At 70.3% G+C, this 211,836-nt stretch carries 182 protein-coding genes, 5 tRNA genes, 2 pseudogenes and 1 riboswitch; of the genes and pseudogenes, 134 read left to right on the top strand and 55 right to left on the bottom strand.

The annotated features are described in order from the left end of the window. A partial coding sequence (locus ACFQVC_RS32050; protein WP_381837186.1) for a sensor histidine kinase occupies positions 1-2,257 on the bottom strand: 2,257 nt, incomplete at its 3' end. Positions 2,258-2,834: 577 nt separating this feature from the next. Here ACFQVC_RS32050 and ACFQVC_RS32045 point away from each other — a divergent pair. From ACFQVC_RS32045 to ACFQVC_RS32005, 9 genes are all read left to right on the top strand, one after another. Then, positions 2,835-3,032 carry a hypothetical protein gene (locus tag ACFQVC_RS32045; RefSeq protein ID WP_381837184.1) on the top strand — a complete coding sequence of 66 codons (198 nt, stop codon included), beginning with the start codon at positions 2,835-2,837 and terminating at the stop codon, positions 3,030-3,032. 141 nt (positions 3,033-3,173) lie between these two features. Then, complete coding sequence (locus tag ACFQVC_RS32040) at positions 3,174-3,968, top strand: fumarylacetoacetate hydrolase family protein (protein WP_381837182.1); 795 nt, start codon at positions 3,174-3,176, stop codon at positions 3,966-3,968. Further along, on the top strand, positions 3,961-5,439 hold the full coding sequence (gene gltX / locus ACFQVC_RS32035) for a glutamate--tRNA ligase (protein ID WP_381837180.1): 1,479 nt from the start codon (positions 3,961-3,963) through the stop codon (positions 5,437-5,439). Before ACFQVC_RS32040 ends, gltX begins: the two co-directional genes overlap by 8 nt. A 298-nt stretch (positions 5,440-5,737) precedes the next feature. After that, entirely contained in the window at positions 5,738-6,472 is a 735-nt protein-coding gene (locus ACFQVC_RS32030) for an HAD family hydrolase (RefSeq protein WP_381837178.1), read from the top strand. A gap of 86 nt (positions 6,473-6,558) precedes the next feature. Continuing rightward, positions 6,559-6,630: transfer RNA gene (locus ACFQVC_RS32025), tRNA-Gln, on the top strand. Positions 6,631-6,651: 21 nt separating this feature from the next. Then, a tRNA-Glu gene (locus ACFQVC_RS32020) sits at positions 6,652-6,724 on the top strand. 62 nt (positions 6,725-6,786) lie between these two features. Next, positions 6,787-6,862 (top strand) — tRNA-Glu (locus ACFQVC_RS32015). An 18-nt stretch (positions 6,863-6,880) separates the two neighbouring features. After that, positions 6,881-6,952 (top strand) — tRNA-Gln (locus ACFQVC_RS32010). A 26-nt stretch (positions 6,953-6,978) separates the two neighbouring features. After that, positions 6,979-7,051: transfer RNA gene (locus ACFQVC_RS32005), tRNA-Glu, on the top strand. A gap of 377 nt (positions 7,052-7,428) precedes the next feature. On the opposite strand, the gene ndgR is transcribed toward ACFQVC_RS32005, so the two are convergent. Beyond that, positions 7,429-8,145, bottom strand: a complete 717-nt coding sequence (ndgR, locus tag ACFQVC_RS32000; protein ID WP_055552755.1) for an IclR family transcriptional regulator NdgR — start codon at positions 8,143-8,145, stop codon at positions 7,429-7,431. A gap of 184 nt (positions 8,146-8,329) precedes the next feature. Between ndgR and leuC the strand changes: the two genes are divergently transcribed. The 5 genes from leuC to ACFQVC_RS31975 all read left to right on the top strand — a co-directional run bounded on the left by leuC (position 8,330) and on the right by ACFQVC_RS31975 (position 11,991). Continuing rightward, the gene (leuC, locus tag ACFQVC_RS31995; protein WP_381837176.1) at positions 8,330-9,754 is read left to right on the top strand and encodes a 3-isopropylmalate dehydratase large subunit; all 1,425 of its coding nucleotides are present in this window, start codon (positions 8,330-8,332) and stop codon (positions 9,752-9,754) included. A 5-nt stretch (positions 9,755-9,759) separates the two neighbouring features. Beyond that, a complete protein-coding gene (gene leuD / locus ACFQVC_RS31990) occupies positions 9,760-10,353 on the top strand; it encodes a 3-isopropylmalate dehydratase small subunit (protein WP_381837174.1) in 594 nt (197 codons plus the stop codon). A 252-nt stretch (positions 10,354-10,605) separates the two neighbouring features. Further along, positions 10,606-10,860, top strand: a complete 255-nt coding sequence (locus tag ACFQVC_RS31985) for an SCO5555 family protein (protein ID WP_381837172.1) — start codon at positions 10,606-10,608, stop codon at positions 10,858-10,860. Between the two features lie 125 nt (positions 10,861-10,985). Continuing rightward, complete coding sequence (locus ACFQVC_RS31980; protein WP_381837170.1) at positions 10,986-11,645, top strand: HU family DNA-binding protein; 660 nt, start codon at positions 10,986-10,988, stop codon at positions 11,643-11,645. 133 nt (positions 11,646-11,778) lie between these two features. After that, the gene (locus ACFQVC_RS31975) at positions 11,779-11,991 is read left to right on the top strand and encodes a hypothetical protein (protein WP_381837168.1); all 213 of its coding nucleotides are present in this window, start codon (positions 11,779-11,781) and stop codon (positions 11,989-11,991) included. On the opposite strand, the gene cofC is transcribed toward ACFQVC_RS31975, so the two are convergent. Next, positions 11,963-12,667 (bottom strand): 2-phospho-L-lactate guanylyltransferase, encoded by a 705-nt coding sequence (gene cofC / locus ACFQVC_RS31970; protein WP_381837166.1) that lies wholly within the window; start codon positions 12,665-12,667, stop codon positions 11,963-11,965. The genes ACFQVC_RS31975 and cofC overlap by 29 nt on opposite strands. 148 nt (positions 12,668-12,815) lie before the next feature. Between cofC and ACFQVC_RS31965 the strand changes: the two genes are divergently transcribed. From ACFQVC_RS31965 to ACFQVC_RS31955, 3 genes are all read left to right on the top strand, one after another. Then, positions 12,816-13,709, top strand: a complete 894-nt coding sequence (locus ACFQVC_RS31965) for a lysophospholipid acyltransferase family protein (RefSeq protein ID WP_381837164.1) — start codon at positions 12,816-12,818, stop codon at positions 13,707-13,709. After that, on the top strand, positions 13,706-14,716 hold the full coding sequence (locus ACFQVC_RS31960; protein WP_381837162.1) for an NAD(P)H-dependent glycerol-3-phosphate dehydrogenase: 1,011 nt from the start codon (positions 13,706-13,708) through the stop codon (positions 14,714-14,716). The genes ACFQVC_RS31965 and ACFQVC_RS31960 overlap by 4 nt, the downstream gene beginning before the upstream one ends. A gap of 94 nt (positions 14,717-14,810) precedes the next feature. Then, entirely contained in the window at positions 14,811-15,983 is a 1,173-nt protein-coding gene (locus ACFQVC_RS31955) for a D-alanine--D-alanine ligase family protein (RefSeq protein WP_381837160.1), read from the top strand. Positions 15,984-16,085: 102 nt separating this feature from the next. On the opposite strand, the gene ACFQVC_RS31950 is transcribed toward ACFQVC_RS31955, so the two are convergent. Both ACFQVC_RS31950 and ACFQVC_RS31945 read right to left on the bottom strand, forming a co-directional pair. After that, the gene (locus tag ACFQVC_RS31950) at positions 16,086-16,568 is read right to left on the bottom strand and encodes a DUF3515 domain-containing protein (protein ID WP_381837158.1); all 483 of its coding nucleotides are present in this window, start codon (positions 16,566-16,568) and stop codon (positions 16,086-16,088) included. Positions 16,569-16,588: 20 nt separating this feature from the next. After that, positions 16,589-16,822, bottom strand: coding sequence for an Lrp/AsnC family transcriptional regulator (locus ACFQVC_RS31945; protein ID WP_161694282.1), 234 nt, complete (start codon positions 16,820-16,822; stop codon positions 16,589-16,591). Positions 16,823-17,040: 218 nt separating this feature from the next. Between ACFQVC_RS31945 and ACFQVC_RS31940 the strand changes: the two genes are divergently transcribed. Both ACFQVC_RS31940 and thiD read left to right on the top strand, forming a co-directional pair. Then, a complete protein-coding gene (locus tag ACFQVC_RS31940; protein ID WP_381837156.1) occupies positions 17,041-18,006 on the top strand; it encodes a thiamine-phosphate kinase in 966 nt (321 codons plus the stop codon). Continuing rightward, positions 18,003-18,803, top strand: coding sequence for a bifunctional hydroxymethylpyrimidine kinase/phosphomethylpyrimidine kinase (thiD, locus tag ACFQVC_RS31935; protein WP_381837154.1), 801 nt, complete (start codon positions 18,003-18,005; stop codon positions 18,801-18,803). The genes ACFQVC_RS31940 and thiD overlap by 4 nt, the downstream gene beginning before the upstream one ends. Positions 18,804-18,999: 196 nt before the next feature. Here the strand turns inward: thiD and rpmB are convergent, their stop codons facing one another. Continuing rightward, on the bottom strand, positions 19,000-19,185 hold the full coding sequence (gene rpmB / locus ACFQVC_RS31930; protein WP_030195073.1) for a 50S ribosomal protein L28: 186 nt from the start codon (positions 19,183-19,185) through the stop codon (positions 19,000-19,002). A gap of 200 nt (positions 19,186-19,385) precedes the next feature. Between rpmB and ACFQVC_RS31925 the strand changes: the two genes are divergently transcribed. The 10 genes from ACFQVC_RS31925 to mutM all read left to right on the top strand — a co-directional run bounded on the left by ACFQVC_RS31925 (position 19,386) and on the right by mutM (position 29,574). After that, positions 19,386-21,245 (top strand): DAK2 domain-containing protein, encoded by a 1,860-nt coding sequence (locus tag ACFQVC_RS31925; RefSeq protein ID WP_381837204.1) that lies wholly within the window; start codon positions 19,386-19,388, stop codon positions 21,243-21,245. A gap of 143 nt (positions 21,246-21,388) precedes the next feature. Further along, a complete protein-coding gene (recG, locus tag ACFQVC_RS31920) occupies positions 21,389-23,581 on the top strand; it encodes an ATP-dependent DNA helicase RecG (RefSeq protein WP_381837152.1) in 2,193 nt (730 codons plus the stop codon). Positions 23,582-23,700: 119 nt separating this feature from the next. After that, positions 23,701-24,219, top strand: a complete 519-nt coding sequence (locus ACFQVC_RS31915; RefSeq protein WP_381837150.1) for a hypothetical protein — start codon at positions 23,701-23,703, stop codon at positions 24,217-24,219. A gap of 202 nt (positions 24,220-24,421) precedes the next feature. Further along, positions 24,422-25,012, top strand: coding sequence for a 16S rRNA (guanine(966)-N(2))-methyltransferase RsmD (rsmD, locus tag ACFQVC_RS31910; protein WP_381837148.1), 591 nt, complete (start codon positions 24,422-24,424; stop codon positions 25,010-25,012). Between the two features lie 35 nt (positions 25,013-25,047). Next, positions 25,048-25,530 carry a pantetheine-phosphate adenylyltransferase gene (coaD, locus tag ACFQVC_RS31905; protein WP_381837202.1) on the top strand — a complete coding sequence of 161 codons (483 nt, stop codon included), beginning with the start codon at positions 25,048-25,050 and terminating at the stop codon, positions 25,528-25,530. A 117-nt stretch (positions 25,531-25,647) separates the two neighbouring features. Further along, positions 25,648-26,778: an ATP synthase F0 subunit B gene (locus ACFQVC_RS31900; protein ID WP_381837146.1), complete on the top strand. Its 1,131-nt coding sequence runs from the start codon at positions 25,648-25,650 to the stop codon at positions 26,776-26,778. Positions 26,779-26,953: 175 nt separating this feature from the next. Then, positions 26,954-27,607 carry a YceD family protein gene (locus tag ACFQVC_RS31895; protein ID WP_381837200.1) on the top strand — a complete coding sequence of 218 codons (654 nt, stop codon included), beginning with the start codon at positions 26,954-26,956 and terminating at the stop codon, positions 27,605-27,607. A 2-nt stretch (positions 27,608-27,609) separates the two neighbouring features. Then, positions 27,610-27,783: a 50S ribosomal protein L32 gene (gene rpmF / locus ACFQVC_RS31890; protein ID WP_381837144.1), complete on the top strand. Its 174-nt coding sequence runs from the start codon at positions 27,610-27,612 to the stop codon at positions 27,781-27,783. A gap of 19 nt (positions 27,784-27,802) precedes the next feature. Then, positions 27,803-28,609: a ribonuclease III gene (rnc, locus tag ACFQVC_RS31885; RefSeq protein WP_381837142.1), complete on the top strand. Its 807-nt coding sequence runs from the start codon at positions 27,803-27,805 to the stop codon at positions 28,607-28,609. Positions 28,610-28,704: 95 nt separating this feature from the next. Beyond that, positions 28,705-29,574, top strand: coding sequence for a bifunctional DNA-formamidopyrimidine glycosylase/DNA-(apurinic or apyrimidinic site) lyase (gene mutM / locus ACFQVC_RS31880; RefSeq protein ID WP_381837140.1), 870 nt, complete (start codon positions 28,705-28,707; stop codon positions 29,572-29,574). A gap of 22 nt (positions 29,575-29,596) precedes the next feature. Here the strand turns inward: mutM and ACFQVC_RS31875 are convergent, their stop codons facing one another. Continuing rightward, positions 29,597-30,490 (bottom strand): CAP domain-containing protein, encoded by an 894-nt coding sequence (locus ACFQVC_RS31875; protein ID WP_381837138.1) that lies wholly within the window; start codon positions 30,488-30,490, stop codon positions 29,597-29,599. 129 nt (positions 30,491-30,619) lie between these two features. Between ACFQVC_RS31875 and ACFQVC_RS31870 the strand changes: the two genes are divergently transcribed. The 4 genes from ACFQVC_RS31870 (at position 30,620) to ACFQVC_RS31855 (ending at position 36,958) form a co-directional block, all read left to right on the top strand. Then, positions 30,620-30,901, top strand: coding sequence for an acylphosphatase (locus tag ACFQVC_RS31870; protein ID WP_381837136.1), 282 nt, complete (start codon positions 30,620-30,622; stop codon positions 30,899-30,901). A 389-nt stretch (positions 30,902-31,290) separates the two neighbouring features. Next, positions 31,291-31,503: a hypothetical protein gene (locus ACFQVC_RS31865; protein WP_381837134.1), complete on the top strand. Its 213-nt coding sequence runs from the start codon at positions 31,291-31,293 to the stop codon at positions 31,501-31,503. 255 nt (positions 31,504-31,758) lie between these two features. Then, entirely contained in the window at positions 31,759-35,310 is a 3,552-nt protein-coding gene (gene smc, locus ACFQVC_RS31860) for a chromosome segregation protein SMC (protein WP_381837132.1), read from the top strand. A 223-nt stretch (positions 35,311-35,533) separates the two neighbouring features. Beyond that, positions 35,534-36,958, top strand: a complete 1,425-nt coding sequence (locus ACFQVC_RS31855) for a sugar porter family MFS transporter (protein ID WP_381837130.1) — start codon at positions 35,534-35,536, stop codon at positions 36,956-36,958. Between the two features lie 42 nt (positions 36,959-37,000). On the opposite strand, the gene ACFQVC_RS31850 is transcribed toward ACFQVC_RS31855, so the two are convergent. Continuing rightward, positions 37,001-37,981, bottom strand: coding sequence for an LLM class flavin-dependent oxidoreductase (locus ACFQVC_RS31850; RefSeq protein WP_381837128.1), 981 nt, complete (start codon positions 37,979-37,981; stop codon positions 37,001-37,003). 121 nt (positions 37,982-38,102) lie between these two features. Further along, positions 38,103-39,611: a cytosine permease gene (locus tag ACFQVC_RS31845; protein ID WP_381837126.1), complete on the bottom strand. Its 1,509-nt coding sequence runs from the start codon at positions 39,609-39,611 to the stop codon at positions 38,103-38,105. 141 nt (positions 39,612-39,752) lie between these two features. Here ACFQVC_RS31845 and ftsY point away from each other — a divergent pair, with 141 nt between their 5' ends. Continuing rightward, positions 39,753-40,970: a signal recognition particle-docking protein FtsY gene (ftsY, locus tag ACFQVC_RS31840; protein ID WP_381837124.1), complete on the top strand. Its 1,218-nt coding sequence runs from the start codon at positions 39,753-39,755 to the stop codon at positions 40,968-40,970. A gap of 131 nt (positions 40,971-41,101) precedes the next feature. Here ftsY and ACFQVC_RS31835 read toward each other — a convergent pair whose 3' ends face one another. After that, positions 41,102-41,773, bottom strand: a complete 672-nt coding sequence (locus ACFQVC_RS31835; protein ID WP_381837122.1) for a bifunctional DNA primase/polymerase — start codon at positions 41,771-41,773, stop codon at positions 41,102-41,104. Positions 41,774-42,212: 439 nt separating this feature from the next. Between ACFQVC_RS31835 and nsdA the strand changes: the two genes are divergently transcribed. The 5 genes from nsdA (at position 42,213) to ffh (ending at position 49,910) form a co-directional block, all read left to right on the top strand. After that, positions 42,213-43,688, top strand: a complete 1,476-nt coding sequence (gene nsdA / locus ACFQVC_RS31830; RefSeq protein WP_381837120.1) for a transcriptional repressor NsdA — start codon at positions 42,213-42,215, stop codon at positions 43,686-43,688. 350 nt (positions 43,689-44,038) lie between these two features. Next, positions 44,039-45,409: an ammonium transporter gene (locus tag ACFQVC_RS31825; protein WP_381837119.1), complete on the top strand. Its 1,371-nt coding sequence runs from the start codon at positions 44,039-44,041 to the stop codon at positions 45,407-45,409. Further along, positions 45,406-45,744, top strand: coding sequence for a P-II family nitrogen regulator (locus ACFQVC_RS31820; RefSeq protein WP_381837117.1), 339 nt, complete (start codon positions 45,406-45,408; stop codon positions 45,742-45,744). Before ACFQVC_RS31825 ends, ACFQVC_RS31820 begins: the two co-directional genes overlap by 4 nt. 24 nt (positions 45,745-45,768) lie before the next feature. Continuing rightward, positions 45,769-48,231 carry a [protein-PII] uridylyltransferase gene (locus ACFQVC_RS31815; protein ID WP_381837115.1) on the top strand — a complete coding sequence of 821 codons (2,463 nt, stop codon included), beginning with the start codon at positions 45,769-45,771 and terminating at the stop codon, positions 48,229-48,231. Positions 48,232-48,359: 128 nt separating this feature from the next. Beyond that, positions 48,360-49,910, top strand: a complete 1,551-nt coding sequence (ffh, locus tag ACFQVC_RS31810; protein WP_381837113.1) for a signal recognition particle protein — start codon at positions 48,360-48,362, stop codon at positions 49,908-49,910. A 75-nt stretch (positions 49,911-49,985) separates the two neighbouring features. On the opposite strand, the gene ACFQVC_RS31805 is transcribed toward ffh, so the two are convergent. The 8 genes from ACFQVC_RS31805 to yhfZ form a co-directional block, all read right to left on the bottom strand. Beyond that, on the bottom strand, positions 49,986-51,239 hold the full coding sequence (locus tag ACFQVC_RS31805; protein ID WP_381837111.1) for a phosphopentomutase: 1,254 nt from the start codon (positions 51,237-51,239) through the stop codon (positions 49,986-49,988). Beyond that, positions 51,236-52,414, bottom strand: a complete 1,179-nt coding sequence (locus ACFQVC_RS31800) for an alanine racemase (protein ID WP_381837109.1) — start codon at positions 52,412-52,414, stop codon at positions 51,236-51,238. The genes ACFQVC_RS31805 and ACFQVC_RS31800 overlap by 4 nt, the downstream gene beginning before the upstream one ends. 2 nt (positions 52,415-52,416) lie before the next feature. Beyond that, positions 52,417-53,586, bottom strand: a complete 1,170-nt coding sequence (locus tag ACFQVC_RS31795) for an aminotransferase class V-fold PLP-dependent enzyme (RefSeq protein WP_381837198.1) — start codon at positions 53,584-53,586, stop codon at positions 52,417-52,419. Between the two features lie 100 nt (positions 53,587-53,686). Next, positions 53,687-54,712 (bottom strand): phosphotriesterase family protein, encoded by a 1,026-nt coding sequence (locus tag ACFQVC_RS31790; RefSeq protein ID WP_381837107.1) that lies wholly within the window; start codon positions 54,710-54,712, stop codon positions 53,687-53,689. An 81-nt stretch (positions 54,713-54,793) separates the two neighbouring features. Further along, positions 54,794-56,134: a YhfT family protein gene (locus ACFQVC_RS31785; RefSeq protein WP_381837196.1), complete on the bottom strand. Its 1,341-nt coding sequence runs from the start codon at positions 56,132-56,134 to the stop codon at positions 54,794-54,796. A 108-nt stretch (positions 56,135-56,242) separates the two neighbouring features. After that, on the bottom strand, positions 56,243-56,599 hold the full coding sequence (locus ACFQVC_RS31780; protein WP_381837105.1) for a DUF2620 domain-containing protein: 357 nt from the start codon (positions 56,597-56,599) through the stop codon (positions 56,243-56,245). A gap of 20 nt (positions 56,600-56,619) precedes the next feature. Beyond that, positions 56,620-56,994, bottom strand: coding sequence for a PRD domain-containing protein (locus ACFQVC_RS31775; protein ID WP_381837103.1), 375 nt, complete (start codon positions 56,992-56,994; stop codon positions 56,620-56,622). Positions 56,995-57,151: 157 nt separating this feature from the next. After that, entirely contained in the window at positions 57,152-58,093 is a 942-nt protein-coding gene (gene yhfZ, locus ACFQVC_RS31770; protein WP_381837101.1) for a GntR family transcriptional regulator YhfZ, read from the bottom strand. Between the two features lie 113 nt (positions 58,094-58,206). Between yhfZ and ftsH the strand changes: the two genes are divergently transcribed. After that, positions 58,207-60,135: an ATP-dependent zinc metalloprotease FtsH gene (gene ftsH, locus ACFQVC_RS31765; RefSeq protein ID WP_381837099.1), complete on the top strand. Its 1,929-nt coding sequence runs from the start codon at positions 58,207-58,209 to the stop codon at positions 60,133-60,135. 132 nt (positions 60,136-60,267) lie between these two features. Here the strand turns inward: ftsH and ACFQVC_RS31760 are convergent, their stop codons facing one another. Further along, positions 60,268-61,137, bottom strand: a complete 870-nt coding sequence (locus ACFQVC_RS31760; RefSeq protein WP_381837097.1) for an SAM-dependent methyltransferase — start codon at positions 61,135-61,137, stop codon at positions 60,268-60,270. Between the two features lie 270 nt (positions 61,138-61,407). On the opposite strand from ACFQVC_RS31760, the gene proS reads away from it, so the two are divergent. The 18 genes from proS to ACFQVC_RS31670 all read left to right on the top strand — a co-directional run bounded on the left by proS (position 61,408) and on the right by ACFQVC_RS31670 (position 76,629). Next, positions 61,408-62,817, top strand: a complete 1,410-nt coding sequence (gene proS, locus ACFQVC_RS31755; RefSeq protein ID WP_381837095.1) for a proline--tRNA ligase — start codon at positions 61,408-61,410, stop codon at positions 62,815-62,817. Positions 62,818-63,131: 314 nt separating this feature from the next. Further along, on the top strand, positions 63,132-63,728 hold the full coding sequence (locus tag ACFQVC_RS31750; protein ID WP_381837093.1) for a hypothetical protein: 597 nt from the start codon (positions 63,132-63,134) through the stop codon (positions 63,726-63,728). A gap of 200 nt (positions 63,729-63,928) precedes the next feature. Continuing rightward, the gene (gene rpsP, locus ACFQVC_RS31745) at positions 63,929-64,363 is read left to right on the top strand and encodes a 30S ribosomal protein S16 (RefSeq protein WP_381837091.1); all 435 of its coding nucleotides are present in this window, start codon (positions 63,929-63,931) and stop codon (positions 64,361-64,363) included. 2 nt (positions 64,364-64,365) lie between these two features. Further along, complete coding sequence (locus ACFQVC_RS31740; RefSeq protein WP_030361979.1) at positions 64,366-64,605, top strand: RNA-binding protein; 240 nt, start codon at positions 64,366-64,368, stop codon at positions 64,603-64,605. Between the two features lie 82 nt (positions 64,606-64,687). After that, complete coding sequence (rimM, locus tag ACFQVC_RS31735; protein WP_381837088.1) at positions 64,688-65,338, top strand: ribosome maturation factor RimM; 651 nt, start codon at positions 64,688-64,690, stop codon at positions 65,336-65,338. Beyond that, positions 65,338-66,171 carry a tRNA (guanosine(37)-N1)-methyltransferase TrmD gene (gene trmD, locus ACFQVC_RS31730; protein WP_381837086.1) on the top strand — a complete coding sequence of 278 codons (834 nt, stop codon included), beginning with the start codon at positions 65,338-65,340 and terminating at the stop codon, positions 66,169-66,171. Before rimM ends, trmD begins: the two co-directional genes overlap by 1 nt. Positions 66,172-66,303: 132 nt before the next feature. Next, positions 66,304-66,654 carry a 50S ribosomal protein L19 gene (rplS, locus tag ACFQVC_RS31725; RefSeq protein WP_381837084.1) on the top strand — a complete coding sequence of 117 codons (351 nt, stop codon included), beginning with the start codon at positions 66,304-66,306 and terminating at the stop codon, positions 66,652-66,654. Positions 66,655-66,917: 263 nt separating this feature from the next. Beyond that, positions 66,918-67,628, top strand: a complete 711-nt coding sequence (gene lepB / locus ACFQVC_RS31720) for a signal peptidase I (protein ID WP_381837082.1) — start codon at positions 66,918-66,920, stop codon at positions 67,626-67,628. Beyond that, positions 67,621-68,658: a signal peptidase I gene (lepB, locus tag ACFQVC_RS31715; protein ID WP_381837080.1), complete on the top strand. Its 1,038-nt coding sequence runs from the start codon at positions 67,621-67,623 to the stop codon at positions 68,656-68,658. Before lepB (ACFQVC_RS31720) ends, lepB (ACFQVC_RS31715) begins: the two co-directional genes overlap by 8 nt. Beyond that, entirely contained in the window at positions 68,606-69,550 is a 945-nt protein-coding gene (lepB, locus tag ACFQVC_RS31710) for a signal peptidase I (RefSeq protein WP_381837078.1), read from the top strand. Before lepB (ACFQVC_RS31715) ends, lepB (ACFQVC_RS31710) begins: the two co-directional genes overlap by 53 nt. A gap of 75 nt (positions 69,551-69,625) precedes the next feature. Further along, positions 69,626-70,378, top strand: a complete 753-nt coding sequence (lepB, locus tag ACFQVC_RS31705; RefSeq protein WP_381837076.1) for a signal peptidase I — start codon at positions 69,626-69,628, stop codon at positions 70,376-70,378. A 55-nt stretch (positions 70,379-70,433) separates the two neighbouring features. Continuing rightward, on the top strand, positions 70,434-70,976 hold the full coding sequence (locus ACFQVC_RS31700) for an NUDIX hydrolase (RefSeq protein ID WP_381837194.1): 543 nt from the start codon (positions 70,434-70,436) through the stop codon (positions 70,974-70,976). A 55-nt stretch (positions 70,977-71,031) separates the two neighbouring features. Then, the gene (locus tag ACFQVC_RS31695) at positions 71,032-71,340 is read left to right on the top strand and encodes a DUF2469 domain-containing protein (RefSeq protein ID WP_003965949.1); all 309 of its coding nucleotides are present in this window, start codon (positions 71,032-71,034) and stop codon (positions 71,338-71,340) included. A 204-nt stretch (positions 71,341-71,544) separates the two neighbouring features. Next, on the top strand, positions 71,545-71,952 hold the full coding sequence (locus tag ACFQVC_RS31690) for a YraN family protein (protein WP_381837074.1): 408 nt from the start codon (positions 71,545-71,547) through the stop codon (positions 71,950-71,952). Next, positions 71,952-73,571: a YifB family Mg chelatase-like AAA ATPase gene (locus tag ACFQVC_RS31685; RefSeq protein WP_381837072.1), complete on the top strand. Its 1,620-nt coding sequence runs from the start codon at positions 71,952-71,954 to the stop codon at positions 73,569-73,571. Before ACFQVC_RS31690 ends, ACFQVC_RS31685 begins: the two co-directional genes overlap by 1 nt. Then, positions 73,568-74,737 (top strand): DNA-processing protein DprA, encoded by a 1,170-nt coding sequence (dprA, locus tag ACFQVC_RS31680; RefSeq protein ID WP_381837070.1) that lies wholly within the window; start codon positions 73,568-73,570, stop codon positions 74,735-74,737. The genes ACFQVC_RS31685 and dprA overlap by 4 nt, the downstream gene beginning before the upstream one ends. A 240-nt stretch (positions 74,738-74,977) precedes the next feature. Next, positions 74,978-75,817, top strand: a complete 840-nt coding sequence (gene whiG, locus ACFQVC_RS31675; RefSeq protein ID WP_381837068.1) for an RNA polymerase sigma factor WhiG — start codon at positions 74,978-74,980, stop codon at positions 75,815-75,817. Between the two features lie 254 nt (positions 75,818-76,071). Further along, on the top strand, positions 76,072-76,629 hold the full coding sequence (locus tag ACFQVC_RS31670; RefSeq protein ID WP_381837192.1) for a TetR/AcrR family transcriptional regulator: 558 nt from the start codon (positions 76,072-76,074) through the stop codon (positions 76,627-76,629). 139 nt (positions 76,630-76,768) lie between these two features. Here the strand turns inward: ACFQVC_RS31670 and ACFQVC_RS31665 are convergent, their stop codons facing one another. Beyond that, positions 76,769-77,383, bottom strand: coding sequence for a murein hydrolase activator EnvC family protein (locus ACFQVC_RS31665; protein WP_381837066.1), 615 nt, complete (start codon positions 77,381-77,383; stop codon positions 76,769-76,771). Between the two features lie 284 nt (positions 77,384-77,667). Here ACFQVC_RS31665 and rpsB point away from each other — a divergent pair, with 284 nt between their 5' ends. The 11 genes from rpsB to ACFQVC_RS31610 all read left to right on the top strand — a co-directional run bounded on the left by rpsB (position 77,668) and on the right by ACFQVC_RS31610 (position 89,313). After that, on the top strand, positions 77,668-78,582 hold the full coding sequence (gene rpsB, locus ACFQVC_RS31660) for a 30S ribosomal protein S2 (protein ID WP_381837064.1): 915 nt from the start codon (positions 77,668-77,670) through the stop codon (positions 78,580-78,582). 155 nt (positions 78,583-78,737) lie between these two features. Continuing rightward, a complete protein-coding gene (tsf, locus tag ACFQVC_RS31655) occupies positions 78,738-79,574 on the top strand; it encodes a translation elongation factor Ts (protein WP_381837062.1) in 837 nt (278 codons plus the stop codon). Positions 79,575-79,757: 183 nt separating this feature from the next. Continuing rightward, positions 79,758-80,513, top strand: a complete 756-nt coding sequence (gene pyrH / locus ACFQVC_RS31650) for a UMP kinase (RefSeq protein ID WP_381837060.1) — start codon at positions 79,758-79,760, stop codon at positions 80,511-80,513. A gap of 149 nt (positions 80,514-80,662) precedes the next feature. Continuing rightward, the gene (gene frr / locus ACFQVC_RS31645) at positions 80,663-81,220 is read left to right on the top strand and encodes a ribosome recycling factor (RefSeq protein ID WP_381837058.1); all 558 of its coding nucleotides are present in this window, start codon (positions 80,663-80,665) and stop codon (positions 81,218-81,220) included. Beyond that, positions 81,220-82,338, top strand: coding sequence for a phosphatidate cytidylyltransferase (locus ACFQVC_RS31640; protein WP_381837056.1), 1,119 nt, complete (start codon positions 81,220-81,222; stop codon positions 82,336-82,338). The genes frr and ACFQVC_RS31640 overlap by 1 nt, the downstream gene beginning before the upstream one ends. Before the next feature lie 81 nt (positions 82,339-82,419). After that, on the top strand, positions 82,420-83,526 hold the full coding sequence (rlmN, locus tag ACFQVC_RS31635; RefSeq protein ID WP_381837054.1) for a dual-specificity RNA methyltransferase RlmN: 1,107 nt from the start codon (positions 82,420-82,422) through the stop codon (positions 83,524-83,526). Between the two features lie 68 nt (positions 83,527-83,594). After that, a riboswitch (TPP riboswitch) is annotated at positions 83,595-83,701 on the top strand. Further along, the gene (locus ACFQVC_RS31630) at positions 83,698-84,789 is read left to right on the top strand and encodes a thiamine ABC transporter substrate-binding protein (protein WP_381837052.1); all 1,092 of its coding nucleotides are present in this window, start codon (positions 83,698-83,700) and stop codon (positions 84,787-84,789) included. Its footprint overlaps the riboswitch before it by 4 nt. A 74-nt stretch (positions 84,790-84,863) precedes the next feature. Then, a complete protein-coding gene (locus tag ACFQVC_RS31625) occupies positions 84,864-86,489 on the top strand; it encodes an ABC transporter permease (protein ID WP_381837190.1) in 1,626 nt (541 codons plus the stop codon). Continuing rightward, positions 86,490-87,512 (top strand): ABC transporter ATP-binding protein, encoded by a 1,023-nt coding sequence (locus tag ACFQVC_RS31620; protein WP_381837050.1) that lies wholly within the window; start codon positions 86,490-86,492, stop codon positions 87,510-87,512. A 76-nt stretch (positions 87,513-87,588) separates the two neighbouring features. After that, on the top strand, positions 87,589-88,380 hold the full coding sequence (locus ACFQVC_RS31615) for a maleylpyruvate isomerase family mycothiol-dependent enzyme (RefSeq protein ID WP_381837048.1): 792 nt from the start codon (positions 87,589-87,591) through the stop codon (positions 88,378-88,380). A gap of 204 nt (positions 88,381-88,584) precedes the next feature. Beyond that, the gene (locus tag ACFQVC_RS31610; RefSeq protein ID WP_381837046.1) at positions 88,585-89,313 is read left to right on the top strand and encodes a hypothetical protein; all 729 of its coding nucleotides are present in this window, start codon (positions 88,585-88,587) and stop codon (positions 89,311-89,313) included. A 19-nt stretch (positions 89,314-89,332) separates the two neighbouring features. Here the strand turns inward: ACFQVC_RS31610 and ACFQVC_RS31605 are convergent, their stop codons facing one another. The 7 genes from ACFQVC_RS31605 to ACFQVC_RS31575 all read right to left on the bottom strand — a co-directional run bounded on the left by ACFQVC_RS31605 (position 89,333) and on the right by ACFQVC_RS31575 (position 96,653). Next, complete coding sequence (locus ACFQVC_RS31605; RefSeq protein ID WP_381837044.1) at positions 89,333-90,775, bottom strand: carotenoid oxygenase family protein; 1,443 nt, start codon at positions 90,773-90,775, stop codon at positions 89,333-89,335. Between the two features lie 147 nt (positions 90,776-90,922). Next, positions 90,923-92,047: an LOG family protein gene (locus ACFQVC_RS31600; RefSeq protein ID WP_381837042.1), complete on the bottom strand. Its 1,125-nt coding sequence runs from the start codon at positions 92,045-92,047 to the stop codon at positions 90,923-90,925. A gap of 75 nt (positions 92,048-92,122) precedes the next feature. After that, entirely contained in the window at positions 92,123-92,542 is a 420-nt protein-coding gene (locus tag ACFQVC_RS31595; RefSeq protein ID WP_381837040.1) for a VOC family protein, read from the bottom strand. Positions 92,543-92,688: 146 nt separating this feature from the next. After that, positions 92,689-93,852, bottom strand: a complete 1,164-nt coding sequence (locus ACFQVC_RS31590) for a hypothetical protein (RefSeq protein WP_381837038.1) — start codon at positions 93,850-93,852, stop codon at positions 92,689-92,691. Beyond that, the gene (locus tag ACFQVC_RS31585) at positions 93,834-94,577 is read right to left on the bottom strand and encodes an ABC transporter ATP-binding protein (protein ID WP_381837036.1); all 744 of its coding nucleotides are present in this window, start codon (positions 94,575-94,577) and stop codon (positions 93,834-93,836) included. The genes ACFQVC_RS31590 and ACFQVC_RS31585 overlap by 19 nt, the downstream gene beginning before the upstream one ends. Positions 94,578-94,761: 184 nt before the next feature. Continuing rightward, complete coding sequence (locus ACFQVC_RS31580) at positions 94,762-96,159, bottom strand: aspartate aminotransferase family protein (RefSeq protein WP_381837034.1); 1,398 nt, start codon at positions 96,157-96,159, stop codon at positions 94,762-94,764. Beyond that, entirely contained in the window at positions 96,144-96,653 is a 510-nt protein-coding gene (locus tag ACFQVC_RS31575) for an Lrp/AsnC family transcriptional regulator (protein ID WP_381837032.1), read from the bottom strand. The genes ACFQVC_RS31580 and ACFQVC_RS31575 overlap by 16 nt, the downstream gene beginning before the upstream one ends. A 195-nt stretch (positions 96,654-96,848) precedes the next feature. Between ACFQVC_RS31575 and ACFQVC_RS31570 the strand changes: the two genes are divergently transcribed. Both ACFQVC_RS31570 and ACFQVC_RS31565 read left to right on the top strand, forming a co-directional pair. Beyond that, complete coding sequence (locus ACFQVC_RS31570) at positions 96,849-98,285, top strand: gamma-aminobutyraldehyde dehydrogenase (protein WP_381837030.1); 1,437 nt, start codon at positions 96,849-96,851, stop codon at positions 98,283-98,285. Between the two features lie 149 nt (positions 98,286-98,434). Next, a complete protein-coding gene (locus ACFQVC_RS31565) occupies positions 98,435-99,607 on the top strand; it encodes a polyamine ABC transporter substrate-binding protein (RefSeq protein ID WP_381837028.1) in 1,173 nt (390 codons plus the stop codon). Positions 99,608-99,632: 25 nt separating this feature from the next. Here the strand turns inward: ACFQVC_RS31565 and ACFQVC_RS31560 are convergent, their stop codons facing one another. The 3 genes and pseudogenes from ACFQVC_RS31560 to ACFQVC_RS31550 form a co-directional block, all read right to left on the bottom strand. Beyond that, the gene (locus tag ACFQVC_RS31560) at positions 99,633-100,805 is read right to left on the bottom strand and encodes a serine hydrolase domain-containing protein (RefSeq protein ID WP_381837026.1); all 1,173 of its coding nucleotides are present in this window, start codon (positions 100,803-100,805) and stop codon (positions 99,633-99,635) included. A 258-nt stretch (positions 100,806-101,063) separates the two neighbouring features. After that, positions 101,064-101,750, bottom strand: a complete 687-nt coding sequence (locus ACFQVC_RS31555) for a glycerophosphodiester phosphodiesterase (RefSeq protein ID WP_381837024.1) — start codon at positions 101,748-101,750, stop codon at positions 101,064-101,066. Between the two features lie 56 nt (positions 101,751-101,806). Continuing rightward, a pseudogene (locus ACFQVC_RS31550) lies at positions 101,807-102,881 on the bottom strand (adenosine deaminase). A 97-nt stretch (positions 102,882-102,978) separates the two neighbouring features. Here ACFQVC_RS31550 and ACFQVC_RS31545 point away from each other — a divergent pair. Further along, entirely contained in the window at positions 102,979-103,872 is an 894-nt protein-coding gene (locus ACFQVC_RS31545; RefSeq protein ID WP_381837022.1) for a DUF4190 domain-containing protein, read from the top strand. Between the two features lie 108 nt (positions 103,873-103,980). Here ACFQVC_RS31545 and ACFQVC_RS31540 read toward each other — a convergent pair whose 3' ends face one another. Then, positions 103,981-104,547, bottom strand: coding sequence for an NADAR family protein (locus ACFQVC_RS31540; RefSeq protein ID WP_381837020.1), 567 nt, complete (start codon positions 104,545-104,547; stop codon positions 103,981-103,983). 178 nt (positions 104,548-104,725) lie between these two features. On the opposite strand from ACFQVC_RS31540, the gene ACFQVC_RS31535 reads away from it, so the two are divergent. The 8 genes from ACFQVC_RS31535 to ACFQVC_RS31500 all read left to right on the top strand — a co-directional run bounded on the left by ACFQVC_RS31535 (position 104,726) and on the right by ACFQVC_RS31500 (position 113,915). Beyond that, positions 104,726-106,306: a gamma-aminobutyraldehyde dehydrogenase gene (locus ACFQVC_RS31535; RefSeq protein ID WP_381837018.1), complete on the top strand. Its 1,581-nt coding sequence runs from the start codon at positions 104,726-104,728 to the stop codon at positions 106,304-106,306. 91 nt (positions 106,307-106,397) lie between these two features. Continuing rightward, positions 106,398-107,648: an ABC transporter substrate-binding protein gene (locus ACFQVC_RS31530; protein ID WP_381837016.1), complete on the top strand. Its 1,251-nt coding sequence runs from the start codon at positions 106,398-106,400 to the stop codon at positions 107,646-107,648. A 78-nt stretch (positions 107,649-107,726) separates the two neighbouring features. Further along, positions 107,727-108,884 (top strand): ABC transporter ATP-binding protein, encoded by a 1,158-nt coding sequence (locus ACFQVC_RS31525; RefSeq protein WP_381837014.1) that lies wholly within the window; start codon positions 107,727-107,729, stop codon positions 108,882-108,884. Beyond that, on the top strand, positions 108,881-109,807 hold the full coding sequence (locus ACFQVC_RS31520; RefSeq protein ID WP_381837012.1) for an ABC transporter permease: 927 nt from the start codon (positions 108,881-108,883) through the stop codon (positions 109,805-109,807). Before ACFQVC_RS31525 ends, ACFQVC_RS31520 begins: the two co-directional genes overlap by 4 nt. Then, on the top strand, positions 109,807-110,598 hold the full coding sequence (locus tag ACFQVC_RS31515) for an ABC transporter permease (protein ID WP_381837010.1): 792 nt from the start codon (positions 109,807-109,809) through the stop codon (positions 110,596-110,598). Before ACFQVC_RS31520 ends, ACFQVC_RS31515 begins: the two co-directional genes overlap by 1 nt. A gap of 30 nt (positions 110,599-110,628) precedes the next feature. Beyond that, on the top strand, positions 110,629-112,056 hold the full coding sequence (locus ACFQVC_RS31510; protein WP_381837008.1) for an NAD(P)/FAD-dependent oxidoreductase: 1,428 nt from the start codon (positions 110,629-110,631) through the stop codon (positions 112,054-112,056). Positions 112,057-112,204: 148 nt separating this feature from the next. Further along, the gene (locus ACFQVC_RS31505) at positions 112,205-112,669 is read left to right on the top strand and encodes a hypothetical protein (RefSeq protein ID WP_381837006.1); all 465 of its coding nucleotides are present in this window, start codon (positions 112,205-112,207) and stop codon (positions 112,667-112,669) included. Positions 112,670-112,766: 97 nt separating this feature from the next. Continuing rightward, positions 112,767-113,915, top strand: a complete 1,149-nt coding sequence (locus ACFQVC_RS31500) for a chitinase (RefSeq protein ID WP_381837004.1) — start codon at positions 112,767-112,769, stop codon at positions 113,913-113,915. 18 nt (positions 113,916-113,933) lie between these two features. Here the strand turns inward: ACFQVC_RS31500 and ACFQVC_RS31495 are convergent, their stop codons facing one another. Beyond that, positions 113,934-114,494 (bottom strand): phosphatase PAP2 family protein, encoded by a 561-nt coding sequence (locus ACFQVC_RS31495; protein WP_381837002.1) that lies wholly within the window; start codon positions 114,492-114,494, stop codon positions 113,934-113,936. A gap of 474 nt (positions 114,495-114,968) precedes the next feature. Beyond that, on the bottom strand, positions 114,969-116,303 hold the full coding sequence (gene gabT, locus ACFQVC_RS31490) for a 4-aminobutyrate--2-oxoglutarate transaminase (RefSeq protein ID WP_381837000.1): 1,335 nt from the start codon (positions 116,301-116,303) through the stop codon (positions 114,969-114,971). Between the two features lie 244 nt (positions 116,304-116,547). Between gabT and ACFQVC_RS31485 the strand changes: the two genes are divergently transcribed. From ACFQVC_RS31485 to ACFQVC_RS31435, 11 genes are all read left to right on the top strand, one after another. Beyond that, positions 116,548-118,686: an ATP-binding protein gene (locus ACFQVC_RS31485; protein WP_381836998.1), complete on the top strand. Its 2,139-nt coding sequence runs from the start codon at positions 116,548-116,550 to the stop codon at positions 118,684-118,686. 250 nt (positions 118,687-118,936) lie between these two features. Next, positions 118,937-120,601 (top strand): PucR family transcriptional regulator, encoded by a 1,665-nt coding sequence (locus ACFQVC_RS31480; RefSeq protein WP_381836996.1) that lies wholly within the window; start codon positions 118,937-118,939, stop codon positions 120,599-120,601. 206 nt (positions 120,602-120,807) lie between these two features. After that, entirely contained in the window at positions 120,808-122,253 is a 1,446-nt protein-coding gene (locus tag ACFQVC_RS31475; protein WP_381836994.1) for an aldehyde dehydrogenase family protein, read from the top strand. A 133-nt stretch (positions 122,254-122,386) separates the two neighbouring features. Further along, positions 122,387-122,557, top strand: a complete 171-nt coding sequence (gene rpmF / locus ACFQVC_RS31470) for a 50S ribosomal protein L32 (RefSeq protein WP_381836992.1) — start codon at positions 122,387-122,389, stop codon at positions 122,555-122,557. Positions 122,558-122,829: 272 nt separating this feature from the next. Next, the gene (locus tag ACFQVC_RS31465) at positions 122,830-124,770 is read left to right on the top strand and encodes an acyl-CoA dehydrogenase family protein (protein ID WP_381836990.1); all 1,941 of its coding nucleotides are present in this window, start codon (positions 122,830-122,832) and stop codon (positions 124,768-124,770) included. Between the two features lie 202 nt (positions 124,771-124,972). Continuing rightward, positions 124,973-126,241 carry a 1-deoxy-D-xylulose-5-phosphate reductoisomerase gene (gene dxr, locus ACFQVC_RS31460; RefSeq protein WP_381836988.1) on the top strand — a complete coding sequence of 423 codons (1,269 nt, stop codon included), beginning with the start codon at positions 124,973-124,975 and terminating at the stop codon, positions 126,239-126,241. Further along, positions 126,238-127,539 (top strand): M50 family metallopeptidase, encoded by a 1,302-nt coding sequence (locus tag ACFQVC_RS31455; protein ID WP_381836986.1) that lies wholly within the window; start codon positions 126,238-126,240, stop codon positions 127,537-127,539. The genes dxr and ACFQVC_RS31455 overlap by 4 nt, the downstream gene beginning before the upstream one ends. 186 nt (positions 127,540-127,725) lie before the next feature. Next, positions 127,726-128,880 carry a flavodoxin-dependent (E)-4-hydroxy-3-methylbut-2-enyl-diphosphate synthase gene (gene ispG / locus ACFQVC_RS31450; protein WP_381836984.1) on the top strand — a complete coding sequence of 385 codons (1,155 nt, stop codon included), beginning with the start codon at positions 127,726-127,728 and terminating at the stop codon, positions 128,878-128,880. Between the two features lie 187 nt (positions 128,881-129,067). Continuing rightward, on the top strand, positions 129,068-129,919 hold the full coding sequence (locus ACFQVC_RS31445; RefSeq protein WP_381836982.1) for a GNAT family N-acetyltransferase: 852 nt from the start codon (positions 129,068-129,070) through the stop codon (positions 129,917-129,919). Positions 129,920-129,981: 62 nt separating this feature from the next. After that, positions 129,982-130,527 carry a GNAT family N-acetyltransferase gene (locus tag ACFQVC_RS31440; protein ID WP_381836980.1) on the top strand — a complete coding sequence of 182 codons (546 nt, stop codon included), beginning with the start codon at positions 129,982-129,984 and terminating at the stop codon, positions 130,525-130,527. Positions 130,528-130,636: 109 nt separating this feature from the next. Beyond that, the gene (locus tag ACFQVC_RS31435; protein WP_381836978.1) at positions 130,637-132,334 is read left to right on the top strand and encodes a proline--tRNA ligase; all 1,698 of its coding nucleotides are present in this window, start codon (positions 130,637-130,639) and stop codon (positions 132,332-132,334) included. Positions 132,335-132,458: 124 nt separating this feature from the next. On the opposite strand, the gene ACFQVC_RS31430 is transcribed toward ACFQVC_RS31435, so the two are convergent. Genes ACFQVC_RS31430 through ACFQVC_RS31420 form a run of 3 tightly spaced genes read right to left on the bottom strand, consistent with a single transcriptional unit; the run spans position 132,459 to position 134,412 of the window. Continuing rightward, the gene (locus ACFQVC_RS31430) at positions 132,459-133,376 is read right to left on the bottom strand and encodes an aminoglycoside phosphotransferase family protein (protein ID WP_381837188.1); all 918 of its coding nucleotides are present in this window, start codon (positions 133,374-133,376) and stop codon (positions 132,459-132,461) included. Between the two features lie 44 nt (positions 133,377-133,420). Continuing rightward, positions 133,421-133,891: a ferritin-like domain-containing protein gene (locus ACFQVC_RS31425; RefSeq protein WP_381836976.1), complete on the bottom strand. Its 471-nt coding sequence runs from the start codon at positions 133,889-133,891 to the stop codon at positions 133,421-133,423. Then, positions 133,888-134,412, bottom strand: coding sequence for a hypothetical protein (locus tag ACFQVC_RS31420; RefSeq protein ID WP_381836974.1), 525 nt, complete (start codon positions 134,410-134,412; stop codon positions 133,888-133,890). Before ACFQVC_RS31420 ends, ACFQVC_RS31425 begins: the two co-directional genes overlap by 4 nt. Before the next feature lie 173 nt (positions 134,413-134,585). Between ACFQVC_RS31420 and rimP the strand changes: the two genes are divergently transcribed. From rimP to ACFQVC_RS31365, 11 genes are all read left to right on the top strand, one after another. Continuing rightward, positions 134,586-135,092 (top strand): ribosome maturation factor RimP, encoded by a 507-nt coding sequence (rimP, locus tag ACFQVC_RS31415; RefSeq protein ID WP_381836972.1) that lies wholly within the window; start codon positions 134,586-134,588, stop codon positions 135,090-135,092. 2 nt (positions 135,093-135,094) lie between these two features. Next, positions 135,095-136,111, top strand: coding sequence for a transcription termination factor NusA (nusA, locus tag ACFQVC_RS31410; RefSeq protein ID WP_381836970.1), 1,017 nt, complete (start codon positions 135,095-135,097; stop codon positions 136,109-136,111). A gap of 109 nt (positions 136,112-136,220) precedes the next feature. Then, positions 136,221-136,520 (top strand): YlxR family protein, encoded by a 300-nt coding sequence (locus ACFQVC_RS31405; protein WP_381836968.1) that lies wholly within the window; start codon positions 136,221-136,223, stop codon positions 136,518-136,520. A gap of 146 nt (positions 136,521-136,666) precedes the next feature. Then, entirely contained in the window at positions 136,667-139,768 is a 3,102-nt protein-coding gene (gene infB, locus ACFQVC_RS31400) for a translation initiation factor IF-2 (protein WP_381836966.1), read from the top strand. Positions 139,769-139,925: 157 nt separating this feature from the next. Beyond that, entirely contained in the window at positions 139,926-140,219 is a 294-nt protein-coding gene (locus ACFQVC_RS31395) for a DUF503 domain-containing protein (protein WP_381836964.1), read from the top strand. Between the two features lie 36 nt (positions 140,220-140,255). After that, entirely contained in the window at positions 140,256-140,708 is a 453-nt protein-coding gene (rbfA, locus tag ACFQVC_RS31390) for a 30S ribosome-binding factor RbfA (protein WP_381836962.1), read from the top strand. Continuing rightward, a complete protein-coding gene (gene truB, locus ACFQVC_RS31385) occupies positions 140,705-141,619 on the top strand; it encodes a tRNA pseudouridine(55) synthase TruB (protein WP_381836960.1) in 915 nt (304 codons plus the stop codon). Before rbfA ends, truB begins: the two co-directional genes overlap by 4 nt. Positions 141,620-141,857: 238 nt before the next feature. Next, positions 141,858-145,955 (top strand): serine protease, encoded by a 4,098-nt coding sequence (locus ACFQVC_RS31380; RefSeq protein WP_381836958.1) that lies wholly within the window; start codon positions 141,858-141,860, stop codon positions 145,953-145,955. 189 nt (positions 145,956-146,144) lie between these two features. Beyond that, on the top strand, positions 146,145-147,101 hold the full coding sequence (locus ACFQVC_RS31375) for a bifunctional riboflavin kinase/FAD synthetase (RefSeq protein ID WP_381836956.1): 957 nt from the start codon (positions 146,145-146,147) through the stop codon (positions 147,099-147,101). Between the two features lie 272 nt (positions 147,102-147,373). Further along, positions 147,374-149,431, top strand: a complete 2,058-nt coding sequence (locus ACFQVC_RS31370; protein ID WP_381836954.1) for a hypothetical protein — start codon at positions 147,374-147,376, stop codon at positions 149,429-149,431. Further along, entirely contained in the window at positions 149,425-150,978 is a 1,554-nt protein-coding gene (locus ACFQVC_RS31365; protein ID WP_381836952.1) for an ABC transporter substrate-binding protein, read from the top strand. The genes ACFQVC_RS31370 and ACFQVC_RS31365 overlap by 7 nt, the downstream gene beginning before the upstream one ends. A 48-nt stretch (positions 150,979-151,026) precedes the next feature. Here ACFQVC_RS31365 and ACFQVC_RS31360 read toward each other — a convergent pair whose 3' ends face one another. The 5 genes from ACFQVC_RS31360 to ACFQVC_RS31340 all read right to left on the bottom strand — a co-directional run bounded on the left by ACFQVC_RS31360 (position 151,027) and on the right by ACFQVC_RS31340 (position 157,050). Continuing rightward, positions 151,027-152,058, bottom strand: coding sequence for an oligopeptide/dipeptide ABC transporter ATP-binding protein (locus ACFQVC_RS31360; RefSeq protein ID WP_381836950.1), 1,032 nt, complete (start codon positions 152,056-152,058; stop codon positions 151,027-151,029). Next, positions 152,051-153,046 carry an ABC transporter ATP-binding protein gene (locus ACFQVC_RS31355; RefSeq protein WP_381836948.1) on the bottom strand — a complete coding sequence of 332 codons (996 nt, stop codon included), beginning with the start codon at positions 153,044-153,046 and terminating at the stop codon, positions 152,051-152,053. The genes ACFQVC_RS31360 and ACFQVC_RS31355 overlap by 8 nt, the downstream gene beginning before the upstream one ends. Further along, positions 153,043-153,969: an ABC transporter permease gene (locus ACFQVC_RS31350; protein ID WP_381836946.1), complete on the bottom strand. Its 927-nt coding sequence runs from the start codon at positions 153,967-153,969 to the stop codon at positions 153,043-153,045. The genes ACFQVC_RS31355 and ACFQVC_RS31350 overlap by 4 nt, the downstream gene beginning before the upstream one ends. After that, the gene (locus ACFQVC_RS31345) at positions 153,966-155,063 is read right to left on the bottom strand and encodes an ABC transporter permease (RefSeq protein ID WP_381836944.1); all 1,098 of its coding nucleotides are present in this window, start codon (positions 155,061-155,063) and stop codon (positions 153,966-153,968) included. Before ACFQVC_RS31345 ends, ACFQVC_RS31350 begins: the two co-directional genes overlap by 4 nt. A gap of 118 nt (positions 155,064-155,181) precedes the next feature. Beyond that, positions 155,182-157,050 carry an ABC transporter substrate-binding protein gene (locus ACFQVC_RS31340; protein WP_381836942.1) on the bottom strand — a complete coding sequence of 623 codons (1,869 nt, stop codon included), beginning with the start codon at positions 157,048-157,050 and terminating at the stop codon, positions 155,182-155,184. Positions 157,051-157,295: 245 nt separating this feature from the next. On the opposite strand from ACFQVC_RS31340, the gene ACFQVC_RS31335 reads away from it, so the two are divergent. Further along, positions 157,296-157,568, top strand: coding sequence for a DUF397 domain-containing protein (locus ACFQVC_RS31335; RefSeq protein WP_381836940.1), 273 nt, complete (start codon positions 157,296-157,298; stop codon positions 157,566-157,568). A gap of 86 nt (positions 157,569-157,654) precedes the next feature. On the opposite strand, the gene ACFQVC_RS31330 is transcribed toward ACFQVC_RS31335, so the two are convergent. The 3 genes from ACFQVC_RS31330 to eccE form a co-directional block, all read right to left on the bottom strand. Then, on the bottom strand, positions 157,655-160,723 hold the full coding sequence (locus ACFQVC_RS31330; protein WP_381836938.1) for an SCO5717 family growth-regulating ATPase: 3,069 nt from the start codon (positions 160,721-160,723) through the stop codon (positions 157,655-157,657). 324 nt (positions 160,724-161,047) lie between these two features. Then, positions 161,048-161,899: a hypothetical protein gene (locus tag ACFQVC_RS31325; RefSeq protein WP_381836937.1), complete on the bottom strand. Its 852-nt coding sequence runs from the start codon at positions 161,897-161,899 to the stop codon at positions 161,048-161,050. Next, on the bottom strand, positions 161,899-163,230 hold the full coding sequence (gene eccE, locus ACFQVC_RS31320; RefSeq protein ID WP_381836936.1) for a type VII secretion protein EccE: 1,332 nt from the start codon (positions 163,228-163,230) through the stop codon (positions 161,899-161,901). The genes ACFQVC_RS31325 and eccE overlap by 1 nt, the downstream gene beginning before the upstream one ends. A gap of 377 nt (positions 163,231-163,607) precedes the next feature. Here eccE and eccB point away from each other — a divergent pair, with 377 nt between their 5' ends. From eccB to ACFQVC_RS31230, 18 genes are all read left to right on the top strand, one after another. Beyond that, positions 163,608-165,173: a type VII secretion protein EccB gene (gene eccB, locus ACFQVC_RS31315; protein ID WP_381836934.1), complete on the top strand. Its 1,566-nt coding sequence runs from the start codon at positions 163,608-163,610 to the stop codon at positions 165,171-165,173. 261 nt (positions 165,174-165,434) lie between these two features. Further along, entirely contained in the window at positions 165,435-165,746 is a 312-nt protein-coding gene (locus ACFQVC_RS31310; RefSeq protein WP_381836932.1) for a WXG100 family type VII secretion target, read from the top strand. A gap of 92 nt (positions 165,747-165,838) precedes the next feature. Further along, entirely contained in the window at positions 165,839-166,123 is a 285-nt protein-coding gene (locus ACFQVC_RS31305) for a WXG100 family type VII secretion target (RefSeq protein WP_381836930.1), read from the top strand. 288 nt (positions 166,124-166,411) lie between these two features. After that, positions 166,412-167,617 carry a type VII secretion-associated serine protease mycosin gene (mycP, locus tag ACFQVC_RS31300; RefSeq protein WP_381836928.1) on the top strand — a complete coding sequence of 402 codons (1,206 nt, stop codon included), beginning with the start codon at positions 166,412-166,414 and terminating at the stop codon, positions 167,615-167,617. A 72-nt stretch (positions 167,618-167,689) separates the two neighbouring features. After that, entirely contained in the window at positions 167,690-168,040 is a 351-nt protein-coding gene (locus tag ACFQVC_RS31295) for a hypothetical protein (RefSeq protein ID WP_381836926.1), read from the top strand. Between the two features lie 43 nt (positions 168,041-168,083). Further along, entirely contained in the window at positions 168,084-169,595 is a 1,512-nt protein-coding gene (locus ACFQVC_RS31290) for a hypothetical protein (RefSeq protein ID WP_381836924.1), read from the top strand. Between the two features lie 87 nt (positions 169,596-169,682). After that, a complete protein-coding gene (locus tag ACFQVC_RS31285) occupies positions 169,683-171,029 on the top strand; it encodes a S8 family serine peptidase (protein WP_381836922.1) in 1,347 nt (448 codons plus the stop codon). A gap of 717 nt (positions 171,030-171,746) precedes the next feature. After that, positions 171,747-172,022: a hypothetical protein gene (locus ACFQVC_RS31280; protein WP_381836920.1), complete on the top strand. Its 276-nt coding sequence runs from the start codon at positions 171,747-171,749 to the stop codon at positions 172,020-172,022. Between the two features lie 481 nt (positions 172,023-172,503). Then, positions 172,504-173,130 (top strand): hypothetical protein, encoded by a 627-nt coding sequence (locus ACFQVC_RS31275; RefSeq protein WP_381836918.1) that lies wholly within the window; start codon positions 172,504-172,506, stop codon positions 173,128-173,130. A gap of 202 nt (positions 173,131-173,332) precedes the next feature. Continuing rightward, entirely contained in the window at positions 173,333-173,611 is a 279-nt protein-coding gene (locus ACFQVC_RS31270) for a hypothetical protein (RefSeq protein WP_381836916.1), read from the top strand. A gap of 127 nt (positions 173,612-173,738) precedes the next feature. Beyond that, positions 173,739-174,404 carry a hypothetical protein gene (locus tag ACFQVC_RS31265; RefSeq protein WP_381836914.1) on the top strand — a complete coding sequence of 222 codons (666 nt, stop codon included), beginning with the start codon at positions 173,739-173,741 and terminating at the stop codon, positions 174,402-174,404. 196 nt (positions 174,405-174,600) lie between these two features. Next, positions 174,601-174,903, top strand: coding sequence for a WXG100 family type VII secretion target (locus ACFQVC_RS31260; RefSeq protein WP_381836913.1), 303 nt, complete (start codon positions 174,601-174,603; stop codon positions 174,901-174,903). Further along, positions 174,900-176,306, top strand: coding sequence for a putative T7SS-secreted protein (locus ACFQVC_RS31255; protein ID WP_381836911.1), 1,407 nt, complete (start codon positions 174,900-174,902; stop codon positions 176,304-176,306). The genes ACFQVC_RS31260 and ACFQVC_RS31255 overlap by 4 nt, the downstream gene beginning before the upstream one ends. Before the next feature lie 2 nt (positions 176,307-176,308). Further along, positions 176,309-176,839 carry a hypothetical protein gene (locus tag ACFQVC_RS31250; protein WP_381836909.1) on the top strand — a complete coding sequence of 177 codons (531 nt, stop codon included), beginning with the start codon at positions 176,309-176,311 and terminating at the stop codon, positions 176,837-176,839. Between the two features lie 142 nt (positions 176,840-176,981). Continuing rightward, complete coding sequence (locus ACFQVC_RS31245) at positions 176,982-177,698, top strand: hypothetical protein (protein ID WP_381836907.1); 717 nt, start codon at positions 176,982-176,984, stop codon at positions 177,696-177,698. 295 nt (positions 177,699-177,993) lie between these two features. Beyond that, positions 177,994-178,317: a hypothetical protein gene (locus ACFQVC_RS31240; RefSeq protein ID WP_381836905.1), complete on the top strand. Its 324-nt coding sequence runs from the start codon at positions 177,994-177,996 to the stop codon at positions 178,315-178,317. Then, a complete protein-coding gene (locus ACFQVC_RS31235; RefSeq protein ID WP_381836903.1) occupies positions 178,314-179,759 on the top strand; it encodes a WXG100 family type VII secretion target in 1,446 nt (481 codons plus the stop codon). Before ACFQVC_RS31240 ends, ACFQVC_RS31235 begins: the two co-directional genes overlap by 4 nt. Next, positions 179,756-181,258, top strand: a complete 1,503-nt coding sequence (locus tag ACFQVC_RS31230) for a hypothetical protein (protein ID WP_381836901.1) — start codon at positions 179,756-179,758, stop codon at positions 181,256-181,258. The genes ACFQVC_RS31235 and ACFQVC_RS31230 overlap by 4 nt, the downstream gene beginning before the upstream one ends. 123 nt (positions 181,259-181,381) lie before the next feature. On the opposite strand, the gene ACFQVC_RS31225 is transcribed toward ACFQVC_RS31230, so the two are convergent. After that, positions 181,382-182,044 (bottom strand): hypothetical protein, encoded by a 663-nt coding sequence (locus tag ACFQVC_RS31225; protein WP_381836899.1) that lies wholly within the window; start codon positions 182,042-182,044, stop codon positions 181,382-181,384. 67 nt (positions 182,045-182,111) lie between these two features. Here ACFQVC_RS31225 and ACFQVC_RS31220 point away from each other — a divergent pair, with 67 nt between their 5' ends. After that, a complete protein-coding gene (locus tag ACFQVC_RS31220; protein WP_381836898.1) occupies positions 182,112-182,450 on the top strand; it encodes a hypothetical protein in 339 nt (112 codons plus the stop codon). 40 nt (positions 182,451-182,490) lie between these two features. On the opposite strand, the gene ACFQVC_RS31215 is transcribed toward ACFQVC_RS31220, so the two are convergent. Beyond that, entirely contained in the window at positions 182,491-183,087 is a 597-nt protein-coding gene (locus ACFQVC_RS31215; RefSeq protein WP_381836896.1) for a hypothetical protein, read from the bottom strand. A 112-nt stretch (positions 183,088-183,199) separates the two neighbouring features. Here ACFQVC_RS31215 and ACFQVC_RS31210 point away from each other — a divergent pair, with 112 nt between their 5' ends. After that, complete coding sequence (locus ACFQVC_RS31210; RefSeq protein WP_381836894.1) at positions 183,200-183,655, top strand: hypothetical protein; 456 nt, start codon at positions 183,200-183,202, stop codon at positions 183,653-183,655. 29 nt (positions 183,656-183,684) lie between these two features. Here ACFQVC_RS31210 and ACFQVC_RS31205 read toward each other — a convergent pair whose 3' ends face one another. From ACFQVC_RS31205 to ACFQVC_RS31190, 4 genes are all read right to left on the bottom strand, one after another. After that, complete coding sequence (locus ACFQVC_RS31205; protein WP_381836892.1) at positions 183,685-185,001, bottom strand: SUKH-4 family immunity protein; 1,317 nt, start codon at positions 184,999-185,001, stop codon at positions 183,685-183,687. Positions 185,002-185,064: 63 nt separating this feature from the next. Then, on the bottom strand, positions 185,065-187,086 hold the full coding sequence (locus ACFQVC_RS31200) for an ATP-binding protein (RefSeq protein WP_381836890.1): 2,022 nt from the start codon (positions 187,084-187,086) through the stop codon (positions 185,065-185,067). A gap of 96 nt (positions 187,087-187,182) precedes the next feature. Next, the gene (locus ACFQVC_RS31195; protein ID WP_381836889.1) at positions 187,183-188,250 is read right to left on the bottom strand and encodes a hypothetical protein; all 1,068 of its coding nucleotides are present in this window, start codon (positions 188,248-188,250) and stop codon (positions 187,183-187,185) included. An 85-nt stretch (positions 188,251-188,335) separates the two neighbouring features. Next, complete coding sequence (locus ACFQVC_RS31190; protein ID WP_381836887.1) at positions 188,336-190,498, bottom strand: toxin glutamine deamidase domain-containing protein; 2,163 nt, start codon at positions 190,496-190,498, stop codon at positions 188,336-188,338. Between the two features lie 112 nt (positions 190,499-190,610). Between ACFQVC_RS31190 and ACFQVC_RS31185 the strand changes: the two genes are divergently transcribed. Next, on the top strand, positions 190,611-191,552 hold the full coding sequence (locus tag ACFQVC_RS31185) for a hypothetical protein (RefSeq protein WP_381836885.1): 942 nt from the start codon (positions 190,611-190,613) through the stop codon (positions 191,550-191,552). 749 nt (positions 191,553-192,301) lie between these two features. On the opposite strand, the pseudogene ACFQVC_RS42595 reads toward ACFQVC_RS31185, so the two are convergent. Continuing rightward, positions 192,302-192,631, bottom strand: a pseudogene (locus ACFQVC_RS42595) (WXG100-like domain-containing protein); the annotation flags it as partial. A 267-nt stretch (positions 192,632-192,898) separates the two neighbouring features. After that, entirely contained in the window at positions 192,899-193,273 is a 375-nt protein-coding gene (locus ACFQVC_RS31175; RefSeq protein ID WP_381836881.1) for a hypothetical protein, read from the bottom strand. A gap of 211 nt (positions 193,274-193,484) precedes the next feature. Between ACFQVC_RS31175 and ACFQVC_RS31170 the strand changes: the two genes are divergently transcribed. Beyond that, positions 193,485-194,807, top strand: a complete 1,323-nt coding sequence (locus ACFQVC_RS31170; protein WP_381836879.1) for an SUKH-4 family immunity protein — start codon at positions 193,485-193,487, stop codon at positions 194,805-194,807. Positions 194,808-195,041: 234 nt separating this feature from the next. Here the strand turns inward: ACFQVC_RS31170 and eccCa are convergent, their stop codons facing one another. After that, a complete protein-coding gene (gene eccCa / locus ACFQVC_RS31165; RefSeq protein ID WP_381836877.1) occupies positions 195,042-198,986 on the bottom strand; it encodes a type VII secretion protein EccCa in 3,945 nt (1,314 codons plus the stop codon). 279 nt (positions 198,987-199,265) lie between these two features. Here eccCa and eccD point away from each other — a divergent pair, with 279 nt between their 5' ends. The 6 genes from eccD to ACFQVC_RS31135 all read left to right on the top strand — a co-directional run bounded on the left by eccD (position 199,266) and on the right by ACFQVC_RS31135 (position 206,560). Continuing rightward, the gene (gene eccD, locus ACFQVC_RS31160; protein ID WP_381836875.1) at positions 199,266-200,723 is read left to right on the top strand and encodes a type VII secretion integral membrane protein EccD; all 1,458 of its coding nucleotides are present in this window, start codon (positions 199,266-199,268) and stop codon (positions 200,721-200,723) included. Positions 200,724-200,966: 243 nt separating this feature from the next. Further along, complete coding sequence (gene rpsO, locus ACFQVC_RS31155; protein WP_381836873.1) at positions 200,967-201,254, top strand: 30S ribosomal protein S15; 288 nt, start codon at positions 200,967-200,969, stop codon at positions 201,252-201,254. 390 nt (positions 201,255-201,644) lie between these two features. Beyond that, positions 201,645-203,873 (top strand): polyribonucleotide nucleotidyltransferase, encoded by a 2,229-nt coding sequence (locus tag ACFQVC_RS31150; RefSeq protein WP_381836871.1) that lies wholly within the window; start codon positions 201,645-201,647, stop codon positions 203,871-203,873. Then, positions 203,870-205,249, top strand: coding sequence for a M16 family metallopeptidase (locus tag ACFQVC_RS31145; RefSeq protein WP_381836870.1), 1,380 nt, complete (start codon positions 203,870-203,872; stop codon positions 205,247-205,249). The genes ACFQVC_RS31150 and ACFQVC_RS31145 overlap by 4 nt, the downstream gene beginning before the upstream one ends. Positions 205,250-205,326: 77 nt before the next feature. Next, entirely contained in the window at positions 205,327-206,082 is a 756-nt protein-coding gene (gene dapB, locus ACFQVC_RS31140) for a 4-hydroxy-tetrahydrodipicolinate reductase (RefSeq protein WP_381836868.1), read from the top strand. Positions 206,083-206,089: 7 nt separating this feature from the next. Continuing rightward, a complete protein-coding gene (locus tag ACFQVC_RS31135) occupies positions 206,090-206,560 on the top strand; it encodes a tetratricopeptide repeat protein (protein WP_381836866.1) in 471 nt (156 codons plus the stop codon). Between the two features lie 26 nt (positions 206,561-206,586). On the opposite strand, the gene ACFQVC_RS31130 is transcribed toward ACFQVC_RS31135, so the two are convergent. Next, a complete protein-coding gene (locus tag ACFQVC_RS31130) occupies positions 206,587-207,144 on the bottom strand; it encodes a hypothetical protein (protein WP_381836864.1) in 558 nt (185 codons plus the stop codon). Between the two features lie 122 nt (positions 207,145-207,266). Then, a complete protein-coding gene (locus tag ACFQVC_RS31125) occupies positions 207,267-207,506 on the bottom strand; it encodes a hypothetical protein (RefSeq protein WP_381836862.1) in 240 nt (79 codons plus the stop codon). 209 nt (positions 207,507-207,715) lie between these two features. On the opposite strand from ACFQVC_RS31125, the gene thyX reads away from it, so the two are divergent. The 3 genes from thyX (at position 207,716) to ACFQVC_RS31110 (ending at position 211,457) form a co-directional block, all read left to right on the top strand. After that, on the top strand, positions 207,716-208,468 hold the full coding sequence (gene thyX / locus ACFQVC_RS31120; RefSeq protein ID WP_381836860.1) for an FAD-dependent thymidylate synthase: 753 nt from the start codon (positions 207,716-207,718) through the stop codon (positions 208,466-208,468). Between the two features lie 236 nt (positions 208,469-208,704). Then, positions 208,705-209,604 (top strand): 4-hydroxy-tetrahydrodipicolinate synthase, encoded by a 900-nt coding sequence (gene dapA / locus ACFQVC_RS31115; protein WP_381836858.1) that lies wholly within the window; start codon positions 208,705-208,707, stop codon positions 209,602-209,604. 167 nt (positions 209,605-209,771) lie between these two features. Next, complete coding sequence (locus ACFQVC_RS31110) at positions 209,772-211,457, top strand: ribonuclease J (RefSeq protein ID WP_381836856.1); 1,686 nt, start codon at positions 209,772-209,774, stop codon at positions 211,455-211,457. The last annotated feature ends 379 nt before the right edge of the window (positions 211,458-211,836 follow it).

Genomic DNA, 211,836 nt, shown 5'->3' with positions numbered 1-211,836 from the left:
GGCCGCCACCGGCGGGGGCGCCACCGCCCTGGGCGCCGCGGCGCGCGGCGGCCACACCGGCGGCTGCCTGCGCCGCCGCGGGGCCACCGGACGGAGCGGGCGCGCCGGACTTGCCGCCCGGGACCTTCTTGCCGCCCTGGGCCACGTCCACGGGCAGCATGACGAGTGCCGTCGTACCGCCGGAGTCGGAGGGGCGCAGCTGGATGCGGATGCCGTGCCGCTGCGAGAGCCGGCCGACCACGAACAGGCCCATGCGGCGCGAGACGGAGACGTCCACGGTGGGCGGCGAGGCGAGCCGCTCGTTGATCGCGGCGAGGTCCTCGGGGGAGAGGCCGATGCCGGTGTCGTGGATCTCGATCAGCACGCGCCCGTCGGGCAGCGCGTGACCGGTGACCTTGACCTTGGTCTGCGGCGAGGAGAACGAGGTGGCGTTCTCGAGCAGCTCCGCGAGCAGGTGCACGAGGTCGTTGACGACGCGGCCCGCGACCTCGGTGGTGGGCACCGCGGCCAGTTCGATGCGCTCGTACTGCTCCACCTCGGACGCGGCGGCACGGAGCACGTCGACCAGCGGAACCGGGCGGGTCCAGCGACGCCCCGGCTCCTCACCGGCGAGGACGAGGAGGTTCTCACCGTTACGGCGCATACGCGTCGCGAGGTGGTCGAGCTTGAACAGCGAGGACAGCTGGTCCGGGTCGGCCTCGCGGGACTCCAGCTCGGAGATGAGCGAGAGCTGGCGCTGGATGAGGCCCTGCGAACGGCGCGAGAGGTTGGTGAACATCGCGTTGACGTTGCCCCGCAGAAGGGCCTGCTCGGCGGCGAGGCGGACCGCCTCGCGGTGCACGTCGTCGAAGGCCGCGGCCACCTTGCCGATCTCGTCCCGGGAGTGCACACCGACCGACTCGACGGAGGTGTCGATGTCCTGCGGGTCCGACTCGGAGAGCTGCTTGACCAGCTCGGGCAGCCGGTCCTGGGCGACCTGGGTGGCGGTGTCCTGGAGCCGCCGCAGCGAGCGGATCATGGACCGGGCCACGACGAACGCGCCGACGAGCGAGACACCGAGGACGAGCAGGATCAGCGCACCGTTGATGATGGCCTCGCGCTGCGACTCGTCACGCAGCTTGCGGGCCTCCTGCTCCATGTCGTTCAGGAGCGTCTGCTCGATGAGCGCCATCTGCTTGAGCTTGGCGGTCGAGGCGTCGGTCCAGTCCTTGTAGGACCGCCGCTCCCGGTTCTTCATGCCGTTGGGGCTCTCGAGGACGCGCTCCGCGTAGTCGTTGGCGTCCTTGATGACGGCGTTGTTGTCGTCGAGCGGCTTGGTCAGCTCGGCGGCGTTGCCGCCGGTGCCCTCGTAGGACCGCTGGAAGCTCTTGATCTCCGCCTTCTCGTTCTGCAGCGCGGAGAGCGCGTAGAGCCGGTCGTTGTCGGAGAGCTTGCCGAACTCGTCCTTGTTCGGCGGCAGGGCGGCCGCGATCACGGCGCGCTGCACCGAGGCGTACTCCTTGGCCGACGAGAAGGCCGCGAGGGTACGGGTGCGCTGGATCATCTCCGGGTTGCTGGTGGCGAGCGCCATGTCCCGGGAGAGGCTGAGCAGTTGTTCGACCAGCTGGTTGTAGCTGGCGACGGTCTGCGAGGTCGGCGCGCCCTTCTTGTAGGCGTCGCGCCGGATGTCCTTCAGGGCCCGCAGCTGCGTCGAGATCTGGACGACGTTGTCACGGATGCTGTTGATCGCCTGGTCGCCGCGGGCGTCGTCGATGTCCGACGTGCCCTGCAGGAACGAGTCCCTGGCCCGGTCGGTCTTGCCGCGCGAGCCCTTGACCGTGAAGTCCGACGACTTGCCGCCGTGGGCGAGGGGGCCCGCCGACTGGTCGCGCTCCTCCTGGAGCGCGGCGGCCAGCTCGGTGGCCTGCTTGGTCATGTCGGTGAGCAGCTTCATCCGGTCCAGCTGCTCCATCTCGTCCATGGAGTCGCCGATACGGATCGCGCCGAGGGTGGTGGCGGCGACCACGGGAAGGGCGAGCAGCGAGACGAGACGGGTCGAGATGCGCCAGTTGCGCAGGGCTATTCGTGAGCCGGCGCTGCCCGCTCCCTTGGCGCCCGCCGACGGCCTGCCTGTGGACGCACCGGTGCCCCCGGCGCGGCCCGAGCCGTCGGCGCCCGGGGTGTCGGCCGGCGAGGAGCTGCTTGCCATGGGGTTAGTCCCGCCGCGCAGCTCCGGCTCCGCCGCAGCGCTGCCTTCCCTCTTGAAACGTCCCTGCACTAGCGTCGCAACCTCTGGACCAGGCGTCCCTCCGTACAGACGGTGGGACGGTGTCGGCGTCGTGGGCCCGAAGGGCCCGGGTGGTCGTGAGTGACCGGCGCGTCTCCCCCTCTCCCACCGCCACTCGGCGCTGCGTTGCGCCCGTGCGCGCCGGTTCATACCTGCGGCGGTTTGGGGAATTCCAGCACAGTGCCGGATCTCCAACAAGGCCCGGGTACCCGGCCGTGACCTCTGTGACAGCCGGTGAGCACCGCGCTACGAGACGTGTAGCCGTATCTCGTACATACCGGACGTTTGCGTACGAGTTATCGAGGCCTGGCAGGTGTCCCAGTCGCCATGATCAGGAGCGGAATCGGCACTTCAATGGCGGAATGTCCGTTCCGCTGAGGCGAGTTGGCCGCCCGTTCTGTCCGCTTCGTCTGAGCGCTCGTGAGCAAACTCACATGGAGATCAAGGGGAGTTCCCGTCTTTGCCGGGAATTCGAATGTTTAGCCTGACGCTTTACAGGGATGGCTAAACCGTCAACCCCCAGTCCGCAGAGATCCAATCCACAGAGATCCAAGAGGTCGAAGCCGCAGTGAAGACGACGATGATGTTCCGCAACATAGCCAACCCGCGGCGCACCACCCTGGCGCACCTGGAAGACGCCGAGGAGCTGCAGACGGCTCCCGAGCAGCCGGAGCAGCCCGTCGACCTCACCGCCCTGCCGGCCAACACGGCCAACCCCCGGCGCACGGTCCTGATGGAGGCCCCGGTCACCGTTCCGGCGGAGTAGTCACGCGGGCCCCGGCCACCGCCGTCGCGGAGTAATACGGCGAGGTCGTCCCCGCTGTGCGCGTTAGCCTGGAGCGTCAGTCTCCAGGAGCTCCGAAGTCTCCGGGAGCCCAAGCAGCGCAAGCAGAGGGGCCCGCATTCCGTGCGCATCGCCAGGTTCTCCATCGACGGCAACGTCGCCTTCGGCGCGGTCGAGGGCGCAGGCCCCGGCGACGAGGGCGAGCCGGTCCTCGACATCATCAAGGGCATTCCGTACGCCGACTTCGAGCTCAGCGGCGTCAAGGTGCCGCTGAGCAAGGTCCGGCTGCTGCCCCCGGTGCTCGGCAACAAGATCGTCGCCTTCGGCCGCAACTACGCCGACCACGCGAAGGAACTGGGCAACGACGTCCCGGAGACCCCCTTCGCCTTCTTCAAGCCGACCACCTCCATGATCGGCTCCGGCGACGCCATCGAGTACCCCTCCTTCTCCAGCGAGCTGCACCACGAGGCCGAACTGGCCGTCGTCATCGGCCGGATGTGCCGTGAGGTCCCGCGCGAGCGCGTCAAGGACGTCATCTACGGCTACACCTGCGCCAACGACGTCACCGCCCGTGACGTGCAGAAGCGCGAGAAGCAGTGGGCCAGGGCCAAGGGCTTCGACACCTCCTGCCCCATCGGCCCCTGGGTGGAGACGGACCTCGACATCGCGGCCGCGTCCGACCTGGCGATCCAGTGCACGGTCAACGGCGAGCAGCGGCAGCTCGGCTCCACGAGCCAGATGACCCACTCCATCGAGGACCTGATCGTCAACGTCACCGAGGCGATGACGCTGCTCCCCGGAGATGTGATCCTCACCGGCACCCCCGCGGGCGTCGGCCCCCTCAACGTCGGCGACGAGGTCGCCGTCACCATCCAAGGCATCGGCACTCTCACCAACAAGGTGATCAAGCGTGGCTAACGCGACCAACGTCCGCGTACGTTTCTGTCCCTCCCCGACCGGCAACCCCCACGTGGGCCTGGTCCGCACCGCCCTGTTCAACTGGGCCTACGCCCGGCACACCGGCGGCCAGCTGGTCTTCCGTATCGAGGACACGGACGCGGCCCGGGACTCGGAGGAGTCCTACGAGCAGCTCCTGGACGCCTTCCACTGGCTCGGCTTCGACTGGGACGAGGGCCCGGAGGTCGGCGGCCCGCACGCGCCGTACCGCCAGTCGCAGCGCATGGACATCTACAAGGACGTCGCGCAGAAGCTCGTCGACGGCGGCTACGCCTACCCCTGCTACTGCACCACCGAAGAGCTGGACGCCCGCCGCGAGGCCGCCCGCGCGGCCGGCAAGCCCTCCGGCTACGACGGCACGTGCCGCACGCTGACGCCCGAGCAGAAGCAGGCCTACGAGACCGAAGGCCGCAGCCACATCATCCGCTTCCGGATGCCGGACGAGCCGATCACCTTCACGGACGCGGTCCGCGGCGAGCTCACCTTCACCCCGGAGAACGTCCCGGACTACGGCATCGTGCGCGCCAACGGCGCCCCGCTGTACACCCTGGTGAACCCGGTCGACGACGCCCTGATGCAGATCACCCACGTCCTGCGGGGCGAGGACCTGCTCTCTTCGACCCCGCGCCAGATCGCGCTCTACCGCGCCCTGATCGAGCTCGGCGTCGCGCAGCAGATCCCGACCTTCGGCCACCTGCCCTACGTCATGGGCGAGGGCAACAAGAAGCTCTCCAAGCGCGACCCGCAGGCGAATCTGAACCTCTACCGGGAGCGCGGCTTCCTGCCGGAAGGCCTCCTGAACTACCTCTCCCTGCTCGGCTGGTCCTTCTCGGCCGACCAGGACGTCTTCTCGATCAAGGAGATGATCGAGAAGTTCGACCTGGCGGACGTGAACGCCAACCCGGCCCGCTTCGACCTGAAGAAGGCCGAGGCGATCAACGCCGACCACATCCGCCGCCTGGACGTGAAGGCCTTCACCGAGGCCTGCGCGCCCTGGCTGCAGGCCCCGCACGCCAACTGGGCCCCCGAGGACTTCGACCAGGCCGCCTGGGAAGCCATCGCCCCGCACGCCCAGACCCGTCTGACGGTCCTCTCCGACATCACGGCGAACGTCGACTTCCTCTTCCTGAAGCAGCCGGTCGAGGACGAGGCGAGCTGGACGAAGGCCATGGGCAAGGGCGACCCGGTGGCCCTGCTCACCACGGCCCGCGCCAAGCTGGAGGCGGCCGACTGGACGAGCCCGGAGTCCCTCAAGGAAGCCGTCCTGGCCGCCGGCGAGGAGCACGGCCTCAAGCTCGGCAAGGCCCAGGCCCCGGTCCGCGTGGCCGTCACCGGCCGCACGGTAGGCCTCCCCCTCTTCGAGTCCCTGGAGATCCTGGGCAAGGAGAAGACCCTGCAGCGCATCGACGCGGCCCTGGCGAAGCTGGCGTAACCCGACATCCGGAGACGGCGAAGGGGCGGGACCGGGAAACCCCCGGCCCCGCCCCTTCGCCGTACCGTCGCTGTGTCCTTGGCTACTGTCGGCGGTATGCCGATCCGAGCCATCGTCTGGGACATCGACACTGTGTTCTTCGGGGGATGACCCCCGAGCCCCCAGCCGGGTCGGGTGCGGCCGTTACTGTCGGCGGTATGCCGATCCGAGCCATCGTCTGGGACATCGACACTGTGTTCTTCGGGGGATGACCCCCGAGCCCCCAGCCGGGTCGGGTGCGGCCGTTACTGTCGGCGGCATGCCGATCCGAGCCATCGTCTGGGACATCGACGACACGATCTTCGACTACGCCACGGCTGACTCCGTCGGTATGCGCGCCCACCTGGAAGCCGAGGGTGCCCTCGACCGCTACGGCACCGCGGTCGAAGCCCTCGCCCTCTGGAAGCAGATCACCGAACGCCACTGGGCCCGCGTCGGCACCGGCGAGATCGACTTTCTGACCCAGCGCCGCGACCGCGTCCGTGAGTTCCTGGACGCCGCCCTCGACGACGCCGAGGCCGACGCCTGGTTCCACCGCTATATACGGCACTACGAATCCGCCTGGTCCCTCTTCCCCGACACCGTGCCCGCCCTCGACGCCCTCGCCGACGGCTACCGGCACGCGGTCCTCTCCAACTCCGCCGCTTCCGTCCAGGAGCGCAAACTCCGCACCCTGGGAGTCCGGGACCGCTTCGAGGCCCTGCTCTGCGCCGTGGATCTCGGCGTCTCCAAGCCCGCCGCCGAGGCCTTCCACGCCGCGTGCACGGCCCTCGCCCTCGACCCCGCCGAAGTGGCGTACGTGGGCGACCAACCGGAGATCGACGCGCGCGGCGCGCACGACGCAGGACTGCTAGGCATCTGGCTCGACCGGAACGGCGCCGGGCGCACGGACGCCGAAGTCCCGTGCGGGGTGCGCCGGATCACCGGCCTCGCGGAGCTCCCGGCCCTGCTCGCCGCCGATACCCGTTTTGGAGCGCCGTCCACCTTCGGGTAATGTTCTTCCTGCGCCGCCCGCCGGGCCGAGAGGCCGGAGCGGGAAGCGCAAGCCGAACAAGGCTCCCAGCGGGGGTTGCGTTTTGGTGGCCTATGGTGTAATTGGCAGCACGACTGATTCTGGTTCAGTTAGTCTAGGTTCGAGTCCTGGTAGGCCAGCTCGCAGAGCTCATCTGCAAAGCCCCCGTTGTGTAGCGGCCTAGCACGCCGCCCTCTCAAGGCGGTAGCGCCGGTTCGAATCCGGTCGGGGGTACAGATCCTTCCCGCGGGGACAGATCGGGTCGCACCCACTGTTTCTGATGCAGGATCGCTAGGGCCCCCGTTGTGTAGCGGCCTAGCACGCCGCCCTCTCAAGGCGGTAGCGCCGGTTCGAATCCGGTCGGGGGTACCAACTGGTCTAGACAACCAGTGGCCTATGGTGTAATTGGCAGCACGACTGATTCTGGTTCAGTTAGTTTAGGTTCGAGTCCTGGTAGGCCAGCTGATCACGTGAATGCACGCGATCATGCCCCCGTTGTGTAGCGGCCTAGCACGCCGCCCTCTCAAGGCGGTAGCGCCGGTTCGAATCCGGTCGGGGGTACGCATGGAAGAGGCTCTTCGCACTTGGTGCGGAGGGCCTCTTCTCTTTCCCGTCTCCTCCGGTGTGAATCACGTCCGGTGTGAATCGCGCCACCAAGTCCAGGTCCGTGACGGCCAGTTGGGCCGCCGCGCGGGCGTACGGCGGCAACTCGTCGACGCCGCACGGGAATCCGGGTGCGGGGAGCGGCACACGGATGCGGAGCCGGTCGGCCGGCGTGGAGAGCGGGGCCGCCGACCGGCTGCAATCGGCTTGACGGAGAAGGGGAGTTGGAGCGGGCGCCCGATGGACGGTTCGGGTGCCCGCGGGCAGGTCCGCCGCGGCGTTGAGGCGGACCCTCGCCATGTGAGCCGGACCGGCAGGTACGGCGTGTGCCGGACTCAGCCGGTGCGGCGCAGGGCCTCGGAGAGACGGCCGGCGGCGTCGATGACCGCCTGGGCGTGCATCCGGCCCGGGTGGCGGGTCAGGCGCTCGATCGGTCCGGAGACCGAGACGGCGGCGACCACGCGGTTCGAGGGGCCGCGCACGGGCGCCGAGACCGAGGCCACGCCCGGCTCGCGCTCGCCGATCGACTGGGCCCAGCCGCGGCGGCGTACACCGGACAGGGCGGTGGCCGTGAAACGGGCGCCCTGCAGGCCGCGGTGCAGGCGCTCCGGCTCCTCCCAGGCCATCAGGATCTGGGCCGAAGAACCGGCCTTCATGGTGAGCGTGGAGCCCACCGGCACCGTGTCCCGCAGTCCGGACAGGCGCTCCGCCGCGGCGACGCAGATACGCATATCGCCCTGGCGGCGGTAGAGCTGGGCGCTCTCGCCGGTCACGTCCCGGAGGTGGGTCAGTACGGGCCCGGCCGTGGCGAGCAGGCGGTCCTCACCGGCCGCGGCGGCCAGTTCGGCGAGCCGCGGGCCGAGAATGAACCTGCCCTGCATGTCCCTGGCCACCATGCGGTGGTGCTCCAGGGCCACGGCGAGGCGGTGTGCAGTAGGTCTTGCGAGTCCTGTGGCCGCGACCAGCCCTGCGAGGGTGGCCGGACCGGACTCCAGGGCGCCCAGGACAAGGGCTGCCTTGTCGAGGACGCCAACGCCGCTAGAGTTGTCCATGCAACGATACTCGCGTCTCACTCTGTGAAACGCAAGTTCAATTTCCCAGGGAACTTGTCACCCTGTACGGACAGCGGCCCGCAGACCAACGGGCCCAGCGGAGCACGTCCGGTACGTGGGGTACGGACGTCGCCGCTCACATCTCTAGTTGGGCCGGCGCACACTTCCGGCCGGAGGGAAAGCGATGGGTAGGACACTCGCGGAGAAGGTCTGGGACGACCATGTCGTCCGGCGCGCCGAGGGCGAGCCCGACCTCCTTTTCATCGATCTGCACCTGCTGCACGAGGTGACCAGCCCGCAGGCCTTCGACGGCCTCCGCAAGAGCGGCCGGCAGGTGCGGCGCCTGGACCTCACCATCGCCACCGAGGACCACAACACCCCGACCCTCGACATCGACAAGCCCATCGCCGACCCGGTCTCGCGGGCGCAGCTGGAGACGCTGCGCAAGAACTGCGCCGACTTCGGGGTGCGCCTGCACCCGCTGGGCGACGTCGAGCAGGGCGTCGTACACGTCGTAGGGCCGCAGCTGGGTCTGACCCAGCCCGGCACCACGGTGGTCTGCGGTGACTCGCACACCTCCACCCACGGCGCTTTCGGGGCCCTGGCGTTCGGCATCGGCACCTCCCAGGTCGAGCACGTCCTGGCCACCCAGACGCTGCCGCTGGCCCGCCCGAAGACGATGGCCATCACCGTCGACGGCGAACTGCCCGACGGCGTAACGGCCAAGGACCTGATCCTCGCCATCATCGCGAAGATCGGCACCGGCGGCGGCCAGGGCTACATCCTCGAATACCGCGGCTCCGCCATCGAGAAGCTCTCGATGGAAGCCCGCATGACCATCTGCAACATGTCCATCGAGGCCGGTGCCCGTGCGGGCATGATCGCCCCCGACGAGACCACCTTCGCGTACATCGAGGGCCGTGCGCACGCCCCGCAGGGCGAGGACTGGGACGCGGCGGTCGCGTACTGGAAGACCCTGAAGACCGACGACGACGCCGTTTTCGACGCCGAGGTCGTCATCGACGCCGACTCCCTGGCGCCGTTCGTCACCTGGGGCACCAACCCCGGCCAGGGCGCGCCGCTGTCGGCGAACGTCCCCGACCCTGCTTCGTACGAAGACGCTTCGGAGCGCATGGCCGCCGAAAAGGCCCTGGAATACATGGGCCTGAAGGCCGGGCAGCCGCTGCGTGACATCAAGGTCGACACCGTATTCGTCGGCTCCTGCACCAACGGCCGGATCGAGGACCTGCGCGCCGCCGCCGACATCGTCAAGGGCCGCAAAGTCGCCGACGGCGTACGGATGCTGGTCGTGCCCGGCTCCGCGCGGGTCGGGCTGCAGGCCGTCGAAGAGGGCCTGGACGTGGTGTTCAAGGAGGCCGGCGCCGAATGGCGGCACGCGGGCTGCTCGATGTGTCTGGGCATGAACCCCGACCAACTGGCGCCCGGTGAGCGCTCCGCGTCCACCTCGAACCGCAACTTCGAAGGCCGGCAGGGCAAGGGCGGCCGCACCCACCTGGTGTCGCCCCAGGTCGCCGCCGCCACCGCGGTCACCGGCCAGCTGTCCTCGCCCGCCGACCTGTCCGACGTCCGTACCCCCGCCGGAGTCTGAGAACCATGGAAGCTTTCACCACACACACCGGCCGGGCCGTCCCGCTGCGCCGCAGCAACGTCGACACCGACCAGATCATCCCGGCCCACTGGCTGAAGAAGGTCACGCGCGACGGCTTCGAGGACGGGCTCTTCGAGGCCTGGCGCAAGGACGAGACCTTCGTCCTCAACAAGCCCGAGCGGCAAGGGGCCACGGTCCTGGTCGCCGGCCCCGACTTCGGCACCGGTTCCTCCCGCGAGCACGCGGTGTGGGCGCTGCAGAACTACGGCTTCAAGGCCGTCATCTCCTCCCGCTTCGCCGACATCTTCCGCGGTAACTCGCTGAAGAACGGCCTCCTGACGGTCGTACTCGACCAGAAGGTCGTCGACGCCCTGTGGGAACTGACGGAGAACGACCCGCAGGCCGAGATCACCGTCGACCTGGAGGCCCGCGAGGTGCGCGCCGAAGGCATCACCGCCGCCTTCGACCTCGACGAGAACTCCCGCTGGCGGCTCCTGAACGGCCTTGACGACATCAGCATCACGCTGCAGAACGAGCCCGACATCGCGGCCTACGAGGCGAAGCGCCCGGCACACAAGCCGCGCACCGTCCAGGTCTGAATCGGCCATTCGGGCAACCGAATCGGCACCCCCTTCCGAACCGCGGCCTGCGAGCAGGCCGCGGTTCGGCTTTTTGGCTTCCAGGTGTCGTAACCCCCCGCCCCAGCAGGGGAGTTGAGCCCCGCGGCGGCCGTCGTCACGCAGCCCGCGGCCACGGCGACTTAGGAGCCGTGAGAGGCTCGAAAACCCCATTTGGGCGGCACGCTGAGACCTCGTGAGGCGACAACTCGCCCCAGATGGCACAATCGGTGCATGGACCGCGACAGCCAACTCGAGCTCTACGGGCTCGTCGCGGACCGGCTGAAAGAAGCGCACGCGAAGGTGCGCACACTGCAAGTCCCGGAGGGCGTACGGATGGCGCTGACCCGGAAGCTGCTGGTCATTACGGCCGCGGCCAAACACGATCTCACTGATGCGGCAAGGCGTCTGGACCAGTTCACAGCTGAGCTGGATGCGGGTCGATTCCCCACAGATGGCGCTGCGGACCGAACTGATGGAACTCCCTGACAGTCCAGTTCGTTGCGGCACAAGGGTGATTAGCCCGTTTCGTGTTTGATTTGCGGTATATATCTGCCTAACGTGCGAAAAAGCCTGAACAGATTCGTTCCGGCAATGTCTCCGAAGGGGAAGACGTGAACAAGGCGCAGCTCGTAGAAGCGATTGCCGACAAGGTTGGTGGCCGTCAGCAGGCCGCCGACGCCGTCGACGCGGTACTCGACGCCATCGTCCGCTCGGTCGTCAGTGGCGACCGTGTCTCGGTCACCGGCTTCGGCTCGTTCGAGAAGGTCGACCGTCCGGCCCGTTACGCCCGCAACCCGCAGACGGGTGAGCGGGTCCGGGTCAAGAAGACCTCGGTGCCGCGCTTCCGCGCGGGCCAGGGCTTCAAGGACCTGGTGAGCGGCTCGAAGAAGCTCCCGAAGAACGACGTCGCGGTCAAGAAGGCCCCGAAGGGCAGCCTTTCGGGCGGCGGCACCAAGGCGACCGTCAAGAAGGCCGCGGCCAAGAAGGCCACCGCCAAGAAGGCGACCGCGAAGAAGACCACCGCCAAGAAGACCACGGCGAAGAAGACCACGGCCAAGAAGGCGACGACGGCCAAGAAGGCCACCGCCAAGAAGGCCACGGCGAAGAAGACCACGGCCAAGAAGGCGACGGCGAAGAAGGCCGCACCTGCGAAGAAGGCGACGGCGAAGAAGACCGCGCCCGCGAAGAAGGCCACGGCGAAGAAGGCGCCCGCCAAGAAGTCGACGGCGCGCAAGACCACCGCCAAGAAGGCCACTGCCAGGAAGAAGTAAGGGTCGGCAGGGCTCACTCACGCGCCGGGCCGGGCTCCCCTCGGGGAGCCCGGCCCGCGGTGTGTCCGGCCACGGCAGGGGAGTTCGGGAGCCGGGGCGAACGTGCCCCGCGTACCGCCGCTACGCTGCTGGCATGCAGGCGACCGCGTACACATACGACTCCGAGACCCGCAGCGGCAGTGTGCTTCTCGACGACGGCACCCCGGTGCCCTTCGACGCCCCCGCCTTCGACGCGGGCGGCCTGCGGCTGCTGCGGCCCGGGCAGCGGGTGCGCATCGAACTCGACGGTACGGCCGGGGCGGACGCGCAGCGGCGGATCACTCTGGTGACGCTGCAGACCTTCTGAGCAGCCCCGCCCGCCGCCCGCGTGCGGCGGCCGCGGCGGTGTACGGGCCCACACCCAGGGACAGCGCCGCCTCCAGGTCGTCGAGGGTGTCCACGTCCCGGCGCACGCTCGGCACGTCGGAAAGGGCCAGCTCCACGGCTCCGGACGCCCTGTGACGGGCTCGTGAGGCGCCGCCGAAGCCCGGTGCCAGGGTCACTCCCGGAGCGGCGCACAAGAGCGTTGTGCCGATTCCGGCGGCATCCGCCAGAAAAGCGCGCGGAAATGCGGCGGCGTAATCGAGAACGCGCGCCAATTCGCCGGACCGCAGCGCCGGCAGATCCGCATTCAGGGCCGCGACGGCGCCGGAGGGCCGTAGCGCACGGGCCGCCCGCGCCCCATGTGCCAGAGCGGCGTTCAAGCCCCCCGCGGGTTCGTCCCGCACGGCACGGGCCCCGAGAGCGCCCAGTTCACGCACGGCACGGGCGTCGTCCGTGACGACCACCACATCCCGCACCGACGGGCAGGCGACCGCCGCGGCCACCGTGTCCTGGGCGAAAGCCAGCGCCAGCGAGGGGCGCAGACCCGCGTCGGCGGCGTCCGCGAGCCTGCTCTTCGCCCGCAGCAAGGGCTTCAGGGGTATGACCAGGCTCCATGCCGGGGGAGCGCCACGGTCGGTGTAGGTGCGCATCGCGGCCATTCTCACCTGTCGCCGTGCCAGGCGTACGGCCCTCCCGGCAGGGCGGGCACAACGCGTTGGCATACGGTGTTCTCGACAGACGGGGGACCTGGGGCGACACTTGTGCGGCGCACCAGCGCGTGTCAGGTCAGCAGAGGAAGGTGTCCGAGTGTCCCGCCGCAGAATCGGCTTCTGGTACCGCCTGGCGGCGGTCATCGCTAAACCGCCCCTGGTGCTACTCATCAAGCGGGACTGGCGCGGCATGGAACACATTCCGGCCGACGGCGGATTTATCACCGCGGTGAACCACAATTCGCATGTCGACCCATTCGCGTACGCCCACTTTCAGTACAACACTGGACGAGTTCCGCGATTCCTGGCCAAGCACGGGCTATTCAAGCGCGGATTTGTCGGCGCCGTGATGCGCGGCACCGGCCAGATCCCCGTCTACCGCGAGAGCACCGACGCGCTCAGCGCCTTCCGCGCCGCCATCGACGCCGTGGAGCGCGGTGAATGTGTGGCGTTCTATCCCGAAGGAACGCTTACCCGCGACCCCGATCTGTGGCCCATGACCGCCAAGACCGGTGCCGCCCGCGTCGCCCTGCAGACCAAGTGCCCGGTGATCCCTGTCGCGCAGTGGGGTGCCAACGAACTCCTGCCGCCGTACGCGAAGAAGCCGCACATCTTCCCGCGCAAGACGCACCATGTGCTCGCCGGTGCACCGGTCGACCTGACGCGGTTCTACGACAAGGAGATGACGCCCGAACTCCTCAAGGAGGCAACGGAAGTCATCATGGCCGCGGTCACCCGGCTCCTGGAGGAGCTGCGCGGTGAGAAGGCGCCCGCGACGCCCTACGATCCACGCCAGGCACGTATCGAGCAGCGCCGCAAGGCGCGCGAGAAGATCGCGGCCGCCGCCGCGGCCGAGGACAGCACGGCCGGCGGCCCCGGTACGACGACAGCCGGCACTCCGGGTGCGACAGCGGCCGGTACGCCCGGTGTGACGGCGGCCGGCACGCCCGGCGAGAACACGACCGGCACGTCCGGGGAGGACACCAAGTGACACCGCCTGTGAAGGCAGCCGTCTTCGGAACGGGCTCCTGGGGTACGGCTTTCGCCATGGTGCTCGCGGACGCGGGCTGTGACGTGACCCTGTGGGGCCGCCGCCCCGAACTCGCCGAAGCGGTCAACTCCACCCGTACCAACCCCGACTACCTGCCGGGCGTCGAACTCCCCGAGCGGGTAAGGGCGACCACCGACGCGGCCGAGGCGGCACAGGGCGCCGAGTTCACGGTGCTCGCCGTGCCCTCGCAGACGCTGCGCGGCAACCTCGGCACCTGGGCCCCGCTGCTCGCCCCCGACACCGTCCTCGTATCGCTCATGAAGGGCGTCGAACTCGGTTCCGCGATGCGGATGAGCGAGGTCATCGAGGACGTCACCAAGGCACCCGCCGAGCGGATCGCCGTCGTCACGGGTCCCAACCTCGCCCGTGAGATCGCCGCCAGGCAGCCCGCCGCCGCCGTGGTCGCCTGCCGGGACGAGTCGGTGGCCAAGCGCCTCCAGGCCGCCTGCCACACGCCGTACTTCCGGCCGTATACGAACACCGACGTCGTCGGCTGCGAACTGGGCGGCGCCGTCAAGAACGTGATCGGTCTGGCCGTCGGCATCGCGGACGGCATGGGACTCGGCGACAACGCCAAGGGCTCCCTGATCACCCGCGGCCTCGCCGAGACCACCCGGCTCGGCCATGTCATGGGCGCCGACCCGCTGACCTTCTCCGGACTCGCGGGCCTCGGCGACCTGGTGGCCACCTGCTCGTCGCCGCTCTCGCGCAACCACACCTTCGGCACCAACCTCGGCAAGGGCATGACCTTGCAGGAGACCATCGCGGTCACCAAGCAGACCGCCGAAGGCGTCAAGTCCTGTGAATCCGTGCTGGACCTGGCGCGCAGGCACGGCGTCGACATGCCCATCACGGAGACCGTCGTGGACATCGTGCACGAGGGCAAGCCGCCGGTGGTCGCGCTCAAGGACCTGATGGCGCGCAGCGCCAAGCCCGAGCGCCGCTGATCCGGGCGGGCACCGCGGCCCGCCCGCGCACCCGCTGACGCGGAGACGTGCACGCACTGACTCGGGTCGTACCAACAGGTACGCTCAACGCGATATGAGCAGCGAGACCTCCTCCCAGAGCCCGGTCCCCTCCCAGCCAGGAGGGGAATCCCGTAAGCCGCGCGTGGCCGTCGTGTTCGGCGGACGCAGTTCCGAGCACGGCATCTCGGTCGTCACGGCCGGCGCCGTGCTGCGCGCCATCGACCGCACCAAGTACGACGTCCTGCCCATCGGCATCACCCACGACGGCCGCTGGGCACTGACCGCCGACGAGCCCGAGCGGATGGCGATCACCGACCGCAAGGTGCCGGACGTGACGCAGCTCGCCGAGTCCGCGGAGGGCGGCGTGGTGCTTCCAGTCGACCCCGCCAACCGCGAGGTCGTCTACGCCGAGCCGGGATCCGTCCCCAAGGCGCTCGGCGAGGTCGACGTGGTCTTCCCCGTCCTGCACGGCCCGTACGGCGAGGACGGCACCCTGCAGGGGCTGCTCGAGCTGTCCGGGACGCCGTACGTCGGCTCGGGTGTGCTGTCCTCCGCGGTGGGCCAGGACAAGGAGTACATGAAGCGGGTGTTCACCTCCTTCGGGCTCCCCGTCGGCCCGTACACGGTGATCAAGCCCCGTGAGTGGGCCGCGGACCCGTCCGCCGCCCGCAAGAAGGTCGTGGACTTCGCCGGTGAGCACGGCTGGCCGCTGTTCGTGAAGCCCGCCAGGGCCGGCTCCTCGATCGGTATCACCAAGGTCGACTCCCTGGACGGCCTGGAGGACGCCATCGAGGAGGCGCAGCGCCACGACCCGAAGGTCATCGTGGAGGCGCTTCTTCGCGGCCGTGAGATCGAGTGCGGCGTCCTGGAGTTCGAGGACGGGCCGCGCGCGAGCGTGCCGGCCGAGATCCCGCCGGTCTCCGACCACGCCTTCTACGACTTCGAGGCCAAGTACATCGACTCGGCTTCCGGCATCGTGCCCGCACCGCTCACCGACGAGCAGACCGCCGAGGTGCAGCGGCTCGCGGTCGAGGCCTTCGAGGCGGCGGCCTGCGAGGGTCTGGTGCGCGCGGACTTCTTCCTCACCGAGGACGGCGAGTTCGTGATCAACGAGATCAACACGATGCCCGGCTTCACGCCGATCTCCATGTACCCGCGGATGTGGCAGGAGAGCGGCGTCGACTACGCGGAGCTGGTGGACCGCCTGGTGCAGGCGGCGCTGCGCCGCCCCACGGGCCTTCGCTGACGTCCGGGGCGACCGCGACCGAAGCGTCAACTACGAGGAGGGGCCCGGCCGTTGGACGGCCGGGCCCCTCCTCGTGCGCGGGCCGGGAGCGAGGTACGCCACCTAGCTGGCGACCCCCTCCGGGACCGTCTCCTTGATCGGCTTCGCGAAGTCGACGAGCGAACCCGCGCCCTGCTTGGCCTGGTCCGGGTCGAGGGTGATCTCGACATGCGCCTCGCGCATACCCGACGTGAAGCGGTACGCGCCGTCCTTCTGCTCCTCGACCAGCCAGGCCACGCCGTTGATCTCGGTGGTGGACTCCTTGGGGTCGAGCATCGCGGCGGGCTTCGGTACACCGCAGCGCAGTATGATCGCCGAGCCTCCCCATCCCGCGGTGAGTTCGGACTGCGGCGTCGGGTCCTCGCGATCGAGCCCGTCGATCCGCTCCGGCAGCTGTTTGTGCAGGTTCTGGCACAGCTGTGCGGTCTTGGCGTCGGGAGAGGGAACCGGGACCGCCCCCTCGTCGTCCGTCGAAGAGCAGCCCATGGTCACCAGGAGCAGGCCGAGGGCGGGCAGACAGAGGAGCCGGCGACGGTATGAGTTCACCGGCCAAGCGTAGACGGGGGCTACAAGTGCACGACCGGGCAGGTCAGGGTGCGGGTGATGCCGTCCACTTGCTGGACTTTCGCCACCACCATGCGGCCGAGCTCATCGACGGTGTCCGCCTGGGCGCGCACGATGACATCGTAGGGACCGGTCACGTCCTCGGCCTGGATCACTCCCGGGATCTTGCCGATCAGCTCGGCGACGACCGATGCCTTGCCTACCTCGGTCTGGATCAGGATGTACGCCTGTACCACGGAACCTCCAGGGCGGCCACGAGGATCATGTGGGGAGAAGGGACGCCACGGTATCGCGTCGCCGTGCGTCGCGGGGAGACCCGCGGAACCTGTGGCGCAGACACCACGGCGGAGCCGCAAGCGAAGTTGACGTATCCGTTGACGGTACCCGTGGCCGGGGCGCCCCGCGACCGCACGCACACTGGGGCAGTCGGCACAACAGGAAGAGGCGAGACTCGATGAAGGGCACCGTGGGCGAGCTCGGGGAGTTCGGGCTGATCAGGGAGCTCACCTCCCGGCTCACCACCACTCCGGCGGTACGCCTCGGCCCCGGCGACGACGCCGCGGTCGTGGCGGCACCCGACCGCAGAGTGGTGGCCAGCACGGACATCCTCCTTGAGGGACGGCACTTCCGCCGCGACTGGTCCACCGCGTACGACGTGGGACGCAAGGCAGCCGCGCAGAATCTGGCCGATATCGCCGCCATGGGCGCGGTGCCGACCGCTCTGCTGCTCGGCCTCGTGGTGCCGGCCGAACTGCCGGTGACCTGGGCCAGCGAGCTCATGGACGGCCTGCGCGACGAATGCCAGGTGGCGGGCGCGGCCGTGGTCGGCGGCGATGTCGTACGCGGGGACACCATCACCGTCTCCATCACCGCGCTCGGCGATCTGCGCAACCACGAACCGGTGACGCGCGCCGGTGCGCAGCCCGGCGATGTCGTCGCGTACACCGGCTGGTTGGGCTGGTCCGCCGCCGGGCACGCGGTGCTCTCGCGCGGCTTCCGCTCGCCCCGGGCCTTCGTCGAGGCGCACCGCAGGCCGGAGCCGCCGTACCACGCGGGCCCCGCGGCGGCCGGGCTCGGCGCGACCGCGATGGCCGACGTCAGCGACGGACTGATCGCCGACCTCGGCCATATCGCCGAGGCCAGCAAGGTGCGGATCGACGTCAAGTCCGGCTCGATCGACATCCCCTCGCAGATGAACGACATCGGTCAGGCCGTCGGCGTGGACCCGCTGCAGTGGGTGCTCACCGGCGGCGAGGACCACGCGATCGTCGCCACTTTCCCCTCGGACGTGAAGCTTCCGGCCCGCTGGAAGGTGATCGGCGAAGTGCTCAACCCCTCGGCGCTGCCGCAGGTGACGGTGGACGGCGCACCCTGGACCAGCAAGAGCGGCTGGGATCACTTCGGGGAGATCGAGTCGTGAGCAGGCCGACGGCGCCGCCCCGTGTCCTGACCGTCGCGGGGTCCGACTCCGGCGGCGGCGCGGGCATCCAGGCCGACCTGAAGACGATGCTGGCGCTCGGCACCCACGGCATGAGCGTCCTGACCGCCGTGACGGCACAGAACTCCCTGGGCGTACAAGGCGCTTGGGAGCTTCCGGTGGAGGCGGTGCGGGCGCAGTACCGCAGTGTCGTCGACGACATCGGCGTCCAGGCCGTCAAGACCGGAATGCTCTCGTCGGCCGAACTCGTCGAGACCGTCGCGGAGTTGCTGGCCGGTACGGGAGCGCCCGCCGTGGTGGATCCGGTGGGTGTGTCCAAGCACGGCGACTCACTGCTCGCCGCCTCGGCGCTCGACTCGGTCCGCACCAAGCTGCTGCCCGTCGCCACGGTCGCGACCCCGAACCTCGACGAGGTCGCCCAGATCACCGGCGTACGCGTCGAGTCGGAGTCCGACATGCGGCGTGCGGCGGCGGCGCTGCTCGCCTACGGCCCGCAGTGGGCACTGATCAAGGGGGGTCATCTGGCGGGCGACGCCGTGGACCTGCTCACCGACGGCTCCGCCGAGCACTGGCTGCGCGCCCCGCGCCACGACAACCGGCACACCCACGGCACCGGCTGCACTCTCGCCAGCGCCATCGCCTCCGGGCTCGCCAAGGGCATGACGGTGCCGGCGGCGGTGACGGCCGCCAAGGAGTACGTCACGGGGGCCATCGCCGCGGGCTTCGCGCTCGGCGGCGGCATCGGGCCGGTCGATCATGGCTGGCGGTTTCGCGGGTAGCGGTTACGCGGGTTCGCGCGCAGTGGCCATAGGGGCGGCGTACCCCGCGTAGCGGTGGGGTGGTACGGGCGGCGTGCGTACGTCGTCCGGTACGCCATGAGGAGACGTACGCCATGAGGGCACGGCAAAGAGCCGGCCCACCCTGAGGTGGACCGGCTCTCAAGCAACCAGCTAGGTGGCCGCGCTAAGCGTTGCGTCAGCGCGAGACCTTGCCGGCCTTGATGCACGAGGTGCAGGCGTTGAGCCGCTTCGGCGTCCCACCGACCACGGCACGCACGCGCTGGATGTTCGGGTTCCAGCGACGGGGCGTACGGCGGTGCGAGTGCGAGATGTTGTTGCCGAAGCCCGGCCCCTTGCCGCAGACGTCGCAGTTGGCAGCCACGGGTCACTCCAAAGACTTCAGATGCACTTACGGTTAAACCCGGCATGCCGGATCCAGTGATCTGAGTGGCGGTGCCAGGGGAATGTCTGCCCGATTGCGTCGGGCCAACCGAAGCAGCATACAACGGCCGCTTCGGTACAACGAAACTACCATGACCGGCCAGGGGCCCGCCCCGGGCACCTCCCCGACCGGGGACTACGCTGCGATACGACCCCGCAGCTAGGAGGCAGCCGGTGCCGAAACCCGACGCCGAGGTGGTGCGCACCTGGTGCGGACTGGCGCTTGACGCGCTCGGGAGGGCCCGCGAGGAAATCGACGCGATCAACGTCTATCCGGTCGCGGACGGGGACACCGGAACCAACCTCTATCTGACCGTGGAATCCGCCGCACGCGCGGTGGAGGCGGTGTTCGCGGGGCATGAGGCGGCGGGTTCCGGAGAGGGCCCCTCCCTCGCCGACGCGGTCCGCGCGATGGCGCACGGCGCCCTCATCGGGGCGTGCGGGAACTCGGGCACGATCCTGGCGCAGCTGCTGCGCGGCACGGCCCAGGTGATGGCCACGGCGACGGCCCTGGGGGAGTCGACGGAGCCGGGCGAAGGTGACGCGACTCACAGCCCAGGGGGCGGCGAGGACGGTCACGGCCGGACCGAGCCGCACCGCGACGGCGGCGTCCTGCTCAGGCTCGCCCTGCGCCGGGCCGCCGAGTCCGGCTACCAAGCGGTCGCGCACCCCGTCGAGGGCACCGTCCTGACCGTGGCCACGGCGGCGGCCGAGGCGGGGGACGCGGTGGACGGCGACTGTGCCGCGGTGGCGGCGGCGGCCTACGAGGGCGCGAGCGCCGCCCTGAAGGCGACGCCGGGGCAGCTGGCGGTCCTGGGGCGCGCGGGTGTCGTCGACGCCGGAGGACAGGGGCTCGTGGCCGTTCTCGGGGCGCTCGTCGAGGCGCTGACCGGACATGCGCCACGGCCGGTGCGCACGGCGGCCGGGCACGCGATGGGCGGCGGGCACGGAACGGGCGGGCACGCGCGCGTGCCGCAGGCATCGGCTGCCGGGGGAGCGGCGACCGGCCCGGACACACAGGACGCGGACACAGAGGCGGTGGACTGCGCTGCCATCGAGGCGACGGGCGACGGCACCGGGCCCGCCTTCGAAGTGATCTTCCTGCTCGAGGCCGACGACCCCGCCGTGGACCGGCTCCGAACCCGGCTCGACGCGCTCGGTGACTCCCTGGTCGTCGTCGGCGGCGACGGCCTGTGGAACGTCCACGTACACGTCGACGACGCGGGCGCCGCGGTCGAGGCGGGCGTCGAGGCGGGCCGTCCGTACCGCATCCGGATCACGCACTTCGGGGCGCAGGACGCGCACAGCGGGGGCCGCACCCCGCCCCCGCGCGAGCCGGCCCAGCGCGCCGTCGTGGCGGTCGTCCCGGGCGAAGGACTCGCCGACCTGTACGCCGATGCGGGGGCCACCACCGTGTTCGCACGGCCCGGAGAGCCGCCCGCGAGCGGGGAGTTGGTCGACGCCATCCGGCGCGCCCACGCGCGCGAAGTGGTGCTGCTGCCCAACGACGCGGAGCTGCGGCACACCGCGGCGGCCGCCGCGGACCAGGCCCGCACCGAGGGCGTACGGGTCGCGCTCATCCCCACCCGCTGCGCGGTGCAGGGGATCGCGGCGCTCGCCGTGCACGAGCCCGAGCGCCGCTTCGACGAGGACGTGGTCGGCATGACGTCGGCGGCCGGCGCCACCCGCTACGCCGAACTCGCCGTCGCCGAGCGGCAGTCCTGGACCATGGCGGGCATCTGCCAGGCCGGCGATGTCCTCGGGCTCATCGACGGCGACGTGGCGGTCATCGGCGCCGATGTCGCGGCCACGGCCACCACCGTCCTGGACCGGATGCTCGCGGCGGGCGGCGAGATGGTCACGCTGGTACTCGGCGACGACGTGCCGGACACCGTCGCCGACGGCCTCGAAGAGCACGTACGCGAGCACCACCTCGCCGTGGACACCGTCGTCTACCACGGCGGACGGCAGTCGCCGCTGCTGCTCATCGGCGTGGAGTGAGCGGCGCCCCGGTCATCGGCGTGGAGTGAGCGGCGCCCCGGTCATCGGCGTGGAGTGAGCGGCGCCCCGGCGCGGTCGGCCGCACGGCGCCACGGGACGGGTTTTCCACAGGCACGGGGCCGCTGTCGGCGCCGTGGTGTGCAATGGATCCCGTGCCTGCGCTCGAAGAACCCCTGAAGAAAGTGCTCGGCCCCGCCACCGCGAAGGTGATGGCCGAGCACCTCGACCTGCACACGGTCGGCGACCTCCTGCACCACTACCCCCGGCGGTACGCGGAGCGGGGCGAGCTCACCCACCTCGCCGACCTCCCCCTGGACGAGCACGTGACCGTGGTCGCCCAGGTGGCGAGCGCCCGCATCCTGAAGTTCAACGGCGGCCGTGGCCAGCGCCTCGAAGTCACCATCACCGACGGCAGCGGCCAGCTCCAGCTGGTCTTCTTCGGCCGCGGCATCCACAAGCCACACAAGGACCTGCTGCCCGGCACGCGCGCGATGTTCGCGGGCAAGGTCTCCGCGTTCAACCGCAAACTGCAGCTGGCGCACCCGGCGTATGAACTGCTGCGCGGCGAAGACGCCTCAGGCGCCGTCGACGCCTGGGCCGGAGCGCTCATCCCGATCTACCCGGCCACCGCCAAGCTGGAGTCCTGGAAGATCGCCAAGGCCGTGGACGCGGTGCTGCCCAGCGCCCAGGACGCCGTCGACCCGCTGCCGCCGGCGCTCCGCGAGGGCCGCGGGCTCGTCCCGCTCCCCGAGGCCCTGCTGAAGATCCACCGGCCGCACACCAAGGCGGACATCGCCGCTGCCAAGGACCGCCTGAAGTGGGACGAGGCCTTCGTCCTCCAAGTCGCCCTCGCCAGGCGCCGGTTCGCCGACACCCAGCTGCCCGCCGTGGCCCGCAGGCCCGTGCCCGGCGGCCTCCTCGACGCGTTCGACGCCAAGCTGCCCTTCACCCTCACCGAGGGCCAGCAGCGCGTCTCCAAGGAGATCTTCGACGACCTGGCCACCGAGCACCCCATGCACCGTCTGCTGCAGGGAGAGGTCGGTTCCGGAAAGACGATGGTCGCGCTGCGCGCCATGCTCGCCGTCGTGGACGCGGGCGGACAGGCCGCGATGCTCGCCCCCACCGAGGTCCTCGCCCAGCAGCACCACCGCTCGGTCACCGAAATGATGGGCGAGCTGGCCGAGGGCGGAATGCTCGGCGGCTCCGAGCACGCCACCAAAGTGGTGCTGCTCACCGGCTCGATGGGCGCCGCCGCCCGCCGCCAGGCGCTGCTCGATCTGGTCACGGGAGAGGCCGGCATCGTCATCGGCACCCACGCGCTGATCGAGGACAAGGTGCAGTTCCACGACCTGGGCCTGGTCGTCGTGGACGAGCAGCACCGCTTCGGCGTGGAGCAGCGCGACGCTTTGCGCGGCAAGGGCAAGCAGCCGCCGCACCTGCTGGTCATGACCGCGACCCCCATTCCGCGCACGGTCGCCATGACGGTCTTCGGCGACCTGGAGACCTCGGTCCTCGACCAACTCCCCGCCGGGCGCTCGCCGATCGCCACCCATGTCGTCCCGGCCGCGGACAAGCCGCACTTCCTGGCCCGCGCCTGGGAGCGCGTCCGCGAGGAGGTGGAGAACGGCCACCAGGCGTACGTGGTGTGCCCCCGCATCGGCGACGACCTCGACGACAAGGCCGCGGCCAAGAAGAAGTCCGCCGAGGACGAGGCGGAGAAGCGTCCCCCGCTCGCCGTCGTCGAGGTCGCCGAGCAGCTGACCGCGGGCCCCCTGCGCGGCCTGCGCGTCGAGGTCCTGCACGGCCGTATGGCGCCCGACGACAAGGACGACGTGATGCGCCGCTTCGCCGCGGGCGAGGTGGATGTCCTGGTGGCGACGACGGTCATCGAGGTGGGGGTGAACGTACCGAACGCGACCGCGATGGTGATCATGGACGCCGACCGCTTCGGTGTCTCCCAGCTGCACCAGCTGCGCGGCCGCGTCGGCCGTGGCTCGGCCCCCGGCCTGTGCCTCCTGGTGTCCGAGATGCCGGAGGCCAGCCCCGCGCGGGCCCGGCTCGGCGCGGTGGCCGCCACCCTGGACGGTTTCGAGCTCTCCCGTATCGACCTCGAACAGCGCCGCGAGGGCGATGTGTTGGGCCAGGCCCAGTCCGGAGTGCGGTCCTCGCTGCGGGTGCTCGCCGTCATCGAGGACGAGGAGGTCATCGCCGAGGCCCGCGAGGAGGCGGTGGCGATCGTCAGCGCGGACCCGGACCTCGATGACCTGCCCGCCCTGCGCACCGCCCTTGACGCGCTGCTCGACAAGGACCGGGAGGAGTATCTGGAGAAGGGCTGAGGGCGCCTGCGCGGGGCCCGGAATGTCAGTGCCCGCTGCGAGACTGGAAGCACCCGCCGGACAGCTCCGGAAACTCCACCGGGCAGCTCCGGCACCGGCCTTGGACCTAGGGGCACTCCATGGCATTCCGGCATCTCAATGAACTCCCGCTCGGCGACAAGGTGTTCCGCATCGAGCTCGTCAGCGAGGACGACACCACCGTCACGCTCACCCTCACCGGCTGGCGCGAGGACACCCCGGAGACGCTCCTTGCCTCTGGCGCCCTCACCCTGCCGCTCGCCGAAGTCCCACCGCTGCGCATCGCCCTCAACCGCGCTCTGCGCGCCCTCGCCCTGGTGGCGGATGTCGCCGAGCCGATCCCCGACCGCGACGTACTGCGCGAGCTGTTCCCCGGCCACGGCGCACCCTGGGTGCCGCAGCACGAGGAGGACCTGGCCCGCCGCTTCCACGCGGGCGAGACGGTCGCCCGGATAGCGGCCCGCTTCGGCCGCACCCCGGACTCGGTCCGCACGAAGCTGCGCGAGCTCGGCCACGACCCCCGCCGCCCGGAGTACTGCCCGCCGGACGGCTGCCTGTCCTGGTCGCGTTACGCATCCCCGGCGCTCCTCGGCACCGTCGAGGAACAGGACCCCACCTGACGCCCCCACCCGACGGCCTCACCGGACAGACACCACCCGACGGCCTCACCGGACAGACATCACCCGACAGACCCCACCCACCCGACGGCCTCACCTGACAGCGGCCGCAATTCCCGGCCGACCCCCATCCGGACGGGCCTTCACCAGGCGCACCCCATATCGTGGGGTGACCGCACCCTCAGCCCGAAGGACGCAGACGCAGATGACCCGCGTGATCGCCGGTCGTGCCGGCGGACGCCGCCTGGCCGTACCACCGGGGACCGGCACCCGCCCCACCTCCGACCGGGCACGCGAGGGCCTGTTCTCCACCTGGCAGTCGCTCCTCGGCGGCCCGCTGGAGGGCGAGCGGGTACTCGACCTGTACGCGGGTTCCGGTGCCGTCGGCCTCGAGGCCCTGTCCAGGGGTGCCGGGCACACCCTGCTCGTCGAGGCCGACGCCCGAGCGGTCCGCACGATCAGGGACAACGTCCGCGTGCTCGGTCTGCCGGGCGCCGAGGTCCGCTCCGGCAAGGCAGCGGCGATCATCGCGGGCGCGGCCCCCCAAGACCCGTACGACCTGGTGTTTCTCGACCCTCCCTACGCCGTGAGCGACGACGATCTTCGAGAGATCCTGCTCACACTCCGCACCCAAGGCTGGCTCGCGGGCGAAGCCCTCGTCACCGTGGAGCGCAGCACCAGAGGCGGCGTATTCGACTGGCCGGACGGCTTTGAGGGGCTCAAGTCCCGACGTTATGGCGAGGGCACATTTTGGTACGGTCGCGCCGCCTCGACCAGCGAGGAAAGCACCTCATGACCGCACCGTCAGGACCCGAGAGCGAGGGACTCAAGTTGCGCCGCGCCGTCTGTCCGGGGTCGTTCGACCCCATCACCAACGGACACCTCGACATCATCGCCCGCGCCTCCAAGCTCTACGACGTGGTCCATGTCGCGGTGATGATCAATCAATCCAAGAAGGGTCTCTTCGAGGTCGACGAGCGGATCGAGCTGATCCGCCAGGTCACCGCCGAGTTCGGCAACGTCGAAGTGGAGGCCTTCCACGGCCTGTTGGTCGACTTCTGCAAGCAGCGTGACATCCCGGCCATCGTCAAGGGCCTGCGCGCCGTCAGCGACTTCGACTACGAACTGCAGATGGCCCAGATGAACAACGGCCTCTCGGGCGTGGAGACCCTCTTCGTCCCCACCAACCCCACCTACAGCTTCCTCTCCTCCTCCCTGGTGAAGGAAGTGGCGGCCTGGGGCGGCGACGTCGCCCATCTCGTCCCGGCGCCCGTTCTCCAGGCGCTGACCGAGCGCCTGTCCAAGGAGGCCTGACCGGGCCGAACAAGCCCGCTACAGCTGACGGGCCGTCACCTGGTGTCGGCGGGGCACCCGCTGCCCTTACAGTCGCCTTGTCCGTCTCCCAACCAGGCAGAGAGTGGCGAGCACACGGTGGACGTGCAGAAGAAGCTGGACGAGATCGTCGAGGCGGTCATGGGCGCCAGGTCCATGCCGATGTCGGCCTCGTGCGTGGTCAACCGCGCCGAGCTGCTCTCGCGGCTCGAAGAGGTACGCCAAGCCCTGCCCGGCTCCCTCGCCCAGGCCCAGGAGCTCATCGGCGGCCGCGAGCAGCTCGTCGAGCAGGCCCGCCAGGAGGCGGAGCGCATCATCGACTCCGCCCGCGCCGAGCGTGGCTCGCTGATCTCGGACACCGCGGTCGCCCGCCAGTCCCAGGACGAGGCCGAACGCATTCTGGCCAAGGCCCGCCAGGAGGCCGACGAGATCCGTCAGGAGGCCGACGAATACGTCGACTCCAAGCTCGCCAACTTCGAGGTCGTCCTCACCAAGACCCTCGGCTCGGTCGGCCGTGGCCGCGAGAAGCTCCTCGGCACCGGCCAGGGCCTGGACGCGCAGGGTTATGAGGACCCGGACTTCACCGAGGCCCCCGAGCGCAGCCACGACCCCGAGACCCAGCGCCTGCGTGCCGACGAGTACGTGGACGTCAAGCTCGGCTCCTTCGAGGCCGTCCTGTCCAAGACCCTGGAGGCGGTGGGCCGCGGCCGCCAGAAGCTGCAGGGCCGGATCGCCACCGACGACCTGAGCCTGCTCGGGTCGGCCGACGAGCAGGGCCACCAGCAGCTCACCAGCGACTCGGACTACCTCGCCGACCTGGCCGAGCCGCAGCAGCAGCCTTCGCCCCAGTCGCAGTCACACTCGCAGCAGCAGGCCCCGGCGGTGGCGGCGGCCGTCCCGGCGCAGCCCCAGTACGCGCAGCAGGCCCAGCAGGACCCGTACGCGTACCAGCAGCACGACCCGTACGCCTACCAGCAACAGCAGCCGCAGCAGCAGTACGCGCAGCACGACCCGTACGCCTATCAGCAGCAGGACCCGTACGCGTATCAGCAGCAGGGATACCCGCAGCAGGGGCAGGGCGGGTACGGCGACGTCGCGCAGCAGCAGGGGGGCGCCGGCGGGCAGGCCGATCAGGCCGCGGCGCTCGACGAGACCAGCCTCTTCGATACGAGCATGATCAGCGTCGACCAGCTGCGCCAGTACGAGCAGGGCCGCGGGCAAGGTCACTGACTCGCCGCCCGGCTCACGGACCGCTTCTGGCCAGCGGTAAGAGACCGGATTGGGCCGACAGCGAAAGGTCCAGTATCCTGGCTCTTCGGTCGCGCGTACGCCCGCGATCAAGGCTGTCCGCTTCAAAGCGAGGTCAGTCTCCCCACGACTTCGATGATCGAAAGCAGGAAAAGCCCTGAACGCCCGCCTTGACCACCGCAACCCGCTCGTGTTCGACACACATGAGCTGGGTCGGCGTCCTGGTGCGCTCCAGCGGCTGACCCGCACGATCGAGGCGCCTTCCGGAGACGCTGTCTTCGGGATCAAGGATGTCATCGGAGTGCCTGGCGGCGCTTCGGTCGACCTTGATCTGCGGCTCGAGTCGGTCATGGAAGGGGTGCTTGTCACAGGCACCGCCCGTGCGCGGGTCGAGGGGGAGTGCGTAAGGTGTCTGGAGCCGCTCGAGCGAGAGCTCGAAGCGGACTTCCAGGAGATGTTCTCGTACCCTGACGCCGATGACCGGGGCCGCAGCAAGCAGGCGGAACCCGGCGACGACGCCGAGGACGAGGACATGATTCCCCTCGAGGACGGCATGTTCGACCTCGAGCCCGTGCTGCGGGATGCGGTGGTGCTCGCACTGCCCATGCAGCCGGTGTGCCAGGACGACTGCCCGGGTCTGTGCTCCCAGTGCGGAGCGCGGCTCGCGGACGACCCGGACCACCACCATGACGCCGTCGACATCCGTTGGGCGGCATTGCAGGGACTCGCCGGTTCGCTCCAGGACGGCGAGAAGGACGAGATGAGCGGCGCCGAAGCGGAAGCGGGCGTCGACGAGAAGCAGGAGAAGTAGCCGTGGCTGTTCCGAAGCGGAAGATGTCGCGCAGCAACACGCGCCACCGCCGGTCGCAGTGGAAGGCTGCGGTCCCCACCCTGGTTTCGTGTGAGCGTTGCCAGGAGCCCAAGCAGCAGCACATCGCGTGCCCCGCTTGCGGCACCTACAACAAGCGCCAGGTCCTCGAGGTCTGAGCGGCTGGTGAGAGGCACGATGTCTGACGCCAAGGCGGAACACGCCAAAAAGCAGGCGGAGAACACGGCCTCGTCCCACACGCTTCTGGAAGGGCGGCTCGGGTACAAACTCGAGTCCGCCCTTCTGGTGCGTGCACTGACCCACCGTTCCTACGCGTACGAGAACGGCGGTCTGCCGACCAACGAGCGCCTGGAGTTCCTCGGGGACTCCGTGCTCGGCCTGGTCGTCACGGACACGCTGTATCGCACCCACCCCGATCTGCCCGAAGGCCAACTGGCCAAGCTGCGGGCCGCGGTGGTCAATTCGCGTGCGCTTGCGGAGGTGGGCCGCGGCCTCGACCTCGGCGCCTTCATCCGGCTCGGCCGGGGCGAAGAAGGCACGGGCGGCCGGGACAAGGCATCCATCCTCGCCGACACCCTTGAAGCGGTGATCGGCGCGGTCTATCTCGACCAGGGCCTCGAGGCGGCATCCGAGCTGGTGCACCGTCTCTTCGACCCGCTGATCGAGAAATCCTCCAACCTCGGTGCCGGCCTGGACTGGAAGACCAGCCTCCAGGAACTCACCGCGACCGAAGGGCTCGGCGTACCCGAGTACCTGGTCACGGAGACCGGCCCGGACCACGAGAAGACCTTCACTGCTGCTGCCCGCGTCGGAGGCGTCTCGTACGGCACCGGCACCGGCCGCAGCAAGAAGGAGGCGGAACAGCAGGCCGCCGAGTCCGCTTGGCGCGCGATCCGCGCAGCCGCCGACGAGCGGGCCGAGCGAGCCAAGGCAGAGGCCGAAGGGGCAACCGCTGACAGCGCCCCCGACACGGCCACGGCCTGAGTCCGCCGCTTCCAAGAAGGCTCTACGACGGTCCGTCCCGCCACGCGCGGGGCGGACCGTCGCGTTGCAGCAACCCATGTACCGGGGGAGGACCCGTGCCCGAGCTGCCCGAAGTAGAAGTCGTCCGCCGCGGCCTCGAACGCTGGATCAGCGGCCGCGTCGTCAGCGGTGTCGATGTCCTGCACCCGCGGGCCGTACGCCGTCATCTCGCCGGCGGCGCCGACTTCGCGGCCGGTCTCAAGGGGCACCGGATCGGGCTCGCCCAGCGTCGCGGCAAGTATCTGTGGCTGCCGCTCGCCGACTCCCCGGCCGCGGTCCTGGCCCACCTCGGCATGAGCGGCCAGCTCCTGGTGCAGCCCGCCGACGCCCCGGACGAGAAGCATCTGCGGATCCGTGTCCGCTTCGACGACGCACAGGGGACGGAGCTGCGCTTCGTGGACCAGCGCACCTTCGGCGGCCTTTCCCTGCACGGCACCGCACCGGACGGCCTGCCCGAGGTCATCGCGCATATCGCCCGCGACCCGCTCGACCCCGCCTTCGACGAAGAGGCCTTCCACCAGGGCCTGCGCCGCAGCCGCAGCACCATCAAGCGGGCCCTGCTCAACCAGTCACTGATCAGCGGAGTCGGCAATATCTACGCGGACGAGGCGCTGTGGCGCGCCAGGCTGCACTACGAACGCCCCACCGCCACCTTCACCCGCCCCCGCACGACGGAACTCCTCGGCCATGTCCGGGACGTCATGAACGCGGCGCTCGCCGTGGGCGGCACCAGCTTCGACAGTCTCTACGTGAATGTGAACGGCGAGAGCGGATACTTCGACCGGTCCCTGGACGCGTACGGCCGTGAGGACGAGCCCTGCCGCCGCTGCGGCACCCCGATGCGCAGACGCCCGTGGATGAACCGCTCCAGCTACTTCTGCCCCCGCTGCCAGCGCCCGCCGCGACCGGTGAAGGCACGGGCCTGAACGCGCTGTGGGGCCCAGCCGCTCAGAAGCCGAAGTCCTGCGTCCACCACGGGCCGCCGGACGCGAAGTGGGCGCCGACGCCGAGGGTTTTGTAGTCGCAGTTGAGGATGTTCGCGCGGTGGCCCGGGCTCTTCATCCAGGAATCCATCACGGACTGGGCGTTGGCCTGGCCCCTGGCTATGTTCTCGCCGCCGAGGTTCGTAATGCCGGCCTTGTCGGCGCGGTCCCAGGGGGTGTCGCCGTCGGGGTCGGTGTGGTCGAAGAAGCCGCGCGCGGCCATGTCCTTGCTGAAGTCGCCGGCCAGCTCGGCCAGGTCGCCGTCCTGGCGCACCGGGCCGCAGCCTGCCTTGATCCGCTCCTGGTTGACCAGGGAGAGCACCTCGGCCTCCGCGGCCTTCGCGGTGTCGGGCGACTGGGGCGCGGCGGGCTTCTCGGGCTTCGCGGACTCGGTCTTGCCGGTGTCCTTGTCAGCGTCGTTCCCGTCGCCCTTCGCCTTGTCCGGCGCGGAGCTCGCCGATGACTTCTCCGGCGTCGGCGACTCGGAGGGCTCGGCGGAGCGGGACGGGGCGGAGGAGGACGGCTCGGGGCGCGCGGAGTCGCGGCTCGCGGCGCTCTCCTCGCGGTCCGGGGACTTCGACGCCTCGCTCTGGGTCTGCAGCTCGGTGGGGCTGCCGGCGGACTGCACCTTGCCGGCGTCCTTGCCGCCCGAGTAGTTGTCGGTGCCGGGGATCAGGCCGGACGCGACGGCCACGGCGCCCATGGCCACGGCCGCGGAGGCGCCGAGCAGGCCGGTGCGCACCGGTGTCGACGCGCGCTTCATGCGGCGGTGTGATCGGGCGCCGCGCGAAGTTGCGGGGCCCGCCGGGTGCTGCTCATCGGCGGCGCCCTCGGCGCCGACGCGTCGGTGGCGTCCCATCTCTGGCCTTCCTGGTTCCTACGGTCAACGTGCTTCACCCGAACGGGTGAGGCTCATCTTTCGCGACTGTACGCGATGACAGGAGGGGGCGAAGTGCCTCCAGAGCAATTGGCCGGTTAGCTTTCCCACATGAACGAAGAGGTACGGCTCACCGCCTGGGTGCGCGGCCATGTACAGGGAGTGGGCTTCCGCTGGTTCACCAGGGCGAAGGCTCTCGAGCTCGGCGGCATCAGTGGATTCGCGCTCAATCTGGCCGACGGCCGCGTCCAGGTCGTCGCCGAGGGAACGCGCGCCGGCTGCGAGAAGCTCCTGAACTGGCTGCGCGAGGGCGACACACCCGGCAGGGTCGACGGTGTCACTGAGATCTGGGACACCCCTCGCGGGATCTATGACGGGTTCGCCATCCGCTGAGGCCGGACCCGGTTCGCATCGCCCGGACCGCGCCGCGGGCCTTCGGCAGATGCCGGAGGCAACTGTGCTGGGCAGGAACGACCTGGTGGTTGCCAATAAGGGCTTGCCGTGCCAGGCTGCGCAAGGAAGGATGATCTCCACGCCTCAAGGGCCCCGCAGAGTAGCCGCGCCGCTGGTTCGACAGCCGCGCGCCCCGGGTTTGCCCGCCAATACGGGGCGTGATCGTGTTGACCGTCAAACATTTTGGTGAGACTCTGGAAGTCCCCGCGCACCCTAGCTGTTTGGCATGTGGGAACGGCAGTAAGAACAACCAGTGCCATTCACCGCGGGTGCTTCCCTCACGACCCACACCACTTCGGTCGGTCACTCAGTGTGGAGGACCATCCATCATGGCAAAGGCGCTTCTCGGTTACGTCGGCGGCTCCGACCCGCGACTCCTCGCCGAGATGCGACGGCTCCAGCAGCGCGTCCAGGACCTGGAATCAGAGCTCGTACGAATCCAGGCCGAGAATGACGCGCTGGCTACTGCTGCCGCTTCTCACCACGGCGACTCGCTCCTGGAGAGCATCGACGTACCCCAGGCTGAGCCTGCGCTGACCTGATCCAACGCCCCGCAAGGCATCGGTCGGGGCAGTTCGTGTCAGCCGCTTATCAAGATCTGCAAGGGACGCTTCGGCGTCCCTTCTTTCTTTTCCCACCCGGCCCTCCGGGCCGCTCTTAACGTCTGATGTGCCCTGCACCTTCCTCGGTGAAACCGCGTGTTCATGGAGTGAGACCGGGAAACCAGCGGTGCGACGCGCAGCGCCTGCCGTGTACGGGCGGCGGTGGGCGAGGGGCGGAAGGTAGAGTCCGGCGGCGTGCACCTCAAGGCCATGACCCTGCGCGGGTTCAAATCCTTCGCCTCGGCCACGACGCTGAGGTTCGAGCCGGGCATCACTTGTGTGGTCGGCCCCAATGGCTCGGGCAAGTCGAATGTCGTGGACGCGCTCAGCTGGGTCATGGGCGAACAGGGCGCCAAGTCGCTGCGCGGCGGCAAGATGGAGGACGTCATCTTCGCCGGCACCACCGGGCGCCCGCCGCTCGGCCGGGCCGAGGTGTCGCTGACCATCGACAACTCCGACGGTGTGCTGCCCATCGAGTACGCCGAGGTCACCATCACGCGGATCATGTTCCGCAACGGCGGCAGCGAATACCAGATCAACGGCGATACCTGCCGGCTGCTCGACATCCAGGAGCTGCTCTCCGACTCGGGCATCGGGCGCGAGATGCATGTCATCGTCGGGCAGGGGCAGCTCGACTCCGTTCTGCACGCCGACCCGATGGGGCGCCGGGCCTTCATCGAAGAGGCGGCCGGAGTCCTCAAGCACCGCAAGCGCAAGGAGAAGGCGCTGCGGAAGCTCGATGCGATGCAGGCCAATCTGGCGCGCGTACAGGACCTCACCGATGAGCTGCGGCGGCAGCTGAAGCCCCTGGGCCGGCAGGCCGCGGTGGCGCGACGGGCCGCCGTCATCCAGGCCGATCTGCGCGATGCCCGGCTGCGGCTGCTCGCCGACGACCTCGTACGTCTGCGGGAGGCGCTGCGTACCGAGATCGCGGACGAGGCCGAGCTGAAGCGGCGCAAGGAGGAGGCCGAGGGGCGGCTCAAGGCGGCGCTCACGCGCGAGGCCGATCTCGAGGACGAGGTGCGCCGGCTCGCGCCGCGGCTGCAGCGCGCGCAGGAGACCTGGTACGAGCTGTCGCAGCTGGCCGAGCGGGTGCGGGGCACCGTCTCGCTCGCCGATGCGCGGGTGAAGAGCGCCTCCGGTGCGCCGGCCGAGGAGCGGCGTGGGCGCGACCCCGAGGACATGGAGCGAGAGGCCGCCCGGATCAGGGAGCAGGAGGCCGAGCTGGAGGCCGCTCTCGAGGCCGCCGAGCGGGCGCTCGAGGACACCGTCGCCCACCGTGCCGACCTGGAGCGGGAGTTGGGGCAGGAGGAGCGGCGCCTGAAGGACGTGGCGCGTGCCATCGCCGACCGGCGTGAGGGCCTTGCCCGGCTCAACGGCCAGGTCAACGCCGCCCGCAGCCGGGCCGCATCCGCGCAGGCCGAGATCGACCGCCTTGCCGCCGCGCGGGACGAGGCGCAGGAGCGGGCGGTCGCAGCGCAGGAGGAGTACGAGCAGCTCAAGGCCGAGGTCGACGGCCTGGACGCGGGGGACGCCGAGCTCGGTGAGCAGCACGACGCGGCCAAGCGGGAGCTCGCCGAGGCCGAGGCCGAGCTGAGCGCCGCACGTGAGGCGGTCACCGCGGCGGAGCGCAAGCGGGCCGCGACGGCCGCCCGGCACGAGGCGCTGGCCCTGGGCCTGCGCCGCAAGGACGGCACCGGAGCGCTGCTCGCCGCGAAGGAACGTCTTGCCGGGCTGCTCGGCCCTGCCTCCGAACTGCTCACGGTGGCACCGGGCTTCGAGGTTCCGGTGGCGGCGGCGCTCGGGTCCGCCGCGGATGCCATCGCGGTGGCCAACCCGGCGACGGCCGCCGAGGCGATCCGACTCCTGCGCAAGCAGGACGCGGGGCGCGCGGCCATACTGCTCGGCGGCGCCCCCGGTGACGTGACGCCCGAGAGCGGTGACGGGCCACCGTTCGCCGCTGAACTGGTGCGCGGGCCCGAGGAGTTGCTGCCCGCGGTGCGGCGGCTGCTGCGCGGAATCGTGGTGGTCGGCACACTGGAGGATGCCGAGGACCTGGTCTACGCGCAGCCCGGGCTGACCGCGGTGACGGCCGAAGGTGACCTGCTCGGGGCGCACTTCGCGCAGGGCGGGTCCGCGGGCGCGCCGAGTCTGCTCGAGGTGCAGGCGTCCGTGGACGAGGCGGCGGCCGAGCTCGAAGAGCTCGGGGTGCGCTGCGAGGAGCTGGCCGGGGCGCAGCACCGGGCGACCGAGCGGCGGCGTGAAGTGGCCGCGCTCGTCGAGGAGTTGGGGGAGCGGCGGCGGGCCGCCGACCGGGAGAAGTCGACCGTCTCGCAAGCCCTTGGCCGGCTCGCCGGGCAGGCGCGGGGCGCCGCTGGTGAGGCCGAGCGGTCCACGGCCGCCGCCACGCGCGCGCAGGAGGCCCTGGACCGTGCGCTCGAAGAGGCGGAGGAGCTGGCGGAGCGGCTTGCCGTCGCCGAGGAGGCACCGGTCGAGGAGGAGCCCGATACGGCGGTACGCGACCGGCTCGCGGCCGACGGCGCCAACGCGCGGCAGACCGAGATGGAGGCCCGGCTCCAGGTGCGTACGCACGAGGAGCGGGTCAAGGGGCTCGCGGGCCGGGCAGACGGTCTGGACCGGGCGGCGCGCTCCGAACGTGAGGCACGCGCGCGTGCAGAGCAGCGCAGGGCCCGGCTCCGGCACGAGGCGACGGTCGCCGAAGCGGTCGCCTCGGGTGCCCGGCAGCTGCTCGCGCATGTCGAGGTGTCCCTCGTACGGGCCGAGGAGGAGCGCGCCGCGGCCGAGCGCGCCAAGGCGGAGCGGGAGCGGGAGCTCACAGCCGAGCGGAACGCCGGACGCGACCTGAAGGCCGAACTCGACAAGCTGACGGATTCGGTCCACCGCGGCGAGGTACTCGGTGCCGAGAAGCGGCTGCGGATCGAGCAGCTGGAGGCCAAGGCGCTGGAGGAGCTCGGTGTGGAACCGGCGGGACTCGTCGCCGACTACGGACCCGGCCAGCTGGTGCCGCCCTCGCCCCCCGCCGAGGGCGAGGAGCTGCCCGAGGACCCGGAGCATCCGCGGAACGCGCCGAGGCCGTTCGTCCGGGCCGAGCAGGAGAAGCGCCTCAAGGCAGCCGAACGGGCGTATCAGCAGCTGGGAAAGGTGAACCCGCTCGCCCTTGAGGAGTTTGCGGCGCTGGAAGAGCGGCACAAGTTCCTGAGCGAGCAGCTGGAGGACCTGAAGAAGACCCGCACCGACCTCCTTCAGGTCGTGAAGGAGGTGGACGAGCGCGTCGAGCAGGTCTTCACCGAGGCCTTCCGGGACACGGCCAGGGAGTTCGAAGGTGTCTTCTCGCGGCTCTTCCCGGGCGGCGAGGGGCGGCTGATCCTGACCGACCCCGAGAACATGCTGACCACCGGCGTGGACGTGGAGGCGCGGCCGCCGGGCAAGAAGGTCAAGCGGCTCTCGCTGCTCTCCGGCGGTGAACGGTCGCTGACCGCGGTGGCCATGCTGGTCTCCATCTTCAAGGCCCGGCCCAGCCCGTTCTACGTGATGGACGAGGTCGAGGCGGCCCTGGACGACACCAACCTGCAGCGGCTGATCCGGATCATGGAGGAGCTGCAGGAGTCCTCGCAGCTGATCGTGATCACGCACCAGAAGCGCACGATGGAGGTCGCCGACGCGCTGTACGGCGTCTCCATGCAGGGCGACGGCGTCTCGAAGGTCATCAGCCAGCGGCTGCGCTGACCCGTTCCGCACCCTTTACCCCTACATAAGTTCAAGCCTTGAACTCTAAGGGCCTCGATGCGCCTCTAAATTCACAGCCTTGGACCTATTGACTTCGAAACTTGAAGGCATAGTCTCTGCAACGTTGTTTTTACCTTCAAGTGGTGAGCGGCGCGAAGTTGTGCGCCACTTGAAGATGCCCCCACAAGCCCGGCACCGCGGCCGGGTCCCCCAGGAGACGCACGTGACCAGCACCGCGCAGGCGCCGTCGTCCGGAGGCCGCCAGGCCCAGCCGGACCACCTCGGCCATGTCATCTTCATTACGGCTGCGGCCGCGATGGGCGGGTTCCTCTTCGGCTACGACAGCTCCGTGATCAACGGCGCGACCGTGGCCATCCAGCACAGGTTCGACGTCAACGCGAACATGCTCGGCTGGATCATCGCCACCGCCCTGCTCGGCTGCGCCCTGGGCGCCGCGCTCGCCGGCCGGATCGCCGACCGGATCGGCCGTATCCGCTGTATGCAGATCGCGGCCGTGCTCTTCGCGGCCAGCGCCGTCGGCTCCGCACTGCCCTTCGCCGCCTGGGACCTGACGGTCTGGCGGCTCATCGGCGGTATCGGCATCGGTATGGCCTCGGTCATCGGCCCGGCCTATATCGCCGAGGTCGCCCCGCCGGCGTACCGCGGCCGGCTCGCCTCGTTCCAGCAGGCCGCCATCGTCATCGGCATCGCGGTCTCCCAGCTGGTCAACTGGGGCATCCTGAACATGGCCGAAGGCGACCAGCGCGGCAAGCTGATGGGCCTCGAGGCCTGGCAGTGGATGCTCGGCGTCATGGTCGTCCCGGCCGTCCTGTACGGCCTGCTGTCCCTCGCGATCCCCGAGTCGCCGCGCTATCTGATCTCCGCCGGCAAGCACGCCGCCGCCAAGAAGGTCCTCGCGGAGGTCGAGGGCTCGGGTGTCGACGTCGAGGCCCGCGCCGCCGAGATCGAGCACGGTCTGCGCAGCGAGCACAAGCCCTCGTTCAAGGATCTGCTCGGCAAGGTCGGCTTCCTGCCGATCGTCTGGATCGGTATCGGGCTCTCGGTCTTCCAGCAGCTCGTCGGCATCAACGTGATCTTCTACTACTCGAACCAGCTGTGGCAGTCCATCGGCAAGGACCCCTCCAGCTCGTTCCTGTACTCCTTCGAGACGTCGATCGTGAACATCGTCGGCACCGTGATCGCGATGATCTTCGTCGACCGGATCGGCCGCAAGCCGCTCGCGATCATCGGTTCCGCCGGTATGGCAGCCGCCCTGTTCACCTGCGCCTGGGCCTTCTCGTACCGCACGGGCACCGGTGACAATGTCTCGCTGCCGAACGCCCAGGGCCTGACCGCGATCATCGCCGCCAACGCCTTCGTGCTGTTCTTCGCGCTCTCCTGGGGCGTGGTGGTCTGGGTGCTGCTCGGCGAGATCTTCCCCAACCGGATCCGCGCCGCCGCGCTCGGTGTGGCCGCGGCCGCCCAGTGGCTCGCCAACTTCGCGATCACCAAGACGTTCCCGAGCATGTCCGAGTGGTCCCTGACCGGCTCGTACATCATCTACGGCGCCTTCGCGGCGCTCTCGATCCCCTTCGTCATGAAGTTCGTCAAGGAGACGAAGGGCAAGACCCTGGAAGAGATGGGCTAAATCCCCCGCTGCCCCTCTCTTCCAGCTAGGTCGTGCCCCGGTTCAGTCCTTGAACCGGGGCATGACCCGTTCCGCGAACAGATGCAGGCTGCGCCAGCCCTCGTCCAGGGGCATACCGCCGCACAGCGGGTGCAGGACCAGATTGTCGAGGCCGCTCTCGTTGAGGGCCACGCACTCGTCGGGCGTGAGAATCCGGTACACGCCCTCGGCGCGCAGCTCCTCGACGGTCGTCGCGCCCGAACGCACCGCTGAGCGGATGTCCTTGGACTGCCAGGAGGCATACGTCTGCGCCTCGTGCAGGAAGTGCTCGCCGTACTCGGCCCAGGTGCGGTCCGGGTCCTCGGAGATATGCAGCAGCGGGGTCTCGGCGGCGGGCATCATCGTCCAGCCCTCGGTGCCGTACGAGGCCAACTGCTCCTGGTAGTACGCGTCGAGGTCGGGCAGATGCGCGCTCGGGAAGAACGGCAGGCCGAGCCGGGCCGCGCGCCGCGCCGCCGCCTTCGACGAACCGCCCACCAGGAGCAGCGGGTTGGGCTGGGTGAACGGGCGCGGCGTCACTCGCACCGTGCGGCCGCGGAACTCGAACGGCTCCCCGGTCCACGCCTTGAGCAGCGTCTCCAGGAGCTCGTCCTGCAGCTTGCCGCGCCGCCCCCACTCCACGCCGAAGGCCTCGTACTCCTCGGGCCGGTAGCCGATCCCCGCCACCGTCACCAGGCGCCCGCCGCTGATCAGGTCGAGGACCGCGATCTCCTCCGCCAGGCGCAGCGGATCGTGCAGCGGGCCGATGATCGCGGAGACCGTGACGGCGATCCGCCGCGTCGCCCCGAACACCGCGCCCGCGAAGGAGAACGGCGACGGCAGCCAGGAGTTGGCGGCTCCGTGATGCTCCTCGGTCTGGATGGTGGTGATGCCGCGGTCGTCGCAATACGCGGCCATCTCCACGGCGGTGCGATAGCGGGCGGAAAGAGACTCGGGCTGCGCTGCGGGGTCGACGAGATTGAAGCGTACGACCGTGACGGCCATGACAGACGTCCCCCTTCGCCGGGAACACGGGAACACGGGAAGCCGTGGGCTGGCGAAGGGGGACGTTAGCTGACGTAGCGTCAGATGAATAGGGGTGTGCCGGAGGGGCGTCCCGGCCGGGTCAGACGGGCAGCTCCGCCGGGGCGGGCGCTTCCTCATCCGCCTTCACGGCGGCGGGAGTTGCGGGCGCCTTGGTGCGCGGCAGCACCGCGTACAGCAGAGCGGACACGACGATCCCGGCCAGCCAGCCGAGGCCGTGCTCGCCGATCCACGACGAGGCCAGCGGGCCCGCGAACCAGTCGACCTTGGTGAACAGCAGACCCGTCACCAGGGCCACGGCCCAGGCGGTCATGGCCTGCCAGGCGAAGCCGCCCTTGTACCAGTAGGCGCTGGTGCGCGTCGTGTCGAGCAGGGCCGCGCCGTCGTACGACGTCCTGCGCAGCATGTCCACGCCGAAGACACCGATCCACGCGGAGAACGCCACCGCGAGCAGCGTCAGGAACGAGATGAACGAGCCGATGAAGCTGGTCGCCACCACCATCAGGAGGAAGCCGAAGACCAGGCTGATCACGGCGTTCACGCTCACCGCCCAGGCGCGCGGCACCTTGATGCCGAGGGTCTGCGCGGTGAAGCCCGCCGAGTACATCGACATCGAGTTGATCAGCAGCATGCCCACGAGGGCGATCAGCAGATACGGCACCGCGATCCAGATCGGCAGCAGCTCGCCGATGAACGCCACCGGGTCCTGCGCGCTCGCCAGGTTCGGCGTCGCGACCGCCATCACGGCGCCCATCAGGACCATCGGCAGGACGACGATGCCGGCGCCGCCGATCGTCGTGCCGACCAGCTTCCCGGAGGAGGCCGACCGCGGCAGGTAGCGCGTGAAGTCCGGGCCCGACGGGACCCAGCTGATACCGCCCGCACCGATCATGCCGATGCCCGCGACCACCATCGCCGCCGATCCGGCGGGCTTGTCCAGGACGGCCGACCAGTCGGTGTCGACGATGAGATAGCCGAGCACCAGGACGCTGAACGCGCCGAACAGATACGTCGACCACTTGCTGCACACCCGCAGCGCGTTGATGCCGAGACCCGACACCAGGAACGTGCCGGTGACGAAGAGCAGCAGCGTCACCACGATCAGAGCGGTGTTGGACTTGATGCCGAAAAGCAGGTCGAGCACGGTCAGGATGGCGTACGCACCGGTGACCGCGTTGATCGTCTCCCAGCCCCAGCGGGCCACCCAGATCAGCGAGCCGGGGAAAAGGTTGCCCCGCTGGCCGAAGACCGCCCGTGAGAGGGCCATACCCGGGGCGCCGCCCCGCTTGCCCGCGATCGAGATCAGCCCGACGATGCCGTAGGAGACAATGGGCGCCACGGTCGCGACGACCAGCACCTGCCAGATGTTCAGGCCGTTGAAGACGACCAGGCCCGCGCCCATCGTGAGCAGCAGCACACTGATGTTGGCGGCCACCCAGGTCGGGAAGAGATCGCCGACCTTGCCGGTGCGCTCCTTGTCCGGCACGGGCTCCAGGCCCCGGGTCTCGATGGCGCTCTCGATCTCGGCGGCTATGTGGGACGGCTCGGCCGTCTCGGAGTGGGCAGACGCGCTGCGGGACGCGGGGGGCATGCGTAGCTCCGTGGGGGGAGAAGTGGGGGAATCACAACTATCGTACGTTCGCCCCAAAAATGGCAAATAGTGCCCTAGGTCCTTTGTGTCATCGCACGAGTAGCAGCTCCCGGCGGGGGCGTGACTGATACTGGACGGGTTATGGACATCGTCATCCTTGCTGTAGTCATCGCCGTCGTCGTGATCGGCGCCGTCAGCGGGCTCGTGGTCGGCAGCCGCAGGAAGAAGCAGCTGCCCCCCTCGGCCCCGTCGAGCACCCCGGTCATCACCGAACCCCCGGCCGAGCCGCACGTCGGCGAAGAGGCCGAGGAGCCGCGCGAAGAACCGCGCCGCACGATCGAGGAGGTCGAGCTTCCCAAGGCGGAGGCTCCCGCGCCCGAAGCGCCCGCCGCCGAGGAGCCCGCCGCTCCCGCCGCACCCGAGATCGAGGTCCCCGAGCCCACCGCGGGCCGGCTCGTGCGGCTGCGCGCACGTCTGGCCCGCTCCCAGAACTCCCTCGGCAAGGGCCTGCTCACCCTGCTCTCCCGTGAGCACCTCGACGAGGACACCTGGGAGGAGATCGAGGACACCCTCCTCACCGCCGATGTCGGTGTCGCCCCCACCCAGGAGCTGGTCGAGCGGCTTCGCGAGCGTGTGAAGGTACTCGGCACCCGCACCCCCGACGAGCTGCGCGCCCTGCTCCGTGAGGAGCTGCTCACCCTGGTCGGCACCGACTACGACCGGGTCGTGAAGACCGAGTCCGACGCGGAGATCCCGGGCGTCGTCATGGTCGTCGGCGTCAACGGCACCGGCAAGACCACCACCACCGGCAAGCTCGCCCGGGTCCTGGTCGCCGACGGCCGCACCGTCGTCCTCGGCGCCGCCGACACCTTCCGCGCCGCCGCCGCCGACCAGCTGCAGACCTGGGGCGAGCGCGTGGGCGCCTACACCGTGCGCGGGCCCGAGGGCGGCGACCCCGCCTCCGTCGCCTTCGACGCGGTCAAGGAGGGCAAGGAGATGGGCGTCGACGTGGTGCTCATCGACACCGCGGGGCGCCTGCACACCAAGACCGGTCTCATGGACGAGCTCGGCAAGGTCAAGCGGGTCGTCGAGAAGCACGGCCCGCTCGACGAGGTGCTGCTCGTGCTCGACGCCACCACCGGTCAGAACGGACTGGTGCAGGCCCGGGTCTTCGCCGAGGTCGTCGACATCACCGGCATCGTCCTGACCAAGCTCGACGGCACCGCCAAGGGCGGCATCGTCGTCGCCGTCCAGCGTGAACTGGGCGTCCCGGTCAAGCTCGTGGGGCTCGGCGAGGGCGCGGACGACCTGGCGCCGTTCGAGCCGGAGGCGTTCGTGGACGCGCTGATCGGCGACTGACCGGCGTATGGCTGTAAGCCGTTTCGCCCCAGGGCGTCAGGCGACAGCGAAGGGCCCGCCCCGGGGTGCAGCCGGGGCGGGCCCTTCGGTTTGTGCGGCCGGTGCGGCCGGTGCGGCCAGGGCGGTCGGGGCTATGCCGCCGACCGGTGGCATACGTACGCCAGCGTCCCGAGGAGCAGCCGGGCCGGCGGCGGGTTGCTGGTCGAGTCCAGGGCGGGGGCGCGCAGCCAGCGGACCGGGCCGAGGCCCGCGTGGTCGGACGGCGGGACCGTGATGTGCCCGCCGGGGCCGATACCGCGCAGATCGAGGTCGGCGTCGTCCCAGCCCATGCGGTAGAGCAGCGCGGGCAGTTCGGCGGCGGCGCCCGGGGCGACGAAGAACTGGGCGCGGCCCTCGGGGGTGGCGGTCACCGGGCCGAGCGGGATGCCCATGCGTTCCATCCGGACCAGGGCGCGGCGGCCCGCGGCCTCGGCGACGTCCAGGATGTCGAAGGTGCGCCCCGTCGGCAGCAGCGCCGCGGCGCCGGGGAACTCGCCCCAGGCGCGGGTGACTTCGTCGAGCGTGGCGCCGGCCGGGATCTCGGGGGCGAAGGCGAGCGGATGGGCGCCCGGGGCGGGGCAGTCGGCGGCGCCGCAGGAGCAGCGGCCGTCGGAGGCGCGGGCACCGGGTACCACGGCCCAGCCCCAAAGACCGGTGAACTCGGCCACCGCGGTGCAGGCGGAGGTGCGTCCGCGGCGCCGTGAGCCGGCCCGTGCAGGACGGCTTTCGCGGATGCTCCGGCTGCCGCCGATCGTGAAGCCCATGCCCCCTCCAACGGGTCGAGCGTCTTCGTGGTTACGAGCCGGAGCTGTTCCGTGACCCTCCGTCGTGTCGCCTCCGGTGTGGCGGCGCCCGAGGGGGGGGTCGCGGGGTGGTGCGGGCGGACCGGTGCGCCCCGGTTCGCATCGCTCCGCCCACTCCCGGCTGCGCTGTGTCAAGTCAATCGCGTGCAGCCGTCCATGAGTTCATTCGAAGGGGTGGCGAATGGTGGCGTTTCCGAGAACGCCCTCGCCGGGAGGGTGATCGTAGGATTACTTTCGGTGCACGAACCCAGGGGGCGCACTCGCTCATGGGTATGCCGGAGGCAAGTCGGTTCCTTGTTCGACGGGTGAGAACCGGCAGACGAACGACTGCAACTCACGGCATTCTGTTAGTGCTTGGCGCACGGCGCGCACAAGCGGCTTGAGGGATGGGGGCGTTCCAGTGGGCGGCAATGGCGGCAGCGGCGTGACCGCTGACAAACGCCCCAACGAACAGCTGAGTTCATGGTTCGTGCGCAGCGGCTGGTCGAAGGGCGAACTCGCCCGGCAGGTCAACCGCAGAGCACGGCAGTTGGGCGCGAACCACATCTCGACCGACACCTCGCGGGTGCGCCGCTGGCTCGACGGGGAGCAGCCGCGTGAGCCGATTCCGCGGATCCTGTCCGAACTGTTCTCCGAGCGCTTCGGTTCCGTCGTCGCCATCGAGGACCTCGGCCTGCGCTCCGCCCACCAGTCGCCGTCGCTCTCCGGGGTCGACCTGCCCTGGACCGGGCCCCAGACCGTCGAGCTGATCAGTGAGTTCTCGCGCAGCGACCTGATGCTGGCCCGGCGTGGTTTCCTCGGCACCTCGCTCGCCCTGTCCGCCGGACCCGCCCTGATCGAGCCCATGCAGCGCTGGCTCGTGCCCACACCCGGGCACACCGCCGACCGCGCCGAGCCCGCCGCGTCCATCCGGCGGGCCTCTCGCCTGTCCAAGCCCGAGCTCGACCTCCTCGAGTCGACCACCGTGATGTTCCGGCAGTGGGACGCCCAGTGCGGCGGCGGTCTGCGCCGCAAGGCCGTCGTCGGCCAGCTGCACGAGGTGACCGATCTGCTGCAGGAGCCGCAGCCCGCCGCCACCGCGAGCCGGCTCTTCAAGATCGCGGCCGAACTGGCCGAGCTGGCCGGGTGGATGAGCTACGACGTGGGGCTGCAGCCCACCGCGCAGAAGTACTTCGTCCTCGCCCTGCACGCCGCGAAGGAAGCCGGGGACAAGCCGCTCGGCTCGTACATCCTCTCCGGCATGAGCCGCCAGATGATCCACCTCGGGCGACCCGACGACGCCCTTGAGCTGATCCATCTCGCGCAGTACGGCAGCCGTGACTGCGCGACCCCCCGCACCCAGGCGATGCTGTATGCGATGGAGGCCCGCGCGTACGCCAACATGGGCCAGCCCAGCAAGACCAAGCGGGCCGTGCGGATGGCCGAGGACACCTTCGCCGACGCCACCGACGTCCAGGAGCGCGAGCCGGACTGGATCCGCTTCTTCTCCGAGGCCGAACTCAACGGCGAGAACGCCCACTCGTACCGCGACCTCGCCTATGTCGCAGGCCGCAGCCCCACCTACGCCTCCCTCTCCCAGCCCGTGATGGAGCGCGCCGTCGCACTCTTCAGCAACGACCCCGAGCACCAGCGGTCGTACGCACTGAACCTCATCGGCATGGCCACCGTGCACCTTCTGCAGAAGGAGCCCGAGCAGAGCGCCGTCCTGGCCGAGAAGGCCCTCGGCATCGCCAGGAAGGTGCGCTCGGAGCGGGTCAACACCCGCCTTCGCAAGACCGTCGACACCGCCATGCGGGACTTCGGCGAGGTCGGCGAGGTGCTGCATCTCACCGACCAGCTCGCCGTCCACCTGCCCGAATCCGCCGAAGCGGTCTGAACCCGGCCGCCTCACCCCGAGAACTCCGGCCGCGGCCGGTCCATCCCTAACTGCCCGACTCGGCTCCCCCACGCCAGGTCAGCCGGATGGCCCGCCGCGGCCGGTTCACGTCCACCGCCCGCACCACAGGGCTCTTCAGCGCAGAGGATAGAAACCCCGCCCTCCGCGATCCGGCAGTTCATGTATGCGTAACACGCACGACCTCTTCGTCACTGCGGCGAAACATCGAGGGGCATCGACGGAAACCGCGCTGCGCCAATGTCGGGGCGCATAACCGGCCCACCCCTCATGACCGCTCAGGCTCCGCCCGCACGGGCCGCACGCGCCACCAAGACAAAGAGGAGACGCCGATGCCTCCAGGCATCACGCTTGCCGCAGAAGCCCCCGAGCTCTCTGCCGCCAACACCGGATTCATGCTCATCTGCTCCGCACTGGTGATGCTGATGACTCCGGGTCTGGCCTTCTTCTACGGAGGCATGGTCCGGGTCAAGTCCACCCTGAACATGCTGATGATGAGCTTCATCAGCCTCGGGATCGTCACGATCCTGTGGGTGCTCTACGGCTTCAGCGTCGCCTTCGGCACCGACAAGGGCTCCCTCATCGGCTGGGACTCCGACTTCGTCGGGCTCAGCGGCATCGGCAAGACGGAACTGTGGGGGACCTACACGATCCCCATCTATGTCTTCGCCGTCTTCCAGCTGATGTTCGCCATCATCACGCCCGCGCTGATCAGCGGTGCCCTCGCCGACCGCGTGAAGTTCACCGCCTGGGCGCTGTTCATCGCCCTGTGGGCCACGATCGTCTACTTCCCCGTCGCGCACTGGGTATGGGGCGAGGGCGGCTGGGCGTACGACCTCGGTGTCATCGACTTCGCCGGCGGCACCGCCGTGCACATCAACGCCGGTGCCGCGGCCCTCGGTGTGATCCTCGTGATCGGCAAGCGCGTCGGCTTCAAGAAGGACCCGATGCGGCCGCACTCGCTGCCGCTCGTGATGCTCGGCGCCGGCCTCCTGTGGTTCGGCTGGTTCGGCTTCAACGCCGGCTCCTGGCTCGGCAACGACGATGGCGTGGGCGCCGTGATGTTCGTCAACACCCAGGTCGCCACCGCCGCCGCGATGCTCGCCTGGCTCGCCTACGAGAAGATCCGGCACGGGGCGTTCACCACCCTCGGTGCCGCCTCCGGCGCGGTCGCCGGCCTCGTCGCCATCACCCCGGCCGGCGGCGCGGTCAGCCCGCTCGGCGCCATCGCCGTCGGCGCCATCGCCGGTGTGCTGTGTGCCATGGCCGTCGGCCTGAAGTTCAAGTTCGGCTACGACGACTCCCTCGACGTCGTCGGCGTGCACCTCGTCGGCGGAATCGTCGGCTCCCTGCTCGTCGGCTTCTTCGCCACCGGTGGCGTCCAGTCCGAGGTCAAGGGTCTGTTCTACGGCGGTGACGCCGCGCAGCTCGGCAAGCAGGCGGCCGGAGTCTTCGCGACCCTCGCGTACTCCCTGATCGTTTCTGCCATCCTCGCCCTCGTCATCGACAAGACGATCGGTATGCGAGTCCCCGAGGACGACGAGGTCACCGGCATCGACCAGGTCGAACACGCCGAGACGGCCTACGACTTCAGCGGAGCGGGCGGCGGCACGGCCCCGCGCACCGCGGCCGTGGGGCCGCCCGCCAGGGACGAGAAGCCGGCCGGGCCGCAAGCGGCGAAGAACAAGAAGGTGGACGCATGAAGCTCATCACGGCGGTTGTGAAGCCGCACCGCCTCGACGAGATCAAGGAGGCCCTGCAGGCCTTCGGAGTCCAGGGACTCACCGTCACGGAGGCCAGCGGCTACGGCCGTCAACGCGGCCACACCGAGGTCTACCGAGGGGCCGAATACACCGTCGACCTCGTGCCGAAGATCCGGATCGAGGTCCTGGTGGAGGACGATGACGCCGACCAGCTCATCGACGTCGTCGTCAAGGCCGCCCGCACCGGCAAGATCGGCGACGGCAAGGTCTGGAGCATCCCGGTCGACACGGCCGTCAGGGTGCGTACCGGCGAGCGCGGACCCGACGCGCTCTGAAATGCACAGGCAAGGAGCTGCTGGGTGACGAGCGTGGAAGTCAAGACCGAAGCGGAAGACTCCGGCCCCGGCGGTTACGCGGCGGCCCGGCTGCACCTCCTCCAAGGAGAGGCGCAGTCCGGGCCGCCGCGCCGTGCGGCCCTCGCCGAACTCACCGACGACTGGCTCGCGGGCCTCTTCAAGGCGGATGCGGCCGGGGTACGCGGAGCCGCACTCGTCGCCGTCGGTGGCTACGGCCGCGGCGAACTCTCCCCGCGCAGCGACCTCGACCTGCTCCTGCTGCACGACGGCAGCGCCGACGCCGCCGCCATCGCCGCCCTCGCCGACCGCATCTGGTACCCCGTGTGGGACCTGGGCCTAGCCCTCGACCACTCGGTGCGCACCCTGGGTGAGGCCCGGAAGACCGCGGGCGACGACCTCAAGGTGCAGCTCGGCCTCCTCGACGCCCGCCATATCGCGGGCGACCTCGGCCTCACCGCGTCCCTGCGCACCACCGTCCTCGCCGACTGGCGCAACCAGGCCCCCAAGCGACTGCCCCAGCTGCGCGAGCTGTGCGAGGAACGAGCCGCCCGCCAGGGCGAGTTGCAGTTCCTCCTCGAACCCGACCTGAAGGAAGCCCGCGGCGGCCTGCGCGACGCCACCGCCCTGCGCGCCGTCGCCGCGTCCTGGCTCGCCGACGCCCCGCGCGCCGGACTCGCCGACGCCCGCCGCCGCCTGCTCGACGTACGCGACGCACTCCACCTGGCCACCGGCCGCGCCACCGACCGGCTCGCCCTGCAGGAACAGGACCAAGTGGCCGCCGACCTCGGCCTGCTGGACTCCGACACCCTCCTTCGCCAGGTGTACGAGGCGGCCCGCACCATCTCGTACGCCAGCGACGTGACCTGGCGCGAAGTCGGCCGGGTCCTTCGCTCACGCGCCGTACGCCCCCGCCTGCGCGCCATGCTGGGCGGCGGCAAACCCGCGCCCGAGCGCACCCCGCTCGCCGAAGGGATCGTCGAGCAGGACGGCGAGGTCGTCCTCGCCCGCGCCGCCCGCCCCGACCGCGACCCCGTCCTGCCGCTGCGCGCCGCCGCCGCGGCGGCCCAGGCCGGACTTCCGCTCTCCCTGCACGCGGTACGCCGCCTCGCCGCCGTCGCCCGCCCGCTGCCCACACCGTGGCCGGCCGAGGCCCGTGAACAACTCGTCACCCTGCTCGGCGCCGGCCGCGCCACCGTCGAGGTGTGGGAGGCCCTGGAGGCCGAGGGGCTGATCACCCGGGTCCTGCCCGACTGGGAGCGGGTGCGCTGCCGGCCGCAGCGCAACCCCGTGCACACCTGGACCGTCGACCGCCATCTCGTCGAGACCGCCGTCCAGGCCGCCGAGCTGACCCGCCGCGTCAGCCGCCCCGACCTGCTGCTCGTCGCCGCGCTCCTGCACGACATCGGCAAGGGCTGGCCCGGCGACCACTCCGTGGCAGGCGAGACCATCGCCCGTGACGTGGCCGCGCGGATCGGCTTCGACCGTGACGATGTCGCCGTACTCGCCAGTCTCGTACGCCATCATCTGCTGCTCATCGAGACCGCCACCCGGCGTGACCTCGACGACCCGGCGACGGTGCGGGCCGTCGCCGAAGCCGTGGGCTCCGCCTCCACCCTGGAGCTCCTGCACGCCCTCACCGAGGCCGACGCCCTGGCCACCGGGCCCGCCGCCTGGTCCACGTGGCGGGCCTCGCTCGTCGCCGACCTGGTCAAGCGGGTCGGCGCCGTCCTGGCCGGCGGTCCGCCGCCCGTTCCGGCGGCCGCGCCCGCGACCGTCGAGCAGGAGCGGCTCGCCATCGAGGCCTACCGCACCGGCGGTCCCGTACTCGCCCTGCGCGCCCAGACCGAGGCGACCGAGCCCGGCGCCGAGGAACCCCTCGGCGTGGAGCTGCAGATCGCCGTGCCGGACCAGCCGGGTGTGCTGCCCGCCGTGGCCGGTGTGCTCGCCATGCACCGGCTCACGGTGCGGGCGGCGGAGCTCAGCGTCATGGAGCTGCCCGACGGGGTGTCCGCCGACGGTGCCACGGTTTCCGGTGGCTCCGTGCTGTTCCTCGACTGGCGGGTCGCCGCCGAGTTCGGCTCCCTTCCGCAGGCCGCCCGGCTCAGGTCCGATCTGGTGCGGGCGCTCGACGGCACCCTCGACATCCCGGGCCGCCTCGCCGAGCGCGAGGCGGCCTACCCGCGCAGGCGCGGGGCGCCCGCACCGCCGCCGCGCGTGACGGTGGCGCCCGCGGGCTCGCAGCTGGCCACGGTCATCGAAGTGCGGGCCCAGGATGCCCCCGGTCTGCTGCACCGCATCGGCCGGGCCCTGGAGGCGGCGGACGTACGGGTACGCAGCGCGCATGTGTCCACCTTGGGGGCGAATGCCGTTGATGCCTTCTATGTCACGGGACCCGAGGGGGCGCCGCTGCCGGGGGCCGACGCGGCGGCGGTGGCGCGGGGACTCGAGGAGGCTCTGCGGGGGTGAGCGGCCCCCGCTGACGCGGGGTTTCGGCCTCCGCCTGCGGATTCAGCGGGCGGGGGCTACATGTTCGGCAAGCCAGATACTCTTGAGGGCAGCCCAGACTGTTCCCAACGCCGAGGACCGACGCAGCCGTGTTCGATACCCTTTCCGATCGCCTCGCAGCCACCTTCAAATCCCTCCGGGGCAAGGGCCGGCTCTCCGAGGCGGACATCGACGCCACGGCACGGGAAATCCGTATCGCCCTGCTCGAAGCGGATGTCGCGCTTCCGGTCGTGCGGGCCTTCATCAAGCAGGTCAAGGAGCGAGCCCTCGGAGCGGAAGTCTCCCAGGCGCTCAACCCGGCGCAGCAGGTCATCAAGATCGTCAACGAAGAGCTGGTCGGCATCCTCGGCGGCGAGACCCGCCGCCTGCGCTTCGCCAAGAACCCGCCGACCGTGATCATGCTCGCGGGTCTGCAGGGTGCCGGTAAGACCACGCTTGCCGGAAAGCTCGGTCTGTGGCTCAAGAGCCAGGGCCACTCGCCGCTGCTCGTCGCGTGTGACCTGCAGCGCCCCAACGCCGTGAACCAGCTGAGTGTCGTCGCCGAGCGCGCCGGCGTCTCGATCTACGCGCCGGAGCCGGGCAACGGCGTCGGTGACCCGGTCAAGGTCGCCAAGGACTCCATCGAGTTCGCCAAGCAGAAGGTGCACGACGTCGTCATCGTCGACACCGCGGGCCGCCTCGGTATCGACCAGGAGCTGATGCAGCAGGCCGCGGACATCCGCGACGCCGTAAGCCCCGACGAGGTCCTCTTCGTCGTCGACGCGATGATCGGCCAGGACGCGGTGAACACCGCGGAGGCCTTCCGTGACGGCGTCGGCTTCGACGGTGTGGTCCTGTCGAAGCTCGACGGTGACGCCCGCGGTGGTGCGGCGCTCTCCATCGCCCATGTCACCGGCAAGCAGATCATGTTCGCCTCCAACGGCGAGAAGCTGGACGACTTCGACGCGTTCCACCCGGACCGCATGGCGTCCCGCATTCTCGGCATGGGCGACATGCTCACGCTGATCGAGAAGGCCGAGCAGACCTTCAGCCAGGCCGAGGCCGAGAAGATGGCGGCCAAGCTCCAGAAGGGCCCCAAGGAGTTCACGCTCGATGACTTCCTGGCCCAGATGGAGCAGGTCAGGAAGATGGGCTCCATCTCCAAGCTGCTCGGCATGATGCCGGGCATGGGCCAGATGAAGGACCAGATCAACAACCTCGACGAGCGTGACGTCGACCGTACGGCCGCCATCATCAAGTCGATGACCCCGGTCGAGCGCGCCGAGCCGACGATCATCAACGGCTCGCGTCGCGCCCGTATCGCCCGTGGTTCCGGTGTCGACGTCAGTGCCGTGAAGAACCTCGTGGAGCGGTTCTTCGAGGCGCGCAAGATGATGTCGAAGATGGCGCAGGGCGGCGGCATGCCCGGGATGCCGGGCATGCCCGGCATGGGCGGCGGCGCCGGCCGGCAGAAGAAGAAGCAGAAGCAGGCCAAGGGCAAGCAGCGTTCCGGTAACCCCATGAAGCGCAAGCAGCAGGAGCAGGACGCTGTGGCGCGGCGCGAGCAGGCTCAGCAGGAGGGCGGGGCGTTCGGCCTTCCGGCCGGCGGGAAGGACCAGAACTTCGAACTGCCCGACGAGTTCAAGAAGTTCATGGGCTAGGTTCCGCGGCCCTCGGGGCTTTCGGTTGTACGGGCTGGGGCCCGGGTCACCTGCTGGTGGCCCGGGCCTTCGCTCTCAGCGCCGGACGGGGCTCTGAGCGTGGGACGGCACGGCTCTGATCAGGGTGCCGTTGGCGAGTTCCGCCGGGTCGAGGCCGAGGGACGCCGCTGCCGCGGCTCCGACATCCGCCAACGAGTCCGCGTCCGGGAGGAGTTCGAGGCCGGGCGCCTCGGGGCGGTGGATGAGGACCGGGACGTATTCGCGGGTGTGGCAGGCGTGGCCGATGGTCGGGTCGTTGCCGTGGTCGCCGGTGACGATGAGGCGGTCGCCGGGGGAGCCGAGGGTCTCGATGAGCTGCGCCAGGCCCGCGTCGACCTGCTCCAGGACCTCCGCGTAGCGCCGTACGTCCTGCTGGTGGCCGGCCAGGTCCGTCTCCTGGACGTTGGCCACGACCAGGCCGCGGGGAGCGCGCGCCGCGGCCAGCGTGTGGGCCAGTACCTCCGCCGTGGCCACCGCGGGGCGGCGCAGAGCCGTGTCGCACTCCAGGATGTCCGCGGCCTTGCCGACCAGGGTGACCGGCACTCCGGCCCGCGCGGCGAGCGACGGCAGCTGCCGGTGGTGGTCCAACTCGGCGCCCAGGTGTTGCACTTGGAGCCCACCGCCCGTGTAGAAGCCGCTCGCCGGGGTGTCGAGGCCGACCGTGCCCGCGTCGCCTTCGCGTACGTACGACGACAGCGGGGCCTCGGCATGGCCGCCGACCGCGATCACCCGGGCGACCGGAGCGACCGCGCGGACCGTGCGGGCCACGGACAGGATGCGGTCGAAGGAGAAGTCCTCCAGGCGGCCCGAAGCGTTCCAGTTGATACCCGGGTCGGCCTCCAGGTTGTCGTGCACCAGGAGGGCGCCGTCGACCGCCAACAGGGGCCGGGAGCCCAGGAGTTCGACGGTGTGACCGGCCCGGCGAAGAGCGCGCGTGACGTCGTCCAGGTGCTCCGCGAGCCGCGCCACGGTCACTTTGCTGAAGTCGGCGCCCATCATCGTCTGGTGGCCCGCGAAGGTGTCCGCGCCCGGGTAGCCGAGCGCGGCCCGGCCCACGGCCACCGGGAGGCGGGTGGTGCGGGCGAGGTCCGGGTGCGGGTGCACGAGGCCGAGGCCGAGGGCGCCGAGGGCCGGCAGACGCAGCGGCCGGCCGTAGCCGTCCAGGGTGTGCCCGCAGGTGTCGGCCGCGAGGTCGCCGGGACGCAGGGTGCCCGCGTCCGGCATGGCGCCGATGCCGAATCCGTCGATGACGACGATGACGGTCGTGGGTCCGGTGCTTGCCCTGGTCATGCGTGCACCTCTGGCTGCGGGCGGCCGAGCGCGTCGTAGAGCCCGACCAGGCGTGGCGCACCCCGCGAGAGTCCGGCGACGACCGCCACGGTGCTGCGCGTGACGAAGATCTGGGTGCGGAAGGCCAGGACGGCCGGGTCGCCCGCCCGTACTCCTTCGCCCTTGGCGGGCGCGGCGAGCAGCCGGTAGTAGTCGATGTTCTCCGCCGGGGCGTCCTGGACGGCGAGGCGGGTGCCGGTGCGGGGGAGCAGCGCCTGCTTGATGCCGGCGCGCGGGTAGAAACCGCCGCCGAACAGGGCCGGGCGGCCGTCGGCCAGTGTGTGGGCGACCTCGGATACGTAGACGTAGGCGGGCCGCTCCGGCTGGGTGGGGTCGACGGCGTGCAGCGGGGTCGTGCCGGTCAGGGCGTGGCCCGGCTCGCCGTGGGTCGCGCCCAGGGCGGCGAGGAGCGGGAGGGTGGCCATGGAGGTGGCGCTCGGGGCGCTGAGCTTGAGGTTCCGGTGGCCGCGTGCCGTCAGCAACTCGCGTGCCTTCAGGGCGAGTTCGAAGTTCGGTGTGGGGTGCGGCGTGCCCGTGGCCGGGTCGCAGAGTACGCACGGGAAGGCGGTCACTCCGGCGATCCGTACCCCGGCGAGCTGCTCGGTCCGTTCGGCGAACGCGTCCAGACGGTCGAGCGGTACGCCGCCCTCCTGGCCCGGGTACACCGAGCCGTCCGCGCCCTCCAGGCGGATCAACACATCCTGCACGACGCCGAGTTCGCGGGCGGCTTCGGATACCGCGCGGGCGTTGTCCAGGTCGAAGACGGTCACGGTCTCGGGGCGCCGGGCCAGCATCCGGGGCAGGTCGCGGCGCGCGAGCTGCACGAGGTGGCCGAGGTTGCCCGCCCGGGCGCCGGAGGCGTGCAGTACGCGGGCCTCGGGCGGGTCGATGGCGGCGTACTTCGGGATGTGCCGGGCGATCGCCCTGATCAGCTCGGGGTTGCGGCCGAACTGTTTGGCCACGAACCAGAGGGTGAGGCCGAGGCGTTCGGCCTCGGCGGCGAGGAGCGCGGCGTTGGCCTCGACGGTGTCGAGGTCGAGGACGTAGGTGTCCGGGGGGATCTCGCCGGAGCGGTGCAGCGCGGTGGCCGCCTCGACCAGTGCGGGATTGCGGGTGAGCAGGGTGTCCAGGAACACGGTCAGTCCTCGCGGTGGTGCGGGTGGCGCGGCTCGGGTGCCTCTACTGCCTGTTCTGGCTGTTCTGCCTCTACTGGCTCGGCAGCGTCGGTCAGTTCCGCCAAGGAGCGGCGCAGGATGTCGAGGACGAGATCGGCTCCCGCCCGCATGGGGTTGATGCGTACGGTCCAGTCGGCGAGCCCTGGGGCGTCGTCCAGGGACGAGCTGGACATGCGGTAGAAGAGCGGGGCCACTTCGTAGCGGGAGTTGGAGCCCACCGGGTAGGGCGCGGCTCCGTGCCGGGCCGCGACTGCGGGCAGCTCACGGGCGACGGGGGAGTCGAGGCGTACGAGGAGACAGCGGTCCTGCGCGTTGGCGATCCGCACCTCGGCGACCCCGGGTACCTCGCCGGCCGCGAGCCGTTCGGCGACCTCGGCGCCGACCTGTGACTGCACCGACCACATCACCGGGACGTGGGTGAGGGCGCGCAGTGCGTCGAGTGCCTGGTGGCCCTGTACCTGGCCGCCGCCCGAGTAGTTGTCGCGCCGTACCTTCCCGACCAGGTCAGGGGTGCCGGCGACGACACCCACGCCCTCGGGGCCGTGCAGTTTGAACAGGGAGAAGCAGGAGGCGTCGGCGCCGAGTTCCACTCCGCAGGCGGGCACGCGCAGGACGGCGTAGTTGTCGTCGACGACCGTGCGCACCCCGGCGGCGCGGCAGGCCGCGATGACCTCGCCGGGGTCGTAGGAGTCGGCCAGGCGCTGGCGGGTGTGCTGGATGTACGCCCAGGAGAACCTGCCGGTGGCGAGGGCCTCGTGGAGCGCTGCGGAGTCGTTGAAGTCGACTTCGGCGGTCTCGAAGCCGAGGCCGCGCAGGGTGACTTGGGTGGTGCGGTAGACCGGCGCCTTGTGGATGAGCAGCGGGCCGTCCGCGTGAGTGAGGGCGGCGCGGATGGCGCCGGTGCCCGCGCCCTGCACGAGTGCGGCGCCCTCAGCACCCAGGAAGTCCGCCAAAACCGCCTCCACGCGCGCGGTGGTGCGCGGACGGCCCAGCTCCGGTACGACTCCCGCGTCGGCCTCGAAGAGCTGCTGGCCCTCGAAGTGCCCTGCCGTGCACTCCAGGAGGCGGAACTGCCGGGCGATGGCGTCCTGGAGGGGGACGGTGGGCAGAGGGAAGGTCTCGGGGAGCTTCATGCCGGGGCCGGGGCCGGGGCCGGGGCCGGGGCCGGGGCCGGAGTTGGAGCCGGGGCCCGGGCCGGGGGCGAGGTCGGGGGGTGTGCGGTCGCGGTCCATTTCACGCCTCTTCCGTCGTACGGCCGGTCAGGAACCGCACCGGGTTGCGCCGGGTCATCAGGTCGATCAGGTCCTCGTCCACGCCCGCGGCCCGCGCCTCTTTCAGGAAGGAGCGGAACAGATGCCCGTACCCCTGGCCGCCCTCCGACTCCAGATAGCCGTGGCGTGAGATGTCGCAACTGAGCAGGGCCCGGTCGGCGTACCCGGCCTCGATCAGGCCGACCAGGAGGCGCAGGCGCGTGGTGTCGCTCTGGTAGCTGTCCTTGCCGACGGTGTCGAAGGCGACGTACGCCCCCGAAGCCGCGAGCTCCCGGTGCACGGACGGGTCGTCCAGCAGGTCCTGGTGGCCGATGGCGATGCGGTGCGGGGCCAGGCCCGCGCCCGTCAGGAGGTCGAGCTGTGCGAGTCCGCCGCGTCCGAGCTGGGCGTGGGTGGACACGGAGAGGCCGGTGGTGACCGCGGCGCGTGCGGCGGCGAGCAGGGAGCGGGTCTCCGGTTCGCTCGGGGTGTCGCCGTGGCTGCCGACCTCGCCGATGACGCCGGGGCGGATACCGCTCGTGCCGATGCCGCCGTTGATCTCCCGGATCAGGGTGCCGGCGAGGCGCTCCACGCTCGCGTCGCCGATCTCCTCGGGGTGGAACGGCTCGTAGTACCAGCCGGTCGCGGCGATCACCGCGACGCCGGACGCCGCGGAGATCCGGGCCAGGGCCGCGGCGTCGCGTCCCATGCCTCGGCAGGTCAGCTCGACGACGAGAGCGAGCCCGAACTCCTCGCGCAGCGCGGTCAGCTCGCGGGTGATCTGCGGTCCGTGCGCCGCCGGGTCGAGCACGGCGGCGCGGTCACGGTCACGGGTGCGGGTGCGGGTGCGGGTGCGGTCACCGTCAAGGTCACGGTCGCCGTCGAGCTCACGGTGACCGGTGCGGTCGAGGTCGAGGGCGAGGTGCTCATGGGCGAGCACCGGGCCCCGGATGCCGGTGGGGGAGAGGGGGCCGAGGACGGTCCGCAGGGGGTGCGGGGGGTGGTTCATGACTGTGCTGCCTTACGCGTTCGCTGTGTCGCCGTATCGGCCCTGGAGTCGAGGAGCCGTATCGGCCCGGGAGCCGCCGGATCAGCTCTTGACCGGGGTGAACAGGTCGAGCCAGTACAGGAGGTTGAGGATGACGCCGCCGACGATCACCGCGGTGGGGGCCGCGGCCATCCGCACGATGGGGCGTCCCGTCGCCTCGTTGAGGAGGTAGAGGCCGCCGCAGACGAGGATGCCGAGTCCGCCGCCCATCTGGTTGGCGGCCATCAGCGAGCCGAAGAGGATCGCGAGTCCGAGCGCTTCGCCGATCGCGCTGCGCAGATGCTCCGATGAGTCGCGCACGCTGGGCAGCCGGCCGAGGACCTTGCCGATGTAGGAGAGCGCGAGCACCTCGACGGCGAAGACCGCCGCGCCCGCGAGCAGCGCGACGAACGGGTTCGGCATCAGGTAGCCGATCGGGTACGCCAGCGTGAACCCCGCGATGCCGTACGCGCCGGAGGCCAGAGCCGTCGTCGCGATCAGCGGGACGAAGCCGAACACCCGGTAGAAGTCGACCTGTGCGGCCTCCGCGTACTGCCCCTTGGCGATGAGGAAGCTGGTGGCCTCACCGCCGCCGAATATCTTCATCTGCGCGAGGACGCAGATGCCGGCGCCGAGCACCATGAACAGCGGCAGATACCGGCGTAGGCGGGCCGCGCTCGCACTGAACAGCGAGGCCATCGGGTCGTCGGCGCCCTCGGGCAGCTCGTGCGGGACACCGGCCGCCTTGTCGGCCCTGCGCTGCTTGAGGTCCTTGTCGACCGCGAAGCCGATCAGCATCAGCACACCCACCGCCATGGCGAGGGCACCGGCGAACATATTCGGCCAGAGCCTCATCGTCAGGACGACGAGGGCGAGTTCGACGACGCCGACGATGCCACCGCGAAGGCGCCCGAACTGCTTGGTCACCGCGAGCACCGGGAACACCGTGAACAGGAACAGGATCGGCGTCGACATCTGCTGCATCGCGGTCAGGAAGTCGACCGGCAGTTCGTGCGCCAGCTCGTTGGCCCCGCCGAGCCCGAACACCACGACCGCGCCCCAGCCCGCGCCGAGCAGCGGTGCCAGCCACTTCTTCGGCGCGAGGATGCCGAGGATGTCGGTGGGCAGGAACAGCAGCCAAGGGTTGAGCACCCCGGAGGTCAGGGCCATCGGGGCGCCGAGGCCGAAGATGAAACCCGCCGACAGGCCGAAGGACACCGCGGTCGTCGCGTTGCGGGTGGTGCGGCCCTGGATGAAGTCGAGCATGAAGGGGCGTACGCCGTCGTTGAATACGGCGAGTGCCATGTGCGAGATGAACGCGGTCAGGGCGCACAGGGCGATGACGGTCAGCTTCTGCGTCAGCGAGAAGTCGAGTCCGTCGCCGGCTGCGAGGGCGCTGCCCATGGCGGGGGCGGTGGCGGTGCTCACGGGGTCACTCCTTCGTGCCCGAGGGGGAGTTCGGCCTCAGCTGCGGCGTGTGCCTCAGCTGCGTGTGCCTCAGCCGCGTGTGCCTCAGCCGCGTGCGGCGATGGCGCGGGCGAGGAGCGGGGCGATGGCGTCGATCTGGTCCATGGAGAAGCCGAAGACCTTCTTGCCGTCGGCGAGCAGGGCGTCGACTTCGTCCGCGGCCGGCACGCTGCGGCCGAAGGTGTGGCAGGCGGGCTGCCCCATCAGGCCGACCAGGACGCCGAGGGAGGCGCCGGCGCCGGTGTGGCAGGTGCCGAGGAAGTAGTCGGCCTGTCCGGCACGCAGCTTCATCGCGGCGTCCATGTCGCTGGAGACGGTGACCTCGACGCCGTCGAGGCCGAGCTGCTTGACGGTCTCGGCGACCTCGACCTTGCCGACGCCGCCGGTGAGGATCTTTGCCATGGTGATGGGTCCCTTCGGATTCAGTGGGTGGACCGCTGGGTGAGCACGGCCAGGTGCATCCCCAGGAAGTTGACTTCGGACTCGGGCAGCGCCGCGCCGAGCGCCTCCTGTGCGCGTACGGAGACGGCGCGGGCGCGCTCCACGGCCTCGGGGTGCCCGGACAGCTCGGCGGCGACCTGCTCGTCGGTGAGGAACTGCTCGATCGGCTCGCCGTTCACCAGGCGGGTGAGCGCCATCATCAGATGGCTGGTGAGCATGCCCGCGCTCTCCTCGGTGACGGTGCGGCCCTCGGCGTCGAGCGCCGCCAGCTCCGCGGCCACGAAGTCGGCCACCTCGGGCCGGACTTGGCCGCTGTCACGGAACAGCTGGATGCGGAGCGCGAGCTGGTCGTCCATGGTTTTCCTTTCCGCGCTTCGGTCTGAGGTCCAGGCGGTTCAGACAGTAACCAGGATTCTGGTTTCTCTTGAGGGGCCTGGGTCCCGTCGTTATGGGGCCCTTAGGAGGCGCCTTTCGTGCGAGGGGATCCGCTCCCCGGTACTAGGGATCCGCTCCCTAGTACGAAGGAATCCGCTCCCCACACAGCACCTCCGACTGCAGCGTGGTCACCGCCGACAGATCGAGCCGGTCGCGGACGGCGGCCAGGGCCCTGGCACCCTCGGCCCTGCCGACGATGGCCGCGCTGGAGTTGCGCAGGGACAGCTCCCGCGTCACTTCGTCGCCGAGCGGCAGTACGTCCGCCACTTCCTCGCCGAGCCGGTCCTGCACCTCGTCCAGATTCCATACGGTCACATCCGCCTCGCCCCGCGCGAACAGATCGCGCAGCTGCATGTACGAGGCCTCGACCCACTCGATGTCGTCGCGCCCGGCGAAGGCCCGCTCGGCCAGCAGCGACTGGTCCTCGGAGCTGTGGTCGACGGCGACCTTGAGGCCGGGGGAGTCGAGGCGCGCGCCGCGTCGCAGCAGCAGCCCGTGCGCGCCGACGTAGGTGGCGGGCCCGAGGTCGGCGACCAGTTCGAGTTCGTGCTGCTTCATCAGCCGGTCGGCGGCGAAGCGGGACAGGACGACCAGGTCGACCTTGCCTTCGAGCAGTGCGCCGACCCGTGCGGTCGAACCGCGCATGAACGTGATCGCGAAGGGTGCCCCGGCCTCCTCGAAGGCCCCGCGCAGGCCGGTGGCCAGGCCCTCGTAGCGGCGTGAGTAGGGCAGCGGCATCGCGGCGAGCAGGGTGCCGAGGCCGGAAAGACGCCACAGTATGGAGCGGTCCGAGCGGACCAGGAACGTGCCGAGATGGCCGCGGGCCTGGGTGGTGATGGCGCCGGACGCCTCCAGGAGCTGGAGTGCGGCCTGCACGGTGCCGTTGCCCACCCGCAGCTCCTCGGCGAAGTCGCGCAGCCGGGGCAGCCGGGTGTCCTGCTCGTGGTGGAGCAGCAGCACCGCCAGCTGCCGGGCGGTCAGTCCGTTGCGCGTGAGGAAACGCTCGTCGAAGCCGGTCACGGACGCGACAGTAACCAGGATCCTGGATATTGACAATGGGCCGACGGTCTCAAGGGGATCCAGGTGGCGGACTCGAAATGCCCGATTAGTTCGATCCGCCAATAATGGCGAGCGTGACCAGCCCCGTGCCGCCCCGTGACCGCACCGACCAGCCGTGGCGCTCCGAGGGCGCGCCTCCGCCGCCGCCCCCGAAGAAGAAGCTGAACTGGCGCAGCCTGATCTGGACCGCGCTGCTCGTCTACCTCATCACCAATCTGCTGCTGTCCTTCTTCGGCGACGAGGCGCCCGCGAAGGTCTCGTACACGGAGTTCAGCAAGCAGGTCAACGCGGGCAACGTCTCCAAGATCTACTCCAAGGGCGACCAGATCCAGGGCGATCTGAAGAAGGCCGCGGACATCCCGGACGGCGACGGGGACAAGAAGGGCACCTACGACGAGTTCACCACCCAGCGGCCGAGCTTCGCCGACGACAAGCTCTGGGACGAACTGACCAAGCAGAACGTCACGGTCACCGCCGAGCCGGTCTACAAGGAGCCGAGCCTCCTCACCAACCTCCTCCTCTCCCTCCTCCCCATCCTGCTCCTGGTCGCCCTGTGGGTGTTCATGGCCCGCAGGATGGCCGCCGGCATGGGCGGCGCGGGCGGCGGCATGCTCGGCAAGAAGCAGCCGCCCAAGCCCGTCGAGCTGGAAGCCGGCAAGCGCACCACCTTCGCGGACGTCGCCGGCATCGACGAGGTCGAGGGCGAGCTGAACGACGTCGTCGACTTCCTCAAGAACCCCGACAGCTACCGCAAGATGGGCGCCAAGATGCCCGGCGGCGTGCTCCTCGCGGGCCCGCCCGGCACCGGTAAGACCCTGCTCGCGCGGGCGGTTGCGGGCGAGGCCGGGGTGCCGTTCTTCTCCGCCTCCGCGTCCGAGTTCATCGAGATGATCGTCGGCGTCGGCGCCTCACGCGTACGCGAACTCTTCGCCGAAGCCCGCAAGGTGGCCCCCGCGATCATCTTCATCGACGAGATCGACACCATCGGCCGGGCCCGCGGCGGCGGCTCCGGCATGGGCGGCCACGACGAGCGCGAGCAGACCCTCAACCAGATCCTCACCGAGATGGACGGCTTCACCGGCTCCGAGGGCGTCGTCGTCCTCGCCGCCACCAACCGCGCCGACATCCTCGACCCCGCCCTGACCCGGCCGGGACGCTTCGACCGCACCGTCACCGTCAGCCCGCCCGACCGCAAGGGCCGCGAGGCCATCCTCAGGATCCACACCCGGGAGATCCCGCTCGCCGGAGATGTCGACCTCGCCCAGGTCGCCCGTACGACACCGGGCATGACCGGCGCCGAACTCGCCAACCTGGCCAACGAGGCGGCCCTGCTCGCGGTCAAGCGCCAGCAGTCCGAAGTCACGCAGTCCGACCTCTCCGACGCCCTGGAGAAGGTCCAACTCGGGGCCGAGCGGCCCCTGGTGATGCCCGAGGAGGAACGCCGCCGCACGGCCTACCACGAGTCGGGGCACGCCCTGCTCGGCATGCTGCAGCCGGGCGCCGACCCGGTCCGCAAGATCACCATCGTGCCGCGCGGCCGTGCGCTCGGCGTCACCCTCTCCACGCCGGACGCCGACAAGTACGCCTACACGGAGGAGTATCTGCGCGGCCGCATCATCGGCGCGCTCGGCGGCATGGCGGCCGAGCAGGTCGTCTTCGACGTCATCACCACCGGCGCCGAGAACGACCTGGAACAGGTCACCAACATCGTCCGCGGCATGGTCGGCCGCTGGGGCATGAGCGAACGCGTGGGCCGCCTCTCCGCCCTGCCCAACGACGCCCAGCAGGCCTACGGACTCGCCGCCGCCCCCGAGACCCTCGACGCCATCGACGGCGAAATGCGCCGCATCGTCGACGAGTGCTACGACAGCGCCTGCCGCCAACTCCGCGAGAACCGCGGCAAGCTGGACGCACTCGCCGAGGCCCTGCTCGCCAACGAGACCCTCGAAGAGGCGGAGGCGTACCGGGCCGCGGGCATCACACGGCTCACCAAGACGGACTAGGCGCAGAGCGGGCGGGACGGTCGGCCGGCCCCTGCGCCGTACGCGGAACGCCTACTTCGCACGCGGAACGCTTACTTCGTACGACGCGGACCCCTCCTTCGTACGCGGACCCCTCCTTCGTACGAGGAGCGCCTACGTCGTACGCGCGATGAAGTACCGGAACACATTGGCCATCCACACGGTCCCGTCCCGGCGCAGATGCGGATGGAGCGCCTCCGTCAGCTCCTTCTCCACCTGCGCGTGATCGGTCGCCTCGACCGCCGCCTCGAACAGCCCCGTCGACAGCAGTCCGCGCACCGCGCTGCGCATGGTCGCGTACCCGAAGGGGCACGCCACCCGCCCTGAGCCGTCCGGCTTGAGGCCGGCCCGCTGCGCCACGTCCTCCAGGTCGTCCCGGAGCGCGGGGCGCCAACTGCCGCCGCCACGAAGGGGATCCGCGAGCCGCGTCGCCACCCTGAGGACCGCCGACGTGGTGCAGCGCTCCGGCGGGCCCCACCCGGCGAGCACCACCGGGGTGCCGCGCTCGGCGAGCGGGGCGGCCGCTTCCAGGGTGGCGGCAAGACCTTCGGAGTCGCCCGCCATGCAGCCGATCGGATGGAAGGCGGTCACCAGGTTGTATGCCGGAAGGGCCGGGTCCGCCGCGTCCCCGGGGGTGCCCTTCACAAGACGGGTGGCGTCGCCCCGGCAGTCCGTGCCCCAGGGGCCGTCCGGAGTCAGACGCTCACGGGCCAGCGCGAGGCGTTCGTGTGCCGCCGGCTCCACGCCGGTGACGGCCGCGCCGCGGGACGCCGCTATGAGCAGGGCGAGCCCGGAGCCGCAGCCCAGGCCGAGCAGCCGGGTGTGCGCGCCCACTTCGAGCCGCTCGTAGACGGCCTCATAGAGAGGCACGAGCATCCGCTCCTGGATCTCCGCCCAGTCACGCGCGCGTGCACACGCTTCCGTGTCGCGGGGCGTCGCCGTACCCGGGTGCGGAAGGTGCTGCTGCACGAGCGTAGGTGTCATGGAATGCGCCCCAATCGCCGAGAGGTTCCAGGGTGCCGAGAGAAACGGCTGTGGTGTGTTTCTACGGTTCGTCCGCCCCCGTGCGGTGCGCTCGTACTCCCCCCGTATGCCAGGGAACTCCGCATCCGTCTCCGCGTCCAGAGCCTGTGGGGTAATGCTTGCGTGCCCCCGCCGTGCGCCCCCCGGAGGCGCCGGTGCCGCCCCCGGCCCTGACCCGCGGCGGCCTGGAGAACTCCCGTCCGGAGCAGGCCGCGCCGTACCATGCGCGCCATGGCAAAGGCTCCCGTTCTCACGCCCCGGGCGGACGATTTCCCCCGCTGGTACCAGGACCTGATCAGCAAGGCCGAACTGGCCGACAACGGCCCGGTGCGCGGCACCATGGTCATCCGACCGTACGGCTACGGCCTGTGGGAGCGGATGCAGCAGGAGATGGACGCCCGCATCAAGGAAGCCGGCGCCCAGAACGCCTACTTCCCGCTGTTCATCCCGCAGTCGTACCTGACGAAGGAAGCCGAGCACGTCGAGGGCTTCGCGCCCGAGCTCGCCGTCGTCACGCACGGCGGCGGCAAGGAGCTGGAAGAGCCCGTCGTCGTCCGCCCCACTTCAGAGACGATCATCAACGACTACTTCGCGAAGTGGGTGCAGAGCTACCGCGACCTGCCCCTGCTCATCAACCAGTGGGCCAATGTGGTCCGCTGGGAGATGCGCCCCCGCCTGTTCCTGCGCACCAGCGAGTTCCTCTGGCAGGAGGGCCACACCGCGCACGCCACACAGGAGGACGCCCGGGACTACGCCGCGCACATCCACAAGAACGTGTACGCGGAGTTCATGGAGAACGTCCTCGCCATGGATGTCGTCCTCGGCCGCAAGACCCCCAAGGAGCGCTTCGCCGGCGCCGTCAACACCCTCACCCTTGAGGGCATGATGGGCGACGGCAAGGCCCTGCAGATGGGCACGAGCCACGAGCTGGGCCAGAACTTCGCGAAGGCCTTCGGCACCCAGTACCTGTCCAAGGACGGCAAGCAGGAGTACGTCTGGCAGACGTCCTGGGGCTCCACGACCCGCATGGTCGGCGCCCTGGTGATGATGCACGGCGACGACAACGGCCTCAGGGTCCCGCCGCGCCTCGCGCACACCCAGGTCGTCGTCATGGCGATCAAGGGCGACGAGGCGGTCGCCAAGGTCCGCGAAGTCGGCGCCGTACTGAAAGCGGCCGGACTGCGCGTCCACATCGACGACCGCGTGGACACCCCCTTCGGGCGCCGTGCCGTCGACTGGGAACTCAAGGGCGTCCCCGCGCGCGTGGAGATCGGCCTGCGCGACCTGGAGAACGGCACCGCGATGCTGGCCCGCCGTATCCCCGGTGGCAAGGAGCCGGTCGCCCTCGACGCCCTCGCCGAACTGCTGCCCAAGGCCCTGGAGGACGACCAGGCGCAGCTCCTGCGCGAGTCCCGCGAACGCCGCATCGCGCGCACCAGGGACGTGTCCACCCCGGAAGAGGCCGTCGAGGCGGCGGCCACCGGCTGGGCGCGCATCCCGTGGGCGGCCCTCGGCCCCGAGGGCGAGGCGAAGCTGGCCGAGCAGTCGGTGACCGTACGGTGTCTGGTCGCCGAGGACGGGTCGGTGCCCGAGGCGGACGACGCTCCCGGTACCGTCGCCATCGTGGCGCGCGCGTACTGAGCGGTCCCACCGGGCGGCCCCACCGGGCCGCTCCCGCCGACGTGAAGAGCGTAAAGAGTCCTAAAGGTCTCTTGCGCACCTGCTGACAACTGCCGCCCCGGCGTGTGGACTTGGTCTACGCGCCGGAGCGCACGCACTCATCACGGGGGCGTACGCGGTACTACGTACCACCTTGGTGTGAGCTGTGAGCCTTCTCCGCAGATCAGCGCACCCGCCCTCGTCAGGACGCATCAGCGGCAACTGACTGGTACGTGCAAATTATTTGGGATGCCCCGTAATAGGAACACCGAGGGCCCCCGGCTCGTTGTCACGACGTGAGCACGACACCACCTGTTCTCGCCGCAGAGCTGGCGCAGGCGTGGGCCGACATTCAGCGGCACCACTCCGAGCTGCCGGACCTTGCCGCGCCCGAGTCCCTGATCGGAGAGTCCTCGTCCGCCTGCGGCGCCGAGCTCTCCTTCGAGCGACTGCTGCACGAGGCAGTCCACGGCATCGCCGCCGCCCGCGGCGTCCGCGACACCTCACGCGCAGGCCGCTACCACAACCGCCGCTTCCTGGCGATCGCCGAGGAGCTGGGCCTTGACCATCCCGAGGAGCCACATCCCAGCAGCGGCTTCTCGCTGGTCACCCTGAACCCGGAGGCCAGGAAGCGCTATCGCCCGACGATCGAGAGACTCCAGCGCGCCGTCAAGGCGCACTCCGCCGCGACCTCGGAGGACACCGCCCGCAGCTTCCGCGGCCCGGCCGCCCGGCACGGCTCGTCCGGCGGCGGCGTCCGCGTCAAGGCCGTCTGCGACTGCGGCCGCAATGTCCGCGTGGTGCCCTCGGTCCTCGCCCAGGCACCCATCATGTGCGGCGGCTGCGGCAAGCCCTTCCGTATCCCGGAGGCCGTCGTGGCCGCCGCGAGCTGAGCCAGGAGCCCCTGGTGGGGCGGCCACCGCCCGCGGTCGGCCGCCCCGGCGTCTTATGGCACAATGGCTAGCTGTACTCGACAGCCGCACAGGACCCCTCTCTCCTCCGGCTGACGCGTCCATCGGGCACTCCGAGTACCGCAACCCCACGTGGCATCCCGTTGTGCCCAACCACGTCAAGACCAGGAGACACCACTCCAGTGGCAGTCAAGATCAAGCTGAAGCGTCTGGGCAAGATCCGCGCGCCTCACTACCGCATCGTCGTCGCCGACTCCCGTACCCGCCGTGACGGCCGGGCCATCGAGGAGATCGGTCTGTACCACCCGGTGCAGAACCCCTCGCGCATCGAGGTCAACGCCGAGCGCGTGGCGTACTGGCTCTCCGTCGGCGCGCAGCCGACCGAGCCCGTCATGGCCATCCTCAAGAAGACCGGCGACTGGCAGAAGCACAAGGGCGAGCCCGCCCCGGCGCCGCTGCTCCAGCCGGAGCCGAAGGCGGCCCGTCCGACCTTCGACGCCGTGAGCACCGAGGACGAGCCCAAGGGCGAGGCCATCACGCAGAAGGCGAAGAAGGCCGACAAGAAGGCGGACGAGGCCCCGGCCGAGTCCACCGCCTCTGAGTCGACCGAGGCCTGAGCATGCTCGAGGAGGCTCTCGAGCACCTCGTGAAGGGCATCGTCGACAACCCCGACGACGTGCAGGTCGCATCCCGCAACCTGCGCCGCGGGCGCGTCCTCGAGGTCCGGGTCCACCCCGACGACCTCGGCAAGGTGATCGGCCGTAACGGCCGCACCGCGCGTGCCCTGCGCACCGTCGTGGGTGCCATCGGTGGCCGTGGCGTCCGCGTCGACCTCGTCGACGTCGACCAGGTCCACTGAGCACAACGCAGCACCGGCACGGGCCGGGGAGGGCCTTCGGGTCCGCCCCGGCCCGTCGTCGTACGACAGGAGAGAACAGCAAGTGCAGCTCGTAGTCGCACGCATCGGCCGCGCCCACGGCATCAAGGGCGAGGTGACCGTCGAGGTACGCACCGACGAACCGGAGCTGCGCCTCGCGCCCGGTGCCGTCCTGGCCACCGACCCCGCGGGCACGGGACCGCTCACCATCGCCACCGGCCGGGTGCACAGCGGCCGTCTCCTGCTGCGCTTCGAGGGGGTACGCGACCGCACCGCCGCCGAGGCCCTGCGCAACACCCTCCTCATCGCCGACGTCGACCCCGGGGAACTCCCCGAGGACCCCGACGAGTACTACGACCACCAGCTCATGGACCTGGACGTCGTGACCGTCGACGGCGAGGAGGTCGGCCGGATCACGGAGATCTCCCACCTCGCCTCGCAGGACCTCTTCATCGTCGAGCGGACCGACGGCACCGAGGTGATGATCCCCTTCGTCGAGGAGATCGTCACCGAGATCGACCTGGACGAGCAGCGCGCGGTCATCGACCCGCCGCCCGGCCTCATCGACGACCGCGCGGAGATCGCGTCCGCGCGGGACGCGGAGAACGCCGAGAACGCCGAGAACGCGGACGCGGGGGATGCCGGGGACACAGCGGAGGCGGGGGCCGCCCCAAAGGCCTCGAAGGCCTCGAAGGCCCCGAAGGAAGAGTCCTGATGCGGCTCGACGTCGTCACGATCTTCCCCGAGTACCTCGAGCCCCTGAACGTCTCCCTCGTGGGCAAGGCGCGCGCCCGCGGACAGCTCGACGTCCACGTGCACGACCTGCGGCACTGGACGTACGACCGGCACAACACCGTCGACGACACCCCCTACGGCGGCGGCCCCGGCATGGTCATGAAGACCGAGCCCTGGGGCGAGGCCGTCGACGCGCTGCTCGCCGACGGCTACGAGGCGGGCAGGGGCGGCCCGGTCATGGTCGTCCCCACCCCCAGCGGCCGGCCCTTCACCCAGGAACTCGCCGTAGAGCTCTCCTCCCGGCCGTGGCTGGTCTTCACCCCGGCCCGCTACGAGGGCATCGACCGCCGCGTCATCGACGAGTACGCCACCAGGATGCCGGTCTACGAGGTGTCCATCGGCGACTACGTCCTGGCCGGCGGCGAGGCCGCGGTCCTGGTGATCACCGAGGCCGTGGCCCGGCTCCTGCCCGGTGTCCTCGGCAACGCGGAATCCCACCGCGACGACTCCTTCGCGCCCGGCGCCATGGCCAACCTCCTCGAAGGACCCGTCCACACCAAGCCGCCCACCTGGCGCGGCCGTGACATCCCCGAGGTCCTTGTCAGCGGCCACCACGGCAAGATCGCCCGCTGGCGCAGGGACGAGGCGCTCAAGCGCACCACCGCCAACAGGCCCGACCTGATTGAGCGTTGTGAACCCACGGCCTTCGACAAGAAGGACCGCGAGATGCTCTCCATCCTCGGCTGGGAACCGGACCCCGAGCCGGAGCGCAGCGGACGATTTTGGCGCAGGGCCGAGGCCGTGGAAGAATAGACAGCTGTTGTACGTCCAGCGCGGCGCCCCTGCCACAGGGGGAGACGACGTCCCGCCCGACGCGGCAGCACCCCGAAACTCATCACGATATTCCGCTGATGACCTGTGGCATCAGCGAGGAAGCAGACGATCATGGCTCACCTGCTCGACTCCGTCGACTCCGCTTCGCTGCGCAGCGACGTCCCGGCCTTCCGCCCGGGCGACACGGTCAACGTCCACGTGCGCGTCATCGAGGGCAACCGCTCCCGTGTGCAGCAGTTCAAGGGCGTAGTCATCCGCCGCCAGGGCGCCGGTGTCCGCGAGACCTTCACGGTCCGCAAGGTCTCGTTCTCCGTCGGCGTCGAGCGCACCTTCCCGGTGCACACCCCGATCGTCGAGAAGATCGAGCTCGTCACCAAGGGTGACGTCCGCCGCGCCAAGCTGTACTACCTGCGCGAGCTGCGCGGCAAGGCCGCGAAGATCAAGGAGAAGCGCGAGAACTGATCTCGCGCCAGGACCCAGGACCCCTACGGGTCCTCGGATCCAGGTCCCACGGGGCGGCCGGATAGGCTCTGACCCCGATGGACACCGAAGCAGCACAGCACGCGGAGCGCGACCGCTCCTTCGAACCCCGGGACACCGAGGGGGAGGAGGAAGGGTCGCGCTCTTCGTGTACGCCGGACCGGTCCGCCGATACGCCGGACTCATGCGGCGGGCCGTCGCCGGAAGCGTCCACCGGGCCGGCGTCGGACGCACCCGCCGGGCTGATGCCGGAGCCGGAACCATCCGCCGGGCCGGCGCCGCACGGCTCCGCCGCCGCTGTGCCGGACGAATCCGCTGCTGCTGTGCCGGACGACTCCGCCGCCCCGCGGCCGCCGTTGACGCCCTCTGCGCGACGCTGGCGCCGGGCCGGTGTGACCGGTGTGCTGTGCCTGGTCTTCCTGCTCCTCGTCAGCACCTTCGTGATGCAGCCCTTCCTGATCCCCAGCAGCTCGATGGAGCCCACGCTCACGGCCGGAGACAGGGTGCTGGTGAACAAGTTGGCGTACCGTTTCGGTTCCGAGCCCCGGCGCGGCGATGTCGTCGTGTTCGACGGCAGCGGCTACTTCGGCGACTCCGACTACATCAAGCGTGTGGTGGGCGTCGGCGGTGACCGGGTGGTCTGCTGCGGCAAGCAGGGGAGGGTCGAGGTGAACGGGGAGCCGGTGGACGAGGCGTATCTGTATCCGGGGGATGTCCCGTCGACGGTGCCGTTCGACGTCGTGGTGCCCGAGGGGACCCTGTTCGTCCTCGGCGACCACCGCAGCGACTCCAGTGACTCCCGCGATCACCTGGGCTCACCGGGAGGCGGCATGGTGCCCCTCGACACCGTGGTGGGCCGGGCCGACCTGATCGGTCTGCCCCTCGACCGCTCCGGCTCCATCGACCGCCCCGACGCCTTCGCCGGGGTGCCGAGGCCGGACGGTGCTCATGGGTAGCCGTGGCAAGCCGCGGTCGAGCCACCGCCACGACACCCGCCTGCCCACCGGAACCCGGCCCACCAGCGGCCCGGCGCGCCCCGGACGGGCCGAGCGGCGCAAACTGGCCCGCAAGGTCAAACGCCGCAGAAGGCGCTCCGCGATCAAGGAGATACCCCTCCTCATAGGTGTCGCCGTCCTCATCGCGCTCGTCCTGAAGACCTTCCTCGTCCAGGCCTTCGTGATCCCCTCGGGCTCCATGGAGCAGACCATCCGCATCGGGGACCGGGTGCTCGTCGACAAGCTCACCCCCTGGTTCGGCGCCGAACCACAGCGCGGTGACGTCGTCGTGTTCAAGGACCCCGGCGGCTGGCTGCGAGCCGAGCAGCAGCCCACGAAGAAGGACGACCCCATCGGCGTCAAGCAGGCCAAGGAAGCACTGACCTTCATCGGCCTGCTCCCCTCCGACGACGAGCAGGACCTCATCAAACGCGTCGTCGCGGTCGGCGGCGACCGCGTGAAGTGCTGCGACAAGGACGGCAAGGTCACCGTCAACGGCGTCGCCGTCACCGAGCCGTATCTGCACCCCGACGACCTCGACAAGCCCTCAAACAGGACTTTCGACGTCAAGGTGCCCGAAGGCCGGCTGTTCGTGATGGGCGACCACCGCTCCGACTCCGCCGACTCCCGCTTCCATATCGACTCGGCCTTCAAGGGCACCGTCTCCCAGGACCAGGTCGTCGGCACCGCCAAGGTCATAGCGTGGCCCGTCGGGCACTGGCGCACACTGGAAGAACGAGCGACCTACGCCTCCGTACCGGATGCGACGGACGCGCCCGGCGGGTCGGACACCGCTCTGGGCACGTCGCATAGGGTGGCACCCGAGGATTTGAACGTGAAAGTCCCCCTCCCGAGCCCTGCGGAACTCCCGCTCGTTATGGGAGTGGTAGGCCTGCATCGCGCACGGGGCAGGCAGCGGCACAGAACGAGGAGTGGATGTGGGGGATTTGGCCGTCGGCGCACGATCCGGACACGACGAACCCGAGGATGAACGCGACGTGATCAGCGGCGGCTCCGCCGGCACCGACGGCACCGCGATGCCGGGCCCCGCATCCGACGAGGAGCCCGGCGGCCGCACCGGCAAGAACCCGGGCAAGCACCGTTCGTTCTGGAAGGAGCTCCCGCTCCTCATCGGTATCGCGCTGCTGCTCGCGCTGCTCATCAAGACGTTCCTCGTGCAGGCGTTCTCGATCCCCTCGGACTCGATGCAGAACACCCTGCAGCAGGGCGACCGGGTCCTCGTGGACAAGCTCACGCCCTGGTTCGGCTCCGAGCCCGAGCGCGGTGAGGTCGTCGTCTTCAACGACCCGGGCAACTGGCTGCGCGGCGAGCCCACCCCCACTCCCAACGCGGTGCAGAAGGCCCTCAGCTTCATCGGCCTGATGCCGTCCGCCGAGGAGAAGGACCTCATCAAGCGGGTCGTCGGCGTCGCGGGCGACACCGTCGAGTGCAACGGCACAGGACCCCTCAAGGTCAACGGCCACGCGCTCAACGAGAAGGAGTACGTCACCCGCGGCACCCCCTGCAGCGACGACGACCAGGGCGGCCAGTTCAAGGTCACCGTGCCCGACGGCAAGATCTGGGTCATGGGCGACAACCGCCAGAACTCCCTGGACTCCCGCTACCACCAGCAGGACCCGGGCGGCGGCTTCGTGCCCGTCGACAACGTCGTGGGACGTGCCTTCGTGAAGGCCTGGCCCATCGACCGCTGGGGCACGCTGCCCGTCCCCGACACCTTCGACCAGCCCGGCATCAACGCCGCCGCGCCGCTCTCCGCCGACACCAGGGCGGCCGTCGCACCGGGTGCCCTGGTGCTCGCGAGCGTGGTGCCGGTCGTACTGTGGCGCAAGCGAAGGGTTTCTGGCGGAGGTACCGCCGGGTAGGGTGCCGTCCCAGATCGCCGATCTTCCGCGTGTGTCTTCCGCGAGCTGGATCGATTCTCCGAGGTGGGGACTGGGATGAGCAGAACGCGTCGTACGGACGAGGGCCATGGCAACCTCGGCAGCAAGCTGTCGGGCCTTGCCGTGGCCCTCGGCTGTGTGCTGTTCCTCGGCGGATTCGTATGGGGCGCGGTCCTCTACCAGCCGTACACCGTCCCCACCCAGTCGATGTCCCCGACGATCGGCGCCGGGGACCGGGTCCTGGCCGAGCGCATAGACGGCGCGGATGTGCGCCGCGGGGACGTCGTCGTCTTCAACCAGAAGTCCTGGGGCGATCTGCCCATGGTCAAGCGCGTCGTCGGCATCGGCGGCGACAAGATCGCCTGCTGTGACGACAACGGCCGCCTGACCGTCAACGGCAAAGCGATCGAAGAACCGTATCTCCCCAAGGACGCACAGGCCGCCACCACCGGAATCCCACCGACGACGGTGCCCGAGGGCCGGCTGTTCCTGCTCGGCGACGAGCGCAGCGGCTCCCTCGACTCCACCGTCCACCTCGACGAGGCCGGCAACGGATCCGTGCCGCGCAGCTCCGTCAGCGCCCGCGTCGACGCCGTGGCCTGGCCGATGAAGGGCATGCTGGAGCGCCCCACCGGCTTCGAGGCGCTGCCCGGCGGACTCTCCGAGCCCGGACCGCTCCGCCTGGTCATCGCCTCGGTCGTGGCCGGAGTCCTCCTCATCCTCGGCGGCGCCGCCTACGGCCCGATCGCCAAGAGGTCCGCACGCAAGGCGCGGCCCGCGCGGCGCAGGGAGCCGGCCGGTGTCCGCTGAACCTGCGGACCGGTCTACGACCGGGACGCAGCTGGGCGGGGCCGTCGGGGCGCCGCTGGGCGAGGGCGCTGGGGCGCCGCTGGGCGAGGGCGCGGGGGCGAGGCTGCGCAAGGTGGCGCGGGTCGTTCTGCTCGACCCGCAGGACCGCATCCTGCTCATGTCAGGGCACGAACCGGAGAACCCGGCGGACAACTGGTGGTTCACCCCTGGAGGAGGCCTCGAGGGCGACGAAACCCGCGAGCAGGCCGCACTGCGGGAACTGGCCGAGGAAACCGGCATCACAGACGTCGAACTCGGACCCGTCCTCTGGCGGCGGATCTGCTCCTTCCCCTTCGCCGGAAGCCGCTGGGACCAGGACGAGTGGTACTTCCTCGCGCGTACGCGGAAGACCTCGGCCACCACACGGACAGCCACCGCCATGCCTGGCCTCACCGAGCTTGAACAGCGCAGTGTGTCCGGAATGCGGTGGTGGACGTGCCGGGAACTCTCGGCCACACATGAGACGGTGTATCCGACCAGGCTCGCCGAGCTGCTCCGCAGGCTGCTCGACGAGGGTCCTCCGAGCAGTCCGCTGACCCTGGACACGGAAATCGTCTAGGGGCGGGCGGGGCTGGCGCACAATAGGGGGACGCACGGCTGAAGGGGAACATGCCATGAGCGCCGAGGACCTCGAGAAGTACGAGACCGAGATGGAGCTGAAGCTCTACCGGGAGTACCGCGACGTCGTCGGTCTGTTCAAATACGTGATCGAGACCGAGCGGCGCTTCTATCTCACCAATGACTACGAGATGCAGGTGCACTCCGTACAGGGCGAAGTGTTCTTCGAGGTGTCCATGGCGGACGCCTGGGTCTGGGACATGTACCGGCCGGCCCGGTTCGTGAAGCAGGTCCGCGTCCTCACATTCAAGGACGTGAACATCGAGGAGCTCAACAAGAGCGACCTGGAGCTTCCCGGGGGCTGAGAGCTGCAACTAGCCGGCTACTCGTCCGCCTGGCTGCACGGCTGCACGGCTGCTGCGTGGCTGACGGGTGAGGCCTGTGGGGCGACGATGAGGCCCGTGGGGCGCCTGTGGGTGAGGGAGTTATCCACAACCCGCGGGTTATCCACCAAGATCAACAAGTTGTGTGCAGGTGCACCACCTTCGAGTCCGGAGGTGGTGCACGACATGAACGCACGCGGAGCACTCGGCACATACGGCGAAAACCTCGCCGCCCGACGCCTCACCGAGGCAGGCCTGGCCATCCTGGCGCGCAACTGGCGCTCCGGCCACGGCGGCGAGATCGACATCGTCGCCCTCGACGGGGACACCCTCGTCATCTGCGAAGTCAAAACCCGCAGAGGAGCCCCGGCAGAACCCCGTCCCGCCGACGGCCCCGCCCGCTCGGCCGCAGCCTTCCAGCACCCCATGGCCGCCCTCACCCCGGCCAAAGCAGACCGGCTGCGCACCATGGCCGAGCGCTGGCTGCACAAACACGGCGGAGCACCACCCGGCGGCGTCCGCATCGACCTGATCGGGATCACCCTGCCCCCACGCGGCGCACCCGTCGTCGAGCACGCCCGGGGGGTGGCCTGATGGCCTTCGCCCGCACCTGCTCCGTCGCCCTGGTCGGCGTCGAAGGCGTCGTCGTCGAGGTCCAGGCCGACCTCGAACCCGGCGTCGCCGCCTTCACCCTCGTCGGCCTCCCCGACAAGAGCCTCACCGAAAGCCGCGACCGCGTCCGCGCCGCCGTCGTCAACTCCGGCGCCGACTGGCCACAGAAGAAGCTCACCGTAGGCCTCAGCCCCGCCTCCGTCCCCAAAGGCGGCAGCGGCTTCGACCTCGCCGTGGCCTGCGCCGTCCTCGGCGCGGCCGAGCGCATCGACCCACGCGTCCTCGCCGACGTCGTGATGATCGGCGAACTCGGCCTCGACGGCCGCGTCCTGCCGGTGCGCGGCGTCCTCCCCGCCGTCCTCGCCGCCGCAGACGCCGGATACGACCAGGTCGTCGTGCCCGAACGAGCCGCCGCCGAAGCAGCACTCGTACCCGGGGTCTCCGTCCTCGGCGTGCGCAGCCTGCGCCAGCTCATCGCAGTCCTCACCGACGAAGCCGTACCCGAAGAAGAACCCGACGACGACAGCCGCCCCGACCCCACCCTCTCCGGCCTCATGGCGCCAGGAATGGGCCTCGGCGGCGCACTCGCCGCCATCAGCTCCGCACGCGGAGACACCGGAGCCGACCTCGGCGACGTCGTCGGCCAACCCGCCGCACGCACCGCACTCGAAGTGGCCGCAGCCGGCGGCCACCACCTCTTCCTGCAAGGACCACCAGGCGCCGGCAAGACCATGCTCGCCGAACGCCTCCCGTCGATCATGCCGCCGCTCACCAGACAGCAGTCCCTCGAAGTGACCGCCGTCCACTCCGTCGCAGGCATGCTCCCCCCAGGCCGCCCCCTCGTCGAAACCTCGCCCTACTGCGCCCCACACCACTCCGCGACCATGCAGTCCCTCATCGGCGGCGGACCAGGACTGCCCCGCCCCGGCGCCGTATCTCTCGCACACCGAGGCGTCCTCTTCCTCGACGAAGCCCCGGAATTCAGCGCCAAAGCCCTGGACGCCCTGCGCCAGCCCCTCGAATCCGGGCAAGTCGTCGTCGCCCGCGCCGCCGGAGTCGTGCAACTGCCCGCACGCTTCCAGATGATCCTCGCCGCCAACCCCTGCCCCTGCGGCCGCTGCACCCTCCTCGGCGAGACCGGCAGCTGCACACCCGGCGCCATCCGCCGCTATCAAGCACGGCTCTCCGGACCCCTGCTCGACCGCGTCGACCTCAAAGTCGAAGTCGAACCCGTCACCCGCGCCGACCTCACCGGCGCCACCCTGCGAGGCGACAGCACCGACCAAGTCGCCGACCGCGTACGACAGGCAAGAGAACGCACCACGGCACGCCTCACAGACACCCCCTGGACCACCAACAGCGAAGTGCCGGGACACACACTGCGCACCCGATGGCGCACCACCCCCGGCGCCCTCGACGAAGCCGAACACGACCTGGAGCGCGGCCTGCTCACCGCACGCGGCCTCGACCGGGTACTGCGCATCGCCTGGACCATCGCCGACCTGGCCGGACGCGACCGCCCGGAAGCCCCCGACGTGAACCTCGCACTGCAACTGCGCACCGGCATCCCCCGCGGCGCCCCCATGGCGGTCAGCCCATGACCCCACACAGCCAGGCACCGAACCCACAAGAGGAGCGGCTGGCCAGGGTCGCCCTCACCCGAGTACTCGAACCAGGCGACGAAACCGGCGGCCGCTGGCTGCGCACCCACGGCGCCGCCGGCCTCCTGCGCCGCCTCACCGAAGATGGCCCGCCCCTGACCGGCGCCACCACCCGGCACATCGCAGGGCTCCGCAATCGCGCCGCGGCCGCACAACCCGAGGCGGACCTGGAGACCGCCCACGCCGCCGGAGCCCGGTTCATCTGCCCAGGCGACCCCCAGTGGCCGGGCCAGCTGGCCGACCTCGGCGACGCCCAACCCATCGGACTCTGGGTACGAGGCCGCCCGGACCCACGGATATGGGCCCTCCGCTCCGTCGCCGTGGTCGGCGCCCGCGCCTGCTCCGACTACGGCGCCCACATGGCCGCCCAGCTCGCCACAGGCCTGGCCGAACACGGCTGGGTCGTCATCTCCGGCGGCGCCTACGGCATCGACGGCGCCGCACACCGCGGAGCACTGGGGGCCGGCGGAGCCACCGCCGCGATCCTCGCCAGCGGAGTCGACACACCCTACCCGCGCGGACACGCAGAGCTCCTCGACCGAATCGCCGAACAAGGCCTGCTCATCGGCGAGTTGCCACCCGGAGCCCACCCCACCGCCTACCGCTTCATCCAACGCAACCGCGTCATCGCCGCCCTCACCCGCGGCACCGTCGTCGTCGAAGCCGCACTCCGCAGCGGAGCACTGGTGACGGCCCGCAGCGCACAGCGGCTCCGGCGGCACACAATGGGAGTACCGGGGCCCGCCACCAGCGCACGCTCCGCAGGTGTGCATCAACTCCTGCGCGGCGAAGGTGTCCTCGTCACCGACGCCGCCGAAGTCATCGAACTCGTCGGAGAAATGGGCCAGCTCGCCCCGGAGCGGCGCGGCCCCGTCGTGCCGCGCGACCTTTTGGCGCCGCGCACCGCACGCGTGCTCGCCGCACTCCCGGCGCGCACCACCGCCCGCGTGGACGACATCGCCCGCGGCGCGGCGGCAACCGAGGACGACACCGTCGCCGGCCTTTACGAACTCCAGTCCCTCGGCTTCGTCGAACGACACGGCGACGGCTGGCAGTTGACACGCCAGGCGTTCATATCCGACTTTCACTCACCGAAAGAGGCCTGACAACGAGCATTGCGCTCTCCGGACGATCCCCGATGACCTTGGCAGATTCTGCGTCGCGGCCCTCACCACAAGTCCGCCGCGATACCCGAAAAGGAGGGAACCACCGAGCAACTGAACGTATCCGCGCACCCGCGATCCCATACTCTTCGCACACTGCGACACTCCAGTCACGCTACGCTCACAAGGCTTCCGACTTCGACAAGCAATCTCGGTTCACGGCAGAACGGCTCAAGGCGACGAATGCCCCAGCACACCTCCGGGTCCGACCGGGCGGCGGCGGTTACTCCCGCCGCCCGTGACGGTGCGCGGCCGCCCGCACCCTCGTCGCTCGACGAGCTGTGGCGGTCGTACAAGGCGACGGGCGACGGACGGCTGCGCGAACAGCTGATCCTGCACTACTCGCCGCTGGTGAAATACGTCGCGGGCCGAGTCAGCGTGGGTCTGCCGCCCAACGTGGAACAGGCGGACTTCGTCTCCTCGGGAGTGTTCGGACTCATCGACGCCATCGAGAAGTTCGACATCCAGCGCGAGATCAAATTCGAGACCTACGCGATCACCCGCATCCGCGGCGCGATGATCGACGAACTGCGCGCCCTCGACTGGATCCCCCGCTCCGTCCGGCAGAAGGCACGCAACGTCGAGCGCGCCTACGCCACCCTCGAAGCCCAGCTCAGGCGCACCCCCTCCGAGACCGAAGTGGCCGCGGAGATGGGCATCGCCATCGAGGAACTCCACGCGGTCTTCAGCCAGTTGTCCCTCGCCAACGTCGTCGCCCTCGAAGAACTCCTGCACGTCGGCGGCGAAAGCGGCGACCGCCTCAGCCTCATGGACACCCTTGAGGACACCGCCGCCGAGAACCCCGTGGAGATCGCCGAGGACCGTGAGCTGCGCAGACTGCTCGCCCGGGCCATCAACACACTTCCGGAACGCGAGAAGACCGTAGTGACCCTCTACTACTACGAAGGGCTCACACTCGCCGAGATCGGCAATGTACTCGGCGTCACCGAGAGCCGCGTCAGCCAGATCCACACCAAGTCCGTACTGCAACTCAGAGCGAAGCTGGCAGGCTTCGGACGCTGAATCGGTCCTGCCACGGCAAGGCCGGACCCCATGCCCCGGCAGCGCACGGCACAGCACCACGGCGGGCAGCGCCCAGCGCCCCAGCCGATCCGCGCACCCCGCCCGAGACGCTCCCTCGAAGCCACCCCGGCCGCTCCTGCGCCCCCTGACCAGCACAGCTCAGCCCAACCGGTTCCCCTTGGTGCCCGAGCCGACTCCCGTGACAGGCGTCGGCTCCGTAAAGTGGAACCGTGCCAAGGATTCGAGCGGCCTCAGTGGCCGAGCACCGGTCGATGCAGCGCGGCGCCCTGCTGGACGCCGCGCGCTCCCTCCTGTCCGAAGGCGGTACGGAAGCGCTGACCTTCCCCGCCCTCGCCGAGCGCACAGGCCTCGCCAGATCCTCCGTCTACGAGTACTTCCGCTCCCGCGCCGCCGTCGTGGAAGAGCTCTGCGAGGTCGACTTCCCGGTCTGGGCGGCCGAGGTCGAGACGGCGATGGAGCAGGCCCAGGAACCCGAGGGCAAGGTCGAGGCGTACGTCCGCTCCCAGCTCGCCCTCGTCGGCGACCGGCGTCACCGCGCCGTGGTCGCCATCTCCTCCAGTGAGCTCGACGCCGGCGCCCGCGAGAAGATCCGCGCCGCGCACGGCGGCCTCGTCGCCATGATCGTCGAAGCCCTCGAAGCGCTCGGACATCAGCAGCCACGCATGGCGGCCATGCTGCTGCAGGGAGTCGTGGACGCGGCCGTGCGCCGGATCGAACTGGGAGCCGCAGAGGACCCCGGAGCGATCACGGACGCCGCGGTCCGCATGGCACTGCGGGGAGTACGGGGCTGAGGGGCTGGGGCCACGCTGCACTTCTGGGGGCCGCGCCGCACTTCTGACCAGGCTTTCCATTTCGCCTTCTGGGGCCCCACCCCCTCCCTCCCCCCCCACCCCCCTCCCGCCCCCTCCTCCACCCCGCCCTCTCCCTCCCTCACCCCATCTCAGGCACCCCGAATACCGGCAGGAGCCGGGATGGGCCGCGGCGCAGGAGCCAGGGGGGTAGCAGGGTGAGGGGGTTCAGGTAGGTCTTTGCTCTGCGCAGGCCCCAGTGGAGGCAGGGCTGTGTGCAGTGGAAGGGGCCGTCTTCCAGGGTGCCGAGAGGGTCGCCGGTGGTGACTCGGGTGCCCTTCTCGACCGTGGCCCGTACTGGTTCGTAGGTGGTGCGCAGGGGTGTGGTGCCGGTGCCGGTGTGGTCGACGGAGATCACGCCTCGGCCCGCGACCCGGCCGGCGAAGGTGACGCGTCCTGGTGCGGCTGCGCGTACGGGGCTGCCCGGGGGTGCGGCGAGGTCCACGCCGCGGTGGCCGGGGCCGTAGGCGGTCGCGGGGGGTCGCCAGGCGTGCAGGATGCGGGGTCTGCCGGGGGGTTCGGGGCCGACGGGCCAGGTGCGGTCGCCGGCTGGTGTGTGGGGGGCTTCGCGCGGGGGCGGGATTTTGTCGCGTGCGTTGATCTGCGGGGCGTGGCTGCTGTTTGCCGGTGTGGTGGCGGCGGCCAGGAGCAGGGCCGTGGCCAGGGCGTATGTGGTGGGGCGTGAGGGTTGGGGCATGGGGGAAGTCTTCCGGGCGGGGCTTTGGGGCGGGGATCATGGTCTGGATCTGTGGAGTACTGGCCGGTTGTGGATAGCGGCGTCACCCGGTGCCTCGCGGGTCCCGTACACTTCTTGTGGCGATCCGGGTCACCGGGTCGACTTCGCACGCCCCGACACCTGGCTGAAGAGCCGGTAGGTGTCAGCGCCCCTCGGTCCCGTACGGACGTCTTCGGACGGATGTCACGTGGCACGGCGCGCGCTGGGGTGTCAGGACATAACCGAGAACACCAAGGAGTACGGCCATGGCCGTCGTCACGATGCGGGAGCTGCTGGAAAGCGGCGTCCACTTCGGTCACCAGACCCGTCGTTGGAACCCGAAGATGAAGCGTTTCATCTTCACGGAGCGCAACGGCATTTACATCATCGACCTTCTCCAGTCGCTGTCGTACATCGACCGCGCCTACGAGTTCGTCAAGGAGACCGTCGCCCACGGCGGCACGGTCATGTTCGTCGGCACGAAGAAGCAGGCGCAGGAGGCCATCGCCGAGCAGGCCACCCGCGTCGGCATGCCCTACGTGAACCAGCGCTGGCTGGGCGGCATGCTCACCAACTTCTCGACCGTCTACAAGCGTCTGCAGCGCCTCAAGGAGCTTGAGCAGATCGACTTCGAGGACGTCGCCGCGTCGGGTCTCACCAAGAAGGAGCTTCTCGTGCTCTCGCGCGAGAAGGCCAAGCTGGAGAAGACCCTCGGTGGTATCCGCGAGATGCAGAAGGTGCCCAGCGCCGTCTGGATCGTGGACACCAAGAAGGAGCACATCGCGGTCGGCGAGGCCCGGAAGCTCAACATCCCGGTCGTCGCCATCCTCGACACCAACTGTGACCCCGACGAGGTCGACTACAAGATCCCGGGCAACGACGACGCGATCCGCTCCGTCACCCTGCTCACCCGTGTGATCGCCGACGCTGTCGCCGAGGGCCTCATCGCCCGCTCCGGTGGCGCCGGTGAGGGCAAGGGCGAGAAGGCCGCCGGCGAGCCGCTCGCCGAGTGGGAGCGCGACCTGCTCGAGGGCGAGAAGAAGGCGGAGGCCGAGAAGGCCGAGGCCGACAAGCCCGCCGAGGACGAGAAGCCGGCCGAGGCCGCCGCCGAGGCTCCGGCCGCTGAGGCGCCCGCCGCCGAGGCCCCTGCCGCTGAGGCTCCGGCCGCCGAGCAGGCCTGACCCGTCCGGACCCCTTCGCAGGGTCTCAGGTTCGGTAGTTGACGGCGGGGGCCGCAAAGCCCCCGCCGTTCACCCGTCACCGTAGATCTCCGGCCGCCCATCGCCCAGGCGGAGTCCAGGCGGCCGTCACAGACTTCAGAAAGATTCACTGAATCATGGCGAACTACACCGCCGCCGACGTCAAGAAGCTCCGGGAGCTCACCGGCGCCGGCATGATGGACTGCAAGAAGGCGCTCGACGAGGCCGAGGGCAACGTCGACAAGGCCGTCGAGGCGCTCCGCATCAAGGGCCAGAAGGGCGTCGCCAAGCGCGAGGGCCGTTCTGCCGAGAACGGCGCCGTGGTCTCGCTGATCGCCGACGACAACACCTCCGGTGTCATCGTCGAGCTGAAGTGCGAGACGGACTTCGTCGCCAAGGGTGACAAGTTCCAGGCCGTCGCCAACGCCCTTGCCGCGCACATCGCCGCCACCTCCCCGGCCGACCTCGAGGCGCTGCTCGCCTCCGAGATCGAGGCCGGCAAGACCGTGCAGGCGTACGTCGACGAGGCCAACGCCAACCTCGGCGAGAAGATCGTCCTGGACCGTTTCGCGCAGTTCTCCGGCGCCTACGTCTCCGCGTACATGCACCGCACCATGCCCGACCTGCCGCCGCAGATCGGTGTTCTGGTCGAGCTGGACCAGGCCAACGCCGAGGTCGCCAAGGGCATCGCGCAGCACATCGCCGCGTTCGCCCCGAAGTACCTGACCCGCGAGGACGTCCCGGCCGAGGTCGTGGAGTCCGAGCGTCGCGTCGCCGAGGAGACCACCCGCGCCGAGGGCAAGCCCGAGGCCGCGCTCCCGAAGATCGTCGAGGGTCGCGTCAACGCGTTCTTCAAGGACGCCACCCTTCTTGGCCAGCCCTACGCGCTGGACAACAAGAAGTCCGTCGAGCAGGTCCTCAAGGAGGCCGGTGTCACCCTGAAGCGCTTCTCGCGCATCAAGGTCGGCATCTGAGTCCGTACCGCGATCGACTCAAGACCCCGCTAGGGTCGACAGCAGCCGTCCGGGTACCGGATGAGTCCGCGTAACGCCGCGGACGCCGGGCGACCGCAGTTTTGACGAGGAGGCCATTGCCGCAGAGGGACGTAAGTACCCCCGGCAATGGCCTTCTTGTATGTGCACCACTAGGAGATCTTCATGACCAAGGCCGACCACAGCGACGACGGGAAAACGCCCGGCCGTTTTCTGCTGAAGCTCTCCGGCGAGGCTTTCGCCGGCGGCGGAGGCCTCGGCGTCGACCCCGATGTGGTGCATGCCATCGCCCGCGAGATCTCCGCCGTGGTGCGGGACGGCTGGCAGATCGCCGTTGTCATCGGCGGCGGCAACTTCTTCCGCGGCGCGGAGCTGCAGCAGCGCGGCATGGACCGGGCCCGCTCCGACTACATGGGCATGCTCGGCACGGTCATGAACTGCCTTGCCCTGCAGGACTTCCTGGAGAAGGAAGGCATCGACAGCCGCGTGCAGACCGCCATCACCATGGGCCAGGTCGCCGAGCCGTACATTCCCCTGCGCGCCGTGCGCCATCTGGAGAAGGGCCGCGTCGTCATCTTCGGCGCCGGTATGGGCATGCCGTACTTCTCCACCGACACCACCGCCGCGCAGCGCGCCCTGGAGATCGACGCCGAGGCGATGCTGATGGGCAAGAACGGCGTGGACGGCGTCTATGACTCCGACCCGAAGAAGAACCCCGACGCGGTGAAGTTCGACGCGCTGGAGTACGGCGAGGTCATCACCCGTGACCTCAAGGTCGCCGACATGACGGCGATCACGCTGTGCCGGGACAACAAGCTGCCCATTCTGGTCTTCGAGTTGCTCGCGGAGGGCAATATCGCCCGCGCGGTCAAGGGTGAGAAGATCGGCACTCTCGTGAGCGACCAGGGCACCCGGGCCTGACCCGCATCTCCCGGGGCAGGCCCGGGGGATGGACAATGTCCTGCCGGTCGGACACCGTGCAGGAAGAGACGCGACGCAGCCGGCGCCGAGCAGTTCCCTCCGGGATGTGCGGGCGCCCCCAGCCCACTCAAGACACGCAGGAGCAAGTGGTGATCGAAGAGACCCTCCTCGAGGCCGAGGAGAAGATGGAGAAGGCCGTCGTGGTCGCCAAGGAGGACTTCGCCGCGATCCGCACGGGGCGTGCGCACCCGGCGATGTTCAACAAGATCGTGGCCGACTACTACGGCGCGCTGACGCCGATCAACCAGCTGGCCTCGTTCTCGGTGCCCGAGCCGCGGATGGCCGTGGTGACCCCGTTCGACAAGAGCGCGCTGCGCAATATCGAGCAGGCGATCCGTGACTCCGACCTGGGCGTCAACCCGAGCAATGACGGCAGCATCATCCGAGTGACGTTCCCGGAGCTCACCGAGGAGCGCCGCCGGGACTACATCAAGGTCGCCAAGACCAAGGCCGAGGACTCCAAGATCTCGATCCGCTCCGTACGCCGTAAGGCTAAGGAGACCATCGACAAGGCCATCAAGGACGGCGACGTCGGCGAGGACGAGGGCCGTCGCGCCGAGAAGGAGCTCGACGACACCACCGCGAAGTACGTCGCGCAGGTGGACGAGCTGCTCAAGCACAAGGAAGCCGAGCTCCTCGAGGTCTGATGAACGACTCTTCCTGGGGGGCTCCGCCGCAGGCCGGCTACTGGGGACCGCCCGAGATGGGCCCTGTCCAGGGGCGCCCCCCGGCGGGTCCTGCCTACGATGAGGCCGATGCGCAGCAGACTCGCCCCATGCCCATCGTGCCCGAGGTGCCTGACACAGGTGGAGACGCTGCAGACCGCGACGACCGCGAGGCGGGGGCCGCTCGGCTGAGCGGCCCCTTGTTCCGCGATGAGATGTTGCAGGAGCCCATGGCAAGCCCGACACCTCAGGCCCCGCAGCCGGCCCCGCAGCCGCCTCAGAAGAAGCGCGCGGGCCGTGATCTGCGGGCGGCCATAGGGGTCGGTGTGGGACTCGGCGCGGTGATCATCGCGTCGTTGTTCATCGTCAAGGCGGTCTTCATCGGCGTCATAGCGGTCGCCGTGGTGGTCGGCCTGTGGGAGCTGACCTCGCGCCTGCAGGAGCGCAAGGGCATCAGGGCGCCGCTGGTTCCGCTCGCGGTGGGCGGTGCCGCGATGGTCGTCGCCGGCTATGTGCGCGGCGCCGAGGGCGCCTGGGTGGCGATGGCGCTGACCGCGCTCGCGGTCCTCGTGTGGCGGATGACCGAACCGCCCGAGGGCTATCTGAAGGACGTCACGGCGGGTGTGTTCGCCGCGTTCTACGTCCCGTTCCTCGCGACGTTCGTGGCGCTGATGCTGACCGCGGGCGACGGGGCGCAGCGGGTCCTCACCTTCCTGCTCCTGACGGTCGTCAGCGACACCGGTGCGTACGCGGTCGGCTGGCGCTTCGGCAAGCACAAGCTGGCGCCGCGGATCAGCCCCGGCAAGACCCGTGAGGGACTGCTCGGCGCGGTGTCCTTCGCGATGGTGGCGGGCGCGCTGTGCATGCAGTTCCTGATCGACGGTGGCTCCTGGTGGCAGGGGCTGCTGCTCGGTCTCGCGGTGGCGGCGAGCGCGACGCTCGGCGATCTCGGCGAGTCGATGATCAAGCGGGACCTGGGCATCAAGGACATGGGCACGCTGCTTCCGGGCCACGGCGGGATCATGGACCGCCTGGACTCGCTGCTGCCCACGGCACCGGTGGTATGGCTGCTCCTGGTGGTGTTTGTCGGCTCCGGCTGACCTGCGTTTTCTTACGGTGACGGGTCTGTTGTCCACAGGGCGGCGGGCCCGTCTTCGGATGTCTGCGACACTGGATGGGTTATGCCCAAGCCCGGAGAACTCACTTTCGTCGCGCCCCGCGGAGCCAAGAAGCCGCCGCGGCATCTCGCCGACCTCACGCCCGCCGAGCGCAAGGAAGCGGTGGCCGAGACCGGCGAGAAGCCGTTCCGTGCCAAGCAGCTCTCGCAGCACTACTTCGCGCGGTACGCGCACGACCCGGAGCAGTGGACCGACATCCCCGCCGGTTCGCGCGCCAAGCTGCAGGAAGCGCTCCTGCCCGATCTGATGTCGGTCGTACGGCACATCAGCTGTGACGACGACACCACCCGTAAGACGCTGTGGAAGCTGCACGACGGCACGCTCGTCGAGTCGGTGCTCATGCGCTACCCGGACCGGGTCACCATGTGTATCTCCTCGCAGGCCGGATGCGGGATGAACTGCCCGTTCTGCGCCACCGGGCAGGCCGGCCTCGACCGCAATCTGTCGACCGCGGAGATCGTCCACCAGATCGTGGACGGGATGCGCGCACTGCGCGACGGCGAAGTGCCGGGCGGGCCCGCGCGCCTTTCCAACATCGTGTTCATGGGCATGGGCGAGCCACTCGCCAACTACAACCGCGTCGTCGGTGCCATCCGCCGCCTCACCGACCCGGAGCCCGACGGCCTGGGCCTTTCGCAGCGCGGTATCACCGTCTCCACCGTGGGCCTGGTGCCCGCGATGCTGCGCCTCGCCGACGAGGGCTTCAAGTGCCGTCTCGCCGTGTCGCTGCACGCGCCCGACGACGAGCTGCGCGACACCCTCGTACCCGTCAATACGCGATGGAAGGTGCGGGAGGTCCTCGACGCCGCGTGGGAGTACGCGGAGAAGTCCGGCCGCCGTATCTCCATCGAGTACGCGCTGATCCGTGACATCAACGACCAGGCGTGGCGCGGTGACCGGCTCGGGCGGCTTCTCAAGGGCAAGCGCGTCCATGTGAACCTCATTCCGCTGAACCCGACGCCTGGCTCGAAGTGGACCGCGTCGCGGCCCGAGGACGAGAAGGCGTTCGTCGATGCCATCGCCGCCCACGGTGTGCCGGTGACCATCCGGGATACCCGTGGTCAGGAGATCGACGGGGCCTGCGGGCAGCTCGCCGCGTCCGAGCGGTGACGACCTGAAGGGGCACCCCGTGATGCGGGGTGCCGGTCACCTGTGCAGTACCGTGCATTCGTACAAATGAATTCCGACAGGGGAGCGCCACCAGGGCGCTGAGAGTGCGGCACCGCCGCAGACCCTCGGACCTGATCCGGGTCATACCGGCGTAGGGAGTCAGCACCAGTCATGAACAGCACCATTCGGCGTGCCTGCACGGCCGCGCTCTGCGGAGCCCTCGGCGTCCTCGTCCTCGCCGCCTGCGGCAGCGGCTCGGGATCGTCGTCCTCCGGCGGGGACTCCAAGACCGTCACGCTCGTCACCCACGAGTCCTTCAATGTGTCGCCGAAGGTCCTCAAGGACTTCGAGAAGCAGTCCGGTTACAAGGTCGACGTGCTCAAGAGCGGTGACGCGGGCGAGATCGTCAACAAGGCCGTGCTCTCCAAGGGCAACCCGCAGGGGGATGTCCTCTTCGGCGTCGACAACACGCTCCTGTCGCGGGCCCTCGACAACAACCTGTTCACGGCGTACGAGGCCAAGGGGCTCGACCGGGTCCCCGAGGACGTGCAGCTCGACGCGGGCAAGCACCGGGTCACGCCCGTCGACACCGGCGACATCTGCGTCAACTACGACAAGAAGTACTTCGCGGACAAGAAGCTCGCGCCGCCGAAGACCCTCGACGACCTGATCAAGCCCGAGTACAAGAACCTGTTGGTCACGGAGAACGCCGCGACATCCTCACCCGGGCTCGGCTTCCTCCTCGCCACCGCCGCGAAGTACGGCGACGAGGGCTGGCAGGACTACTGGAAGAAGCTGAAGGCCAACGGCGTCAAGGCCGTCGACGGCTGGGAGCAGGCCTACAACGAGGAGTTCTCCGGCTCCGCCGGCGGCAAGAAGGCCAAGGGCGACCGGCCGCTGGTCGTCTCCTACGCCTCCAGCCCGCCCGTCGAGGTCCTCTACGCCAAGCCGCAGCCCAAGGAGGCGCCCACCGGCGTCGCCACCGGCACCTGCTTCCAGCAGACCGAGTTCGCCGGACTGCTCGACGGCGCAAAGAACGAGAAGGGCGGCAAGGCCCTGATCGACTTCCTGATCTCCAAGAAGTTCCAGGACGACATGCCGCTCAACATGTTCGTCAAGCCGGTCGCCAAGGACGCCGAACTGCCCGAGCTGTTCACGAAGTTCGGCGTCACCGCCGACAAGCCGTACACCGTCGACCCCAAGAAGATCGCGGACCACCGTGAGGACTGGGTCAAGACGTGGCAGTCCCTGGTCCTGAAGTAGAAGTCCCGCCAAGGGAAGCGGAGGCCACCGCGCGGGCGGCGACGGCTCCCGCGCGGGACCTGCGCGGCAGCGCGGTGCGGCTCGGTCTGATGACCGTGCCCGTCGCGTTCTTCGCGCTGTTCTTCGCCTACCCCGTCGCGTCGATCGTCGCGCGCGGCCTGAAGGCGGACGGCGTCTGGCAGTGGGGGCGCCTCGCCGACGTCCTCACCGAACCCGGGATCCTGGACGTCCTGTGGTTCACCACCTGGCAGGCCCTCGCCTCCACCGGGCTCACCCTGCTGATCGCACTGCCCGGCGCATATGTCTTCGCGCGCTTCGAGTTCCCCGGCAAGCAGCTGCTGCGGGCCGTGGTGACCGTGCCGTTCGTGCTGCCCACCGTCGTCGTCGGCACCGCCTTCCTGGCGCTCCTCGGACGCGGCGGCGTCCTCGACGAGACATGGGGGGTGCGCCTGGACACCACGGTGTGGGCGATCCTGCTCGCCCATGTCTTCTTCAACTACGCCGTGGTCGTGCGCACCGTCGGCGGCCTGTGGTCCCAGCTCGACCCGCGTCAGGAAGAGGCCGCCCGGATGCTCGGCGCATCCCGGCTCACCGCCTGGCGCAAGGTGACCCTGCCCGCGCTCGGACCCGCCGTCGCGGCGGCCGCGCTGATGGTGTTCCTGTTCACCTTCACCTCCTTCGGCATCGTGCAGATCCTCGGCGGGCCCGCCTACTCCACCCTCGAAGTGGAGATCTACCGGCAGACCGCCCAGCTCCTCGCCCTGGACACCGCGGCCGTCCTCACCCTGGTGCAGTTCGCCGCCGTCGGCGCGATCCTCGCCGTGCACGCCTGGACCGTGCGCCGCCGAGAGAGCGCCCTGAAGCTCGTCGACGCCGCGCACACCGCGCGCCGTCCGCGCGGCACCGGCCAATGGGCGCTCCTGGGCGGGGTGCTGCTCACCGTCGTCCTGCTCGTGCTCGTGCCGCTCGGCGTGCTCGTCGAGCGCTCCCTGCACACCGCCGGCGGCTACGGCCTCGGCTACTTCCGGGCGCTGACCTCCGCCGACGGCGGCGCCTTCCTCGTACCGCCGATCGAGGCCATCGGAAACTCCCTGCAGTACGCGCTCGCCGCCACTGCCATCGCCCTCGTCATCGGCGCACTCGCCGCGGCCGCTCTCACCCGGCGGGCCGGACGTCTTGTGCGCGGCTTCGACGCGCTGCTGATGCTGCCCCTCGGCGTCTCCGCGGTCACCGTCGGCTTCGGGTTCCTGATCACCCTCGACAAGCCGCCGCTCGACCTGCGTTCCTCATGGATCCTGGTGCCGCTCGCCCAGGCCCTGGTCGGGGTGCCGTTCGTCGTCCGCACCATGCTGCCGGTGCTGCGCGCCGTGGACAGCCGGCTGCGTGAGGCCGCCGCCGTGCTCGGCGCCTCACCCTGGCGGGTGTGGCGCGAGGTCGATCTGCCGCTCGTACGGCGCGCGCTGCTGATCGCCGCCGGGTTCGCCTTCGCCGTCTCCCTCGGCGAGTTCGGGGCGACCGTGTTCATCGCGCGGCCCGACAACCCCACCCTGCCGGTCGCCGTGGCCACCCTGCTCGGCCGCGCCGGCGAGCTCAACTACGGGCAGGCCATGGCCCTTTCCACGATTCTGATGCTGGTGTGTGCGGTGTCCCTGCTGCTGCTCGAACGCATCCGCACCGACCGGACGACCGGGGAGTTCTAGATGCTGCGACTCGACGGAGTGAGCGTGCGGTTCGGGGCCCACGAGGCGCTGGCCGACGTCGATCTCGCCGTGGCCGAACACGAGATCGTCTGTGTGCTCGGGCCCAGCGGCAGCGGCAAGTCCACCCTCCTGCGGGCCGTCGCCGGACTGCAGGACACCGGCGCCGGGCGAATTCTGCTCGGCGGCCGCGACCAGGCCGGGGTGCCCGCGCACAAGCGGGGCGTGGGCCTGATGTTCCAGGACCACCAGCTGTTCCCGCAGCGCGACGTCGCCGGCAATGTGGCGTTCGGCCTGCGCATGCACGGCGTATCCCGCTCCGAACAGGACGCACGTGTACGGGAGTTGCTCGACCTCGTGGGCCTGCCAGGCGCCGGGCGGCGGGCCGTGGCCTCGCTCTCCGGCGGCGAACAGCAGCGCGTCGCGCTCGCCCGTGCCCTCGCGCCCCGGCCCCGGCTGCTGATGCTGGACGAGCCCCTCGGCCAGCTCGACCGGTCCCTGCGCGAACGGCTCGTCGTCGAACTGCGGGAACTCTTCGGCGAGCTGGGGACGACGGTGCTGGCCGTCACCCACGACCAGGGCGAGGCCTTCGCGCTCGCCGACCGCGTCGTCGTCATGCGGGACGGGCGGATCGCCCAGTCCGGTACGCCCCTCGACGTGTGGCAGCGGCCGGCCGACGAGTTCGTGGCCCGCTTCCTCGGCTTCGACAACGTGGTGCCCGCGACGGTCAGCGGCGAAGTCGCCGACACCGCCTGGGGCAAGGTGCCGGTGCCCGCCGGATCGGCGCAGGGCACCGGCTGCGTCCTGGTGCGGCCCGCCGGAGTACGGCTCGTCACCGCCGACGAAGGGCTCGCCTGCACCGTCGCGGGACGTACCTTCCGCGGCACCCACGTCGCCGTACACCTGCAGCCCGACGAGCCGTCGGCGCCCCGCCTGGAAGCGGCCTGCTCGCTGCGGGACGCGCCGGATGCGGGGGACGCGGTGGGAGTGGCCTTCGACGCGGCGGATGTCGTCGTCCTCGGCTGACCCGGCCCACGGCGGTCCCCGGGCGGCCGGAAAAATCCCGGTGCCGCCCGCCCGCCCCGTCGCTTACGGTGCCGATATGACGGCACTTGACCACGCGCGCTACTGCGACGAAATCGTCGAGCAGACCCGGCTGTTGAGGCAGCACATCGCCGGCGCCGACCTGACCGCGACGGTCCCCACGTGCCCCGACTGGAGCCTGCGCGAACTCGCCGTGCACGTCGGCGGCGCACACCGCTGGGTGCTGCACATCGTGGCCACGAAGGCCACCGAAGCCGTACCGCAGGAACAGGTACCGGACTTCACCGGACCCGACAACGACGACCCCGCGGCCCTCGACGGCTGGCTCGCCGACGGCGCCGAGCGCACCGCGGACGCGCTGCGCGCCGCCGGACCCGAGGCCGAGGTGTGGACCTGGGCGTGGGAGCGTACCGCCGGATTCTGGGCCCGTCGCATGACCCACGAGACGGTCGTGCACCGGGCGGACGCGGCGCTCACGGCCGGCGCCGCCTACGACGTCGAGCCCGAGGTGGCTGCGGATGCCATCGACGAATGGCTGCAGATCGTGCGCCATGTGCAGCAGGCCCACCCCTTTGACAACGCGAACGAACTGCGCGGCGACGGCCGCACCCTCCATCTGCACGCCACCGACACCGCACCCGGCCTCAACGCCGAGTGGCTGATCGAACTCGGCGCGGACGGAGTGCGCTGGCGCCGCGGCCACGAGAAGGCGACCGTCGCCCTGCGCGGCCCGCTCACCGACGTCCTCAACGTCTTCTACCGCCGTCTGCCCGCCGACAGTGACCGCGTGGAGGTCCTGGGGGAGCGGGAGTTGCTCGACTTCTGGCTGGAGCGGGCGAGCTTCGGATAGCGACCGGTCCACAGGCGGCACCCCCGCCCACAGGCGGCCCCGCCCGTCCACAGGCGGCCCCGCCCGTCCACAGGCGGTACCCCCACCCTCCGACGGCGCCTGTTTCGGGGAGAGCCTGTGAGGGTTGGTACGGCGTCCCTCGGGGTGGCATTGACCCCGTTGATAACTTGTCCCTACATATTTCGTACCGCCCACGGGGGATCCATGAGCCAGCCCTGGCAACCCGCTTCTCAGCCGCAGCAGCCACAGCCGCCGCAGCCGGCGAGCGGCAACCCGTACGCCCAGTCGTCGCCGGATGCCGGGGCCGGCGCGCCGCCGCCCATGCCGCCGCAGCCGCCGGCCGGCCCGCCCGGCCCGCCGCCCGGCGCCCCGGGGGTGCCGCCGCAGCAGGGGTTCCCCGGACAGGCACCGCCCCAGCAGCCGTTCCCGGGGCAGCCCGCACCGGCGCCCGGCATGCAGCCGCAGCCGTATCCGTACCAGGTCCCGCAGTCCGGCGGCGGCAGCCCGGTCGGGGCGTTCTTCCTCGGCCTTCTGGTCTCGTTCGTGATCTCGCTGATCTACGGCGGCCTGATGTTCGCCACGTACAAGGACCAGTCGGAGTCGACCGCCACGACCCTGTACCTGGTCCACGCGGTCATCAACGGCGCCGCGGTCGGCGCCGTGGCGGGGCTCGTGGGCCGGCGCAGCAGCGGCGCGCACATCTCGGCGGGCATCGTCGCGGCCCTCGGCGCGTTCTTCGGCTACACCAACGCGCTGATGATGGTCCAGATGGACATCGCCGGGAGCGATGTCTACTACCTGCTCCGGGAGCGGCCCTTCTTCCCCGCCGAGGCCTGGTGGCACATCGGTGACGGGCCCCTCGCCCTGCTCGGACTCGTCCTCGGCGGCGCCGCCGGCTGGGGCCTCGCCAAGCTCATCGGCTCGCGCCGCTGAGAGCGGGCGGATCCGGCAACTACGGCAGCTGTGGCACCCAACTCCCGTGGAAGCCGAGCGGCACCCGTCCCGGCAGGTGTACGCGGGCCACGGGCTCGCCGTCGAAGTCCTGGGCGGCCAGGATCAGCAGATCGCTCGCGCCGCGCCGGGGGTTGTGGACGTAGGCGAGGGTGTAGCCGTCGTCCTCGGCGGCGTCGGTCGCGGACGGCACGAACACCGGCTCGCCGGCGGCCGCGTCCCGCTCCAGGTGGTGCACCCGCGAAGTGCCGTTCCGCAGATCGTGCTTGATGAGGGCGCTGCTGAACGCCCGGTCGGGCGGGACGCCGTCGACCGACTCGTACGCGGAGAAGAACGTCGCCGCGGCCGCCGCGTAGCCGAAGCGGTGCGGCCGCGAGACCAGGGACTCGCGCAGGCGCGGGAATTCCTGCGGGCGGTCGTCGAGCGTGTGCTGCCGCACCCGGCCCGTTCGCAGGTCGATCACCCAGCGGTCGAGGGACGGCGTGCCCGTCGCGCCGGGGCCGCCGGAACCGCGGCCTGCGACGTGGAAGGGCGCCGGGTAGGTGGTGAGGTCGACGACGACGAAGTCCCCGTCGTCGTAGGCGTTGAGGGTGTGTGAGTAGTACGTCGGCGCCACCTCGAACCAGCGGATCCCGCCGCCCGCCCGCGGCAGCACCCCGACCCGCGCCGGGTGCGCGTCGTTCCAGATGTACGGGACCCGCTCGCCGCGCGCCGCCGCCTGCGGGTCGAAGGTGACGGGGATGTCGAAGACCACGAGGCGGCGTTCGGTGAGGCCGAAGTCGTGCACCATCGCGCCGCCCGCCATGGGGATCCGCGTCGTGCGCGCCACCCGGCCCGTGGCGTCCACGACCAGGTGCCGCACATAGTCCCAGGACGGGTCGTAGGCGAGGGCGTGCAACTCGTCGGCGGCCGCGTCGTACTTGGTGTGCGCGGTGAAGGCGCCCTCAAGGGAGCCGCCGAAGTCGCAGGGCCCCACGGTGTTCAGCTCGCCGTCCAGTTCGTACGGCAGCGGGCCGCTCTCCTGCAGTGCGAGGAAGCGGCCGCGGTGGCCGATGACATGGGTGTTGGGGGCGAAGTCGGCCGGCGGGGGCGGGTTCGGCCCCGGGTAGGGCTCGCCCAGCTTGTGCGCCACCGCCGCGGAGCGCACCCACCGGTTGCGGTACCACTCGGCCCGCCCCTCGCGCAGCCGCACCCCGTGCACCATCCCGTCGCCGAGCATCCAGTGGTGCGCGCGGGCGTCCTCGACACCGAGGGCGTTGGGCCCGGTGCGCAGATAGCGGCCGTTGAGCTCCCGCGGGATACGGCCGGTGACGGGCAGATCGAACGCCGTCACCTCCTCGGTCACGGGGGCGAAGGCACCCTCAAGAAAAGGGTGGGCGGCGTGCGGCTTGCGCGTGGTGTCGCCCACGCGTGCGGTCACGGTGGTGCGCTTGGGATCGGTCATACGCCGAGTCTGTGCCGCGACGGCGCTCACGTCGCTGGGCCCCGGCCCCCGGTGCGGGTGGTGCCAAGTCCACTTCCCGGGACGGGGGCTGCCCCCCCTGGGGCCCCGCACTCCGACTCTCTTGGCGCCCCCTCAGCTGGGGGCCGCTCAGACGGCGAGCCGGTGCAGGGCGTCCGCCGCCTCTTCCACCGAGTCGACCAGGGCGATCCGGGACTCCATCGCACGCTCCTCGGCCAGGGAGCGCAGCAGCGGCCAGGCGGGCAGCCGTTCCGTCCAGTGGTGGCGGCCGACCAGGACCATCGGGGTGGGTTCGCCGCGCGACTCGTAGTAGTTGGGCGTCGCGTTGTCGAAGATCTCCTGGACCGTGCCCGCGGCCCCCGGCAGGAAGATGACGCCGGCGTTGGAGCGGGCCAGGAGGCCGTCCTCGCGGGTGGCGTTGGCGAAGTACTTGGCGATGTGGCCCGCGAAGGCGTTCGGCGGCTCGTGGCCGTAGAACCAGGTGGGGATGCCCACCGACGTACCGCCGAAGGGCCAGCGCTCGCGGACGGCGAAGGCGGCCTGCGCCCAGTCGGTGACGGAGGGCGTGAACGACGGGGCCTTGGCGAGGAGTTCGAGGGCCTCGTCCAGCATCTCGTCGTCGTGGCGCGAGGAATAGGCGCCCAGGTTGGCGGCCTCCATCGCGCCCGGGCCGCCGCCGGTGGCGACGGTCAGGCCCATGACGGACAGTGCGCGGCCGAGACGGGCGGCGCCCGCGTAGGCATCGGTGCCGCGGGCCATGGCGTGGCCGCCCATGACCCCCACCACCCGTTCACCCGCGAGGAGTTCGTCCAGGGCGTCGGAGATCGAGTCGTCGTGCACGGCGCGCAGCATCGACGCGAAGATGTCGCCGTCCGCCTTCGTCTCCTGCAGCCAGGCGTACGTGGCGGAGTCCGGGGTGGCGTCGTAGCCGTCGGCGAGCCGGGCGAACAGCTCGTCGGGGGTGTAGAGCAGACCGCGGTACGGGTCGAAGGGCAGCCCGGGCACCGGCGGGAAGACCAGGGCGCCGCCCGCCCTCACCTTCGCGGCGGCGTCCTCCTGCATGGGGCAGCCGAGGAACACGGCGCCCTCGGTGTCGGCGGTCAGCAGAGCGAAGGTGCGCTCCGTCAGATCGATGCCCTGGACGCGGTGGTGGGCGAGACCGCGGTGGGCCGCCAGGGCGGCGTCGAACTCGGCGAGCGTCTCGATCTCGCGGTCGGCCGAGGGGTGCGGGGCGGGGGCGGGTCGGTCGGACACGGGCCCATGCTAATGGCGTCCGCCTCCGGGATCCGGCGCTCCCCGCCCCTCGCACCACCGGGGGACGGGTACCGGTCAGCCCTGGACCGCGCTCGGGTCCATCCACATGACCTCGAAGTGATGGCCGTCGGGGTCCAGGAACGAACGGCCGTACATCATGCCGTAGTCCTGGGGGTCCTTGGCGGGGGAGCCGCCCGCGGCGAGGGCCTTGTCGGCGAGCTCGTCGACCTTGTCGCGGCTCTCGGCGCTGAGACAGATCAGCGTCTCGGTGGACTTCGACGAGTCGTTCAGCGGCTTCACGGAGAAGTCCGCGAACCGCTGCTCCGTCATGACCATCAGGACGATGGTGTCGCTGATCACCACGGAGGCGCAATTGTCGTCGCTGAACTGCGCGTTGATGGAGTAGCCGAGCTCGGTGAAGAACTTCTTGGAGCTGTCCAGGTCCTTCGTGGCGAGGTTGATGAAGACCATCTGCTGGTAGGTGTTGGCGGCCATGGCCGGCTCCTCCGTGGGTGTCGTCGCGGTGCGGTGCGTGCGGTACGCAGGGATAGACCGCGGGCCCGCGCGGAACTCATCGCTCGTCCGGAAACTTTTTTCGCGAGAGCTCCCCTGAAGGCCCGCAGGACGTCTCCTGGCGGCCTTCAGGACGTCAGCGGCACCGCTGCCAGCGTGCCGATCGCCCAGGTCAGCGGCGCGAAGACGGTGAACAGTGCGATGGCGCGCAGGCCCGCCGCGCCGCGCAGAAGCGACATGGGAGCGCCGAGCCTGAGCAGTGCCGCCGTGGTGTGGGCCCGCGCCTGGCGGGCCTCGACGGCGGCGGTCAGGAGCGTCAGGACGGTGCAGCCGCCGACCAGGGTGACCCCGAGCAGCGTCAGCGGGCCGGTGCGCGGTGCGCCGTCGCCGTACAGCGAGACGGCGGCGATCGCACCGGAGGCGACCGCGCACACCACGCCGAGGGGGCGGCCGATACGGCGGGCCTCCTCCTGCAGCACCCGGCCCGCGAGCAGCCGGGCCGCCCCCGGCCGCAGCGACTGCAGGACCCGCCCGCACAGGAAGGTCAGACCGGGGCCCGCCAGGGCGAGGCCGAGCGCGGTGACGGCCCAGCCGGCCAGGACGGCCGCGGAGGCGGCCGCCACGGGGCCGGGCAGGGGCAGGCCGCCGGTGCCCGTGCCGCGGGCGGCGTATGTCTCCACGGCGAGGCCGGCGGCCATGAGGGCGACGCCCCAGGGGAGTCCGCCGGGTGCGGGCGCGGGCGGTTCGGGGGCCTGCGGGTCCTGTTCGTCGCCGGGTTTGAGCTGGCGCGGGCGCAGGGCGACGGCGCCGGCGGCGGTGGCCGCGAGCGGCACAAGGAGCAGCAGCGTGAAGACGGCCGGAAGCGGCATCGGGCGCCCGGCGCCGAGGAGTTCGGCCGCCCCGCCGTCCAGGGGAAGGCCGCTGATGTCGCCGCGCAGATGCAGGAAGAGCGCCAGGGCCAGGAGGGAGCCGAGAAGGCAGGAGACGGCCGTGGAGATCGCGGAGAGCAGCATCATCCGGCCGGGTCCGAGGCCGACCGCGGAGAGTCCGGCGCGCGGCCGGGTCGCCGGGTCGGTGCGGGCCACGGCGACCGCGAGGTGCACGGTGGCGGCCAGGGGCGCCGCGCACCAGGCGAGCCGCAGTGCCGAGGCGCGGGCGGCGTCGGGGTGCCCGACGGCGTACCCGAGGGTGCACAGCAGGAGGAAGCCGGTGCCCGCGGAGGCAGCCGAGACCGCGAGCCGGCGGAGCAGGACGAGAGGGTGGGCGCCGCGGGCTAGACGGAGAGCGAGCACGCCGCCCCTTCCACCGTCATGTCCCCGGGGCCCGCGGGCAGTCGGACGGTGTGGACGCGGCGGCCGTCGAGCAAGGACACCGAGCGGTCGGCGAGGGCGGCGACCTCGGCGTCGTGGGTGGCGAGGACGACGGTGATGCCGTGCGAGCGGGCGGCCGTCGTCAGGGTCCGCAGGACATGGGCGCGGTCGGCGCGGTGCAGCGGCGCGGTGGGCTCGTCGGCGAACAGGACGGTGGGTGCGGTGACCAACGCGCGGGCGATGGCGACGCGTTGGCGTTCGGCCTGCACCAGGGCGTAGGGGCGTTTGCGGGCGCAGCCGCCGATGTCGAGGCGCTCCAGCCACTCCAGGGCGGCCTTGCGTGAGGCGCGGTTGGAGGCGCCGCGCAGCATCAGGGGCAGGGCGGCGTTCTCCCAGGCGGTGAGTTCGGGGACGAGCTGTGGCTCGGGGTCGATCCAGCCGAACTTGTCGCGGCGCAGGCGCTCGCGGACGAGGGGGCCCATGGTGTGCACGGGCGTGGAGTTGAACCACACCTCGCCCTGGTGGGGGACGAGTTGGCCCGACAGGCACTGCAGCAGGGTCGTCTTGCCGCAGCCGCGCGGGCCGGTGACGGCGAGGATCTCGCGTTCGCGGACACCGAGGGAGACGCCGGTGAGCGCGGGCGAGCCGTTGTGGGAGAAGTGCAGGGCGCGTGCCCAGAGCACGTCGTTGTCCGGCGGGGCCACCATGGCGTAACACCTCGGTTCCATTGCGAAGGGCCGTCCCCCGTATGGGGGAACGAGAAGAAGGCCGATCGGTCACTGGAACCGTAGGGACATAGGCGGACACAGCGGACAGCACGCGGCCCGGGGGCACCCGTTCTCACTCGAACGGGGCACCCGGGCCGGGTACTTGGAACTCCTGGAGCGGTGCCTACAGCTTCGTCCAGGCCTCCGTGAGGACGGAGCGCAGGATCTGCTCGATCTCGTCGAAGGTCGACTGGTCGGAGATCAGCGGCGGCGCCAGCTGGATGACCGGGTCGCCGCGGTCGTCGGCCCGGCAGTAGAGGCCGTTGTCGAAGAGCGCCTTGGAGAGGAAGCCGTACAGGACGCGCTCGGTCTCCTCGTCGTTGAAGCTCTCCTTGGTGACCTTGTCCTTGACGAGTTCGATGCCGTAGAAGAAGCCGTTGCCGCGGACGTCGCCGACGATCGGCAGGTCGTGCAGCTTCTTGAGGGTGTCGAAGAAGTTGCCCTCGTTGTCGAGGACGTGCTTGTTCAGGCCCTCGCGCTCGAAGATGTCGAGGTTGGCCACGCCGACGGCGGCGGAGACCGGGTGGCCGCCGAAGGTGTAGCCGTGCAGGAAGGTGTTGTCGCCCTGGTAGAAGGGCTCGGCGATGCGGTCGGAGATGATGCAGGCGCCGATCGGGGAGTAGCCCGATGTCATGCCCTTGGCGCAGGTGATCATGTCCGGTACGTAGCCGAACTTGTCGCAGGCGAACATCGTGCCGAGGCGGCCGAAGGCGCAGATGACCTCGTCGGAGACGAGCAGCACGTCGTACTGGTCGCAGATCTCGCGGACCCGCTGGAAGTAGCCGGGCGGGGGCGGGAAGCAGCCGCCGGCGTTCTGCACCGGCTCCAGGAAGACGGCCGCGACGGTCTCGGGGCCCTCGAAGAGGATCTGCTGCTCGATCTGGTCGGCGGCCCAGCGGCCGAAGGCCTCGGGGTCGTCGCCGTGGATCGGGGCGCGGTAGATGTTGGTGTTCGGGACCTTGTGCGCACCGGGCACGAGCGGCTCGAACGGGGCCTTCAGGGCCGGGAGTCCGGTGATGGACAGGGCGCCCTGCGGGGTGCCGTGGTAGGCGACCGCACGCGAGATGACCTTGTACTTGGTGTGCTGGCCCTTGAGCTTGAAGTACTGCTTGGCGAGCTTCCAGGCGGTCTCGACCGCCTCGCCGCCGCCGGTGGTGAAGAAGACCTTGTTCAGGTCGCCGGGGGCGTAGCCCGCGAGGCACTCGGCGAGTTCGACGGCCTTGGGGTGGGCGTAGGACCAGACCGGGAAGAAGGCGAGCTCCTGCGCCTGCTTGTACGCGGTCTCGGCGAGCTCCACGCGGCCGTGGCCCGCGTTGACCACGAACAGGCCGGAGAGGCCGTCGAGGTAGCGCTTGCCCTTGTCGTCGTAGATGTAGGTGCCCTCGCCGCGCGCGATGGTGGGCACGGGTGCGTTCTCGTACGACGACATGCGGGTGAAGTGCATCCACAGGTGGTCGTAGGCGGACTTCGAGAGGTCGCTGCGGTCGCTGAGGTCCTTGCTCACGGCTATCGGGTTCCCCACATATAGGTCTGCTTCTTGAGCTTGAGGTAGACGAAGCTCTCGGTGGAGCGCACGCCAGGGAGGCTGCGGACGCGTTTGTTGATCACTTCGAGCAGGTGGTCGTCGTCCTCGCAGACAACCTCGGCGAGGATGTCGTAGGAGCCCGCGGTGAGGACCACGTACTCGACCTCCTGCATGGCTGTCAGCGCGTCCGCCACCGGATCCAGATCGCCCTCGACGGTGATGCCGAGCATCGCCTGGCGTCTGAAGCCCACGGTGAGCGGGTCGGTGACGGCGACGATCTGCATCACGCCCTGGTCGAGCAGCTTCTGGACGCGCTGGCGCACGGCCGCTTCGGACAGGCCCACGGCCTTGCCGATCGCGGCGTACGGACGGCGTCCGTCCTCCTGCAGCTGCTCGATGATGGCGAGGGAGACGGCGTCCACCGAGGGGGAGGAGCCGTGCCCTGATCGAGAGGTGTCGGTTCTGGGGGAGTCTGCGCTTCGACTGGCCACGTCCCTCACTGTGCATGACGAGTCGTTGGTCCCGCAAGTGGAAACCGATGAAATTCGTTGCTCAGGGACCTTGGGCCCACCGATTCCGTCGTTATAGGGCTGTGGGTATGTTGAAAGCGTGGGACCTTTGGTTAGGGTGGCCATGTCTCACCCATTGGACTCCAGCCGTACGCGAATCTCTCGAAGGAGGCCGCAGTGACCACCGAACTGCGTCGTCTGCGCAACTACATCGACGGAGAATTCCGGGACGCCGCGGACGGGCGGACCACCGAGGTGGTCAACCCGGCTACCGGCGAGGCCTATGCCACCGCGCCCCTGTCGGGCCAGGCCGACGTCGACGCCGCGATGGCCGCCGCCGCGAAGGCCTTCCCGGCCTGGCGCGACCTCGTGCCGGCCGAGCGCCAGAAGGCACTGCTCAAGATCGCCGACGCCTTCGAGGAGCGCCAGGAGGAGCTCATCGCGGTCGAGTCGGAGAACTGCGGCAAGCCCGTCGGGCTCACCCGCTCCGAAGAGATCCCGATGATGATCGACCAGATCCGCTTCTTCGCGGGCGCCGCGCGGATGCTCGAAGGCCGCGCCGCGGGCGAGTACATGGAGGGTCTGACGTCGATGATCCGGCGCGAGCCGATCGGCGTCTGCGCGCAGGTCGCGCCGTGGAACTACCCCATGATGATGGCCGTATGGAAGTTCGCCCCGGCCCTCGCCGCGGGCAACACGGTCGTCCTCAAGCCCTCCGACACCACCCCGGCGTCGACGGTCCTGATGGCCGAGATCATCGGCGCGATCGTGCCGAAGGGCGTCTTCAACGTCGTCACCGGTGACCGTGACACCGGCCGCGCGATGGTCGAGCACCCCACCCCCGCGATGGCCTCCATCACCGGCTCCGTGCGCGCCGGCATGCAGGTCGCCGAGTCCGCCGCCAAGGACCTCAAGCGGGTCCACCTGGAGCTCGGCGGCAAGGCCCCGGTCGTCGTCTTCGAGGACGCCGACCTCGCCAAGGCCGTCGAGGGCATCGCCGAGGCGGGCTACTTCAACGCCGGGCAGGACTGTACGGCCGCGACCCGCGTCCTCGTCCACGAGTCGGTCCACGACGAGTTCGTGACCGCGCTCGCCAAGGCCGCCGCCGACACCAAGACCGGTATGCCGGACGACGAGGACGTGGCTTACGGCCCGCTGAACAACCCCAACCAGCTCGCCCAGGTCGAGGGCTTCATCGAGCGTCTGCCCGCGCACGCGCGCGTGGAGGCCGGTGGCCAGCGCGTCGGCGACAAGGGCTACTTCTACGCGGCGACCGTCGTCTCCGGGCTCAAGCAGGACGACGAGATCATCCAGCAGGAGGTCTTCGGCCCGGTCATCACCGTGCAGTCCTTCAGCGACGAGGACCAGGCGATCGAGTACGCGAACGGCGTGGACTACGCCCTGGCCTCCTCGGTCTGGACGAAGGACCACGCCCGCGCGATGCGGCTTTCCAAGGCCCTCGACTTCGGCTGCGTATGGATCAACACGCACATCCCGCTGGTCGCGGAGATGCCGCACGGCGGCTTCAAGAAGTCCGGCTACGGCAAGGACCTCTCGTCGTACGGCTTCGACGACTACACGCGTGTGAAGCACGTGATGACGTCGCTGGGCTGATGACGTCGCTGGGCTGACAACGTCGCTGGGCTGATGGCGTCGCTGGGCTGAGGTCCCCGCGGATACCCCCCAGACGGGCTGGTAATCGGGGCGGGCAATGGACAACGTGTCCATTGCCCGCCCCGCTCCCGTCAAGTGAGGCTTGGATCATGACCGTTGCTTCACGTCGTACGTTGCTGAAAGGGCTCGGTGCCGCGGGCGCCCTGGCCGCGCTGAGCGGGTGCGGGGTGCCGTCCGCGTACATAGCCGCCGACGAGCGCGGCGCCGCGGACCGCTCGGCCCGTGACAAGCGGCTCGCCTTCGCCAACTGGCCGCTCTACATCGACACCGACGACGAGGACGCCGCGCGCCGCCCGACCCTGGAGGCCTTCGAGAAGCGCACCGGGATAGCGGTGACGTACACCGAGGAGATCAACGACAACGACGAGTTCTTCGGGAAGATCAGCCCGTCCCTGATGAACCACCAGGAGACCGGCCGCGATCTGGTCGTCGTCAGCGACTGGATGTGCGCCCGCTTCGTCCGGCTCGGCTGGGTGCAGGAGATGGACCGCGCCCGGCAGCCGCGGGTCGCCAAGTACCTCGATCCGCTGCTGCGTTCACCGCACTTCGACAAGGGCCGCCGCTACTCCGTGCCCTGGCAGTCCGGGATCACCGGCATCGCGTACAACCGCGAGCAGCTCGGCCGGGAGATCCGGCACGTGAACGATCTGTGGGCGGATGACCTCAAGGGGCGGGTCACGCTGCTCTCCGGCCTCGACGAGGCGTTCGCGCTGCTGATGCAGGGCGACGGCGTGGACATCACACGATGGACGGCGGACGACTTCCACCGGGTGTGCGACCGCGTCGAGAAGCTGGTCCGGGGCCGGCACATCCGCCGTTTCACCGGCAACGACTACATCAAGGACCTGGAGAGCGGCGACGTCCTCGCCTGCCAGGCCTACTCGGGCGATGTCATCCAGCTCCAGGCGGACCGGCCGGAGATCGAGTTCGTGGTCCCCGAAGAGGGCGCCGAACTCTGGGCCGAGTCCCTGATGATCCCCAACCTGGCCCGCCACAAGCGCAACGCCGAGGCCCTGATTGACTACTACTACGACCCCGAGGTCGCCGCCGAACTCGCCGCCTGGGTCAACTACGTCTGCCCCGTCCCCGCCGCCCGCGACGTCCTCGCCTCGGCCAAGGACAAGGAGACCGCCGCCCTCGCCGATGACCCGCTGATCTTCCCGGACGGCGCGATGCGCAAGCGGCTCGCGATCGCCCGGGACATCACCTCGAAGGAGCGGCCCGAGCTGGCGAAACGGTGGAACGGGATCGCCGGGCTCTGACGCGCTCGCCGGGGCCCGGGGGCCGTCAGCTGTTGAACGCGGGGAAGGCGAAGCGCTGGGCGAGGGCCAGGCCGTCCTCCTTGGCGCTGGTCGCGGTGACCGAGTAGACGACCGTGCGGGACAGGTCGCGGGTCGCGGCAAGCACGGCGTGATAGCCGGGGCGCGCGCCCGTCTTGCCCCAGATCTCACGGCCGTTGACCTCGAACCGCTCCAGAGCGGCGCCGTAGCGCGCCCCCGGCACGTCCGGGACGGTGAACATCTCCTTCAACTGGGGCTGCGGCAGGAGCCGTCCGCTGAAGAGGCCCACCAGGAGACGTTCCATGTCGGCGGCCGTCGAGATCATGTCGCCCGCCGCCCAGCGGTCCGACATGTTCCACTCCGTCACATCGACGAGCTTGCCGTCCATGTCCTCGTAGCCGCGGTTGTGCGGGCCGTGGATACGCGGGTCGGGGCCGTCGGGGAAGGAGGTGTGGCGCATGCCGAGGGGCTTGAAGACCTTGACGGCGGCCTGGTGTTCGTAGGTGTCGCCGGTGACCTTCTCGATCAGCATCGCGAGTACGAGGTAGTGGATGTTGCCGTAGTGCTGTGCGGCGCCCGGCGCGTGCCGCGGTCCCTTGGCCACGGACGAGGCCACGACCTCCTCGGGCGTGAGCGTCTCGAAACGGTGCGGGTACTCCTCGTCGACCGTGTCGCCCAGGGACTTCCCGCCTTGCAGGCCACTGGTGTAGTTCAGCAACTGCCGTACGGTGATGGGCTCGAAGGCGTCCGTGAGCAGGCCCGGCAGATACGACTGCACCGTGCCGTCCAGATCGATCCGGCCCTCGGCGGCGAGTTTGAGGACGACCGCGGCGGTGACCGCCTTGGTCGTGGAACCGGCCCGGAAGCGGGCGTTCTCCAGGGCTTTCGCCCCGGTTCTCAGATCGCGGACCCCGGCGCTGCCGTGCCAGCTCCCCTTGCCGCCCACGCGGACGATCGCCGAGGTGGCGTCCTTGTCGGGCAGGCCCTCCAGTGCCTTCTCCAGGGCGGCCACGTCCGGACCGCCGTGCTGTCCTTCGGAGGCCGGGGCGGCGGAGGCCGGGGCGGCGAAGGCGGTGGCGTCGGCAGACGTGGCGGCGAGTGCGGGGGCCGCGAGCGGGCCCGCGGTGAAGGCGAGGACGAGCGCGGTGGCCAGGACGGTCGTACGGGCGCGGCGGCGCATGGGCTGCTCCGGGGTGTGTGACGGGTGGTGGTGCGGTACGCCTCACATCCTGTGCGGCCAGGGGGAGTTGTGGATCACCTTCAGGGAGGGGGCCGACCCTGGCCGGGCCCCGGGCCAACCCCCGCCCCGTGTAAGGGGGTTGTGGGGGACGCCCCTTAAGGGGGCGGTCGTGAGCGGGGGAGGGCTGCAGGTCAGGGGGCGGTCGTGAGCGGGGGAGGGCTGCCGGTCAGGGAGCGGTCGTGAGCGAGGGAGGGCCGTTCAGCCGGTGGCCGTGCGCAGGGCGCACAGTGCGCTCACCCGGTTCGTGGTGATGGAGTCCACGCCCGCGTCGAGCAGCCGGCGCATCGAGCGGCGGGTGTCGGGGGTCCAGCAGGAGACGAGCTGTCCGTCCTTGTGGATCCGGGCGACGAGTTCCCGGTTCAGCAGCCCGAAGCGGTAGTTGAGCCAGCGGGGCCGCACGGCGTCGAGCAGCACCGGGCGCGCGGGGGCGAGCGTCGTCCAGGTCAGGGCGATCTCCGCGGCCGGGTCCGCGGCCCGTACGGCCAGCATCGTCGAGGCGCCCGCGCAGTAGTACGCCCGCTCGGCGGCCCCGCAGTCGTGCACGGCGCCGACGACGGCGCGGACCGCTTCGGGCGTCGCACCCGGCAGGTCGATCATGACCCGGTGGCCCGCGGTCGCCCGGAGCGCCTCCTCGAAGGTGGGCACCCCGCCCCCGGTGAGCCCGCGCAGCTCGGCCGCGGAGAGCTGCGCGAGGGGCCGGTCGTGGCCCCACAGGCGCTTGAGCGTGTCGTCGTGCAGGAGCACCGGCACGCCGTCGCGGGTCAGCCGGACATCGATCTCCACACTGTCCGCGCCCGCGGCGAACGCGGAACGCAGGGACGGCAGGGTGTTCTCGCGGGCCAGATACGGGTCGCCCCGGTGGCCCACGGCGGTGACGGTCTGCATGCGCCCATTGTCACCAGGGGTGTTCACCGGGGCGAACCCGACGCGGGGAAGGCCCGTCAGGGGGCGAGCCAGTTCGCCGTGTACGAGTCGATCTCGGCGGCCAGCTCCGCCTTGCCCGTGTCGTCGAGGAACGAGACGGCGACGGCGTTCTTGGCGAGCTCCGCGAGGCCGCGCTCGTCGAGGTCCAGGAGACGGGCGGCGACCGCGTACTCGTTGTTGAGGTCGGTGCCGAACATCGGCGGGTCGTCGGAGTTGATGGTGACCAGGACCCCGGCGGCGGTCATCTCCTTGACGGGGTGCTCGTCGAGTTCGAGGACGGCGCGGGTCGCGATGTTCGACGTGGGGCACACCTCCAGCGGGATGCGGTGCTCGGCGAGGTGGCGCAGCAGGTCGGGGTCCTTCGTGGCGCTGGTGCCGTGGCCGATGCGCTCGGCCCGCAGGTCGTTCAGGGCGTCCCAGATGGTGCCGGGACCCGTGGTCTCGCCGGCGTGCGGGACGCTGTGCAGACCCGCGGCGATGGCGCGGTCGAAGTACGGCTTGAACTGCGGGCGCGGTACGCCGAGTTCGGGCCCGCCGAGGCCGAACGAGACCAGGCCTTCGGGGCGCAGCCGGTCGTCGGTGGCGAGCCGGGCCGTCTCCTCGGCGGCGTCGAGACCCGCCTCGCCGGGGATGTCGAAGCACCAGCGCAGGACGGTGCCGAACTCGGCCTCGGCGGCCTTGCGGGCGTCCTCGATGGCGTCCATGAAGGCACGGGCGTCGATGCCGCGGCGGGTGGAGCTGTAGGGGGTGATGGTCAGCTCGGCGTAGCGGATCTGCTGGCGGGCCATGTCACGGGCCACCTCGTAGGTGAGCAGACGGACGTCCTCCGGGGTGCGGATCAGATCCACGACCGAGAGATAGACCTCGATGAAGTGCGAGAAGTCCGTGAACGTGAAGTAGTCGGCCAGGGCCTCCGGGTCCGTGGGGACCTTGGAGTCGGGGTGCCGGGCGGCCAGCTCCGAGACGATGCGCGGGGAGGCGGAGCCCACGTGGTGGACGTGCAGTTCGGCTTTGGGCAGTCCGCCGATGAAGGCGTGCAGATCGGACAAGGGTTCCTCCCCGGAGAGGGCGCCCGGCGGGGGCGCGGATGATCGGCTGATCGGCGTATCGGGGATCATCGTAAGAGGCCGCCGGTGAACCGGGTTCTTGGGCCTTAGCATGACGGAACGTACTAAAGAGGGGACCGCCCATGTCCGACGAAGCACGGCCGACGCCGGGCGAGCCCGAACAGCACGACCCGTGGGCCGCGCCGCGGGAATCGGCTGCACGGCCCGAGGGGGGCCCGGGGGCGGGCGGCGGGGATGTGTCGCTCACGAAGAACTCCGGCACCGCGGGCTCCGGCTCCGGTTCCGGCTCGGGCACCGACTCGGGCTCGGGCTCGGGCACCGACTCGGGCTCGGGCACCGACTCGGGCTCGGGCTCCGGCTCCGCTGAGCCGCGGGATCCGTGGGCGCCGCCGCGGGACGGTGCGCAGGCGCCGGTCCGCGACCAGGCCGGGGTCTCGTCCGCGCCGGGCGCCGCACCGGGTCCGGACGCGTGGCAGAGCCCCGGTGCCGCCACCCCGGGTGTGCCTTACGGCTACCCGGGACCGGGCGGCGGCGCTGGCGCCGCGGAGGCCGTGCCCCCGCCGCCCGTGGCACCCGGCGGCCCCGCTCCTTCGCCGTACGGTGCGCCCGTACAGGGCGGCTATCCCGGTTACCCCGGCTACCCGGGCTATCCGGTCGCCGGGCAGGGCGGCTACGGCTGGCAGCACATGCCGATGCAGCCCAGCAACGGGATGGGTCTGACGGCGATGGTGCTCGGTATCGTCGCGGCGGCGATCTTCTGTCTGTGGCCGATCGCCATCATCGTCGGCATCCTCGCGATCATCTTCGGCGTGATCGGGCGGGGGAAGGCGAAGCGCGGCGAGGCCACGAACCCGGGCCAGGCGCTCACGGGCATCATCTGCGGCGCGGCGGGCACGGCCCTCGGCCTCGCGCTTCTCGTGGTGGTCATCGTGACGGCGGGCAGCTCGTCCGTCGACTCGGATGTGGACTTCGGGGTGAGCGGCACTTCGCTGTCGCTGTCCGTGGAGTCGGGGTGATTCCCCGGTCCCGCCCCTTCCCGTAACCGGGAGGGGGCCTCCATCCTCATCCCCGGAGGGGCTACATGTTCAGCCCTTCCGGGGGCGCCATCCAGCGGTGGCCGAGCCTCAGCGCAACCGCTCCCGCGCCTCCATCAGCGCGAACCCCAGCAGGTTCAGCCCCTGCCATCGCCGCGGATCCTCGGCCCGCTCGTCGTCGGCGGCGAGTCCGATGCCCCAGATCCGGTCCAGCGGGCTGGCCTCCACCAGGACCCGCTCGCCCGTTCCGACCAGGAACTCCCGCAGCTCCGGGGCCGAGGCGAATTTATGGACGCTGCCCTCGACCACGATGCCGTACCGCTCGCGCTGCCAGACCGTGTCGTCGAAGTCCCGCACCAGGCGCCCCGCCTTCTTCGCGGCGGCGGGGGACGTGGCGGTGAGAGCCGCGCGCTCGGCGTCCGCGTCGTCGAAGAGGCGGGCCTTCGCGGCCATCATCCAGTGCTCCGCCGAGGCGTACTCCACGCCGTCCACCGTGAACGGCGAGGGCCACCACTGACTGAGGCAACTCGCGCCCATCTGCCCGTCCTTACGCGGGCGGTGCCCCCAGAAGTGCAGGAACTTCACCCGCTGCCCCGACTGTCCCCGCTGCTTGCGCGCGATCTGCTCGACCAGTTCGTCGATCTTCCCCTCGGACATGCATGCGAGTCTCTCAGGAACCACTGACATTCCGTCCCTGGATTTTCCAGGTGACTCGACACGTGGTCGACCGATTCCGTCGCGTAATCAAAAGGCAACAACGGAATCCCTTGGCGGACGGGCAGCCCTCTGTCAGGATCGTCACTCAAATCGAGCTGGAGCTACGGAAGAGCGCGCGATGGGCAACAGCAGCAACAGCAACGGCGGCACGGCCGCGGCCGCACCCGGCTTCCCCGCACAGGACCGTTCCCCCGCACAGGACCGCTTCCCCGCACAGGACCGCTTCGCGGACGGCGCCCAGTACATCGGGGGGCGGCTGCGCCCGGGTACCTCGGGGCGCGATCACACCGTCGTCGACCCGGCGACCGGACACGACGTCCTGCGCTACGAGTTGGCGGGCACCGAGGACGTCGACGCCGCGGTGGCCGCCGCGAAGGACGCCTTCACCGGCTGGGCGGGCGCCACCCCGGGCGAGCGCTCCGACGCCATGCACCGCTTCGCGGCCGTACTGGCCGAGCGCGCCGAGGAGTTCGCACAGGCCGAGTCGCTGCAGTGCGGTAAGCCGATCAAGCTCAGCCGGGAATTCGACGTCCCCGGCAGCGTGGACAACACCGCCTTCTTCGCGGGCGCCGCCCGGCATCTGCAGGGGCAGTCCGCGGGGGAGTACAGCGCCGACCACACCTCGTACGTACGCCGTGAACCCATCGGCGTCGTCGGCTCCATCGCGCCCTGGAACTACCCGCTCCAGATGGCCGCCTGGAAGGTGCTCCCCGCCATCGCCGCGGGCAACACCATCGTCCTCAAGCCCGCCGAGCTCACCCCCTTCACCTCGCTGATGTTCGCCCAGGCGGCCACCGAAGCGGGTATCCCCGACGGGGTCGTCAATATCGTCACCGGGGCCGGACGGGACGCAGGCGAGCACCTCGTCGGGCACCCGGACGTCGCGATGACCTCCTTCACCGGGTCCACCGCCGTCGGCAAGCGTGTCGCCGAGATCGCCACGTCCACGGTGAAGCGGCTGCACCTTGAGCTGGGCGGCAAGGCACCGTTCGTCGTCTTCGACGACGCCGACCTCGAAGCCGCCGTGCACGGCGCGGTCGCCGGCGCCCTGATCAACACCGGCCAGGACTGCACCGCCGCCACGCGCGCGTACGTCCAACGCCCGCTGTACGACGCCTTCGTGGCCGGGGTCGCGGACCTGATGCGGACGGTCAGGCTCGGCGACCCCTTCGAGGAGTCCACCGACCTCGGCCCGCTCATCAGCCACGCCCAGCGCGACCGCGTCGCCGCCTTCGTGGACCGGGCCCGTTCCTACGCCCGGATCGTCACCGGCGGCGCGGCCCCGAAGCTCGACGGGGCGTACTACCACCCCACCCTCGTCGTCGACGCCGCGCAGGACAGCGAGATCGTCCAGTCCGAGATCTTCGGGCCCGTCCTGGTCGTCCTGCCCTTCGACTCCGACGAAGAAGGGCTGCGGCTCGCCAACGACACCCCGTACGGCCTGGCCGCCTCCGCCTGGACCCGCGATGTCTTCCGCGCCGGGCACGCCACCCGCGCCATCAAGGCGGGCTGCGTCTGGATCAACGACCACATCCCGATCCTCAGCGAGATGCCGCACGGCGGCTACAAGGCCTCCGGCTTCGGCAAGGACATGTCCGCGTACTCCTTCGAGGAGTACACGCAGATCAAGCACGTCATGTACGACAACACCGCGGCCGTCAGGAAGGACTGGCACCGCACGATCTTCGGGGACCGATAGCAGTCAGGCCGACCGACCACCGGCCGCACCCTCCCGCCCCAGGTCCGCGAAGGGCCTCCCGCAAGGGTCATCCCGAAAGGGCATCACGCGCATGGAGTTGTACGAGCCCGACCGCCTGTCAGCCGCTCAACTGGCCGCCATGCGGCGCAGTTCGACCCGCGGCCGGGCCGCCGTCAGCCGGCGTTCCCTGCTGCGCGCCACCGGCGGCGGCGCACTCGCCGTCGGCGGTCTCGGCGCGCTGAGCGCCTGCGGCATCCCGGCCGCGTCCAAGGCGCCCGGCGGCGTCTCGGCCGACGACCACTCCAAGGAGGAGAAGCGCGTCAACTTCTCCAACTGGACCGAGTACATGGACGTCGACGAGAAGGACAAGAACCGCCGCCCCACCCTGGACGCGTTCGCGAAGCGCACCGGGATCAAGGTCGAGTACACCGAGGACATCAACGACAACACCGAGTTCTTCGGCAAGATCAAGCCGCAGCTCGCCGCGGGCCAGGAAACCGGCCGTGACCTCATCTGCGTCACCGACTGGCTGGCCGCCCGCCTGATCCGGTTCGGCTGGGTGCAGAAGCTGGACCCGGCGAACCTGCCGCACGCCTACGCCCATCTCGCCCCGCAGTTCCGCAGCCCCGACTGGGACCCGGGCCGGGCCTACTCGTACCCGTGGACCGGTATCTCCACGGTCATCGCGTACAACACCAAGGCCACCGGCGGCCGCGACATCACCTCCATCTCGCAGCTGCTCGACGACCCCAAGCTGAAGGGGCGGGTCGGCTTCCTCTCCGAGATGCGCGACAGCGTCGGCATGACCCTGCTCGACCAGGGCAAGGACCCGGCGGACTTCACCGACGACGACTTCGACAAGGCGATAGCCCGGCTGCAGAAGGCCGTCGACAAGAAGCAGATCCGCCGCTTCACCGGCAACGACTACACCGGTGACCTCGACAAGGGCGACCTCGCGGCGTGTGTCGCCTGGGCGGGCGACGTGGTGCAGCTCCAGGCCGACAACCCGGACATCAAGTTCCACATCCCCGACAGCGGCTACATCACGTCCACGGACAACCTGCTGATCCCCAACAAGGCCCGCCACAAGGCCAACGCGGAGAAGCTCATCGACTACTACTACGAGCTTCCGGTCGCCGCCGAACTCGCCGCGTGGATCAACTACGTCTGCCCCGTGGACGGAGTGAAGCCGGAACTCGCGAAGATCGACGAGGCGCTCGCCGACGATCCGCTGATCGTCCCCGACAAGGAGATGGCCGCGAAGTCGCACCCCTTCCGCTCGCTCAGCAGCAAGGAAGAGCAGCGCTACGAGGCGAAGTTCGCCCAGCTCACCGGTGCGTGAGAGCCCTCGCGCCGGGCGTGAGAGTCCCCTCACCGGTGCGTGAGAGTCCCCCGTCCTTCCCTCTCCCCAGTAGGAACCATGACTGACGACACGACGCGCAGCGACGTCCGCCTCAGCGGGATCAGCAAGACCTACGGCTCCTTCACCGCCGTCCACCCCCTCGACCTGACCGTCCCCGAAGGCTCCTTCTTCGCCCTGCTCGGCGCCTCCGGCTGCGGCAAGACCACCACGCTCCGCATGATCGCGGGACTTGAGGAGCCCTCGAGCGGCACCGTCCACCTCGGCGAGCAGAACGTCACCGCGCTGCCCCCGTACAAGCGCCCGGTGAACACCGTCTTCCAGTCGTACGCCCTCTTCCCGCATCTCGACATCTTCGAGAACGTCGCCTTCGGCCTGCGCCGGCGCGGCCTCAAGTCGGTGAAGAAGCAGGTCGGCGAGATGCTCGACCTGGTGCAGCTGGGCGAGCAGGCGCGCAAGAAGCCGCACCAGCTCTCCGGCGGCCAGCAGCAGCGCGTCGCCGTGGCCCGCGCCCTGATCAACCACCCGCGCGTGCTCCTGCTCGACGAGCCGCTCGGCGCCCTCGACCTCAAGCTGCGCCGCCAGATGCAGCTCGAACTCAAGCGCATCCAGACCGAGGTGGGCATCACCTTCGTGCACGTCACGCACGACCAGGAGGAGGCCATGACGATGGCCGACCAGGTCGCCGTGATGAACGCGGGCCGGGTCGAGCAGCTCGGCGCCCCCGCCGACCTCTACGAGAACCCGCAGACCACCTTCGTCGCCAACTTCCTCGGCACCTCCAACCTCATCGAGGCCGAGATCGCCGCGAAGAGCGGCGACGATCTGGTCCTCAAGGCGGGCGACAGCAAACTCGCCCTGCCCGCCGCGCGATGTTCGGCCCCCACCACCACCGGCGGCAAGGTCCTGGTCGGCATACGCCCGGAGAAGATCGCCCTCACGCACGCGGACGACGCGGCCGGGATCGCCGAGGGCCGCAACCGCATCACCGGACGCGTCACCGCCACCAGCTTCATCGGCGTATCGACGCAGTACGTCATCGACTCCCCGGCGGGCGACGGCCTCGAGGTGTACGTCCAGAACGTCGAACGCGACGGGCGGCTCACCCCCGGCGCCGAGGTCGTCCTGCACTGGAACCCGGCGCACACCTTCTGCCTCGACGCCGCCCAGGACATCGCGGCGGGCGTCGAAAAGGTCGAGGAAGAGGCCGGGGCATGACGACGGCCACCGACGCGCCGCCCCTGGCGCCCACCCCCGCACCCGAGCCCCGCAGGAAGAAGCGCGGCCGCCTCACTCCGTACTGGCTGCTGCTCCCCGGCATCCTCTGGCTGGTCGTCTTCTTCGCCCTGCCGATGCTCTACCAGGCGTCGACGTCCGTACAGACCGGCTCACTCGAAGCCGGCTACAAGGTGACCTGGCACTTCGCCACGTACTGGAACGCGCTCACCGAGTACTGGCCGCAGTTCCTGACCTCGATCCTGTACGCCGGGATCGCCACCGTCTTCTGTCTGCTGCTCGGCTACCCGCTCGCGTATCTCATCGCCTTCAAGGCGGGCCGCTGGCGCAATCTGGTCCTGATCCTGGTGATCGCGCCCTTCTTCACCAGCTTCCTGATCCGCACCCTGGCCTGGAAGACGATCCTCGCCGACAGCAGCCCGGTCGTCAGCGCCCTCAACTCGCTGCACATCCTCGACCTCACCAGCGCCCTGGGCATGACCGAGGGCGACCGGGTCCTTGCCACCCCGCTGGCGGTGGTCTGCGGACTCACGTACAACTTCCTGCCGTTCATGATCCTGCCGCTCTACACCTCCCTGGAGCGGATCGATCCCAGGCTGCACGAGGCGGCGCACGATCTGTACGCCAAGCCCGCCACCACCTTCCGCCGGGTCACCTTCCCGCTGTCCATGCCGGGCGTCGTCTCCGGCACGCTGCTCACCTTCATCCCGGCCAGCGGCGACTACGTGAACGCCCAGCTCCTCGGCTCCACCAGCGAGAAGATGATCGGCAACGTCATCCAGTCGCAGTTCCTCACCGTGCTCGACTATCCGACGGCCGCGGCGCTCTCCTTCATCCTCATGGCCGCGATCCTGCTGATGGTCACCCTCTACATTCGCCGAGCCGGAACGGAGGACCTGGTCTGATGCGCTGGCTTCGCCGCAACCTCGTCGTCATCGCGGGCCTGTTGTCGCTCGGCTTCCTGATCCTGCCGAACGTCGTCGTGCTCGTCTTCTCCTTCAACAAGCCCAAGGGCCGCTTCAACTACGCCTGGCAGGAGTTCTCCACGGACGCCTGGAAGGACCCGTGCGGCGTCGCGGACCTGTGCGGTTCGCTCTCGCTCAGCCTGCAGATCGCGCTGTGGGCGACCCTCGGCGCGACCGTGCTCGGCACGATGATCGCCTTCGCCCTGGTGCGTTACCGCTTCCGGGCCCGCGGCGCGATCAACTCGCTGATCTTCCTGCCGATGGCGATGCCCGAGGTCGTCATGGCCGCCTCGCTGCTCACGCTCTTCCTCAACATGGGCGCGCAGCTCGGCTTCTGGACCATCCTCATCGCGCACATCATGTTCTGCCTGAGCTTTGTCGTCACGGCGGTCAAGGCCCGGGTGATGTCGATGGACCCGAGCCTGGAGGAGGCGGCACGGGATCTGTACGCGGGCCCCGTGCAGACCTTCGTACGGGTCACGCTGCCGATCGCCGCCCCCGGTATCGCGGCGGGCGCGCTGCTCGCCTTCGCGCTCTCCTTCGACGACTTCATCATCACCAACTTCAACGCCGGCTCGACCGTGACCTTCCCCATGTTCGTCTGGGGCTCGGCGCAGCGCGGCACCCCCGTGCAGATCAATGTCATCGGTACGGCGATGTTCGCCGTGGCCGTGATCTGCGTCCTGGCCGGAATCCTGATCGGCAACCGGCGCAAGAAGACAGCTCAGTAAGTCCCATAGGTTCCAAAGGAGTTGGAAGTCATGGCCGCAAGCGCCATGAGCAGTGCGGAAGTACATCGATCGCTCGCGGACGTCCGGCCGGTCTCGTACTGGCTGGACGACCCGGGCCGCCCGGCCGCCGAAGGCGCCCTCACCGGCGACGAAAGGTGCGACCTCCTGGTGGTCGGCGGCGGCTACAGCGGGCTTTGGACCGCGCTCATCGCCAAGGAGCGCGATCCGCAGCGCGAGGTCGTCCTCGTCGAGGGCCGCGAGGCGGGCTGGGCGGCCTCGGGCCGCAACGGCGGCTTCTGCGCCGCGTCCCTCACCCACGGCTTCGGCAACGGCCTGGCCCGCTGGCCGGACGAGCTCACGAAGCTGGAGGAGCTCGGCGCCCGCAACCTCGACGAGATCGAGGCCGCCGTCGCCCGCTACGGCATCGACTGCGACTTCGAGCGCACCGGTGAGATCGATGTGGCGACCGAGCCGCACCAGCTCGGTGAAATCACCGAGCTGTACGAGGAGATGGACCGCCTGGGCCTGGCCGGCGGCGCCGAACTCCTCGACGCCGACGCGCTGCGCCGCGAGGTGGACTCACCGACGTTCCTCGGCGGTCTGTACGACCGTGACGGCGTGGCCATGCTGCACCCGGCGAAGCTGGCCTGGGGCCTCAAGCGCGCCTGTCTCGGCCTGGGCGTCCGCGTCTACGAGAACACCCCCGCCACCGCGCTCGCCCCGCACGGCGCCGACGGCATGGCGGTCCGCACCCCCTACGGGCGGATCTTCGCCCGCCGGGTCGCACTCGGCACCAATATCTACCCGTCCCTGGTCAGGCGGATCCGCCCGTTCACGGTGCCGGTCTACGACTACGCCCTGATGACCGAGCCGCTGACCGCCGATCAACTGGCCGCCATCGGCTGGAAGAACCGCCAGGGCCTCGGCGACTCGGCGAACCAGTTCCACTACTTCCGGATCACCGCCGACCACCGCATCCTGTGGGGCGGCTACGACGCGATCTACCCGTACGGCGGCCGCGTCCGCGAGGAGTACGACCACCGCCCCGAGACCTACGCCAGGCTCGCCGGGCAGTTCTTCGACTGCTTCCCGCAGCTGGCCGGGGTGCGCTTCAGCCACGCCTGGGGCGGCGCCATCGACACCTGCTCCCGCTTCTCGGCGTTCTTCGGCACGGCGCACAAGGGGCGGGTGGCGTACGCCGCGGGCTACACCGGGCTCGGTGTGGGCGCGACCCGCTTCGGCGCGGACGTGATGCTGGATCTGCTCGCGGGGGAGCGCACCGAACGCACCTCCCTGGAGATGGTGCGCACCAAGCCCCTTCCGTTCCCGCCGGAGCCGTTCGCGTGGGCGGGTATCGGCCTGACGAAGTGGTCGCTCGCGCGGGCGGACGCGGGGGGCGGCCGCCGGAACCTCTGGTTGAAGACCATGGACCGCCTCGGGCTCGGCTTCGACAGCTGATCGCCGCTTCTGAGATCCGGCCCGACCAGGGCTTTTGTGTGTGGCGCAGCTCACTGTCGACAAAAATTCAGAAACCCGCGTAAGGAACGGCGCCCGGCGCCCTCTCTCTCGTGACACGCATAGCGCGCTACGAAAGGGAGGCCCTGCCATGACTGGCTCGGGGGCGAAGTCGGCAGTGGAGTGGTTGGTTTCGGTGGCACCGGATCCGGACGCCTGTCGCTGGGAGTGGGAGCGCAACCCCCTGGGGGTCGCCCTGCTCCCGGCGGGCAAGCTCTGGGACGTACTGATTCTGCCGGGGGAACTCGGCTATCCGACCCTCGATGTGCTGACTCGCTGCATCGACCGCCCAGGCCCGGTGCTCGCCGACTTCGGCGACGCCCGGATGGGGTTCTTCGTGCCCGAGGGCACCGTGACCCGATGGGTCGGTACGGGGGTGCGCGGCGCCGGCCGCGGCACCTGGATCGTCGTCCCCTATCCGGGGCGGGCGACCGGAGGTGTGCGCTGGCTGGTGCCGCCGGACGGCTCCGGCACCCTCACCGACCCTGCCCTGCTCGAACTCGCGATGCATGAGGCGGCGGCACAACTGGCGCGAGAGGAGCCGAAGTCGAGGTGAAGAACGGCAACCATCGCCAGAGGTCTTGACAACTCGATTGGTCTGGACCAAGTTGACGGCGCTCCACCCTCCAAATCCCCCTTGTACGGAGGCAGTTGTGGAACGCTCCCCTCACACCGGACGGCGCATACGCACCGGACTTCTCGCCGTGTTCGCCGCCCTGACCCTGGCGGTGCCAGGGATCGCCACGGCACAGTCGGCCGCCCGTGCGGCCGGCGCCGAGCCGCAGGCGCTGCCCCAGCACGCCCTCGTCGGCTATCTGCACGCCAGTTTCGCCAACGGCTCCGGCTACACCAGGCTCGCCGATGTCCCCGACAGCTGGGACATCATCGACCTGGCCTTCGGCGAGCCGACCTCACCGACCTCGGGTGACATCCGCTTCGGCCTCTGCCCGCAGAGCGAGTGCCCGAACGTCGAGACCAAGGACGAGTTCAAGGCCGCGATCAAGGCCAAACAGGCGGCGGGCAAGAAGGTGCTGATCTCCATCGGAGGCCAGAACGGCCAGGTCCAGCTGACCACCGCCGCGGCCCGTGACACCTTTGTCTCCTCCGTCTCCGCGATCATCGACGAGTACGGACTCGACGGCCTGGACATCGACTTCGAGGGCCACTCCCTCTCCCTCAACGCCGACGACACGGACTTCAAGAACCCGAAGACCCCGTCGATCGTGCATCTGATATCCGCCGTGAAGACCCTCAAGTCGAAGTACGGCGACGGCTTCACGCTCACGATGGCCCCGGAGACCTTCTTCGTGCAGCTCGGCTACCAGTACTACGGCACCGGGAAGTGGGGCGGCCAGGACCCCCGCGCGGGCGCCTATCTCCCGGTCATCCACGCCCTGCGCGACGACCTGACGCTGCTGCACGTCCAGGACTACAACTCGGGGCCGATCATGGGCCTGGACAACCAGTACCACTCGATGGGCGGCGCCGACTTCCACATCGCCATGACGGACATGCTGCTCACCGGCTTCCCCGTGGCCGGCGACACCGGCAATGTCTTCCCCGCCCTGCCACCGGAGAAGGTCGCCATCGGCATGCCCGCATCGACCCACGCGGGCAACGGCCACGTCCCTCCGTCCGAGGTGAACAAGGCCCTCAACTGCCTGACGAAGGGCACCGACTGCGGCGGGTACCGGACCCACGGCACCTGGCCCGCGCTGCGCGGCCTGATGACCTGGTCCATCAACTGGGACCGCTTCAACAACGGCGAGTTCTCCAGGAACTTCGACGCCTACTTCGGCTGAGCCGCCGCAGTCGCTCCGCTACTCCTCGGCGGGATCCCCGGCGGGCCGCACCAAGTGCCGTGCCCCCAGCGTCATCACGATGAGGATCATCCCGCCGAGGAGCCAGCCGCCCACCACGTCCAGCGGCCAGTGGTAGCCGCGCCGCACCAGGCCGAGGCCCACCGCGGCCACCAACAGGCCGGCGCCGATGAGCAGTTCGCGGCGCAGATAGGCGGAGCGGACCAGCGGAACCAGGAGCAGGGCCGCCGCTCCGTACGCGACGGTCGCGGTGGTCGAATGGCCCGAGGGATAGAAACCGCCGTGCGTGCCCATGCCAGGCGGGCCCTGCCGGTCGAAGAGCGCCTTGAGCGCGCTGACCAGGACCGGCACCGAGGCCAGGGCGAGGAGGGCGGCGAACGGCGCCGCCCACCAGCAGGGCTCGCCGCTCGCGCCGCCGCGCCGGGCGACGTAGGCGAGGACCGCGACGAGCACCAGGGGCGCGACGGTGATGCCGCCGAGGTCGGCGAGAAGCTCCGCCGCCCGGTCGGGGAACTGGCTGCGCCCGACGAGCAGACCGAGCCCCTCGTCGGCGCGGCGCACCGGTCCTTCGAGGACGGCGAGGCAGCTGACGAGCAGGAACGCGAGGGCGCAGAGTGCCAGAAGAAGGGCCGGCCGCCTCGGAACAGGGGGGGTAGTTCCGAAGCGGCCGCCAGGACCGGTGTGCCGCGCGCCCCGGGGGGTTTGGGGCGAGCGGCCATCCGATCGGTGAGGAGTCCCGGAGCCCGAAGCTCCGGTGTTGTGCGCGAGGGCACGACCAAGACGGGGCTGGGGAGGCTCCGTCCCGGTGTCGCCCACAGTTCCCTGTGAGCGGGGTGTTTCTCTCATCTGGTCAGAACCTACGGCAGAGGGGAGCGAGTCCGACAGCGGGAAGCGCATCCCGCCACCCGCCTCGCACACGTTCTTCACACCCTCCGACTCTCCCCGTGGACCGCCGGTTCCGCACGCCGGGAGACGCCCAGGAGACGCAGTCGGCCGGAATGGTCCAGTCCGGCGAAACCTGGGCGCGGGCCGGCGTCAGATCTGTGCGAAGGCCTCTTCGAGGATGTCCAGGCCCTCGTTCAGGAGGTCCTCGCCGATCACCAGGGGCGGCAGGAAGCGCACCACGTTGCCGTAGGTGCCGGTGGTGAGGATCAGCAGACCCGCCTGGTGGCAGGCCTTGGCGACGGCGGCGGTCGCCTCGGGGGCCGGCTCCTTGGTGGTGCGGTCCTTGACCAGCTCGATGGCGATCATGGCGCCACGGCCCCGGACATCGCCGATGACGTCGAACTTCTCCTGCATGGCCGCGAGCCGGGGCTTCATGATCGCCTCGATCCGCTTGGCCTTCGCGGGCAGGTCGAGCTCCTTCATCGTCTCGATGGCGCCGAGCGCACCGGCGCAGGCCACCGGGTTGCCGCCGTAGGTGCCGCCGAGGCCGCCGCTGTGCGCGGCGTCCATGATCTCGGAGCGGCCGGTGACGGCGGCGAGCGGCAGACCGCCCGCGATGCCCTTGGCAGTGGTGATCAGGTCCGGGACGATGCCCTCGTCCTCACAGGCGAACCACTGGCCCGTACGGCAGAAGCCGGACTGGATCTCGTCCGCGACGAAGACGATGCCGTTGTCCTTGGCGAACTGCGCGAGCGCGGGCAGGAAGCCCTTGGCGGGCTCGATGAAGCCGCCCTCGCCGAGCACCGGCTCGATGATGATCGCGGCGACGTTCTCGGCGCCGATCTGCTTGTTGATCTGGTCGATGGCCTGGGCCGATGCCTCGGCGCCGCAGTTCTCGGGGCCGGTCGGCCAGCGGTAGCCGTAGGCGACCGGGACGCGGTAGACCTCGGGCGCGAACGGGCCGAAGCCGTTCTTGTACGGCATATTCTTCGACGTAAGGGCCATCGTCAGGTTGGTGCGGCCGTGGTAGCCGTGGTCGAAGACGACGACGGCCTGGCGCTTGGTGTACGCGCGGGCGATCTTCACGGCGTTCTCGACGGCCTCGGCGCCGGAGTTGAAAAGCGCCGACTTCTTGGCGTGGTCACCGGGGGTGAGCTCGGCGAGCTGCTCGGCGACGGCCACATAGCCCTCGTACGGCGTGACCATGAAACAGGTGTGGGTGAAGTCGGCGAGCTGCGCCGACGCCCGGCGTACGACGGCTTCGGCGGAGGCGCCGACGCTGGTCACGGCGATACCGGCACCGAAGTCGATCAGCCGGTTGCCGTCGACGTCCTCGATGATGCCGCCGCCCGCGCGCGCGGTGAACACCGGAAGCACGGAGCCCACACCGCCCGCGACCGCGGCGGTACGGCGGGCCTGCAGCTCCTGCGACTTCGGGCCGGGGATCGCGGTGACGACGCGGCGCTCCTGCGGAATTGCGCTCATTAGGGGCTCCTGAGGCGATGTGGGGGCGTTCAGAGTGTTCTGCGGACGCGTTCTCTTTTCGCAGGCTAGGGGCGTCCGGGGGGTGTGGGCATGCTCCGTTGGGGAGTAGTGGGCGAACCGGGTTGTCCGCGACGGATATGGCGGGCCGCCCGGGTGAGGGGGCGCAGCTCGCTGAACTCCCCGCGCACTGCTACTAGATTGAGCCCGCACGGTACGACGGAGCGGCAGGTCAGGGGGCAAGGCCATGGACACCGACGGCACACAGGACGCTCGCGGCACGCGGGGCACTCCGGTGCCGAGGCCCGCCACCCCGCCCGCGGTGCCGGGTACCCCGCCGCCCGCCGTACCACCCGTGCCCGCGCACGCCCCGGGCGTGGCGGCCGCGCCCGGCTCCGGCGACTTCCTGGCCTGGCTGCGCGCCCCGCGCCCCCAGGCGCCGCCCGGCATCTGGCGCTTCGGCCACCGGCCGCGGCCCGAGCAGGAGCCGGACGAGGTGCCCGCCCGGCAGCTGTTCACCGGTGCGCTGATCGCGTTCCTGTGTGCGTGGCTGGTGTGGTCGCTGCTGTGGAACGGCTATCTGGGGGGCTGGTGGATGTGGCCGTACTACGCGCTCGCCCCCGAGTCCTGGCTGCGCGGTGACGACGAGGTGATCGGCTCACTCTCCTCGTACCTCTATTACGGCCTGGTCGCCTTCGGCTTGATGTCCGCCGCCGGGCGCGTGGGCCGCTGGTCCGACATCTGGCGCCGCTATCTCGCCCCCCGCTTCAAGCGCCCCGCGCCGCGCGAGGCGGAGCCAGCCCCGCAGGAGGACCCGGCGCGCTGGCCCCAGCTGCGGGCCGCGGGCGCCGCCGAGGCCGCCGACACCTTGGCCGCCGAGGCGGGCGCCGGGCGGATGCGGGACGTGGACCACGCCAGGATCGAGCGCGCCTGGCAGTCCGTGCGCTCGGGCCGCCACACCCTGGCCGACTTCACGCGCACCGTCGTCACCCAGGGCGCCGCCGCCTGCCCGCACCCCTCCGGCGCGCGCGACCTGCCCCACCGCGCCGCCCGGCACGACCTGGCCACCGCCCAGGTGCGCCTGGGCACCGCGGTCGACGACGAGCGCAATCCGTACCAGTACCGCGCCGCGGGCCTCGCCCTCAGCCCCGAACTGCTCGGCACCTCGCTGCTCGCCGTCGGCCCCGCGGGCTGCGGCAAGACCGCCGGTGTCACCCGGCCCGTCGCCGAGGCGCTCTGCCTGCAGGCACTGGCGGGGCGCGCCGCCGTCGTGGTGGTCGCGGCCGCGGGCGCGGGACTCGGGCCCGCCGACGACTACGACGTCGTCGTGCGCGTCGGCCACCCGGACTCGGTGTACGACCTGGACCTGTACGGCGGCACCACCGACCCCGACGAGGCCGCCGCCGTCCTGGCCGAGGCCCTCACCGGTGACCTGGCCGACCCGAACCCGGGCGGGGAGAGGCGCCGTTCGACCACCGTCCTGGCCCAGCTGCTCGGCCCGTACCGCATGGTGCACGGCCGCTTCCCCGGCGTGCCCGAGCTGCGTGAGCTCCTGGACGGGGCCGCCGTGCCGCTCGCCCGGCTGCGCAAGGCCCTGGACGAGGGCGGCCACGAGGCCGGCCTGCGGGAACTCGACGCCCGCGAGCGGCAGTCGGGCACCCCGGGCGACCCGGGTGTGGTCCTCGCCGACCGCATCGCGCTCCTCGACCGCCCCGCTTTCGCCGGCTTCTTCGACACCTCGGGCAACGGCCGGCCCTTCTCGCTCCGGGCCCTCGACCACCCGGTGCGGGTCCGGATCGATCTGCCCGAGCGCGGGCACCCCGATGCGTCGCGGATCCTGGCGCGGCTGGTCCTGGCCCAGTTCACGGCGAGCGCCGCGCACCGCGAGGACCGTTCCCTGTTCGCCTGTCTGGTCCTCGACGACGCCTCGCGCACCGTCACCCCCGAGGCCGTGCGCGGTATCCAGCGCCTTCGCTCGGCGAACGCGGGGGCCGTGCTCACCCTGCGCACCCTCGACGACGTCGCCGCTCCGCTGCGCAGCGCGCTGCTCGGCGCGACCGGCTGCCGGATGTCCCTTTCCGGGGTGACGCCCTGGGACGGGCAGCAGTTCGCGGAGGTCTGGGGCAAGGAGTGGACCGAGGCCCGGGACATCACCGACCGGCAGATCGTCGCGGACGAGCCGCTGACGAAGGTCTCGCACTTCGTGCGCAAGGCGATCACCGGCAAGGCGCCGACGGCCCAGTCCGTGACGGTCCGGCAGGTGGAGCGGGAGCGCTGGTCGGCCTCCGAGCTCGCGCACGCCGTGCCGCCCGGGCACGCGGTGCTCTCGCTGACGACGGTCCGCGGTGAGCACGCGCCGCCGCTCCTCGTCGATCTGCGGGGCTGAGCCCGAACCCGCGCCCCACACGCGCGCTCAGCCCCTGTACCCGCGGACCGGTGCAGCGCACAAGGTCACACAAGAGCCCACACGAAATCGCCACGGGGCTTCCATACGGTGAGGCAGAATCGATACAGGCCGTTCATACAGGGCGGCCAAAAGATCCCGTTCGTGCATGATCTGCGCCCATACGCGCATGATCCGCACACCCGATCCGAGCCCGATCTGCGCACCACCCGACCGGAAGCCCTGAAGGCCCATGCCGCCCACGCTCGCCTCGCTCGTCCAGCACTCCGCGCTCAAACTGACCGTGCGCGCCGGTGAAGACCGCCTGGACACCCCCGTGCGCTGGGCCCACGCCAGTGAGCTCACCGACCCCGTGCCCTATATGGAGGGCGGCGAGCTCCTCCTGATCACGGCGCTCAAGCTGGACGCCGAGGACCCCGACGCCATGGGCCGCTATGTGAAGCGCCTTGTCGGCGCGGGCGTCGTCGGCCTCGGCTTCGCGGTCGGCGTCAACTACGACGACATCCCCGAGGCCCTCGTTCAGGCGGCGCGCGAGGCGGACCTGCCGCTGCTCGAAGTGCCGCGCCGCACCCCCTTCCTGGCGATCAGCAAGGCGGTGTCCGCGTCGATCGCCGCCGAGCAGTACCGCTCGGTGACGGCCGGCTTCGCCGCCCAGCGCGAACTGACCAAGCAGGCGCTCGCCGGCGGCCCCGAAGGTCTGCTCACGGCGCTCGCCGCGCAGGTCGACGGTTGGGCCGCGCTGTACGACGCGTCCGGCGCCGTCGTCGCCACCGCACCGGAGTGGGCCGCGCGCCGGGCCGGCCGCCTCACCTCGGAGGTCGAGCGCCTCCGGGACCGGCCCGCACCCGCGAGCGCCGTCGTCGGCGGCGCCGAGGACCGCGTGGAGCTGCACTCCATCGGCACCGGCCGCCGCCCCCGCACCGCCCTCGCCGTCGGCACCGCCGCCGCGCTCGGCACCGCGGAGCGCTACGCCGTGCACTCGGCCATCGCCCTGCTCACCCTCACCACCGAGCGCTCCCGCTCCCTGCACGCCGCCGAACAGCGCCTCGGCGCCGCGGTCCTGCGGATGCTGCTCGCCGGTGAACCGGACCACGCGCGCGCCGTGGCGGGCGACCTGTACGGCGGGCTCCTCGACGCCCCCTTCCGGCTGCTGCTCGCCGAGACGGCCTCCGCCTCGGCGCGGGCCCATGCCAGCGGCGCCGTACCGGTCGCGGCGGACGCGAAGCCGGGCGATCCGCTCGCCGACCTCGCCGATGTCGTGGAGTCCGCGGCCGCGCGCTCCGGCGAGACGGTGCTCGTCGTGCCGGACGGCGGCGACCGGCTCGTGCTGCTCTTCGTCGACGGCGGCAACGCGGCGGCGGCCTGCGTCCGGTACGCGGAGTCCCTGGAGACGGCCCGCACCGGCGGCCGTGACCAACAGCCCGCGGAGTCGGACGATTTGGTGCTCGGCCTGTCGGCGCCCGCCGGACCCATCGCCGCCGCCACCGCGTACAAACAGGCCGAGCAGGCGCTCTCGGTGGCCCGGCGCCGGGGCCGCGCCCTGGTCGAGCACGAGGAGCTGGCGGCCGGGTCCGTGCTGCCGCTGCTCGCCGACGACGCGGTCCGCGCCTTCGCCGACGGTCTCCTGCGCGCCCTGCACGAACACGACGCGACCGGCCGCGGCGACCTGGTGGCCTCGCTGCGCGCCTGGCTCTCCCGGCACGGCCAGTGGGACGCGGCGGCGGCCGACCTGGGCGTCCACCGCCACACACTGCGGTACCGGATGCGCCGGGTGGAGGAGATCCTGGGCCGCTCCCTGGACGACCCGGACGCCCGGATGGAGCTGTGGCTCGCGCTCAAGACGACCGCGACCGCGGGCCCGGCCACCGGCCCGTCCGGGGCGACTTCGTCGTCGTAGCCCGGGGGGACCGGGGGGACCGGGGGGACCGGGGGGACCGGGGGAAGGGGGACAAGGGGGAGGGCAGGGCGAACCTCTGCCATTCCGTAGTCCCCGCGACTCCAACTGCTACGCGCCGGACAAAAGGCGGGGGGATGCCGCGCCCCTACGGTGGGGGAAGACCTCTGGAAATCCCCAGAAGCACCCACCGCGGAAGGGCCGGGCCCATGACTGAAACCACCGCCTTCTGGCTCGCCGGCCGCCAGGCCACCGGCGAGACCACCCTCGACGTCACCTCGCCCTGGGACGGCCGGACCGTCGGCCGGGCGAGCGTTCCCACCGACGCCCAGGTCGAGGAGGCCGTGGCCGCGGCGTACGCCGTGCGCGACGAGTTCGCCGCGACCCCCGCCCATGTACGCGCCGCCGCACTCGACCATGTCTCGCGGCGCCTGGTCGAGCGCACCGAGGAGATCGCCCGGCTGATCTCCGCCGAGAACGGCAAGCCCATGAAGTGGGCCCGCGGCGAGGTCGGCCGCGCCGTCTCCGTCTTCCGCTTCGCCGCCGAGGAGGCCCGCCGCTTCAACGGCGGCGAGGCCCAGCGCCTGGACACCGACGCGGGCGGCGTCGGCCGTCTCGCCCTGACCCGCCGCTTCCCGCGCGGCGTCGTCCTGGGTATCGCGCCGTTCAACTTCCCGCTGAACCTGTGCGCCCACAAGATCGCCCCCGCCATCGCGGTCGGCACCCCGATCATCCTGAAGCCGGCCCCGGCCACCCCGCTCTCCGGCCTCCTCATCGGCGAACTGCTCGCCGAGACGGAACTGCCCGCGGGCTCCTGGTCGGTGCTGCCGGTCGGCAACGACAAGATGCCCGCCCTGGTCCAGGACGAGCGGCTGCCGGTGATCTCCTTCACGGGTTCGGACAAGGTCGGTTACGCGATCATGGACTCCGTCCCGCGCAAGCACCTCACGCTCGAACTGGGCGGCAACGGCGCTGCCGTCGTCCTCGACGACTTCTCCTCCGACGCCGACCTCGACTGGGCCGCCACCCGTATCGCGACCTTCTCGAACTACCAGGGCGGCCAGTCCTGTATCTCCGTGCAGCGCGTGATCGCGGACGCGTCGGTCTACGACCGGCTGCTGCCGCGGATCGTCAAGGCGGTCGAGGCCCAGACCACCGGCGACCCCTCCGACGACGCCACCGACGTCGGCCCGCTGGTCAGTGAGGACGCCGCCAAGCGCGTGGAGTCCTGGGTCGACGAGGCCGTCAGGGCGGGCGCGCAGCTCCTGGCCGGCGGCAAGCGCGACGGCGCCGCCTACGCGCCGACCGTCCTCGCCGACGTACCCGCCGATGTCACCCTCTCCTGCGAGGAGGTCTTCGGGCCGGTCCTCACGGTCACCAAGGTCGACGGCGAGAAGGCCGCGTTCGAGGCCGTCAACGACTCCAAGTACGGCCTGCAGGCAGGGGTGTTCACGCATGACGTGCAGCGCGCCTTCCGCGCCCACCGGGCCCTGGAGGTCGGCGGCGTGATCGTCGGCGACGTGCCCTCGTACCGCGCCGACCAGATGCCGTACGGCGGCGCCAAGCAGTCCGGCGTGGGCCGCGAGGGTGTCGCCTTCGCCATGGCGGACTACACGTACGAGCGCGTCATGGTCTTCACCGGCCTGGAGCTGTAGCGCGTACGTCCGCGAGAAGGCGGCCGGAACCCGTGCGGGGGTTCCGGCCGCCTTCGCGTTCCCCGGCGCATCCCCGGGTCCGACCGCCACCCGCCATGGCAAGTGACAATCATTTTCATGTAGGGTGCGGGACATGGCAGTTCCCAAGCGCAAGATGTCCCGCTCCAACACCCGCCACCGCCGCGCCCAGTGGAAGGCGGCCACGCCGAACCTGGTGCCGGTCTTCATCGACGGCCGCGAGCACTCCGTGCCGCAGCACCTGGTCCGCGCCTATCGGCGCGGGCTGCTCAAGCCGCACGACTGACGCCCGCACGCGAAGGGGCCCAGCCTCTTCGGCGTCAACTTCCGTACGCCGCTCTACGACTTGTGGGTGAGCGTGTTCCGGCCGAACATCCCCGGGGGCCGTGGCGCGGACAGCGGCGCTGCCGTTTCCGCCGTAGAGGGCGTCGTGCGGCAAACGCGACGCACCCTCTGGTGGGGATCTTCGGAATCGGGTACATACGTCCGAGTAGCACCGGTCGGTAACCGAAAGCCGCCCGGTTAGGACGCCCCTACTCGCGGCGAGGTGAGCCCCTCATGACCGCAGCATCCCCCCAGGAGCCCAAGGTCTCCGAGCGCGAAGCCCGTCAGGTGGCCGAGGCGGCGCGCGAGCAGGACTGGCGCAAACCGAGTTTCGCCAAGGAGCTGTTCCTCGGGCGCTTCCGGCTCGACCTGATCCACCCGCACCCGTTGCCCCCCGACGAGGACGCCAAGCGCGGCGAGGAGTTCCTCGCCAAGCTCCGCGACTTCTGCGAGACGAAGATCGACAGCGCCCGGATCGAGCGCGAGGCGAAGATCCCCGATGAGGTCATCAACGGCCTCAAGGAGCTCGGCGCCCTCGGCATGAAGATCGACACGAAGTACGGCGGCCTCGGCCTCACGCAGGTCTACTACAACAAGGCCCTCGCCCTGGTCGGCTCCGCCAACCCCTCGATCGGCGCGCTGCTCTCGGCGCACCAGTCCATCGGCGTACCGCAGCCGCTGAAGATCTTCGGCACCCAGGAGCAGAAGGACACGTTCCTGCCGCGCCTCGCCCGTACCGACATCTCCGCCTTCCTGCTCACCGAACCCGACGTCGGCTCGGACCCGGCGCGCCTGGCGACCACCGCGGTGCCCGACGGCGACGACTACGTCCTGGACGGCGTGAAGCTGTGGACCACCAACGGCGTGGTCGCGGACCTGCTCGTCGTCATGGCCCGGGTGCCCAAGTCCGAGGGACACAAGGGCGGTATCACCGCCTTCGTCGTCGAGGCGGCCGCCGAAGGCATCACCGTCGAGAACCGCAACGCCTTCATGGGCCTGCGCGGTCTGGAGAACGGCGTCACCCGCTTCCACCAGGTGCGGGTGCCCGCGGCCAACCGCATCGGTGCCGAGGGAGCCGGCCTGAAGATCGCCCTGACCACCCTCAACACCGGCCGCCTCTCGTTGCCCGCGATGTGCACTGGTGCCGGCAAGTGGTGTCTGAAGATCGCCCGCGAGTGGTCGGCGGCACGCGAGCAGTGGGGCAAGCCGGTCGCCAAGCACGAGGCGGTGGGCGGCAAGATCTCCTTCATCGCGGCCACGACCTTCGCCCTCGAAGCCGTACTCGACCTCTCCTCGCAGATGGCCGACGAGGACCGCAACGACATCCGGATCGAGGCCGCCCTCGCCAAGCTCTACGGCTCCGAGATGGCCTGGCTGATGGCCGACGAGCTGGTGCAGATCCGCGGCGGCCGCGGCTTCGAGACCGCGGAGTCCCTCGCCGCCCGCGGCGAACGGGCCGTACCCGCCGAGCAGGTCCTGCGCGATCTGCGGATCAACCGGATCTTCGAGGGCTCGACGGAGATCATGCATCTGCTGATCGCCCGTGAGGCCGTCGACGCCCACCTCAAGGTCGCGGGCGATCTGATCGACCCCGGCAAGTCACTCGGCGACAAGGCGAAGGCGGGCGCACGGGCCGGCGGCTTCTACGCCCGCTGGCTGCCCAAGCTGGTCACGGGCGCCGGTCAACTCCCGCGCACCTACGCCGAGTTCCACCCGGCGGGCCACCCGGACCTGTCCCCGCATCTGCGCTACGTCGAGCGCTCCGCCCGCAAGCTCGCGCGCTCCACCTTCTACGCCATGTCGCGCTGGCAGGGCCGGATGGAGACCAAGCAGGGCTTCCTCGGCCGGATCGTGGACATCGGCGCGGAGCTGTTCGCGATGAGCGCGGTCTGTGTCCGGGCCGAGCTGCTGCGCACGACCGAGGAGTACGGCCGCGAGGCCTACCAGCTGGCCGATGTGTTCTGCCGCCAGGCCCGGATCCGGGTCGACGAGCTCTTCCACCGCCTGTGGAGCAACACCGACGACCTGGACCGCAAGGTCGTCAGCGGCGTCCTGTCCGGTACGTACACCTGGCTCGAGCAGGGTGTCGTCGACCCCAGCGGCGAGGGTCCCTGGATCGCGGACGCGACCCCCGGCCCGGCGAAGACGGAGAACCTGCACCGGCCCATCAGCTGACCGCGGACCGGCCCTTCAGCTGACCGCGGACCGGCCCTTCAGCTGACCGCGGACCGGCCCTTCAGCTGACCGGCGCACCGGCCCTTCAGCTGACCGCGCCGGCCCATCCGCCGACCGTTGTGTCCCGTTGGACGGGCTCATTCCGGGCCCGTCACCGGGGCGCACTGTCAAAACTCACAGGGGATGCGGCAACAATGGGGGGATGAGCGACAGTCCAACCCCTCTGGCCGATCCGCATCTCGTGTTCGACCCCGTCGGCCCGCTGAGGGCCGCGGGCCCCCGGGACATCGTCGTCCTGGGCTCGACGGGATCCATCGGCACCCAGGCCGTCGACCTGGTCCTGCGCAACCCCGACCGGTTCCGGGTGACCGGTCTCTCCGCCGCCGGCGGCCGGGTGGGACTGCTCGCCGAGCAGGCCAGACAGCTGCGGGCGCGCACGGTCGCGGTCGCCCGCGAGGACGCGGTGCCCGCGCTGCGCGAGGCGCTTGCCGCCCAGTACACGGACGGCGAGCCGCTCCCGGAGATCCTCGCGGGACCCGACGCAGCGACCCAGCTGGCCGCATCGGACTGCCACACCGTCCTCAACGGCATCACGGGCTCGATCGGTCTGGCCCCGACCCTCGCCGCCCTCGAAGCGGGCCGCACGCTGGCCCTCGCCAACAAGGAGTCGCTGATCGTCGGCGGCCCCCTGGTGAAGGCCCTGGCCAAGCCGGGCGAGATCATCCCGGTCGACTCCGAGCACGCCGCGCTGTTCCAGGCCCTCGCCGCCGGCACCCGCGCCGATGTCCGCAAGCTCGTCGTCACCGCGTCCGGCGGCCCTTTCCGCGGCCGCACGAAGGCGGAACTCGCGGACGTCACCCCCGAGGACGCGCTCGCCCACCCCACCTGGGCGATGGGCCCGGTGATCACCGTGAACAGCGCGACCCTGGTGAACAAGGGCCTGGAGGTGATCGAGGCCCATCTGCTGTACGACATCCCCTTCGACCGCATCGAGGTCGTCGTACACCCGCAGTCCTATGTGCACTCCATGGTCGAGTTCAGCGACGGCTCCACGCTCGCGCAGGCCACTCCGCCGGATATGCGCGGTCCGATCGCCATCGGTATCGGCTGGCCCGAGCGGGTGCCGGACGCGGCCCCCGCGTTCGACTGGTCCAAGGCGTCGAGCTGGGAGTTCTTCCCCCTGGACAACGACGCGTTCCCGTCGGTCGGGCTCGCCCGGCACGTCGGGGAGCTCGCGGGTACCGCCCCGGCGGTGTTCAATGCCGCCAACGAGGAGTGCGTGGACGCGTTCCTGAACGGCGCCCTGCCGTTCAACGGGATCATGGAGACCGTCACCAAGGTCGTCGCCGAGCACGGCACACCCGCGGCGGGAACCTCGCTCACCGTGGCGGATGTCCTCGAAGCGGAGACCTGGGCCCGCGCCCGGGCCCGTGAACTGTCGGCGAAGGCGACCGCGGAGGCCCGTGCATGACGACCCTGATGATGATCCTCGGCATAGTCGTCTTCGTGATCGGGCTGCTGTTCTCGATCGCCTGGCACGAGCTGGGGCATCTCTCGACGGCCAAGCTCTTCGGCATTCGTGTGCCGCAGTACATGGTCGGCTTCGGCCCGACGATCTTCTCGCGCAAGAAGGGCGAGACCGAGTACGGCATCAAGGCCATCCCGCTCGGCGGCTACATCCGCATGATCGGCATGTTCCCGCCGGGCCCGGACGGCAAGCTGGAGGCCCGCTCCACCTCGCCCTGGCGCGGCATGATCGAGGATGCCCGCTCGGCCGCCTTCGAGGAGCTCAAGCCGGGCGACGAGACCCGCCTCTTCTACACGCGCAAGCCGTGGAAGCGCGTCATCGTGATGTTCGCCGGGCCGTTCATGAATCTGATCCTGGCCGTCGCGATCTTCCTCGGCGTCCTGATGACCTTCGGCTGGAACGAGCAGACCACCACGGTCAGCAAGGTCTCCGACTGCGTCATCGCCCAGACCGCGAACCGCACCACCTGTGAGAAGGGCGACAAGCCCGCACCCGCCAAGGCCGCGGGACTGCAGGCGGGCGACAAGATCGTCGCGTTCGACGGCACCGCCGTGAACGACTGGGGCACCCTGCAGACCAAGATCCGCGAGACCATCGGCCCCGCCACCATCACGGTCGAGCGCGACGGCGTCCGCAAGGACCTCAAGGCCGACCTGATCAAGAACCAGGTCACCAAGACCGACGACGACGGCGCCTACGTCGAGGGCAGTTACGTCTACGCCGGCTTCCTCGGCTTCACCCCCGCGTCCGGCATCGTCCAGCAGTCCTTCGGCGACTCCGTGCACCGCATGGGCGACATGATGCAGAACGGCGTGAAGTCCCTGATCGCCCTGCCCTCCAAGGTCCCCGATCTGTGGAACGCGGCCTTCGGCGACGGCGAGCGCAAGCAGGACTCCCCGATGGGCGTGGTCGGCGCGGCCCGGGTCGGCGGCGAGGTGTTCACCCTGGACATCCCGCCGGAGAACCAGATCGCGATGATGCTGTTCCTCGTCGCGGGCTTCAACCTGTCCCTGTTCCTGTTCAACATGCTGCCGCTGCTGCCCCTGGACGGCGGCCACATCGCGGGCGCCCTGTGGGAGTCCGTACGGCGCGGATTCGCGCGGCTCCTGAAGCGGCCCGACCCCGGCCCGTTCGACGTCGCGAAGCTGATGCCCGTCGCCTACGTGGTCGCCGGGATCTTCGTCTGCTTCACCATCCTGGTGCTGATCGCCGACGTTGTTAACCCGGTCAGAATCTCCTGATCGCACGGGGTTTACGGTGGCCAGGCACGCTGCGTGCCTGGCCACCACCATTGGGTGGACTTCACGGTGCGGTGTGCTCGGGCCTGTGGGCGTGCCGTAATCTCGACAGCTGGAGCCCGCCGATCTCCGGGGCAATGACCGCTCCGCTTCGATCCACCAGATCCACACCTTGGGGTTGCACAGCAGATGACTGCTATTTCTCTGGGAATGCCGTCCGTACCGACCAAGCTCGCCGAGCGCCGTAAGTCGCGGCAGATCCAGGTCGGAACGGTTGCGGTCGGTGGCGACGCCCCGGTCTCGGTGCAGTCGATGACCACCACGCGCACCTCCGACATCGGCGCGACGCTGCAGCAGATCGCCGAGCTCACCGCGTCCGGCTGCCAGATCGTCCGCGTCGCCTGCCCGACCCAGGACGACGCCGACGCGCTGTCGACCATCGCCCGCAAGTCGCAGATCCCGGTCATCGCCGACATCCACTTCCAGCCGAAGTACGTGTTCGCCGCCATCGACGCCGGCTGTGCGGCGGTCCGGGTGAACCCGGGCAACATCAAGCAGTTCGACGACAAGGTCAAGGAGATCGCCAAGGCGGCCTCCGAGACCCGCACCCCGATCCGGATCGGCGTCAACGCCGGCTCCCTGGACGCCCGCCTCCTGAAGAAGTACGGCAAGGCCACCCCCGAGGCGCTCGTCGAGTCCGCCCTGTGGGAGGCCTCCCTCTTCGAGGAGCACGGCTTCCGCGACATCAAGATCTCGGTCAAGCACAACGACCCGGTCGTGATGGTCAACGCCTACCGCCAGCTCGCCGCCCAGTGCGACTACCCGCTGCACCTCGGCGTCACCGAGGCCGGCCCCGCCTTCCAGGGCACCATCAAGTCCTCGGTCGCCTTCGGCGCGCTGCTCGCCGAGGGCATCGGCGACACCATCCGGGTCTCGCTGTCCGCGCCGCCCGCCGAAGAGGTCAAGGTCGGCATCTCCATCCTGGAGTCGCTCAACCTCCGCCAGCGCCGCCTGGAGATCGTCTCCTGCCCCTCCTGCGGCCGCGCCCAGGTCGATGTCTACAAGCTCGCCGACGAAGTCACCGCGGGCCTCGAAGGCATGGAGGTGCCGCTGCGCGTCGCCGTCATGGGCTGCGTCGTCAACGGCCCGGGCGAGGCCCGCGAGGCCGACCTCGGCGTCGCCTCCGGCAACGGCAAGGGCCAGATCTTCGTGAAGGGCGAGGTCATCAAGACCGTCCCCGAGTCGAAGATCGTCGAGACCCTGATCGACGAGGCCATGAAGATCGCCGAGCAGATGGAGAAGGACGGCGTGCTGTCCGGCGAGCCCGAGGTCTCCGTCGGCTGAGCCTGGCGCCCGCGGGCCGCTCCCGGCCGCGTAGCAGCCGCTTCGAGCCCCGCCCGCCCGTCTCCCGACCACCGTCCCTCACCGAAGCGCTGCGCGCTGCCCCGTCCTATTGGCTCGCGAGGACGGGGCTCGGCCATGCCAGGTACAGTTCGGAGATCGGCAGACAGACGGTGAGGCCCCTGCGAACGTGTTGACCCAGACCACCACCCGGGTCCTCGAACCCACTGACCTGAGCGCCGCCCTGGAAGTCCTCGGGCGCGAGCCGGTCAACAACGCCTTCGTCACCTCCCGCGTCCATGTCGCGGGCCTCGACCCGTGGCGGCTCGGCGGCGAGATGTGGGGCTGGTACGCCGACGGCCGACTGCGCTCCCTGTGCTACGCGGGCGCCAACCTCGTCCCGATCTGCGCGGGCCCCGACGCCGTACGCGCCTTCGCCGAACGCGCCCGCCGCGCCGGCCGCCGCTGCTCCTCGATCGTGGGCCCGGCCGAGCCCGCCGCCCTGCTGTGGCAGCTGCTCGAACCCCACTGGGGCCCCGCCCGTGAGATCCGCTCCCACCAGCCCCTCATGGTCACCGACCGGCTGCCCGACGACGTCACCCCCGACCCGCTCGTCCGCCGTATCCGCAAGGACGAGATGGAGGTGATCATGCCGGCCTGTGTCGCCATGTTCACCGAGGAGGTCGGCGTCTCGCCGCTCGCGGGCGACGGCGGGCTCCTCTACCAGGCCAGGGTCGCCGAACTCGTCGGCTCCGGGCGCTCGTTCGCCCGCCTCGACCCCGCCACCGGCAAGGTCGTCTTCAAGGCGGAGATCGGCGCGGCCACCCCCGAGGCCTGCCAGATCCAAGGCGTCTGGGTCGCCCCCGAATACCGCGGCCAGGGCCTCTCGGTGAGCGGCATGGCGGCCGTCGTGCGCTACGCACTGGCCGATGTGGCGCCAGTGGTGAGCCTGTACGTGAACGACTACAACACCGCCGCCAGATCGGCGTACCGCCATGTCGGATTCACCGAGGTCGGCGCCTTCATGAGCGTCCTGTTCTGAACGCTTCGCACTGTTCCGGCACGAGGGTGGGGACCCCCGCCGCGGCGAAGTAGGGTTCGCGCATGACTGACGACGACGTCGTGATCGGCCCGCTCGACCTCGCCTCCCGGGTGGACGAGGCGCTGGCGGTGCAGGCCCTGGCCTTCGGGCTCAGCGACGACGAGATCGGTGTACGCCGCCAGATCGTGCTGCGGCACATCACCTATCCCGGCGCCCGGGCGCTCGGCGCCACCACCGCCGAGGGCCGTCTCGTCGGATTCGTCTACGGCATGCCCAACGACCGGGCCCACTGGTGGTCCACCGTCGTCGAGCCGTATCTGCGCAGTCACGGCCATGACTCCTGGCTCGACGACTCCTTCGTCATCACCGAACTGCATGTCCACCCGCGCCATCAGAACCGCGGCGTCGGCCGCACCCTGATCACCACGATCACCGACGCCGCCGCCGAGCCGCGCTCGATCCTCTCCGCGATCGACATCGAGAGCCCCGCCCGCGGCCTGTACCGCTCCCTCGGCTACCAGGACCTGGCCAGGCATGTCCTGTTCCCCAGCGCCCCCAAGCCGTACGCCGTGATGGGCGCCCCGCTGCCGCTGCACCGCCGCCGCTGACCCGCCGTGCGGGCCCCGGCCCGCGATACGGATTTCCGAACCCGCACGGCCCCCGGCTAACCTCCAGGGAATTCGTAGGTTTCTTAAGCGGTCTCAGCAGGAGTTCACCATGGCAGCCCAGGTTCAGCGCATGTCCCGATTGATGGTCAAGACACTGCGCGACGACCCGGCGGACGCCGAGACGCTCAGCCACAAGCTCCTGGTCCGCGCCGGATTCGTACGCCGTAACGCCGCCGGTATCTGGACCTGGCTGCCGCTCGGCAAGAAGGTCTTCGAGAATGTCTCGCGGATCATCCGCGAGGAGATGGACGCCATCGGCGGCCAGGAGGTGCTGCTCCCGGCGCTGCTCCCCAAGGAGCCCTACGAGGCGTCCGGGCGCTGGGAGGAGTACGGCGACCTGCTCTTCCGCGTCAAGGACCGCAAGGGCGCCGACTATCTGCTCGGCCCCACCCACGAAGAGATCTTCACGCAGACGGTCAAGGACCAGTGCACGTCCTACAAGGACCTGCCGGTGATCCTCTACCAGATCCAGACCAAGTACCGCGACGAGGCCCGCCCGCGCTCCGGCGTGCTGCGCGGCCGCGAGTTCCAGATGAAGGACTCGTACTCCTTCGACACCACCGACGAGGGCCTCGCCGAGGCCTACGCCCTGCACCGCGCCGCCTACCAGAAGATCTTCGAGCGCCTCGGCCTCGACTACCGCATCTGCTCGGCCGTCTCGGGCGCCATGGGCGGCTCGGCCTCCGAGGAGTTCCTGGCCCCCGCGCCCGCCGGCGAGGACACCTTCGCGGACTGCCCCGCCTGTGACTTCGCGGCCAACACCGAGGCGGTCACCTTCGCGCTGAAGCCGGTCGAGGGCGCCGGGCACGGCCCGGTGGAGGACCTGGACACCCCGGACACCCCCACCATCGAGACCCTCGCCGAGCACCTGGGCGTCCCGGCCTCGGCGACCCTGAAGAACCTCCTGGTGAAGGTCGACGGCGAGATCGTGGCCGTCGGCGTACCGGGCGACCGCGAGGTCGACCTCGGCAAGCTCGCCGAGCAGCTGGCCCCGGCGGAGGTCGAGCTGGTCACGGCCGAGGACTTCGAGGGCCGCCCCGACCTCGTGCGCGGCTATGTCGGACCGCAGGGCCTGGACAAGGTCCGCTACATCGCCGACCCGCGCGTGGCCCCGGGCACCGCCTGGATCACCGGCGCCAACAAGCCCGACACCCACGCCAAGAACGTCGTCTGCGGCCGTGACTTCGAGGTCGACGACTACCTCGACGTGGTCGTGGTGCAGGACGGCGATCCCTGCCCGGCCTGCGGCACCGGCCTCAAGCTCGACCGCGCCATCGAGATCGGCCATATCTTCCAGCTGGGCCGCAAGTACGCCGACGCCTTCCAGCTCGACGTGCTCGGCCAGAACGGCAAGCCCGTCCGCGTCACGATGGGCTCGTACGGCATCGGCGTCTCCCGGGCCGTCGCGGCACTCGCCGAGCAGAACGCCGACGACAAGGGCCTGGTCTGGTCCCGTGAGGTCGCCCCGGCCGACGTGCACGTGGTCGCCGCGGGCAAGGCCGCCCAGACCGAACTCGCCCTGTCCGTCTCGGAGCAGCTCGCCGAGGCCGGTGTCCGCGTCCTGGTCGACGACCGCGCGGGCGTCTCGCCGGGCGTGAAGTTCACCGACGCGGAACTCTTCGGCATCCCCACGATCCTGGTCGCCGGCCGCAGGACCGCCGAGGGTGTCGTCGAGCTCAAGGACCGCCGCACGGGCGAGCGCGAGGAACTGCCGGTGGCGGAGGCCATCGCGCGCCTGACGGCCTGAGGAACGTTCCGTAACGGGAGGGGCTGATCCATCAGCCCCTCCGGCGGAGCCCCGGTTTCGGGAAGGGGCGGGTAGGGGAACAAGCCCGCCGCAGGCGCCGCCCCCCCGGCACCCCGCCACCGGCCTAGAGCCAGGACGCGAACTCCAGCAGGACCTCCGCCTGGGTCCGCCGCCCGGCGCGCAGGGCCTCCGTCCCCGACGAGACCGCGCGGAACAGCGTCCACCCCCGCACCCGCTCCCGCTCCACTTCCAGCGAGTCCGCCAGCTTCGTCACGCGCCGCCGCGCCGTAGCCGCGCCCGCACTGGACGCCACCAGGTCGTCCAGGCGGTCGAGCACCAGACCGGCCAGGTCATAGGCGCGCTCGCCCACCACCGCGTCGGGCCCCACGGCGAGCCACGGCGTCCGCTCACCGGACAGCACCTTGCCCTGCCGGAAGTCGCCGTGCAGGAGCAGCAGTTCGGGCTCCCCGGCCACCAGTTCGTCGCGTGCGGCGCGGGCCGCGTCCACGAGCGGGCGCACCGAGGCGTCGTCCGGATCCATCGCCCCGGCGAGCCGCGCCGTGCGCTCGGCGACCGTGTCGAAGGCGGTCCCGGCGGGTGGGGCGACCCACAGCCGCCGTACCGTCCCCGCCGCTTCCAGCAGCGCCTTCGCTTCGGGCAGCGAGCGCAGCGTCACCTCGGGGTGCAGCCGTTCCACGAGCAGCGCACCGTCGTCCTGCGCGGGCCCCTCCAGGAGCTTGCACGTCCCCCAGCCGTCCCAGCACGCCAGGGCCGCCGCTTCGAGGTCGGGCCTGGCGCCGGGCGGCGCGAGCTTCAGGACGGCGGGCGTTCCGTCGGACCGCCGCACGAGCGCCGCGAGACTCGACCGGCCGCCCGGTACGAGGACCCGCTCGACCGTCAGCCCGCGCCGGTCGGCGGCCTCCTGGGTCAGCTCGGGCAGCTTCGCGAGCCACGCGCGCGCGGCGACCGGGTCGTCCCCGGTCTCGTCGTACGCCGCCTCGCCCAGCGCCCGTACCAGGCGCTGCGGCGGTTCGAAAGCCATGCGCGACATGCGCGAGTGCATCCTTTCGCCCTGCTCGGTTCGGCTCAGGTCTGCGGGGTCGCGGACTCCGAGGCGGGCGCGGACCGCTCCGCGAGCCCAGGGAAGGCTACGCTCCCGCCGCGCCAGCGCACCGCGCGCACCGCGGCCTCCCGCAGCGCGTCGGCCGCCGCGCGGCGCCGCTCGCCCTCGGTGGCCCGTACGACATCGGCGTACACCCCGGCGACCCGGTCCTCCAGCTGCGCCGCGAGCCGGGCCGCCGCGGGGGAGTCGGGCACCGGGAAGGGCAGCGCGTACGCGGCGTCCGCCTGCGCGGGGGTGCCGCCCAGATCACGCACGGTGCGCTGCAGCTCGTCACGGCGGGCACGATGCGCGTCGTAGGCGGTGCGTGCCTCGTCCCTGCGGCCCTCGCGGATCCGCCCGCCGACGACGCCGTAGCCGTAGACCGCGGCGTGCTCGGCGCGCAGCGCCGCCTGATAGGCCTCGACGGTCTCCGCCGCCCTGCCCGCCGGGCTCATCGGCCCGCCTCGCTCAGCAGATACGCGTGTGCGTCCCCCGCGGCCGCGACGGACGCGAACAGCCTGGCCTGCTCGCCGGGTACGTCAAGCAGCGCGGTACGCCGTCCGTCGGCCAGCTGGCGCTCCGCGGAGGCCAGTTGGGCCAGCGCCTGCTGCTCGTCGGCGGGCACATCGGCGGCGGACGGCGAACCGGACGGTGCCCTCCCGGACGCCTTGGGCGGATCCCCGAACGCCTTGGCGTGCTCCGCCACTTCGGCCCGCAACGGCCGCAGCCGGCCGGCGAGCCCGGGGTGCGCGGCGATCACAGCGTCGTATCGATTCAGCAGCTCGGCACTGTCCTGTGCGGCACGCGCGCGTGCCTGTTCCGAAGCCCGGGGGCGCTTGCCCGAGGTGTCGGAGCCACTGTCGGTGCAGCCCGCGAGCAGCACGGTGCCGGCCGCTGTGGCGAGCAGGGTCCTGCGGCGCGGGCCTGCGATGGGCGGCCGGGTACGCCCGGTACGCGACGGCATGGTGAACGGCACGGCAGACGTCCTCGTAAGGCTCGTACGGCAGAAAGAGATAGGGGGCGGGCATGCCCGTGATCACCGTACCTTCGGACCGACCCGGTGGACGGCAACACCCTGCGCGACCGGATACCCTTTGACCTGACACGCGACGAAACCACAACAGCACACGCGGCCGAGGAGTCACCCGGATGAGCACCACCCAGAGCGAGAGGCTGCGGGACCTGCTTGAACCGCTGGTCAGCTCCAAGGATCTGGATCTCGAAGAGATCTCCGTGACCCCTGCCGGCAAGCGTCGTGTGCTCCGTGTCGTGGTGGACTCGGACGACGGCGTCTCGCTCGACCTGTGCGCCGAGCTGAGCCGCGAGCTCTCCGAGAAGCTGGACGCGGCGGATGCCATGGGCGCGGGTGAGTACGTCCTCGAGGTCACCTCGCCGGGCGCCGACCGCCCCCTGACGCAGCACCGCCACTACGTCCGCGCCACCGGCCGCCTGGTCAAGTTCCAGCTGACGCCCGCAGCGGGCGACGGTGAGCTGGTCGCGCGGATCATGCAGGTCGACGACGAAGGGCTCGACCTCGAGGTGCCCGGTGTGAGGGGCCGCAAGCCCACCGCCCGCCGCCTCGCCTTCACGGATATCGCCAAGGCGCGCGTGGAGATCGAGTTCAACCGCAAGAACAAGAACGAAGAGGAGGCGTAGCCGTGGACATCGACATGAGTGCCCTGCGGGGTCTGGTCCGGGAGAAGGAGATCTCCTTCGACCTGCTTGTCGAGGCGATCGAGTCGGCCCTCCTCATCGCCTACCACCGCACCGAGGGAAGCCGTCGCCGCGCGCGCGTGCAGCTCGACCGCCAGAGCGGGCACGTGACGGTCTGGGCGAAGGAGGAGGCCGAGGACCTCGAAGAGGGCCAGGAGGCCCGGGAGTTCGACGACACCCCGTCGGGCTTCGGCCGGATCGCGGCGACCACCGCCAAGCAGGTCATCCTGCAGCGGCTGCGGGACGCCGAGGACGACGCCACGCTCGGCGAGTACGCGGGCCGCGAGGGCGACATCGTCACCGGTGTCGTCCAGCAGGGCCGCGACCCGAAGAACGTCCTGGTGGACATCGGCAAGCTCGAGGCGATCCTGCCGGTCCAGGAGCAGGTGCCGGGCGAGACGTACGAGCACGGCCAGCGTCTGCGGTCGTATGTCGTACGGGTCGTCAAGGGCGTGCGCGGTCCTTCGGTGACTCTTTCGCGTACGCACCCGAACCTGGTGAAGAAGCTGTTCTCGCTCGAGGTGCCGGAGATCGCCGACGGCTCGGTCGAGATCTCCGCGATCGCCCGCGAGGCCGGTCACCGCACCAAGATCGCGGTCCGCTCGACCAGGTCGGGACTGAACGCCAAGGGCGCCTGCATCGGCCCGATGGGCGGCCGGGTGCGCAATGTCATGGCGGAGCTGAACGGCGAGAAGATCGACATCGTCGACTGGTCCGACGACCCGGCCGACATGGTCGCCAACGCCCTGTCCCCGGCCCGGGTCAGCAAGGTCGAGATCGTGGACCTCGCCGCCCGCTCGGCGCGGGTGACGGTGCCCGACTACCAGCTGTCGCTCGCGATCGGCAAGGAGGGCCAGAACGCCCGTCTCGCCGCCCGTCTGACCGGCTGGCGCATCGACATCCGCCCCGACACCGAGCAGGGCGCGGGCCAGGCCCAGGATCAGGGCCAGGACCAGGACTGAGACGGCGTCCTCCCGGCGAGATCACGCCGGGTTCCGCCGAGATCAAGACGACAGCCGTTCGATTTTCGCCCCAAAGGGGTGAGGTCGGTGCGGGGAGGTAGACTTAAGCGTGTCTGGCCGGACGCATGCCCGAGCATGCCCTGAGCGAACCTGTGTGGGGTGCCGGGAGCGAGCGGCCAAGAGCGATCTGTTGCGGATCGTGATCGTCGAGGACGAGGGCTCCGGAAAAGGAGCCCGCCTTGCCCCCGACCCTCGCGGTACGCTGCCCGGCCGGGGTGCCTATGTACACCCCGCCCTGGTCTGTCTCGACATGGCGGTCCGCCGCCGGGCGTTCCTGAGGGCCTTCCGTGCCCGCGGAACGCTCGACACAGCGGATCTCAGCCGGTATGTCGAGCAGACGAAACCGTAAAACGTGCCGTACGGAACCCCGTGCGGCCCTGGTACCTCGCGAGTTGGAAGTAGGTCGAGATTGCGATGAGCACTCGATGAGTACGCGATGAGTACGCCCATGAAGTAGCGACGGTCCGGCGGTAACCCGGACCTAAAAGGAGCGAAGTGGCTAAGGTCCGGGTATACGAACTCGCCAAGGAGTTCGGGGTGGAGAGCAAGGTCGTCATGGCCAAGCTCCAAGAACTCGGTGAATTCGTCCGTTCGGCGTCTTCGACGATCGAAGCGCCTGTTGTTCGTAAGCTGACTGACGCGCTGCAGGGATCGGGCTCCGGTGGCAACGCCGGCAAGTCCGGTGCCAAGCCCGCGGCACCGCGCAAGAGCGCGCCCGCCAAGCCGTCGGCACCGTCCCCCGCGCAGGCCGCGAAGCCTGCCGCGCCCAAGCCCGCGCCGGCCCCCAAGCCGGCCGCGGCAGAGAAGCCCGCGACGCCCGCCCCGGGCCCGCGTCCCAGTCCCACCCCCGGCCCGAAGCCTCCGGCCGCGCCCAAGCCCGCTCCGGCGGCCCCGGCGCAGCCCGAGTTCAGCGCGCCACCGGCCGCTCCGGCGAGCCCGCAGACCCCGGCGAGCCCCAAGCCCGCCGAGCGTCAGGCGCCGCGTCCCGGTGCCCCCAAGCCCGGTGGCCGTCCGGCCCCCGGCCAGGGTGGCGGCGGTCAGGGCCAGGCCCGTCCCGGTGGTTCTCAGCGTCCCGGTGGCCAGCAGGCCCCGCGTCCTGGTGGCCGTCCGGCCGGCCCGCGTCCGGGCAACAACCCCTTCACCTCTGGTGGTTCCACCGGTATGGCGCGCCCGTCGGCGCCCCGTCCGGGCGGTGCCCCGCGTCCCGGTGGCCCCGGTGCCCCGGGCGGCCCGCGTCCGCAGGGACAGGGCCAGGGCCAGGGCGGCCCCCGTCCGCAGGGCGGCGGCCAGGGCGCTGCGTCCGGGCGTCCGACGCCCGGCGGCATGCCCCGTCCGCAGGGTGCGGCCGGCCAGGGCGGTCCCCGTCCCGGCGGCGGTAACCGTCCGAACCCGGGCATGATGCCGCAGCGTCCCGCTGCCGGCCCGCGTCCCGGTGGTGGCCCCGGCGGTGGCCGTGGTCCCGGTGGCGGCGGTCGTCCCGGTGGCGGCGGTGGCGGCGGCGGTCGTCCCGGCTTCGCCGGTCGTCCCGGCGGTCCCGGCGGCGGTGGCGGCGGCTTCGCCGGCCGTCCCGGTGGCGGCGGTGGCGGCGGTGGCCGTCCCGGTGGTGGCGGCGGCTTCGGCGGTCGTCCCGGCTTCGGCGGTCGTCCCGGCGGTCCCGGTGGCCGTGGTGGCACGCAGGGCGCCTTCGGTCGTCCCGGCGGTCCCGCGCGTCGCGGTCGCAAGTCGAAGCGGCAGAGGCGCCAGGAGTACGAGGCCATGCAGGCCCCGTCGGTCGGCGGTGTGATGCTGCCTCGCGGTGGCGGCGAAGTCGTCCGCCTCTCGCGCGGTGCCTCGCTCACCGACTTCGCGGAGAAGATCAACGCCAACCCGGCGTCGCTCGTCGCGGTCATGATGAACCTCGGCGAGATGGTCACGGCCACGCAGTCCGTCTCCGACGAGACGCTGACGCTCCTCGGCGACGAGATGAACTACACGGTTCAGATCGTCAGCCCCGAGGAGGAGGACCGCGAGCTGCTCGAGTCCTTCGACCTCGAATGGGGCGAGGACGAGGGCGGCGACGAGGCCCTGGTCTCGCGTCCGCCGGTAGTGACCGTCATGGGTCACGTCGACCACGGTAAGACCCGACTGCTCGACGCCATCCGCAAGACGAACGTCATCGCGGGCGAGGCCGGCGGCATCACGCAGCACATCGGTGCGTACCAGGTCGCGACCGAGGTCAACGGCGACGACCGGCGGATCACCTTCATCGACACCCCGGGTCACGAGGCGTTCACCGCCATGCGTGCCCGTGGTGCCAAGTCGACCGACATCGCGATCCTCGTGGTGGCGGCCAACGACGGTGTGATGCCGCAGACGATCGAAGCGCTGAACCACGCCAAGGCGGCCGACGTGCCGATCGTGGTCGCGGTCAACAAGATCGACGTCGAGGGTGCCGACCCGACCAAGGTGCGCGGTCAGCTGACCGAGTACGGCCTCGTGGCCGAGGAGTACGGCGGCGAGACCATGTTCGTCGACATCTCCGCCAAGCAGGGCGAGAACATCGACGCGCTGCTCGAGGCCGTCGTCCTCACCGCCGACGCCTCGCTCGACCTGCGTGCCAACCCGCACCAGGACGCGCAGGGCATCGCGATCGAGGCGCACCTGGACAAGGGCCGCGGCGCCGTCGCGACCGTCCTGGTCCAGCGCGGCACGCTGCGTGTCGGTGACACGCTGGTCGCCGGTGACGCCTACGGCCGAGTCCGCGCGATGCTCGACGACAAGGGCGAGAACGTGGAGGTGGCCGAGCCGTCGACGCCGGTCCTGGTCCTCGGTCTCACCAACGTCCCGGGCGCCGGCGACAACTTCCTGGTGGTCGACGAGGACCGTACGGCCCGTCAGATCGCCGAGAAGCGCGCCGCGCGTGAGCGCAACGCCGCGTTCGCCAAGCGCACCCGCCGGGTGTCCCTCGAGGACCTCGACAAGGTGCTCAAGGCCGGCGAGGTCGAGCAGCTCAACCTCATCATCAAGGGCGACGCGTCCGGTTCGGTGGAGGCCCTCGAGTCCTCGCTGCTGCAGCTGGACGTCGGCGAAGAGGTCGACATCCGGGTCCTGCACCGCGGTGTGGGTGCGGTCACCGAGTCGGACATCGACCTGGCGATGGGCTCCGACGCCATCGTGATCGGCTTCAACGTGCGCGCCGCAGGGCGTGCCACGCAGATGGCCGAGCGCGAGGGTGTGGACGTCCGTTACTACTCGGTCATCTACCAGGCGATCGAGGAGATCGAGGCGGCCCTCAAGGGCATGCTCAAGCCGGAGTACGAAGAGGTCGAGCTCGGCACGGCGGAGATCCGTGAGGTCTTCCGTTCGTCCAAGCTGGGCAACATCGCCGGTGTCCTGGTCCGCTCCGGAGAGGTCAAGCGCAACACCAAGGCGCGCCTCCTCCGCGACGGCAAGGTGGTCGCGGAGAACCTCAACATCTCCGGTCTGCGCCGCTTCAAGGACGACGTCACCGAGATCCGCGAAGGCTTCGAGGGCGGTATCAACCTCGGAAACTTCAACGACATCAAGATCGACGACGTCATCGCGACGTACGAGATGCGCGAGAAGCCGCGCGGCTGATCAGCATCGCGCCGGGGCGCCGCTCCGGTGCACGGTTCGGGGCCGGTCGACGGGATAATCCGTCGATCGGCCCCGGCCGTTCCGTGTACGGTTTTGATGTCCCTGCCAAGAGCGGGCAGGGCCTTCTATCCCGTACCGGCGGGACATCCGGACACATATGTATGTGGGGACTCTGTCCTTCGATCTGCTCCTCGGCGACGTACGGTCACTGAAGGAGAAGCGCTCCGTCGTCCGCCCGATCGTCGCCGAGCTGCACCGTAAGTTCGCGGTGAGCGTGGCGGAGGTCAGCGGCCAGAATCTGCATCGCAGGGCCCAGATCGGTGTTGCGATGGTGTCGGGGGACACGGGGCATCTGTCGGACGTACTGGACCGGTGTGAGCGGCTGGTCGCCGCCCGGCCCGAAGTGGAGCTGCTTTCGGTGCGCAGGCGGCTGCACGGCGACGATGATTGACGCACGTAGGAAAAGCAAGAAAAGGGAGACGGACCAGTGGCCGACAACGCGCGGGCGAAGAAGCTGGCGGACCTCATCCGAGAGGTGGTCGCCGAGAAGCTGCAGCGCGGAATCAAGGACCCGCGCCTCGGTTCGCATGTGACGATCACCGACACCCGGGTCACCGGTGACCTGCGGGAGGCGACCGTCTTCTACACGGTCTACGGCGACGACGAGGACCGGGAGAACGCGGCCCGCGGTCTGGAGAGCGCCAAGGGCGTGCTCCGCTCCGCCGTGGGCGCCGCGGCCGGGGTGAAGTTCACCCCGACCCTGACCTTCGTGCCCGACGCCCTGCCGGAGAACGCCAAGACCATCGAGGACCTCCTCGACAAGGCACGCGCCTCGGACGCCAAGGTGCGCGAGGCGTCGTCGGGCGCCGACTACGCCGGCGGCGCGGACCCGTACCGCAAGCCCGAGGACGACGACGAGGCTGGCGACGCCGCGGAATGAGCACGCAGAACACGACGCCGGACGGGCTTGTCATCGTCGACAAGCCGTCCGGCTTCACTTCGCATGACGTCGTCGCCAAGATGCGCGGTATCGCCAGGACCCGGCGGGTCGGGCACGCGGGCACACTCGACCCGATGGCGACCGGTGTGCTCGTACTCGGCGTACAGCGGGCCACGAAACTGCTCGGGCATCTCGCGCTGACCGAGAAGGAGTACCTCGGCACGATCCGGCTCGGCCAGAACACCGTCACCGACGACGCCGAGGGCGAGATCATCCCGAACGAGTCCCTGGGGGATGCCTCCCGGGTGACCCGGGAGGCCATCGACGCCGGGATCGCCGAGCTGTCCGGCGACATCATGCAGGTGCCGTCCAAGGTCAGCGCCATCAAGATCGACGGCAAGCGCTCCTACAAGCGGGCCCGTGAGGGCGAGGACTTCGAGATCCCGGCCCGGCCGGTGACGGTCTCCTCGTTCGCGGTGTACGACGTGCGGGACGCGGTGGCCGATGACGGTACGCCCGTGCTCGACCTGGTCGTCTCGGTGGTCTGCTCCTCGGGTACGTACATCCGTGCCCTTGCCCGCGACCTCGGCGCGGGCCTCGGGGTCGGCGGACATCTCACGGCGCTGCGGCGCACCCGCGTAGGCCCGTACAAGCTGGATGTGGCGCGCACCCTCGACCAGCTCCAGGAGGAGCTGACCGTGATGCCCGTCGCCGATGCCGCCGTCGCCGCGTTCCCGCGCTGGGACGTGGACGCCAAGCGGGCCCGGCTGCTGCTCAACGGCGTACGTCTGGAGATGCCGGACGAGTACGGGCCGGGGGAGGCCGTCGCGGTCTTCGATCCCGAGGGCGGGTTCGTCGCGCTCGTGGAGAACGTCAAGGGGAAGGCGAAGAGCCTGGCCGTGTTCGGCTGAGGCTGCCTGCCGCTGTTGTTCCGATGTTGCTCCCGGGGTTCCGTGGAGCGGGCCTCGGCCCGCTCCACGCTCCCCCTCCCTGAGGGTCTATCCATCGGCCGCCGCCGATTCACCCCATCGAGCAGGCGCTCGGAGTGAACCCGGGGTGTGCTGGGGGGCGCATCCGGTTGGGACCCTGCCCGGCTGATCATTACCGACCTACGGTCAGAAGTACGGGGCGTGGCGGGGAGGTTCGACGATGGCTGCAGGGGACGCCCGGTCCGGCTTCGGACAGGGACTGGTCCGGATATGCGATCTGGCCGGTCGGCCCAGGGGTGCCGGGTTCGTCGCGGACGAGCTCGGCACCGTCGTCACCAGCCATGAGGCCGTCGACGGCCTCGCGCGGCTCGTTCTGCACGCTCCGGGGGAGCGCACCTGCGTCGTGGCGGCCGACGCCGTCACCTCGCTGCCGGAGGCGGATCTCGCCCTCGTACGCACCGAAGGCCTCGGGCTTCGGCCGCTGCCCGTCACCGTGCGCGAGGCCGTCGAGACGGGTGCCTACGTGCGGATCGCGGCCCTCGGCTGGCGTCAGGCGCGGGTGCTCGCGGCCGGTGAGTCCGTGACGTACACCGCGACGGACCGCTTCCATCTGGTGCCCGCCGCCCTGGAGCTGGCGATCGGCACCGACGGCAGTGACGCGCTGCGGCTCGGCGGAGGCGCGGCCGGCGGGCCCGTGCTCGATGTCGACACCGGTGCCGTCCTCGCCGTCCTCGGCACCGCACTGCACTCCGGGCACCGCGCCGCAGGGTTCGCCGTGCCGCTGCGCGAGGCGGCGGCGGCGGAGCCCGGCGGGGCGCTCGCCGAGCTGCTGGAACGGAACGCGGCGACCGTCCCGGCGTACGGCAGCGATCTGAATCTGGCGGCGGTGCTGCAGCTGACGGCGACGTCGGTGGGGTCCGACGGGCCGCGCGACGAGGACACCGTGGTCGAACGGCCCGACACGGAGCGGGAGTTCGGCTCCTTCCTGGCGGCGGGCGGTGGCCCGGGCGGTGGCTCGCGCCCTGGCTCGGGCGGTTCGGCAGAGGGGTGTGGCCCGGCGGCGTATGTCTTCGGCCTGGTCGGCGATCCGGGCAGTGGGCGCAGCACCGAACTCGCCGCGCTCGCCGCCCGTCGCGCCCGTGGCTCGGCGCCCGCGCCCACCGTGTGGCTGCGCGGCGCCGGGCTCAGGGCCGGTGACGCCTCCGTGGCGGACGCCGTGGGGCGGGCCCTCGAGGACGCCGGGCGGATCGTGACCGCGTCCGCCGAGGCGGCGGCAGCGGAGGCTCCCGGTGCGGAGCACCGGGGCGTCAGCGGGCTCGGGGACCTCACGCCCGGGCGGGTGGCCCGGCTCGTGCGGGACGCCGGCCGGCCGCTGCTCGTGCTGCTCGACTGCCCCGAGGAGATGCCGCCGGTGCTCGCCCACCGGCTCGCCGAGTGGACCGCGGGCACGGTCGACTGGCTGCGCGCCACCGGGGCCCGGCTCGTCGTGGCCTGCCGTGAGGAGTACTGGGAGCAGGCGGGGCGGCTGTTCCCCGACGGTGCGCTGTACGGGTCCCGGCAGCCGCGCCTTCCGGCCTGCGTGCGGCTCGGTGGGCTCGGCCCGCGGCAGGCGTTGCGGGCCAGGGAGCGGTACGGCATCCCCGAGGACGCCGTGTCGCCCGCGGACGCCGGGCATCCGCTGGCCCTTCGGCTGCTGTCCGAGGTGCGGGCCGCGCTGCCCGGCAGCCCGCCCGGACGGCCGTCACGGGACGAGATCTTCACGGCGTACGTCGATCTGATGTGTCTGCGGGTCGCGGTACGCCTCGCGGCCGCGCAGAACGTGCGCGGCGCGGCGGTGCGGCGGCTCGCGGCGAAGGTGGCGGGCCGGCTGCACGAGGCGGCGCGGCGCTGCCTCGGGCCCGGGCAGGGGGAGTTGGACCGGGAGGCCTTCGAGGAGGTGTTCCCGTGGGCGACGGGCTTCGCCCCCGCGGTCCTCACCGAAGGGCTGCTCGTTCCGGCCGGGGAGGGTTACCGCTTCGCGCACGAAGAGCTCGCCGACTGGATCCAGGGCACCCATCTCGATCTGGACGCCGCGCTGTACGCGCTCGTGCACCGGTGGCGACAGGAGGGCGCGGCGCAGGCGGCGGAGCGGCTGCCGTCGCGCGGCCCCGCGACGCAGGTGTCCGCCACAGTGCCGCGCCGCCGGTCCCGCGCCGCCCGCCGTACGGCACAGGCCGCCGCGCGGGCCGCCGCGACCGCCGCGTCCGGCACACCGGGGCCCGCCCGCACCCTGCCGGTACCGAGGCACCGCATCGGGCCCGTCGTACAGGCGCTGCTGCTGCTCGACCGGCAGCGGGGAAGCGCCGAACTGGCCCGCCGCCTGGAGGAGTTGGTGCACGCGGCCGATCACTTCACCGGGCTCGGGGCGACGGCGCGGGGAGGGGACGTGTGCGGGGCGGCGGGGCGGGCGGGTGACTCGTCGTGTGGGGTGGCGGGGCGGCCGGGCGGCTTGTGTGGGGCGCAGGCGGGGCCGGGGGATCTGCGGGGGACGCAGGTGGGGGCGGATGACCCGCGCGGGACGCAGGTGGGGCCGGAAGGCCTGCGCGGGGCGGCGGTGCAGGGCGGGGAGGCGCGCGGGGCGGCGGCTCGGGAACGGGTTGTGTGCGGGGCGGGTGACTCGTGTGGGGTGGCGGCGGAGCCGGGGGACCTGCGCCGGACGCAGACGGGGCCGGATGACCTGCGCGGGGCGGGTGACTCGCGTGGAGCGGCGGCGGGGCCGGATGGCCTGCGGGGGACGCAGGCGGGGGCGGATGATCTGCGGGGGGTGGCGGGGTGGGTTGGTGATTCGCATTCCGCGGATGCCTGCTGGTGGGCGGTGCGCCTGCTGAGTGAGGCGCTGCTGCGTGTGCCCGACGCCCGGCCCTACCTCGGCGTCCTGCGGCTGCTCGCCGAGCGGATCGTGCAGTGGGGCAGCGACGGGCAGGGCGCGCAGCGCGTGGCTCCGGGCGGGCCCGGGGTGTTCGGGCCCGGGTTCTGGCGGGCGCTGCCGCTGGCCGCCGCCGACCGGATGGATCTGCTGCGGCGGCTCGTCGTGGCCGACCCCGAGCCGGGCGCGGGCGAGGGCGGCGAGCGGTTCCTGGACGCCGTGGGGGAGTGGCTGAAGGAGGCGCCCGCGACCGTGCAGCCGCTGCTCACCCGCTGGTTTGACGACGACCGCGCGTTGTACGCGGCACCGCAGGCCACCGTCGCCCGTGCCGCGCAGGCCCTCCTGCACACCCACCGGCACCGCTCCCTCGACGACCTGACCGAGGCCCTGGTGTCCTGCGGGCATCCGCGCGCCGACGAACTGCTCGCCGCGCTCGCCGACGAGGAGCCGTCGGCCATGTGCCGTGCCGTCGACCGCTGGGCGCACGACACCCGGCCCGAACGCCGGGTCGCGGCCGCGGCGTACGGACTGAAAGCGGTGCCGCAGGTGCGCACCGAGGCCGACCGCGGGCTGCTGCGGTACGCCGCGCTCGCGCTCCTCGCCCGGCCGGGGGACTGCACCCTGCACGGTGCCGCGCTCGCCCTGCTCGTCCGCGATCCGCAGACCCGCTCACGCCATCTGCCGCTCGCCCTGCGGCGGTTCACGGCCGGTGACCCGCAGCTGCCCGCGAGCGCCCTGGCCGCGGCGCTCACCACCCACCCGGAGCCGGTGCTCGCGGCGTTCCAGGCCCGGCTGCACGAGCCGGGGCCGGCCTCGGGCGAGGTTCTGCGCACCCTCGCCGACGTCACGACGCCCGCGCTGGCGCGCCGGGTGGCCGGTCTGGTCCAGGAGTTTCTCGAGCTGCGGCCCGAGGCGGCGGCGCATGCGGCGGCGTATGTCGACCGGCGCCTCGACCAGGGCCCGGCGGCACGGGCGGTGCTCTTCCCGCTGGTGTGCGGACTGCTGCAGAGCCGCAACACGCAGGTACGGCGGGCCGTGGCACCGGTGCTCGCGGCCCCCGGCAGCCGGGTCTCGCGGCCGCTGCGCCGTGAACTGCTCGATGTGCTCCTCGGGCAGGAACGCGATCCGGTGGTGCTCGACGCCGTGATCGGGGCCCTCGCGGCCGCCGCCGACGTGCGGGGCGAGAGCCGCACCCGGGAGCTGGTGCGGCGCACCGGACTACTCCTTGTGCGTACGCCGGAGGGTGCCGCGTGCTTCGACCGGCGCCTGGTCGAGCTGTCCCGCGGCGTGCCCGGGTTCGCGCGGGCCCTGTCCGGCTGGCTGGACGAGTCGGGCTCCGAGTGGGCGGGGCTCGTGGGGCCCAGTGCGCGGCGGATGATCGAGGGTCTTGTGGGGGCGCGGGTTTCCGCGTAGCGGGGGCGTGCGGCCCGGCGTGGCCCTGGTCTGCGGGGCTGTTCGCGGGCCGACTGCGGGGCCGGTGGCGGGGCGGTGGCCCGCAACCCCCGGGACACCTGGCCGATGCCAACCGCGGGGCACCGGCATGGCACTCTTAGACCTGCGCAATCATCAGGACGTACACAGGTTCGGCGAGGAGCAAACACCGTGCAGCGCTGGCGTGGCTTGGAGGACATCCCCGAGGACTGGGGACGCAGCGTCGTCACCATCGGCTCCTACGACGGGGTGCACCGCGGACACCAGCTGATCATCGGCCGTGCCGTCGAGCGCGCGCGTGAGCTGGGTGTTCCCTCCGTCGTCGTCACCTTCGACCCGCACCCCAGCGAGGTCGTGCGGCCCGGCAGCCATCCGCCGCTGCTCGCGCCGCACCACCGGCGGGCCGAGCTGATGGCCGAGCTCGGCGTGGACGCGCTCCTCATCCTGCCGTTCACCACCGAGTTCTCGAAGCTGTCGCCCGCCGACTTCGTCGTGAAGGTGCTCGTCGACAAGCTGCACGCGCGCGTGGTCGTGGAAGGCCCCAACTTCCGGTTCGGCCACAAGGCCGCGGGCAATGTCGGCTTCCTGGCCGAGCTCGGCGGCACGTACGACTACGAGGTCGAGGTCGTCGACCTGTTCGTGAGCGGGGTGGCCGGGGGCGGCGAGCCGTTCTCGTCCACGCTGACCCGGCGGCTCGTCGCCGAGGGGGACGTGGCCGGGGCCGGGGAGATCCTCGGGCGCCCGCACCGGGTCGAGGGTGTCGTCGTGCGCGGCGCGCAGCGCGGCCGTGAGCTGGGCTTCCCGACCGCCAACGTGGAGACCCTGCCGCACACCGCGATCCCTGCGGACGGGGTGTACGCCGGGTGGCTGCACGCGGACGGCGAGGCGATGCCCGCGGCGATCTCGGTCGGCACGAACCCGCAGTTCGACGGCACCACGCGCACAGTAGAGGCGTATGCGATCGACCGGGTCGGCCTCGACCTGTACGGGCAGCACGTGGCCGTGGACTTCCTGGCCTTCGTGCGCGGCCAGTTGAAGTTCGAGTCGGTCGACGCGCTGCTTGTGGCCATCGCGGACGACGTGAAGCGCTGCCGCGAACTGATCGAACGGGCCGAGCGCCCGGCGTAGCGGACCGGCCGGCGGGTGCGTCGGTCTGGTGGGGTGCTGCTCGGCGGGGTGCGCCGGTCTGGTGGGGTGCTGCTCGGCGGGGTGCGTCGGTCTGGTGGGGTGCTGCTCGGCGGGGTGCGCCGGTCTGGTGGCTGTTGCCTGGCGGGGTGCGTCCGTGGCGGGGCGGGTGGAGTCGAACGTAATTCCTGAACTGCGTTTCTCCCGGCGGGATTTGCGGCATCCTAGGCGCACATGCGAGGGCCGGGTCCACATCCGATGGCCGAGGGGGAGCTGTGCCGCGGGATGCCTGGGCGGGTACGTCGCAGCGTGATCTGCTGCTGTCCCGCTGGGTGCAGGAACATCTCGCTCGCGACGGGAGCACCGAGGGGGCGACGCCGCCGCTGCTTCTGCTCGGTGGCCGTGGCACCGGCAAGACCACTCTGCTCGCCCATCTGAAGTGGCTGGCGCAGCACACCCATACCGCCGCCCTCGACATGGCGCAGCTCGACGACGGGCGGCGCGGCACCGCCGACGTACTCGCCGAGATCGCTTTCCAGCTGAGCGCGGCGACGCCGAGCTTCCCGGCTCTGCGGCTGCCCACGTCCGGGGCGCTCGCCCTGGCCCTGGCCGCCGAGACGGATCCGGGCAACAGGGCACGGGCGGTGCAGCAGATCCGTACCGCGCTCGACGAGGGCAGGGCCGAGGAGGAGTCCGACGCCCTGTATCTGTCCATCCTGGAGACGGCCGCCACCGTGGCGGGACTGCCGCCGCTGGTCATGGCCGCCTTCCCGCTGGTGCGCGGCGGCAAGCGGCTGTGGGGTGTCTCCAGCGGCAAACGCAAGCTGTGGCGGGCGGTGCGCGGCCTGGGCTCGGTCACCCCCGCCTCGCCCGACGAGTTCCTCACCGGGCTCAACCACGGCTTCCAGCACGGCACTTCGGCCCAGCGCGCCGAGGCCGAGGAAGTGCTCCTGCGGGCGTTCCTCGACGATCTGCAGCGGGCGTACGAGGACGGCGAGGGGCAGGAGCGCACCTGGCGGTGTCTGGTGCTGCTCGACAACGCCGAAACCCCGCTGGGCAACGCCTTCCTGGAGGCGCTCGACGCCGTCCGGCACGCCCGCGGCGCCGCCGACCCGCTGGTGCTCGTGGCCGCCGCACGAAAGCGCCCCCAGCTCCTCGTCAACCGCGAACCCGGCCTGGTGCCGCACGGCGCCTACCTGGAGTGCTGGCGCACCGCCGACGACGAGGGCGGCGCCGCCGTCGCTCCCCGGCGGATCGGCGGGCGTCTCGACGTCGCGCAGCTGCGGCCCCTCGACCGGGACGAGGTCGGCGAGTTCTCCGCCCGCGTCGTGCACGCCCTGCCCCGCGAAGCCGTCCACGGCATCGCGCGCCCCGCGGCCTGGCTCGGCCGGGTCCTGCACGAACTGACACGGGGTCAGCCGCTGGCCACCGCGGCGGCGTTGACGGCGCTTGTCTCCTACGGCGAGCAGGAGCCGCTCGTCGCGCGGGTGCGGGGCGCGTTCACGCCGGGCAGCCGTCACACCATCGGGCAGCAGGTACTCGACGCGCTCCTCGGCGATCTGTCGCCCGCCGTGCGCCATGTGCTGCCACGGGCCGCGGCAGCCGTCGCGCCGGGGCAGGCCGTCGCCGCCAACGGCCTGTGGGGCGGCGGCCTCTATCTGCACGAGCGGGTCGCCGAGCTGGTCCGGGACGATCTGCGCACCGAGCCCGCGCTGATCGACGGCGAGGCGGCCGCGGTCTTCCCCGATGTCGTACGCCGCCTTCTGCTGCAGGAACTCGCCCAGGTACACGGCGACAACCCGCCGCTGGAACCAGCCACTTGGAGCGGTGCGTACGAAGTCCTCAGGGCCGCCGTGTCCGCCCCCGGCGGCACCGGGGACGCCCGCGAGGAGGCGTACTGCCGGCTCGCCCAGGGCGAACTGGCGGCGGCCACACGCTATCTGTACGACGCCTTCCAGGAGGTCCGCGACGGCACCCTGGACGCCGCGGCCTGGTGCCGTGCCCTGTCCTGGGTGCAGCGCGCCCCGCGCCGCACCCTGCACACCGCCGTCGACGCCGGACCCGAGTACGAACGCCTCGTCGCGCAGGCCGAACGAACCGTACCCGCCGAGCAGTTGGAGATAGCCAAGCTGCTGATCGCGGGGCAGCTCACCCTGCATCCGCAGACCGACCCGTACGCCGGACTGTGGTCCGATCCGCTCGGCGACCCCACGGGGCAGCTGCACGGCGTGATCGTGGAGCAGCTGGAGCGGCTGCGCGGGCAGCTGCGGGGCTTTCGCCAGTGGCAGACGTTCGACGACCGCATGCGGCTCTACCGAAAGGAGCCATGGTGACGGGTCCCACGGTCCCCCCGCCGCCCGCACAGGGGCAGCCCCCGGTGCCGCCGCGGGCGCCACGGCCGAAGTGGTGGTACGTCAAGTGGGCTGTGCCCGCCGCCGTGTTGGTGGCGTACGCCGTCTACTTCCTGGCCGGTTCGAGCTGGGGTACACAGGACTACTGGTTCGACCGGTGCGCCGACGGCGTGTGGGAGGAGGGGCCGGACGACGAGTGCGTGGGCGTCACCGACGGCGCGTACACCTTCGACGGCTCCCTGAAGGACGTCACCCGGCTCATCCACGAGGAGAACGAGGCCGTCGAGGAGTCCGGCAAGCCATGGGTGTCCGTCGCCTACGTCCAGCCCGTGACCCGCGGCTCGCGCGGCAAGGAGGACGAGTCGGCGCGGCAGGAACTGGAAGGCGCCTATCTCGCCCAGTACGAGCTCAACCGCACCGAGGAGGGCGGGCCGGGTGACGAGCCGCAGATCAAGCTGCTCCTCGCCAACCCGGGTGCCGGGGCCCGGCAGTGGGAGCCCCTCGCGGACCGGCTGATCGGGATGAAGGACGACGACGAGCACCGACTGGTCGCGGTCGCCGGTTTCGGTCCGTCCCTGGACACCACGAAGCTCGCCGTCGACAAGCTGCGCAAGGCCAAGCTTCCGCTGCTCGGGGCCACCTCCACGGCGGACGGGCTCACCGACGAGGGCGAGATCGGCTTCTTCCGCGTGGTCTCCCCGAACCGTGGTGAGGCCGCGGCGGCCGCCCGTCACCTCAGGGAACGGCAGCGCCAGAAGGGCGGCTACCGCGTCGCCGTCGTCAGGGACCGCAACGGCCAGGACATCTACAGCCGTTCGCTCCACACGGGCTTCTCCGGTGCCGCGGACAAGCACGGCCTCAAGCTGGAGGATCTGGGCCTCGACTACGACTCGGGAGCGCCCGCCACCGCCAACGCCTTCGCCTCCATCGCCGAACGCGTCTGCCGCGAGAAGCCCGACGCCCTCTACTTCGCCGGCCGCGGCCGTGAACTGCGGGAGTTCATCACGGCGATGGCGGCCTGGGGGCAGCGCTGCCGGACCACCGTGCTCACCGGGGACGACGCCATCGGCATGTTCTCCGACGTCGAGGAGGACAGCGCCCGCAGAGACCGGTTCGCCAAGCGCTGGCGGCTCAGCAACGTCACCGTCCTCTTCACCGCCCTGGCCCACCCCGACCTGTGGCGCGGTGGCTACCCGACCGGTGAGGACGGCGACCCCATCCCCGAGTTCAGCACGCGCTACACCCAGCAGACCGGTCGCGGCCCCGAGCAGCTCGACGACGGCGAGGCCCTCGTCGTGCACGACGCCCTGTTCGTCGCCGGCAGCGCCATCAGGGACGCCGGGCCGCGCACGGTGAGCTCGGGAGCGGTGCTGCAGCTGCTGCTCACCGTCAAGCAGGGCAACGAGGTGAAGGGCCTGAGCGGGCCGATCCGCTTCGGCGACAGCGGAGATCCCGTCGACAAGCCGCTGCCGCTGGTGGAGCTGAAACCGTCGGGCGAGCATGCGTTCCGTGAGGTGCTGCGGCCTTAGGTGTTCCTTTGGGGTACGACGAACCGCACCGGACTTCCCCCAAGCCGCTCAGCCGCTCGCGCCCGCCTTCGCCGCCGCCCAGTGGCAGGCCACCTGCGCCGTGCCCGCCGCCGAAAGGACCGGCAGCTCCTTCGTACGGCAGGACTGCGCGACCCCCGTCCGTTCCGCCTCGCCCGACGCGAGCACCTGGCAGCGCGCGTGGAAGCGGCAGCCGGGCGGGATGCGTGTCGGGTCCGGCGGCTCACCGGTCAGTACCACCGGCTCGCCCTGCGCCTCCGGGAGGACGGACAACAGCGCCTGGGTGTAGGGGTGTTGGGGCGAGGTGAGGACCTCTTCGACGGTGCCCGTCTCGACCACCCGGCCCAGATACATGACGGCGACCCGGTCCGCGATGTTCCAGGCGAGCCCCAGATCGTGCGTGACGACGAGGGCCGACAGGCCGAGTTCTTCGCGCAGCGAGAGCAGCAGCGCGAGGATCTCGCCGCGCACGGACGCGTCGAGCGACGCCACCGGCTCGTCCGCGACGATCAGTTCGGGGTCGAGGACGAGGGCGCCCGCGATGACGACGCGCTGGCGCTGGCCGCCGGAGAGCTCGTGCGGATAGCGCAGGAAGAACCGCTCGGGCGGCCTGAGCCCGGCGCGCGACAGGGCCTCGGCGACCTTGGCGCGCTCGTCGCCCGTGTAGCCGTGGATGCGCAGACCCTCGGCCACGGCCTCGTAGACCGTGTGCCGCGGGTTGAGGGAACCGCTGGGGTCCTGCAGGACGAGCTGGACGCGGTTGCGGTACGCCTTCAGCGCGCGGCTGTCGTACGCCAACGGGGCGCCGTCGAAGCTCACTTGGCCCGTGGTCGGTTTCTCCAGGCCGAGCAGGGCCCGGGCCAGGGTGGTCTTGCCGCAGCCGGACTCGCCCACCAGGGCCACGATCTCTCCGGGCGCGATGTCGAGATGGACGCCGTCCACGGCGCGGGCCTCGGGGGAGCCGCGGCGGCCCGCGAAGGTGACCTTCAGGTCCGCCGCGCCGAGCAGGGGCGCACCGCCGGACGCCGCCGTGCCCGTGGAGCCGGCTACCGGGTCAGACATGGATACACGCCGCCTTCCAGTCATCGGATCCCCGCAGTGCCTGGTCCTCGGTGGCGCACCGCTCGACGACCGCCACCGGGCACCGGGGATGGAACGTGCAGCCCGTCGGCAGGTCCAAGGGGTCGGGCGGGTCGCCCGCGAGGCCGCGCGGTGCGTGCCGGGACGCGGGGTCACCGATCCGCGGGAAGGCCGCCGACAGGGCCTTGGCGTAGGGGTGGCGGGCGTTCTCGTGGACCTGGGCGGCCGGGCCCTCCTCGACGACGCGGCCCGCGTACATCACCGCGAGCCGGTCGCAGGTGTCGGCCAGGACCGCGAGATCGTGGCTGATCATGATCAGGCCCACGCCCTGTTCGGCGACCAACTCCTCGATCAGGCGCAGGATCTGGGCCTGGATCATCACATCGAGTGCGGTGGTCGGTTCGTCGGCCACGATCAGGCGCGGGTCGCAGGCCAGGGCCATGGCGATCATCACGCGCTGGCGCTGGCCGCCGGACAGCTCATGGGGGTACGAGGCCGCGCGGGCGGCGGGAAGGCCCACCTGCTCCAGGAGTTCGGCGACGCGCTTCTTGGCGCCGTCGGGCCCCGCCGTCCGGTGGATCAGCATGGGCTCGGCGATCTGGTCGCCGATCCGGTGCACGGCGTTGAGCGAGTGCATCGCGCCCTGGAACACGATCGACGCCCCCGCCCAGCGCACGGCCCGCAGCCGCCCCCACTTCATGCCGAGCACGTCCTCGCCGTCCAGGAGGATCTCACCGGAGATCTTCGCTCCGGCGGGCAGAAGGCGTAGCAGGGCGAGCGCCAGGGTCGACTTGCCGCAGCCCGACTCGCCCGCGATACCGAGCTTGCTGCCCGCCTCCAGGGTCAGGTCGACGCCACGGACGGCGGCGGCTCCCGAGCCGTAGGTCACTTCGAGATTTCTGACCTCGAGCAGGGGCGTGGTGTTCCGGGGTGCCTCCGCGGCGCCGGCGGATGCGGTGTTCGTGCTCAACGGGACGCCCCCAGCCTGGGGTTGAGGACCGACTCCACGGCGCGGCCGCAGAGTGTGAAGGACAGGGCCACCAGGGCGATGGCGAGGCCGGGCGGCATCACGTACCACCACTTCGTGGTCGCCCCCGCGTCCCGGGCGTCCTGGAGCAGGCCGCCCCACGAGGTGACCGTGGGATCGCCGAGGCCGAGGAAGGCGAGCGTCGCCTCGGTCAGCACCGCCGAGGAGATGACCAGGGTCGTCTGGGCCAGGACGAGCGGCATGACGTTCGGCAGGACGTGCCGCGTCATGATGTGCGTGTGGCCGCCGCCGAGGGCGCGGGCCCGCTCGATATAGGGCCGGGACTCGACGGCCAGGGTCTGGGCGCGCACCAGGCGGGCCGTCGTGGGCCAGGTGGTGACGCCGATCGCCAGGATGATCGTCCAGATGGAGCGGGACAGGACACTGGCCAGGGCGATGGCGAGGACCAGGGTCGGCATGACCAGGAACCAGTCGGTGATCCGCATGATCACCGTGGCGTACCAGCCCTTGTAGTGGCCCGCGGTGATGCCGATCAGGGTGCCGATCGCCACCGAGAGCGCCGCGGCGAGGAAGCCCACGGTGAGCGAGAATCGGGCGCCCCAGATCAGCAGCCCGAGCATGCCGCGGCCGTCCTTGTCGGTGCCGAGGAGGAACTCGCCGCTCGGTGCTTCGAGCGGCTGCCCCGGCGCCTTGGTCACGCTCTGCACATCGGAGCCGACGAGCACCGGCGCGAGCAGGGCGAGCAGCACGAACAGGGCCAGGGCCGCAAGACCGAACAGGCCCGCGCGGTGGGTGCGGAACTCCCGCCAGAAGCGGGCCGCGGAGTGGCGTCTGCGCTCCCGGGCCAGGGCGCGGGGGCTCTTGGGAGCGGCCTCGGTGCCTGTGGAAGCGGAGGTCTCGGTCATCGGCCCACCCGGGGGTCGAGCAGCGGATAGATCAGGTCGGCGAGTGTGTTCATCAGGATCACACCGGCCGCGAACACGAAGAACAGGCCCTGAAGGAGCGGCAGATCGGGGATGGAGAGGGCTTCGTAGAACAGGCCGCCGAGGCCCGGCCAGGAGAAGACCGTCTCGACCAGGATCTGGCCCGCGACCACATGCCCGAGGTTGACGAACATCAGCGTCACGGTGGGCAGGAGCGCGTTGGGTACGGCATGGCGGCGGCGTACGAGAGCGTCGCGCAGGCCCTTCGCGCGGGCCGTCGTCAGATAGTCGCTGCCCATCTCGTCGAGCAGCGAGGAACGCATCACCAGGAGCGTCTGCGCATAGCCGACCGCGACCAGGGTCAGCACGGGAAGCACCATGTGGTGGGCCACGTCCAGGGCGTGCGCGAGCCCTGTGGAGCCGTCGCCCGACTCCATCAGGCCGGTCGGGAAGACGCCGGGGATGAAGCCGACGCCGACCGCGAACACATTGATCAGCATCAGGCCGAGCCAGAACGACGGCACCGAGTACAGGGTGAGCGACAGGCCGGTGTTGAAGCGGTCGCCGATGCGGCCGCTGCGCCACGCGGAGCGGGTGCCGAGCCAGACCCCGATGAGGGAGTACAGGACGAAGGCCGTGCCGGTGAGCAGCAGCGTGGCCGGCAGCCGGTCCCAGATCAACTCACCGACGGGATCATGCAGTTGGTACGAGTTGCCGAAGTCGCCCTGCAGCGCCTGGCCGCAGTACTGCGTGAACTGTTCCCACAGCGGCTTGTCGATACCGAACTGGCGGCGCAGCGCCTGCAGTTGCTCGTCGGAGACGGCCCGGCCGTGCGTGATGGTGCGCACCGGGTCGCCGGGGATGATGCGGAACAGGAAGAAGCTGGTGACGAGCACGGCGAACAGCGAGACCGCCGCGCCGAGGAGTTTGCCCGCCACATACCGCAGATACGCGGTGGCGTTGCGGGCCCGTGGTCCGCGGGCCGACGGCCCGGCCGCAGCCGGGCCGTCGGGACCTGGACCGTGCGGACCGTCGGGGTCCGCGAGCGCCGTGGTGCTGGTACTGGCGTCGGTCATGTACGGATCCGCCTCTTCGCGGTGTCAGAAGCACTGGAGCACTGGAGCACTGGAGCAACGGGGCGCTGGAGCAACGGGCGCTTGAGTGCTGGCGTGCTGGAGTGCTGGTCGGGGAGGGCTATTCCCGCTCTTCCGCGGTGGAGCGGCGGCGGAGTGCGACAAACGCCCCGGCACCGAGGAGCAGGACGACACCCGCGGCGATACCGATGACCACGCCGGCCGACGAACCGCCGTCGGACGTGTCGCCGGAGTCCGCGGGGACGGCCGACCACCAGCTCCAGTAGCCGTCCTGGCCGTAGATGTTGCCCGCGTCGGACGGCATCGTGGTCACGGACTTGATCTGGTCGGTGCGATAGGCCTCGACGGCATTGGGGTACGCGATGATGTTCATGTACCCGGTGTCGTAGAGCCGCGACTGCATCTGCTTGACGAGGTCGGCGCGCTTGGCCGGGTCGTACTCGGCCTGCTGCTTCTGGTAGAGGTCGTCGTACTTCTTGTCGCAGATGAAGTTGTCGGTGGGCGAGGTGGCGCCCGGCTTGGACGGCAGGGCCCCGCAGATGTGCAGGGACAGGACGTAGTCGGGGTCGGGGTTCACCGACCAGCCGTCGAAGGCCAGATCGTATTCGCCCGCGTACCAGGGGTCGGTGACATTGTCGAGGCACTGCACCTCTAGCCCGATACCGAGATCGCCCCACCATTCCTTGAGGTAATTCCCGATGGATTTGTCGATCGGGTCGGTGGCGTGGCAGAGAATACGGAAGTCGAGCGGCTTTCCGTCCTTGCCGACGCGCTTTCCGTCGCCGTTCTTCTTGTAGCCCGCCTCATCGAGGAGTTGGGCCGCCTTCTTCGGGTCGTGCGCGAGTTTCTGGTCCGCGCCGGGCTTCCAGAAATAGTCGGAGAAGCGCGGCGGGATATAGCCCTCGCCCTCCACGGCGTGCCCCTGGAAGACCTTGTCGACGATCTTCTTGCGGTCGATGGAGAGGAAGAGCGCCTGCCGCACCTTCTGGTCGAGCAGTGCCGGATGTCCGTTGCCGAACTTCTTGCCGTCCTTGGTCCGCGCGCCCGGGTTGGTGGCGAGCGCGAAGAAGCGGCGGCCGGGGGCGTCGTTGACCTTGACGTTCGGGGCGTTCTTGAGGTCGGCGGCCTGCGCCGGGGTCAGCGAGGGCTGGCCCGCGACAAAGGACACCTCGCCCTTCTTCAGGGCCGCGACGGCGGCGTCCTGGTCCTTGTACGTCTTGAAGACCAGCTCGTCGAACTTGGGGGCGCCGCGCCAGAAGGACTTGTTCGGCTCCAGCTTGACGAACTTGTCCTTCTTGTAGCCGGTGAGGACGAAGGGGCCGTTGCCGACGATCGGGAACTTCTCGTCGTTGCCGAACTTCGAGAAGTCCTCGACCTTGTCCCACTCGTGCTTGGGCACGATCGGCACATCGATGGCGGTCATCGTGGCCTGCGGCTTCTTCAGCTCGACGACCAGCTTGTCCGGCGAAGGGGCCGTCACCTTCTTGAAGTTGGCGACATAGCTGGCGCTGATCGTGGCGGCGCCCTCATCCGTCATGATCTTGTTGAACGTCCAGGCCGCGTCCTCGGCCGTCGCCCGCTTCCCGTCGGACCACTTGGAGTTCTTACGGATGGTGAACGTCCAGGTCAGCTTGTCCGCCGACGGCTTCCACGCGGTGGCGAGACCCGGGACCGTGTGGTTGTCCTTGGGGTCGTAGTTCGTCAGGTACTCGTACATGAGCCGGTGGATGCTCGTACTCACCAGACGCTGGGCGAGGAACGGGCTGAGCGAGTCGACACTCTGCGCCACCGCGACCGTGAGGGTCTTCTTGCCGTCGCTGTCGGCCTGCGCCTGCTCGGGCGCGGGGTTGAGCGGGGAGGCGAGGCCGGCCGTCAGCGTGAGGGCGGCGGCGCCTGCGCCGCACAGCAGACGGGCGCGGCGGCGGATGCCTCGGCGGGGCGGTGGGGCTTGCTGATCTCTGGTGTCCATGGGGCAGTTGACCTCACGTCGGACTTGCGGAACAGCTCTCAGATGAATGAGCTGTGTGTCTATCAGCGGTGGTCTAAACATGTCAACGGCGAATGAACCCCGCGTGGCCTGCGGGAACGCACCTGTTATGACGCCGAGTTGGAGCCGTGATCCCTCATTGGTCTAGCCCTCTGAAGCGCCACGGCGACGGCCCTCACGACGATAGAGTCCAGGCATCCGCAAGGCTCGTGGAACGGAGTGAACTGATGTCGACCGAGCAGTCCCCGGAGGACAAGGCGGCGCAGGCGGCGCGCAAGGAAGCCGAGAAGGACGCGCTGTACGCGATGGACATCAGCGGCGTCGAGTGGCACAGCGCCCCCGGCGGACCGCAGGACGAGAAGGTCGAGATCGCCTATCTGGAGGGCGGTGCCGTCGCGATGCGCAACTCCAAGGAGCCGCAGACGGTGCTGCGTTACACCGAGGCGGAGTGGCGGGCGTTCGTTCTCGGGGCGCGTGACGGGGAGTTCGATCTGAAGTAGGCGGTACGCCGGTCGTCTGCACAACTGCGGGCATGGCAAAGGGGGTTGGCGTCCGATGGCGCCAACCCCCTTTGTGTGAGCGGGTGTTACTGCTGCGTCCAGCCCGGCGGCACCGCACCCGGCTGCTGCTGTCCCTGCTGCTGGGGCTGCCCCGGCTGCTGCTGCCAGCCCTGCCCCTGCGGGGGCTGCTGGCCCGGCTGCTGCCAGCCCTGGCCCTGCTGCGGGGCGCCCTGCTGGGGGTAGCCCTGCTGCGGCGGCTGCTGGGCGTACCCCTGCGGGGGCTGCCCCGGCTGCTGCTGCATCTGCTGCTGGGCGCCGAAGCCCGCGCTCTGCTGGGCGCGCGAGATGTCCTCGGCGACCAGGGCCGAGAGATTGAAGTACGCCTCGCGGGTCTTGGGCCGCATCATGCCGAGGTCCACCTCGGCGCCCGCCGCGAGGTGCTCGTCGAACGGCACCACCTGGACGGCGCGGCAGCGCGTCTCGAAGTGCGCGACGATGTCCTCCACCTTGATCATCTTGCCGGTCTCGCGGACCCCGGAGATCACGGTGATCGACCGCTGTACGAGATCCGCGAAGCCGTGCGCCGACAGCCAGTCGAGGGTGGTCGACGCGGAGCTCGCACCGTCCACGGACGGCGTCGAGATAATGATCAGCTGGTCGGCCAGATCGAGCACTCCGCGCATCGCGCTGTAGAGCAGACCGGTACCCGAGTCGGTGAGGATGATCGGGTACTGACGGCCGAGCACGTCGAGCGCGCTGCGGTAGTCCTGGTCGTTGAAGGTGGTGGAGACCGCCGGGTCCACGTCGTTGGCGATGATCTCCAGGCCCGAGGGCGCCTGCGAGGTGTAACGGCGGATGTCCATATAGCTGTTGAGCTGCGGGATCGCCTGCACCAGGTCACGGATGGTGGCACCGGTCTCGCGTCGTACACGGCGGCCGAGGGTGCCCGCGTCCGGGTTGGCGTCGATCGCGAGGATCTTGTCCTGGCGCTCCGAGGCGAGCGTCGCACCGAGGGACATCGTCGTCGTGGTCTTGCCGACGCCGCCCTTGAGGGAGATCACCGCGATGCGGTAGCAGGACATCACCGGCGTACGGATCAGATCCAGCTTCCGCTGCCGCTCGGCCTCTTCCTTCTTGGCGCCGAGCTTGAAGCGGGACGGGCCCGCGTTGTTCTTGCGCTGCTTGGGCTGGTTGCGCAGGAGGCGGTCCGATGACAGCTCCACCGCGGCGTTGTAGCCGAGCGGCGTGCCGGGCGCGGCCTGCTGCTGCGGCTGCTGTGCGCCGGGGCCGGCCTGGCCCGGGTGCCCGCCCGACGACCAGTCCTGATTGGGGTGCGCCGGGCCGGGGGACTGGCCCTGCTGCGGCATCTGCTGGTGCTGGGGTGCCTGGGGCTGCGGGTGCTGCTGAGCCTGGGGCTGCTGCGGCATCGGCTGGCCCGGGTGCTGGCCCTGCTGGCCCGGGTGCTGGCCCTGTTGGGGCTGTTGGGGCTGTTGGGGCTGTACGGGGTGGGCCTGCGGGTGCTGCGGTGCCTGCTGCTGCGGGTGCTGCGGTGCCTGCTGCTGGTGCTGCGGCTGCTGGGGCATCGGCTGGCCGGGCTGGCCCTGCTGCTGGCCGGGCTGGGCCTGCTGCGGGTAGCCGTAACCGGGTTGCGGGGCACCCTGCGGGGCGCCGGTCTGCGGGTAGCCGTAGCCGGGCTGCTGCTGGGCCTGCGGGTGCTGCGGCGCCTGCTGCTGGGGCGCCTGCTGCGGCATCGGCTGACCCTGCTGCTGGCCGGGCTGGCCGGGCTGGCCGGGCTGGGGCTGTGCCTGCGGCAGCGGCTGCGCGGGACCGAACCCGCCCTGCGCGGGCTGCTGTTGGGGCTGCGCCTGCTGAGGGTAGCCGTAACCACCCTGCTGGGCCTGGGCGGCCGCGGCGGCTGCCGCTGCTGCCTGGGGGTCCTGCTGCGGCTGCTGCGGTGCCTGCTGCTGCGGGGCGTTCTGCACCTGCTGCGCGGGCTGGTAACCCTCGGGCAGCGGGGGCAGTTGCTGCTGCGGAGCGCCCTGGGGGGCCTGCGGCGCCTGCGGCTGCGCGGGGTCCTGAGTGGTGGGCTCCTGAGCGGTGGGCTCCGCCTCGGGCGCCTCGGGCGCCTCGGCGGCGGCGTCAGTGGTCTCCGGCTCAGGCTCCGACGCCGGCTCCTGAGACTCCTCCGACTCCGACTCCGACTCCGATTCCGACTGGGACTCCGCGTCCGTCTCCGCTGCGTTTTCCGCCTCGGGCTCGTCGTCCGGGGAGCCGAACAGCGCTGCCGCCTCGGCGTCCGCAGCCGCGTAGTTCAGGGCAGCGGACGACTCCGGCTGCTCGGACGACTCCGACTGCTCCGGCTCTTCCTGCTCCTGCGCGCTCTCGGCGGGAGTGGCGGGAGTGGCGGTCACAGGAGCAGCGGGCACACCGCTGTCCGTGTCGCCGGCCGGCCGCAGTACGGGGAAACCGGGCGCCGCGGGGGCATCTGCCGACGGAGCCGACGGAGCCGAGGGCGTCGACGGAGCGGGCGGAGCCGGAGAAGCGTCCGGTGTGGGCGCGGGCGAAACATCGGCCGACGGCGAGGGCGCGGGCGCCTGCTGCGGGTAGCCGTACCCCCCACCCGACGTGTCCTGGACGGACTGCGGAGTGGCGGACTGTGGTGCGGCGGCCGGGGGAGCGGCGGGTGCCGCCTGCTGGGCCTGCTGCTGCGGGTAGCCGTAACCGGGTTGCGGGGCACCCTGCGGGGCGCCGGTCTGCGGGTAGCCGTAACCAGCCCCGTCCGTCCCCTGCTGCGGAACCGCCGGCGGCGCCTGCTGCGGGTAGCCGTAGCCGGGCTGCGGGGCGCCGGCCTGCGGGTAGCCGTAACCGGCGCCGTCCGTCCCCTGCGGCCGCTGCGGCTGCTGCGGTGCGTACTGCTGATGCTGCTGTTGCCCGGGGGCGGGCGGCTGCTGTCCCTGCTGTCCCTGCGGGCCGAGCGGCGGACCGGTGGGCGGCGGCGCCGAGGCCTGGCCGGTGTGGCCGCTGCCGCTCGTGGATCCCTGGTCGTACCAAGCAGGAGGCTCGTAGACGATTTCGAACTCGCCCGTGAGGTCGAGCTCACGGTCGTCCCCGTCAGGGGACTGGCCGCCGTGGTAGTCGGACCGATCCCTGTTCACTGCTTGCCTCCTGGTCAGCCACTGCTGCTGAATGCGTCGTCGCGGTCGGGCGGTATGGGGGTGGCGCGTCCCACGCGTCTGCGACGCAACCGCATCACCAGAAGAGCCTAATCACTCGCACCGCGGTACGGGAAAGCGCCCTTGTGTGCGCTCCGTCTCCGCCGCTCGTTTGGTTGACGCTTCGTTGTACGACCGTTGTGAGCGACCCTCTTGTGCCGCTCGTTACTCCTCTGAGACCCGCGGCCCCGAGCACCGCAGTGCCCACCTTTCCGTCAAGCGGAAGGTGGGCACTGCGCCGCGGTGCGGGCGGTAACAAGGCCGCCCTCAGTCCATCCGCCGGGCCGCACCGAGCAGCCCCGTCTCCGCGTCGGTGGGCTCGGTCATCACGTACTTGCGGTGCTTGCGGGTGCACCACAGGGCCACGTTGTCGGAGAGCGTCGGCAGCAGCTGCAGATGCTCGGCGGGCACGCCGAGGGTCTCGCGTACGACCTCGGTCTCCTGCGGCGAGATCCGCTGGATACCGACCAGTTGGGCCTGGGCCAGCCAGCGCGGGGCGTGCTCGCCGACAAAGGGAAGCACGGTCACCACGGCCTGCCACGGCAGCGAGGTGACTCGGCCACGGGGCGGGCGTACACCACAGTCACGGATCAGGACGACCGGGCTGGACACCGACGGGCCCTGTGCCGGAACGCGTCCCACCGGGTACACGGTCACGCACTGCTGGCCGCCGCCGGCCGCCTGGGCGAGCTGCGTCCAGGCCTGCGGGCGGCCCGTCTCGACGGCCACGCGGGCGCCGGTCGCGGCCGCGCGCAGCGCGAGCACCTGCGCGAACCACAGACCGCCGACGACGACCACGTCGAAGGGGTTGGGGCGGGCGAGGCCGAGGACGGCGGGCTGGTTCTCGGTGTCGGTCCCGATGATCACGCCGTCGTCACCGATCGGCATGCTGATCGCCGCGATCTCCTCGGAGGTCACGACGTGGCGGTTGCGGCGCGGGCCGCGCAGGCCGAAGCCTGGGCTGAAGATACGGCGCTGCTGGTGCTGCTCCGGCGCCTCCGGCTGCTGCAGCAGCGGGATCATGCCGGTGTCGGTGGGCGAGGCGACGTGAGCGGGCCTGCGCTCGGGGTTCTGGCCGCGCTGCTGCCCCGGGTTCATGGTCGGCGAGGGGTAGGACATCAGTTCGTACCTCCGAGCGGCAGGGTGGCGAGGGCGCCGGGCACCTGTTCGCGGTCGAGCCGCACGAGGCCGACCTTGGAGGCGCCCGCGGCGCGCTCCAGCTCACGGCGCGCCTGGCCGAGTTCGTTCTCGCCGCGGCCGGTGATGCGGACATGGCCTGCGATGGCGATACCGCGGTTGCCGGCCCGGCTCAGCGTGGTGGAGAAGGTGGTGGCGAGCACCGGCAGCGAGGTGAACCGCGTGACCAGCTGCGGCAGCGCCACACCGCCGTCGCCCAGCTGTGGCCAGCGGGAGATCCAGTACGTGGTGTGCCAGCGGTCGTCGACGCGCCAGCTGCGGACCGCCTCGACGGTGCGGCGCTGTGCGGGCCGCCCGTCGTTGCTGTGCTGCGAGTTGGCGCGGGGGTTCAGGCAGCTGGACGTGGCGACGGCGTTGACCAGCTCGTTCTCGTCCAGGATGGTCGCCTCGAAGCCGGCGCCTGCGAGCCGGCTCGCCAGCTGGTCGGCGACGCGGAGCAGCGCGCGCTGGGCGCCGGGGATGCCGTCGCCGCGGGCCTCGACGGCCTCGGGGCACAGCTCGGGGTCGAGCTTGAGGGCGATCCAGGTGAGCCGCAGCGCGGGCGATCCCGCCTGGGCCTGCAGCGGTCCGTACGACCGCGCGGCGACCGACTGCTGCGGCAGGTGCGGGGCGGGCGCGGGCTGGGTGTGCTGCACGATCTGCGCGGAGGCCAGCCGGATGCCGTCGACCTCGAGCGCGTCCTGGACCAGCTGCAACGGCAGCTGCCTGCGCGGGACTTCGGGGCGCAGGGGCTCATTGCTGGGCTGTACGAAGAGCACGGCGGTCAGGAACGAGCCGTCGCCGATCATGCCGATGGAGCGGTCGTCACGCGAGACGAAGCTGTACGTGCGCAGGGCCGGGTCGCACTCGACGGCGGGCGCCAGCATCGGGTCCGTGCCCGGCGACACCGGCATCTTGGCCTCGCGCTGGCGGTGCTTGAGGGCGCGGGCCGTCTCGTACCACTCGGGAAGCGGGCGGTGATGGCGGCGCAGGATGGCGAGCAGCACGAGCAGTGCGGCCACGGCACCGGCCGGGGCGAGCAGCCAGCGCTCGGTGACCCAGGCGGCCAGCATGATCGCGGCGGCGAGCTCCACCAGGATGAGCTGCTGGAGGCGCAGCGGACCGAGGCCGCCGGGGCGCGGCAGGGTGCGCGGTGCGGCGGATGTGGTGGCCGCGGGAGCCGGAGCCGGAGCCGGGGCGGGCCTGCCTCGGCCGCCGCCGCCCGGCTGCTGCTGTGCGCGGCGTCCGCGCCGAGTGCTCGTAGCGCTGGTCATCCCCCGGGACATCCCTTTCGCAAAGTGGCATCAGTTGATCTGTGGCGTACGACTGCGACGGTGACTTCCGTCGACCACGGTGACTTCGTGGCTCGTCGCGCACTGCGGTGCCCTGTGTCGTGTGGGAGGTCACGCTACCCGCTGATGAGGCCCCCGCGACACGGGGGCCGGGCCAGGAAAGTGGGGCGGGCCTGTGAACTTCCCGTACAGAGCGTGGTCGCAGAGCGAACCTGGTGGACCACGCCCCGGTGGCGCAGTGCATAGTAGGTGCCCTGTTGTGCTTAACCGGCTCTTAGATGCGCGTGATGCGGCCTGGAACCGGCCGGGGGGCGACAGCTGAGCATGGCAAAACGGGAGAAACGGGAGAGCTGGGACACATGGCAAAGCGTCGGGATGAGCTCGCCGCCTATACGTTCGCGCGCAAGCGCACTGTCGCGGCGTTCCTGGCACCGGAGCCGGGGGGCTCGGAAGAGGGTGCACCGCGCCCGGTTCGCACCGTGATGCCCAGTTTGGCGATCGGTGTCGTTCTCGTCATCGGCTTCATCGCCTGGGGTGTGATCAAGCCTGCGGCGCCCAAGGGTTGGGACACCCCCGGCGAGCACATCATCGTCGACAGCGACTCCACGACGCGCTACATCGTCCTCAAGGAGGGCGGTGACAAGGTTCTCCACCCGGTGCTCAACTACGCATCGGCCAAGCTCCTGCTCGACAAGGGCAAGGGCACGGTCATCGAGGTGCCGGCCAAGGAGATCGACAAGAGCGGCATCCGGCACGGCTCGACCATCGGCATTCCTTACGCTCCCGACCGGATGCCCGCCAAGGACGACGCGGAGACACCGAAGACCTGGGCGGTCTGCGAGCGCCCCGCCAAGGGTGGCAAGACCCTCGACCGCGCGGTCTTCGTCCTCAACAAGGAAGACGCCGAGGCGGTGAACGACGAGGGCAAGGTCAGCTCCAAGGAAGCCCTCTACGTCTACGAGCCCGAGTCGAAGCTGCGGTTCCTCGTCGACGGCAAGGGCAACGTCTTCCGCCTCGGCAACAACGAGGTGAACGCGGATCCGGTGCAGACCAGGAACCTGCTCAACGCCGTCGTCGGCGGCTCGGCCGAACCGCAGCCGGTCAGCGCGCAGTGGCTCAAGACGCTCCGGGACAGGGGCCCGATCACCTTCCCGGATGTCCCGGGCGCGGGCGGGACGACCGGCGTCCAGGGCCTGCCCGAGGAAGCGACCACGATCGGCAAGGTCCTCAAGGCCGAGGACGCCCAGGGCGAGGGGTACTTCGTCGTCCTGAAGGACGAGGTCGCGGCCATCTCCCCGTTCGTGGCGGGCCTGCTGAGGAACTCCCCGACCGCCAAGCTCGCGTACGGCACCGAGAGCGCCGAGCCGATCGAGGTCGACGCGACGGACATCACCGCGGCCAACGGCGGCGAAGTGCCCGAGTTCTTCAACGACAAGGGCTGGCCGCAGCGGCCGCCCAAGCAGGCCAACGCCGTGGACGAGGCCACCGGCACGGTGAACAACACCTCGTGCAGCGTCTTCGACGGCAAGGCCTCAAGGAGTGGGCTCGGCCTCGCCGCCTGGGCGGGCAAGGCCTACCCGAAGAAGGTCATCGCGGACTCCCTGAACGCGTATGTCTCCTCCGGCTCGGGCCTGATCTTCCAGGAGGTCAGGAGCGCGACGGGCGGCGGTGGCGGGTGGTACCTGCTGACGGACACGGGCCTGCGCTACTCGCTCCCGTCCGGCAACGACAGTGCGGCGGACAAGGACGGCAGCAAGGCCACGGGCTCCAAGGACGGACAGCCCTCGGAGACGGACAAGGCCCGCACCCGCCTCGGCTACGAGAAGGTCAAGCGGCCTGCGATCGTCCCGCGCAACTGGGCCGAATTCATCCCCAAGGGGCCGATGCTGGACACCGGAAGCGCCGCGCAGGAGCAGAGCCAGTAGCCAGTGAGGCTCGCACTTGGCGATGGAGCTCAGGCGATGGGGCTCAAATGGGTTGCACCTGCCCCGACTTGAGCCCCACCAATCACAGCTCCGTCGCGTGAGTGTGTGAAGTCTGTAACTGATCGCAGCTGCCGCTGGATGTGTGACAGCCGAGCGATAGAGTGCTGACAGCGCTCATTGATGTTTATGCAGAAGTGACGTCACTACCCGAGAAGCGGTACGGGCTTCTCGGGACCACAACGACATGGGGGAAGGTTCACCATGGCCGGCCAGTTTCGGGTAACAGAAGATCAGCTCGCCAAGCTCTCGGGCGACATCAACACGGCGAACGGTCAGATCCAGGGCGAGATCCGCCGCCTCAACGGCGTGATCGAGCAGATCGCGGGCGGCTGGCAGGGCCAGGCAGCCAAGTCCTACCACTCGCTGCAGGAGCGGTGGAACACGGACGCGAAGAGGATGAGCGACATCCTCCAGGACATCAAGGAAGCCGTGGACTCCACGCGGAGCAACTACACCGCGTCGGAAGAGCAGCAGAACTCCGAGATCAGCAAGATCATGTCGGACTTCGGCTGATCGTCGCGTAGCAGGAGCCGAATCTGCTGGAAAGCAGAACAGCGCTCCGCTCTCACCACCAACTTCCGCAATCTCCCTGAAAGGGGACGACGATGTCCATTCTCGTCAATTACGCAACCATCACCAACGCCGCCACCGACGTGCGCACCACGGCCGGCCGCATCAAGCAGCAGCTGGACGACATCGAGGGCGCGGTCAAGACCGTCGCCGCCACCTGGGAAGGTGAAGCGCAGGAGGGTTACCAGCGCAAGCAGCGCGAGTGGGACCAGACCGCGCAGAGCCTGCACCAGACGCTGATGAAGATCGCCTCGGCGCTGCAGAACTCGGCCGAGAACTACCAGGCCACTGAGAAGCAGAACGCCAACACCTGGGGCTGAGCGGACATCTGTTCCGCAGCTTGAGGTGGCCTGAGGCGAATGGCCTGAGGTGTTGAGGGAGGCCCGGTCGGCGCGAAACTGCGCGGACTGGGCCGAACTCGCCTCGGCATGCATTCGCTTGGGGCGACTGATTCACACTTCCAGCTTTTCGCTCTTCTGGCTTCTTGCTGTTTACCGCTACTAGTTCTTGTTGTTGACAAGGCATCCCTGGGGGTCCTGAACATGGGGGTCCTGACACCCCGTACACGCCGTACGCGTGGAACCCGCCCACTGCAGCGGGCCGTTGGCGTGCTCGCGGTCACCGGGATCTGCCTGGCCACCGCGTCACCGGCATTCGCCGACTCCGATCCGGAGAACCCCGAATTCACTCTCAACTCCAGCTCGGAGTGCGAATTCGGCGGAAAGAACATCAAATCCACCCCCTGGTCGCTGCAGCGCATACTCATGGACCAGCTGCGCGAGAAGGCCACCGGCAAGGGCGTCACGGTCGCTGTCATCGACACGGGAGTCGACGACAGCAACGACCAGCTGACCGGCCAGATGGCCTCGGGCGGCAAGGACTTCGTCGGCAAGGCCAAGGACGGGACGCAGGACGTCGAGGGGCACGGCACCCGAGTCGCCGGCATCATCGCGGCCAAGCCGATGGCGGGCACCGGCTTCCGGGGCATCGCCCGCGACGCCAAGATCCTTCCGATCCGCTACACCGGCGCCGAGGTCGGCGGAAAGCCCAAGCAGGGCAACTCGAACACCATGGCTGCCGCGATCGACTACGCGGTCCAGCAGGACGTCGACATCATCAACATCTCCTCGGACACGACCAAGCGCCAGAACCCGCCCCCTCTGGCCGCGGCGGTGAAGAAGGCGGTGGACGCCGGAATCCTGGTCGTCGCGGCATCCGGTAACGACGGCGCGGACGGCAAGTCCAGGGACACCTACCCGGCCGCCTACGACGGCGTCCTCGCGGTGGCGGCATCCGACCGCAACGACGAGCGCGCCTTCTTCTCCCAGGCCGGCGACTTCGTCGACATCGCGGCCCCCGGCGTCGGCATGGTCTCGACGGTGCCCGTCGGCGGCCAGTGCTCGGACGACGGCACGAGCTTCGCGGCCCCGTACGTGGCCGGGGTGGCGGCGCTGATGATGGAGAAGTACCCGGAGTGGAAGACGCCGCAGATCGTCGCGCGGATGCAGGAGACGGCACAGCGCCCGACAACTGACCCGGACCGTTATCTGGGTTGGGGCGTGGTCGACCCGATCGCCGCGCTGTCGGACGACACCGAGCCCGGCATGACCCCCAAGCCCGAAGCGCCCAAGCAGGCGGGTTCTGGTCAGGTGACCCCCATGAAGGTCACCATGGGGGAGAGCGAGGCCGAGCGGGAGCAGCGCGTTTCCATCTACGTGGTGGGGGCCGGGTTGCTGTTGGTGCTTGTTACCGGGGGGAGTGGAATTGCTATTCGTGACTGGCGGCGGAAGCACTCCGCGCGGACTGGGAGTTGATGCCAGGTTGGACGGCATCGACCAGTCAAGGCATCTGAGAGAACTTAGGACATCGGGGAGAGGACACGGGGTATGAGCGGCGGCGGAATGCGGGTTGATCTGAGCGCGCTGGATGAGGTCATCAGCAAGCTCAAGGGTCTCCTGAACGACATGGGTAAAGCGAAGTCGAAGGCGAAGTACGAGACGAATATTTCGCAGACGGCTCTGGGGAGTATGGAGTTTCTTGAGTCCAACTCGCTTTATGCTGCGCATGAGAAGGAAAAGCAGAGGATCGAGACCATGATCAATGGCCTTGAGGAGCTGGTCGACAAGTTCAGCACGTCCACCTCGAAGGTCAGGGATAAGTACGACAACCAAGAAGCCGCCGTGAAGCAGAACATGGGCGGGGACTCTGGTCCGGCCAAGAAGGGCTCGTCCTTCTAGGTAACTTCTGGTGCTGGCGCACTGAACGGAGGGGAAACGAAATATGTACGGACCAGGGTATTACAACCCTCAGCTGGCCGAGCAGCAGCAGAAGGCCCGCGAGGAGCGGCAACAGAAGGAGCATGACGACAAGCTCAAGTCGTCTGCGAACGGCGGACAGGCTACGTTCGACCGCAGTGAACTTGAGACTCAGTTCATGCCGATGGGGATCCCCAAGCTGAAGGAACTGATCCAAAACTCGGACCCGGACGCGGTGGAAGCGTGCAGTGAGCACTGGACCGCGGTCCACAACATCCTTTCGGGCGGTGGCGACAGCGGCAGCCCCACGAAAGGCAGTGTCGCCGGGCTGATGCAGACTGCTGTCGAGAACGTCCTTGAGCACTGGCAGGGCGACGCGGCAGAGGCTTTCCGCAAGAAGGCCAACGAAGTCCAGAAGAACATTATCAACGGCGCCTACTGGGCTCATCACACGGCGAAGACCATGAAGGCGGCCGCCACCGATCTCAGGGAATCCAAGAAGGCCATCGAAAAGATCGAAGAGCCTTCTGGGTGGGACAGCGCCTGGGACCGGGCCTTCGATCCGGAGCGTGACGACAGTCAGCTTCAGGAAGACATCAAGAAGGGCGCGGAGTCGAAGGCTGCGGCCGAGGCCAACGCGGAGTCCCTGTCGCTGGGCAAGCAGCGGCAGATGGAGGCCGTCGCGGTTATGGAGCCGCTGGCCTTCAACTACACGCGGTACGCCAAGCCGCCGATTCGTAACGACAACGACCCGTTCCCGCCCCCGCCGAGCGACGGGGTGGTTATGCCCCCGCCGGTCACTCCGGGCGGTGTCGGTGCTGGTGGTCCCGGAGGGGCCGGAGGCGCTGCCAAGCCCTGGAACGCTGGTCCGCCTAAGGGCGTTGGTGCTGCCCCGACCGTTCCCCGTGACAAGGGGATCACCGGTGGATCTCAGCTGCCGGCGGCGAACACGAACACGAACTCCCTTTCGCCTGGCCTGACTGACAAGACCTCTCTTCCAGGTGGAGGAGGTCCCGGCCTGCCGAGCGGTGGCGGTGGCGGCTCCACCGGCGGAGCAAACCCTGTAGTGCCCGGCGGCGGTCCCGGCCTCACGGGTGGCGGCGGACGGACTGGCCCTGGGCCCGCGGGTGGACGCGGCGGCATTGCCGGCGGCGGCGCTGGTGGCGCCAACCGCGGAGCCGCAGGCCGAGCCGGAATGGGCGGTATGGGCGGCGGCGGTATGGGTGCCGGCGGCCGAGCCGGGGCCGGTGCCGGTGGGCGCGGCGCCCTGGCCAAGGCTCGCGGTGGTGTCGTCGGCGCGGCCAAGGGCATCACAGGCAAGGGTACGGGCGGTGGCGCGGGCCTGCACGGCAGCCGAGGTGGCAGCCAGCGCGGTGGCATGGCCGGCGGTATGGCCGGTGGCATGGGCGGTGGCCGTGGACGTCGTCCCGGGGAGGACAAGGACGGACGCGACCGTCCCGACTACCTCGTCGAGGACGAAGAGACCTGGATCTCGGAAGAGGACCGCAAGAAGAACGTGCCGAAGAACATCGAGTAGGCACACGAGCGAGCCAGCAGCAAATCTGCGGCTGGCTCGCGTATGAAGGCTGGTGGAACCAGTCGTAATTGAGTGAGGAGCAAGGAATTGGGAGCCAAGCGAGTCTGGTCCACGGCGGGAGTCGCGGCATTGACGGGAGCCTTGCTCCTCACCTCAGCCCCATTGGCATCGGCCGATGACATCCGTGACAAGCAGTGGCCACTGAAGGTCTTTGATGCGGAGCGAATTTGGTCCATTGCGCAGGGGCAGGGCGTCACCGTCGCGGTGGTGGACACCGGCGTGGATCCCAACCACCCCGACCTCACCGGCCAAGTCCTTCCGGGGAAGGATATGTATGGCCGGGATCCATACGATGAAGAGGTAGGGGATGGGCATGGCACGGCGATGGCCAGTCTCATCGCAGGCCACGGGCACGGGCCGAACAACGCCGACGGCGTGAAGGGCTTGGCGCCGAAGGCCAAGATCCTCCCGGTGAGGGCCGATGACCCCGAGGAGAACGGCAAGATCGTCGGGCTCAAGTGGGATGACGGGGTGCGCTATGCCGTAGACCAGGGTGCGAAGGTAATCAACCTTTCCCTTAGTGGTCCTTCCGCCACTATGTCACCGGACCAGGTAAAGGCTATTGAGTATGCTCGAGCGCATGACGTAGTGGTCGTGGCGGCAACCGGCAACGAAGGAATCCCGGTTGAGTACCCAGCTGCTTTCCCAGGAGTAGTAGCAGTAGGAGCCGTCGATGATTCACTCACCCTCACGGGCAATTCCAACTACGGCAAAGACAAGCTCAGGAAGGGCGAGCAGCAGGGAGTAACCCTCGTCGCACCCGGCGCCGAGATCCCCGGCGCAATGCCTACTGAGAGCAGCGGATACGCCGTGCGCTCAGGTACCTCCGACTCCACCGCCTACGTCTCAGCCGCAGCCGCCCTCATTCGCTCCAAGTACCCCGACCTCACCGCAGGCCAGGTGGTCAACCGCCTCGTCAAGTCGGCGAAGTTGCCTTCTGGCCTGAAGGCCCCCGACGAGAAGTACGGCTACGGTGTCCTCCGCCCCGGCTCCGCCCTGATCAACGACATTCCCAAGGGTCCGAAGGAAGGGCCGCTTCGGCAGCCGTCCTCGTCGGAGTCCAAGGCGGGGAGTGAGCCCAGCGATGGCGGTGCCACGACGGACCAGGCCAAGAAGAAGGACAAGTCCTCGTCCGGCATGATCTTCCTGATTGCCGGTATCGCGGCTGTCGTGGTGATCGGCGGCATCATCTTCGCCGTCGTCCGCAGTCGTCGGAACCGCGGTGGCGGTGGTCCCGGTCCTGGAGGCGGCGCGCCCGGGGGCGGTCCTGGCTTCCCGAATCAGCCGCCGTACCCCAATTCCGGGTATCAGCAGGGCACATACCCGGGAGCACCCGGGCAAGGGCATCAGAACCAGAACCCGTACGGGCAATAGCTGAAAGTCCGACATTGTTGGTTCTGTGAGGGACAGCTGAGGGCCGCTGGTGCAGATTTGCACCAGCGGCCCTTTTCTATGTCCGTCCTGCCTGGTTGCCGCGTTCGTATAGCGATGCAATAGCGTACGGCTATGTCCACAGCACCGCCGCCGCAGCCTGGCGGATTTGGCGCTCCTGGTTCGTACCCGCCGCAGAATCCCCCGCCCCAGGCATACGGGCAACCTCCCCACGTGCAGCAGGGATACGTACAACCGGGATACGGGCAGTCGGCCGGCGGGCCTCAGGCGTACGCCCATGGGCCGGCCGGGGGTTGGGGCGGTGGGGGCGTGCCGGCCGGGCCGCCGCCCCGACGTAGTAACCGGGCCGGTGGATAGTCCTCGGGGTCGTGCTCGTGCTGGCCCTGGTGGCCACCGCTGTCGTGCTGAATTTGCAGGGGAACTCGGACGACAAGGACAAGAACGCGGGGCCGCCCCGATATCGGCTGGAGCTGCCTCGTCGCGTTTTCGAGGGGCTGTTCCTGCGGGAGCGGCGTTCGAGCGCGGCTCCACCTGGCGACGGCAGCTGGGACGCTGCCGATGTCGCCAACTGGAAGGGGCTGCAAGGGCGTTACGTGGAAGAGAACGCGACCGACTTCAGCCGTACCTACTCGTTCGCCGGCCTGTACGGCGATGTGAAGAGGCCGAGCCGAGTGCGGGACGCTCTCCCTGCGGGGTGCGGTGGAACGCAAGGACACGATGGTCGGCGTTCGCGCCAAGGAGTTCACCGTCAAGGGCCTCAAGATCGGCTGTCAGATGGTGGTCAGGGACGCGCCCCAGGGAACCAAGTACAAGGTTCCGACGGTGGTTTGCGCCTGGGCCGACGCGGACACGGCCGGCGCGGTTTCCATCACCACCGAGCACTACTACTACGAGGAATCAGAGGACATCGACCTCAAGTCCGAGGCGCAGTCGACGTATGAACTCCGTGGAGATCTTCGGAAGCGTATTCCGTAAGACGGATTCCGTAACGCGCATTCCGTAAGAGATGGCGCAAGTGGTGACCGCTCGTGTTGGAACCAAGCGTATGGGGATCCGCAGGGGTGTTCCGGGCCCGGCTTGGAGGGGAGTAGCAACCGCAAACTCCCTATGGATAGGGTGTGCTGAGCGGCTTCGAGGGATTTTCACGTCCCGTGTGCTGCCGCAGGTTTCACTCCACGGCGCGTGATTCTCCGTGCCGCCAGGAGTGTTCGCGGACCGACACCGCCGACCCGTCGGTCCGCCGGGAGGGGGAATTCATGTCTCAGCCGGATCCACCGATGCCGCCAACGCCTCCGGGCAGGGCGGCGGGCCGGCCGGTCAATGGCGTCAGCAGGGTCCGCCTGGATACGGCGGGGTTGCACAACCGGTGCCGCCGTCGCCGCCCGGGCCACCGTTCACCGTTGCTCCGCCGCCGCGTTCACGCGGAAACCGGACGCTGCTGACGGTCATGGGTTTCATGCTGGCCTCTGCAGGTGTCCTCGCGCTTCTGGCCGGTGGGGGCCTGTGGCTGCTGGGGGCGGACAGCAACCGTTACGAGCTGAACTTCGGCTACGGCCTCACAATGTGGCGCAAGGAGCCGCTCGACCGCCTGTTCCCCGACAGCCTGGGAAGGAACGACCGCGGTCTGGGCTACGACGGTGATGGTGGCGAATCCCTCGACAGCCCGCAGAACGCGAGCTGGCGCCGGGTGGGGATCTCCCCCGAGAAGTCCTGCGACAAGTCCCTCACGAGTGAAATCCGGCGGACCGCACGGGAGTTGGACTGTCAGGCGGTGCTCCGCGCCACGTATATCGATCCGACGGGGAACATCGTCGTCACGATCGCGCTCGTCGTCTTTCCTGAAGGGGGCGGCAAGTCGGAGCTCGCCGACTACTACACCGTGAAGAAGGACCGGGAAGCGGCGGTCATGCCGTATGCCGCGCCGGGCACCCCCGCGGCCAAGTGGACCAAGGACAGGCGGAACGGCGCCGACGTCAAAGCGGCCGTCGGCCAGCACCTGCCGTACGCGTTCGCGGCGACGGCGGGTGCGGCAGATCTGCGGAGTCCCGGCAGTAAGCGAGGAGCCAGAATACCGTCGCCGTGAGGCCCTCGCCTCCGCCCCCGCCCAAGACTCCATCACTCCCGAGACGGCCGCTTCTCTCCACCGGCAGTCGAGCCGTGTCGTCGACCTTCTCCAACTCCGCGGCGATTTCCCCAAGGAGCGCGACACTCTCGCTCCCGGCGTCCGTGAGCCCTGCCGGGCCCAAGGCCTGCGCACCGCCTGCACCGTCACCCATAGCTGGGACATGGACCAGCTGCCCGCCGGCGCGATACCCGCTGCCCTCGCACGGATCGCCGCCGCAACATCGCAGGCTGATCCCGTAGGCACCGGCGCTCCGGACACCGAGAACCACCAGCTGGCCTGGACCGCCCGTGACAGCGCCGAGGCCACTGGTGCTCCCGGCGCTTCCTTCACGATCACCCTCACCACCCCGGCCGACCCCACGGCCTCCACGCTCACCGTGACGGTCGCCACGGCCTGTACGCGCAAGGTCGACGACAAGCTGCAGGTCGATTTCGGGTAGCCGTCGGCCCGGCGGTGTACTCCGCGGGAAGTACGTCAACGGCCGCTGCTCGTAGGACGATTGCTCAGGCCGGCGTTCGTAGTGTCCATGGCAATGCACCGGTCCGCTCGATGACGAGGAGCAAGCCATGGTCACCTCCGCGACTTCTGTCCCCACCGCCTCCGGGTCCCGCATGGGTAGCGCGGGCAACCGTCGTCTGTTTCTCGGTGGGGCCGGCTTTGCCGGGCTTTTCCTCGGAGGGATGGGGCTGGCCGGGTTGCTCGGGACGGGGGTGTATCCGTCGCCACTTGACTCCGAGGCTGCGGCCGCGTCCTACTTCGCCGCCAACGGAAGCGCCGTTCTCGCGCAGGGCGTCGCCCATCTCTTCGCGGGCGTCGCGCTGGCGGTGTTCGCCTCGGCGCTCGGTAACGGGCGGGCGAGTGCGGTGGGTTGGGCGCGTGTGGCGGGGTGGGCGGCTGCGGTCGCGGTGGCTGTCTCCGGACTGGTCAATGCGACCATTGCCGTCCTGGGGACCACCGGCGACAGCCTGCACACGCTGCATTACTTGAGTTTCCTTGCCGGTGGCCAGATCCATGTGCCGCTGCTGGGCGTCCTGGTGGCCGCAGGCGCGCGCGCCTACGCAGGGTCGACGCCCCGCTGGACCACGGTGCCCGGTGTGGTCGCGGCCGTTCTCGCCGTGCTGTCGCTCGTGTCGTTCGCCATCGAGGATGCTCTGCTGTTGCTGCCGCTGGGCCGCTTCACCTCGATCCTGTGGATCGTGATCACCGTGGTGAGGGCGCGCCCGCGCAAGTGAGCTGAAGGTCGTGTCGGCCCGCCCGGGAGCGGCAGCTCAGAAGCATGGCAGCTCAGGCGCTCGGCACCTCAAGAGCCCGTTTCAGTCAAGGATTTGCAAACGACACGGGCCCGCTGCGAGGGGCGGGGAGGCGCTTGATTACCGTGGGGCGACAGTCGAACAACTGCGATCACATGAGACACGGGGACCCACTGCCATGGGAACGGGCTTCAAAGTCGAGATATCCGAGCTGGACGGCCTCCTCCGGGAGCTCCACCGGAGTCAGGACGAGATGAGATCGGCGCTCAACGAGCTGCGTGACACCGGCCCGAAGACCACCGGGAGCAAGGACCTCGACAACGCCTGCGACGAGTTCCACGACAGCTGGGACGATGCGATCAAGAAGATCGCCGACGGTACGCAGAAGATCGAGGACGGGCTCAAGCAGACCCGCGACACGTACCGGGACGTCGAGGCGGCCATCCGGGACGGCCTTTCCGGGAAGGGCGGCGGCAAATGAGCGACCAGTACCCCGCCATCGGCTTCGACCCGGCGCCCGGCAACCCCGGCAACGTCGAGTCGCTCGCGGCCCGTACGAAGAAGGCCGCGACCGCGCTCGACAACGCGCAGAACAGCATCAAGCGGCTCACCGGGAACGTGAGCTGGGCCGGAGACGCCGCCTCGGCGTTCTCCAAGAAGGTCGGCGAGCTGCCCCGCTGGCTCAAGGACAGCCACACCGCCATGCAGACCGCCTCGACGGAGCTGTCCAAGTGGCGCGAGTCCCTTACGCATTACCAGAGCACGGCCCGTACGTACGAGGCCCAGGCCAAGCAGGCCAAGGGGCAGGTCGCCGCCGCGGAGAAGTCGAGGGACGCGGCGTCCAACCGGTACAACCAGGCGGCCAACGACCCCGCGTACCGCATGAGCGGCCAGATGATGACCGGGACGGCGCTGCAGCAGGCCCAGTCGCAGATCGACGCGGCGAACAGCCGGCTGCAGCAGGCCGACACCGAACTCTCCTCGGCCAGCTCGCAGCTGGACAACGCGCAGCGCGAGCTCGAAGAGATCATCAAGCGGGCCGAGCAGCTCCTGGAGGACCACCAGGCCGAAGCGCGCGGCATCGCGGGGCAGATCCGCAAGGCGACCGACGGCGCGCCGGACCCGGGGTTCTGGGAGAAGCTCGGCGACCAGTTCAAGAAGATCGGGCACGCGATCCAGGAGTGGTGCGCCCGGCACAAGGACCTGCTGAAGAAGATCGGTGACTGGCTGAGCAATATCTCGGCCGTACTGGGCATCCTGTCGCTGCTCACCCTGTGGTGCCCGCCGCTTTCCGGGGCGCTCGCGCTGGCGAGCGCGGGGTTCTCGGCCGGGGCGCTGCTCTCGCACGGTGCCGCGAAGATCGGCGGGGCCGATATCGGGGTGATGGACCTCGTGGGCGACGCGGTCGGTGTCATTCCGGGGGCTGGTTTCGCCAAGACGGCCATCACCGGCTCGGCGAAGGTCGTGGTGCGTGCGGAGCAGGCCGGAGAGATGGTGGCGAAGGCCGACGGTGTGATGCGGGCGGGCCGTCTCGGCAAGCTCGTGGACGACGGTGTCGCGACGGCGGAGGACTTCAGCCGGGCGGGCAACCGGGTACTCAACGGCGCGGAAGGACAGGTCTTCAAGGCCGAGGGCGCCGGGAACAAGCTGGCGCTCGCCTGGGAGAATTCGGTCGCCAAGAACATGGGCGCCTCGATCGGGGAGACCGGTCTGAGCACGGTTGTCTCCAACACTCCGGGGCTCAGGAACCTCGACTCGCTGCAGGCCGCGATACGCGCCGACGGCACGGTGGACCCGACATCCTGGTGGTCGAAGGGGCCGCAGCTCGCGATGCAGGTGCCGGGTGCGGCCAGCGGCATTTACGACAGCGTGACGGGAGGATAGCCATGGCGCACGAGTCATACGTCGGCCCGACGGCCGATCCGGTGCTGCCGTTTCCTTCGCGGCTTGGGCTGCTGCTGTGGTTCGTGCTGCAGTGGGTCCTCATCCCCGTGGAATTCGTGCTCAAGATCGTCTGGGTGCCCTTCGTCGTGTTCGGGGACGGTCACGCGGACGATCTGATGCGCATCTTCGATGCACCGGCCCGTTTCCTGTCACCGGGCAAACTCATGCTCCGCCTGTCGCACGACGCGGCCAAGCGCGAGGCCGCCCTTGACCGGGAGTTCGCCCGGCTCGCCGGGGAAATCGGGCAGCAGCAGTTCAGTTGGCACACGAGAATCTTCCACTACCTCACCTTGACGCCTGCGGCCGACGGCGGACGCCGCCTGAAAGCTGTCGCTCTGCACGCGCGTGAATACCGGGGTATTCCGGTCAGCGTGCTGCAGCGCACCGCCCTCCGGCACGGCCTTGTCCTGGAGGCGCGGAAGAACCTCAAGGACGGCGTGCAGCTGCTCCCTGCCCACCGGCAGGTTCTGTGACGCGGTACGGCCTCGTCGGCACGGCAGGCTCAGCACTGCCCAGCGGGTGAGGGCCGCTCGCCAGCTATCGCGGCAGCGCATTGCGCCAGCCCATCGAGGCAGCGCATCGCGCCAACTCATTGCGTACTTCTGAAGGAAGACTGTGGCCGAAACCGTCACGACGGATGAAACCGTCACGACCCCCGTTGCCGTACCCGAATTGCACCTGGACATACCGGGTGGATTCCACTCCCTTGGCCTCGACCTCGATCCGGAGGAACGGGAGGAACAGCTGTGGGCGGTCGCCATGGAGATCTGGCCCCACGGCACCGACTTCCAGCGGGAAGTCGCTTTCCACACCTATCGCGAGATGGCCGAGAACGCCGTCGCCGAGAAGTCCTTCTACGCGGGCTTCTGCCTGGGTGAGGCACCGGACGGCCGCACCACCACCGCCTCTCTCATCGCCCGCCTCGACCCACTGGACGACCCCGACCCGGAGCTCTCCGCCCGGGGCCTTTTTGAGGCGCTTTCGGTCAACGAGAACAACACGGTCGAAAACATCCGGGTCCCCGCGGGGCCGGGGGTGCTCGTCCTGTGCGGCCTTGAATGGCATTCGGACCCGCAGGACACGGCGGCGCCGTCCCTGCCCCTCGCCCGTATCGACGTCTACCTCCCGCTGCCCCGTATGAGGCGGCTCCTGGTCCTGAGCATGACCACGCCGTCGCTGCCCGATCTCCCGTTCTACGTCTCGTTGTTGTCCAAGTCGGTTCATGACCTGACGGTGTCGAGCGGCGCGGCCCCGGCCGCCGGCCAGGAGCCCGGCGACGAGGCGGTTCGCGGGGACACCGTCGCCGAGCAGGTCAGGGCGGACTTCGGCTAGCGCGACCGGCTGATCTCACCAGCGGACATCCCCGTCCCCGGGTGTTTCCGCACGGCCGGACGTCCCCGTCCTCGGGCGCTTCCGCCCAGCCAACCGTGAAGCGTTTCCGCGCAGATCTGCACACGCTGTGAAGATCGTGCGCCGACCCTCGTTCACACCGTCCTTGCTGGTCACAGGACGGCAACGGCGCGAAGTCCATGGAGTACTGTCACCCGGCCCGAACGTGGAGTCCCGTGACCGTTCGGGGTGTTGGGAAGGGCTGCGGGACTTCTGGATCCAGGGGGAGTCAGGGCAAGTGGCGGACGGTTTCTACATCGGTCATTCCGCATTGGAGAGCTTGAGCAGCGCTTTCTCGCGCGAAGCGGACACGCTTGGCGAGGAGTTGGCGAAGTTCAAGCCGAAAACGGATGCCGAGGCCATCCATGACGGTTTCGGGTTTCTCACCGAATCGGAGGAAGTGACCTCCGCCTACATCGAGTTGGCCCAGCACATGACGAAGGCGATCGAAGGGCTGCAGGAGCACGCGTACGACATCGCGGACAACCTCACCAAGAACTCCCACAACACGGCCGGCGCCGAACGGGCGCTGGAGGAGCAGTTCAAGGGAGGCGACCAGTGAGCGACGAGTCTGTTGCCGAGAAGGTCTACGAGGCCGGGCTCGAGCTCGTCAATCCCGGTGGGCAGCCCGAGGTGCTGCGGGACGCGGCAAGGGCCTGGGGCGCCATGGGAGATGCCCTCGACAGGTTCGTGGTCCACATGGACAAGGCGGTGCGGGAAGCGCACGGCAGTCAGTGGCGCGGACCGGCCGCCGATGCCTTCGTCAAGCACTGGGATGAAGTCAAGAAGTCCATCGAGAAGTCCCAGCCGAGCTTCGATGAGGCCAAGAAGGGCCTCAACCAGGCCGCCGACAAGATCGAAGAAATCAACGACGAGATCCACCAGATCTATCTGGAGATCGGCGTCAGTATCGGTGTGGCCGTCGCGACCTCCTTCATCACCCTGGGGTTCTCGGCGGCCGCGGGTGCCGCGAACGCGGCCCGCCTGGCGGGTCAGGCGACCGCTGCGGCGGCCCGTCTCGGCCGGATCCTCGCCACCATCGCCCGGTGGTTCGAACGGCTGCGGACCTTTGAGCACTCCAGCAAGTTCCTGCAGTTCGGCGTGCGGTACGGGAGCACGTTCGCAGGGCGCACCGCGATCGAGTTCGGCAACGGCGTCGCCACCAGCGTGATCAGCGGCAAGGGCCCCGAGTGGGAGAACAACCTCGTGGGCGGCATCGCCGGGGCCGGTATGGGCAAGGTGGCCGATGCCGCGCTCGGCGGCCGGCTCGGCGGCGGCATGGGTGAGTCGATCGCCACCGGTGCCGCGGGCGGAGCGTCCGGCAGCCTCCTGGGCGACGCCGCCAACTCCTATGGACCGTGGGCCGACAAGGACGACGAGTTCGACTGGTCGCAGGCGCTGATCGGCGCCGGGGCCGGGGGAGCGGGCGGCGGTGTTGGCGGCGGCATGACGCACGGTTCCGGTGGCGGTGCCGAGGGCGGCACGGAAGGCGGCTCCGGTGGCGGCGAATCGGGTGGCGGCTCCGGGGGTGCGAGCGGTGGTGGCTCCGGCGAATCGGGGGGCGGCTCGGGCAGCAGTGAGAGTGGTGGCGCATCCGGCGGAGGCTCGGGCAGCGGTGCGAGCGGTGGCGGCTCCGGTGCCGATGGCGGCTCCAACGGCGGCGCAGGAAACGGCAGTTCCAACGGCGGCGCAGGAAACGGCAGCTCCAACGGCAGCGCCGGCGAGGGTGGTTCCGGCGCCACCGGCGGTGGCGGAACTGCCGATGGCACGGGCGGTGACGGCACCGCCGACGGCGCGGGCGGTGACGGCCTCTCCGACGAGCAGCGTCAGACCATTCGTGACGAGGCTACGAATAGCCGCGTAGGCACCGAGATCGGGGCGGCGGGCAACCGTCTCAAGGAGGCCGATAGCCTCGAGGACGATCTCGCGGAGGAGCAGCAGAAGACTGCTGGCCGGCTCCGGGACCACGCCAAGAACACGACTTTGGTGGATGACTTCGGATGAATGACAACAGCCGTACGGGCGCCGTGGCTCCCGGGAGGATCTCCTCCGCAGTGGCGGCCGGCCGCGTAGTGGCCTTGGGCGCCGTCATCGCCCTGTCCGTCCTCTTCTGCAGCTGGCTCCTGCTCGACAGCTCCACACTCCGCGATGCTCTGGTGCTCGCCTCGGCGCTGGTCGCGGCCGGTTGTGCCGGGTGGGGATGGCTCGTGCGCCGCGGCGCAGGGCGTCCGGAGCGCCTCGCCGTGCACCGCGGAATTGTCCAGAGCGTCTCCGTGCCGGGAGCGACGGGCCCGGGCGGTGCGGTTCCTGGTGCTGCGGTTCCTGGTGCTGCGGTTCCCGGTGGTGCCGTTCCCGGTGGTGCCGTTCCCGGACGTGCGCTGCCCGGCCGCCTCGAAGGCCTGGGCGCGCGTCGCTTCCGTGAAGCACTCACACTCGTCGCCGCGTTCGCCGTGCTCCTCGTGCCGCTCGCGCTCGGCGTGGGCAGCCCGGTACTCACCGGGAAGGCCGCGGAACTCGTGGACGCCGGGGCCGTGGTACGTGAGCTGCGCGTGGAGTCCGTACGCGATGTGGAGGAGGACGAGCACAAGAACGGCAGCACGTACTTCTGCACCACCACGGTGACGCTGCCCGCGACTGACGGCGGTGCCGATGGCACCCGTGCCGACTTCCGCTCCGAGTGGGCCGACGAGTGCGCGCCGGGGCAGCGTGCGTTCGTCGCGTACGCGCCCGACAAACCCGGCCTCGGTGTGATCGGCGACAGTGAACGGGCCTTGGTCGAGCGTCAGTTGGACGGCCGCTCCCTGGACAAGTGGTGGACCGGCATCCTGCTCCTGCCCGTGCTCGGCCTGGTCGCGCTGCTGATCGGGGGCACCGTCACGGGCCGGCGTGACGAGCGTTTCCCGCAGGTGCTGCAGGGGGACGAATCGGTGCTCCGCGCCCGCGTCACCGGTGCCGTGCCCAGCGGTTCCGGGGTGAAGCCGCTGACGCTCGCCACGGACGCGGGTCCCGTCGAGTTCCACAGCCATGTGTCGAGCCGTGCCTTGGCCCGGGCGACGGAGGGCACCGAGGGGTGCCTGGTCTGGCATCCGGAGCGCAACCCCACGGGTGGCCGCAAGGGGCCGAACCGGATCGGCGCCGCCTTCATCAGCGACGACGGGTGGTACGTCCCGGGCGCGATCGACCCGCAGGCGGCACAGAGCGTGGCCGCCGCGGCCACCCGCGGGGTGACGCCGGACGGTTCGCGCGAGGCGCGACACCTCGATCTGGACGCCGGGTGGCTGCTCAGCCTTCCGCGGAACATGGCGGGTGCCCTGCTGGTCTGGGCCGGACTGCTCGTCCTGCTCGCCTTGCCGATCGAGCTGCCGGGCCGGGTGTTCCTGGGCATCGTGGCCTCGGCCGGACTGCTCCTGTTCGGCGGCGTCAGCGCCATGATGCGGATGGACGCGGACGAGGCCGCCCAGCGAGCCGCGGCCGGCAACGGCACGTCGGCGTCAGGAAGCTGACGTCGGGAAGTTGACGTCGAGAAGGCGGCGCCGGGAAGTTGACGTCGAGAAGGCGGCGCCGGGAAGTTGACGTCGAGAAGGCAGCGCCGGGAAGTTGCCGGAGCCCCGTCCGTGCCCGGTGGCTCAGCGCGGACGCCCCCGGCTCCGCTCCCGGTACCCCTTCCGGTCCGGCACCCCCATGTGCCCCGACTCCCGCTCCGCCTCGCCGAGCCACAGTTGCGGCACCTGTGCCCGGACCGCCGCGACCACCTCGTCACGGGAGCCCGGCGGGACGGGCAGGCGGTAGCGGAGGCGGGGAAGGCTCGGGTGGATGGGGGCCTCGTCGCGCACCAGGGGCCACAGGACCGGGTCGTCGCGGTCGACGGGGCCCGAGGGGCACAGTTCGAGGGAGTAGACCTTCGTGCCGGTTCGGCCGCGGCCGAACCGGCTCCAGTGCAGGCCGACGCCTGCCAGGGTGTGCCAGGGGATGACGTTGCGCGCCTTGCCGTTGCTCACCCAAAGCCCCGTCGCGTCGATGCTCACCGCGGAGCGGCGCGATGCCCAGGCCGACATCAGGCTCGTGACGCCGATGAAGAGGATGAGAAACCCCATCAGGATGCCGACGACCCCGCCGGGATTCGGCTCGTCCGCACCGAGGCCGAAGGTGATGCCCACACCTCCGGCAAGCACCAGCAGCGCCACCGCCGTCAGTACGATTCCGAGCGGCAGCATTCTGGCCGCAGAGCGCTGACCTGTCCGTATGACGGTGGCGGTGGGCGCAGGCGCGTGCCCGTGAGGTGTCGACATGGGCAGGGAGTGTAGGGACTCTGTCGCCACGTCCACCAGGGCGGCCCCGGAAGCTAGGCTCCGCGGCATGACTGGTGGCACGGAATTCGACGAACAACTGAGGGCGGGGTTCCAGAGCCAGGGGCAGTCGGGGCCGACCTCAGGGCGGAGGCGCGACGCCCGGCAGGCACGCCGGTTGTACGCGGGTCTTGCCGCCGTGGTCGCTCTCGTGGCACTGGTCCTCACCGTGGTCCGACTCGCCCAGGGCGGCGGGGCCGGCGCGTGGACGGCGCTCTACGTCGGAGGTGGTGTCGTCAGTGCGTGTGGAGTGCCGCTGGCGCGTATCGGACGTACGCGATGGGCGTTCGCGGCCATGTGCCTGGGGGCGGCGCTCGCGATGCTGGGCGACAGCCCGATGTTCCGGTGAGGCGTCAGGCATCAGAGGTCGGACGAGCAGACTGACCACGTCAGACGAACAGGCTGACCAGCCACACAAGCCCCGCCCCCACCACGCCGGCCCCCACCGCCGCGATCACGACCCACCGCAGCGAACTGCGCCCCGCCGTCTCCCAGGCCGCGTCGAACGAGACGAGGCTGCGCTTGAACGGCGAATAGCCGGTGGCCCCGCAGAAAATGCCCAGGCCGACCAGGGCCACCCCCGCGAAAGTGCCCGAGAACCAGCGCAGGGCGCGCTTCGAGTCCGTTGCCCCATAGGCCTGGCCCGAGCCGATGTGGGTCAAGGAGAGCGCGGGGCCGCCTTGTTGTACGTCGAGCGTCGTGCCGGCCGGGTAGCCGCGCCGGGTGTCGACGGAGGCCTGCGCATCGCGGGCGCCCCGGCCGTCGGAGCCCGTGAACGTACCGTGGCAGCGGACGTTGTCGGTGCCCCGGCGGCTGCGCCGCGATGCGTTGTGCACGAACTTGGACTCGCAGGACGTCACCTTCAGCGTGCCGGCGGAGCCGGCCAAGCCTGCCGCGTAGGCCCCTTCGTACGCCGAGTAACCACCCACGAGCAGACCAAGGGCGAGGAAGACCACGCTGCCGAGACGTCCGAGAACCTGCGTCACAGTGATGCCACCCTTTGCCACTCTTTCCGTACGGCCTGCCTATCACACGAGGCTACGAGAGATACTTCAGGCAACAGGACGTGAAGAGGCTGAAGAGGTGAGGAGCAGCGAGATGGCCAGGCATTCCGAGAACTCCCCCAACTCCGGCGGGCCGCAGGGACCTTCCTCCGAGCGCGGGGTCTGGGACGAGGCGCTCGAGCCGGAGCAGATTCGCGCGCTCAACAACACGCTGCGCAAGGTGCCCGATATGCCCGGTGCGTCGCCGGAGTTGAAGGAGATGGCGAAGAAGCTGCTCTCCGGACAGGTCTCGCTGCGCGACATCGTGGACGACCCCTCGGGCTCCAGCGCGCTCGGCAGCGGACTGGCGTCGCTGCGGGGCCAGTGGGAGTCGGCGTCGGACGAGGAGCGGGACCGGATCAGGAACATCGAGGACGAGGCGGAGGCCGGGCGTGACGACTCCGGCCGGGCGTCGTCCTCCTCCGGCGACGCCGATTCGCGGCGTGCCGCGGACGACGAGCAGCGGCCGAAGAAGCAGGGACGGCACAGCGGCGGGTTCTCGCTGTACTGAGCCTGCCGTCGGCGGACGACACAGGTTGCTCAGAAGAGCCCGTGCCACATCTGCTCGACGATCAGCGACCACCAGGTGTCGGGGTTCGACTGGGCTGTCGCGTCGATCGCGGCCAACTGCTCCTGCAGCTCCGCCACCGCCGCACCGGCGTCGTATGGATCCATGCCTTGCATACGCTGCCGAGTCTCGGCGAGCAGGGCGAGGGAGCGGACGTACGCGGCCAGGGAGAGGTTGACGTAGCGGGCCGACGCCGTGACCGGGTCGATGGCCCAGACCGCGCCGAGGCCGTCGGGCTGTGTGGAGCCGGGGACGCACTGGACGGAGATGACCGCGACGCCGTCCCAGCCGATGCGGACGAGGTGGGCGAGGGCGTTGAGCCGCTGCTCGTCGGCGGGGCTGCGGCGCTCCCGCAGATTGGTCGGTACGTCGGCGAACAGGCCCCCGGCGGGCGGGGCTTCGGGCCGGTCGGCGGTGAAGAAGAGGGGGAGGTCGGCAGGGATCCCGGCCTGGGCGAGCGTGGCCCGGGTGCCGTCGGGGAGGCGGCTCGCGGCGAGGGTCTCGGCGTCGTGGCGCAGCACGCCGTCCCGGCCGAAGACGGCCGTCAGGTGCTCGCCGAGAGCCTGGTCGTCGAGGGGGGCGGCCACGGGGACCGGGGAGGGCAGAGGGGCGCGGTGGGGGCGGGGCGGGGGCTGCCGGTCGGCCATGCGATAGGTCTGTTCGACCTGGTCGACGAGGGCGGCGACGCCCTGTGCACGGTCCTCCGGACGACTGCCGTAGGGCTGCGCGCTGGAGAGTTCCGCGTTGCGGAAGAGGTTGAGGAGTTCGGCCGTGTAGCCGCCGGGGAGCAGGCTGGGGCGAAGGTCCGTATGGGCCGCGACGACGTTCTCCGCGGAGATTCCCAGACGGCGAAGTTCCGCCCACGCCTGGTGCTCGGCGGGCGGCAGCCCCGGCCCTGAGGTGCGGAACAGTGTGATCTCGTCGTCCGCGGCAGGGTCGGTGTAGGTGAACACGGCGGTGTTGCCGGGCCCTGTGGCCGGACGTCCGGCGCCGGCGGTTCCGTCTGCGCCGTGCTTCTGCCGGTACATCCGTACGACCTCGTCCACCGGGACGGACGGCCAGACCGTCAACTCACCGGTCCGGCGGTCGATGACCCCACAGGCGTCGCCGAGTTCGGCCGGCGGCCTGCGTTCGCCCGTCTCGGGATCGCGTTCCAGGGGCGCCGGCGCGGCCCACACCACCCAGCCGAGGTCGAACTCATGCATCCGGACCTCACGGCGCGGCGCCGGTGATCCGGCCGGATTCAGCCAACGGTCGGCGGTGGCGAGTGCCTGCTCCTGGCTGGTCACGGCGGGCTCCTTCGAGCTGTGGGTGTGGCGGTGGCCACGGGGGTCGGGGAGGTTCGGGAAGGGCTACGAGGCTATCGGTGCGGTGGCCGGGCGCAGGCGCAGGGCCTTCGCCCCGCGTCCGGTGGCGATGAGCAGGACGCCGTCGGAGGAGAGTTCGGCCCCGGTGATGGGCTCGGCCGACAGGAACGCGGCGACCGCCCTGTCGGCGGCACGGTCCCAGATCCGGACGTAGTCGGCGCCTTGGCTCAGCCCGAGCGGGGACGCTGCCCGGTCCTCTTCCGACGGGCGGGTGAGGAGCCCCGGATCACTCGCGGGGTACAGGTGGGGTTGCGCGAGATCGTGCACGAGCAGACCGCCACGGGCGTCGGCAGCGCCCGCGTCGGTCACTCCGACTGGCCAGGCTCCGGGGGTTCCCGAGGGCACGACGAGGACAGCGACGGGCCGGACGGAGCCATCGGCCGTGGGGAGCTCGGCCAGGGTGACCTCGGCCGTCCCCGCCACCGGCAGGCTCCACAGGGTCTGCCAGGGCAGCTCGAGTCCGAGGCGGCGGGTGGCCTCGGCGTACTCGGTCAGACCGTCCTCGACGAACGCCGTCTCCAGAAGGGCCGCGCGCCCGAGCGCCGGCAGTTCGTTGCGGGTCAGGAGAGGAGCGGTACGCAGGTACGTACGGGCCGGAGCGCCGAGCGACTCGGGAGGCACTGCTTCGACGGCGGTCCGCAGGCGGACGGGGTCGGCGCGGACGAACAGGCCGGGGTCGGTGAGGAGCTGGGGCAGCAGGCCTGCCGCGAGCGCGTGCCCGGCGATGTGGTCGCGTACGTAGGCATCGGCCTTGCCCCAGTCCTGTTCCGGCACCTCTTCGAGGAGCGCCATGGCGATACGGGACTGAGCGCCGGATGCCTGGGGCAGAGCGGCCCGGAGTGCGTCGCCGATGGCCGGGTGGGCGAGGCGCAGCACCATGCGCTCACGTTCCGGAACACCGAGGTCGTCCAGGTCGTCCAGGTCGTCCAGGGCGGAGAGGTCGACGAGATCTTCCGGCCCGTCGGGGTCGTCCAGTTCGTCGGGTTCTTCGACAGGGGTGACAAAGGGGGCGACGAGTTGCATTCCGGAGGCGATGGCCGACGTCATGTCCTGACCGGCGACGGCGCCCGCGAGCCGGGGCCACAGTGCGACGGGGATGCCGTCGCTCTCGGCCAGGGCGAGCGGCGCGAGGAGTGACCGAAGCGTCTGAGGGTCGGAGCCGAGCCGCCGGGCATGCCAGTCGAGGACTCCGGCCACGGATGTCGGCAACTGCGCCGTGTCCGTTGGATCGAAACCTTCGGACGCGGTGAACAGACACTGGGCGGTGAGCTGTACGACCAGAGGGCTGGTGCCCGCCGAGCGCGCGACCGCCGCCGCCAGGTGCCGCCGCACCTCGGGCTCGACCGTGAACGGCAGGTCAGGAGCCCCGAATTGAGGACTGAGTGCCGACTCCGCATGGCGCACAAGGCCCTCCGGGTCGGCCCACTGCGGATCGTCGAGATCCATGATCTGCACTGTGCCCGGTGGCAGCCCGGCGGCGAGCTCCGAGGCGAGCGGCCTCGGGAGTTCGAGCACAAGGCGCATCGATTCGAGGGCGGCCAGCGGCTTGAGCACATCGCGCACCAGCGCTGCCGGTCCGTCCGCGGAGCGCACCGGTCCGGACTCGTCCACGTCGAGGACGACGAGCGGGAGGGGGGCTTCGAGCGCGGCCAGCGCCGGATGCACGTCATCGACGCGGTCGACTCCGAGGCCGTGGTGGTCCGCGAGTGCCCACAGGAACTGCGCGGGAGTGAGCCCGTGTGCGCTGGCCGCGGAAGGAGCGGGCAGTTCGGGCGGAACCGTCGCCGGGTCGAGCTGGTCGAGCAGCAGCTGCTTGCGGAAGTCCGGGTCGCAGAGCATCAGGAACCCGGTGAGCAACCGGGAACGGCCGCTGCCGGAGTCGCCCGTCACGGCCACCACCCGAGGCGAACCGGGCCACTCCATGCGCCAAGAGGCAAGCGCACGCAGGGCGTTGGTGCGGCCGCCTATGTGTGGGTGCGGGGGGTAGCCGTCGGTCGTGTCGGTCATGGATGTCCGTCCTCCGATGATGCGGACGAAAGCGTCGGTGTTCTGGTGTCGGTGTTCTGGATGTACAGGGGGGGCAGCTCGTACTGCCTGGCGGACTCAGATGGGCAGCGCGCCCGGAAAACGGGAGTTGGGTACGTCGGGGTGCGTGGTGGCCAGCCAGCCGTGGCCCTGGGCGCGGGCCGCGGGGATGTAGCCGGGCTGGAGGGAGAGATTGCCGGCGGCCGTACTCGTATAGGGGCAGCCTTCGGCGAATTCCGCGGCTTCTCTCGGGTCCTCGGACTCGTCCCGGTATTTGACCTCGAAAGGCAGTGGATCTCCCACGAACTGAGGATCCGCATAAGTGCTGAAGCTGCGCACCAGGTGCCCGTCACGGGAGACGTACCAGTTCTCGGCCTCGTTGTACGGGTCGACGCTGTAGAAGTGCGCTTCACCGCAGTGCCGGCTGAGTGTGTCGGCGAGGGTGAAACCGCTGAGTTCGTCCAGGAAAGAGTTGCCCCACAGCAGGCGCCAATTCCTGATGGGCAGTGTCCTTCGCCTGCTCTTGAATTCGGCGGTGATGAAGACCCGGTAGGCCGTCTCCTGCGTGCCCTGGGCAGGCGAGCCCTGGCCAGTCGTGTCCTGGCCAGTCGTGTCCTGGCCAGTCGTGTCCTGGGCAGGGGGGAATTCCACCGAGTCGGTGGCTTTGGTGGCGGCGGCCACGCCCGCCACAGTGGTGGCAGGGCGAAGGTCGTGCAAAGAGAGCGCGGCCACGGCGTCATCGAGTCGGTCGGCCGGAAACGCCAGCCAGCGGCCCGCATCCGAGGGCAGCCTCGCGGGGAATTCATCGAGCAGCTTGATCCGTACCAGACGCTCCACGGCGCTCCGGTCGGGCTCCTCGAGGTCCTCCCCGCCGCTGAGCGCGGCCAACGCCACCAGAGCCTTGCCGCGCAGTTGCCCAGGGCCTTGGCGACGGATCTCCCTGAGCCGGCGCGTGGCCTCGGTGCCGAGTCGCCGCAGCACGGGTTCGGCATCGCCCAGGCCGGCCGGCTGCCCCTCGCCGACGTACGTCAGCACCGGGCCGACGGCTTCGGCGCCGAGCATGACGAGCCCGTCCTCCGCGGCCTTGCGGCCGGCACGGTCCTCGTCCGAGAGGCCTCGTACGAGGGAGTCGATGGTGTCTGGCATGGAACACAGCCTAATTGTCGTGCGGTTCGGGCCTTGGGGTGTCGGCGGTCGCGGACCGGATACGCGGACCGGCGTCGCGGGCGCTTCAGTTGATCAGCTGGTGGAGCAGGTCCTTGTGCCAGACCTTCCGAAGGGTGCGGATGTGCTGATCGAACTCTTCGGTGATGGCTCGCTCCTCAGGAGTTCTGTTCTCCTTGCGCTGGATGTCGAGTTCCCTCTCGACGGCGTCAATGAGATCGTCCCCTGATTTTCCTGAAAGCTTCCGGAGAGCGCGATTGAGGCGCTTCTTGTCGTCTTCGTACTTCTCGGACCATTCCTCTCGCATACGCTGCTTGATTTCCTTGTCCGAAAGGTCCTCAAGCTCTGCGAGGGTCTGCTCCTTGTCGGCCATCATCTGGTCGCGCTGCTTCACGCCGTCCGGGTCTTCGCGGTACGTCATGCTGTAGTGGATCGGCACGCCTTCGAACCGTTTGTCCAGAAGCACGTCGGAGCACTTCATGTGCCCTTGGCCCGAGCCGCACGGTTCACGCTCGGTATACAGGCCGAGCGGTGTGTACTTCGAGCCATCGGGGTCCACACGCTCGAGCCAGTCGAGGAGATGGCGTTCCGAGTGGCGCGGCTTCACTTCCGGCAGGTTCTGGTTGGCCGGAACGGACGAGTCCACCACGTAGGTGACTTCGTTGTCCGGCGGCGGCCCCTGTACCTCGAGTACCGCGAAGTTCTTTCCGCTGAAATCGGGTCCGTGGTCCCTGACAATTTCCGCATTGTCGTCGGAAAGCTTCTTGAAGTACGCCCTCTGGAACAGCTTGTTCACCGCCATACGGTGAAGTTTCACGCCGAGCGACTCATTGGCCAGCTTTGCGCCACGGTCCTTGGTGCCCTCTTCGGGCTCGCCTTCCTTCGGACCGCGGTAGGGGTGCTCGACCGATTCCGGGTTGGCGCCGACGCTGTGCGCCTCGTGGAAGGAAAGGCTCAGCCTGGCGATCGAGGCCACGACCGCCTGCTGCTCGCCTCGTGAGAGCTGATCGAAGCCGTCCAGGCTCTCGCTGAGCTGAGACCGGGTGAAGCGCTGCGGACCGCCGTCGGCATCGCTCTCGGTCGACCGCAGCACGCCGGCCAGTTCGCCCGATCCCGCCCAGCGGTCGAGCCGGTCGTGCACCCGGTCGAGTTCGACCCTGTGGACGTCCCGTTGCTGGCGCAGCTTCCGCTGCAGTTCATCGGGCTCGAGGCCGTACTCCTTGGAGTGCTTGCCCTCCGGCTTCTCGTGTGTGCGGGAGGTGTCGCTCTCCGGACCGTCCTCGGTGACGCGGCGGCTCTCCTTCGAGGTGTTGCTGTCGCCGCGATCGTGGGGATCGGAGTACTTCGGCTTGTCGGGGTCCTTGCCGTCCTTCCCGTCTTTGTCGCCCTTGCCGTCCGGTGGTGCTCCTGCGGGCTCTGCGTCCGGCCTGCGCGCGGTGGCGCCCGGGCGGTCGGGAGCATTGCGGCCACGCTGTTGGCCCGCATCGCTCCTGCCGTCCCCGGTGTTCGGCGTCACCGGCGACCGGTTCGCGTCCAGCGGGATTGCGAAGACGCCCTTGTTCCCGCTGTGCAGCGGGTTCGGGCCCTTCTGGCCCGTCTGGGCGTCGATGTAGGTGATCTTGCCGTTGTGGTTGACGGCGTTCCAGGCGTGGGAGCGGCCGTTGGCGTCCTGCGTGATGATCACGGCCTGTGAGCCGTGGCCGTTCTGGCGAAGGGTGTTCTCCAGACGGTTGAAGGCGTCCCGCCCGTTGCCCATGTCCGAGAACTTGGCGCCCAGAGTGTTCTCTATCCGGTCCCGGCCACCCTTCTCACCGCGGTCCGACGGATTTCCGTCCGCGTCCGGGTCAGGGGTGCGCGCGCCGGCCGCCGTCGGGTTGCCCGCGTAGGTGTCGACCGTGGACAGGGCGGTGTCGACACAGTTGTTGTTACGGCCGGGGGCGTCCCTGCCTTCGCCGTTGATGCGCTCGACCCAGGGGCCGTCGTCCGGGTCCGGCGGCCGCGTGGGGTCGCCGTTCTCGTCCCGCGGTACGGAGTCGTTGAGGTTGTCCTGCTCGGCGCGCGTGGGGTCGTTGACTCCGCCGGGCGGATTGGAGTTGCGGCTCTCCGAGGCCGGCCTCGGGGTGTCCGGACGTTCCTTGTCACCGTCCGGGCCCGGCTGCTGTGTGCCGTTCGGGCTGGAGTCCGGGGTGCCGCTCGGGGTCTGCCCGTTGGGGGTGGGCGTGGGGGCCACGGTGTGGACCGGGACCGGCGTCGGTTGCTGTTGCTGGGGTTGCTGTTGCTGGGGTTGCTGCTGGTGGGGCGGATGGTTCGCCGGGTTCTGCGGTGTGGCCGGATTGTTGGGCGTGGCCGGATTGTTGGGCGTAGCCGGGTTGTTGGGGGTGTGCTGGCCGCCCGGCCTGTTCGGGGTGCTCCCCGGTTGGCTCGATCCCGGCTGGCTGTTGCTGCCGGGTTGGTGGGAACCCGGCTGGTTGGACGACGTGCTCGGCGTCGTCGACGTGCCCGATGCAGTCGCATTCGACGGATTCGATGGATTCGAAGAATTCGATGTGTTGTTGGGCGTATGGGAGCCCGGCGTCGAGTTCGTCGACGTCGAGGTCGGCGTCGAGGTCGAGGCCGAGTTCGTATTCGTGCTGGGGGTACGGCTGTCCGGGCTCGCGCTCGGGCTCGCGCTCGGAGAGCTCTGCTGCGGAACCGACGGAGTGGTACGCGGCGTGGCGGACGGACCCGTCGCGGACGGCGTCGATGTGGCTCCCGGCGTGGCGGACGGCGTGCCGCGTCCCGGGTTGGCCGGGTTCGACGACGGGTTGGGGCTCGTCGTCGTGCCACCGGCCGAGGGCGTCGACGTACTCGCCGTGCTCGAGGGCGTACGCGCCCCCGCGTCCCCGCCCGTCGATGCCGCCGTCGGCGACGCAGGCATGCCGCCGCCGCTGTCCGAGCGCGGCGCGGAGGTCGAGGCCGGGTCCGAAGTCGCGGTCGGGGGAGCGGAGTTGGTCTGGGTCGGCGCCGTGGCCTCGAGGCTGTCGATCTGGGTTCCGGTGGCGCCGCCGCTCGGTGGCCCGCTGCTACTGGAAGGGGAAGGTGCCGGCGCCGACTGCGGAGTGGGCGATGAGATGCCGCCGGGACCCGAGCCACCGCCACCGCCCGGCGTGCTGCTGCTGCCGCCACCACCGCTGCTCGGCGATGGACCGCCGCCGTCTCCGGCGCTCGGTGACGGCCCGCTGCTGGCCGGGGCTTCGAAGTCCGCGAGTGAGGGACCGTCGCCACGCGGTGTGGGGGTGGGGTAGCTGCTCGGCCCCGAGTCGTTGTTGCTGCCGGAGTCCGTGTTCGGCCCGGCACCGACCGTAGGCGTCGACGGCCCGTCCCCACCGGTGTCCGCCGAGACGGTACTGCCCACGTTCGGGCCGGAGTTGGGGGCGGAGTTCGAGTTCGAATTCGAGGAGGAGCCGGAATCCGACGACGAAGGGTTCGAGGAGTCCGAGGAGTTGGACGACGAGTTCGAGTTGGACGACGAGTTCGAGTTGGACGACGAGTTCGAGGTGGACGACGAGTCCGAGGTGGACGACGAGTCCGAGCCCGAAGAGCCCGAGGAAGGGGAATCCGTGCCGCCCGAGTCCGAGAACCTCAGCCCGTTCCCGTTCGCGAAATTGTTCAGTGCGTCATTTCCGTGGGTCGACGCTCCGTTGCGTACCGCGCCACCGGCCTTGCTGCCCGCGCTGTCACGCACGCTCTCCAGGAAGGTCTGCGGGGTCTGCTTGATCGCCTCCCAGCCGCCCTTCGCGCCGGCCTTGGCGGTCTCACCGAGGTTGAAACCCTCCTGGGCGCCGAAGCCGACGTTCACGGACTGCCGCACCAAGTCCGTGACCATGGCCTCGATTGCCGAGACGGCGGGTTCCTTCATGCACTCGATGACGGCTTCGAGCAAGGCCTCGGCCAGCTCTTTGAGCAGCCGCCGCACGATGTCCTTCGTGACTTTGGTGGCCGCCAGGCTGGCTGCGTTGGACAGGCCGAAGGTGACGACCGATGCGGCCGCCGCGGCGGCGATCGAGACGGCCAGGGCGATGAGTTGGGCGATAACCGCGATCTTGCAGGTGATCACCACCATGGCGGCCCCGCGCAGCGCCGTCGCGATGCTGGTGGCCGCCTGTGAGGCGTTCTGCAGGTAGCCGTCGCCGGCGTTGGAGAACTTCTCGTAGTTCTTCTTGAACTTGTCGATCGATTCGCCCGCGTTGTGCGACATCACCGTCGAGGCACTGTTGTCCGCCCTGACCTGCAGATCCATCACGTCTGCGGCGAACTTCTCCCAGATCTCGGCGGATTCGACGAGCTTGTCCTCGTCCGCCGTCGGCCAGTGGTAGCCGAGCATCTCGAGAACCCACTCGAGCTCGTCCGGCAGCATGATCGACACCGCGAAGCACCCCCGATAAGCAGCGGCCGTACAACTCCCCTGGACGGTGGGGGAGTCACATCCAGTACAGCGAAGCCCAAAGCTTACTCACGGCTCTGTGGCAGCAGGGTGCTCAATTGTCACAGCACCGCTGCAACGTGCCGCAGGACCAAGACGAAGACCAATGCGAGAGACCTCAGGCGACCCCGAACGACCTCAGGCGACCCCGAACGACCTCAGGCGACCTCAGACGGACTGCATCCCGCGCGCCCTGGAGCCCCCGTCCGCGTCGTGCTGCGACGTGAGCTTGGCGTAGGCCTCGTCCTCGGCCAGCTCGCCTTTCTCGTGGCGCACACCCATCTCCGCGAACTTCACGCCCATGCCCCCGAGTCGCTGGGCGAGGCTGCCCATGGCTTCGTACATGCCGTCGCGCAGACCCTCGTAGACAACGCCGAACTTCTCGCCCATGTCGTCGTCGCCCCAGGGCGGAGTGTCACCCTTCTCCTTGGCGGTGAGCTGGGTTTCGAGCGCCTTCACCGCCTTCGCGAAGTCCTGGCCCACCTCGAACATGTGGTGGCCCTCATCCTTGAGGATCTTGGCATCAGCGCGGAAACCCGTCACAACTGCTCCCCCATGACTCGCATTTGACTGTCGCGGCATCAGCCTAGCGCCCGCGTACGAGCTGTCACACGTGTCGATTACGGTCATCGGTAAGTTGACACCGAAGTGTCACAGGAGCCCTACGCCTCAAGAGGCGACACCTCTCACCAGCCCCCTGCATTTCAGCCCTCTGAACCCCAGCCCCCAGTACCCCTTTGAAGGAGCCCCCTCCGTGACCACCCAGGAGCAGGCCTTCGCCACCGCCGACCGCTGGCTCAACGCACACGCGCCGACGGGCGCCCGCCGTGAAGTCCGCCTGCAGGAGTTCTCGCTCGGCTGGGTGGTGTGGGCCGCACCCCCGCCCGAGGAGCGCGATCCGGTGACGGGTGCGCGGCGCCCGCCCGCTGAATTCGGCGGCGCCACCGGCGTCGTGGACCGCCGCACCGGCGAGCTGACCACCTGGCCCTCGGTCCCGGTCGAGGAGGTGATGCGGATGTACGAGGAGAAGCACGCCGGGCCTCGGCACGAGGTTCCTCCGGCACGGCCCTCGGCCCAGCCACCGGTGACCGGCCCCGGCAACACCGCCGTCTTCACTTACGTCAACCCGGCCACCGGCGAGGAGACTTCGCTCTTCCGTACCTCCGCGCCGGGCATGCCGCACGCGGAAACGCAGTGTTACGGCGAGCTGATACGGATGAACGTCCCGCCGCAGAACGTCGTCGCCGTCCACACGGACCTGCGCCCGGCGCTGCTCCCCGGCGGCTACACGGGCGAGTTCCTGGTTCTCTCCGGCGCCCTGCCCAGCGCGCAGTTCTCCTGTACGCAGGAGTACGGAATGCTGGAACACGAGCGGCAGCAAGGCGTGGCCGAACTGGTGCAGCACGTCGAGATGATGCACCGTATCGGCGGCCAGGAGCCGCCCCCGCGTCCGTACCGCGCGCCCCTGCCCGAGCACATTCAGCCCGCCCGCCCCGTCTCCGACGCCGACCTGGGCGTGCACCTGGACAAGCTCTTCGAAGAGGCCGGTGGCGTACGGCGGTTCGCGCCCGAGGAACTCGCCGCGCATCCGCTCCCGGAGTCGGCGCGGGCGACGCTCACCGTGGCAGGCCTCCCGGCGGACATCCCGTTCTTCTTCGGCGCGGGCAAGCCGGGCCACCCGGTGCTGGACGCGGCGAGCCATCTGCGCCACCACGGCGGCACCCAGCTGCCCGAGAACGTGCTCGCGACGCTCGCGGGCCATGTGCGGATCGGCACCGACGGCTGGGCCGAGATCACCGTGCAGTGCGCGGGCGCCGAGGACTGGAAGGGCCTGGTGTGGGCCGCGAGCCCCAAGTCGGGCAGCGGGCGCCTGGTGAACACCTCGGTGTCGGCGTTCGTACGCTCCCTCGCCCTGCTCGTCGCCACCCGCACCGGCATGGTCGGCATGGACCCGTACCAGGCGGGCGCCGCGGTCAAGGAGTTCCAGGAGCGCCTCGTCGCCATCGACCGGCGCGCCCTGGAGAAGGACAACTGGTGGTCGACGATCGTCGACCAGATGTGGCACGGGTTGATCTGACAGATGTGGCACGGGTTGTTCTGACAGATGTGGCACGGGTTGATCTGACAGATGTGGCACGGGTTGTTCCGACAGATGTGGCACGGGTTGTTCCGACAGATGTGGCACGGCCTGATCTGAGGCGGTGACCCCGGCAGGAGCCGAGCAACCCCCGCAGAAACCGTCACAACCCCGAAGGGGCGGCACCCACACCGGGTGCCGCCCCTTCGATGACGTACGACCGAACCGAAAGGCTCAGAACCGAGACGGCAGCCACCCCGTCTGCACCATCTGCCCACCCCTGCGCCGGGTGTGGAAGAAACCACGGCCGGGCGGCAGTTGGGTCGGCGTGATGTTGCCGAGGAGCTGGCCCTCCTGGCGGTCGCCGGAGAGCACCACGCCCTGCGCGCCGAGCTCACGGATGCGCTGCATCACCGGCTCGTACAGCGAGCGGCTGGCGCCGCCCGACTGGCGGGCGATGATGACGCGCAGGCCGACGTCACGGGCGAACGGCAGGTACTCAAGGAGCGGCTGGAGCGGGTTCATGCCCGTGGCCACCAGGTCGTAGTCGTCGATGATGACGAACGCGTCCGGGCTGCTGTACCAGCTGCGGTTGCGCAGCTGCTCGGGCGTGACGTCCGGGCCGGGCATCCGGCGGCTCAGCGAACCGGCCAGACCTTCCAGGGTCTCCTGGAGCGCGGGCGCCGACGCGCAGTAGCGCGACAGGTGCGACTCCGGGACACCCTCCAGGTGGGCACGGCGGTAGTCACCGATGACGATCTTCGCCTGGTCCGGGGTGTACCGCTCGCAGATCTGCTTGATGAGGAGACGGATGAGCGCGGACTTGCCGGACTCGCTCTCGCCGAAGATGACGAAGTGCGGGTCGGTCTCGAAGTCCACGAACACCGGGGCGAGCTGGGACTCGTCGATACCGAAGGCGATACCGCGCTCCGGGTGCTCGAAGCCCTTGGGCAGGCGGTCCGCCTCCAGCTGGCGCGGGAGCAGCCGCACCGCGGGGGCCGGGGCGCCCTGCCAGTTCTCATTGATCGCGCGCACCACCACGGACGTGGCCTCCGACAGGTCCTCGGTCTCCGAGGAGCCGTCGACCCGCGGCAGGCCGGTCATGAAGTGCAGCTTGTCCGGGCTCAGACCGCGGCCGGGCTGGGACGCGGGGACGTTCTGCGCGACCCTGCGGTCGATCTCCGACTCGGTGGGGTCACCGAGGCGCAGTTCGATGCGGTTCTGCAGCATGTCCTTGAGGGCGGGGCGCACTTCGGTGTAGCGGCTGGCCGTCAGGATCACGTGGACACCGAAGCCCAGACCGCGCATCGCCATGTCGGTGATGGAGGCTTCAAGGCTTTCGTAGTCCGTCTTGAAGCTGCCCCAGCCGTCGATGATCAGAAAGACATCGCCCCAGGGCTGGTCGGGCAGCTGGCCCGCGGCCCGGCGCTGACGGTAGGTCTGCACCGAGTCGATGTTGTTCGCGCGGAAGTACTCCTCACGGTCGTTGAGGATGCCTTCGACCTCGCTGACCGTACGGCGGACCTTCTCGGCGTCGAGCCGGTTGGCGACGCCGCCGACGTGGACCAGCTCCTCCATCGCGATCAGACCACCGCCACCGAAGTCCAGGCAGTAGAACTGCACTTCGCTCGGGGTGTGGGTGAGTGCGAACGAGGTGATCATCGAGCGGAGGAGCGTCGACTTGCCGGACTGCGGGCCACCGACGAACAGACCGTGACCGGCGCCGCCCGCGAAGTCCCGGTAGAGCACGTCGCGGCGCTGCTCGAACGGCTTGTCCACCAGGCCGACCGGCACATTGAGACGGCCGAGCGCGGTGTAGTCGGGCGCGGTCAGACCGCGCTCCGGGGTGACCGCCAGGGCCGGGAGCAGCTGCTCCAGGGAGGGCGCCTCGTCCAGCGGCGGCAGCCACACCGTGTGGGCCGGCGGACCCTGGTTGATCATCTTGCCGACGATGACGTCGAGGACGGTGTCGGCCAGGGCGTCGTCGACGCGGTTGTCCTGCTCCGGCTCCTCGATCACCGGCTGCGGCGGCAGGTCCACGTGCTGCGCGGTGAACAGCGCGGGCCGCAGCTGTGTGGAGCGGTGCACGCGCGAGGGGCCCTCGCCGTGGTAGGCGCCCGACACATAAGCGGCCTTGAAGCGGACCATGGTGTCGGTGTCGTACCGCAGATAACCGGAGCCCGGCACGGACGGCAGGTGGTAGGCGTCCGGCACGCCGATCGCCGTACGCGACTCGGCGGCGGAGAAGGTCCGCAGACCGATGCGGTACGAGAGATAGGTGTCAAGGCCGCGCAGCTTGCCCTCTTCGAGCCGCTGCGAGGCGAGCAGCAGGTGCACACCCAGGGACCGGCCGATACGGCCGATCTGGATGAACATGTCGATGAAGTCGGGCTTGGCGGTGAGGAGTTCGGAGAACTCGTCGAGCACGATCACAAGCGATGCCATCGGCTCGAGCGCGGCACCGGCGGCACGCGCCTTCTCGTAGTCCGTGAGGTTCGCGTAGTTGCCCGCCGTGCGCAGGAGCTCCTGGCGGCGCTGCATCTCACCGGTGATCGAGTCACGCATACGGTCGACCAGCGTGAGGTCGTCGGCGAGGTTGGTGATGACGGCCGCGGTGTGCGGCATGTCCGCCATGCCGGCGAAGGTCGCACCACCCTTGAAGTCCGCGAGGATGAAGTTCAGGGTCTCCGACGAGTGCGTGACCGCGAGGCCGAGCACCAGCGTACGAAGCAGCTCCGACTTACCGGAACCGGTGGCGCCGACGCACAGGCCGTGCGGGCCCATGCCCTCCTGCGCCGCTTCCTTGAGGTCGAGCATGACCGGCTCGCCGGCCTGGCCGACACCGATCGGCACCCGCAGCCGCTCGTGCTGGGTACGCGGCCGCCACGTACGCGACACATCCACGGAGCCCGCGTCACCGATGCCCATGAGGTCGGTGAAGTCCAGGTTCGACAGGAGCGGTTCGCCCTCTTCGGCGGTGCCGACGCGGAACGCGGCCAGCTGCCGGGAGAGCGCCTCGGCCTGCTCGAGGCTGAGCACATCGGGCTTGCCGTTGTACGCCGACTCGTGGCCGACGAACAGCTGCAGCCGGTCCGGCTTGAGGTAGCAGGTCAGGCCGCCGCGCAGCTCGTCCTCGAGCTCACCGGGCGCGATCTCCAGGAAGGTGACGCCCTGCAGGCCCTCGGAGCCGGCCAGTTCGGAGTCCGGCGGGACGGTGCCGCCGTCGAGGATGACGATGAGGTGCGGCTGGTCGTAGACCGGGTTCGCGTCGCGGTTCCAGCGCGGGCGGTCGCCCAGCTGGTCCTCGAGCGCCTCCTCCAGCTCACCGAGGTCGTCGAAGAGCAGGCGCGCCGAGCCCGCGCCGTCCTTGGCCTTGGGGTGCTGGGCGTGCGGCAGCCACTTGATCCAGTCCCAGTCGGCGGCCGCCGAGGGGTGCGCCACGACGGCGACGAGCAGGTCCTCGGGGGAGTGCAGGGTGGTCAGCTGGGCGATCGCCGCGCGGGCGTTGCCGTACACCGTGTCCGTGTCGCCGCACAGCGCCACGTGGTAGAAGGCGCGCAGCGACACCGCGACCGGCAGGTCGGCGATGGAGCCGTGGGCGTCGAGGAAGGCCTTCATCGCCGCGGCGGTCAGCGGCTCCAGCTCGTCCTTGGGCGCGGTCTCCGGTGCCACCAGCGGGGTGCTCAGCTGCTGGCTGCCGAGACCCACGCGCACTGACGCGAAGTCGTTGTCCGTCGGACGCCGCTCCCACAGGCGCTTGCCGTCCGCAGCGAGCGCCCACAGCTGGTCGGCGTCCGGGTGCTGGAACAGCTGCGTGCGGCGCTGGAGTTCCGCCGTCTTGTGCACGTCCTTGCGGACCTGCTCCAGATAACGGAAGTAGTCACGCCGGTCCTGTGCCATGCCGGGGCCTGCGCCCTGCCGTGACTTGACGAACTGGGCGATGCCCATCGCCAGCGTCGACGCCAGCATCAGACCGCCGATGACCTTCATGAACGGCGGCAGGGTCGGCATGAACATGATGCCCGCGGAACCCAGCATGCCGAGCATCGGCAGCAGGTTCATCAGGACGCCTTCGTCGCTCTCCCGTGGAATCTCGGGCGGCGACTCAAGCTTGACCTCCCCCTCCGGGACGGCAGGCAGCTGAATGCGCTGCTGCCGTTTGATGATGACGACGCTCACCGATGCACTCATCCTTCGAAGTCGATACGTACTGCACCGACGCCCCCCGTTGAGCGGCGACGTGCTTCCCGTCCGCGTAGGCGCTGATCCTACTGTCAAGCTCCGACACGGAGGCAGCCAGGAGGGGTGGAGATGCGGTAAGGGTGCGAAGAGAAATCTGGGAGGTGGGGCGGGCCCCACGGGAGGTGGGGGGTAGTGTGGCGCTCCGCCGTTGTACGTGCGGTGTAAAGACGTAACAAGACGCAATTCAGGGCCTTGTCCAACAGGGGGAATTACCAGGTGAGCACGGGCACATCGACAGGTTTCTGCCGGGTCACCGTCGCAGCGCCGGACAGTCGTATCGATGTGGCGCTGCCCGAGGACCTGCCGATCCAGGACATCTATCCGGAGATCGTTCGGCTCTCGGGCATGGCCCACGACGACAATGCGCTCGCCGGGTACCACCTGGTGCGCCGCGACGGCGACGTACTCGACGCGAGCCGCTCGCTCCTCGAGCACCGGGTCCGCGACGGCGAGGTACTGCTGCTGAGGCCCTTCGCGGACTCGCTGCCGCCGGCCGTCCACGACGACGTGGTGGACGCGGTGGCCGCCGCGGTCAAGCAGGATCTGCGCGGCTGGAACGACGACCTCATGCGGGTCGCGGGCCTGGTCTCGGGCGTGCTGCTTCTGACCATGCTGGGCTTCGTCTTCTGGTTCGCCGACCCGCTGCGTCACGACATGCACGGGATGCAGGGCATCGTCGCGGGCGTCATGGCCATCGCTCTCACCGCGCTCGCCGGTGTACGCGGCCGGGTCTACGAGGACCGCGGAGCCGCCGTCGCCCTGGGCATCGCGGCCCTGCCGCACGCTTTGATCGCGGGCTCCGGCATCCTGGCGCAGGATCCGGGCGACGGTCCCGGCCGACTGCAGTTCCTGGTCGGCTGCGTGACCGTGCTGATCTTCTCCATCGTCCTGATCATGCTCCTCCCGCAGGGCGACGCCCCCTTCGTGGCCGCGGCCCTCGCCGCAGCCATCGGCACCCTCGCCGCCTTCGCGGGCATCCTCACCGAGGCCCAGCCGCGTGAGATCGCCGCGGGCACCGCCGTCGTAGCCGTCGCCGTCATCGGCTTCCTGCCCGGCTGGTCGGCCCGCTTCGCCAAGCTCCCCATCGGTTTCCGCTCTCCGGAAGACCTGGCACGCGCGCGCCGCGAAGGCCAGGAGGGCAGCCTCGAAGCCGTCGACGTACAGCGCATCGTCGCCCAGACCAGCCGTGGCCACGAGCTCCTGCTCGGCATGGTCGGCGGCTGCGCCATCGTCATCGTCGGCTCCGGCGGCGCCGTCCTCGGCTTCAGCGACAGCGGCTGGGCCCAGCTGGTCGCCCTGGCCGTCGGTCTCGCCGCGATGCTCCGCGCCCGCCTCTTCCGCTACACCGCGCAGGTCTCCTGCCTGATGGTGGCCGGTGTCGTCACCATCGCGCTGCTCGTACTCGGCCTCGCCATCTCGCCCCCGGTGGAGATCCTCAAGGACCTCTACATGGGCGACTCCGGCCCCGTGGACCTGCGCACCCTGTGGCTCGGCGCCTGCGTCGCGTTCGGGGCGCTGCTCCTGATCGCCATCGCGCTGATCGTTCCGCAGAAGGGCCTGTCGCCGTTCTGGGGCCGGATGCTCGACCTCGCGGACTCCCTGGTCCTGCTCTCGCTCATCCCGCTCTGCCTGGCCGTGCTCGACGTGTACGCCAAGGTCAAGGGCGGCTTCTAGCGCCGCTGCCACCGCAGTGCAGCTCCGCAGGGGCCCGGGTCTTCCCGGGCCCCTGCGGCGTACCGGTCCACGGTCAGGCCCCCGGAAACCGGCTGGTACTCTGTGTAGCGGCCGTTTGTGTACGCGCCTCCGGAGCATCTGGGGGCAGCGCCCAGCGGATCCCCGCCTTCCGAGTCAAGGAAGCTCCCCTGAGACGTAGACCAGGGGCACTCGGTGGCATCACGAGACAACTGAGGAGTTCGCGTGTCCCTCGACACCGCCACGAAGAAGAGCATCATGGCCGAGTTCGCCACCAAGGAGGGTGACACCGGCTCCCCCGAGGTCCAGGTCGCACTGCTGTCGCGTCGTATCTCCGACCTGACGGAGCACCTGAAGACCCACAAGCACGACCACCACTCGCGTCGTGGTCTGCTGATCCTGGTCGGCCAGCGTCGCCGCCTTCTGCAGTACCTGGCCAAGAAGGACATCCAGCGCTTCCGCGCCCTGGTCGAGCGCCTCGGCATCCGCCGCGGTGCGGCGGGCGCCAAGTAAGACGCCGTGAAGGGAGCGGTTCCCACGCACAGGGGGCCGCTCCCTTTGCTGTACGTGCGCACAGAGCACGGCGGCTTTGTACTCTGGTCGCAGAACGTCATACGAGACGTACGTCACTCCTGACGGAGCGTCCCGGGCGACAAGCCGTACGAGACAACGACATAACAACGCCATACGCATGAGGGGAAGCGCCCCTCCGCCGACGCCGGTCCTCGGTAGTGGCCCCCGGGATACGAAGTGCAACCCCGGGTGCTTCGATCGAAGACCGGCCCGCACACAAGGCGCGCTTCTCCGTTCCCGTCCCGCTGCCACACGGGCGGCGCGGACAAAAGACGACAGTCGCGATGTCACGCAGACGACGCGACGACAAAGTAAACGGAGAGATCGCTAGTGGAGAACGAGACCCACTACGCCGAGGCCGTCATCGACAACGGCTCCTTCGGCACCCGCACCATCCGCTTCGAGACCGGCCGCCTGGCCCGCCAGGCCGCCGGCTCCGCCGTGGCCTACCTGGACGACGACACGATGGTGCTTTCCGCCACCACCGCGTCCAAGAAGCCCAAGGACCAGCTCGACTTCTTCCCGCTCACGGTGGACGTCGAGGAGCGGCAGTACGCGGCCGGCAAGATCCCCGGCTCCTTCTTCCGCCGGGAAGGCCGCCCCTCCGAGGACGCCATCCTCACCTGCCGTCTGATCGACCGCCCGCTGCGCCCGTCCTTCAAGAAGGGCCTGCGCAACGAGATCCAGGTCGTCGAGACGATCATGGCGCTCAACCCCGACCACCTCTACGACGTGGTCGCCATCAACGCCGCCTCCTGCTCCACGCAGCTGGCCGGCCTGCCCTTCTCGGGCCCGATCGGCGGCACGCGCGTGGCGCTCATCAAGGGCCAGTGGGTCGCGTTCCCGACGCACACCGAGCTCGAGGACGCCGTCTTCGACATGGTGGTCGCCGGTCGCGTCCTCGAGGACGGCGACGTCGCGATCATGATGGTCGAGGCCGAGGCCACCGAGAAGACCATCGAGCTCGTCAAGGGCGGCGCCGCGGCGCCGACCGAGGAGATCGTGGCCGCGGGCCTCGAGGCCGCGAAGCCCTTCATCAAGGTGCTGTGCAAGGCCCAGGCCGAGCTCGCCTCGAAGGCCGCCAAGCCGACCGGCGAGTTCCCGATCTTCCTCGACTACGAGGACGACGTCCTGGAGGCCCTGACCGCCGCGGTCAAGGCCGAGCTCGCCCAGGCCCTCACCATCGCCGGCAAGCAGGAGCGCGAGACGGAGCTGGACCGCGTCAAGGCGCTGGCCGGCGAGAAGCTCCTGCCGGAGTTCGAGGGCCGCGAGAAGGAGATCTCCGCCGCGTACCGCTCGCTGACCAAGACCCTGGTCCGTGAGCGCGTCATCAAGGAGAAGAAGCGCATCGACGGCCGCGGTGTCACCGACATCCGCACCCTGGCCGCCGAGGTCGAGGCCATCCCGCGCGTGCACGGCTCCGCCCTGTTCGAGCGTGGCGAGACCCAGATCCTGGGCGTCACCACCCTCAACATGCTCCGCATGGAGCAGCAGCTGGACACCCTTTCCCCGGTGACCCGCAAGCGCTACATGCACAACTACAACTTCCCGCCGTACTCCACCGGCGAGACCGGCCGCGTCGGCTCCCCGAAGCGCCGCGAGATCGGCCACGGCGCCCTCGCCGAGCGCGCGCTCGTGCCGGTCCTGCCGACCCGCGAGGAGTTCCCCTACGCGATCCGTCAGGTGTCCGAGGCCCTCGGCTCCAACGGCTCGACGTCCATGGGCTCCGTCTGCGCCTCGACCATGTCGCTCCTGAACGCCGGTGTGCCGCTCAAGGCCGCCGTCGCCGGTATCGCCATGGGTCTGATCTCCCAGGAGATCGACGGCGAGACGCACTACGTCACCCTCACCGACATCCTCGGTGCGGAGGACGCCTTCGGCGACATGGACTTCAAGGTCGCCGGCACCAAGGAGTTCGTGACCGCCCTCCAGCTGGACACCAAGCTGGACGGCATCCCGGCCTCCGTCCTGGCCGCGGCCCTCAAGCAGGCCCGCGACGCCCGTCTGCACATCCTCGACGTGATGAACGAGGCGATCGACGTTCCGGACGACATGTCCCCGAACGCGCCGCGCATCATCACCGTCAAGATCCCGGTGGACAAGATCGGTGAGGTCATCGGCCCCAAGGGCAAGATGATCAACCAGATCCAGGAGGACACCGGCGCCGACATCACGATCGAGGACGACGGCACCATCTACATCGGTGCCGCCGACGGCCCGGCCGCCGAGGCCGCCCGCGCCACGATCAACGGCATCGCCAACCCGACCATGCCGGAGGTCGGCGAGCGCTACCTGGGCACCGTCGTGAAGACGACGACCTTCGGTGCGTTCGTGTCGCTGCTCCCGGGCAAGGACGGTCTGCTGCACATCTCGCAGATCCGCAAGCTCGCCGGCGGCAAGCGTGTGGAGAACGTCGAGGACGTCCTCGGTGTGGGCCAGAAGGTCCAGGTCGAGATCGCCGAGATCGACTCCCGCGGCAAGCTCTCCCTGATCCCCGTGGTCGAGGGCGAAGAGGGCGCCGACGACGCTTCCGACAAGAAGGACGACGCCGACAAGTGACGTCCCGTAGTTCCCGTGCGACGGCCCGCACCTCTTCGGAGGCGCGGGCCGTCGCCCGTACCCAAACCCTGCTCAAGGGCGAGAACGGCATCGGCACGGTCCGTCGTACGACCCTGCCGGGCGGCCTGCGCGTCGTCACCGAGACCCTGCCCTCCGTACGCTCCGCGACCTTCGGTATCTGGGCCAACGTCGGTTCACGCGACGAGACCCCGACACTGAACGGCGCCACGCACTATCTGGAACACCTCCTCTTCAAGGGCACCAAGAAGCGCACCGCCCTGGACATCTCCGCCGCCATCGACGCGGTCGGCGGCGAGATGAACGCCTTCACGGCGAAGGAGTTCACCTGCTACTACGCGCGCGTGCTCGACACCGATCTGCCGCTCGCCATCGACGTGGTGTGCGACATGCTCACCGGTTCGCTGATCGAGCAGGAGGACGTCGACGCCGAGCGCGGCGTCATCCTCGAAGAGATCGCGATGACCGAGGACGACCCGGGCGACTGTGTGCACGACTTGTTCGCGCACACGATGCTCGGTGACACCCCCCTCGGCCGCCCGGTCCTCGGCACCGTCGACACGGTCAACGCGCTGGACGCGAACCGCATCCGCCGCTTCTACAAGCGCCACTACGACCCGCGCCACCTGGTGGTCGCCGCCGCGGGCAACGTCGATCACAACAAGGTCGTACGCCAGGTCCGCGCCGCCTTCGAGAAGGCCGGCGCCCTCAAGGACCTGGAAGCGGTCCCGGTCGCCCCGCGCGACGGACGGCGCGTCCTGCGCACCGCAGGCCGTCTCGAGCTGATCAACCGCAAGACCGAGCAGGCCCATGTGGTGCTCGGCATGCCGGGCCTGGCCCGCACCGACGACCGCCGCTGGGCCCTCGGCGTCCTGAACACGGCGCTCGGCGGCGGCATGAGCTCCCGCCTCTTCCAGGAGGTACGGGAGAAGCGCGGCCTGGCCTACAGCGTGTTCTCGTACACCTCGGGCTATGCCGACTGCGGCCTCTTCGGCGTGTACGCGGGCTGCCGCCCGAGCCAGGTGCACGACGTCCTGAAGATCTGCCGCGACGAGCTCGACCAGGTCGCCGAACACGGCCTGTCCGACGACGAGATCGGCCGCGCCATCGGCCAGCTCGCCGGCTCCACGGTCCTCGGCCTCGAGGACACCGGTGCGCTCATGAACCGGATCGGCAAGAGTGAACTCTGCTGGGGCGACCACATGTCCGTGGACGACATGCTCGCCCGTATATCGGCGGTGACACCGGACGAGGTGCGCGAGGTGGCCAGGGACGTCCTCGGCAAGCGCCCCTCCCTGTCGGTGATCGGCCCGCTGAAGGACAGGCAGGCGGCCCGGCTGCAAGAAGTGGTCGCCTGACGCACCGCTCTTCACCGGCGTCGTTTCAACCCGCTTCGTTTCAACCCGCGTCTCAACTCGCGTAAGGAATCAAGGAAATGAGCAAGCTGCGCGTGGCGGTCCTCGGGGCCAAAGGCCGGATCGGCTCCGAGGCGGCCCGTTCCGTCGAGGCCGCCGACGATCTGGAACTGGTCGCCGCCCTCGACCGCGACGACAAGATCGAGACCCTCTCCGAGAAGGGCGCCCAGGTCGTCGTCGACCTGACGCACCCCGACGCGGTGATGGGCAACCTCGAGTACTGCGTCGCGAACGGCATCCACGGTGTCGTGGGCACCACCGGCTGGACCGACGAGCGCCTCGCGCAGCTGCGCGGCTGGCTGGAGGCGGCCCCCGCCACCGGCGTCCTGATCGCCCCGAACTTCTCCATCGGCGCGGTCCTGACCATGCAGTTCGCACAGCAGGCGGCCCGTTTCTTCGAGTCCGTCGAGGTCATCGAGCTGCACCACCCGAACAAGGCGGACGCCCCCTCGGGCACCGCTCACCGCACCGCCCAACTGATCGCGGCAGCCCGCGAGAAGGCCGGCAGCCCGGCGCAGCCGGACGCGACCACCACCGCCCTCGACGGTGCCCGCGGCGCGGACGTCGACGGGGTACCGGTGCACTCGGTGCGGCTGCGCGGCCTCCTGGCCCATCAGGAAGTGCTGCTCGGCGGCGAGGGCGAGACGCTGACGATCCGGCACGACTCGCTGCACCACAAGAGCTTTATGCCGGGCATCCTTCTCGGAGTCCGCCGCGTCGTGGACACCCCGGGCCTGACGTTCGGCCTGGAACACTTCCTCGACCTCAACGGCTGATACGCCGATGCGCGCAAAAATCACGTACTTCGCCCTGGCTGCCGCCCTGGTCGTCTACTTCGTCCTGGTCGGCAGCCGTGGCGTGCTGCTGATACGCGAAGGCACCGCGATCACCGTCACATTCGGTGTCGCGGTGCTCGTACTGCCGCTGATCGGCATCTGGTTCCTGTGGAAGACCACGCAGTTCGCCCGCAAGGCGAATGCCCTGGCCGCCGAGCTCGAAGCGGACGGCGGCCTCCCGGTCGACGAACTCAAGCGCACCCCGAGCGGCCGCATCGACCGCGAATCCGCGGACGAGGTCTTCGCCAAGCGCCGCGCGGAAACCGAGGATTCCCCCCACGACTGGCGCTGCTGGTTCCGCCTCGCCATCGCCTACCACGACGCCCGCGACACCCCCCGGGCCCGTAAGGCGATGCAGCGCGCCATCACCCTGCACGACAACGACAACGACACCGACAGCTCAGCCCGTATCCGCTGACGCAGGAGCCGACGCCGGACGAAGGGCTAGGCCACCGCGCGGTACTCGTCGGCCCAGGCCTCAACCGTGTCCGCCGCGCGGTCGAACGCCTCGCTCCGGGCCAGGAAATCCGCGCTGTGATCGGTGAGCAGCGGCGCCGCCACCGTCTCCCCGCCCTGGCGAACAAGCACCAGCGCCTGCCCCTGCACGGTGCGCGGCAGCCCGAGCCACCGTACGGGCTGCTGCGTCGTGCGTACGGTGACGACCTGTGCCCACGGCACCGTGCGCGTCACGAAGAAGCCGACGTGCCGCAGACCGCGCGCGCTGACCCAGGTGCCCACACGCAGCAGCCGGATGGCCGCCGCGATCACGAGCAGCGCCCCGAAGCCACAGGCCACCGCGCCGCTCAGCCCGCCCGCAAAGGCGATGATCACCGCTGCGAAGAGGATGTACGAGGCGAGCAGCAGCAACAGCGCCGCCGCACCGACCCGCCATGGCCCCGGCCGGTAGGGGCGGCGCCACTGGTCGCGGTCGTCATAGGGCAGCGCGATATCGTCCGCCGCCTCGTCAAAAGCGCGGTCGGCCGTAAGAAAGGGCAGGGGCACGACTGGTCCTCACTCGAAGCACGCGTTGGGCTGTGCCCGGTGAGGCTACCCAGCCGTGCGACGAGCGGCCACCCTCAGGGGTCCATGGGGGTGCCGCCCCGCCACCCGGTACGGGGGTGGAGTCAGCGGCCGTCCGAGGCCTCGGACTGCTGGGTCTTCGCGGGTGACTGATCGGGCGAGAGTGCCGGCAGCCCGAACAGCAGGGAGCCCACGAGCCCGGCGACCAGGGTCGCGCCGATCAGCGTGCGGCCGAGTATCTGGCTGGCCGAGGCGCGTTCGCGGGGCGGGGGAGTGACATTGCTGCGGTACTTGTCGGCTTCGGCGATGAAGGCGAACGGGACGGGCTCGCGCCGACGGAACATGAAGGGCTGCGCTCCTTGCTGTCTCAGGAGACCGCTCCGGTCTCGAACTGAATCGCTGCTACCAAGACAGACGTTCAAAAGGTCACATTGGTGCCCTGAATCGGGAAATTCACCGAAGAACATTGCAGAGCACCGCTGAACGGCCCACACGGGCGCGCGCCGTAGAGTGGTCGCCGCCCGAGCGAGTGCAAGTGGAAGGACCCCCGCCGGTGAGCGTGACCCCGGAAGAGACCCCCGCAGCGGATCTGAAGCCCAGCTTCCGCAGCGACGTGAGCGTCGAGCTGGTGAAGCACAGCGCCGCCGACACCGACGTCCTGTGGGCGGCCAGAGTCTCCACCGCCGGCGAGCAGTCCCTGGACGAGCTGACCAAGGACCCGGAGCGCTCCAAGGGCCTGATCAACTACCTGATGCGGGACCGCCACGGCAGCCCCTTCGAGCACAACTCGATGACCTTCTTCATCAGCGCCCCCATCTTCGTCTTCCGCGAGTTCATGCGGCACCGCGTCGGCTGGTCGTACAACGAGGAATCCGGCCGCTACCGGGAGCTGCAGCCGGTGTTCTACGTGCCGGGGGAGTCCCGCAAGCTGGTGCAGGAGGGCCGCCCCGGCAAGTACGTCTTCGTGGAGGGCACCGAGGCCCAGCAGGAGCTGACCGGCCGCGTCATGGAGGACTCCTACCGCCGGGCGTACGAGTCGTACCAGGAAATGCTCGCCGCGGGAGTGGCCCGCGAGGTCGCCCGCGCGGTCCTGCCGGTCGGCCTGTTCTCGTCGATGTACGCGACGTGCAACGCCCGTTCGCTGATGCACTTTCTGGGTCTTCGCACCCAGCACGAACTGGCCAAGGTGCCGTCGTTCCCGCAGCGGGAGATCGAAATGGTCGGCGAGAAGATGGAGCAGGCGTGGGCCCGGCTCATGCCGCTCACGTACGCCGCGTTCAACAAGAACGGCCGTGTGGCTCCGTGATTCCCGCGGTTCCCGACACGCGCGTCTGCCCGCCGCGGGCACAGATGTACGGCCGGTCAAGGGAAGTGTCCGTATTGCGGCATTTCGAGAAGTTCATCTAGCCTGATCAAACGGACCCGGCACTGCTTGAACCCCCGAGCAGGCAGTGCCGGGCTCCTTTTGTCCCTGCCAGGTCAGGCCCAGCTCACGTCCCCCGAGGGCAGACCACGTACTGAGCAGCGAGTAGCGTGTTACCCATGGCTCCGACCTCGACTCCGCAGACCCCCTTCGGGAGGGTCCTCACCGCCATGGTCACGCCCCTGACGGCGGATGGCGCACTCGACCTCGACGGCGCGCAGCGGCTCGCCGCCCACCTGGTGGACGCAGGCAACGACGGCCTGATCGTCAATGGCACCACCGGCGAGTCCCCGACCACCAGCGACGCGGAGAAAACCGAGCTCGTACGTGCCGTAGTGGAAGCGGTCGGCGACCGCGCCCACGTCGTCGCGGGAGTGGGCACCAACGACACCCGCCACAGCATCGAGCTCGCGCGCGCCGCGGAGAAGACCGGCGCACACGGCCTCCTGACCGTCACGCCGTACTACAACAAGCCGCCGCAGGAGGGCCTCTACCGGCACTTCACGGCGATCGCGGACGCAACCGAACTGCCGGTGATGCTCTACGACATCCCGGGCCGCAGCGGTGTGCCGATCAACACCGAGACGATCGTCGCCCTCGCCGACCACCCGCGGATCGTGGCCAACAAGGACGCCAAGGGCGACCTCGGCCGCGCCAGCTGGGCCATCGCTCGCTCGGGCCTCGCCTGGTACTCCGGCGACGACATGCTCAACCTCCCGCTGCTCTCGGTCGGAGCCGTCGGCTTCGTCTCCGTCGTCAGCCATGTCGTCACCCCTGAGCTGCGCGCCATGCTCGACGCCCACCTCACGGGCGACGTCCGGAAGGCGACCGAGATCCACCAGAAGCTGCTCCCGGTCTTCACGGGCATGTTCCGTACGCAGGGCGTGATCACCACCAAGGCCGCGCTCACCCTGCAGGGCCTGCCGGCCGGGCCGCTGCGCCTGCCGCTGGTGGAGCTCTCGCCCGAGGAAACCCACCAGCTCAAGATCGATCTCGCTGCCGGCGGGGTACACCTCTAGTCAAAGACTTCACAACTGAATACGCCCCACAACTCAACAAGCACCACCCGCAACACAGACAGACACAGACAGCACAGACGAGAACTGCAGACGACAACTGCACCTGCACGAATGTCATGCGCGCCACGTGCCTCTGGGTACGTGGCGCGTGTGGTTAGGAGAGTCTTTTGAGTCATCCGCATCCTGAGCTCGGCTCCCCGCCGAAGCTGCCCGAAGGTGGCCTGCGCGTCACCCCGCTCGGCGGCCTGGGCGAGATCGGCCGCAACATGACCGTCTTCGAGTTCGGCGGCCGCCTGCTGATCGTCGACTGCGGAGTGCTCTTCCCCGAGGAGGAGCAGCCCGGAATCGACCTGATCCTGCCGGACTTCAGCAGCATCCGGGACCGCCTCGACGACATCGAGGGCATCGTGCTCACGCACGGTCACGAGGACCACATCGGTGCGGTCCCCTACCTGCTGCGCGAGAAGCCCGACATCCCGCTGATCGGCTCCAAGCTGACCCTCGCGCTGATCGAGGCGAAGCTCCAGGAGCACCGGATCCGCCCGTACACCCTCGAGGTGAAGGAGGGGCACCGTGAGCGCATCGGCCCCTTCGACTGCGAGTTCGTGGCGGTCAACCACTCCATCCCCGACGCCCTCGCGGTCGCCATCCGGACCCCCGCCGGCATGGTCGTGCACACCGGCGACTTCAAGATGGACCAGCTCCCGCTCGACGGCCGCCTCACCGACCTGCACTCCTTCGCGCGTCTGAGCGAGGAGGGCATCGACCTCCTCCTCTCGGACTCGACGAACGCCGAGGTCCCCGGCTTCGTACCGCCCGAGCGCGAGATCTCGAATGTCGTACGCCAGGTCTTCGCGAGCGCCCAGAAGCGCATCATCGTGGCCAGCTTCGCGAGCCATGTGCACCGCATCCAGCAGATCCTCGACGCCGCCCACGAGTACGGCCGCAGGGTCGCCTTCGTCGGCCGCTCGATGGTCCGCAACATGGGCATCGCCCGCGACCTCGGCTATCTCCGGGTGCCGCCGGGCCTGGTCGTCGACGTGAAGACCCTCGACGACCTGCCGGACCACGAGGTGGTCCTGGTCTGCACCGGCTCGCAGGGCGAACCCATGGCCGCGCTCTCCCGCATGGCCAACCGGGACCACCAGATCCGCATCGTCCAGGGCGACACGGTGATCCTGGCGTCGTCGCTGATCCCGGGCAACGAGAACGCCGTCTACCGCGTGATCAACGGCCTGACCCGCTGGGGCGCGAACGTCGTCCACAAGGGCAACGCCAAGGTGCACGTCTCCGGCCACGCGTCGGCCGGCGAGCTCCTGTACTTCTACAACATCTGCAAGCCCAAGAACCTGATGCCGGTCCACGGCGAATGGCGCCACCTGCGCGCCAACGCCGAGCTCGGCGCCCTCACCGGCGTCCCCCAGGACCGCATCGTGATCGCCGAGGACGGCGTCGTCGTCGACCTCGTCGCGGGCAAGGCCAAGATCGTCGGCAAGGTCCAGGCGGGATACGTCTACGTCGACGGCCTCTCGGTCGGCGATGTCACGGAGTCCTCCCTCAAGGACCGCCGCATCCTCGGCGACGAGGGCATCATCTCGGTCTTCGTGGTGGTCGACTCGACCACCGGCAAGATCACCGGTGGCCCGCACATCCAGGCCCGCGGCTCGGGTATCGAGGACTCCACCTTCAGCGAGGTCATCCCGAGGATCCAGGAAGCGCTGGAGAAGTCCGCCCAGGACGGTGTCGTCGAACCCCACCAGCTGCAGCAGCTCGTACGCCGGACGCTGGGCAAGTGGGTCTCGGACAACTACCGCCGGCGCCCGATGATCCTCCCGGTGGTCGTGGAGGTCTGACGGCCCGCAGGGCTTGAACTGGGAGCGGGGCGCCTCGATTTGCATCGGGGCGCCCCGCTCCAGTACGTTTACGTCTCCGCCTGAACGCGACCGGGTGCACGTGTGTGCTCAGGAGCGCCCCGCAAGGGAGTGGCGGTAAATCCGACTCAGAATCTCTGATAAAGTCGGACGCGCCGAAAGGGAGACGAAAGAAACCCCAAGGCAATTGGCTCTCCAACGGCCACAGATTCGAAATTCCGAATCGCTTCCGCTAGGGAAACGGAACGGGAAAAGGATCTGGTAGAGTTGGAAACGCAAGACCGAAGGGAAGCGCCCGGAGGAAAGCCCGAGAGGGTGAGTACAAAGGAAGCGTCCGTTCCTTGAGAACTCAACAGCGTGC

Origin of the sequence: Streptomyces monticola, assembly GCF_042665355.1 — a bacterium.
Classification (GTDB): Bacteria; Actinomycetota; Actinomycetes; order Streptomycetales; family Streptomycetaceae; genus Streptomyces; species Streptomyces monticola.
This window is presented reverse-complemented; position numbering and strand designations above follow the sequence as displayed.

Coding starts and splice junctions, on each gene's coding strand:
- ACFQVC_RS32030 (WP_381837178.1), top strand. CDS start 5,738: ATGCCGATCCGAGCCATCGTCTGGGACATCGACGACACGATCTTCGAC.
- ndgR (WP_055552755.1), bottom strand. CDS start 8,145: ATGGACAACTCTAGCGGCGTTGGCGTCCTCGACAAGGCAGCCCTTGTC.
- leuC (WP_381837176.1), top strand. CDS start 8,330: ATGGGTAGGACACTCGCGGAGAAGGTCTGGGACGACCATGTCGTCCGG.
- leuD (WP_381837174.1), top strand. CDS start 9,760: ATGGAAGCTTTCACCACACACACCGGCCGGGCCGTCCCGCTGCGCCGC.
- ACFQVC_RS31985 (WP_381837172.1), top strand. CDS start 10,606: ATGGACCGCGACAGCCAACTCGAGCTCTACGGGCTCGTCGCGGACCGG.
- ACFQVC_RS31975 (WP_381837168.1), top strand. CDS start 11,779: ATGCAGGCGACCGCGTACACATACGACTCCGAGACCCGCAGCGGCAGT.
- cofC (WP_381837166.1), bottom strand. CDS start 12,667: ATGGCCGCGATGCGCACCTACACCGACCGTGGCGCTCCCCCGGCATGG.
- ACFQVC_RS31955 (WP_381837160.1), top strand. CDS start 14,811: ATGAGCAGCGAGACCTCCTCCCAGAGCCCGGTCCCCTCCCAGCCAGGA.
- ACFQVC_RS31940 (WP_381837156.1), top strand. CDS start 17,041: ATGAAGGGCACCGTGGGCGAGCTCGGGGAGTTCGGGCTGATCAGGGAG.
- recG (WP_381837152.1), top strand. CDS start 21,389: ATGGATCCCGTGCCTGCGCTCGAAGAACCCCTGAAGAAAGTGCTCGGC.
- ACFQVC_RS31915 (WP_381837150.1), top strand. CDS start 23,701: ATGGCATTCCGGCATCTCAATGAACTCCCGCTCGGCGACAAGGTGTTC.
- rsmD (WP_381837148.1), top strand. CDS start 24,422: ATGACCCGCGTGATCGCCGGTCGTGCCGGCGGACGCCGCCTGGCCGTA.
- rnc (WP_381837142.1), top strand. CDS start 27,803: ATGTCTGACGCCAAGGCGGAACACGCCAAAAAGCAGGCGGAGAACACG.
- ACFQVC_RS31875 (WP_381837138.1), bottom strand. CDS start 30,490: ATGGGACGCCACCGACGCGTCGGCGCCGAGGGCGCCGCCGATGAGCAG.
- ACFQVC_RS31870 (WP_381837136.1), top strand. CDS start 30,620: ATGAACGAAGAGGTACGGCTCACCGCCTGGGTGCGCGGCCATGTACAG.
- ACFQVC_RS31865 (WP_381837134.1), top strand. CDS start 31,291: ATGGCAAAGGCGCTTCTCGGTTACGTCGGCGGCTCCGACCCGCGACTC.
- ACFQVC_RS31850 (WP_381837128.1), bottom strand. CDS start 37,981: ATGGCCGTCACGGTCGTACGCTTCAATCTCGTCGACCCCGCAGCGCAG.
- ACFQVC_RS31845 (WP_381837126.1), bottom strand. CDS start 39,611: ATGCCCCCCGCGTCCCGCAGCGCGTCTGCCCACTCCGAGACGGCCGAG.
- ftsY (WP_381837124.1), top strand. CDS start 39,753: ATGGACATCGTCATCCTTGCTGTAGTCATCGCCGTCGTCGTGATCGGC.
- ACFQVC_RS31835 (WP_381837122.1), bottom strand. CDS start 41,773: ATGGGCTTCACGATCGGCGGCAGCCGGAGCATCCGCGAAAGCCGTCCT.
- ACFQVC_RS31825 (WP_381837119.1), top strand. CDS start 44,039: ATGCCTCCAGGCATCACGCTTGCCGCAGAAGCCCCCGAGCTCTCTGCC.
- ACFQVC_RS31820 (WP_381837117.1), top strand. CDS start 45,406: ATGAAGCTCATCACGGCGGTTGTGAAGCCGCACCGCCTCGACGAGATC.
- ACFQVC_RS31805 (WP_381837111.1), bottom strand. CDS start 51,239: ATGACCAGGGCAAGCACCGGACCCACGACCGTCATCGTCGTCATCGAC.
- ACFQVC_RS31795 (WP_381837198.1), bottom strand. CDS start 53,586: ATGAAGCTCCCCGAGACCTTCCCTCTGCCCACCGTCCCCCTCCAGGAC.
- ACFQVC_RS31790 (WP_381837107.1), bottom strand. CDS start 54,712: ATGAACCACCCCCCGCACCCCCTGCGGACCGTCCTCGGCCCCCTCTCC.
- ACFQVC_RS31785 (WP_381837196.1), bottom strand. CDS start 56,134: ATGGGCAGCGCCCTCGCAGCCGGCGACGGACTCGACTTCTCGCTGACG.
- ACFQVC_RS31780 (WP_381837105.1), bottom strand. CDS start 56,599: ATGGCAAAGATCCTCACCGGCGGCGTCGGCAAGGTCGAGGTCGCCGAG.
- ACFQVC_RS31775 (WP_381837103.1), bottom strand. CDS start 56,994: ATGGACGACCAGCTCGCGCTCCGCATCCAGCTGTTCCGTGACAGCGGC.
- ACFQVC_RS31760 (WP_381837097.1), bottom strand. CDS start 61,137: ATGACACCTACGCTCGTGCAGCAGCACCTTCCGCACCCGGGTACGGCG.
- proS (WP_381837095.1), top strand. CDS start 61,408: ATGGCAAAGGCTCCCGTTCTCACGCCCCGGGCGGACGATTTCCCCCGC.
- ACFQVC_RS31740 (WP_030361979.1), top strand. CDS start 64,366: ATGCTCGAGGAGGCTCTCGAGCACCTCGTGAAGGGCATCGTCGACAAC.
- trmD (WP_381837086.1), top strand. CDS start 65,338: ATGCGGCTCGACGTCGTCACGATCTTCCCCGAGTACCTCGAGCCCCTG.
- rplS (WP_381837084.1), top strand. CDS start 66,304: ATGGCTCACCTGCTCGACTCCGTCGACTCCGCTTCGCTGCGCAGCGAC.
- lepB (WP_381837082.1), top strand. CDS start 66,918: ATGCCGGAGCCGGAACCATCCGCCGGGCCGGCGCCGCACGGCTCCGCC.
- lepB (WP_381837080.1), top strand. CDS start 67,621: ATGGGTAGCCGTGGCAAGCCGCGGTCGAGCCACCGCCACGACACCCGC.
- lepB (WP_381837076.1), top strand. CDS start 69,626: ATGAGCAGAACGCGTCGTACGGACGAGGGCCATGGCAACCTCGGCAGC.
- ACFQVC_RS31695 (WP_003965949.1), top strand. CDS start 71,032: ATGAGCGCCGAGGACCTCGAGAAGTACGAGACCGAGATGGAGCTGAAG.
- ACFQVC_RS31690 (WP_381837074.1), top strand. CDS start 71,545: ATGAACGCACGCGGAGCACTCGGCACATACGGCGAAAACCTCGCCGCC.
- ACFQVC_RS31685 (WP_381837072.1), top strand. CDS start 71,952: ATGGCCTTCGCCCGCACCTGCTCCGTCGCCCTGGTCGGCGTCGAAGGC.
- dprA (WP_381837070.1), top strand. CDS start 73,568: ATGACCCCACACAGCCAGGCACCGAACCCACAAGAGGAGCGGCTGGCC.
- whiG (WP_381837068.1), top strand. CDS start 74,978: ATGCCCCAGCACACCTCCGGGTCCGACCGGGCGGCGGCGGTTACTCCC.
- ACFQVC_RS31665 (WP_381837066.1), bottom strand. CDS start 77,383: ATGCCCCAACCCTCACGCCCCACCACATACGCCCTGGCCACGGCCCTG.
- rpsB (WP_381837064.1), top strand. CDS start 77,668: ATGGCCGTCGTCACGATGCGGGAGCTGCTGGAAAGCGGCGTCCACTTC.
- tsf (WP_381837062.1), top strand. CDS start 78,738: ATGGCGAACTACACCGCCGCCGACGTCAAGAAGCTCCGGGAGCTCACC.
- pyrH (WP_381837060.1), top strand. CDS start 79,758: ATGACCAAGGCCGACCACAGCGACGACGGGAAAACGCCCGGCCGTTTT.
- ACFQVC_RS31640 (WP_381837056.1), top strand. CDS start 81,220: ATGAACGACTCTTCCTGGGGGGCTCCGCCGCAGGCCGGCTACTGGGGA.
- rlmN (WP_381837054.1), top strand. CDS start 82,420: ATGCCCAAGCCCGGAGAACTCACTTTCGTCGCGCCCCGCGGAGCCAAG.
- ACFQVC_RS31630 (WP_381837052.1), top strand. CDS start 83,698: ATGAACAGCACCATTCGGCGTGCCTGCACGGCCGCGCTCTGCGGAGCC.
- ACFQVC_RS31620 (WP_381837050.1), top strand. CDS start 86,490: ATGCTGCGACTCGACGGAGTGAGCGTGCGGTTCGGGGCCCACGAGGCG.
- ACFQVC_RS31615 (WP_381837048.1), top strand. CDS start 87,589: ATGACGGCACTTGACCACGCGCGCTACTGCGACGAAATCGTCGAGCAG.
- ACFQVC_RS31610 (WP_381837046.1), top strand. CDS start 88,585: ATGAGCCAGCCCTGGCAACCCGCTTCTCAGCCGCAGCAGCCACAGCCG.
- ACFQVC_RS31605 (WP_381837044.1), bottom strand. CDS start 90,775: ATGACCGATCCCAAGCGCACCACCGTGACCGCACGCGTGGGCGACACC.
- ACFQVC_RS31595 (WP_381837040.1), bottom strand. CDS start 92,542: ATGGCCGCCAACACCTACCAGCAGATGGTCTTCATCAACCTCGCCACG.
- ACFQVC_RS31585 (WP_381837036.1), bottom strand. CDS start 94,577: ATGGTGGCCCCGCCGGACAACGACGTGCTCTGGGCACGCGCCCTGCAC.
- ACFQVC_RS31565 (WP_381837028.1), top strand. CDS start 98,435: ATGACCGTTGCTTCACGTCGTACGTTGCTGAAAGGGCTCGGTGCCGCG.
- ACFQVC_RS31560 (WP_381837026.1), bottom strand. CDS start 100,805: ATGCGCCGCCGCGCCCGTACGACCGTCCTGGCCACCGCGCTCGTCCTC.
- ACFQVC_RS31555 (WP_381837024.1), bottom strand. CDS start 101,750: ATGCAGACCGTCACCGCCGTGGGCCACCGGGGCGACCCGTATCTGGCC.
- ACFQVC_RS31545 (WP_381837022.1), top strand. CDS start 102,979: ATGTCCGACGAAGCACGGCCGACGCCGGGCGAGCCCGAACAGCACGAC.
- ACFQVC_RS31540 (WP_381837020.1), bottom strand. CDS start 104,547: ATGTCCGAGGGGAAGATCGACGAACTGGTCGAGCAGATCGCGCGCAAG.
- ACFQVC_RS31535 (WP_381837018.1), top strand. CDS start 104,726: ATGGGCAACAGCAGCAACAGCAACGGCGGCACGGCCGCGGCCGCACCC.
- ACFQVC_RS31530 (WP_381837016.1), top strand. CDS start 106,398: ATGGAGTTGTACGAGCCCGACCGCCTGTCAGCCGCTCAACTGGCCGCC.
- ACFQVC_RS31525 (WP_381837014.1), top strand. CDS start 107,727: ATGACTGACGACACGACGCGCAGCGACGTCCGCCTCAGCGGGATCAGC.
- ACFQVC_RS31520 (WP_381837012.1), top strand. CDS start 108,881: ATGACGACGGCCACCGACGCGCCGCCCCTGGCGCCCACCCCCGCACCC.
- ACFQVC_RS31515 (WP_381837010.1), top strand. CDS start 109,807: ATGCGCTGGCTTCGCCGCAACCTCGTCGTCATCGCGGGCCTGTTGTCG.
- ACFQVC_RS31510 (WP_381837008.1), top strand. CDS start 110,629: ATGGCCGCAAGCGCCATGAGCAGTGCGGAAGTACATCGATCGCTCGCG.
- ACFQVC_RS31505 (WP_381837006.1), top strand. CDS start 112,205: ATGACTGGCTCGGGGGCGAAGTCGGCAGTGGAGTGGTTGGTTTCGGTG.
- gabT (WP_381837000.1), bottom strand. CDS start 116,303: ATGAGCGCAATTCCGCAGGAGCGCCGCGTCGTCACCGCGATCCCCGGC.
- ACFQVC_RS31485 (WP_381836998.1), top strand. CDS start 116,548: ATGGACACCGACGGCACACAGGACGCTCGCGGCACGCGGGGCACTCCG.
- ACFQVC_RS31480 (WP_381836996.1), top strand. CDS start 118,937: ATGCCGCCCACGCTCGCCTCGCTCGTCCAGCACTCCGCGCTCAAACTG.
- ACFQVC_RS31475 (WP_381836994.1), top strand. CDS start 120,808: ATGACTGAAACCACCGCCTTCTGGCTCGCCGGCCGCCAGGCCACCGGC.
- rpmF (WP_381836992.1), top strand. CDS start 122,387: ATGGCAGTTCCCAAGCGCAAGATGTCCCGCTCCAACACCCGCCACCGC.
- ACFQVC_RS31465 (WP_381836990.1), top strand. CDS start 122,830: ATGACCGCAGCATCCCCCCAGGAGCCCAAGGTCTCCGAGCGCGAAGCC.
- dxr (WP_381836988.1), top strand. CDS start 124,973: ATGAGCGACAGTCCAACCCCTCTGGCCGATCCGCATCTCGTGTTCGAC.
- ACFQVC_RS31455 (WP_381836986.1), top strand. CDS start 126,238: ATGACGACCCTGATGATGATCCTCGGCATAGTCGTCTTCGTGATCGGG.
- ispG (WP_381836984.1), top strand. CDS start 127,726: ATGACTGCTATTTCTCTGGGAATGCCGTCCGTACCGACCAAGCTCGCC.
- ACFQVC_RS31440 (WP_381836980.1), top strand. CDS start 129,982: ATGACTGACGACGACGTCGTGATCGGCCCGCTCGACCTCGCCTCCCGG.
- ACFQVC_RS31435 (WP_381836978.1), top strand. CDS start 130,637: ATGGCAGCCCAGGTTCAGCGCATGTCCCGATTGATGGTCAAGACACTG.
- ACFQVC_RS31430 (WP_381837188.1), bottom strand. CDS start 133,376: ATGGCTTTCGAACCGCCGCAGCGCCTGGTACGGGCGCTGGGCGAGGCG.
- ACFQVC_RS31425 (WP_381836976.1), bottom strand. CDS start 133,891: ATGAGCCCGGCGGGCAGGGCGGCGGAGACCGTCGAGGCCTATCAGGCG.
- rimP (WP_381836972.1), top strand. CDS start 134,586: ATGAGCACCACCCAGAGCGAGAGGCTGCGGGACCTGCTTGAACCGCTG.
- ACFQVC_RS31395 (WP_381836964.1), top strand. CDS start 139,926: ATGTATGTGGGGACTCTGTCCTTCGATCTGCTCCTCGGCGACGTACGG.
- truB (WP_381836960.1), top strand. CDS start 140,705: ATGAGCACGCAGAACACGACGCCGGACGGGCTTGTCATCGTCGACAAG.
- ACFQVC_RS31380 (WP_381836958.1), top strand. CDS start 141,858: ATGGCTGCAGGGGACGCCCGGTCCGGCTTCGGACAGGGACTGGTCCGG.
- ACFQVC_RS31365 (WP_381836952.1), top strand. CDS start 149,425: ATGGTGACGGGTCCCACGGTCCCCCCGCCGCCCGCACAGGGGCAGCCC.
- ACFQVC_RS31360 (WP_381836950.1), bottom strand. CDS start 152,058: ATGTCTGACCCGGTAGCCGGCTCCACGGGCACGGCGGCGTCCGGCGGT.
- ACFQVC_RS31350 (WP_381836946.1), bottom strand. CDS start 153,969: ATGACCGAGACCTCCGCTTCCACAGGCACCGAGGCCGCTCCCAAGAGC.
- ACFQVC_RS31345 (WP_381836944.1), bottom strand. CDS start 155,063: ATGACCGACGCCAGTACCAGCACCACGGCGCTCGCGGACCCCGACGGT.
- ACFQVC_RS31340 (WP_381836942.1), bottom strand. CDS start 157,050: ATGGACACCAGAGATCAGCAAGCCCCACCGCCCCGCCGAGGCATCCGC.
- ACFQVC_RS31335 (WP_381836940.1), top strand. CDS start 157,296: ATGTCGACCGAGCAGTCCCCGGAGGACAAGGCGGCGCAGGCGGCGCGC.
- ACFQVC_RS31325 (WP_381836937.1), bottom strand. CDS start 161,899: ATGTCCTACCCCTCGCCGACCATGAACCCGGGGCAGCAGCGCGGCCAG.
- eccE (WP_381836936.1), bottom strand. CDS start 163,230: ATGACCAGCGCTACGAGCACTCGGCGCGGACGCCGCGCACAGCAGCAG.
- eccB (WP_381836934.1), top strand. CDS start 163,608: ATGGCAAAGCGTCGGGATGAGCTCGCCGCCTATACGTTCGCGCGCAAG.
- ACFQVC_RS31310 (WP_381836932.1), top strand. CDS start 165,435: ATGGCCGGCCAGTTTCGGGTAACAGAAGATCAGCTCGCCAAGCTCTCG.
- ACFQVC_RS31305 (WP_381836930.1), top strand. CDS start 165,839: ATGTCCATTCTCGTCAATTACGCAACCATCACCAACGCCGCCACCGAC.
- ACFQVC_RS31295 (WP_381836926.1), top strand. CDS start 167,690: ATGAGCGGCGGCGGAATGCGGGTTGATCTGAGCGCGCTGGATGAGGTC.
- ACFQVC_RS31290 (WP_381836924.1), top strand. CDS start 168,084: ATGTACGGACCAGGGTATTACAACCCTCAGCTGGCCGAGCAGCAGCAG.
- ACFQVC_RS31275 (WP_381836918.1), top strand. CDS start 172,504: ATGCTGGCCTCTGCAGGTGTCCTCGCGCTTCTGGCCGGTGGGGGCCTG.
- ACFQVC_RS31270 (WP_381836916.1), top strand. CDS start 173,333: ATGGACCAGCTGCCCGCCGGCGCGATACCCGCTGCCCTCGCACGGATC.
- ACFQVC_RS31265 (WP_381836914.1), top strand. CDS start 173,739: ATGGTCACCTCCGCGACTTCTGTCCCCACCGCCTCCGGGTCCCGCATG.
- ACFQVC_RS31260 (WP_381836913.1), top strand. CDS start 174,601: ATGGGAACGGGCTTCAAAGTCGAGATATCCGAGCTGGACGGCCTCCTC.
- ACFQVC_RS31255 (WP_381836911.1), top strand. CDS start 174,900: ATGAGCGACCAGTACCCCGCCATCGGCTTCGACCCGGCGCCCGGCAAC.
- ACFQVC_RS31250 (WP_381836909.1), top strand. CDS start 176,309: ATGGCGCACGAGTCATACGTCGGCCCGACGGCCGATCCGGTGCTGCCG.
- ACFQVC_RS31230 (WP_381836901.1), top strand. CDS start 179,756: ATGAATGACAACAGCCGTACGGGCGCCGTGGCTCCCGGGAGGATCTCC.
- ACFQVC_RS31225 (WP_381836899.1), bottom strand. CDS start 182,044: ATGTCGACACCTCACGGGCACGCGCCTGCGCCCACCGCCACCGTCATA.
- ACFQVC_RS31220 (WP_381836898.1), top strand. CDS start 182,112: ATGACTGGTGGCACGGAATTCGACGAACAACTGAGGGCGGGGTTCCAG.
- ACFQVC_RS31210 (WP_381836894.1), top strand. CDS start 183,200: ATGGCCAGGCATTCCGAGAACTCCCCCAACTCCGGCGGGCCGCAGGGA.
- ACFQVC_RS31200 (WP_381836890.1), bottom strand. CDS start 187,086: ATGACCGACACGACCGACGGCTACCCCCCGCACCCACACATAGGCGGC.
- ACFQVC_RS31195 (WP_381836889.1), bottom strand. CDS start 188,250: ATGCCAGACACCATCGACTCCCTCGTACGAGGCCTCTCGGACGAGGAC.
- dapB (WP_381836868.1), top strand. CDS start 205,327: ATGAGCAAGCTGCGCGTGGCGGTCCTCGGGGCCAAAGGCCGGATCGGC.
- ACFQVC_RS31135 (WP_381836866.1), top strand. CDS start 206,090: ATGCGCGCAAAAATCACGTACTTCGCCCTGGCTGCCGCCCTGGTCGTC.
- ACFQVC_RS31125 (WP_381836862.1), bottom strand. CDS start 207,506: ATGTTCCGTCGGCGCGAGCCCGTCCCGTTCGCCTTCATCGCCGAAGCC.
- dapA (WP_381836858.1), top strand. CDS start 208,705: ATGGCTCCGACCTCGACTCCGCAGACCCCCTTCGGGAGGGTCCTCACC.